The 230686-nt window shown below is 43.5% G+C and carries 192 protein-coding genes, 3 tRNA genes, 1 rRNA gene, 4 pseudogenes, 1 CRISPR repeat array and 1 riboswitch (1 of these 202 cut by a window edge); of the genes and pseudogenes, 178 read left to right on the forward strand and 22 right to left on the reverse strand.

Annotated features, from left to right (window positions below):
* The first annotated feature begins 248 nt into the window (after positions 1-248).
* From DWW70_RS00005 to DWW70_RS00025, 5 genes are all read left to right on the forward strand, one after another.
* A 23S ribosomal RNA gene (locus tag DWW70_RS00005) occupies positions 249-3129 on the forward strand.
* 121 nt (positions 3130-3250) lie between these two features.
* Positions 3251-3321 (forward strand) — tRNA-Trp (locus tag DWW70_RS00010).
* Positions 3322-3627: 306 nt separating this feature from the next.
* Positions 3628-4740: a metallophosphoesterase family protein gene (locus tag DWW70_RS00015; protein WP_118649038.1), complete on the forward strand. Its 1113-nt coding sequence runs from the start codon at positions 3628-3630 to the stop codon at positions 4738-4740.
* Between the two features lie 2 nt (positions 4741-4742).
* Entirely contained in the window at positions 4743-6305 is a 1563-nt protein-coding gene (locus tag DWW70_RS00020) for an ATP-binding protein (protein WP_118649039.1), read from the forward strand.
* Between the two features lie 27 nt (positions 6306-6332).
* Positions 6333-8780 carry a hypothetical protein gene (locus DWW70_RS00025; protein WP_118649040.1) on the forward strand — a complete coding sequence of 816 codons (2448 nt, stop codon included), beginning with the start codon at positions 6333-6335 and terminating at the stop codon, positions 8778-8780.
* Positions 8781-8998: 218 nt separating this feature from the next.
* Here the strand turns inward: DWW70_RS00025 and DWW70_RS00030 are convergent, their stop codons facing one another.
* Positions 8999-10936, reverse strand: coding sequence for an ABC-F family ATP-binding cassette domain-containing protein (locus DWW70_RS00030; protein ID WP_118649041.1), 1938 nt, complete (start codon positions 10934-10936; stop codon positions 8999-9001).
* Between the two features lie 238 nt (positions 10937-11174).
* Here DWW70_RS00030 and DWW70_RS00035 point away from each other — a divergent pair, with 238 nt between their 5' ends.
* From DWW70_RS00035 to DWW70_RS00085, 12 genes and pseudogenes are all read left to right on the forward strand, one after another.
* Positions 11175-12971 carry a hypothetical protein gene (locus DWW70_RS00035; RefSeq protein ID WP_015533093.1) on the forward strand — a complete coding sequence of 599 codons (1797 nt, stop codon included), beginning with the start codon at positions 11175-11177 and terminating at the stop codon, positions 12969-12971.
* Positions 12972-12989: 18 nt separating this feature from the next.
* The gene (locus DWW70_RS00040) at positions 12990-14039 is read left to right on the forward strand and encodes an FAD:protein FMN transferase (RefSeq protein WP_055144876.1); all 1050 of its coding nucleotides are present in this window, start codon (positions 12990-12992) and stop codon (positions 14037-14039) included.
* A 9-nt stretch (positions 14040-14048) separates the two neighbouring features.
* Positions 14049-14417, forward strand: coding sequence for a NusG domain II-containing protein (locus DWW70_RS00045; RefSeq protein ID WP_055224216.1), 369 nt, complete (start codon positions 14049-14051; stop codon positions 14415-14417).
* Positions 14407-14964 carry a Gx transporter family protein gene (locus tag DWW70_RS00050; protein ID WP_022216220.1) on the forward strand — a complete coding sequence of 186 codons (558 nt, stop codon included), beginning with the start codon at positions 14407-14409 and terminating at the stop codon, positions 14962-14964. Before DWW70_RS00045 ends, DWW70_RS00050 begins: the two co-directional genes overlap by 11 nt.
* Positions 14965-15183: 219 nt before the next feature.
* Positions 15184-16509, forward strand: coding sequence for an electron transport complex subunit RsxC (gene rsxC, locus DWW70_RS00055; RefSeq protein ID WP_118649042.1), 1326 nt, complete (start codon positions 15184-15186; stop codon positions 16507-16509).
* Positions 16510-16521: 12 nt separating this feature from the next.
* Positions 16522-17454, forward strand: a pseudogene (locus tag DWW70_RS15455) (RnfABCDGE type electron transport complex subunit D); the annotation flags it as partial.
* An 87-nt stretch (positions 17455-17541) separates the two neighbouring features.
* The gene (locus tag DWW70_RS15460) at positions 17542-18147 is read left to right on the forward strand and encodes an FMN-binding protein (protein ID WP_255415649.1); all 606 of its coding nucleotides are present in this window, start codon (positions 17542-17544) and stop codon (positions 18145-18147) included.
* Positions 18147-18788: pseudogene (rsxE, locus tag DWW70_RS15465) on the forward strand (electron transport complex subunit RsxE); the annotation flags it as partial. The gene DWW70_RS15460 and the pseudogene rsxE, both read left to right, overlap by 1 nt.
* Positions 18789-19438: 650 nt before the next feature.
* Positions 19439-20011 (forward strand): electron transport complex protein RnfA, encoded by a 573-nt coding sequence (locus tag DWW70_RS00070; RefSeq protein ID WP_015533099.1) that lies wholly within the window; start codon positions 19439-19441, stop codon positions 20009-20011.
* A gap of 13 nt (positions 20012-20024) precedes the next feature.
* On the forward strand, positions 20025-20810 hold the full coding sequence (locus DWW70_RS00075; RefSeq protein ID WP_015533100.1) for an RnfABCDGE type electron transport complex subunit B: 786 nt from the start codon (positions 20025-20027) through the stop codon (positions 20808-20810).
* A gap of 41 nt (positions 20811-20851) precedes the next feature.
* Positions 20852-21319, forward strand: a complete 468-nt coding sequence (gene nrdR / locus DWW70_RS00080; RefSeq protein ID WP_015533101.1) for a transcriptional regulator NrdR — start codon at positions 20852-20854, stop codon at positions 21317-21319.
* Entirely contained in the window at positions 21316-21936 is a 621-nt protein-coding gene (locus tag DWW70_RS00085) for a YigZ family protein (RefSeq protein ID WP_015533102.1), read from the forward strand. The genes nrdR and DWW70_RS00085 overlap by 4 nt, the downstream gene beginning before the upstream one ends.
* Here DWW70_RS00085 and DWW70_RS00090 read toward each other — a convergent pair.
* From DWW70_RS00090 to DWW70_RS00105, 4 genes are read right to left on the reverse strand one after another with little or no spacing between them, the layout of a single operon-like run.
* Positions 21887-22876: an ABC transporter permease gene (locus DWW70_RS00090; RefSeq protein WP_118649044.1), complete on the reverse strand. Its 990-nt coding sequence runs from the start codon at positions 22874-22876 to the stop codon at positions 21887-21889. The genes DWW70_RS00085 and DWW70_RS00090 overlap by 50 nt on opposite strands.
* A gap of 18 nt (positions 22877-22894) precedes the next feature.
* A complete protein-coding gene (locus DWW70_RS00095) occupies positions 22895-24010 on the reverse strand; it encodes an ABC transporter permease (RefSeq protein WP_118649045.1) in 1116 nt (371 codons plus the stop codon).
* A 19-nt stretch (positions 24011-24029) separates the two neighbouring features.
* Positions 24030-24695 (reverse strand): ATP-binding cassette domain-containing protein, encoded by a 666-nt coding sequence (locus tag DWW70_RS00100; RefSeq protein ID WP_055144861.1) that lies wholly within the window; start codon positions 24693-24695, stop codon positions 24030-24032.
* Entirely contained in the window at positions 24696-24968 is a 273-nt protein-coding gene (locus DWW70_RS00105) for a hypothetical protein (RefSeq protein ID WP_015533105.1), read from the reverse strand.
* 181 nt (positions 24969-25149) lie between these two features.
* Between DWW70_RS00105 and DWW70_RS00110 the strand changes: the two genes are divergently transcribed.
* The 3 genes from DWW70_RS00110 to yajC all read left to right on the forward strand — a co-directional run bounded on the left by DWW70_RS00110 (position 25150) and on the right by yajC (position 28634).
* A complete protein-coding gene (locus DWW70_RS00110) occupies positions 25150-26796 on the forward strand; it encodes a S1C family serine protease (protein WP_243017625.1) in 1647 nt (548 codons plus the stop codon).
* A 310-nt stretch (positions 26797-27106) separates the two neighbouring features.
* Positions 27107-28240 (forward strand): tRNA guanosine(34) transglycosylase Tgt, encoded by a 1134-nt coding sequence (gene tgt / locus DWW70_RS00115; RefSeq protein WP_015533107.1) that lies wholly within the window; start codon positions 27107-27109, stop codon positions 28238-28240.
* Positions 28241-28259: 19 nt separating this feature from the next.
* Positions 28260-28634: a preprotein translocase subunit YajC gene (yajC, locus tag DWW70_RS00120; protein ID WP_015533108.1), complete on the forward strand. Its 375-nt coding sequence runs from the start codon at positions 28260-28262 to the stop codon at positions 28632-28634.
* Between the two features lie 35 nt (positions 28635-28669).
* Here the strand turns inward: yajC and DWW70_RS00125 are convergent, their stop codons facing one another.
* Positions 28670-29587, reverse strand: coding sequence for a PHP domain-containing protein (locus DWW70_RS00125; RefSeq protein WP_022216212.1), 918 nt, complete (start codon positions 29585-29587; stop codon positions 28670-28672).
* Positions 29588-29943: 356 nt separating this feature from the next.
* Here DWW70_RS00125 and DWW70_RS00130 point away from each other — a divergent pair, with 356 nt between their 5' ends.
* From DWW70_RS00130 to DWW70_RS00340, 44 genes and pseudogenes are all read left to right on the forward strand, one after another.
* A complete protein-coding gene (locus DWW70_RS00130; RefSeq protein ID WP_004853825.1) occupies positions 29944-30645 on the forward strand; it encodes an iron-sulfur cluster assembly scaffold protein in 702 nt (233 codons plus the stop codon).
* A gap of 29 nt (positions 30646-30674) precedes the next feature.
* On the forward strand, positions 30675-31685 hold the full coding sequence (locus DWW70_RS00135) for a GGGtGRT protein (protein WP_004853826.1): 1011 nt from the start codon (positions 30675-30677) through the stop codon (positions 31683-31685).
* A 761-nt stretch (positions 31686-32446) separates the two neighbouring features.
* Positions 32447-32731, forward strand: coding sequence for a hypothetical protein (locus DWW70_RS00140; RefSeq protein ID WP_118649047.1), 285 nt, complete (start codon positions 32447-32449; stop codon positions 32729-32731).
* A 376-nt stretch (positions 32732-33107) separates the two neighbouring features.
* Positions 33108-33431 carry a hypothetical protein gene (locus tag DWW70_RS00145; protein WP_055224206.1) on the forward strand — a complete coding sequence of 108 codons (324 nt, stop codon included), beginning with the start codon at positions 33108-33110 and terminating at the stop codon, positions 33429-33431.
* Between the two features lie 130 nt (positions 33432-33561).
* Positions 33562-34554 carry a GH25 family lysozyme gene (locus DWW70_RS00150; protein ID WP_118649048.1) on the forward strand — a complete coding sequence of 331 codons (993 nt, stop codon included), beginning with the start codon at positions 33562-33564 and terminating at the stop codon, positions 34552-34554.
* 177 nt (positions 34555-34731) lie between these two features.
* The gene (locus tag DWW70_RS00155; RefSeq protein ID WP_015533113.1) at positions 34732-35430 is read left to right on the forward strand and encodes a zinc metallopeptidase; all 699 of its coding nucleotides are present in this window, start codon (positions 34732-34734) and stop codon (positions 35428-35430) included.
* A 188-nt stretch (positions 35431-35618) separates the two neighbouring features.
* Entirely contained in the window at positions 35619-43922 is an 8304-nt protein-coding gene (locus tag DWW70_RS00160; protein ID WP_147360125.1) for a leucine-rich repeat protein, read from the forward strand.
* Between the two features lie 156 nt (positions 43923-44078).
* Positions 44079-46223: an ATP-dependent helicase gene (locus tag DWW70_RS00165; RefSeq protein ID WP_199669310.1), complete on the forward strand. Its 2145-nt coding sequence runs from the start codon at positions 44079-44081 to the stop codon at positions 46221-46223.
* A 334-nt stretch (positions 46224-46557) separates the two neighbouring features.
* Positions 46558-46911, forward strand: coding sequence for a hypothetical protein (locus tag DWW70_RS00170; protein WP_118649051.1), 354 nt, complete (start codon positions 46558-46560; stop codon positions 46909-46911).
* Between the two features lie 30 nt (positions 46912-46941).
* Entirely contained in the window at positions 46942-48510 is a 1569-nt protein-coding gene (locus tag DWW70_RS00175) for a type I restriction-modification system subunit M (protein ID WP_118649052.1), read from the forward strand.
* Positions 48507-49511 (forward strand): annotated as a pseudogene (locus DWW70_RS15545) (restriction endonuclease subunit S); the annotation flags it as partial. The gene DWW70_RS00175 and the pseudogene DWW70_RS15545, both read left to right, overlap by 4 nt.
* Positions 49512-49610: 99 nt before the next feature.
* The gene (locus DWW70_RS15065; RefSeq protein WP_243017627.1) at positions 49611-50306 is read left to right on the forward strand and encodes a hypothetical protein; all 696 of its coding nucleotides are present in this window, start codon (positions 49611-49613) and stop codon (positions 50304-50306) included.
* A 17-nt stretch (positions 50307-50323) separates the two neighbouring features.
* Positions 50324-50929, forward strand: coding sequence for a restriction endonuclease subunit S (locus DWW70_RS00185; RefSeq protein ID WP_118649053.1), 606 nt, complete (start codon positions 50324-50326; stop codon positions 50927-50929).
* A gap of 3 nt (positions 50930-50932) precedes the next feature.
* Positions 50933-51934, forward strand: a complete 1002-nt coding sequence (locus tag DWW70_RS00190; RefSeq protein WP_118649054.1) for a DUF4238 domain-containing protein — start codon at positions 50933-50935, stop codon at positions 51932-51934.
* Entirely contained in the window at positions 51916-55107 is a 3192-nt protein-coding gene (locus DWW70_RS00195) for a type I restriction endonuclease subunit R (protein WP_118649055.1), read from the forward strand. Before DWW70_RS00190 ends, DWW70_RS00195 begins: the two co-directional genes overlap by 19 nt.
* Before the next feature lie 14 nt (positions 55108-55121).
* A complete protein-coding gene (locus DWW70_RS00200; RefSeq protein WP_118649056.1) occupies positions 55122-56387 on the forward strand; it encodes a hypothetical protein in 1266 nt (421 codons plus the stop codon).
* 54 nt (positions 56388-56441) lie between these two features.
* Positions 56442-60980, forward strand: coding sequence for a hypothetical protein (locus DWW70_RS00205; protein ID WP_118649057.1), 4539 nt, complete (start codon positions 56442-56444; stop codon positions 60978-60980).
* A 42-nt stretch (positions 60981-61022) separates the two neighbouring features.
* A complete protein-coding gene (locus DWW70_RS00210) occupies positions 61023-61754 on the forward strand; it encodes a nuclease-related domain-containing protein (RefSeq protein ID WP_118649058.1) in 732 nt (243 codons plus the stop codon).
* Positions 61755-61847: 93 nt separating this feature from the next.
* Entirely contained in the window at positions 61848-62756 is a 909-nt protein-coding gene (locus DWW70_RS00215) for a macro domain-containing protein (RefSeq protein WP_118649059.1), read from the forward strand.
* A 317-nt stretch (positions 62757-63073) separates the two neighbouring features.
* Positions 63074-66937: a type V CRISPR-associated protein Cas12a/Cpf1 gene (cas12a, locus tag DWW70_RS00220; protein WP_158576496.1), complete on the forward strand. Its 3864-nt coding sequence runs from the start codon at positions 63074-63076 to the stop codon at positions 66935-66937.
* Between the two features lie 3 nt (positions 66938-66940).
* Positions 66941-67507: a type V CRISPR-associated protein Cas4 gene (cas4, locus tag DWW70_RS00225; protein WP_118649061.1), complete on the forward strand. Its 567-nt coding sequence runs from the start codon at positions 66941-66943 to the stop codon at positions 67505-67507.
* Between the two features lie 2 nt (positions 67508-67509).
* The gene (gene cas1, locus DWW70_RS00230; protein ID WP_158576497.1) at positions 67510-68472 is read left to right on the forward strand and encodes a type V CRISPR-associated endonuclease Cas1; all 963 of its coding nucleotides are present in this window, start codon (positions 67510-67512) and stop codon (positions 68470-68472) included.
* Between the two features lie 32 nt (positions 68473-68504).
* Positions 68505-68780, forward strand: a complete 276-nt coding sequence (gene cas2 / locus DWW70_RS00235; RefSeq protein ID WP_055224176.1) for a CRISPR-associated endonuclease Cas2 — start codon at positions 68505-68507, stop codon at positions 68778-68780.
* 125 nt (positions 68781-68905) lie between these two features.
* A CRISPR array of direct repeats spans positions 68906-70383; the repeat unit is 36 nt; unit sequence GTTGAGTAACCTTAAATAATTTCTACTGTTGTAGAT.
* Positions 70384-70553: 170 nt separating this feature from the next.
* Positions 70554-71402, forward strand: coding sequence for an ADP-ribosylglycohydrolase family protein (locus DWW70_RS00240; protein WP_118649063.1), 849 nt, complete (start codon positions 70554-70556; stop codon positions 71400-71402).
* A gap of 139 nt (positions 71403-71541) precedes the next feature.
* Complete coding sequence (locus DWW70_RS00245) at positions 71542-71748, forward strand: YdbC family protein (RefSeq protein ID WP_117549116.1); 207 nt, start codon at positions 71542-71544, stop codon at positions 71746-71748.
* Positions 71749-71774: 26 nt separating this feature from the next.
* Entirely contained in the window at positions 71775-72224 is a 450-nt protein-coding gene (locus DWW70_RS00250; RefSeq protein WP_117549115.1) for a YaiI/YqxD family protein, read from the forward strand.
* A 66-nt stretch (positions 72225-72290) separates the two neighbouring features.
* A complete protein-coding gene (locus tag DWW70_RS00255) occupies positions 72291-73484 on the forward strand; it encodes a class I SAM-dependent methyltransferase (RefSeq protein ID WP_118649064.1) in 1194 nt (397 codons plus the stop codon).
* Positions 73485-73504: 20 nt separating this feature from the next.
* A complete protein-coding gene (locus DWW70_RS00260) occupies positions 73505-73915 on the forward strand; it encodes a peptide deformylase (protein ID WP_118649065.1) in 411 nt (136 codons plus the stop codon).
* 8 nt (positions 73916-73923) lie between these two features.
* A complete protein-coding gene (locus DWW70_RS00265) occupies positions 73924-74706 on the forward strand; it encodes an AlkZ-related protein (RefSeq protein ID WP_118649066.1) in 783 nt (260 codons plus the stop codon).
* Positions 74707-74885: 179 nt separating this feature from the next.
* On the forward strand, positions 74886-76166 hold the full coding sequence (locus DWW70_RS00270; protein WP_118649067.1) for an L-aspartate oxidase: 1281 nt from the start codon (positions 74886-74888) through the stop codon (positions 76164-76166).
* A 2-nt stretch (positions 76167-76168) separates the two neighbouring features.
* Positions 76169-77023: a carboxylating nicotinate-nucleotide diphosphorylase gene (gene nadC, locus DWW70_RS00275; protein WP_118649068.1), complete on the forward strand. Its 855-nt coding sequence runs from the start codon at positions 76169-76171 to the stop codon at positions 77021-77023.
* A 1-nt stretch (position 77024) separates the two neighbouring features.
* Positions 77025-77549 carry a transcription repressor NadR gene (locus tag DWW70_RS00280; protein ID WP_022058290.1) on the forward strand — a complete coding sequence of 175 codons (525 nt, stop codon included), beginning with the start codon at positions 77025-77027 and terminating at the stop codon, positions 77547-77549.
* Positions 77550-77574: 25 nt separating this feature from the next.
* Entirely contained in the window at positions 77575-78489 is a 915-nt protein-coding gene (gene nadA, locus DWW70_RS00285; RefSeq protein WP_118017434.1) for a quinolinate synthase NadA, read from the forward strand.
* A gap of 21 nt (positions 78490-78510) precedes the next feature.
* Positions 78511-78720, forward strand: a pseudogene (locus tag DWW70_RS00290) (beta-galactosidase); the annotation flags it as partial.
* Positions 78721-78855: 135 nt separating this feature from the next.
* Positions 78856-79728: an aldose 1-epimerase family protein gene (locus tag DWW70_RS00295; protein WP_015534791.1), complete on the forward strand. Its 873-nt coding sequence runs from the start codon at positions 78856-78858 to the stop codon at positions 79726-79728.
* A gap of 234 nt (positions 79729-79962) precedes the next feature.
* The gene (locus tag DWW70_RS00300) at positions 79963-80283 is read left to right on the forward strand and encodes a PadR family transcriptional regulator (protein WP_117549107.1); all 321 of its coding nucleotides are present in this window, start codon (positions 79963-79965) and stop codon (positions 80281-80283) included.
* Positions 80276-80869: a DUF1700 domain-containing protein gene (locus DWW70_RS00305; protein ID WP_118649069.1), complete on the forward strand. Its 594-nt coding sequence runs from the start codon at positions 80276-80278 to the stop codon at positions 80867-80869. Before DWW70_RS00300 ends, DWW70_RS00305 begins: the two co-directional genes overlap by 8 nt.
* A 2-nt stretch (positions 80870-80871) precedes the next feature.
* Positions 80872-81816, forward strand: a complete 945-nt coding sequence (locus DWW70_RS00310; protein ID WP_118649070.1) for a DUF4097 family beta strand repeat-containing protein — start codon at positions 80872-80874, stop codon at positions 81814-81816.
* A 208-nt stretch (positions 81817-82024) separates the two neighbouring features.
* Positions 82025-83170 (forward strand): PrsW family intramembrane metalloprotease, encoded by a 1146-nt coding sequence (locus DWW70_RS00315; RefSeq protein WP_118649071.1) that lies wholly within the window; start codon positions 82025-82027, stop codon positions 83168-83170.
* A gap of 30 nt (positions 83171-83200) precedes the next feature.
* The gene (locus DWW70_RS00320) at positions 83201-84490 is read left to right on the forward strand and encodes a dihydroorotase (RefSeq protein WP_117874285.1); all 1290 of its coding nucleotides are present in this window, start codon (positions 83201-83203) and stop codon (positions 84488-84490) included.
* A 51-nt stretch (positions 84491-84541) separates the two neighbouring features.
* Positions 84542-84835 carry an acylphosphatase gene (locus DWW70_RS00325; protein WP_015534784.1) on the forward strand — a complete coding sequence of 98 codons (294 nt, stop codon included), beginning with the start codon at positions 84542-84544 and terminating at the stop codon, positions 84833-84835.
* Positions 84836-84864: 29 nt separating this feature from the next.
* Positions 84865-85797: a GTP-binding protein gene (locus tag DWW70_RS00330; RefSeq protein WP_117874284.1), complete on the forward strand. Its 933-nt coding sequence runs from the start codon at positions 84865-84867 to the stop codon at positions 85795-85797.
* A 28-nt stretch (positions 85798-85825) separates the two neighbouring features.
* Positions 85826-87646: a hypothetical protein gene (locus DWW70_RS00335; protein WP_118649072.1), complete on the forward strand. Its 1821-nt coding sequence runs from the start codon at positions 85826-85828 to the stop codon at positions 87644-87646.
* Between the two features lie 38 nt (positions 87647-87684).
* Complete coding sequence (locus DWW70_RS00340; protein ID WP_118649073.1) at positions 87685-89475, forward strand: DUF4153 domain-containing protein; 1791 nt, start codon at positions 87685-87687, stop codon at positions 89473-89475.
* A gap of 89 nt (positions 89476-89564) precedes the next feature.
* Here DWW70_RS00340 and DWW70_RS00345 read toward each other — a convergent pair whose 3' ends face one another.
* Together DWW70_RS00345 and DWW70_RS00350 are read right to left on the reverse strand one after the other, a co-directional pair.
* Positions 89565-90182 carry a TerD family protein gene (locus DWW70_RS00345; RefSeq protein ID WP_118649074.1) on the reverse strand — a complete coding sequence of 206 codons (618 nt, stop codon included), beginning with the start codon at positions 90180-90182 and terminating at the stop codon, positions 89565-89567.
* 17 nt (positions 90183-90199) lie between these two features.
* Positions 90200-91645 carry a sodium:proton antiporter gene (locus DWW70_RS00350; protein ID WP_118649075.1) on the reverse strand — a complete coding sequence of 482 codons (1446 nt, stop codon included), beginning with the start codon at positions 91643-91645 and terminating at the stop codon, positions 90200-90202.
* A 214-nt stretch (positions 91646-91859) separates the two neighbouring features.
* Between DWW70_RS00350 and DWW70_RS00355 the strand changes: the two genes are divergently transcribed.
* Positions 91860-93689, forward strand: a complete 1830-nt coding sequence (locus tag DWW70_RS00355) for a GGDEF domain-containing phosphodiesterase (protein ID WP_117549097.1) — start codon at positions 91860-91862, stop codon at positions 93687-93689.
* Positions 93690-94032: 343 nt separating this feature from the next.
* Entirely contained in the window at positions 94033-94623 is a 591-nt protein-coding gene (locus DWW70_RS00360) for an NADH peroxidase (RefSeq protein WP_055224152.1), read from the forward strand.
* Between the two features lie 127 nt (positions 94624-94750).
* Here DWW70_RS00360 and DWW70_RS00365 read toward each other — a convergent pair whose 3' ends face one another.
* Positions 94751-95710, reverse strand: coding sequence for a DUF6709 family protein (locus DWW70_RS00365; RefSeq protein ID WP_117874278.1), 960 nt, complete (start codon positions 95708-95710; stop codon positions 94751-94753).
* Between the two features lie 161 nt (positions 95711-95871).
* Between DWW70_RS00365 and DWW70_RS00370 the strand changes: the two genes are divergently transcribed.
* From DWW70_RS00370 to DWW70_RS00515, 29 genes are all read left to right on the forward strand, one after another.
* Positions 95872-96423: a VanZ family protein gene (locus DWW70_RS00370; RefSeq protein WP_055273512.1), complete on the forward strand. Its 552-nt coding sequence runs from the start codon at positions 95872-95874 to the stop codon at positions 96421-96423.
* Between the two features lie 100 nt (positions 96424-96523).
* Complete coding sequence (locus DWW70_RS00375) at positions 96524-97387, forward strand: chorismate mutase (protein WP_117549095.1); 864 nt, start codon at positions 96524-96526, stop codon at positions 97385-97387.
* Between the two features lie 30 nt (positions 97388-97417).
* On the forward strand, positions 97418-98344 hold the full coding sequence (gene pyrF, locus DWW70_RS00380) for an orotidine-5'-phosphate decarboxylase (RefSeq protein ID WP_015534777.1): 927 nt from the start codon (positions 97418-97420) through the stop codon (positions 98342-98344).
* A 74-nt stretch (positions 98345-98418) separates the two neighbouring features.
* Positions 98419-99183, forward strand: a complete 765-nt coding sequence (locus DWW70_RS00385; RefSeq protein ID WP_118649076.1) for a dihydroorotate dehydrogenase electron transfer subunit — start codon at positions 98419-98421, stop codon at positions 99181-99183.
* A gap of 11 nt (positions 99184-99194) precedes the next feature.
* Positions 99195-100097, forward strand: a complete 903-nt coding sequence (locus DWW70_RS00390; RefSeq protein ID WP_199669316.1) for a dihydroorotate dehydrogenase — start codon at positions 99195-99197, stop codon at positions 100095-100097.
* A 43-nt stretch (positions 100098-100140) separates the two neighbouring features.
* Positions 100141-103677 (forward strand): EAL domain-containing protein, encoded by a 3537-nt coding sequence (locus DWW70_RS00395; protein ID WP_118649078.1) that lies wholly within the window; start codon positions 100141-100143, stop codon positions 103675-103677.
* 388 nt (positions 103678-104065) lie between these two features.
* Positions 104066-104473 carry a TnpV protein gene (locus tag DWW70_RS00400; protein ID WP_015534773.1) on the forward strand — a complete coding sequence of 136 codons (408 nt, stop codon included), beginning with the start codon at positions 104066-104068 and terminating at the stop codon, positions 104471-104473.
* Positions 104445-105473: a ParM/StbA family protein gene (locus DWW70_RS00405; protein WP_118649079.1), complete on the forward strand. Its 1029-nt coding sequence runs from the start codon at positions 104445-104447 to the stop codon at positions 105471-105473. The genes DWW70_RS00400 and DWW70_RS00405 overlap by 29 nt, the downstream gene beginning before the upstream one ends.
* Before the next feature lie 9 nt (positions 105474-105482).
* Positions 105483-106001, forward strand: a complete 519-nt coding sequence (locus DWW70_RS00410; protein ID WP_015534771.1) for a hypothetical protein — start codon at positions 105483-105485, stop codon at positions 105999-106001.
* Between the two features lie 686 nt (positions 106002-106687).
* Entirely contained in the window at positions 106688-107080 is a 393-nt protein-coding gene (locus DWW70_RS00415) for a plasmid mobilization protein (RefSeq protein ID WP_015534770.1), read from the forward strand.
* The gene (locus DWW70_RS00420; RefSeq protein ID WP_015534769.1) at positions 107080-108927 is read left to right on the forward strand and encodes a relaxase/mobilization nuclease domain-containing protein; all 1848 of its coding nucleotides are present in this window, start codon (positions 107080-107082) and stop codon (positions 108925-108927) included. Before DWW70_RS00415 ends, DWW70_RS00420 begins: the two co-directional genes overlap by 1 nt.
* A 186-nt stretch (positions 108928-109113) precedes the next feature.
* Positions 109114-109785, forward strand: coding sequence for a hypothetical protein (locus DWW70_RS00425; protein WP_055144775.1), 672 nt, complete (start codon positions 109114-109116; stop codon positions 109783-109785).
* Positions 109786-109793: 8 nt separating this feature from the next.
* A complete protein-coding gene (locus tag DWW70_RS00430; protein ID WP_117874275.1) occupies positions 109794-110147 on the forward strand; it encodes a DUF6572 domain-containing protein in 354 nt (117 codons plus the stop codon).
* 10 nt (positions 110148-110157) lie between these two features.
* On the forward strand, positions 110158-110436 hold the full coding sequence (locus tag DWW70_RS00435; protein ID WP_055144769.1) for a hypothetical protein: 279 nt from the start codon (positions 110158-110160) through the stop codon (positions 110434-110436).
* A gap of 20 nt (positions 110437-110456) precedes the next feature.
* A complete protein-coding gene (locus tag DWW70_RS00440) occupies positions 110457-110984 on the forward strand; it encodes a DUF3916 domain-containing protein (RefSeq protein WP_055144767.1) in 528 nt (175 codons plus the stop codon).
* 36 nt (positions 110985-111020) lie between these two features.
* Positions 111021-111365, forward strand: a complete 345-nt coding sequence (locus tag DWW70_RS00445; RefSeq protein WP_118017456.1) for a hypothetical protein — start codon at positions 111021-111023, stop codon at positions 111363-111365.
* Positions 111362-111808, forward strand: a complete 447-nt coding sequence (locus tag DWW70_RS00450) for a hypothetical protein (RefSeq protein ID WP_158564587.1) — start codon at positions 111362-111364, stop codon at positions 111806-111808. Before DWW70_RS00445 ends, DWW70_RS00450 begins: the two co-directional genes overlap by 4 nt.
* Positions 111789-112118 carry a hypothetical protein gene (locus tag DWW70_RS00455; RefSeq protein WP_243003549.1) on the forward strand — a complete coding sequence of 110 codons (330 nt, stop codon included), beginning with the start codon at positions 111789-111791 and terminating at the stop codon, positions 112116-112118. The genes DWW70_RS00450 and DWW70_RS00455 overlap by 20 nt, the downstream gene beginning before the upstream one ends.
* A gap of 51 nt (positions 112119-112169) precedes the next feature.
* Positions 112170-112448, forward strand: a complete 279-nt coding sequence (locus DWW70_RS00460) for a hypothetical protein (RefSeq protein ID WP_117549086.1) — start codon at positions 112170-112172, stop codon at positions 112446-112448.
* An 8-nt stretch (positions 112449-112456) separates the two neighbouring features.
* Positions 112457-112705: a hypothetical protein gene (locus DWW70_RS00465; protein WP_133300871.1), complete on the forward strand. Its 249-nt coding sequence runs from the start codon at positions 112457-112459 to the stop codon at positions 112703-112705.
* A gap of 43 nt (positions 112706-112748) precedes the next feature.
* Positions 112749-113159: a hypothetical protein gene (locus DWW70_RS00470; RefSeq protein WP_055144752.1), complete on the forward strand. Its 411-nt coding sequence runs from the start codon at positions 112749-112751 to the stop codon at positions 113157-113159.
* Between the two features lie 20 nt (positions 113160-113179).
* Complete coding sequence (locus DWW70_RS00475; RefSeq protein ID WP_118649080.1) at positions 113180-113395, forward strand: hypothetical protein; 216 nt, start codon at positions 113180-113182, stop codon at positions 113393-113395.
* Between the two features lie 150 nt (positions 113396-113545).
* The gene (locus tag DWW70_RS00480) at positions 113546-113983 is read left to right on the forward strand and encodes a hypothetical protein (RefSeq protein WP_055144743.1); all 438 of its coding nucleotides are present in this window, start codon (positions 113546-113548) and stop codon (positions 113981-113983) included.
* A gap of 25 nt (positions 113984-114008) precedes the next feature.
* The gene (locus tag DWW70_RS00485) at positions 114009-114365 is read left to right on the forward strand and encodes a hypothetical protein (RefSeq protein ID WP_118649081.1); all 357 of its coding nucleotides are present in this window, start codon (positions 114009-114011) and stop codon (positions 114363-114365) included.
* Between the two features lie 6 nt (positions 114366-114371).
* On the forward strand, positions 114372-114797 hold the full coding sequence (locus DWW70_RS00490; protein WP_118649082.1) for a hypothetical protein: 426 nt from the start codon (positions 114372-114374) through the stop codon (positions 114795-114797).
* Positions 114798-115011: 214 nt separating this feature from the next.
* Entirely contained in the window at positions 115012-115245 is a 234-nt protein-coding gene (locus DWW70_RS00500; RefSeq protein ID WP_055144735.1) for a hypothetical protein, read from the forward strand.
* Positions 115246-115280: 35 nt separating this feature from the next.
* Positions 115281-116000 carry a PoNe immunity protein domain-containing protein gene (locus DWW70_RS00505; protein ID WP_055144732.1) on the forward strand — a complete coding sequence of 240 codons (720 nt, stop codon included), beginning with the start codon at positions 115281-115283 and terminating at the stop codon, positions 115998-116000.
* 55 nt (positions 116001-116055) lie between these two features.
* Entirely contained in the window at positions 116056-116424 is a 369-nt protein-coding gene (locus DWW70_RS00510; RefSeq protein ID WP_055144730.1) for a hypothetical protein, read from the forward strand.
* 29 nt (positions 116425-116453) lie between these two features.
* Positions 116454-117308, forward strand: a complete 855-nt coding sequence (locus DWW70_RS00515) for a DUF2262 domain-containing protein (protein ID WP_015534800.1) — start codon at positions 116454-116456, stop codon at positions 117306-117308.
* A gap of 265 nt (positions 117309-117573) precedes the next feature.
* Here DWW70_RS00515 and DWW70_RS00520 read toward each other — a convergent pair whose 3' ends face one another.
* The 4 genes from DWW70_RS00520 to DWW70_RS00535 are packed head-to-tail and all read right to left on the reverse strand — an operon-like array spanning position 117574 to position 120500.
* Positions 117574-118572: a virulence RhuM family protein gene (locus DWW70_RS00520; RefSeq protein WP_055144727.1), complete on the reverse strand. Its 999-nt coding sequence runs from the start codon at positions 118570-118572 to the stop codon at positions 117574-117576.
* 13 nt (positions 118573-118585) lie between these two features.
* On the reverse strand, positions 118586-119491 hold the full coding sequence (locus tag DWW70_RS00525) for a hypothetical protein (protein WP_055144724.1): 906 nt from the start codon (positions 119489-119491) through the stop codon (positions 118586-118588).
* Positions 119492-119546: 55 nt separating this feature from the next.
* Positions 119547-120197 carry a hypothetical protein gene (locus DWW70_RS00530; protein ID WP_118649083.1) on the reverse strand — a complete coding sequence of 217 codons (651 nt, stop codon included), beginning with the start codon at positions 120195-120197 and terminating at the stop codon, positions 119547-119549.
* A gap of 33 nt (positions 120198-120230) precedes the next feature.
* A complete protein-coding gene (locus tag DWW70_RS00535) occupies positions 120231-120500 on the reverse strand; it encodes a hypothetical protein (RefSeq protein ID WP_118649084.1) in 270 nt (89 codons plus the stop codon).
* 258 nt (positions 120501-120758) lie between these two features.
* Between DWW70_RS00535 and DWW70_RS00540 the strand changes: the two genes are divergently transcribed.
* The 5 genes from DWW70_RS00540 to DWW70_RS00560 all read left to right on the forward strand — a co-directional run bounded on the left by DWW70_RS00540 (position 120759) and on the right by DWW70_RS00560 (position 126184).
* The gene (locus DWW70_RS00540) at positions 120759-120938 is read left to right on the forward strand and encodes a helix-turn-helix domain-containing protein (RefSeq protein WP_015534801.1); all 180 of its coding nucleotides are present in this window, start codon (positions 120759-120761) and stop codon (positions 120936-120938) included.
* 134 nt (positions 120939-121072) lie between these two features.
* Positions 121073-122215, forward strand: a complete 1143-nt coding sequence (locus DWW70_RS00545) for a tyrosine-type recombinase/integrase (protein WP_117549079.1) — start codon at positions 121073-121075, stop codon at positions 122213-122215.
* Between the two features lie 90 nt (positions 122216-122305).
* The gene (pyrE, locus tag DWW70_RS00550) at positions 122306-122980 is read left to right on the forward strand and encodes an orotate phosphoribosyltransferase (protein WP_055144715.1); all 675 of its coding nucleotides are present in this window, start codon (positions 122306-122308) and stop codon (positions 122978-122980) included.
* Positions 122981-123092: 112 nt separating this feature from the next.
* On the forward strand, positions 123093-125198 hold the full coding sequence (locus tag DWW70_RS00555; RefSeq protein WP_118649085.1) for an LTA synthase family protein: 2106 nt from the start codon (positions 123093-123095) through the stop codon (positions 125196-125198).
* A gap of 113 nt (positions 125199-125311) precedes the next feature.
* The gene (locus DWW70_RS00560; RefSeq protein ID WP_015534804.1) at positions 125312-126184 is read left to right on the forward strand and encodes a methionyl aminopeptidase; all 873 of its coding nucleotides are present in this window, start codon (positions 125312-125314) and stop codon (positions 126182-126184) included.
* A gap of 122 nt (positions 126185-126306) precedes the next feature.
* Here DWW70_RS00560 and htpG read toward each other — a convergent pair whose 3' ends face one another.
* Complete coding sequence (gene htpG, locus DWW70_RS00565) at positions 126307-128274, reverse strand: molecular chaperone HtpG (RefSeq protein ID WP_117549077.1); 1968 nt, start codon at positions 128272-128274, stop codon at positions 126307-126309.
* A 250-nt stretch (positions 128275-128524) separates the two neighbouring features.
* Positions 128525-129022, reverse strand: a complete 498-nt coding sequence (locus DWW70_RS00570; protein ID WP_055144706.1) for a DUF5721 family protein — start codon at positions 129020-129022, stop codon at positions 128525-128527.
* 183 nt (positions 129023-129205) lie between these two features.
* Here DWW70_RS00570 and glgA point away from each other — a divergent pair, with 183 nt between their 5' ends.
* The 16 genes from glgA (at position 129206) to DWW70_RS00650 (ending at position 147555) form a co-directional block, all read left to right on the forward strand.
* Positions 129206-130642, forward strand: coding sequence for a glycogen synthase GlgA (gene glgA, locus DWW70_RS00575; protein ID WP_055224132.1), 1437 nt, complete (start codon positions 129206-129208; stop codon positions 130640-130642).
* Between the two features lie 94 nt (positions 130643-130736).
* A complete protein-coding gene (locus DWW70_RS00580; protein ID WP_117549458.1) occupies positions 130737-132482 on the forward strand; it encodes an Rqc2 family fibronectin-binding protein in 1746 nt (581 codons plus the stop codon).
* A gap of 95 nt (positions 132483-132577) precedes the next feature.
* A complete protein-coding gene (locus tag DWW70_RS00585; protein WP_118649086.1) occupies positions 132578-133456 on the forward strand; it encodes a YicC/YloC family endoribonuclease in 879 nt (292 codons plus the stop codon).
* Between the two features lie 27 nt (positions 133457-133483).
* Entirely contained in the window at positions 133484-134122 is a 639-nt protein-coding gene (gmk, locus tag DWW70_RS00590; RefSeq protein WP_117549074.1) for a guanylate kinase, read from the forward strand.
* A gap of 77 nt (positions 134123-134199) precedes the next feature.
* Entirely contained in the window at positions 134200-134439 is a 240-nt protein-coding gene (gene rpoZ, locus DWW70_RS00595) for a DNA-directed RNA polymerase subunit omega (protein WP_015534811.1), read from the forward strand.
* Positions 134440-134576: 137 nt separating this feature from the next.
* The gene (locus DWW70_RS00600) at positions 134577-136130 is read left to right on the forward strand and encodes a UDP-N-acetylmuramoyl-L-alanyl-D-glutamate--2,6-diaminopimelate ligase (RefSeq protein ID WP_118649087.1); all 1554 of its coding nucleotides are present in this window, start codon (positions 134577-134579) and stop codon (positions 136128-136130) included.
* Positions 136099-138357, forward strand: a complete 2259-nt coding sequence (gene priA, locus DWW70_RS00605; protein WP_118649088.1) for a replication restart helicase PriA — start codon at positions 136099-136101, stop codon at positions 138355-138357. The genes DWW70_RS00600 and priA overlap by 32 nt, the downstream gene beginning before the upstream one ends.
* A gap of 20 nt (positions 138358-138377) precedes the next feature.
* Positions 138378-138845: a peptide deformylase gene (def, locus tag DWW70_RS00610; RefSeq protein ID WP_015534815.1), complete on the forward strand. Its 468-nt coding sequence runs from the start codon at positions 138378-138380 to the stop codon at positions 138843-138845.
* Positions 138846-138879: 34 nt separating this feature from the next.
* A complete protein-coding gene (gene fmt / locus DWW70_RS00615) occupies positions 138880-139806 on the forward strand; it encodes a methionyl-tRNA formyltransferase (RefSeq protein WP_118649089.1) in 927 nt (308 codons plus the stop codon).
* Between the two features lie 35 nt (positions 139807-139841).
* Entirely contained in the window at positions 139842-141179 is a 1338-nt protein-coding gene (gene rsmB / locus DWW70_RS00620; RefSeq protein WP_118649326.1) for a 16S rRNA (cytosine(967)-C(5))-methyltransferase RsmB, read from the forward strand.
* 30 nt (positions 141180-141209) lie between these two features.
* Positions 141210-142286: a 23S rRNA (adenine(2503)-C(2))-methyltransferase RlmN gene (rlmN, locus tag DWW70_RS00625; RefSeq protein ID WP_015534818.1), complete on the forward strand. Its 1077-nt coding sequence runs from the start codon at positions 141210-141212 to the stop codon at positions 142284-142286.
* Positions 142287-142369: 83 nt separating this feature from the next.
* Complete coding sequence (locus DWW70_RS00630; protein ID WP_015534819.1) at positions 142370-143104, forward strand: Stp1/IreP family PP2C-type Ser/Thr phosphatase; 735 nt, start codon at positions 142370-142372, stop codon at positions 143102-143104.
* A gap of 6 nt (positions 143105-143110) precedes the next feature.
* Positions 143111-145321 (forward strand): Stk1 family PASTA domain-containing Ser/Thr kinase, encoded by a 2211-nt coding sequence (pknB, locus tag DWW70_RS00635; protein WP_118649090.1) that lies wholly within the window; start codon positions 143111-143113, stop codon positions 145319-145321.
* Between the two features lie 14 nt (positions 145322-145335).
* Complete coding sequence (gene rsgA, locus DWW70_RS00640) at positions 145336-146208, forward strand: ribosome small subunit-dependent GTPase A (protein ID WP_118649327.1); 873 nt, start codon at positions 145336-145338, stop codon at positions 146206-146208.
* On the forward strand, positions 146208-146870 hold the full coding sequence (rpe, locus tag DWW70_RS00645; RefSeq protein ID WP_117549067.1) for a ribulose-phosphate 3-epimerase: 663 nt from the start codon (positions 146208-146210) through the stop codon (positions 146868-146870). The genes rsgA and rpe overlap by 1 nt, the downstream gene beginning before the upstream one ends.
* A gap of 22 nt (positions 146871-146892) precedes the next feature.
* Positions 146893-147555: a thiamine diphosphokinase gene (locus DWW70_RS00650; protein ID WP_055224121.1), complete on the forward strand. Its 663-nt coding sequence runs from the start codon at positions 146893-146895 to the stop codon at positions 147553-147555.
* Between the two features lie 110 nt (positions 147556-147665).
* Here DWW70_RS00650 and DWW70_RS00655 read toward each other — a convergent pair whose 3' ends face one another.
* Entirely contained in the window at positions 147666-149690 is a 2025-nt protein-coding gene (locus DWW70_RS00655) for a Na/Pi cotransporter family protein (RefSeq protein ID WP_242992612.1), read from the reverse strand.
* 272 nt (positions 149691-149962) lie between these two features.
* On the opposite strand from DWW70_RS00655, the gene DWW70_RS00660 reads away from it, so the two are divergent.
* Together DWW70_RS00660 and DWW70_RS00665 are read left to right on the forward strand one after the other, a co-directional pair.
* The gene (locus DWW70_RS00660) at positions 149963-151411 is read left to right on the forward strand and encodes a hypothetical protein (RefSeq protein WP_117549066.1); all 1449 of its coding nucleotides are present in this window, start codon (positions 149963-149965) and stop codon (positions 151409-151411) included.
* Between the two features lie 15 nt (positions 151412-151426).
* Complete coding sequence (locus DWW70_RS00665) at positions 151427-151882, forward strand: 23S rRNA (pseudouridine(1915)-N(3))-methyltransferase RlmH (RefSeq protein ID WP_015534824.1); 456 nt, start codon at positions 151427-151429, stop codon at positions 151880-151882.
* Positions 151883-151888: 6 nt separating this feature from the next.
* On the opposite strand, the gene DWW70_RS00670 is transcribed toward DWW70_RS00665, so the two are convergent.
* Positions 151889-152287, reverse strand: coding sequence for a 23S rRNA (pseudouridine(1915)-N(3))-methyltransferase RlmH (locus DWW70_RS00670; protein WP_015534825.1), 399 nt, complete (start codon positions 152285-152287; stop codon positions 151889-151891).
* A gap of 122 nt (positions 152288-152409) precedes the next feature.
* On the opposite strand from DWW70_RS00670, the gene DWW70_RS00675 reads away from it, so the two are divergent.
* The 12 genes from DWW70_RS00675 (at position 152410) to DWW70_RS00730 (ending at position 166593) form a co-directional block, all read left to right on the forward strand.
* Positions 152410-153222 (forward strand): Cof-type HAD-IIB family hydrolase, encoded by an 813-nt coding sequence (locus tag DWW70_RS00675; RefSeq protein ID WP_055224117.1) that lies wholly within the window; start codon positions 152410-152412, stop codon positions 153220-153222.
* Between the two features lie 119 nt (positions 153223-153341).
* On the forward strand, positions 153342-154754 hold the full coding sequence (locus tag DWW70_RS00680; RefSeq protein ID WP_117549064.1) for an LCP family protein: 1413 nt from the start codon (positions 153342-153344) through the stop codon (positions 154752-154754).
* Positions 154755-155004: 250 nt separating this feature from the next.
* A complete protein-coding gene (pyrH, locus tag DWW70_RS00685) occupies positions 155005-155703 on the forward strand; it encodes a UMP kinase (RefSeq protein WP_055145001.1) in 699 nt (232 codons plus the stop codon).
* A gap of 45 nt (positions 155704-155748) precedes the next feature.
* Entirely contained in the window at positions 155749-156294 is a 546-nt protein-coding gene (gene frr, locus DWW70_RS00690; RefSeq protein ID WP_015534829.1) for a ribosome recycling factor, read from the forward strand.
* Positions 156295-156339: 45 nt separating this feature from the next.
* Complete coding sequence (locus DWW70_RS00695; protein WP_117549063.1) at positions 156340-157068, forward strand: isoprenyl transferase; 729 nt, start codon at positions 156340-156342, stop codon at positions 157066-157068.
* A gap of 21 nt (positions 157069-157089) precedes the next feature.
* The gene (locus tag DWW70_RS00700; RefSeq protein WP_117549062.1) at positions 157090-157887 is read left to right on the forward strand and encodes a phosphatidate cytidylyltransferase; all 798 of its coding nucleotides are present in this window, start codon (positions 157090-157092) and stop codon (positions 157885-157887) included.
* Between the two features lie 92 nt (positions 157888-157979).
* Positions 157980-159122 carry a 1-deoxy-D-xylulose-5-phosphate reductoisomerase gene (gene dxr / locus DWW70_RS00705; protein WP_117549061.1) on the forward strand — a complete coding sequence of 381 codons (1143 nt, stop codon included), beginning with the start codon at positions 157980-157982 and terminating at the stop codon, positions 159120-159122.
* Between the two features lies 1 nt (position 159123).
* The gene (locus tag DWW70_RS00710; RefSeq protein WP_117549060.1) at positions 159124-160221 is read left to right on the forward strand and encodes a M50 family metallopeptidase; all 1098 of its coding nucleotides are present in this window, start codon (positions 159124-159126) and stop codon (positions 160219-160221) included.
* Positions 160222-160279: 58 nt separating this feature from the next.
* Positions 160280-161329, forward strand: coding sequence for a flavodoxin-dependent (E)-4-hydroxy-3-methylbut-2-enyl-diphosphate synthase (gene ispG / locus DWW70_RS00715; RefSeq protein WP_117549059.1), 1050 nt, complete (start codon positions 160280-160282; stop codon positions 161327-161329).
* A gap of 47 nt (positions 161330-161376) precedes the next feature.
* On the forward strand, positions 161377-166278 hold the full coding sequence (locus DWW70_RS00720; protein WP_118649328.1) for a PolC-type DNA polymerase III: 4902 nt from the start codon (positions 161377-161379) through the stop codon (positions 166276-166278).
* Between the two features lie 130 nt (positions 166279-166408).
* Positions 166409-166480: transfer RNA gene (locus DWW70_RS00725), tRNA-Glu, on the forward strand.
* Between the two features lie 41 nt (positions 166481-166521).
* A tRNA-Glu gene (locus DWW70_RS00730) sits at positions 166522-166593 on the forward strand.
* A 66-nt stretch (positions 166594-166659) separates the two neighbouring features.
* On the opposite strand, the gene DWW70_RS00735 is transcribed toward DWW70_RS00730, so the two are convergent.
* The gene (locus DWW70_RS00735; RefSeq protein WP_118649091.1) at positions 166660-167892 is read right to left on the reverse strand and encodes a peptidoglycan-binding domain-containing protein; all 1233 of its coding nucleotides are present in this window, start codon (positions 167890-167892) and stop codon (positions 166660-166662) included.
* Between the two features lie 99 nt (positions 167893-167991).
* Between DWW70_RS00735 and DWW70_RS00740 the strand changes: the two genes are divergently transcribed.
* The 33 genes from DWW70_RS00740 to hisF all read left to right on the forward strand — a co-directional run bounded on the left by DWW70_RS00740 (position 167992) and on the right by hisF (position 209868).
* Positions 167992-168630 carry a precorrin-2 dehydrogenase/sirohydrochlorin ferrochelatase family protein gene (locus DWW70_RS00740; RefSeq protein ID WP_015534836.1) on the forward strand — a complete coding sequence of 213 codons (639 nt, stop codon included), beginning with the start codon at positions 167992-167994 and terminating at the stop codon, positions 168628-168630.
* Between the two features lie 184 nt (positions 168631-168814).
* Positions 168815-169237 carry a ribosome maturation factor RimP gene (rimP, locus tag DWW70_RS00745; RefSeq protein WP_055144996.1) on the forward strand — a complete coding sequence of 141 codons (423 nt, stop codon included), beginning with the start codon at positions 168815-168817 and terminating at the stop codon, positions 169235-169237.
* A 12-nt stretch (positions 169238-169249) separates the two neighbouring features.
* Positions 169250-170440: a transcription termination factor NusA gene (gene nusA / locus DWW70_RS00750; RefSeq protein ID WP_117549056.1), complete on the forward strand. Its 1191-nt coding sequence runs from the start codon at positions 169250-169252 to the stop codon at positions 170438-170440.
* 49 nt (positions 170441-170489) lie between these two features.
* Positions 170490-170759, forward strand: coding sequence for an RNase P modulator RnpM (gene rnpM / locus DWW70_RS00755; RefSeq protein WP_015534837.1), 270 nt, complete (start codon positions 170490-170492; stop codon positions 170757-170759).
* Entirely contained in the window at positions 170743-171072 is a 330-nt protein-coding gene (locus DWW70_RS00760) for a L7Ae/L30e/S12e/Gadd45 family ribosomal protein (protein WP_082418050.1), read from the forward strand. Before rnpM ends, DWW70_RS00760 begins: the two co-directional genes overlap by 17 nt.
* Positions 171073-171075: 3 nt before the next feature.
* Positions 171076-173961 (forward strand): translation initiation factor IF-2, encoded by a 2886-nt coding sequence (infB, locus tag DWW70_RS00765; protein ID WP_118649092.1) that lies wholly within the window; start codon positions 171076-171078, stop codon positions 173959-173961.
* Positions 173962-173969: 8 nt separating this feature from the next.
* Positions 173970-174383 (forward strand): 30S ribosome-binding factor RbfA, encoded by a 414-nt coding sequence (rbfA, locus tag DWW70_RS00770; RefSeq protein ID WP_015534838.1) that lies wholly within the window; start codon positions 173970-173972, stop codon positions 174381-174383.
* A gap of 33 nt (positions 174384-174416) precedes the next feature.
* Positions 174417-175364, forward strand: coding sequence for a DHH family phosphoesterase (locus DWW70_RS00775; RefSeq protein WP_015534839.1), 948 nt, complete (start codon positions 174417-174419; stop codon positions 175362-175364).
* Positions 175365-175448: 84 nt separating this feature from the next.
* Positions 175449-176351 (forward strand): tRNA pseudouridine(55) synthase TruB, encoded by a 903-nt coding sequence (gene truB, locus DWW70_RS00780; protein WP_118649093.1) that lies wholly within the window; start codon positions 175449-175451, stop codon positions 176349-176351.
* A 12-nt stretch (positions 176352-176363) separates the two neighbouring features.
* Positions 176364-177335 (forward strand): bifunctional riboflavin kinase/FAD synthetase, encoded by a 972-nt coding sequence (locus DWW70_RS00785; RefSeq protein ID WP_118649094.1) that lies wholly within the window; start codon positions 176364-176366, stop codon positions 177333-177335.
* A gap of 135 nt (positions 177336-177470) precedes the next feature.
* Entirely contained in the window at positions 177471-182828 is a 5358-nt protein-coding gene (locus DWW70_RS00790; protein WP_118649095.1) for a glycoside hydrolase family 9 protein, read from the forward strand.
* Positions 182829-183239: 411 nt separating this feature from the next.
* Positions 183240-183315: riboswitch (cyclic di-GMP riboswitch) on the forward strand.
* Positions 183316-183438: 123 nt separating this feature from the next.
* Entirely contained in the window at positions 183439-184254 is an 816-nt protein-coding gene (locus DWW70_RS00795) for a substrate-binding periplasmic protein (protein WP_117549050.1), read from the forward strand.
* Positions 184238-186403, forward strand: a complete 2166-nt coding sequence (locus DWW70_RS00800) for an ATP-binding response regulator (protein WP_118649096.1) — start codon at positions 184238-184240, stop codon at positions 186401-186403. Before DWW70_RS00795 ends, DWW70_RS00800 begins: the two co-directional genes overlap by 17 nt.
* 29 nt (positions 186404-186432) lie before the next feature.
* The gene (locus DWW70_RS00805) at positions 186433-187128 is read left to right on the forward strand and encodes a YczE/YyaS/YitT family protein (protein ID WP_118649097.1); all 696 of its coding nucleotides are present in this window, start codon (positions 186433-186435) and stop codon (positions 187126-187128) included.
* Positions 187129-188207: 1079 nt separating this feature from the next.
* A complete protein-coding gene (locus tag DWW70_RS00810; RefSeq protein ID WP_118649098.1) occupies positions 188208-188621 on the forward strand; it encodes a hypothetical protein in 414 nt (137 codons plus the stop codon).
* Positions 188622-188757: 136 nt separating this feature from the next.
* Complete coding sequence (locus DWW70_RS00815) at positions 188758-194298, forward strand: DUF4132 domain-containing protein (protein ID WP_118649099.1); 5541 nt, start codon at positions 188758-188760, stop codon at positions 194296-194298.
* 86 nt (positions 194299-194384) lie between these two features.
* Complete coding sequence (locus DWW70_RS00820) at positions 194385-194630, forward strand: hypothetical protein (protein WP_330416363.1); 246 nt, start codon at positions 194385-194387, stop codon at positions 194628-194630.
* A gap of 394 nt (positions 194631-195024) precedes the next feature.
* Positions 195025-196278, forward strand: a complete 1254-nt coding sequence (locus tag DWW70_RS00825; protein ID WP_118649100.1) for an ATP-binding protein — start codon at positions 195025-195027, stop codon at positions 196276-196278.
* Between the two features lie 92 nt (positions 196279-196370).
* Positions 196371-196727 (forward strand): YlxM family DNA-binding protein, encoded by a 357-nt coding sequence (gene ylxM / locus DWW70_RS00830; protein ID WP_022059475.1) that lies wholly within the window; start codon positions 196371-196373, stop codon positions 196725-196727.
* Positions 196728-196757: 30 nt separating this feature from the next.
* On the forward strand, positions 196758-198104 hold the full coding sequence (gene ffh, locus DWW70_RS00835; RefSeq protein ID WP_118649102.1) for a signal recognition particle protein: 1347 nt from the start codon (positions 196758-196760) through the stop codon (positions 198102-198104).
* A gap of 25 nt (positions 198105-198129) precedes the next feature.
* Positions 198130-198375, forward strand: coding sequence for a 30S ribosomal protein S16 (rpsP, locus tag DWW70_RS00840; RefSeq protein ID WP_004851225.1), 246 nt, complete (start codon positions 198130-198132; stop codon positions 198373-198375).
* Positions 198376-198477: 102 nt separating this feature from the next.
* Entirely contained in the window at positions 198478-198705 is a 228-nt protein-coding gene (locus DWW70_RS00845) for a KH domain-containing protein (protein WP_004851223.1), read from the forward strand.
* 167 nt (positions 198706-198872) lie between these two features.
* On the forward strand, positions 198873-199415 hold the full coding sequence (rimM, locus tag DWW70_RS00850) for a ribosome maturation factor RimM (protein ID WP_118649103.1): 543 nt from the start codon (positions 198873-198875) through the stop codon (positions 199413-199415).
* Between the two features lie 49 nt (positions 199416-199464).
* Positions 199465-200190 (forward strand): tRNA (guanosine(37)-N1)-methyltransferase TrmD, encoded by a 726-nt coding sequence (gene trmD, locus DWW70_RS00855; protein WP_118649104.1) that lies wholly within the window; start codon positions 199465-199467, stop codon positions 200188-200190.
* A gap of 138 nt (positions 200191-200328) precedes the next feature.
* Positions 200329-200973 (forward strand): hypothetical protein, encoded by a 645-nt coding sequence (locus tag DWW70_RS00860; protein WP_118649105.1) that lies wholly within the window; start codon positions 200329-200331, stop codon positions 200971-200973.
* Between the two features lie 165 nt (positions 200974-201138).
* Positions 201139-201816, forward strand: coding sequence for a response regulator transcription factor (locus DWW70_RS00865; RefSeq protein WP_117874256.1), 678 nt, complete (start codon positions 201139-201141; stop codon positions 201814-201816).
* On the forward strand, positions 201816-203426 hold the full coding sequence (locus DWW70_RS00870) for a sensor histidine kinase (RefSeq protein WP_117874255.1): 1611 nt from the start codon (positions 201816-201818) through the stop codon (positions 203424-203426). The genes DWW70_RS00865 and DWW70_RS00870 overlap by 1 nt, the downstream gene beginning before the upstream one ends.
* A 101-nt stretch (positions 203427-203527) precedes the next feature.
* A complete protein-coding gene (locus DWW70_RS00875) occupies positions 203528-205429 on the forward strand; it encodes a DNA gyrase/topoisomerase IV subunit B (RefSeq protein WP_055273466.1) in 1902 nt (633 codons plus the stop codon).
* A gap of 63 nt (positions 205430-205492) precedes the next feature.
* Positions 205493-207769, forward strand: coding sequence for a DNA gyrase/topoisomerase IV subunit A (locus DWW70_RS00880; protein ID WP_117549035.1), 2277 nt, complete (start codon positions 205493-205495; stop codon positions 207767-207769).
* Positions 207770-207899: 130 nt separating this feature from the next.
* Complete coding sequence (locus tag DWW70_RS00885; protein ID WP_117549034.1) at positions 207900-208166, forward strand: type II toxin-antitoxin system Phd/YefM family antitoxin; 267 nt, start codon at positions 207900-207902, stop codon at positions 208164-208166.
* Positions 208159-208422 (forward strand): Txe/YoeB family addiction module toxin, encoded by a 264-nt coding sequence (locus tag DWW70_RS00890; RefSeq protein WP_117874254.1) that lies wholly within the window; start codon positions 208159-208161, stop codon positions 208420-208422. Before DWW70_RS00885 ends, DWW70_RS00890 begins: the two co-directional genes overlap by 8 nt.
* 69 nt (positions 208423-208491) lie before the next feature.
* Positions 208492-209103 carry an imidazole glycerol phosphate synthase subunit HisH gene (gene hisH / locus DWW70_RS00895; RefSeq protein WP_117874253.1) on the forward strand — a complete coding sequence of 204 codons (612 nt, stop codon included), beginning with the start codon at positions 208492-208494 and terminating at the stop codon, positions 209101-209103.
* Positions 209104-209106: 3 nt separating this feature from the next.
* Positions 209107-209868: an imidazole glycerol phosphate synthase subunit HisF gene (gene hisF, locus DWW70_RS00900; protein WP_004851206.1), complete on the forward strand. Its 762-nt coding sequence runs from the start codon at positions 209107-209109 to the stop codon at positions 209866-209868.
* A 248-nt stretch (positions 209869-210116) separates the two neighbouring features.
* Here the strand turns inward: hisF and DWW70_RS00905 are convergent, their stop codons facing one another.
* Positions 210117-210911 carry a hypothetical protein gene (locus tag DWW70_RS00905; RefSeq protein WP_243017632.1) on the reverse strand — a complete coding sequence of 265 codons (795 nt, stop codon included), beginning with the start codon at positions 210909-210911 and terminating at the stop codon, positions 210117-210119.
* Positions 210912-210914: 3 nt separating this feature from the next.
* Positions 210915-211388 (reverse strand): RNA polymerase sigma factor, encoded by a 474-nt coding sequence (locus DWW70_RS00910; RefSeq protein ID WP_004851201.1) that lies wholly within the window; start codon positions 211386-211388, stop codon positions 210915-210917.
* Positions 211389-211672: 284 nt separating this feature from the next.
* Between DWW70_RS00910 and DWW70_RS00915 the strand changes: the two genes are divergently transcribed.
* The 7 genes from DWW70_RS00915 (at position 211673) to DWW70_RS00945 (ending at position 219717) form a co-directional block, all read left to right on the forward strand.
* A complete protein-coding gene (locus DWW70_RS00915) occupies positions 211673-212731 on the forward strand; it encodes a hypothetical protein (RefSeq protein WP_118649106.1) in 1059 nt (352 codons plus the stop codon).
* Positions 212732-212833: 102 nt separating this feature from the next.
* A complete protein-coding gene (locus DWW70_RS00920; RefSeq protein ID WP_147360127.1) occupies positions 212834-214453 on the forward strand; it encodes a hypothetical protein in 1620 nt (539 codons plus the stop codon).
* The gene (locus tag DWW70_RS00925) at positions 214450-215400 is read left to right on the forward strand and encodes a DUF1848 domain-containing protein (protein ID WP_055273453.1); all 951 of its coding nucleotides are present in this window, start codon (positions 214450-214452) and stop codon (positions 215398-215400) included. Before DWW70_RS00920 ends, DWW70_RS00925 begins: the two co-directional genes overlap by 4 nt.
* Positions 215401-215489: 89 nt before the next feature.
* Positions 215490-216584: a hypothetical protein gene (locus DWW70_RS00930; RefSeq protein ID WP_118649107.1), complete on the forward strand. Its 1095-nt coding sequence runs from the start codon at positions 215490-215492 to the stop codon at positions 216582-216584.
* Positions 216585-216587: 3 nt separating this feature from the next.
* Entirely contained in the window at positions 216588-218186 is a 1599-nt protein-coding gene (locus DWW70_RS00935) for a hypothetical protein (RefSeq protein ID WP_118649108.1), read from the forward strand.
* 174 nt (positions 218187-218360) lie between these two features.
* Complete coding sequence (locus tag DWW70_RS00940) at positions 218361-219335, forward strand: AAA family ATPase (RefSeq protein ID WP_158576498.1); 975 nt, start codon at positions 218361-218363, stop codon at positions 219333-219335.
* Positions 219328-219717: a hypothetical protein gene (locus DWW70_RS00945; RefSeq protein ID WP_158576499.1), complete on the forward strand. Its 390-nt coding sequence runs from the start codon at positions 219328-219330 to the stop codon at positions 219715-219717. The genes DWW70_RS00940 and DWW70_RS00945 overlap by 8 nt, the downstream gene beginning before the upstream one ends.
* Before the next feature lie 100 nt (positions 219718-219817).
* On the opposite strand, the gene DWW70_RS00950 is transcribed toward DWW70_RS00945, so the two are convergent.
* The gene (locus DWW70_RS00950; protein WP_118649111.1) at positions 219818-224038 is read right to left on the reverse strand and encodes a 2-hydroxyacyl-CoA dehydratase; all 4221 of its coding nucleotides are present in this window, start codon (positions 224036-224038) and stop codon (positions 219818-219820) included.
* 214 nt (positions 224039-224252) lie between these two features.
* Between DWW70_RS00950 and DWW70_RS00955 the strand changes: the two genes are divergently transcribed.
* The 6 genes from DWW70_RS00955 to DWW70_RS00980 all read left to right on the forward strand — a co-directional run bounded on the left by DWW70_RS00955 (position 224253) and on the right by DWW70_RS00980 (position 228777).
* Complete coding sequence (locus tag DWW70_RS00955; protein ID WP_022216550.1) at positions 224253-224588, forward strand: LysM peptidoglycan-binding domain-containing protein; 336 nt, start codon at positions 224253-224255, stop codon at positions 224586-224588.
* A gap of 173 nt (positions 224589-224761) precedes the next feature.
* Positions 224762-225607, forward strand: coding sequence for a hypothetical protein (locus DWW70_RS00960; RefSeq protein ID WP_022216549.1), 846 nt, complete (start codon positions 224762-224764; stop codon positions 225605-225607).
* 47 nt (positions 225608-225654) lie between these two features.
* Positions 225655-227082, forward strand: coding sequence for a hypothetical protein (locus tag DWW70_RS00965; protein WP_055222558.1), 1428 nt, complete (start codon positions 225655-225657; stop codon positions 227080-227082).
* A gap of 24 nt (positions 227083-227106) precedes the next feature.
* The gene (locus DWW70_RS00970; protein WP_015534869.1) at positions 227107-227430 is read left to right on the forward strand and encodes a hypothetical protein; all 324 of its coding nucleotides are present in this window, start codon (positions 227107-227109) and stop codon (positions 227428-227430) included.
* Between the two features lie 32 nt (positions 227431-227462).
* Positions 227463-228359 (forward strand): DUF2953 domain-containing protein, encoded by an 897-nt coding sequence (locus tag DWW70_RS00975; protein WP_118649112.1) that lies wholly within the window; start codon positions 227463-227465, stop codon positions 228357-228359.
* A 1-nt stretch (position 228360) separates the two neighbouring features.
* Positions 228361-228777 (forward strand): GerW family sporulation protein, encoded by a 417-nt coding sequence (locus DWW70_RS00980; protein ID WP_118649113.1) that lies wholly within the window; start codon positions 228361-228363, stop codon positions 228775-228777.
* Between the two features lie 320 nt (positions 228778-229097).
* Here DWW70_RS00980 and rpmB read toward each other — a convergent pair whose 3' ends face one another.
* On the reverse strand, positions 229098-229283 hold the full coding sequence (gene rpmB, locus DWW70_RS00985; RefSeq protein WP_015534872.1) for a 50S ribosomal protein L28: 186 nt from the start codon (positions 229281-229283) through the stop codon (positions 229098-229100).
* 224 nt (positions 229284-229507) lie between these two features.
* Here rpmB and DWW70_RS00990 point away from each other — a divergent pair, with 224 nt between their 5' ends.
* Both DWW70_RS00990 and DWW70_RS00995 read left to right on the forward strand, forming a co-directional pair.
* Complete coding sequence (locus DWW70_RS00990) at positions 229508-229867, forward strand: Asp23/Gls24 family envelope stress response protein (RefSeq protein WP_015534873.1); 360 nt, start codon at positions 229508-229510, stop codon at positions 229865-229867.
* Between the two features lie 18 nt (positions 229868-229885).
* Positions 229886-230686: the beginning of a DAK2 domain-containing protein gene (locus tag DWW70_RS00995; protein WP_118649114.1), read on the forward strand. 891 nt of this gene lie beyond the right edge of the window; the window shows 801 of its 1692 coding nt (coding positions 1-801); it begins with the start codon at positions 229886-229888; its stop codon lies beyond the right edge, outside the window.

A 230686-nucleotide genomic window follows, 5' to 3' on the forward strand; every position in this document is an offset into this window, starting at 1 on the left:
CTAAATATGTACCTTGAGAATTTCATACAGAAAGAGATAATTATTATAAGTTTATAATAAGCCATTAATAATTAACAAGACATCTATTACCAAAATCTGCAGAGCAGATTTTAGGTTAGTAAGTGCGAAGCACTTACAAAGCCAAAAATGCAAAGTGGATTGAGGTACAAAACCAAAAGATAAAGTAGACAAATATCTTAAAGCTTTTTAGAAAGAGACCACAACACATCAAGCTACGTGTGTTGTAAGGTTAAGTTAGAAAGAGCGCAGGGTGGATGCCTTGGCACTGAGAGCCGATGAAAGACGTGATAAGCTGCGATAAGCTGCGGCAAGAAGCAAATATTCAATGAACCGCAGATTTCTGAATGGGGAAACCTGGCTGAGCAAACCTCAGTCGTCCTATACTGAATACATAGGTATAGGTCGGGAACCTCCTGAACTGAAACATCTAAGTAGGGAGAGGAAGAGAAAGAAACATCGATTCTGTTAGTAGCGGCGAGCGAAAGCGGAAGAGCCCAAACCGGAGTGCGTGCACTCCGGGGTATGGACTGCAACATGGCAGTGTTAACGATAGCAGAAGGGTCTGGGAAGTCCCGCCAAAGAGAGTGAAAGCCTCGTATGCGAAATTGAAAACACGCCTAGCAGAATCCGGAGTACCACGAGACACGAGAAACCTTGTGGGAAGGCGGAGGGACCACCCTCCAAGGCTAAATACTACTCAGTGACCGATAGCGCATAGTACTGTGAAGGAAAGGTGAAAAGGACCCCGGGAGGGGAGTGAAAGAGAACCTGAAACCCTGTGTTTACAAGCTGTGGAACTACGTTAAGGTAGGACCGCGTACTTTTTGTAGAACGGTCCGGCGAGTTTCTTGTACCGGCAAGGTTAAGCACTTAAGGTGCGGAGCCGAAGTGAAAGCAAGTGTTAACAGCACGCATAAGTCAGTACAAGAAGACCCGAAACCGGGTGATCTACCCATGTCCAGGTTGAAGTCGCCGTAAAAGGCGATGGAGGACCGAACGCACATCCGTTGAAAAGGGTGGCGATGAGGTGTGGGTAGGGGAGAAATTCCAATCGAACCCGGAGATAGCTGGTTCTCCTCGAAATAGCTTTAGGGCTAGCCTCGTATTAGTCTTGCGGAGGTAGAGCACTGAATATCCTAGGGGGCGTCAAAGCTTACCGAAGATTATCAAACTCCGAATGCCGCGTAGATGATGTACGGGAGTCAGACTGCACGAGATAAGTTGGGTAGTCAAAAGGGAAAGAGCCCAGACCACCAGCTAAGGTCCCAAAGTGCGTGTTAAGTGGTAAAGGATGTGGGATTTCGAAGACAACTAGGATGTTGGCTCAGAAGCAGCCATACATTCAAAGAGTGCGTAATAGCTCACTAGTCGAGAGGTCCTGCGCCGAAAATGTCCGGGGCTAAAACACGACACCGAAGCTGTGGATCCGAAAGGATGGTAGAGGAGCATTCTTAAGTCGACGAAGCTGTACTGTAAGGAGCAGTGGAGAGTTAAGAAGAGAGAATGCCGGAATGAGTAGCGAGATTTAAGTGAGAATCTTAAAGGCCGAATATCTAAGGTTTCCAGGGTAAAGCTGATCTTCCCTGGGTAAGTCGGGGCCTAAGGCGAGGGCGAGAGCCGTAGTCGATGGATAACAGGTTGAAATTCCTGTACTGCTTATGGACAGAACTGTGGGGACGCAGAAGGAGAGCACGAGCCGGAAATGGAAAAGCCGGTACAAGCGTATAGCAGTCATGCAGGCAAAACCGCATGAAAAATGTAAAGCGTTATGTGGATCGAACATTAGTAGAGAAGCGTGTGAGCCAGCTGCCAAGAAAAGCCGCTATTGTTTCATAAGTACCCGTACCGTAAACCGACACAGGTGGATGAGGAGAGAATCCTAAGGCCGGCGGGAGAAGTGTTGTTAAGGAACTCGGCAAAATGACTCCGTAACTTCGGGAGAAGGAGTGCCACAGAGATGTGGCCGCAGAGAAATGGCCCAAGCAACTGTTTAGCAAAAACACAGGTCTATGCAAAACCGAAAGGTGAGGTATATGGGCTGACGCCTGCCCGGTGCTGGAAGGTTAAGAGGAGAGGTTAGAGCAATCGAAGCTTTGAATTTAAGCCCCAGTAAACGGCGGCCGTAACTATAACGGTCCTAAGGTAGCGAAATTCCTTGTCGGGTAAGTTCCGACCCGCACGAAAGGCGTAATGATTTGGGCACTGTCTCAACAACACACCCGGTGAAATTGAAATACCAGTGAAGATGCTGGTTACCTGCGCCAGGACGGAAAGACCCCATGGAGCTTTACTCCAGTTTGATACTGGGATTCGGTACTGTCTGTACAGGATAGGTGGGAGGCTAGGAAATGGTGACGCCAGTTGCCATGGAGCCAACCTTGGGATACCACCCTTACAGTACTGGGTTTCTAACCTGCAGCCGTAACCCGGCTGGGGGACAATGTCTGACGGGGAGTTTGACTGGGGCGGTCGCCTCCGAAAGAGTATCGGAGGCGCTCAAAGGTTCCCTCAGAACGGTTGGAAACCGTTCGAAGAGTGCAAAGGCAGAAGGGAGCTTGACTGCGACACCGACGGGTGGAGCAGATACGAAAGTAGGACTTAGTGATCCGGTGGTATAAAGTGGGATTGCCATCGCTCAACGGATAAAAGCTACCCTGGGGATAACAGGCTTATCACTCCCAAGAGTTCACATCGACGGAGTGGTTTGGCACCTCGATGTCGGCTCATCGCATCCTGGAGCTGTAGCAGGTTCCAAGGGTTGGGCTGTTCGCCCATTAAAGCGGTACGCGAGCTGGGTTCAGAACGTCGTGAGACAGTTCGGTCCCTATCCGGCGTGGGCGTAGGATATTTGAGAGGAGCTGTCCTTAGTACGAGAGGACCGGGATGGACAAACCTCTGGTGTATCTGTTGTTTTACCAAAGGCATGGCAGAGTAGCCAAGTTTGGCAGGGATAAACGCTGAAGGCATCTAAGCGTGAAGCCCCCCTCAAGATAAGATATCCCATCTTCGGAGTAAGACCCCTTGAAGACTACAAGGTTGATAGGCTTCAGGTGTAAGTGTGGTAACGCACTCAGCTGAGAAGTACTAATAGGTCGAGGACTTATCCTTAGAGGTTTCTAAGAGATAAGCTTTAGAAGATACCTCTTTCTGTGTGAAATTCTGAAGGTACAGAATAAAAAGTACCGGGAAAATTTAACGCTGCAGCAGGTGTTAAATTTTTTCTGTATATAGGGGATTGGTCAAATGGTATGATAGGAGTCTCCAAAACTTTTGGTGGGAGTTCGATTCTCTCATCCCCTGTTTGATTGGCGTCAGAAACCTTGTAAAACCAAGGCTTCTGGCGTTTTTTGTTTGTGAAAAAACAAAATCCGTAATAATTACGGAACGAAAATCAAGGAGCAATATACTTCATGTATGAACTTAAGAGACAGTTTTCTGCTGTTGAATACAGAGAGAAAACACATGTGTATCAGACAGGAGGTATATGATATGATGTAGACAGGGTCCGCGGCATATGCCGTGGACTTTATTCTTTATGAGCAAATTTTTACGTATTATGTTAATATAGAAAAAGAAAAGAATAGAGATGACTGAGGTTGAGGAACTATGAGAATAATACACTGTGCGGATATCCATCTTGATTCAGCCCTGAGTGCACATCTTGGAAGAGAAAGAGCCAGAGGCAGAAGAAATGAGATACTTAACACATTCAGGAAAATATTCGGGTATGCTGCAGAGAATGACGTGCAGGCGGTAATAATAGCGGGGGATCTCTTTGATTCAGAGACAGTGTCTGCCACGACGATAAATGTTGTTCTGGGGGAGATAGCGAAGTATGCTGACATAGATGTGTTCTATCTGAGGGGAAATCATGACCCGGATGAAAGTTTATTTGCTGGGCGGAGACTCCCAGAGAATCTGTATTTATTCGGAGATGAGTGGACGCAGTATCAGCTTAAGGGATCACATATAGTGATCGCGGGCGCTGTGCTGAATGACGAAAACTGCAACAGCATATATGATGAACTCGAACTGGATGAGAACGATATAAATATTGTCACACTCCACGGACAGGAGCAGGAATATGGCAGGGCTCGCAACATGAATGATGTATGCCTGAAGAAACTCAGGGGAAGAGGCATAGATTATCTGGCACTGGGACATGTGCATGGAAGAAAGCTGGAAAGTCTTAATCACAGGGGAGTCTATTGCTATCCGGGATGTCTGGAGGGCAGGGGCTTTGACGAGTGTGGTGAGCATGGATTTATGATGCTTGACGTGGATGAGAGGAAGCATATGGTTGAGACCGAATTTGTGCCATTTGCCTATAGAAGGCTGTTCGATGTGGAAGTGGACGTGACAGGGGCAGAGTCAAGCTCTGATGCGGCGGACATGATCGCAGACAGACTGTATCAGGAACTGCCGGGGACCATGGAAGATGAGTCCAGGGACATGGTGAGGGTATCCCTCACAGGCGCGGTAAATGTTGAGAGCGAGATAAACACGGATTATCTGACTAAGCAGTTTCAGGATTCGTTCTATTATATGGAGATCTTGGATCACACGGATTTTCAGGTGGATTACATGAGGTATGTGAATGATGCGTCCCTCAAGGGCGAATTCGTGAGGAAGGTCATGAGGCAGGATATGAGTGAAAATGACAAGGCATATGTGATCCAGACAGGACTCAGGGCTCTTTCGGGCGAGGAGATATTTTAAGTATGAGATTGATATCTTGTTATATAGATGGATTTGGCAAATTGAATAACATGGAAGTCCAGTTCGAGGATGGGATAAATACATTTGTCCAGGATAATGGCTGGGGCAAGTCGACTCTTGCTGCTTTTATCCGGGTCATGCTGTATGGCTTCGACGGTGAGACGAAGAGAAATGACATTGAGAATGAAAGAAAAAGATATCGTCCGTGGTCGGGGGCTGCCTATGGCGGAGACCTGGTATTTGAGAGCAGGGGCAGAAACTACAGGGTTCAGAGGACATTTGGCGCGAAGAAGAGCGATGACAAATGCGTGATATACGACGAGGCGACTCATGCTGTAACAGGAATGTTCACGGATAAGCTTGGGGAGGAGCTGTTTCATGTGGATTCTGCGTCATTTGTGAGAAGTATGTACATAGGGCAGGATGACTGCCGGACCTGGGCGACGGATGGGATAAGTGCTAAGCTTGGTAATATCGCTGACAGCACGGATGATATAAGCAATTATGAGAATGCCAGACAGATACTGAAGAATGTTATAAACAGGCAGTCGCCAACCAAGCGGACAGGGGAACTGTACAGGAGAAAATATGAGCTTGATGGGATGCGTGAGCAGGTCAGGGAGCTTGATGGAATAGACAGAAGTATAAATGAGCTGAATAAAAATATCCGTGAGATAGAAATGCAGAATCAGAACCGGATGGGACGACAGCGTGACAGTAAATATATCATGACAGGATTTTGTGCGTTGATCGCAGCACTTTTATTTCTGGGAATGTGGAAATTTATGCTTGGAATAGAAGAACCTGACGATATGGCTATGATTATATTTGTTGTATGTGCAGGTATGTTTTGTGTACTCGGAATCTACTACATTATACGCGGGATAAATGAAAAGATTTGGCACAGGAAGAATAAGGTGGAAGAGCCGGGGGATGCCGCTGATGATACCAGATCGGACGGATCAGATGATATATATACAGCCGATGACGAATCCGATATGGATGAGGAGATGTCGGTCTATATGGCAGAAAACATGAGACTTGGCGAGTATGCCAGGGAACTGGCGGAGTTCAAGCTTCGAAGACAGGAGATAGCTGCTGTGAAGGCATCGTTGGCGGATAAGAAAAAGGCTTTGGAAGACGATCTGCACAGATACGAGCTCAACGTAAAGGCGTACGAGCTGCTGGGGGAGGCCAGGGATACATTTGCAGTGGGACATTCGGTGCCAGTCATGGAGGCATTTGACAGGTATTATGAGTGCGTTACAGGAGAGCATGCAGGAAATGTACAGGCGGCCCCGGATATGACAATCAGGTACAGAGAGCAGGGAATGTACAGGGATTCTCAGACCTTGAGCTCGGGACTGGCGGATATCCTCGGAGTGTGTGTAAGAGTTGCAATAGTGGACAGCATGTATCAGGATGAAAAGCCGATGCTCATAATGGATGATCCATTTGTCAATCTTGATGACAGAAATATGGCGGGGGCGAAGAAATTTGTGGAGAAGATATCGGAAAAATATCAAATATTGTATTTTACATGCAGCCAAAATCGTGTACTATAGATACATAATAAATACTCAGGAGGAAGTATGTTGCGGACAATAAGGAAGGGATTGTATAAGTCGAATAACGTAAGATTTCTTGCTCTGCTCATCGCTGTGGCATTTGTTCTGCTGACGGAGATGGCGTGTGTGGGGAACATGACGGCCAAAGCGGAGACTGCAGGGGATGTGGCTGCATCTGTATATGCGGATACGGAGACTCCGGGGGTGGCGACGCCTACCAGCGTGGTGGAGAAAACAGCACTTAAGATGAACAGCAGTACATATGTGTTTACGAACTCCACCGATGGCATGTTCAGACTCAGTTTTGCGGAGGGCGAGAGTTACTTCATTGGTTCAGGTGAGGACAGTGATACACTTATCACATATGCACTGATAAGATATAACTCCAAGTTTTATCTTGTCGCAGCGGATGACAGCGATGCAAATGTGGAGTATAACGGAAGCTACACAGACACCAGCTTTGAGATGCTGAAGTCAGCGAATTATAATTCTTCAAGCAGATATGTCAACATGAGCGTTAAGAGCGGCAATACCATAGAGCTCAAAAAGTTTACATTTGCCAGGGACTATTCTGTAGCTCTGACAGGATATTACAATGGAGTGTATTATACCGAGGGCAGTCCGGCGACAGGACTGTTCACAAGATCCGGGTACTGTGATTACTTTGTGAGTGGCAAGGCTGTTGTGGGAGATGGCTGGTACAAATATGGCAGCAGTTCACCGGCAGGGGAGCTTGTTGACGCGGATATATCCGGAAGCATGTCTGGAAATGATGTGAAGTATATCCAGCTTTTTGATGGGCATGTTGTGAGCGCTTATCACGGCAATTATTTCTACAGCTATAATGGAACAGTCAGGATCACCGTCAAGAATAAGGCTGTCATGGTAAATAATATAAAAGTCCTGTTTGACAAGAATGGAAATGCGTACAAGGGACTCAGAACAGAAAATTCCAGAGTGTACTACTACGAAGCGGGTATTCCGGTCAAGAACGTGGTGAAGCAGTTTGGAGAAGACTATTATTACTTTGGAAGTGACGGCGCTGCGGTGAGATCGACCTGGATCACATCAGGAAACTGCGTGTATTATTTTGCGGTGGACGGCAAGGCAGTAAGGCGGATGCAGTCGGGAAGACTGTACCAGTATTCGTCGGGGAAATGGACCAGTACGGCAACCGGTGTATACGAGGTAAACAGAAGATATTATTACTTTGTGAACGGTGCGAAGAGCAACGTCACGAAGTGGTATGAGATCTCAAGGGATAAGAAGTATTACATAAGAAACGGAGAGGCAACCTATTTTGTACAGGTGGACGGCATAAGATACAGATGTCAGAAGGTGGCGAGCGAGGGCGGCTGGACGGCTGCGGTGAATGCGTGGATACCTTCATTTGGACATGTTGTGCTCCACACGGACAGCACGGGAATATCTGATGCGATATATTACAGATCGACACATACTGTATCGGGATATGCAGACACGTACAGAGTATTCTCGAATAACAGATGGATAGTAAAGAAGAATTCTGTGGTGAGACTGCAGGACAACTGCAGTTACTTTGGTAAAACAGGTAAGGCTGTCAGAACAAAGGGCTGGCAGACGATTAGTGATTACAGTGCGGCTTATGTAGGCGATGAGGGAACTGTAACTGAATATGTGTATTATGACGAGAGTACAGGATATTCCGAGTACAGAAGTGGCAAGCTGCTCAACGACAAGTCTGAGGGTCTTAAGAATGCCAAGATCAACAACAAGAAGGTGTATTATTTCAGCGATGCAAATGGACGCTGCAGTAAACTCACGAAGATAGTAGTGGGTGATGTGGAGTATGAATTTGACAGTTGGGGAAGATGCTTCAAGACAGATTCGATAAGCTGGGATTTTGATGAATGGATGAAGAGGGTTGTCAATGAATATCTGGGTAGGACAGGAATCTACTGCAATGTATTTGTGGCAAATGCGCTTAGATACGCAGGCAGCAGCACTCCGGGAAGTGATATGTCAGTCAAGTACACTGACTTTGCAAATGGCGGATTCGTGATCAGTTCATCAAATATATGCTCAGACTGGGCACTCCGCAAGGTCATCGCCAAGGCGATTCTGGCGCAGAATGGAAGCTGGGGTGAGACGACGGATTACGAGCTCACAGCGGACAGGGAGGACTTCTCATACGATGTGCTCCTGCCTGGTGATATAGTTGTCTACTATACGAATGGAGAGCCGACCCATGTCGGAATCTATTTTGGAAAGTTCTCTTCAGCGACTGCACTTAAGCAGTATCTGAGAAAGCTTGGAGTTCCGGCTTCGGCATGTGAGGCATATGTGCATGACTGGGGTTCTAACAGCGGAAATAAGCCTGAATACTGGATCATTCAGGGTGGAATGGGCAGCAGCGATCAGGTCTATATAAGCAATTCTGCATATGATCTGTCGGGACAGTATGCCATGAAGATAATTCATGTGAGACATTAGAATGTAGAGAGATTGACATAAATGTACAGGGAACTGTGCATGAGACATGTATGAACAATAGATGTACAGGAGACTGTGCATGATAACAAAGAAAACACCATATATGAATACGGTGAGTGGATACCTTATATGGATCCTCTTTGCTGTAGTCATATATGGTGTTTTTGGTATTTGTTGATATAGTTAAGCCTGCAGGTTTGACATGAGCGATCCCGCCATCAGTCATCCTCGGACAGTTCCTCCCATTTCGTGTAGAGCTCGTTGAGTTCTGTGTCGGCTTCGTTCCTCTGCTTTGTGAGGTCGTTCAGCAGACCGACATTTGTGGCGTTCTCAGGAAGAAGAAACTGTTCATCGATCTCTGCGATCCTGTTCTCAAGTTCCTCGATGGATGCCTCAAGCTTTTTCAGGTCATTTGCCTTCTTGCGCTGCCTTGCCGCCTCAGCTTTGCTTTCCTGCCATGAGAGCTTGGCCTGTGAGACAGCGGGAGCGGTCTGGGCCGGTGCGTCAGAGACTCCGCTTATTGGAGTGAATGGACTTACTAAATCTGTGGAATACGTTCTGTGGGTCTCGTAGTAATCGTAATTGCCTATATAGCTTGTGAGCTGTTTGTCCCTTAACTCGATGATCCTTGTGGCCGTCTGGTTGATGAAGTATCTGTCGTGGGATACATACAGGACAGTGCCGGTGTAGTTCCTTATGGCATTCTCCAGTATCTCTTTTGATGTGATATCCAGGTGGTTCGTCGGCTCATCCAGAATAAGAAAGTTGGCGGAAGAGAGCATCAGTTTGGCAAGGGACACACGTCCACGCTCGCCACCTGACAGATCCTGTATCCTCTTGAACACGTCCTCACCTGTGAAGAGGAATGCCGCAAGGACATTACGGATTCTGGTGTTGGACAGATCAGGGTAGGCGTCGCTTATCTCATCGAATATGGTGTTGGACATCGTGAGTACCTGATGTTCCTGATCGTAGTAACCAATCTTGACGCGTGATCCAAGTATGATAGCTCCGGCATCTTTGGATACAAGCCTGTTGATCATCTTCAGTATGGTTGTCTTTCCGGTTCCATTTCCACCTATCAGGGCGACGTGTTCGCCACGTTTGATATCCATATCTATTCCTGAGAACAGATTATTGTCGCCAAATGATTTGGAGAGTCCTTCGATCGTAAGAACATCCTCGCCGCTTAAGACATTTGGCTCAAGAGTGATCCTCATCTCGGATGCAACCTCGGTTGGCTTGTCGAGACGTTCTATACGTGAGAGCATCTTCTCACGGCTCTCTGCACGTTTGATGGACTTCTCTCGGTTGAACTGCTTGAGCTTCGTGATGACCTCTTCCTGATGCTTGATCTCCTGTTGCTGGTTGAGATATGCCTTCATCATGTTCTCACGGATCTCTGCACGCTTTTGTGCGAAGTAGGTGTAGTTGCCATTGTATACCTGGCTGTGGCCATTGTCGAGCTCGACTATCTTGGTCACGATCTTGTCGAGGAAATAACGGTCGTGGGAGACGATGATGACGCTTCCCTGGTAGGATGACAGGAAGCCCTCAAGCCATGAGATGGATTCCATGTCCAGATGGTTTGTCGGCTCATCGAGGATGATGATATCCGGCTTCACCATGAGGAGTCTGCCGAGTGCAAGTCTTGTCCTCTGGCCACCGGACAGAGAGTCCGTGTGGCGGTCATAATCCTCCTTGGAGAAACCTAGTCCTTTGAGAACTCCATTTGCCTCGCTCTCACAGCTATAGCCGTTCTTATATTCGAATTCGTGGGTGTAGCGGTTGTAGAGCTCCAGAGATCTCTCGAGCTCCTCACCGGTCTGTTCAGCCATGGTGTGTTCCAGTTCGCGCATCCTGTCCTGAAGCTCAAGGATAGGCTTTAGTGCATCCATCATGACACCGCGGACAGTAGTGTTGTAATTGCTCTCCTGATACTGGGACAGATAGCCGATGGTCCTGTCCTTTGACACTATGACCTGACCGGAGTCAGCACTTTCCTCACCCATTATTATCTTGAGAAGAGTGGTCTTGCCGGCGCCGTTTATGCCGACTATAGCCATTTTCTCCTTTTCCTCAAGATGAAAAGAAATATTGTCCAATATAACATCTGTGCCAAATGCTTTGCAGATGTTCTGACAGTCTAAAATCATAATTTAACCTCTCATTTGTGTTCTAGCCTTTTAATTATATATACAAGCCTTTACTTTCGCAAGAAAATGGAGTGGATTTTATACTATAAGGGTGGAATTGCACTGTTTTTTATAAAATGTTCATATTATTTTAAGCAAAATACACAATTATTGTGATATACTAGATAAAGATATGCGTGGATATAGGAAAGACGCCGCAGGGCGGATTGATATATAATTACAGAAAAGGAATGATGGAATGGATTATAGCATCTATGACTATAATAGTGACGAGAAGCTTCTTCAGGAACAGGAGATAGAGGAGATCAACAATGTGAAGATGAGTCTGCTCAACACTCTTGTCACGAAGCTGAACAATGCGGGAATATATTTTAACAGTACATCGAGAATCAAGTCAGAATCGTCACTTCTGCACAAGCTGGAGACTGGTAAATACTCCATGCAGGAAGGTGGAAGAAAGATTCAGGATATCATAGGTATACGAATCAACCTGTTCTATCTGGAGGACATGGATATATGTGAGAAGATACTTGAGGAGACGTTTCTTCTGGACAATTGGTCCAAGACGAAGAATGAGGAGAACAAATTTGAGGCACAGAAATGTAACGGTGTGTTCAGGATACCGAGCAAATATCTGCGAAACATACCTGCAAGTGTGTGGAACAAGCCATTTGACCAGACATTTGAGGTACAGCTCAGGACGGTGCTCTTCGAGGGTTGGCATGAGATAGAGCATGAGATGAGATATAAGTATAAGCTGGGTTCTGATTCCAAGGAGACCGATCTGTGGACTGGACATGAGGATCTGTCCAGAGTCATGAACAGTATCATAGCCAATCTGGAGCTGTGCGACTGGTCTATCATGCAGATTTTCAACAGTATTCACGACTCACAGTACAAGGAGAAGAACTGGGAGAATGCCATAAGAAGCAAATACAGGCTCAGGATCACGCAGGATCCGCTTAAGCCTGAGCTCAGGGAATATCTGGACAACAATCCGGACATCGTGGCGCAGTTCCACACTGTGAGCAAGCGCGAACTGGTTGAGATACTGCTCAACAAGAAGTATCACAAGGAGCTGACTCCTGACAGAGTTATTTATCTGATCAACAAGGAGATAGTCCACAACGAGTATATATCAAGGCTGCTTGACAAGGAGCAGTTCGTTCCAGCGGTCAGACCAGAGGTGAAGACTGAGATAAAGCCTATGGTTCCGAATGTTGTGTACAGCCACAGGGTAGGAATACCTGCGGCGGGTTATGACAAGGCGTGTGAGATCATATACAAATGGGTCAGAGAGCACATCAGTATGGTGTTCCCACAGATGCCCGAGGAACTCACGAGTGTGGATTATTCCACCATAGGATATAAGGTATATATAACATATGAGGCCGGTGAGTTTCATATGGATTTCCAGCACATAAGCAATTCAGAGGCTGGTGTTATATGGCATGTGACAGTGGATATGGTGAGTGCCGGGGATATATATGATGTGAATGTGGAGAACATATGTGAGACCATCAACGTCAAGGAGAGAAGATACAGCAGGCCAAAGTTCATGAAGGATATGTTCAATCAGGTTGGCTTTGTAGACGCCGGGATAGTCATGGAGGAGGGATCAAGCCCTGAGGAGATCAGCTATGACAAGCTGAATGCGATTGTTGAGAGCCCTGACAGATATATGCCGATCATAGTCATAGTGAAGCCGGATGAGATACCGGACTGGGCGATAGACTGTGATGGATATATACTCAGAACGGATATGCTGAAGAAGACCCTCAACGGTTTGTGTCATGTATATCTGTGCAGTGGAGACTGCAAGAAGCGCTACGAGGAGGAGTACGGTAAGGAATCCGTGGATGGTGGAGTTATGATGTGGGAGAAGAACAGTAACTACCCGATATTCTACTCCATGGATATCATCAACCAGAGCTTCTTCGAGGAGGTAAATCACAGCATCAATGAGAATGTGGAGTACGAGAAATCCTTCAGATATTCGCTGAGAGAACAGGTTCACGATGAATATCTGAAATAACACAGAGGTAGGCAGACCATGAAGAAATGGTACAGGATAGCAGCCGTAGTGGTTGTCATGGTGGCTGTGATTGCTATGGTCATCATATCAGGCGTGAGACGGTCAGGTGAAAGTGAATATACAAGGAACACGATCACCATGGGAACGGCTGCGTCATTTACAGTGTATGGAAGCCATGGCAGTGAGAATATAGACGGGATGCTGAAGCTCATAGACAGCCTGGACAAGGATGTGCTGTCATGGCGCTCAGCGGACTCTGAGATATACAGGGTGAACACCACATATAAGCCTGATGAGGATATCACGGTGAGCAGCGAGCTTGCGGGTGTGCTGAAGCAGACGCTTGACATATCGAGGGCTCATGACGATCTGCTGGATATCACCATACGGCCTTTGGCGGATGTGTGGGGGATAGAAGATGGCAGGACAGAGATTCCATCACAGGCGGATATAGACAGTGCATTGAGGCTGGTGGATGTGTCAAAGGTAAGTGTGGATGGCGATACGTTAAGGATATCAGAGCCTGGTATGATGCTTGATCTGGGAGCAGTCGGCAAGGGATATGGCTGCGACATGGCAGCAGAGTATCTCAAGGGTACTGATGCGGCCGGTGCATGTGTGGCCCTGGGCGGAAGTATAGTTGTGTACGGAAGCAAGCCTGATGGTACAGCCTGGAAGGTCGGTGTCAAGGATCCGAGAGCTGGAGAGGGAACGACCATGGGTGTCATAAGCTTTGGCGATGGGGAGACGGCATTTGTATCCACATCGGGAGATTATGAAAAGTATTTTGAGCAGGATGGCAGGAGATACCACCACATACTTGATCCCCGGACAGGATATCCGGCATGGAATGGCACTATAGCGGCCACGGTAGTGTGTGATAACGGACTGACCAGTGACGCCTTGTCCACACTGTGTATGCTGATGGATAAGGATAAGGCTATGAAGACCATTCAGGAGTATGGTGCGGAGGCCGTCATCATAGATGAGGATAAGAATGTGTATGTCAGTGAAGGCCTGAAGGACCGATTCACCATAACGGCAGAAGACTATAAATTGGCAGAGTGATGTGAAGATATGGCAGGATGGTTTAGAAAAAAAGATCTGATATTGTGTGTAGTCCTTTTAGTAGCGGGAATTATATGCTGGCTTGTCATGCGGCTTGTGCTTCCGACGGGCAATACCGCGGATGTGTATATAGATGACAAACTGGTGCAGACCATAGACATGACAGTCGACGATACCTATGAGTTCAACACGGACAGGGGCAGCAACACTGTTGTGGTTGAATCTGGGAAGATCAGTGTCGGTGATGCGGACTGCCCGGATAAGGTGTGCGTGAATATGGGCTGGAAGAGCAGGAGAGGAGAGACTATAACCTGTCTTCCGCACAAGCTTGTCATAGAGATACAAGGTGGCAGGGAAAGAGATATAGATGTGCAGTAGAGATAAAAATGATCAGAAAAGTTCAGAGACGGCGGTGGATAGAATGCATGGCTGGAGTACAAAAAGGATCACATACACAGGTATGTTCGTGGCCATAGCCATGGTATTTTCCTATCTTGAATCCATGATCCCGGTGAATATAGCTGTTCCGGGAATCAAGCTGGGACTTGCAAATATGGTCACCATAGTTGTCATGTACAGGCTGAGGATATCAGATGCGTGGATAGTGTCACTGGTGAGAGTGGTGCTGTCATCGCTGTTGTTTGGCAATATGACGGTTATGGTATACAGCATGGCGGGAGCGGTGTTGTCACTTCTGGTCATGACGCTTTGCAGGAAAAAGGATCTGTTTGGTCTCCTTGGAACGAGCATACTAGGCGGAGTGAGCCACAACGCAGGGCAAATAGCAATGGCAGCACTTCTCATGAAGAGTGGCAATATCATGTTGTATATGCCGGTGCTGTGCATATCGGGAACTATAGCCGGTGTGTGCATAGGCCTGGCGGGGGCTGTGCTTGTCAGAAAGCTTCCGTCCATAGAATATTAGAATGATATCCGAATGAATTTATAAATGATCACATGTAAGATACAGAAAAGACATAAGTGTCTATATCTTATATGTGATCGTTTTTTATGCGGATAAGCAGAAGAATTTCCATATTTTAAAATGATAATATATCCCCATTTAGGTTGTTTTTGAGGGCTTAAAGCGTTATTATATAGGGAGATTTTTTTAATAAAAATATATAAGGAAAAGAGGTAGAACATGGGTTTGTTAACATTTCTGGGCGGAATTCATCCATATGAAGGCAAAGAATTGTCAATGGAAAAGCCTGTCAGAGAATACCTTCCAAAAGGTGACTGCGTGTACCCGCTGAGTCAGCATATAGGGGCACCGGCCACACCTATAGTGAAGAAGGGCGACAGAGTCCTGGTTGGTCAGAAGATTGCGGAGACCAGTGGCTTCGTGTCAGCGAATATACATTCATCCATATCGGGAAAGGTCAAGGCAATCGAGCCGAGATATGTGCCTGGTGGATCAAAGGTTGAATCAATAGTTGTAGAGAATGATGGCCTGTTTGAGGAGATCGACTTTGCAGCAAATGTAAAAGATCTGTCCACTCTGTATAGAGAGGATGTGAAGGAGATCATCAAGGAGGCCGGAATAGTAGGAATGGGCGGCGCCGGTTTCCCTGCAAATGTCAAGCTGTCCCCGAAGAACGAGGATGCGATCGACTACATAATAGTAAATGGCGCAGAGTGTGAGCCATATCTTACTTCGGATTACAGAAGGATGATGGAGGAACCGGACAAGCTGATACTGGGACTTGAGATATGTATCAATCTGTTTGATCATGCAAAGGGAATCATCGCCATAGAGGATAATAAGCCTGAGGCAATAGAACTTCTCAGGAATAAGGTAAAGGACAATGACAAGATCGAAGTCCATGTGATGAAGACCAAGTACCCTCAGGGTGCCGAGCGTCAGCTCATATATGCTAACACTGGAAGATATGTCAACTCCAAGATGCTTCCAGCGGATGCTGGATGTATAGTTCACAATGTTGATACCATCGTGTCCATATATGAGGCAGTTATAGAGGGAAGACCACTCTACACAAGGATAGTCACCATAACAGGTGATGCCATAGAGAATCCATGCAATCTTATGGTGAGGATAGGAACAAACTGTCAGGAGCTTATAGAGGCTGCGGGTGGATTTAAGGATGGTGTGGTTCCTGAGAAGGTGATCTCAGGCGGTCCTATGATGGGAAAGGCACTTTTCTCATTGGATGTTCCTGCAACCAAGGGAGTGTCGGCACTGCTGTGTATGACACATGACGAGGTGGCAGACCTTGAACCGAGCAACTGTATCAGATGCGGACGCTGTGTTGATGTGTGTCCGGGACGTATTGTTCCTTCGATGCTTGCTTCACTGGCTGAGCATGGGGATACAGAGGGATTCCTGGCTCACAACGGAATGGAGTGTTGTGAGTGTGGATGCTGTTCGTATGTGTGTCCGGCGAAGAGACATCTGACACAGACCATTGCGGGAACAAGAAAATCCATCATTGCAAATAAAAAGAAGTAGGAGGTGTACACATTGGATAATACATTTAAGATTTCGTCATCTCCACATGTCAGAGATAAACGAAGTACACAGAGCATTATGCTGGATGTGATCATTGCTTTGCTTCCGGCAACCGTATTTGGAATCATCAACTTCGAGCTGAACGCTATGATACTTATACTCACATGCGTGGTCTCATGCGTGCTGTTTGAGTGGCTGTACCAGAAGATGATGAACAGAAAAGTAACAATAAGCGATCTCAGTGCAGTTGTAACAGGACTTCTTCTTGCACTGAACCTCTCACCGGATGTACCGGTGTGGATGGCGATACTCGGAAGTGCATTTGCCATTATAATAGTTAAACAGCTCTTTGGAGGACTGGGATTCAACTTCATGAATCCAGCGCTGGGCGCAAGATGTTTCCTTCTCATATCATTTGCAGGAAGAATGACATCATTCTCGTATGATGGTGTGACAACTGCTACACCTCTTGCAGTGCTCAAGAACACAGGGGATCTGGCAAATGTCAATGTACTCAATATGTTTCTTGGAAATATACCGGGAACCATAGGTGAGACATCAGTTGTATGTTTACTTGTTGGTGCGGCTTATCTTCTGATCAGAAGAGTTATAAAGCCGGTTATTCCATTTACATATATAGGAACATTTGCGGTGCTCATTATGATATATGCGGTTGCATCGGGTAGAGGTTTTGATCTTACATTCCTCGCAGCACACCTGTGCGGTGGTGGTCTGATGCTTGGAGCATTCTTTATGGCAACTGACTATGTTACATCACCTATCACACCTGCGGGTAAGGCCTTGTTCGGTGTGATACTTGGTATACTCACATTCTGTTTCAGAATATACGGAGGATCAGCAGAGGGCGTATCATATGCGATCATATTCTCCAACCTGCTTGTGCCACTCATTGAGAGATGGACACAGCCGAAGAGCTTCGGAGAGGGCGCAGAGCTTGCAGCCCAGGGTGACACAGCCGGGACAAAGTCCAAGATGGATACAAAGTCGATTGTTATAGCAACTATAGCAATCATGATAATCACAGTCATAGCAGGATTTGCACTGGCTTATGTATATAAGATCACAAAGGATCCTATAGCAGTTACAGAGCAGAAAGCAAAGGAAGAGGCATATAAGGCGGTATTCGATGATGCGGATTCGTTTGACAGCTATGCTGACTTTGATGCCGATGCGGCTGCAAAGATCCTGTCAGATGCCGGATATAACGCAGATATAGATGAGATCGTGGAAGCAAAGGGCAGCGATGGTTCAGCACTTGGATATGTTGTGACTGTCACATCACATGAGGCGTATAGTGGAGACCTTCAGCTTGCCATGGGAGTCAGAGCGGATGGAACGACAAATGGAATTTCATTCCTGTCACTCTCAGAGACCGCAGGACTTGGCATGGAGGCTGACACAGACAGCTTCAAGTCGCAGTTTGCAGGAAAGAAGGTCGACAAGTTCCAGTACACCAAGTCAGGTGCAACAGTGGACGAGGAGATAGATGCCCTGTCAGGAGCTACCATCACAACAAATGCGGTTACCAATGCGGTGAATGCGGGACTTGAGTATGTGAAGTCCATAAATGGCGGTGCTGCTGATTCATCTGCAGCGTCGAACGGAGGTGACAAGTAATGGGAAAATGTACAGAGCGTTTATATAATGGTATTGTGAAAGAGAACCCGACCTTCGTACAGATGCTTGGAATGTGTCCGACACTTGCGGTTACATCATCAGCCATCAATGGCGCAGGAATGGGACTTACGACCACATGTATCCTGGTGCTCAGCAACTTCATGATCTCAGCACTCAGAAAGGTTATACCTGATAAGGTCAGAATACCATCATTTATAGTTATCATAGCTTCGTTTGTTACTATCATACAGTTTCTGCTGCAGGCGTACCTGCCATCACTCAACAGCAGCCTTGGACTGTATATACCACTTATAGTTGTAAACTGTATCATCCTTGGTCGTGCCGAGGCATATGCTTCCAAGAACAAGGTACTTCCATCTATATTTGATGGACTTGGAATGGGCCTTGGATTTACAGTTGGCCTTACACTTATAGGAATGTTCAGAGAGCTTGTCGGAAAGGGCTGTGTATTTGGATTCCAGATACTTGGAGATGGCAACTTACTTCAGAACTCATCGGGAATTATAAAGGGTATAGGCAATGCACTCAGCCTGTACACACCTATAACAATATTCGTACTTGCACCTGGTGCATTCTTCGTGCTTGCATTCATCATAGCATTTATCAACAAGAGAAATGCAAAGAAGGCAGCCGAGGCACTGGCAAATGGAGAGGAGATCCCGGCAGCATGCAGACCGGACTCATGTGCAGGCTGTATCAATGCAGCATGTTGTGGCAAGCTGGTTTCAGAGACTCCGGCTCCTGTAAAGGCAGCAGAGGCTCCGGCGAAACCTTCAGCGGATGCAAAACAGGTTAAGAAGCAGGAAGAGACACCTGCAGCGGCAGATAAGGATGCAGCAAAGAATACAGCGCCAGAGGCTGACAAGCCAGATGAGGCGAAGAAGGATGAGCCAAGACTCAGCCCATATGCACCGACCAGAGAGTCAGTCCTCGCCGACATAAAGCTTGTTCCGAATGCGACAGGAAAGATGCTTAAGGAGCATGCTGAGGAAGTTCAGCAGGAAAAGACGCCAGATGAGGAGCAGCAGACTGTTACAGAGACTCAGTCAGACAGTCAGGACAATCTCCAGAATGAGAAGTCAACAGAGCAGCCAGCCGCAGAACAGGAAGTAGCAGACAAAGTGGCAGCAGAGCAGCCATCAATGGATCAGCCGACGGAAGCAGAGCAGCCAGAACACTCTGCAGAGAACGAGCCAGCAGATTCCGACATAAAGCTCAAGGAGACAATGGCTCATATAAAGAAGAAAAAAGGAAAGGGAGGTAAGAGATAATGAATATTTTATTGTTAGCCATCGGAGCGGCACTTGTAAATAATGTTATCCTCAGCCAGTTCCTCGGACTGTGTCCTTTCCTTGGAGTGTCCAAGAGTGTCAACACAGCAACCGGAATGGGAGCAGCGGTTGTGTTCGTCATGACCATAGCTTCATTTGTCACCAGCGTTGTGTATTACGGCATACTGAGAAGATTCGGACTTGAGTACCTCAACACCATAGTGTTCATCCTTGTGATCGCAGCACTTGTACAGTTTGTTGAGATGTTCCTCAAGAAGAAGGTCAAGTCATTGTATGAATCACTTGGAGTTTACCTTCCACTGATCACGACCAACTGTGCCGTGCTTGGTATCGCTCTCTCAAATGTACAGAGCGGTTACGGTATACTTGAGAGTACCATCAACGGATGTGGCTCTGCAGTCGGATTTACTATAGCCATAGTGATACTTGCAGGAATCAGAGAGAGACTTGAGCACAGCCCTATACCTGAGGCGTTCAAGGGAACCCCTATAGTTCTCATCACATCAGGTCTTATGGCGATCGCGTTCTTCGGTTTCTCAGGATTGATATAAGGAGGGTGCGGATATGACAGGAATATTGATAGCTGTGGCAGTCGTCGCAGGCGTAGGTATTGTGATAGGTATCCTTCTGGGTGTCGCAGGAGAGAAATTTAAGGTAGAAGTAGATGAGAAAGAAATAGCAGTAAGAGAGCTCCTTCCGGGAAATAACTGCGGTGGATGTGGTTATCCGGGATGTGACGGACTGGCAGCGGCCATCGCCAAAGGTGAGATGCCGCCATCAGCGTGTCCTGTTGGAGGCGAGGCAGTGGCAGCGAAGATCAGTGAGGTCATGGGCGTGGAAAACGCTGAAAATACAAGGTATGTGGCATTTGTCAAGTGTGCAGGAGACTGCGAGAAGGCGAAGGATGTATACGAGTATGTTGGACCAAGGGACTGTAAGCTGGCACAGAACAATCCAAACAGCGGTCCTAAGGCATGTACATATGGATGTACAGGTTATGGCTCATGTAAGGCAGTATGTGAGTTCGGGGCTATTGACATTATAGATGGAATTGCGGTAATTAATAAGGAGAAGTGTAAGGCATGCGGCAAATGTGTCACAGAGTGCCCGAGACACTTGATAGAGCTGGTTCCATATGATGCAGAGAGACTTGTCAGATGTAATTCCCATGACAAGGGTCTTCAGGTCAAGGCAGCCTGCAGCGCAGGATGTATCGGATGTACACTGTGTGCAAGGAACTGTGAGGCTGGAGCCATCACGATAGACAGAAACCTTGCTCACATAGATCCAGAGAAGTGTACAAATTGTGGTGCATGTAAGGCCAAGTGCCCAGTAAAGATAATATCGTAAGAAGGTCCCTCCGAAGGTGGGAGATATAAGGAGAAAATTATATGAGATGTCCATTTTGCTCAGCAGATGATACAAAGGTTATCGATTCCAGACCAGCGGAGGATGGAAGTGCGATCAGAAGAAGAAGACAGTGTGACGCCTGTGGTAAGAGATTTACCACATATGAGAAGGTGGAGACCATACCTCTCATAGTCATCAAGAAGGACAAGAACAGAGAGACTTATGACCGTTCCAAGATAGAGTCAGGTGTCATAAAGTCATGCCATAAGCGTCCGGTTTCAGCGGAAGCAGTCACAAAGTGCATAGATGACATAGAGAACACCATCTTCAACATGGAAGTGAGAGAGATAGAGAGCACGACCATAGGTGAGATAGTCATGGATAAGATCAAGGATCTTGATCAGGTAGCCTATGTAAGATTTGCATCAGTGTACAGAGAGTTCAAGGATGTGAATACATTTATGGATGAGCTGGGCAAGCTGCTCACCAGCAATTCGGAGAAGCGATGATAGAGACATACAACACGATATTACAGGAGGGGCAGGACGAGATAGTCGAGAAGAAATCACGATTCATCGGCTATGCAGTCCCTGTGTCCTCGGAGGAAGAGGCATATGCCTTTGTCGAGAAGATCAGGAAGCAGCACTATGATGCAAGGCACAACTGCTATGCATTTGCCATAGGCAGCGAGAATACATTGCTAAGATTCTCTGATGACGGAGAACCGCAGGGAACGGCTGGAAAACCCATCCTGGAGGTTATCACGGGGAATGCGGTGGTTAATATATGTATAGTGGTCACAAGGTATTTTGGTGGAACACTGCTCGGAACAGGTGGTCTTGTGAGAGCATACACCGAGGCAGCCAAGCTTGCACTGTCTGATGCGGGTATACATAAGATGCAGCTTATGAAGCTGGTGAAGATAACCACGAACTACAACGATTCGGGTAAGGTACAATATCTTCTCAGCAACAGTGATGCACTGATAGACAGTACGGATTACACTGCAGATGTGTGCTTCAATGTGGCGGTGCCGGCTGACAGCTATGGATGTCTGGTAAAGCAGATCACAGAGTCTACATCTGCGAGAGCATTGATAGAAGACTCAGGAGAAGAGTACAGATGATGATGAATGGCAGAGCTATAGTAAATATCTTATAGCGCCTGAATATCACTCTGAATATAAGTGTAGCAGCAAGGCTGATGACTGACACTGCGGCGATATGCAGCAGGACATTGAGACAGACATTGGTGCCGGAATATATGATCAAGGATATAAAGCTGATAATGGCAGCGGGAATAATTCCCGCTGCTATATTTTTTACACAGAATCCGGCTTTTTTTCTAGAGGAGAGGATAGAGTAAGCCCCACAGTCCAGATCCCGGAGATAGTTCTGAAGTCCCAGGAGAGAACATACGAACAAAGTTATGTAAACCAATATTCCCACAGGAAAATTGTTTGGCGCAATATCTGTCAATGCCGTGTATTTTCCGGTGAGTCCGCTCTCGATGGTGAAAATGTCCTCATTTTCGATATATCCCTTAAATCTATCACTTATGTATTCTGACACCTGGGTCTCGTCGTATGGGACATTTGCCAGGTAACGATCCTGGAGCATACATACAGACATGTCTGCCGCATATGCATACAGGAGGGCGGCATACACGGATTCTTCGGACACAGACTGGAATGAGCTTCCATCGGTTGTATACACGGTTATGTGGCGCTTCCCGTCAGAGTGGATCATTGATTCACTGAAACCATCAGGAACCATGTACGCGGAGTCGATCCTGCCGGATGCTACATCATCCTTAATGTCTTTCAGGGATTCATAGTGCCTGAAGGTAAATCCCGTGGATGTCGATGTGAGATACGACAGGAAAGCATCCGTGTGTTCGTCAGAACTTTCAATATACACGCCGGACACGATCTCGGTGCTTTGCTTTCTGGCTGGCAGAAGGCTCACAGCGATCAGCACAGCGGGGATGACCAGCAGAACGACGATCATGGCGGGACGGCACAGTATTCTCTTTATAAGTAAGTTTATCTGTCTTATATGGTTCATAGATGTATCTCCGTAAATTTATGATAAATATATGCACAGTGTCTGCACAAGCTTATTGAGCAGCGATCCATGGCATATATACTTTGCAAAGTTTGGAAGCATGGCTTCCGGTATGAATAAGCCGCTCACATAGGCCAGTATGACAGTGACCACAGTGAGAAGCAGTGTGCAGCCGTGTATCCCTGCGGGAACCAGACTTATGAGCAGCGTATATACCGCGACACATGTAGCTATGACGATTCCGAACAGTATCCCGTTCATGTGGATATTTACATGCAGTTCATCGATAAACAGTGATGCCAGGGCGAGAGCCATGTATACAGTTATATAAAGGATATACAGCCATATGAACATGGATATGAAATTGCTGACATTGCGTCTGACTTTGCCAATTCCCTGTGACCTGAGCTTTGTTATGTAAGAGGCTGGGAGGTCGAGCAGGAATGGGAAGAAAACAACGCTGCACAGCATCATCATGAGAAGAACCGCCGCACTTGTGTAGAAGTCGGTGGTATTTGCTGCTCTGGTTGCATTTATTTTGTCGACGGTGAAGTTGGCAGTCCTGTCAAGAACCTTAGTCATGAACATGGCATTTACATCGTTGCTGAGCGTGTCCTGAATATCCTCGGGAAGCTCCATGTTCCTTCCTATCGCCTGAACCGAATATATGGCCGCCTGGGATATGCCAAGCATGGAGGAGGTGGAGCGGAAGAGGTCATTCAGCACAAATGTATCGATGGACCGGTTGTCAGAATAGTATACCTCGACAGGTGTGTTCGTTCCGTCCATGATGTCGCTTATGATATTGTCAGGGACGTAGATCACAGCGAACAGGTCTCCGTCAGAGAGCCTTGAAAGGGCTGTATCCTTGTCTGAAAATTCTGTGAATACACATGATGAGTGGTAGCTGTCCATATCAGATATCGTGTTGTATGCCATCTGTGCGGTTTTTGAATCTGCACTCATCACGATTCCGATTGAAAGTGGTTCGGAGCGGTCATCAGAGTAGATGAAAGAGTTCGCGTTTAACGCAAGACACAGGAAAACCGTCATCATGACAAATGCTGCGACTACCATGTATATTCCATAATGAGCTATTCTTTTCAAATCAGTTCGTATAAGTCGGTAAAACATAAAACTCCTTTAGATAAAGCTATGATCTGATCAGATTGATGTAGGTTTCAGGTGAGGTGTATCCGGGTGAGATATTTCTGTCTATGGCCAGTTGGATGTGTCCATTTTTCAGTGTGTATATCTTGTTGCATATATCCAGCGCAGATGTCTCATGTGTGGCGATGATGACACTTCCTCCATGTGTTATGTAATTCTGGAGATAGCTCAGTATCCCGTTCTTGCATAGAAGATCAAGTGAGGCCAGAGGTTCATCGAGAAGAAGCAGATCCGGGTCAGACATCATCGTGATGGCAAGGCTTAGCCTCTTCTTCATTCCACCGGAGAGCTTTGAGACACGTTTGTCCAGAAATGAATCCACACCGAGAGACTGACATATGCTCATATTGTGGGAGTTCATGACTGTTTTCCTGCTTCCGGGGTGCCACAGTCTGATGTTGTCAATGGCTGTGAGTTCCGGTATGAGTGGATTGTCCTGTGGGAGCAGAGCAGCATTTGCCTGACAGTCGAAACCGAAGCAGCCTGAGTCTGGCTTTATGTTTCTGGATAGTATTCCCAGCAGGGTGGATTTACCCGATCCGTTGATTCCCAGCAGGGCGATGCATTCACCCGGGGATACGGACAGTGACACATCTGTCAGAACTTTATTTTTGCCGTAGCTTTTGCTCACTGAAGAGACAGAAAACATCTAGTATTCCTCCTCTATTACCTGAAAATCAAGGTAGTCAAAATCTATATCCTCCACAAAGTTATCCGCTGTGAATCTGGTTCTGGCGTGGTGGATAAACTCATCCTTATTCTTCTTAAGCCACACCGGCTTTGCCAGGTCAAACTCGTAGCACATATCCTCAAGGGCCTTGTATACCTTGTGGGTACGCGTCATCTCGTAGTCGGATATGCATATCACGGTATCCTTCATGAGGTGGTTATCTTTTATAAGTTTTCCCCATACTCTAAACATATATTATCCTCCATAAGGGTTATTTGAGATCGTACCTGACTAGTATATAACATTTGTGCACAGAATTAAAACAATAAAGACACAAATATGACACATTTACTGCGTATAGTAACAACTGTAAGAAAGAGAAAGGTACCGATTACAGGAATTAAGATAATAAAGATGCGAAAGGATGATAGAGATGGAACAGGAAAACAAGAACCAGATGAATGGAAATAGTGGTCAGGCACCACAGCAGGATGGTCTGTATCATTACAGCTATATGAACAATAGAGGAGATTCAAGATTTGACAGACCTTCAACAAATGCTTCACAGCAGACACAGAATGTTCAGGGAACACAGTCAGCGCAGAACAATCAGACAGCCGGTGTACAAGGCTCGGCACAGAACGCTCAGACTGCCGGCGCACAGAGTTCATCGCAGAATGCTCAAACAGCCGGTACACAGAACGCTTCATATTCAGGCTTCCAGAGAAATGTAAATGGCATGGAAGCATGGTATGACAGCCAGAGAATGAATCAGGGTTATCAGAATCAGGCAGGCAATCCAATGAACAATATGGGAACAGGAAAGCCTTCAGATAACAATATGAGACAGAAGAAGGCAAAAGATAAGAAGCCAAAGAACAGGAAGAGCGGATTTGGCAAGAAGGCAGCAGGTGTGGTTGCAGCGGCTGTTGTATTCGGACTTGTGGCAGGCGTTGTATTCCAGGGGGTCAGATATGGATCGGATAAGCTTCTCGGCAAAGATTCGCAGACCACAACAGAGCAGAGTGCTGAGGGTTCAACAGAGAACAATGCACCACAGCTCAAGCAGGCATCATCAGACACGACAAGTACAGTGTACGATGTGTCAACGGTTGCCAAGAAGGTTATGCCTTCCATCGTATCGATCACAGGAACATACGTAACAACATATGATTACTGGTTCAATTCATATCAGCAGGAGTCAACAGGAGCCGGTTCAGGTATCATCATCGGCAAGGATGACCAGTACCTGTATCTTGCAACTAATTATCATGTGGTACAGAATGCTAAGTCACTGTCAGTTACATTTGTCGATGACAAGAGTGCAGATGCGGTGGTAAAGGGATACGTTGAGAACAATGATATAGCAGTTGTCACAGTTAAGCTTTCGGACATATCGGATGACACTTTGAATGAGATAAAGGAGATTCAGGTAGGTTCATCGGATGATCTTGCAGTTGGTGATCCGTGCGTGGCAATCGGAAATGCACTTGGATATGGACAGTCAGTTACAGTTGGATATATAAGCGCACTTAACAGAGAGATAAGTGCTTCAGATGAGACAGTAAAGGTACTTCAGACAGATGCAGCCATCAACCCTGGTAACAGTGGTGGTGCCCTTGTCAACATGCAGGGCGAGCTGATCGGTATCAACACAGCCAAGTATTCAGATACAAGCGTTGAGGGTATGGGCTATGCACTTCCTATATCAGATGTACAGGATATAATCAATGACCTGATAGCAGGCAAGAATGTGTCAAATGATGGAACAACATCAGGACAGGCTTACCTCGGTATATCTGCCCAGACCATCACAAGCCAGTACGCACAGCTCCTGAACATGCCTGAGGGTGTATATATATCATCAGTTGAGCAGGGTTCAGCAGCAGAGGAGTGTGGACTCCAGTCAGGAGATATCATTTGCAGCCTTGACGGTGAGGACATAGCAGATATGGAGACATTCCACGACAAGATCGTGGCCTGCAATCCTGGCGATAAGGTATCTATCGTATACTACAGAAACAACAATGGTAACTACGAGAAGCAGACTGCTACAGCTACGCTGAAGGAGAAGCAGTGATAAGTCAGATAATTCAGTGGTGATTTAGCACGGAGCTAACAGAACTGAAAGTCTATATATTGATATAACGGCACCTGTAAGTGAAATTACAGGTGCCGTTTTGTATGTAAGATATGTGGCTGTCAAAATTGTAATCTGTCTGCATTGTATCGGAAGTCTTCGTATTCATCCGGTATGCGGTCAAGTTCGGCGGTAAATGCCTGTGGATTGTAAATTTGCTTGCAAATATACTTTAAATGGTGCATTATAAAGAGTACGCTAAAGTATAGCGTAAGATTCGGAAGAATGAAAAAGAAAGGTTTACATAACAATGTACAAAATACTTTGTAAGGATGGAAGGGCAAAGAGAGCTGAATTTCAGACTGTTCACGGAACAGTGCAGACACCTCTGTTCATGAATGTTGGAACGGCAGCAGCCATAAAGGGAGCTGTGGCAACAACGGATCTCAAGGACATAGGATGTCAGATCGAGCTGTCAAATACATATCATCTCCATGTGAGACCTGGGGATAAGATAGTCAAGCAGATGGGCGGTTTACATAAGTTTATGTACTGGGACAGACCGATACTCACTGATTCAGGCGGATTCCAGGTATTCTCCCTGGCGGGACTCAGGAAGATCAAGGAGGAGGGCGTAACCTTCAATTCCCATGTCGATGGACGCAAGATATTCATGGGACCTGAGGAGAGCATGCAGATACAGTCGAATCTGGCATCTACAATAGCCATGGCATTTGACGAGTGTGCCCCTGCACTGGCTGACAGACAGTATGTGGAGAACTCGGTGGCAAGAACCGCCAGATGGCTTGTCAGATGTAAGAATGAGATGGAGAGACTTAACAGTCTGCCGGATACGATCAACAAGAATCAGCTATTGTTTGGAATCAATCAGGGTGCCATATACGAGGATATCAGAATAGATCACGCCAAGAGAATCAGCGAGCTTGATCTTCCGGGATATGCCATAGGAGGACTTGCAGTAGGAGAGACAGCAGAGCAGATGTACCACATACTCGATGTGACCGTTCCGTATCTGCCTGAGGACAGACCGACATACCTCATGGGTGTTGGAACCCCTGCAAATATACTTGAGGCGGTCGACAGAGGTGTTGATTTCTTCGATTGCGTATATCCATCCAGAAATGGACGACACGCCCATGTGTACACGAAGCATGGCAAGATGAATCTCAAGAATGCGAGATTTGAGACAGACGACAGACCTATAGAGGAGGGCTGCGGATGCCCTGCATGCCAGCACTATAGCAGAGCGTACATCAGACACCTGCTCAAGGCAAATGAAATGCTCGGTATGAGATTTTGCGTCTTGCATAATTTGTATTTTTATAATAATATGATGAAAGACATCAGAGAGGCTATAGAAGAAGGAAGATATCAGTCATATAAGAAATCGATGCTTGAGAGCCTTGCTGGTGGAGAAGAGTAATCAAAAAGGAGACCAGAGAATGAATTCACTTTCAACAATTTTATCATCGTCAACAGGAACACAGGCCAGTGGCGGTTCATCAGTTATGTTTATTGTTGTATATATTGCCATATTTGCTGCAATCATTTACTTCATGATGATCAGACCACAGAAGAAGCAGAAGGCCAAGACAGACCAGATGCTTTCACAGATGGAGCCTGGTGATAATATCATGACAACCAGTGGTTTCTACGGAACCATCCTTGATGTGGTTGATGATTCAACTATCATCGTAGAGTTTGGTAACAACAAGAACTGTCGTATACCGATGCACAAGAGCGCTGTTGCAGAGCTTGAGAAGCAGGGATCATCAACAGTCACAGATGATGATAAGGATAAGAAGTCAAAGATATAATAAAGGTATCATCAGAGTAAATAAAAAAGCGGTCATTATACAGTGACCGCTTTTTTTATATCCTGAAATACAGCTTCCGTGATCCGAAGGCCGCCCCTTCCGGTTCCCACGGATATGTCGGGTTTGGCTGCGCCGTGGAAGTCGGAACCTCCTGATATGAGGAGCCCGTGTTTTCTGGCGATCTCCCTAAGCCTTCCGGATTCATAGGCATTGTTGGAAGAGTGGTAGACCTCAAGCCCTGAAAGGCCATATGGCTTCAGTTCTTCAAGCATGTCCTCTATCTGTTTATATCCAAATCCGTATATGAGGGGGTGGGCGATGAAGGCAGCCTTGCCGTAGGTTCTTATGAGTCTTATGGCATCGGCGGCCGGTATGTCTGGTGTTGGAATGTAATATTTGCATTTCTTGCCCAGATACTTTTTGAACGCCTGGTTCATGTCCCTGCATACGCCTTCGGCTATGAGAATTCTGGCAAAATGAGCTCTTGTGACGACAGTATCAGGATTGCCATGCTGCAGCTTCTCCATGGTCATGTCTATTCCGTCGGCGCGGAATCTCTCACACATCTGCTCGTTTCGATCGTATCTGGCCTGTTTGATGGCGGCAAGACGGGAGATGAGCTCAGGGTTCTTGTAGTCCATATAGAAGCCCAGAATGTGGATCTCCACACCGTTGTAGATGGCTGACATCTCTATGCCGGGAACTACCTCGATATGATGGTCACTGCTGTCAGAAAAGCCAGAGCAGTTGGTGGAATCACTGTTCTGGATCGGAGGAAGAGTGCTGTTCCAGTTATCTGCATATGTGATTGCATCTGCTACGCCGTCCACTGTGTCGTGGTCGGTTATGGCGATCGCTGCAAGATTCCTGTCAATGGCAAGCTGGCACACCTCTGATGGGGTGCAGGAGCCGTCGGAAGCGGTGGTGTGAAGGTGCATATCTATAAATCTCATGTTGAAAACCTCCGTTTTTATTTTTTATATCATGTATCTGAGCAGCGCCTGAAGCGGCGCATGTCTGGGGGAAATGTGCTCTGACAGAAGTATTGTATATCAGATAAATACATATGTTCAAGTGAATATTGTTACGGTCAAATGATATAAGCGGACATATGAACCCTGACAACTGTGCCTTGTTAAAAACTTTCTCAATAAGGCGCGCTGTACTTGATAAAGTACACGCAAATGCGACAAAAATTTTCAATAAGCTATGGACTTCATAACTGTTTTGTGAGAAAATACCACTGATGGTTTGAATTAGAGAATTCGGAACCGCTTTTAAGAATTCATATTTTGAAAGGAGTTTCACAATGATTTACACTAAGGAAGTTGAAAACATGTGCCCTGTAGCAAAGGGTGCAAAGCATGAGCCAGCTCCTATCCCAGAAGAAGGAAAGTGGGTTTACTCAAAGGAAATCAAAGACATCTCTGGTTTTACACATGGTGTAGGCTGGTGTGCACCACAGCAGGGTGCCTGCAAGCTTTCACTTAACGTAAAAGAGGGTGTTATCGAGGAGGCTCTTGTCGAGACTATTGGATGTTCAGGTATGACACATTCAGCAGCTATGGCAGCTGAGATTCTTCAGGGTAAGACAATCCTTGAGGCTCTCAACACTGACCTTGTGTGCGATGCTATCAATACAGCAATGAGAGAGTTATTCCTTCAGATCGTATACGGACGTACACAGAGTGCATTCTCAGATGACGGACTTGCAGTTGGTGCCGGACTTGAGGATCTTGGAAAGGGTCTTCGTTCACAGGTTGGTACAATGTATGCAACAAAGGCTAAGGGTGTTCGTTACCTTGAGATGGCAGAGGGCTATGTAACAGGAATAGCACTTGATGCAGATGACGAAGTTATCGGATATCAGTTCGTTTCTCTTGGAAAGATGACTGACTTTATCAAGAAGGGTGATGACCCTAACACAGCTTGGGAGAAGGCTTCAGGTTCATACGGACGTGTTAAGCCAGAGCAGGGCGCTGTTAAGATCATCGATCCACGTAAAGAGTAGTCGGAAATAGAGGAAAGGAGAACGAGACAATGGCATTATTTGAATCATATGAAAGAAGAATAGACCAGATAAACGCTGTACTTAACAGCTATGGAATCAGCTCAATCGAAGAAGCTGAGAAGATCACAAAGGACGCTGGACTTGACGTTTACAATCAGGTAAAGGGTATTCAGCCAATTTGTTTTGAGAATGCTTGCTGGGCATATACAGTAGGTGCAGCAATCGCAATCAAGAAGGGATGCAGAAAGGCAGCAGACGCAGCAGCAGCTATCGGCGAGGGTCTTCAGGCATTCTGTATACCAGGTTCTGTTGCAGATCATCGTAAGGTTGGTCTTGGACATGGTAACCTTGGTAAGATGTTACTTGAGGAGGAGACAGAGTGCTTCTGTTTCTTAGCAGGTCATGAGTCATTTGCAGCAGCTGAGGGTGCTATCGGTATCGCTGAGAAGGCTAACAAGGTTCGTAAAAAACCTCTTAGAGTTATCCTTAACGGTCTTGGTAAGGATGCAGCTCAGATCATCTCAAGAATCAATGGATTTACATATGTTGAGACAAAGTATGACTACAAGAAGGCTGAGCTCAATGTAGTATACGAGAAGGCATATTCAGATGGTATTCGTGCAACAGTTAAGTGCTACGGCGCTGACGATGTTCAGGAAGGTGTTGCTATCATGCACAAGGAGAACGTTGGTGTATCTATCACAGGTAACTCAACAAACCCTACACGTTTCCAGCATCCAGTTGCAGGTACATACAAGAAGGAGTGTATCGAGCAGGGTAAGAAGTACTTCTCAGTAGCATCAGGCGGTGGTACAGGACGTACACTTCACCCAGATAACATGGCAGCAGGTCCTGCTTCATACGGTATGACAGATACTCTCGGACGTATGCACAGTGATGCACAGTTCGCTGGTTCATCATCAGTTCCTGCACACGTAGAGATGATGGGACTTATCGGAATGGGTAACAACCCTATGGTTGGTGCTACAGTTGCTGTAGCTGTTTCCGTAGAGGAAGCTGCTAACGCTGGTAAGTTCTAAGTAAAAACCTAGTATTTAAACGGTTTAGAGGGCTTTTAGAGAGATCTAAAGGCTCTCTATTTTTTTGATTTTTAAATTCTTTGAAGGTTGAAATCAATTTTGATGAATACAAATTTGGCATGCTTGTATATTATGATGATGACAGCCATACATATGAAATATTGCTTTGATATTCAGCATTAGTTGGAAAACGGGAGTTGCTAAGGAATTTTACAGCAACTCTTTTGTTTTATTTTGTCAAGACTTGTTTTATATTTATTCGGTATTATAATTGCCTTACATATCAAATGGAAGGGGTGATTAAAATGGATAGAACTATAGTAGTAGAATATTTTGATGGCGAGAAGAAAGTAAAAAAAGTTATAATTTTAAAATAATCTCGCGAAAAATTGCCTTATACGCGCATTTGTGAAAATCTATTGACTTATGGTTGATTTAGGGCTAAAGTGTGGCTACCAATCGGAAGAAAAAACAGTAGGCAGCAATATAGATTGACACATAAAATATTTGACAGCACATTTAAAAAGATACTTACGCACTCCTGAGAATATAGCGTCGTTGAAAAGCCTCATAAAAACAGATATAATGGGTAGCATAGATAAGAATATTGAACTTGGAAATATAACACTTGAGGATGGGCACAGCTTTATGGCAACTCGGAAAGAGGTTGAATTAATATCCCGATTTCAGAGAAAAGGCCTATATCAATGAATTCTGAGAATTATATATAAGACATTTGAAATAAACAAGGAGGGCATGAGATGGGCATTTATTTTAATCCAAGTAATGACAGTTTTACAAAGGACAAGAATAGTGAATTGTATCTTGATAAGACAGGTCTGCTTGAATATCTGAACAGAGTTATATGTACAAATGCTAATTGTATCAGTGTCAGTCATGCCAGACGATTTGGTAAGTCCCATGCGGCATTTGATCTTGCACTTCAGAATTTTATTTTTGACAAACGTCAAAAATATTGTATAATATACTTAACAAGACAGCCGAGCGATAGATACGTCCTATCCGTCCGGCAAAAACCATTTTAAGATGAAACACCTCATAGCTTAGTCGGCTGAGGTGTTTTTCTTATTTTCTATGATTCAGAATTGTCACAATAAGTATCGCAACGGTTAATATAACCATGAATTCCTCATATGTACTCATAAGGCACCACTCCCTTCCAAGACTCGAACGGATATGGTGTAACACTCCTCGGCTGCCCGGTTAAATACATTATTCTATTTTCATACAGAAGTAATTTTGATATATATACATTTTGGAGATTCCTATATAACGTAAAACACCTCGCATTAACGCGAGGTTGGATTTAAAAAGAGATTTAAGAACACAATAATATTTTATAACCACATACCACCTTCCGGAATACATTAAACTATATCATGGACAAGGAGGTGAATACGCATGGACAGATTCGCAGTATATCTTGTAGTTGTTGCGGTTCTTTGCACTTTGATATCGGTAATAACGGAATTTACGAAAGAGGTAGGAGTGCTGAAGAAGATCCCTACCTCTTTTCAGGTTCTGATCACCAGTGTCATTGTGTGTGAGGTGGGACTTTTTGTTGGACTATCATTTTATCACATAGCATTTGTGTGGTATTATCCTGTGGCTGCGTTTTTCGGGGCATTTGTCATTGCGATTATATGTAGCCGGGGATGGGACTACCTGATATCGATATTCAAGCGGTTTTACAATGGCGGAGATAAGGAAAAGTGGCATGAATAAAGGCGTCATGACAGTGGCACATGTAATACGAGACAGATAAGTATAAGTTCGGAATAATGATCCTAAGATTGTCTCCTGATTCAATGTCTGGAATATTATATACAGACAAAAGAATTCAGGAGACAATTTTATGGCTTCTAATAAGGTTCCATTAAAGGGCTACATGGATGGTATAGATATATCAGCGTGGCAGGATACTATAGATATAACCAAGGTGCCTTGTGACTTTGTGATAGTGAAAGCTACGGAGGGCACGGACTACAAGAACAGGTATTTTGCAAAGCACTGTGACCAGGCGATGAAAGCGGGAAAACTCCTGGGGGCATTCCATTATGCAAATGGTGGCGATCCCCACAGTGAGGCTGAGTATTTCATAGCATACAGTAAGAAATATGTGGGCAAGGCGATACTTGTCCTTGACTGGGAGGGGCGGAATAATCCTCAGTTTGGCAGAAGTGACAGAGCGTGGTGCAAAGAGTGGTGTGATCATGTATACAGAAAAACCGGTGTTAAGCCCCTGATCTATATCCAGAAGAGCGCCATGGACAATGTAAAGGGCCTGGGCTACAGGCTGTGGGTCGCTCAGTATCCTGATTATGAGCAGACTGGATATCAGGAGCATCCGTGGAATGAGGGGCAGTATGATTGTTCTATCAGGCAATACACTTCTGTAGGCCGGCTTCCGGGGTATGAAGGAAATCTTGACCTGAACAAGTCTTATATAGACAAAGCGACATGGAGAAAATGTGCTGCGATAAAGACTGGCAGTGATAAGGGAAAAACGAAAGGGAAAGGCTCTGACAGCAATAGCGGGAAAAGTAATTATAAGAATAGAAAAAAGAAAAGCATAGATGTGATCGCGAAGGAAGTCATAGCGGGCAGATGGGGGAACGGCGAGGATCGAAAAAAGAGATTAAAAACGGCGGGATATGATTACGATAAAGTTCAGGAGAAGGTGAACGCTATAGTGAAATTCTCACAGAAGAAATCTATTGACGAGATAGCCAGAGAGGTCATAGCCGGCGACTGGGGAAATGGCGATGACAGAAAGAACAGGCTGAAGAAGGCAGGGTATGATCATGTCAAGGTGCAGAATAAGGTAAATGAGATGCTTGGCAGATAGCTGCAGGTAAATGACATAAGAAAAATGGCAGGAAAACGAAGTATAAAATTAGTTCCGGCAAAAATGAAATTTATATGAAGAATCATCCACACCTGTTGACGAAGCGCAATATATACTATAGGATAGTGGAAAACAAAAGCCCCCGTCAGGGATACATGAAAGGAAAAGGTGATATATATGCCATATTATGGATTTTATTTTGACCCAACATATCTGTTGGTTCTCATAGGCGTGGTGCTCTGCATGATAGCGTCGGCAAGAGTCAAGACCACATACAAGAAGTATGAGAAGGTGGGATCGCGGTCAGGCTACACAGCGGACCAGGTCGCATACATGATACTCAGGAATGCGGGGATAACGGATGTGTCAATACATCACATCTCAGGAGATCTGACTGATAATTACAATCCTAAGGAGCATACGCTCAATCTGTCGGACAGCGTGTATGGTTCCAGATCCATCGCAGCGATAGGCGTGGCAGCCCATGAGTGCGGACATGCCATACAGCATGCAAATGCATATGCACCGCTCACCATAAGGTCAGCCATCATTCCAGCGGCAAATATAGGCTCAGCCATATCATGGCCGCTCATACTTATAGGACTTCTCATTCCGAGGGTTGATTACCTTATAACACTCGGAATCATATTGTTCTCACTGGTTGTTGTCCTACAGTTTGTGACACTTCCGGTGGAGTTCAATGCATCGAGAAGAGCCATGGCGATACTGGAGGGCAGCGGGTATCTCTATCCGGATGAACTCAAGGGTGCAAGAAGTGTACTCACAGCGGCAGCTATGACATATGTGGCAGCCATGGTATCAGCATCACTTCAGTTGCTCAGACTTGTATTATTGTTTGGCAACAGGAGAAGATAGCGGAATTATAACAGAAAATATAAAAATGCATAAAAAAGTCTTGTGAATTTGTTGATAGTATTTGCAACTTTGCTATGGTAAAATGGTTAAAGTGGCAAAAATCTACATATTTGCAAGACTTTTTCTGCTATAGTGCACAATTATAGCGGGAATGGTCTGCGAAACAATTAATTAAGGGAGGGTAATTGATGAGAAAGAGAAGGCTACGAGGAGGTATAACGGCCTTGTCGGTGCTTGCTGCTATTGGCATGGCATCGGGAATAACGGCATTTGCGGCGGACGGAACACAGTCTGAAGCTGCGAATACGGGAAAGGGGCTGGAGTATGTATATGAGTCGTCAGGCTCTACACCATCAGGTGTCACGCTCAACGGCAATTCGGTAATCATAAAGCAGTCGCCGAATTCCACTGACAGCGAGCAGTTATTAAATATTTACAATGACAAAGACAGGGATGGAATCCTTGATGAGGGCGAGGAAGCTTTCGCATTGGATGGAAGCACGGACATACAATATGGCAATATATATGGAATCTATCATGGTAATGGCAGTTCGCCGATCTCCATAACCATAGACGGTGCTGAACTGCCTGTTGTATATGGAGCATTTGAGAGCACTGTTGAGACTCCGGAGAACATGACTGCGGTAACTATCAGTGTGAAGGGCGACGCGGCAGTTGAAAGTCTGTATGGACTTTTCAGGACATATTGTACTGGTGGTGTACTGATAGACACGGAGAAGTCAGTTAAGATAAAGACGCTCTATGGTCTCAGCACATCGACCATAGATGGAGACATCACGGAGAATATCAATTATAGCTGTGACGGCAACACATTTGTCACACTGGCTACAGATGGATATTACACAGGAAAGGCATACACTATAAATGGCGATGCAGTGTTCAATATGAAAGGAGCCAGCGCCAATTCAGTGTATCTCGTGCAGAATGGAGCTGTGCTCAGTAAGACACTGACGGCCAAGGTGACTGACTCCAAGGTAGACAGCCTGAACGGAGTTTCCCAGGGGGCAAAGGTTGATGGTGACGTGAGCCTTACATTTGACGGAATATCAGCCGTAAAGGATGGAAGAAGTGCCAGTGTATATGGTGCGTCAAGTGCGACTATCCTTGGAAATCTGGACCTTAAGCTGAAAAGCCAGTCTGGATCAGAGATGTCTGTGTATGGCACCAATAATACAAATATAAAGGGAAATGTAAATGTCAGCATTGATGGCTCAGGAGCAAAGTTCAACACCATATATGGAATGTATGGCGGTATGCTGGGCGGAAGGGCTGATATAGATATAAAGAACTGCGCTGCCGGTTACACAACATGTGGCATGAATTCGGTTTCGTTCAGTCAGACTCAGCCGGAGGAAGAAGGAACATATACGTATACTGTGAACATGGGGAATATCACTGGCGCCAGCGGCAGGGTATATGGAATTTCAAATTGTTCCGGCATCACTTCTGCCAGCGTTGTAATGAAGGCTGTGGCAACAACAGATACATTAAATGGCATGTATCTGAGCACAGGTGTAAAAGGTGATATAAAGGCAGAGCTTTACAACTGTAATGCAGCCTATGTAAAAGCTCTGGAGCTGTCAAATGTGACGGTAAATGGTTCTGTAGATGCCATAGTTTCGGGCTGTAGCATTACGAGATCTCTGAATGTAGAGCAGGGCGGAAGCATCAGTAAGGATCTTAACATAAGCGTCAGCAACGTTATCAGCAGTTCAGCACAGCTTGTATACGGCGGTAGCTGTCTGGGAAATATGACGGTCAATGTGGATGGCATGAATGATGAATCCATAGTAGACGAAAATGGCAATCCGCTTGTGAACTCGTATGAATACGCGGGCAGCGACATGTTTACCATGATGGGCAACTTTGCACTGGCAGGGGAACTCAAGGCGGATATAGCAAAGATACATTTTGCAAAATGTGGACTCGCCGGAGGTGATTACAGTTGCGGAAATATCGGAACAAAGGTTGACATAACGTTGTCAGACAGCAGTATAAATGGACTGGCGGGAAATAATATTTTCTATCTGGCAAATGAGAGCTATTCCGGTTCAACCGAGAATACAGTTCCTGTTGATATAAAGATCAACAACACAGATTTTACAAATGCAGACGGAATAAGCTTCCAGATGTATATAGGTAATAACAAGGATGCAAAAGTTACATTTGATGACAAGTGCAGTATGCCGGAGAAGTATTATATGGCTCCAAGCATGAATACCACCGGCTCATCTGTTATAACCTATGGACAGAATATATATTATGGCGGACAGAATCTTGTGATAGACAAGGATGTAACTGCTGACAATATTTACTTTGGTAACTTCACAGAGAACGGAAGCCAGGGCAATGCCGTGATCGTTATCAACAAGGGGGTAACGGTAACTGCAAATGAGGGTATATATGCAGCAGGCGGTTCAAACATACTCCACAGTGGAATCCTCAAGGGAACATTTAAGGCGACTGATGGGTATCTGCCAAATATATTCTCAAAGGGGGGCGTAATAGAGGACTCGGCTGTAGGGGATGTTGCAAATGTAAATTATTCATTGGATGTTGTGTCCAACGAGAAGGCCGCAACGTACACCATGACAGGCAAGACGTCACAGTATATTGATCCTGATGGTACATATGTCAAGGGCGGCGCAGATGTCAAGATAACACCGACCGTGAACAAGGGATATATTCTTGACAAGGTGACCTTCAGAGGTCAGAGCGACACAGCGGAAAATTCAGCGGTTGAAGCAAATGGCGTGTACACGTTCAGCATGCCGAACGAGCCTTGTACAGTGACGATCGCAACGACAGGAAAGCAGATCGTGGTATCCAAGACAACTGTTGATCCATCGGCACTGCTTGGAAAAGAATACACGGCAGCTTCACCTCTCTATGACATGGCAGATCTTGTCATATCAAACGACGCAAGAGAGGGCGAGGTCACATACGAGATCGACGAGACAAATGGACTTCCTGAGGGACTCTCATTGATCGATGGCAAGGTTGTCGGAACGGCAAGCAAGCTTTATGAAGATGGAAAGAATGTCATAGTACATGTGACAGGAAGAAATGGTTCAAAGGCACAGCTCTCACTGAATGTGATCGTCTCAAATGAGGAGAAGAAGCAGGACAACCAGGATGGCCGAATCGTAGTTGACGAGGATGAGAAGACTATATGTCTCAACGTAACATCGGTGGTCATCCAGGCAAAGGACGACACAGAGACAGAGATATACGTGGACGACAATCAGGATGGACAGGCAGATGGCAAGACACCTCTGTACACCGGAGATCTGTCGGAGTACACGATAACAGGTGTCGAGGACAACGCCATAAGACGAAATATCAGGATCACCATGACGGGGGGAAATGTAAAAGCAATATACGGTGCAAAGGATTCAGAGCTTTCATATAAAGGCGGCGATGCGGTGAGTATAAATATCCGTGGTGGTAAGGCAGCAACTATGTATGTTCTGTCGAATTCAACCGTGGATGGAACCATAGCATATGAGATCGCAGAGAACACTGTAGATAAGGGCGGATTTGCAGCGGATACAACATCAAAATATACCGGTGCATTCATGAGAAACAGCAAGGATATCGTAACTATCAGAGGAACCTACGTTGTGAATAAGAAGCTCACGGCAATGGCTCTGATAATCTATGACAGTGCGGCAGTTGATGTAAATGCTCCTGTTGAGGTAACGGATTATGTGTCACTGAACGAGAGATCATCCGCAGTATTTAACGATACGCTGACCGCTGACAGGCTTGGTTATTCAAAGTATGCCAAGGCAGTTGTGAATGGAGATACGAAGCTTGCGGCTCTCAATATGACACAGTATGACACGACACTCACAATAGGCGAGGATGCGCTGTTTGATGTGGGCAAGGTCAACATGACATCAGGCTGGGCAAGAGTATATCAGAAGGGTACGCTCAAGTGTCCTTCAGACCAGTTCAGCAACACAGGTGTGTGGGTGGCAGCAGGAAAATTTGCAGATGATATAGATGCCAGCGGCTGGACAGGAGTGTATTACAGCTATGCAGGCGGCTCAACAAACATGGACAACACATCAGCAAAATTGGCTGCACAGTCATATGTAGTTGAATATGAGAATGTCAAATATGTTGCCTGCAAACAGGCGATCACAGTTAGCTATACCGATGTGCCGGGTTACACAGCCTATGTGTCGGCAAATGGCGGCGAGCCGGTACAGGGAAGCAACGGAAGTGCAAAGGTGACAGGCCCGGATTCATCTATGTCTATTGTAGTGGATTATGTGGCAGACCAGATAGACATCAGTAAGGAATACGCAGATCCGATTCTGGCGGCGGAGACCAAGTACACAGCGGATTCACCAGCGTACGATCTCACGATCCTCAAGGTTACAGGAGATACCACAAAGAATTATGGAACTGACATGCAGTACAGATTGAAGAGCGGTTCGACACTTCCATCAGGACTTGTGCTTGAGTCGGGTAAGATAACAGGAACAGCCAAGAATGCAGGTGAAAGCACAGTAGTATTTGTCATAACAGGACGAAATGGAACACCGGTTGATTTCCCAGTGGTATTCAAGGTACTGCCGGCAGGCACGGAGATACCTGATATCAACAAGCTTGGTGTATCTGTGAACACAGAGGATAAGACCATTGATCTCGGTGGAAATTCAGCAGTGATAATAGTTGATCCGTCGGATAGCAGCAAGAGCTCAGTATATCTGGATGCTGATCATAATGGAGTGGCAGACGACAACAGACCACTCAGAATAGACCAAGAGGTTACATATGATCTGTCAGGCTACAGCATATCAGGCTATACGGACACAGCAAATAAATACACCGGTGACATATCGGTGACACTCAGAAGCGGAAATGTCGGCAATATATGTGCTGCGGGTTCAACTGACAGCAAGGCAGACCGAGTGACGATAGATGGAAATGTAACCATGACGATCATGAGCGGTTATGTGTCAGGCACTGTAGCTGCGGCAGGAAACGCTGATGTCAAGACAGTGACCTTCGCGGCAGAGGACGGAAGAGCAGGAAGCGTGGTATACGGTGCGTACAATACAAATGCGGAGAAGGTAGACTTCACATTTGCAAAGTCTGCACAGATGTACACACCGAAATCAACCAAGTCTGAGAATATGTATGTTACATCGGGTGGATCAGTATCCGGTGATGTGGATATAAGAGTTGGTATAACTGATCATTACAATACATTTATATACGGTGCGGATTACATGAACAAGCGCTCCTACTTCAACGGAGTGTCGGGAACAGCCGTATCCGGAAATGTGAACTGTGTGGTTGATGGAAGATGGTGCGCTGAGAAGTGCAACAACTTTGTCCAGCAGTCAGATGTGAAGGGAGATCTGTATGCCGAGATAAAGTCAGGAGAACTCAGAAAAAATGACGTCAACAATGAGCATAGCAAGGCATTGGTATTTAACTATGGTCACAGCATTGGAAATATATACGTCAAGGCAGGAACAGAGGGCGCTGTCACAGGTGACTTTGTACTTGCGGCAGGCGGTAAGGTTGGCAAGGTAGAGTATGTAGACGAGAATGCAAAGTCCACAGCTACTGTAAAGGGCACCGCTGACAATTACCAGGTTGAGAGTCTGGGTTCACTGTATATGTCTCTCGCCGGCAAATTAACTATAGGCGGAGACTACACACTTGACAGAGAGGTGGAGGTAAAACAGCTTGAGATCCTCAAGGATTCAAAGCTGACCATCGCCGAGGGCGCAGCTCTTACAAATACATCGACAGCGACAGTTACCGGTGATGTTGAGAACCTTGGCACATGGAATGTGGACGGCGCTCTGACTATGACAGGATCACTGGTCAACAGAGGTGCATGGAATCTGAAAGGAAATGTTCAGGCTTCAGCAACAGTAGATAACTACGGAGAGATCACAGCCACAAATAGTGAGAGACTCACGCTGAATACAAATGCAAAGCTCATCAATAGAGCTGATGCACAGTTTACATTTGGCAACCTCACAAACAGTGCAATGATCGTAAACTATGGTAATATGAAGCAGCTTGCATATACGTCAAGTCTTGGAAGCGGAAGCATACTCACCACAGTGATCCCGGATATGGTGTACGCACTGAAAAATTACAGCGTCATTTTCTACAAGCTTGATGTGGATTATCCTGCATATTGCTTCAAGGATGGCGATGCAAAGATAGAGAAGAGTTCATCGGCAACAAGATGTCAGAAGAAGTCAGGTGTTGACGGTGACGATGCACTCTATATACAGGGTGGCAAGTCGTTCTACATCACAATAGACGGTGAGCCGATAGATGGAATGGCGGTGGATTCAGTTGTATTTGGACCGGATGACACAGCCATGACTACAAGTAACAACCGTCTCTGGAGCGGCGTCATGACATATGAGCCGGCAACAGTTACGGTAAATATGGCAAAGCAGGAGGCCGTAAATATAACTCTTGCAAAGACAGAGGATACAGTTAAGGCGCAGGTTGGAAAGACAACCACAAAGGATGAGCCATTATATGATCTGACAGCCATAGAGATCCAGAATGATGAAGCTGTGGACAACGGATATGTGTTATACTCCCTTGCAAAGGGACAGACACTTCCGGCAGGACTTGTGATATACGATGGAAAGGTATATGGAACGCCGAAGACTGCAAGTGCTGAGGCACAGACAGTCAAGTTCACGGTGAGAGGACAGAATCAGACAGTGGCTGAGTTCACACTGATCATATCCAGCGTGGAGAAGGGAATACCTTCATTTACTGCCGGAAAGGCGGGCGACGCATATGCCGGCAAGACCCTTGCGGATGTGGAGCTTCCAACATCGGCAGCAGGAAAGTACATGTGGGCAGATGGAACACAGCAGGTAGGAAAGGCCGGAACAAGCGAGACCTACGATGCATACTTTGTTCCAGACGACACAGCAAACTATGACTGGAGCAAGATCGATGCAGCAGAGGGAACATATGAGGAACTGGAAGACGGAAGTGTGAGAATTGCAGTGAAGCTTTCAGTGTATGTGAGAAAGCAGGATCCTGTATTTACAGTTCCTGAGAATGTCACAGCTACATACGGAGACACTGTTGGCAAGATACTCCTGCCTGAGACAGCAGGTGGAATGTTCATCTGGGAGAATGCAGATGAATCTGTGGGAGAGGTTGGAACAAAGACTTTCCTTGCAACATTTGTACCTGAAGATGAGGATGTATACGAGAGAGCAGAGCATGTGGAGATAACTGTTCAGATTCTTCCTGCAAATGCAGTATTTACTCAGGCGATAGATTCACTGAGTGCTAAGGAGAATATGACTCTTGCAGACATAGAGCTTCCAGAGCGCGAGGATGGAGTATACACATGGTATACAGACAGAACGACAAAGGTTGAGGATGGCAATACATACAAGCTTTGTTTCAAGCCTGCGGACACAGTAAATTATGACTGGACATCAGTTACAGGATGGAACAGGGCTTACAATGGAGTTGTATTCAATGTAAAGATCACCATCGAGAAAGAGCCGGAGCAGCATGTACACGATTACGGCAATAAGTACAAGAGCGACAGCAGATCTCACTGGTATCAGTGCTCATGTGGAGAGAAGTCAGGCCTGGCAAATCACACATGGGACAAGGGCGCGATAACGACCAAGCCTACAGACACAGCGGCAGGTAAGAAGACATTTACCTGTACCAAGTGTGGATACAAGCGTTATGAGTCAGTAGCTGCCCTTGGAATAGACATAGGAAATTCCAAGAACAATGTGGTCGTAAGCGGTATAGAAAAGAATGGATATACATACACAGGATCATCTATCACTGTTAAATCGCTTGCGCTGAGGAGAGGCAAAACAACACTGAAGAATGGTGTGGATTACACCGTACAGTACAAGAACAACAAGAATATCGGTACAGCGACAGTAAAGATCACTGGTAAGGGTAATTACAGAGGCTCCGTCAGCAAGACATTTGCTATCAAGGCTGGCAAGGGCAAGATATATAAAGTTGCGCAGAAGGGCGTGCCTGGCTATCTGAAATACAAGGTGACAAATGCCGCTTCAAATGGCAAGGGAACAGTGACACTTGTTGGAAGTACAAGCAAGAAGAGCGACAAGAAGTTCAAGTCACTCACGGTTGCATCCAGTGTCAAGATCGGTGGAGTGAACTTCAATGTTACGGCTGTAGGAGCGAAAGCATTTACAGGACGCAAATATCTCACCACAGTTGTGATCGGAGGAAACGTTAAGACCATAGGCGGTGCAGCATTCAGCAAGTGTGGAAAGCTTGGAAAAGTTACCATAAAGTCTACAAGGATAACGACTATCGGTAAGAATGCTTTCCGGGGTGTCAAGAGCAATGTGAAGATATATCTTCCTAAGAAGAAATATGACGCATATGCAAAGAAGCTCAAGGCGAAGGGAATGAACACTCCTAAGAAAGCTGTATACAAAAAGTCAAAATAAATGAAATGCGTTGATGTGTTGGCGGGACAGTCACAGATGATGTGGCTGTCCTGTTTTTTATGTGAAGATCGTTCTGGTGTAAAACCATGAGTGTAGTGACAGGAAAGATATAATCTGCTATACTGAACATATGTTTGTGAATATATGGAGGACTGTATGGATAATTTTATAGATGAACTGAATGAACAGCAAAAGGAGGCAGTGACCGCCACAGAAGGGTATGTGCGCATAATTGCGGGAGCGGGAACCGGCAAGACAAAGGCGCTCACTTACAGGTATGCGTATCTGGTGGACGAGCTTGGAATATCCACATCGAATATACTGTGTGTCACATTTACAAATAAAGCGGCGAGGGAGATGAGCAAGCGTATCAGACAGATGATCGGGGACAGTGATACGGGATACATCTGTACATTTCACGGCTTCTGTGTGAAGCTTCTGAGGGAGGATATCCATGTCATCAATTATCCTCAGAACTTCGTGGTGATGGACAGCGAGGACACGGAGGAGATACTCAAAACTGTGTACGAGAATGCCCATATACAGTCGAGAACATATACATTTGACATGGCCAGGGATCACATATCGGCTATGAAGAACGAGATGCAGCATATCGCATATTTGGCGGACATAAGCAACGACAGACTGCTGGCGGATTATGAGAACGCCTCAGACATTCCTGAAAAAGTATTTCTGGGATACCTGTACGAACAGAAGAAGGTGTATGGACTTGACTATGATGATCTCATAACCATTGCGCTCCACATCCTCAGAACTGATGCGGAGAAATGCCGCAAATGGCAGGAACGCATGATGTATGTCATGGTGGACGAGTTTCAGGATGTCAGCGGTAACCAGTATGCGCTGGCGGAGATACTCAGCGGCTATCACAGGAATCTGTTCATCGTGGGCGATCCGGATCAGACCATATATACGTGGCGCGGGGCAAGGATAGAGTACATACTGGAATTCGACAAGAACCATGAGAATACACAGACCATATTCCTCGACACGAATTATCGTTCAACTCCTGACATACTGGCGGTGTCCAACTCACTGATCGAGAAGAACAGGAACAGACTGCCCCACAGGCTTGTGGCTGTGAAGCCGTCTGAGGCACGCCCTCTGTACGTACATTCCAGGACCACCGGGGATGAAGCCCAGTGGGTGACAAATGAGATAAAAAGACTGGTTGAGGCGGGCACAAAGTACAGTGACATAGCCGTTTTGTACAGGTCACATTTCGTGTCGAGAAGCATAGAGGAAGCATTTATCAAGACAAAGATCCCGTATATCCTCTACAGCGGAACGGAGTTCTACAAACGCAAGGAGATAAAGGATGTGCTGGCATATCTCAGGATGGTGGCATACGCGGATGATCTGTCATTTCGCAGGGTGATAAATGAACCAAAGCGGAACTTTGGCAAAAAAAGAATGTCGATGCTGAAGTCGTACTGTGAGACTCACAGATGCTCACTGTACAGCGGTCTTCAGGATCTTCTGGAGGAGAAGACTGTTAAGTCGACAGGTGTTTCAGCCTTTGTCGAGATCATAGAAAATTTCAGGAAGACATACAAGGAGAAAAGTCTGTCAGACCTTGTGACAGAGCTCATGGCAGCCACGGGCTACGAGGCGATGCTCAGACAGGCAGGCGAACAGGAAAGGATGGACAACCTGGCAGAGCTGAAGCAGTCGATAGACGAATATGAGAAGACCTCCGGTGAGGAGAATACGCTGGAGGAATATCTGCAGAGCATAGCTCTCTACACGAACAATGACAGGGAGAAGGACAAGGATTCTGTGACGATGATGACCATACACACCGCAAAGGGCCTGGAGTTCCCATATGTGTTCGTGTGTGGTGTAAATGAAGGTATATTCCCAAGCAAGCACGTGGACACTGAGGCAATGCTCGAGGAGGAACGACGCATGGCATACGTGGCATGTACCAGAGCGGAGCGCGGTCTGTACATCAGCGATGCCGAGGGGCTGAACTATGATGATTCATTTAGATATCCTTCTAGATTCATATTCAATATAGACCGGGAAGCCATCGACTACGTGAACGAGCTCCCACAGCGCCTTGTCGACGACACGAAGAGCTACATAGCCGCAAATGAAAGCCGCTATATGCCGCTGGACACCGAGCTAAAGCCCGGCGACCGGGTGAGACATAAGGTGTTCGGCGAGGGCACGATAACCGGTATCAGGGGAGATATAGGGTGCTATGTGGTTAAGTTTGATAGGGTGGAGACGGAGAGAAATTTGAAGATTGGGGTGGGGCTGGAAAAACTCGGTTAATGAAATAGACATGGGCAGACCACTAGAATGTGGGCTGTCCTTTTCACTTTGTTTGGTGAGGAAAAAACAGTACAGCAAATGGAGTAGAATTGTATAAAAGGTTTTTTAGAAGGCGGTATGGTAAAAGGATGGTTAAGATTGTTAATTATGTGGAAACAATGGCATAAGTAGTCGGAAAAAAGAGGAAGAGCAGTTTTACATATAGAAAGATATATTGTAAAATATAAAAAGGTGTATGCAAAACGAAAGGACATAAAAACTATAACATTTGTAAAACTAAAATATGAACTGTAATAAAAGCTTGTATTTTATATAAATCATAAAGGAGGTAAAAATGTATTATTTGGTTCATACAGTGAGTGTGATAATTAGACAGTTTTTTGTATCAAACCCATTTGAAAATGCAGCCATAGAAGTACCATTTGGTCCAGTTTTTTTCAACATGATAATAGGGGCAGCGCTTGTGCTAATTACATATATGGTTGTAGGGATATTTTATAAAAGAAGAAGTTCACCAGCAGTAGGTAGTATGTTATTTCTCTTGTTTTATTTAGTACATAATGGGTTATTGGTATTGATGTCGAAAGTCGAATTTAATAAAATTCTAATTGGAATTATATTAGTGGCATATATGGCATTTCTTACTATTTCAAAAAAGGTAGTAATGCGCATAACATGTGATATTTAATATAAAAAGATAAAATGCAGGAGAGATTAGATGGTAGACACAAAAAAAGAACAGGAACGAGATGAACTTCATCGCGCCATCTGGGCGATAGCAGATGAACTACGTGGAGCTGTGGACGGATGGGATTTCAAGAATTATGTATTAGGAACGATGTTCTATAGATATATTTCTGAAAACCTTTGTAATTACATAAATGAGGGCGAGGCAGAGGCTGGTAATACAGACTTTGATTTTGCTGTGATGCCTGATGAGGAGGCAGAAGAAGCTAGGGAAGGTCTGGTAGAGGAAAAGGGATTCTTTATTCTTCCGAGTGAGCTGTTCTGTAATGTCAGAGCAAGGGCGGCAGAAGACGAAAATTTGAATGAGACACTTGAAAGAGTATTTAGGCATATAGAGGATTCCGCAAAGGGCAGCGAGGCAGAGAATGATTTTGCAGGACTCTTTGATGACTTCGATGTTAATAGTAATAAGCTTGGTTATACTGTTGCCAAGAGAAATGAGAAACTTGTAAAGCTCCTCAATGGGGTGGGGGATATGAATCTTGGCGATGTGAAAGATCATTCCATAGATGCATTCGGTGATGCGTATGAGTATCTCATGACTATGTATGCGTCAAATGCAGGAAAGTCCGGCGGTGAGTTCTTCACGCCTGCGGATGTGTCTGAACTTCTTACAAGGCTTGGAACAGTTGGCAAGACCGAAATAAATAAGGTATACGATCCTGCCTGCGGATCTGGTTCATTGTTGCTTAAGGCGGAAAAGGTTCTAGGTAGGGAAGCCATCAGAAACGGATTCTATGGACAGGAAATAAATATAACTACATATAACCTGTGCCGTATAAATATGTTCCTTCATGATGTTGGATTCGATAAGTTTGATATAGCTTGCGAGGATACACTTACCAGCCCGCAGCATTGGGATGACGAGCCATTTGAGCTTATAGTGTCTAATCCGCCGTATTCAATAAAATGGGCTGGCGACGAGAATCCACTTCTTATAAATGATCCAAGATTTTCTCCTGCGGGAGTATTGGCTCCTAAGAGCAAGGCGGATATGGCATTTATAATGCATAGTTTGGCATGGCTTGCGTCAAATGGAACTGCAGCGATAGTATGCTTCCCTGGCATTATGTATCGTGGTGGCGCAGAGCAGAAAATCAGAAAATATCTTGTAGATAATAACTATGTGGATTGCATCATACAGTTGCCAAGCAATCTGTTCTTTGGAACTTCAATAGCAACGTGCATTATGGTTATGAAGAAGAATAAGACAGATAATAAGACTTTGTTTATAGATGCAACCAAGGAGTGTGTCAAGGTTACAAACAACAATAAACTGACACCGGAGAATATAGATAGAATTGTAGAAACATTTACAAAACGTGAAGATGTTCAGCATTTTTCACATCTGGCTACATATGAAGAGGTATCTACAAATGACTATAACTTGTCTGTGTCAATATATGTTGAGGCTGAGGATACGAGGGAGAAGATTGATATTGTAAAGCTAAATGCGGAGATTAAAGAGATCGTTGCTCGTGAACAGGTGCTTCGTGATGAAATTGATAAAATTATTGCAGAAATTGAGGAGGGCGTATGAGTAAGTTAGATGAATTGATTGCTGAGTTATGCCCAGATGGAGTGCCATTTAAGAGAATAAAGGATGTGTACACAAGATTAAAGGGAACACCAATTACTGCGGGAAAAATGAAAGATATTGCTAGTGATGAGGGAGAAATAAGAATTTTCGCTGGTGGAAAAACAGTTATTGATGCGCATGAGGAAGATATTCCAAAAGCAAACATTACACGTGTTCCAGCAGTTCTTGTTCAAAGTCGAGGTGTTATTGATTTTGTGTATTACGATAAAGCATTTACTTTTAAAAATGAAATGTGGGCATATACAGCAGAAAATGATGTTAGTGTAAAATTTTTGTACTATGTATTGAAAAATAATATTTCATATTTTCGTGAAGCAGCATCAGGAATGGGATCTTTACCTCAAATTTCATTAAAGATTACTGAGGATTATAGACTCCCCGTACCTCCTCTTGAGGTACAACGTGAAATAGTCCATATTTTGGACTCTTTCACGTTGCTTACAGCCGAGCTTACAGCCGAGCTTACAGCTCGTAAGAAACAGTATGCATTTTATCAGAATAAATTATTAAGATTTGATAATAAAGTTAAGATAGTTAATTTATCGGATATTGCAGATATTGGGACAGGTAGTAGTAATACAAATGAAAGTATTGATGATGGCAGATATCCCTTTTATGTTAGATCCCAGGAACCGTTGCGAAAAAATGATTTTGAATTTGATGAAACTGCAATAATTACAGCAGGAGATGGAGTAGGTGTAGGTAAAGTTTTTCATTATGTTGAAGGAAAATATGCATTACATCAAAGGGCATATAGAATACATATTAATAGTCCGGAAGTGTTGCCAAGATATTATTTTCATTATATGAGAGCGACATTTTTATCATATATTCAAAAATCCATGTTTCAAGGTTCTGTTGCGTCAATAAGGAGACCGATGTTAAATGCGTTTCCAGTACCAATACCACCATTGGATGTCCAACAAAGATTAGTTAATGTATTGGACAATTTTGAATTGATTTGTTCTGATTTGGGCATTGGATTGCCGGCTGAAATAGAGGCACGCCAGAAACAATATGAATATTATAGAGCTGTACTGTTGACATTTGCAGAGACAGGAAAGACAATCCTAACAGACAGACAGACAGACAGACAGACAGACAGACAGACAGACAGACAGACAGACAGACAGACAGACAGACAGACAGACAGACAGACAGACAGACAGACAGACAGACAGACAGACAGACAGACAGACAGACAGACAGACAGACAGACAGACAGACAGACAGACAGACAGACAGACAGACAGACAGACAGACAGACAGACAGACAGACAGACAGACAGACAGACAGACAGACAGACAGACAGACAGACAGACAGACAGACAGACAGACAGACAGACAGACAGACAGACAGACAGACAGACAGACAGACAGACAGACAGACAGACAGACAGACAGACAGACAGACAGACAGACAGACAGACAGACAGACAGACAGACAGACAGACAGACAGACAGACAGACAGACAGACAGACAGACAGACAGACAGACAGACAGACAGACAGACAGACAGACAGACAGACAGACAGACAGACAGACAGACAGACAGACAGACAGACAGACAGACAGACAGACAGACAGACAGACAGACAGACAGACAGACAGACAGACAGACAGACAGACAGACAGACAGACAGACAGACAGACAGACAGACAGACAGACAGACAGACAGACAGACAGACAGACAGACAGACAGACAGACAGACAGACAGACAGACAGAGCATAATTAAGCTTTTACAGTACGTGTTTGGATATGCTGTTGTTAAGTTTGGGGATATAGCATCAATAACAAGAGGTGCGTCACCGCGTCCAATCAAAAGGTATATTACATCTAGTGAACAAGGTATTAATTGGATAAAAATTGGAGATGCTGGGATAAATACAAAATATATTACTCAGACAGCAGAAAGAATAACAATAGAAGGTGCAGAAAAGTCAAGAAAAGTAAAAAAAGGAGATTTCATTCTATCAAACTCAATGAGTTTTGGAAGACCATATATTTTACAAATAGACGGATGTATTCATGATGGCTGGTTATCAATTAGTGATTTTGAAGATTATTTTGTACCAGACTATTTATATCATTTATTGAGCTCTGATAGTTTACAGAATGAAATGGGGAAAAAAGCGTCATTTGGAGGCGCTATACAGAATCTTAATGCTGAGATTGTCCGATCATTAGAATTACAAATACCATCAATAGATGAGCAAAGACGGATCATAGATTTGCTTGATAAATTTGAAGTTATCTGTAATGATTTGCAGTCAGGACTTCCAGCAGAAATAGTGAAACGTCAGAAACAATATGAATATTATAGAGACAAGCTTTTATCATTTAAGGAGTTGTGATATATGCCAAATGGTTCTAATAGAACAGAGAAGCAACATTATGTTCCACGGGTATATTTGAGAGGCTTTGCACCACAATACTTGGACAAATGTAGTGAAAATAGTAAAAGCTCAAAAACTAAATATTGTGTGTTTTACTATGACTTACAAGAAAGAACACAAAGCAAAATAGCGGTACCAGTAAATTCGGTTTGTTTTGAAAGGGACTTGTATGAGGTTACGGGTAAAAAAGGCGAAGTAGTTTATGATAACAGGTTGGAGAATTGCTTTAGTATATTAGAGAATCGGTATGCAAAACTTAGAACAAATATTGAAAAGAAGGCATTTGTCAAAGATAACTACAAGACAAAATGCTTTTTAACACGTGACGAGAAGCTACATTTAATGGGATATATGACAATACAACTACTCAGAACTCCGACTTTTTTGAACTTAGCATTAGAAGTAGCTAAAGAGGTATGGAAGAATGACAAAAGTGAGGAGCAGTTAAAGAATATTGTTCGCATTCAGTGTTTATCCTTTATAGATACTTATTGTAGGAATGATGAGAAGTATGTAGATAACAATAAAAAATTTGTTGGAATAAGCGATAACCAATTTGAAATACTTGGTTCAATTATTGGACCTATGGTTGGCATGTCTTTTATGATAGGTGTTGATAATAAGTCAAGATTGATAACATCAGATAATCCAGTATATATAAGGAATTCAAATAAAGAATGTCTGATGAAAGGCGAGGTTGTTCAAAACGATGAGATTATATTTCCAATTACGGCCAGCTTATGTTTGATTATGGTTGGTGGAGAAAATAAGGACAAGTATCCAAAGAATTGTTTATTTGAGATAACGGATGAATGGAGAAAACATATATTTGAGGCGATGTGCCGTACTACAGATAGAAAGATATTTTCAAATCACAAGTTTGATAAAGATGAATTAAAAATCATAGATGGAGTACTTAATGATAAGGCAAAGGGGGATACGGAGTGTCATATTTTAACATAGTAGCGGAGACATCTGAGAATACAGTTGTTACAGAATATGAACCGGTAAAAAGACGATCTGATAGTTATCAGAGCGAGGCAGAGTTGGAGCAGGAGTTTATAAGGATGCTCTGCGAGCAGGGGTATGAATATCTGCCATTACATACCGAGCGGGATATGATAAGTAATCTTCGTGAGAGGCTGCAGGAACTCAACAATTATGAGTTCACAGATAAAGAGTGGACATATTTCTTCAATAATGATATTGCAAATCCAAACTTTAGTTTGCAGGATAAGACACGTAATATTCAGGAGGATTACAGAAAAGTTCTTAAGCGGGATGATGGCTCAACCAAGAATATTTCACTTATTGACAAGACCAATATCCACAATAATAGGTTGCAGGTTATAAATCAGTATGTGATGGGGCTTCAGGATGGGGCAAAACATGACAACAGATATGATGTGACAGTTCTTGTCAATGGACTGCCACTTGTTCATGTTGAGCTTAAACGAAGGGGAGTTCAGATACGAGAGGCATTCAATCAGATCAATCGATATAAGAGAGATTCTTTCTGGGCAGGCAGTGGGCTTTTTGAGTATGTCCAGATCTTTGTAATTTCAAACGGAACAAACACCAAATATTATTCAAATAGCACGCGCGATAATGCCATAAGGGATGCTAAGGCTGGCAATGCAAAACGCGGAAAAACAAGTAATAGCTTTGAATTTACCTGTTTTTGGGCAGATGCAAATAACAGAGTGATTCCGGATATGGTTGACTTTACAAAGACTTTCTTTGCAAAGCATACGTTGCTTAACATACTTACAAAGTATTGTATATTCACATCTGAAAACATACTCATGGTAATGCGTCCGTATCAGATAACAGCGACAGAGAGAATATTGAATCGAATAGAGATAGCTAATAACTATAAAAAGTATGGAAGTGTAGCTGGTGGAGGATATATTTGGCATACCACAGGATCAGGAAAAACACTCACATCTTTTAAGACTGCAAGATTGGCTTCACAGCTTTCGTATATAGATAAGGTTTTATTTGTCGTTGACCGTAAGGATCTGGATTATCAGACTATGAAGGAGTACGACAGATTCGAGAAGGGAGCTGCAAATAGTAACAGTTCTACACGTATCCTGAAGAGGCAGCTTGAGGATAATAATGCGCACATAATAATCACGACTATTCAGAAACTGGCTACATTTATCAAGAAAAATCCTGAACATGAAGTTTATGACAAGCATGTTGTTATCATATTTGATGAATGCCATAGAAGTCAGTTTGGTGATATGCATACAGCAATAGTTAAGAATTTCAAGAGATACCACTTGTTTGGTTTTACGGGTACACCGATATTTTCGGTCAATTCAGGAAAAGTAAAGAATCCAGAGTTTTTTACAACTGCTCAGACATTTGGAGATCAGTTGCATGCCTACACTATAGTTGATGCCATCAATGACAATAATGTGTTGCCGTTCCGAGTTGATTACATCAAGACAATGGATGTGGATGAAGAAATCGCAGATGAGATGGTATGGGATATCAACCGTGAAAAAGCTATGATGGCGCCGAAGAGAATAGAGTTGGTTACAAAGTATATATTAGATCATTTTGATCAGAAGACATATAGGGGTGACAAGACATACATATACAATACTCTGACGAATATACAGGAGGTTGCGTCTGCTGAGAGAGGTGCAGTTGAAGAAGTCAAAAGGTCGCAGAGACTTAGTGGTTTCAATTCGATATTTGCAGTAGCTTCTGTTCCTATGGCAAAACTGTATTATCAGGAGTTCAAACGCCAGATGAAACTGGATCCGACAAAGCATTTGCGTATTGCAACTATCTTCAGCTATGCGGCAAATGAAGAGGAAGTGGATGGCCTTCTTGACGAAGAGAATTCGGAGGATACAACGGCACTTGACCAGACTGCGAGGGACTTCTTGGATGGTGCAATAGATGACTATAATAAGATGTTCCACACAAATTATTCAACCGATGGTGACAGATTCCAGAATTATTATAAGGATGTATCGCTCAGAATGAAGAATAAGGAGATAGATTTGTTAATTGTTGTAAATATGTTCCTTACGGGATTTGATGCAACGACACTGAATACATTATGGGTTGATAAAAATCTGAAGATGCATGGTTTGATCCAGGCATTCAGCAGGACAAATCGTATATTAAACTCTATAAAGACATTTGGGAATATCGTCTGCTTTAGAAATCTTCAGAAGAGAGTGGACAGCGCAATATCACTGTTTGGTGATAAAAATGCAGGTGGGATAGTTCTTCTCCAGAGTTTCAAAGATTATTATTACGGCTATGAATCGGTTGATGGCGAGCATATGCCAGGATATGTAGATATGGTAGAGGAGCTTAAGGAGAAATTCCCACTTATGGATCCACAAATAATAGGTGAGCATAAACAGAAAGCCTTTATTGCGTTATTTGGTGCATTCCTGAGAATGAGAAATCTTTTGTTGTCATTTGACGAGTACAAAGGAAATGAACTTATTTCTGAACGTGATTTGCAGGATTATCTTGGACGTTATCAGGATTTGCGCGATGAATGGAGACGCAAGAGAGAGAATAATGAAAGTACAGATATAACGGACGACATTGTATTTGAGGTTGAGCTTATAAAGCAAATAGAAATCAACATAGATTATATACTCATGCTTGTCAAAAAATATCATGATACACATTGTGAGGATAAGGAAGTCCTCATAACTATTAAGCGAGCAGTAGAGGCGAGTCCAGAACTCCGTAGCAAGAAAGCATTGATAGAAAGTTTCATTGCAGGAATCAATGATGTAGAGGATGTAATGGCTGAATGGCGGGAGTTTGTTGTAGAGCAGCGTGAAAATGATCTTGCTCAGCTCATATCCGAGGAGCGCTTGAATCCAGAGAACACGAGACGCTATATAGAAAATGCATTCCGCGATGGAGAAATCAGAACAGCCGGAACTGACATAGACAAGCTTATGCCACCAGTTTCAAGATTTGGAGGAAGCGGACGTGACAAGAAGAAACAGGCGGTCATAGAAAAACTGAAACAGTTCTTTGAGAAGTATTATGGTGTCGGTGGAGCTATGAGTATAGGTGGCACACAGAAGGTTATGTATGGTGAGAGTCGTGGCGAGATTGGTATGGTTGCGGAGGATGAATGAATAGGAGATAGCAAATGAATAAATGTAGTGTGTATGTATCTAATATGGAGTCAAAATATGAAGGACAGTATGATTTGAGAGAAGGATATCTGGAAGTGATGATATTTGATTACTATGGGGATATTGATGAATATACGCCAATAGGTTCGGAGGTTTCCTATAAGAATATTTATATAGCGGATTTATTAAGTAGAAAGTTTATGTTTTCATCAAGGTTTCATAGAGTGTGTGGAAAAAACGGATTGACACAATACCAAAAATATAAAACAGATTTTTATTTAGCAACAAAAAAAGAAAATGATTTTGAGGCATTTTTTCATGACATAAATATTAATGGGGTTATTTTATATAATTCTGTATTAAACAATTTATATAATAATCCTTCAATAGTTATTAGTGAAAATGAAAAAGAGATTGTTTATAGACAAATACTTAACCCAGACAAAAAAATTATAGAAATAAACAAGAATAATATAGATTGTATAGAGTTTTTGGGAACTTGTAATAGTATTTCAAAAAATGATAACCGAAATATTACTATTGAGTCGGAGAATAAAGCTAAGATTAAGTTGAATCAACCTATAAAATGCGAAGAGGTTTTAAAATATATAAATGAGTTTGATGTAATTATGAATTCCTACTGCTTACTAGGAATACATTCTTATACTACATACATTATTACTACTGACAATAAGTGTTTTGATGTAAAGCATAAATTACTTTGTAAAGATAAGTATTGTGAAAAAGTGTTATACCAGCCGGTAAAAGTGGATTTTTTTGTATATGTTGAGAAAATGTATAAAACATTAGATTATAGGACTACAGCCAATAGAAATAAATATGTCCCCTTTGGCTTTATTTCTCCCACAACATTGGAGGAACAATTTGTTTTTTATTTTAGGTGTATTGACTTATATATGGGAGAATATTTGGAGAAAGAAACAGGAAAGTATCCAAGTAATTATGATAGGTTAAGTACTTTTGTTGATGAGAATATAGACCTATTTAGATATGATGAAGAAGTTAATATTGAAAATTTGAAAAAGGAGTTAAACAGCTTAAGAAACCAGTATATTCATGAAGGATATTATTTATGTAATAATAAATTTTCGGTTACAGAGAAAAAACGAAAATTATATGATAAAGAATTGGATTATATATGGCTGTTAAAGATGGTTAAGATATTTAAGTATGGGGTATACAAAATGTTATATACCAAAATATTAACCTGTGAAATTGATGAAGCTCAATTAAAAAATGTGTTAAAATGTTGGGTTTAATATTGATAATTATTATGCTAATGATAAGTGAATTTTATGTAGGAGATCAGATAAATGCCATTAGAATCGGGTGGAAGAGCAGATAAACAGGGAAATAGGTATGAAATATCATGTATTACATATGAGTTGTTGAAGATAGTCAGTGAAGAAAATAGTAGTGTGGTAATAGAAGCTTTAGGTGATGATGAAATTGCTACGGATATTCTTGTTACTGATAATAACGGAATAAAAATACATAAACAGTGCAAAGCCAGAAATTCAAGTATGGAGTATTGGACTGTTTCAGATTTGAATTTAAGAGGAATATTGCAAAATTGGAAGTTTCAACTTGATAGAGATTGTAATAGAAAAGTTTCATTGATGAGTGCGATAGGGTGTAGTCATATAGTTGATTTACATTTGCGAGCAATAAATACCAGTGAAAATCCAAGGGATTATATAGATTATCAAATAAAAAATTCAAGCACTGAGTTTAAAAAATCATATTATTCGTTTTGCACATATATGAAATTGGATACTTCGAATGAAATGGATTTGTATAAAAGTATAGATTATCTGAAACGGATAAATATTGAACAAATGTCAGAGTATGATCTTAATGAGTTAATAAATCAGAAAATTAGCTTTTTATTTACTAATGATCGCGAGACAGTTAGAGACGCATTAACTAGATATATTATAGATGGTGACATATGTGGTCAGAATATAACGGTTGAGGTTTTACATAAAATATTTGATAAGAAAGGGATAACATTAAGTGGGATTAATTCAGATAATATGATTTATCCACGGATAAAATTATTAAATCAAGAATACCGTGAGAGTTTTAAAACGTTAAATGGAGGCCTTATCAATCGTAAAGAATTCGCTAAATGTAAAGAGTTTATAGAAAATGAAACTTCATTTGTTATTTCGGGAGGGGCTGGATATGGCAAAAGTGGCTGTACAGAGTCGATATTGAATTATTGTGAAGAGACCAATATTCCGCATTTAGCGATAAAACTTGATAGAAAAATGCCAAGAGAGAATAGTAAAGAATGGGCAAAAAAATTGGGATTACCTTGTACGGTAGAGTATTCTCTTCATCGGATATCATTAGAAAGCAAAGCTGTTTTAATTTTTGATCAATTGGATTCTTTGAGATGGACTCAGTCAAATTCTGCTGAACCATTATCAATATGTATTGAAATAATAAAACAGATAAAAATTCTTAATGCTAATAGAAAACATAAAATAGTAACAGTATTTGTATGTAGAGATTTTGATTTGAAAAATGATAATAATATCAAGAATTTGTTTGAAAATGAAGATGGCAATTCAGAAAAATGGGAACAAGTATGTATTGGAAATATAGATGATGAGACGGTACAAAATATAGTTGGAGAAAAATATATTTTTTTGGATAAGAAGCTGAGAAATATATTGCGCATACCAAGTAATCTTTTTATCTGGCAACATTTGGATACGGATAATATATGTAAAAAATGTAATACAACATATAATTTGATAGATGAATGGTATAAACAGATTCTTAATAACGCAAACAATTCAGGGCTTGAAGATAAGAATATAACAGAAACATTAGAGAGCATTATAAGTGTCCTAGATAGAAATGGGGAAAGTTATATTCCAAAAGCAGTACTAAATGTTAGTCAAATAGGTTTGTCATATTTAGAGCATTCTGATTTAGTTGTTGTAAATGGGAACAAAATTGGATTTGTTCATCAATCTATCTTGGATTTTTTTATTTCCAAAAAAATGATAAAAGATTTTTATATTAATAATAATATTGAGCAGATAATAGGGGATAAAAGTAAACAGACTCCTGTTAGAAGATATCAAGTGCAGATGTTTCTACAATACTGGTTGGAATATGATTCTTCAGTATTCTTAGATGCAGGGGAAGAAATGTTGAAATCTTCAGAAGTACGATATTATGTAAAGTATGTCTTTTTTGAGTTATTAGGACAGGTATCAGAAACGGATGAGGTAATAGAAGAATATGTTATAAAAAACTGCATGGATTCCACGAAAAGAAATACGTTGATAGATAATGTTATTTTAGGGAGAAAAACTTATGTAGATATATTACTTAAAAATGGAATATTGGAAAAATGGTTTTATGATGACAATCTTAAGGATATAGTGATTAGATTATTAGATTCAATAAGTGTCGACTTAGATGATAGATATGTAGAATTTATAGAAAAACATGCATTTGTTAATGTTGAGGATGATGAAAGGTTTAAGCAATGTTTTTATCATAATATTGAATCTGAATCTGACGAATTGTTCAAATTAAGATTGAAATTTTATAATAAATATCCTAATTGGATTCAAGAGTTTTATATAAATGTATATAATTTAATGAAACAGTGTCAGATTAGGATGATAATGTTAATAACTTTGTTATTGAAAAACCATATGTCATCATCGGAAAAAATAATTTATAAATATGAAGAAGAGTTTGTGGATGTAACTGATAAAATGTTGGTGCAAAATGGCGAAAAGATACTAGAAGAATTGATTCCATATATTCCATTAGAAGATGATATAAGGATAAAGTATAGCAGTTGGAATGGAAATGGTTTATATAATAAGAGCATAGAGAGGGTAGCTGTTGAATTAATTAAAAAGGCAAATGTTGCACTCATTTCAAAAAATCCAGATTTTGTATGGCGTTATTATGAGAGATATATGGGGAAGAATTATTTGGTTTTTAATGAGATAATTTTGCATTTCCTTTCCTATTTACCTGAAAATTATAGTAATAAAGTTATAGAATATATTACTAGAGATTTTGAAAGAAGGATATTTGATTATACAAGTAGTGAGAAGGATCAACTAGTATTAGCCAGAAGAATATTAGAAGTTCACATATCTAGTTGCGATAAATTGAGACGAAATGAGTTCCTTAATGCTTTAATAAAGTATATTCCATCAACAGGAAAAGAGAGGTATAAACAAAGAATTGAGTATAATAGAAGACATAAAGACGAATCTGTATATTGGAGTTTTTATGGGGAATTTCAATATAGCTTGTTAAAGTGTATTCCATATAACCTATTGGATAATTATTGTAGAGAATTGGTAAGTGTCCTAGATAGAAAGTTCAATGGTGTAATATATTTATATAATAAAGAAAATGGACATGCTGGATGGGTGAAGTCACCGGTATGTGGTAAAAAACTAGGGGTGACACAATGGAAACAGATTATAACTAATACCCGAATTGTGAATAGAGAAAACAGGAAGAACATACAGTGGAAAGAAGTTGAGGGGGGATTCATAGAAAGTTCACTAGAACTATACGCTAGAGATTTTCAGGCGGCGGTATCATCTAATATAGTAGATATAATAAATATGGTGCTTTCAGTGAAAAAGGAGAAAATTGATAAAATATATATTAATTCCTTATTCTATGGTGCATCAATGGCTGAAAGTATTAATGATGTTGATGTAACTGTATGGGAGAAACTTTTCTCAAGATTTCCATATTATGAGAATCCAGATATAGCATTTCCGTTTTGTGAGATTATTAGAAAGGTGGAGCTTAATTCGTGGTCAAAAAATACAGTTAGACAGTTGTTCGAAATTGCATCAGATTATGAAAAAATCATAGATACAGCTCAAGAAAGTAGTGAGGAGTTATTATCTAAATCTATAAATTGTGCAAGTGGATATGCAATAAATGCATTAGCAAATTTGTTATCAAAAAATAATTTATTACTTTCCCAAAGTAAGGATTTAATAGATAGAATGATTAAAGATAATAATAAAATTGTGCAGTTTTCGTGCTTTCCGTTATTGTACCAAATAAATTATTTCGATAGACAGTGGGCAGAAGAAAGGATGATTAATTTATTTAAATTAGATATTCGAATGGTTGGAGTAATGTATTCAAGAAATTATCTTCTTCAAATGTATAACGAATATCCACAAGATGTACTTCAAATTATAAACACTTGTTTTATGTCTCAAGATAAAAGATTAATTGAAATTGGTGGATATGCTATAGGTGAGCTTTATATTACAAAAGATGAATTTAAAGATACTATAATTAATATCAAAATGATGAACAAAAATCAAAAAAATGCAATCGTTCATATGGCAGTATGTTATTTAAATGTGCCGGAATATAGAAACAAAAGTAAAGAAATCATTTTGAGATATATAAGGTTTAGTGATCAGATTAGTTATCCTATGTGGAATATATTTAGAGATAATATGCTTGATTTAGAGTCTGATTCAGAATTTTTGATAGAAATAATGAAATCTAATGTTAGTGAATTGTTGTTAAATTCATTTATTACTTATTTAGATAGCTCGATAGGTTCTTTGAAAGCTTATGGGGAAATAATAATTACTTTATGTCAGAATTGTTTAAATAGAGTAGATGGTAATAAAGATGCATCCTATGGTATAGTTGGGCATATTTCAAGATTAGTGCTTACTTTATATGATGAAACGGTCGGCTGTAAATCAGAAACATATAAAAAAATCGCAGAAAAGTGTCTGGATTTATGGGATATAATGTTTGAAAAACAAATAGGATATACTAGAGCATTGAGTTTACAACTGATGGATAGGTAGAAGAAAAAGCATAATTGTATAATAGACAAGAAAGAGAATTGTATGGGATTATTTGAAATACTAAAAGGTGAACAGCCAGGCATAATAACCTCACTCCTGCATTACAGAAATGTAGGGCAGTACGGTGAGTATTTAACAGAATATGCACTTACACATGACAACATAGCTGGTGATCTTGTTGTCCTCAAGAATGTTTATGTTCCGACAGGCAACAAGACTACGGAAATAGATATGCTTATGATCCACGAGAAGGGCATATTTGTAATAGAGAGTAAGAATTACAGCGGGTGGATATTTGGCGATTGCAATCAGTTGAACTGGACACAGAGCTTTCCGAATGGGGAGAAACATAAGTTTTATAATCCAATAAAGCAGAACAGGACACATATAAAGGCGTTGGCAGAATATCTGGGAAAGCCAGTGTCAGAATTTATGTCGTACATAGTATTTTCTGAGAGGTGCACATTGAAGAAAGTACCGCCAGATACATCGGATGTTATAATAGTGCGTAGACCACATATGCTCAAAAGGTTACGTTCTCAGATTGACAGTATGCCAGTTAAGTACACTCATAATGAGATAGTGGCGATGAAGGACAAGCTGACAAATCTGACCAATAAGAGCACTGCTGAAAAGAAACAGCATATTGAAAATATTAAGACAAAGTGTCCGTTTTGTGGTAGTGATCTTGTGAAGCGAAATGGCAAATATGGCGCGTTCTGGGGATGTAGCGCATATCCGAAGTGCAAATTCACAAGACCAATAGATAAATAACATCGAGAATGTGGCACCGGAAATGATCAATTCAGGTAATCATGTGGATCTTTCACGATTGGAACCTTAAATATGGAAGGAAGGTCAGCCTATATGGAACACATACATATTGTAAAAACAGGAATAACGGAGTTAGATGTTGATTGCGTGGTCAATGCTGCAAATGAAGGATTATGGGCAGGTGGCGGAGTATGTGGTGCTATCTTTAAAGAAGCCGGATATGATGAATTGACGGATGCTTGTAAGAAGATAGGTCATTGTGACACGGGAAGTGCTGTCATTACTCCCGGATTTCGGTTGAAAGCTAAATATATTATTCATGCTGTTGGACCTCAATGGCATGGTGGTAATCATGATGAAGAACAATTACTTCGGAAATGTTATCAAACAGCATTGCTTTTGGCACAGGATAATGGATGTAAATCTATAGGATTTCCTCTGATATCATCCGGTATATATGGATACCCCAAGAAAGAAGCATGGCAGGTGGCACTAAGAGCAGTTGCCGATTCTCTTGATTCCTTAGTGGATATGGAGGTTTACTTTGCTGTATTAGATGATTCAATGCTTGCTGTGGGACAGGAAATATATCGCGTTATGTTTGATAATCCAGATGACTCATTATTAGCATCAATAGATAAAGAATTGCTGTGGAAGTGTATAGAAATGTTGTGTAAAATACGAAAAATCGAGTGGAATACACCACCATCAAAAGATGGAGTAATTCATTTGGCATTTCCTGTTTATCCTGAGGAACTTTGGCAGGTATTCAATTTGATGAAGCCAGACAGACATTTTACAACCAATATGGAGAAGCAACCACGAAGAATAGTGCCTAGTGAGATGTCCGTAAAACAGATTAATACAAGGCTCACATGGATTCAAATGGGTGAGCGTTTTTGTGATGGTAATATTGCAGCGGAGGTCGAAAATGGAAATCTGCTGAAAATGTTACTGCGCTTGGATGATCTGTTAAAAAAACAGAAGGTTCAACATGAGTAAATGTTGTTGATTTTTTTGGGGGGTGCTGGAATGGGTGGTCAAAAATTGACATATTGCGCAAAGTATTGATTGACATATATGTAATTATGAAAGTAGAATGTATTGTGAGTTTTGGTACGATACACGAATGGTAAAACTCATTATAATTTCTACTTTTGTAGATAGTATAAATGTAAAAAGATGACGCGATATATCGCGTTTTTCTTTCACTTGAAAAAAACAAAAATTACATTTATACTTAAATTGATATTGCACACAAGATGTGTTATGATCTGAATAACATAAAAACAAAATTACGCGAAAGAGAGGTAGAAACTATGGGCAATAATATGGATAATTCGTTTGAACCATTCATTGGAGGCAACTCAGTGAGTAAAACTTTACGCAATGAACTTAGAGTGGGAAGTGAGTACACCGGGAAACATATAAAAGAGTGTGCAATCATCGCAGAAGATGCGGTTAAGGCCGAAAACCAGTATATCGTAAAGGAAATGATGGACGATTTTTACCGTGATTTCATTAATCGAAAGCTAGATGCTTTACAGGGGATAAATTGGGAACAACTATTCGATATAATGAAGAAGGCTAAGCTGGATAAGAGTAATAAGGTTTCAAAGGAATTGGATAAAATACAGGAGTCTACCCGTAAAGAAATAGGGAAGATCTTCTCTTCGGATCCTATATACAAGGATATGCTAAAAGCAGATATGATAAGTAAGATCTTGCCAGAGTATATTGTTGATAAATATGGCGATGCAGCTTCGAGAATAGAGGCTGTAAAAGTGTTTTATGGATTTTCGGGTTATTTTATTGACTTTTGGGCCAGTCGAAAAAACGTTTTTTCTGACAAGAATATTGCATCAGCAATTCCTCACAGGATTGTCAATGTTAATGCTAGAATTCACCTAGATAATATAACTGCTTTTAATCGAATTGCAGAGATTGCTGGTGATGAGGTAGCAGGAATTGCGGAAGATGCTTGTGCTTACTTGCAGAATATGTCACTGGAGGATGTATTCACAGGAGCTTGTTACGGTGAGTTTATATGTCAGAAGGATATTGATCGGTATAACAATATATGTGGCGTCATCAATCAACATATGAATCAATATTGCCAGAACAAAAAGATATCCAGATCAAAGTTCAAAATGGAGAGATTACACAAACAGATTTTGTGTCGATCGGAATCGGGGTTCGAGATTCCCATTGGGTTCCAGACTGATGGGGAGGTTATAGATGCGATCAATTCTTTTAGTACTATTCTCGAAGAAAAAGATATTTTGGATCGACTTAGAACTTTAAGTCAGGAGGTTACGGGATATGATATGGAAAGAATATATGTATCCTCTAAAGCTTTTGAAAGCGTATCTAAATACATAGATCATAAGTGGGATGTGATTGCCTCAAGCATGTATAATTATTTTTCTGGCGCTGTTCGCGGTAAAGATGACAAAAAAGATGTAAAGATACAAACAGAAATTAAAAAAATAAAGAGTTGTAGTTTGCTTGATTTGAAGAAACTTGTGGATATGTATTATAAAATGGATGGAATGTGTCTGGAACATGAGGCAACAGAGTATGTTGCAGGAATAACAGAGATATTAGTTGATTTTAATTATAAAACCTTTGACATGGATGATTCAGTCAAGATGATTCAGAATGAGCATATGATAAATGAGATAAAGGAGTATCTTGATACTTACATGAGTATCTATCATTGGGCCAAGGATTTTATGATTGACGAGTTGGTTGATAGGGATATGGAGTTCTATTCGGAGCTTGATGAGATATATTACGATTTGTCTGATATAGTACCTCTTTATAATAAAGTGAGGAATTACGTTACGCAGAAACCATATAGTCAGGATAAGATAAAGCTAAATTTCGGCTCCCCAACTCTTGCAAATGGATGGTCAAAGTCGAAGGAGTTTGACAACAATGTCGTTGTTCTCTTGCGCGATGAAAAGATATACCTGGCAATTTTAAATGTTGGCAATAAACCTTCAAAAGATATTATGGCAGGAGAGGACAGGCGTAGAAGTGATACAGACTATAAGAAGATGAATTATTATCTGCTCCCAGGAGCAAGTAAGACATTGCCACATGTATTCATTAGCTCAAACGCTTGGAAAAAATCGCATGGAATACCAGATGAAATAATGTATGGATATAACCAGAATAAACATCTAAAATCATCGCCGAATTTTGATTTGGAGTTTTGTCGTAAACTGATTGACTATTATAAAGAATGCATTGATTCCTATCCAAACTACCAGATCTTTAATTTTAAATTTGCTGCTACAGAAACCTACAATGATATATCAGAGTTTTACAAGGATGTAGAGAGACAGGGATATAAGATAGAATGGTCCTATATTAGCGAAGATGATATTAACCAGATGGACCGAGATGGTCAGATATATTTATTTCAGATATACAATAAAGACTTCGCTCCGAATAGTAAGGGAATGCAGAATCTACATACACTATATCTGAAGAATATATTCAGTGAGGAGAATCTTAGTGACGTTGTCATAAAGCTCAATGGTGAGGCCGAATTGTTCTTCCGAAAGTCAAGTATTCAGCATAAAAGAGGTCATAAGAAGGGCTCGGTACTAGTCAATAAAACATACAAAACAACAGAAAAAACTGAGAATGGTCAAGGTGAAATTGAGGTCATTGAGTCTGTGCCTGATCAATGTTACCTAGAACTGGTAAAGTATTGGTCAGAGGGTGGTGTAGGACAGCTCTCGGAGGAAGCCTCCAAGTATAAGGATAAAGTATCACACTACGCAGCCACCATGGATATAGTTAAGGATCGTAGATATACAGAAGATAAGTTTTTTATTCATATGCCTATTACGATCAATTTCAAAGCTGATAACAGGAATAACGTGAATGAAAAAGTCTTAAAATTCATAGCAGAAAATGATGATCTTCATGTGATCGGAATAGATAGGGGAGAGAGAAATCTTCTATATGTATCGGTGATTGATAGTAGGGGCAGAATTGTTGAGCAGAAGTCATTTAATATAGTTGAAAATTACGAATCATCTAAAAATGTAATTAGACGACATGATTACAGGGGTAAACTTGTGAATAAGGAACACTATAGAAATGAAGCTAGAAAGAGTTGGAAGGAAATAGGAAAGATAAAGGAGATAAAAGAGGGTTATCTGTCACAGGTTATCCATGAGATATCGAAACTCGTATTGAAGTATAATGCTATCATAGTTATGGAGGATCTGAATTATGGATTTAAGAGAGGTCGTTTCAAAGTTGAACGTCAGGTTTACCAGAAGTTTGAGACTATGTTGATAAATAAGCTGGCATATTTGGTAGATAAGAGCCGTGCAGTAGATGAACCTGGAGGATTGCTCAAGGGTTATCAGCTCACTTATGTACCTGATAATTTGGGCGAGCTGGGCAGCCAGTGTGGCATTATCTTTTATGTTCCGGCAGCGTATACGTCAAAGATAGACCCTGTGACGGGATTTGTGGATGTGTTTGACTTCAAGGCTTATTCCAATGCTGAAGCCAGACTTGACTTTATCAATAAGCTTGATTGTATAAGGTATGATGCACCTAGGAATAAGTTTGAGATTGCATTTGATTATGGCAATTTTAGGACTCACCATACAACTCTTGCAAAAACTAGCTGGACTATATTTATTCATGGTGATCGAATCAAAAAGGAACGTGGATCTTATGGCTGGAAAGACGAGATTATAGATATTGAAGCAAGAATAAGGAAACTGTTTGAAGATACGGATATAGAATATGCAGATGGTCATAACTTGATTGGGGATATCAATGAGTTGGAATCTCCTATACAGAAAAAGTTTGTAGGTGAATTGTTTGATATTATTAGATTTACAGTTCAGCTTCGTAACAGTAAGTCTGAAAAGTATGATGGGACAGAAAAAGAGTATGATAAAATCATATCTCCGGTTATGGATGAAGAAGGAGTATTCTTCACTACTGATAGTTATATTCGTGCAGATGGAACAGAGCTTCCTAAGGATGCTGATGCAAATGGAGCGTATTGCATTGCTCTAAAGGGCTTATATGATGTGTTGGCAGTAAAGAAATACTGGAAGGAAGGCGAGAAGTTCGATAGGAAACTGTTAGCAATCACTAATTACAATTGGTTTGATTTTATACAGAACAGAAGGTTCTAGTGAATGGATGATATAATATTGATATCGAATCTTAATGATTTTATATTTTGTCCTGTGTCAATATATTTTCATGGGCTTTATGGAGGGGCTGATGTACTTACGTTTCAAACAAAGTCACAGCTAAATGGAACTAAAGCTCATGAATCTGTTGATATGGGGAAATACTCAACAAGAAAAGATATTGTCACAGGTTTGGATGTGTACTCGGATAAATATCGTTTGGTTGGAAGAATAGATATGTATGATTCGAGAAAAAAGATGCTTGTGGAGAGGAAGAAGCATGTTAGCAGAATCTATGATGGATATATATTTCAGTTGTACGGACAGTATTATTCAATGATAGATATGGGATATGCTGTGGATTCATTACGAATCCACAGCATAGATGATAATAAAAATTATAATATTGATCTACCTGAAAATGATAAAGATATGAAGAATAGGTTTGAACAGTTGATTTCGGATATGAGAGCTTTTGATATGGATAAGTTTGTACAAGAAAATTCTCAGAAATGTGCAAATTGTATATATGAAGGTGCATGCGATAGGTCGGCGAGTAGAGGTGACTGAAAGTGCTGAATGCAAATGACTTTAGTAAGAAACAAATTATTTTTTTGATTCCCAAGGATGGGGATAAACTTACATTTTCCAATGATAACATTGTAGTAAAAGATAAAAATGGCAAGATAAAATATCAGTCCACTTGTTACAGACTATTCATGCTTTGCATAGTTGGAAATGTATCTATAACTAGTGGGCTTATACAGCGAAGTAAGAAATTCGGGTTTTCAATATGCCTAATGACTACAAGCTTTAAGGTTTATGAAGTTATGGGAGCCAGAATGGAGGGTAATACGCTGTTAAGAACAAATCAATATAAGTATAACGGCAAGGAAATAGGTACGATGATTGAAAAGAACAAGATAGCAAATCAGTCTGTGGCCTTAAAGAAGATAAGAAATAGGAATGATTATCTAAATGAAGGAATATCAATATTGGATAATCTTGCCAATTCCTTGGATAGTGATATGGATTATTTGTGTGTTATGGGAATAGAGGGAAATGCTGCAAAAGTATATTTCCCAAGAATGTTTGATAATGTATCCTGGAATGGCAGAAAACCTCGTATAAAGAGTGATTACTTAAATGTTACACTAGATATTGGATATACTATGCTTTTTAATATCGTAGATGCGATGCTTCAGGTATATGGATTTGACACATATTATGGAGTTTTTCACAGGTGTTTTTATATGAGAAAATCACTGGTATGTGATTTAATGGAACCAATGAGACCAATCGTGGATTATGCAATAAGAAAGGCGATAAATCTAGGTCAATGTAAAATGGATGATTTTGAATTGTATGGTACCAGATGGTGTTTGAAAATGAAAAACAATGCGTCGTATATACAGTTTATCATGGCGGCAATACTTGATTATAAGGATGATATCTTCTTATATATACAAAGGTACTATAGATTTTTTATGAAAAGGAAAAGTGTGGAACAATTACCGACTTTTGAATTACATTAGAAGTGATAATGTTCAACAGGGGAGGCGTATATATGATCGTTGTGAGTTATGATATATCAGATGATAAATTGAGAACAAAATTTTCCAAATATTTATCCAGGTTTGGACATAGATTACAATATTCAGTATTTGAAATTGATAACAGTCAGCGTATAATAGATAACATAGTTACTGATATAACTAATAGATTTGAAAAAAACTTCACACAAGAGGACAGTGTCATTATATTTAAGATGTCATCGAGTTGTGAGGTGTTAAGATTTGGTTATGCCAAGAATGACGAGAAGAATTTTATAGTTATTCAGTAATGCAAACCTCAGTCTTTCTGAGAAAAAATTAAGGGGTTACTCAACAGATATGAACATAACAAACAAAAAAAGACTGTATATAGTGGTTATAAAACAAAAAAATTGTGCACAAACACCAATTTGGAGTTGAGTAACCTTAAATAATTTCTACTGTTGTAGATGATGGCAGTATAGGGTTGATAGCGGCGTTGAGTAACCTTAAATAATTTCTACTGTTGTAGATCCGCATCTTCCCAGGCATGAATGAAAGTTGAGTAACCTTAAATAATTTCTACTGTTGTAGATAGCGGAAGAAAACAAAAGTGTTTGCAGACGTTGAGTAACCTTAAATAATTTCTACTGTTGTAGATATTCCTATATCGTTATTGCTATACCAGTTGAGTAACCTTAAATAATTTCTACTGTTGTAGATTCCTACCGTCAACTTATATGCTGTTTCGTTGAGTAACCTTAAATAATTTCTACTGTTGTAGATATCACTGACAATAACATGGATTTAATGAGTTGAGTAACCTTAAATAATTTCTACTGTTGTAGATACCATCAAATACGGTTAAAAAAATTGAGTTGAGTAACCTTAAATAATTTCTACTGTTGTAGATTGATCTTGTCAATAGCCTGTTTCATCTGTTGAGTAACCTTAAATAATTTCTACTGTTGTAGATATAGACACCGCTTGCAAGCGTAACCGTTGAGTAACCTTAAATAATTTCTACTGTTGTAGATACTCGTCAAATATCTTAGCGTAAGTAGGTTGAGTAACCTTAAATAATTTCTACTGTTGTAGATAGACATCGTACCGCTATTATACTGATTCGTTGAGTAACCTTAAATAATTTCTACTGTTGTAGATTATCCGGTATTACTGTCCCGGCTAATGTTGAGTAACCTTAAATAATTTCTACTGTTGTAGATTTGTATATATAATATATAGCTAGAGAGGTTGAGTAACCTTAAATAATTTCTACTGTTGTAGATATTCAGACAGTGTTAAATCAAACTAAGTTGAGTAACCTTAAATAATTTCTACTGTTGTAGATTCACCGGTTCTCCAGGCAATTATCATGTTGAGTAACCTTAAATAATTTCTACTGTTGTAGATACTAATTGAACCTGTGCAATCTACATAGTTGAGTAACCTTAAATAATTTCTACTGTTGTAGATAGTGCTGGGTGATAGAATATAAACATGTTGAGTAACTTTAAATAATTTCTACTGTTGTAGATCCGGACTCTATCCTCTAGGTCTGAGGTTGAGTAACCTTAAATAATTTCTACTGTTGTAGATCTGCCTACCACGTACTTAGTTCTTGCGTTGAGTAACCTTAAATAATTTCTACTGTTGTAGATCTATGTCACTTCTTGTCTTTTTCTTATGTTGAGTAACCATAAATAATTTCTACTGTTGTAGATGGCAAAGCAGAAGTAAGAGCTTGGTATGTTGAGTAAACTTAAATAATTTCTACTGTTGTAGATTCTTGGGAAAGTTACAAGCAAGTTTGGTTGAGTAACCTTAAATAATTTCTACTGTTGTAGATATAATACTATTCCAGTCTCATCTTCCCATGTTGAGTAACCTTAAATAATTTCTACTATTGTAGATGCGTTTGCGACACGTCTAGCTGTTAGTGTTGAGTAATCTTATGTAGATAGAGTAATGTAAATTTATAGAATAATGACATTATTTGTTAACCGCAGCACTTACCACTGGTGGATATATTGACGTGATAAAGTACAAAAAAACAATGATGATATATGATGGGAGAAAGAGATATGAATGACAAGACAAATACTTTAAAATCCGCCATCTACGGTCTTGCCGTAGGCGATGCGTTGGGCGTTCCGTATGAATTTAAATTCAGGGGCGCATTTGAGTGTACAGATATGATAGGCTACGGTACGCACAATCAGCCGGAGGGAACCTGGTCGGATGATACCAGTATGGCGCTTGCCACTTGCGCCAGTATCAAAGCATGTGGCAGAGTTGACGTGGATGATATCAGAGACAGATTCCGCAGGTGGCTAAAAGAAGGAGCATATACACCGTTTGGAGAAGTGTTTGACTGCGGAAATACGTGCGCTGCGGCTATCAGATCTGGAAGGGGTTGTGATGACGAATGGTCCAATGGCAATGGTTCACTTATGAGAATCATTCCGTTGGCATTTGTTGAAGGGATAACGGACGCGGAGATAGAGGCAGTGTCAGCTATAACACATGCACACAGCTTGTCGAAGCTTGCTTGTGTGTGTTATGTCAGGATTGCCATTGATCTTGTAAATGGTGTGCCGCTTGCAGAGTCGATAAAGAGACATGTGCCGGGCAATTCAAAGTTGTCGGGAGCTATCGGTATTGAAAATGTGTTGAGAAGTGATGGCATGGGATCTTCAGGCTATGTGGTTGATACGTTTGTGGCGGCTATGTGGTGCCTGCTTACGACGGATAACTACAGGGATTGCGTGCTTAAGGCGGTGAATCTGGGCAGCGATACAGATACTACGGCAGCGGTAGCCGGAGGACTTGCGGGAATCATGTATGGACTTGAAGGTATACCAGATGAGTGGTTGTCAAAGATGAAGTCAATGGACATGATAGATCAAGAATTGTTTTCTTCGCTCCAATAATTGTAATCCCACGTCTCTGAGGATATAGCATCATTGAAAAGCCTCATAAAAACAGATATAATGATAGACAACGGCCCATCACATCAAACAAAGAGTTGTGACGGGCTTTATCTTTAGAGGATAAAGGAGATACATAAAAATGGCAGATTTTAAATACGAAATAGTGGAGCACATAGGAGTGATATCGGAAAGTGCAAAGGGATGGACTAAGGAACTTAATAAGATATCGTGGAATGGTGGCACACCAAAGTATGATATCAGAGAGTGGGCACCGGAGCATGAGAAGATGGGTAAGGGTGTGACACTTACAGAAGAGGAGGCGTCTAAATTAAAGGCGTTGCTGTAGAGACAGCACGAGAAAGGACTAGGTCAATGAAGATATTTGTTGATGCTGATGCGTGTCCGGTGATTGATATAGTTGAAGACATAGCAACAAAATACAACATCCCAGTAACGCTTCTATGCGATACGAATCATGTCCTCACATCTGATTACAGTGAGGTTATCGTGGTCGGTGCCGGGGCGGATGCCGTGGATTACAAGCTGATAAGCATTTGTCACAGGGGCGACATAGTGGTTACGCAGGATTATGGCGTTGCCGCTATGGCGCTTGGCAAAGGTGCGTATGCAATTCATCAGTCGGGCAAATGGTATACGGATGAGAATATCGATCAGATGCTTATGGAGAGACACCTGAACAAGAAGGCGCGGAGGGCATCGAGCAGGAATCATATCAAAGGGCCGAGGAAGAGGACAGAAGAGGATGACCAGAGATTTGCGGAGTCATTTGAGAAGCTGCTGCGGAAGGCAAATAATCTGTAGATACATATGAAGGTGGAGGGGGATTCGAACCCTCACCACCAATGAACCGGAAGAGGTCAGATTTTAATGAATGATAAAAATACAAACAGAACAATAGAATACTACAACAAATATGCTGACAGATATTCCGATGTCACCAGAAATGCTGACATGTCGGACATTTACAAGCGATTTGAGGAACATCTCAAGCCGGGCAGCAGGATTCTTGATCTTGGCTGCGGCAGTGGCCGTGACAGCAAATATTTTCTGGACAGGGGATATGATGTCGTATCTCTGGATGCGTCTGAGGCTATGTGCAGGAAAACTCAGGAGCTGACGGGAAAAGAGGCTGTACATAAGCGCATTGAGGACATGAATTACGAAAATGAATTTGATGCTGTGTGGGCATGTGCCTCGATGCTCCATGTTGACAAGGGTGATATGATCAAGATCTTTGCGAAGGTTATGAAAGCACTTAAGATTGATGGTGTATTTTATGCTTCGTGGAAGTATGGAAAAGGTGAGCAGACGCGGGATGATGGAAGAACATTTGCCAATTATACCGAGACAAAGGTTTGTGATATGGTGTATTCGGTTTCAGGCGCGGTCCTTGAGGATGTATGGACGAGTCAGGATGTGAGAACTGACAGGACAGGTCAGGGACATTTGTGGGTAAATGTTCTGGTGAAGAAGACCAGAGTTGTCATAACTGAGAAGGAGTTCCTGAATATTTTCTGGAAACAATACCAGATCATTGAGAAGGATGTTCGGATCAGTTCTGAGTATGTGGATATCCACAAGAGCAACTTCTCGACATTTTCAAGCAGATACATAAATATGTTCCTGAATATCTGCAGCAATATAGACTCTCTGATAGAGATATATTGCAAGATAGTCGAGGAGGATGATTACAGGAAGAAGTACAGCATACATGACAGGCTTACTCCTGTGCTTAGAAAATTCCCGGATATCCGGCTGGATGCGGTGAGGACGATAGATACTTTTGAGGATATCGAGCTGAAGCCGTTCAGTGCGTTTGTGGGTGACCGGATCGCAGATTGGTGGAATGACTATAATCTGGTAAAACATGCCAGAAGTGACAGGAACGAGAAGACTGGAATGTATAATTTCCAGCGGGCAAATCAGAAGAATGTGCTGACGGCGATGGCAGCGTATTTTATCGTGTGCAACCGTATATATGAGGAGATATGCGAGATCTCGGCAACACCGAAGAGGCTTCTCAAGTCAAAAATATTCCTGTATGCGAAGAATGGTGAGTAGATAAGGAAAGGTAATAGACCATGATAAAACAGATAGTGAGAGATCAGATGTTTCTCAGCCAGAAGTCATCTCCGATGACGACTATGGATGCGGGGATCATTGCAGATATGCAGGACACATTAGCGGCAAATCAGGCGAGGTGCGTCGGCATGGCGGGCAACATGATCGGGTATAAGAAGAGGATAATCATCGTCAGCATGGGATTTGCCAATGTTGTCATGCTGAATCCGGTTCTTCTGTCAAAGTCGGGGGCTTACGAGACAGAGGAGGGATGTCTGTCTCTGGACGGCACGAGAAAGGTGACAAGGTATAGAGACATAGAGGTAGAGTTTCAGGATGCATCATTTGCAAAAAAGCGTATGAAGTTCAACGGATATATAGCCCAGATAGTGCTCCATGAGATGGATCACCTTGAGGGGCGAATAATTTAGGAGAGTTTATGGAATCAAAAGAAGGAGCATGGATCATGTATGGAGTTTCGGAGGATGATCCGGAGTGCCTGCACACGGTGGACGAACTTATCGGATATATAGAGGAAGTGGGATTCCTGCCTCTTTTCCGGAATGAGATACCTGGATTTTCGGTGGAGGAGCGAACCACGGAGAAGTACTGGTGGAGTGAGGATGCACAGAGGGATCCTTGGGCATGGCGTGAGATCATAGCCAGAAGAGGCGATATTGCATACGGCAAATTTTTCCACAATAAGGCGGGATTTATCTCAAAGAAATGGTTCCCGTATTTTGCAAATTATAGAAGAGCTGGATATGATTTCGATGCCAGATGGGATGATGAGCTTGCATCATTCAGACAGAAGAAGATCATGGATCTGTTCATGGATGACCGGATAGATGAGGAGAGCGATGCGGAATTTGCAGCAGAAAAACCGGAGAGCCTGTATGATACAGCGCTGTTCTCATTTGATATCAAGAAACTTGCCGGATTTGGCAAGGACGGCGAGAAGGGCTTTGAGGGTACGATGACACAGCTTCAGATGCAGACCTACCTGTGTGCATGTGACTTCAGAAAGCGGGTGAACAAAAAGGGCGCGGAATACGGCTGGAATGTGGCCGTGTATTCTATGCCGGAGAAACTGTGGGGATATGACTACGTGGCATCTGCATATGGTGAGAGCCCGGAGAAGTCATGGGAGAGGATAGTGAGGCATATGGATGATATCTACCCGATTGCCACAGAGAAACAGATAAAGAAGGTTTTAAAGTAGAGACGATATACAGACAAGATGACGAAAATATTTATATGTATGGAAACTGCATCAAAAGGGTTTACATCAAAAGTTTACACATAACATTACATATATCTTTACATATGTGTTTACATATGTTATGTTTATATGCAAGTCAGGTTATAAAGAATAATATGATGCCTACTTGAAGAGGAGAAATGATGAACACTGTATATGATGTTATTATCGTGGGAACTGGCGCTGCAGGTTTGTTCTGTGCGTTGAATTTTCCAGAGACAAAAAAGGTCTGTATTATCACAAAAAGGCGGGCTGATGAGTCCGACTCTTTTTTGGCCCAAGGCGGCATATGTATGCTGCGGGGTGAGGAAGATTACGAAGATTATTTTGAAGACACCATGAGAGCCGGCCATTATGAGAACAATAAAAAGACAGTTGATCTGATGATCAGATCATCTAATCTTGTTATCAGAGAATTGATAAGGCTTGGAGTCAGATTTGAGAGAGATGAGAGCGGAAAGCTTGCCTTCACCAAGGAGGGAGCTCACAGCCAGCCAAGAATATTGTTTCACGAGGATATTACCGGCAAAGAGATTACATCCACTTTGCTGGAGTGTGCAAAGAAAAAATCCAATATCGAGATATATGAGTATACGACTATGCTCGACATCATCTGCAATGACAATGCCTGTGGTGGCGTGGTTATAGTTGATGAGGCCAAGAACATAAGCATACTTAGATCCAACAACGTTGTATTGGCGTGTGGTGGAATCGGAGGTATATATAAGAACTCAACGAATTTTGCCCATATAACAGGTGATGCCATAGCAATTGCCTTAAAACATGGAGTAGAGGTAGAGAATCTGAATTATGTGCAGATCCACCCGACGACACTGTTTAGCCGGAATAAAGAAAGAAGATTTCTGATATCTGAATCTGTGAGAGGCGAAGGCGCATGGCTTCTAAACAAGGCGGGCGAAAGGTTTACAGATGAACTTCAGCCTCGTGATGTAGTCAGCCATGCAATATGGAAACAGATGGAGATAGATGGAACGGAGCATGTGTGGGAAGATCTGAGACCGCTTGGAAGAGATGTGATCTTGCAGCATTTTCCACATATATACAAGCAGTGTAAGGATGAGGGATATGATGTGCTTGTTGAACCGATACCGGTTGTGCCGGCTCAGCATTACCACATGGGCGGAGTGAAGGCAGATCTCGCCGGAAGGACATCCATGGAAGGATTGTATGCGGTAGGAGAAGCTGGATGTAATGGAGTGCATGGCAGAAACAGACTGGCAAGCAATTCGTTACTTGAGTCGCTTGTATTTGCACAGAGGGCAGCAGATGATATCATGTTCAGCAGAGAGCACAGAGGCTGTGGAGAAGACAACATAGATCTGTCTGAATATGAAGATATAGATGGTTTGTTTAGAGAATATAAGAATATAGTTTTGACAGAAACGGAAAGAAGAGGCTGAGAATGAATCAGATAACAATGAAATTGAATGCGGACAAGCTTATAATGATGGCTTTACAGGAGGATATCACAAGTGAGGATGTATCCACAAATGCGGTGATGCCAAAGGCACAGAAAGGAAAAGTAGACCTGATATGCAAGCAGGATGGAATCATTGCAGGACTTGATGTATATGCAAGAGTATTTACACTCTTAGATGACAGCACTGAGGTTGAGTTCTTCTGCAAAGATGGCGATGAGGTGAAGGCTGGCCAGCTTATGGGAATTGTGACTGGTGATATCAGGGTTCTTCTCTCTGGCGAGAGGGTTGCGCTTAATTACCTGCAGCGTATGAGTGGTATAGCTACATATACCCATGAGGTTGCAGAACTTCTTAAAGGAAGCAAGACTACTCTGCTGGATACCAGAAAGACTACGCCTAATTGTCGGATATTTGAGAAGTATGCAGTCAGAGTCGGCGGAGGCTGCAATCACAGATACAATTTGTCGGATGGAGTATTGCTTAAGGATAATCATATAGGCGCTGCGGGAAGTATAAGCAATGCAGTGAGAATGGCAAAGGAGTATGCGCCATTTGTCCGCAAGATAGAGGTTGAAGTTGAGACACTGGATCAGGTAAAAGAGGCTGTTGAAGCGGGAGCCGATATCATTATGCTTGACAATATGACAACGGATCAGATGAGAGCTGCGATTGATTTGATCGATGGACGTGCGGAGACAGAATGTTCAGGCAATGTTACAAAAGAGAACATAGAGAGACTGATATCATTGGGAGTGGATTATATATCAAGCGGTGCGCTTACACACAGCTCACCTATAATGGATATATCGATGAAAAATCTTCATGCGGAGGAATAAAGTGAAGGCAAAAGAGAGAAGGGAAAGGATACTTGACATTGTGAAGAATTCAGATGTCCCTGTTCCGGCAAATAAGCTTGCGTCAGAATTCGATGTCAGTAGACAGATAATAGTGCAGGACATTGCAGTGATCAGGGCGGCTGATGATGGCATAATTGCAACTAACAGGGGTTATATATACAAGAATGAATCAAAATGTCAGAGAGAGTTTAAAGTAAAACACGGTTATGACAGGACTGAGGAAGAACTCACGATCATAGTTGATTATGGCGGTGTTGTAAAGAATGTAAGTATAAGTCATACGGTGTACAATCGTGTTACTGCAAAGATGAATATTGCTTCCAGATACGACGTGGCAAAATTTATGAAAAAATTGGAAAACAGCCAGTCGTCCCTGCTTGGAAATGCTACGAACGGATATCATTACCATCTGATAGAGGCTCCAAGTGAAGAGATCCTGGACAACATAGAGCAGAAGCTCGATGAGACAGGCTTCCTTGTTCCGTGGCAGGAGTGGGAGAAATAATACAAAATGATTTGGAGAGAATAAAATGACGATAAAAGAGATACAGGAAGAGATAATCAGACTGAAGAAAGAGAAAGATTTCTGCATACTGGCACATGCTTATCAGGGACATGAGATTCTTGAAGTTGCAGATTATATGGGAGATTCATATGGACTTAGCGTAGAGGCGAGCAAGGATTCCCGCAAAAATATAATAATGTGTGGTGTGCGTTTTATGGCAGAGACATGTAAGATATTGTCCCCTGATAAGAATGTGTATCTGCCTAACCCTGAAGCCGGATGTCCGATGGCTGAGCAGATGAATCTTGAAATGCTGGATGAGATGAAGAAGAAGTATCCGGGATATGCGGTTGTCGCCTATATAAATACGACATCTGAATTGAAAACTGCCTGTGATGTATGTGTGACATCCTCATCAGCAGTGCAGATCTGCAGCAAGCTTGATAACGACAAGATTCTTTTTATTCCAGATCCGAATCTTGGAAACTATGTTCAAAAGCAGATGCCGGAAAAGGAATTTGCATTTTTTAACGGCGGATGTCCTAGACATCTTGCGGTTACCCTAGATGATGCTTTGAAGGCAAAAGAGTTACATCCACATGCGGAACTTCTTGTCCATCCTGAGTGCAGGCCGGATGTAGTTGCAGAGGCTGATTATGTAGGTTCAACCACAGGAATTATGGCATATGCCAGAAAGTCAGAGAAAAAAGAATTTATCATCGGTACAGAGCACAGTATTGTGGAGCATCTTCAGTATGAGTGCCCTGACAAAATGTTCTATCCAATTTCTTCAAAGCTGATGTGCCATAATATGAAACTTACTACCCTGGTTGACATATTGAATGTATTAAAGGGCACAGGTGGCGAAGAGATAGTCCTTTCTGATGAGGTGATGGAGGGAGCTTCCCGCTGCATCAACAGAATGATCGCGCTTGGATAACGAGGTGAGGATTATTATCCAGAGCAGTGGGACATATCCATGATCGATGAGGATATGGACAATATCGTAGAGCTTGGATGCAATGTCATCCGTATAGCGGAGTTTGCATGGCATATCATGGAAAAAACGTAGGGGCAGTATGACTTTTCGTTCTTCGATCATGTCATCAGCAAGGCAAAGGAGAAGGGGCTTCATGTGATACTTGGAACTCCGACAGCGACTATTGCTTAATTATATAAAATACGGTTGCTTATTAGTTCATTTAGCGACCGTATTTTTTTGTACCTGTGTTATAATGTTATAAAAGTGTATAATATTATTTGCAAATTATGATCAGCCAGACTGGCTGGAGTATAGGAGGACATGATGGGTATTGTTGAATTAAAAAATGATAAGATTGCTATAAAGGTGAATACTCACGGTGCTGAGCTTGTGAGCCTGAAGAGTATCGAGACAGACAGAGAATACATGTGGTGCGGTGATGCTGAGTATTGGGGAAGAGTTTCTCCTGTGCTGTTTCCATTTGTGGGAAAGCTCGAAGGACAGCGTTACAGACATAACGGGGTGGTTTATGAGAATATACCTCAGCACGGATTTGCAAGGGACAGCGAGTTTGTAGTGGGTGGCCAGACTGGTGATACACTGCTGTTTGTGCTTGAGAAGAATGATACATGGCAGAAGAGCTATCCGTTTGATTTCAGTCTTTGTATAGGATACAGACTTGAAGGTTCATCTGTACATGTTATGTGGACCGTTGTGAATGAGGGAACTGACACGATTCATTTTTCTATCGGTGCCCATCCTGCATTTGCATGTGAGGGAGGCATCGGCGGTTATTCTCTGGATATGCACACAGGTAAGAACGAGATTGAATGTGGTCTTTTGACAGCAAATGGAGTTCTTGGAGATAGAACAGTTACGCACAGACTGACAGATGGAGTCTTAAAGCTGCGTGATGAGATGTTTGATGAGGATGCCCTGATCATGGATGGTAAGGGTATAAATACGATTACATTAAGGAACTCATCTGATGCGCCGGTTTTGCAGTTGAGATTTGATGTGCCGCAGATAGGCATATGGTCTCCTGCAAAGAAACATGCGCCATTTGTCTGCATAGAGCCTTGGTTTGGCAGGTGTGACCGCGAGGGATATGACGGAGATCTGGCGGACCGTGAGTATTCAAACAGTCTTGAGGCTGGCCATTCGTTCAGCAAGGAGTATGTCATCGACATACTATAATGGAAAACATATCATGTGTCAGATTAAGATATAGCAGAATATAATTTGTAAGCAGGGCGGGACATCCCATTGGTGAGATGTCCCGCCCTGTTTGTTATGTTTCATATACATTAATGTAGAATCTATGTAAAAGGTGCCTGACCCCATTGTTGTTCCTTTTTGTAGAGTGCTGAAAATACTACTTGACATATGATACTATGTGACGTATAGTATACTGCGTAAGGAGGTATAGCGATGGATATACAATTGAAGAGAGGGATGCTCGACGTGTGTGTGCTTGCGGCCATCAAGGACGAGGATTCCTATGGATATCAGATCATCAAAGATATGAAGCCGTATGTGACGATATCAGAGTCCACACTCTATCCTATCCTCAGAAGACTTGAGGCGGGAGCACTGCTCACGGTTCATTCCGTGGAGCATAACGGAAGACTCAGAAAGTATTATCATATTACGGATGCCGGAAGAGCCAGGATAGAAGAGTTCAAGGAAGAGTGGAAAGAACTGGAATCCATATACAGATTTATTGTGAAGGAGGAAGTCAGAGATGAATAAACAGGAATATCTGGAGGCAATAAGAAGCAGGATCAGTGCGATGCCGGCCGATGATGTGAACAGGTTTATGGATTATTACAGTGAGATGATAGATGACCGTGTGGAAGACGGCCTTTCCGAGGAGGAGGCTGTGGCGGATATGGGATCTCCGGAGGCTGCTGTGGAGCAGATACTTGAGGAGATGCCGCTCACGAAGCTTGTGAAGGAGAAGATCAAGCCAAAGCACGAGCTCAAGGCATGGGAGGTCATACTCATAGTACTTGGTTCTCCGGTGTGGATACCACTTCTCATTACAGCGGCGGTATTGTTGCTCACACTGTGGATAGTTGCATTTGCACTTCTTATATCATTCTATGCGGTAGTGCTCAGCTTTGTGGTTGCGGGAATAGGCGGACTGATATGTGCCATACCGCTGTTCATAGCCAACAGCCCATACACAGCAGTTCTCATGCTTGGAGCAGCACTCATTGGAATAGGTATAGCGATACTGTTTGTTGTATCCGTCAAACCTGTTACGGTTGGTATATTTAAGGTCTGCAAGGCCAGTGTGAATGGTATAAAGAGAATGTTTGTAAAGGAGAAATAGGCATGAGTAGAACAAAGAAAGCTGTTATAGCTGCATCGATCATGATCGTGGCTGGAATTATCACTGTGATCTCAGCACTTGTTGTAAATGGATTCAGATGGCCGAATGTGACAGTTAACCTGGCACACATGACATCGGAGCCGGTTAATTACGTAAAGAAGACTGTTGATATAAAAGATAAATTCACTGCAATTGATGTAAAAAGCGCATCAGATGTGGATGTTGCCGTGAAGAAGGCGAGTGGAGATACAAGTTATGTGGAGTATTATGACTGCGAGAATCTGACACATCATGTAGATATATCAGATGGCGTGCTCAGGATAACCGCAGATGACAGTAGAAACGCGGCATTTAACATTTCCATTGGTATGTACTCTGGAGCATGGCCGTCCGTGACGGTGTATCTGGCCGGCACGGAGTACGATGATTTGAAGATCGTGACCAGCAGCGGTGACATGGATATGGAATATTATCTGGCAATAGGCAATATCGATATAGAGGCCGCCAGCGGCGATGTGATCGTAAAGGGGGTAAATGCAGATGCTCTGACAGTGGCGACCAGCAGTGGTGACATTAAGCTTGACAGTGTATCGTCAAAGGATACAAGAATATCAGCAAACAGTGGTGACGTCAGTCTTGGTGATGTGGTGATGGATAATATTGATCTGAAGACCGCCAGTGGCAATATCACATCTGGCAGTATAAAGGCAAAACGTATAAACGGTCGTGCGTCAAGTGGTGACGTAATGATTAGAGACTGTGATGCTTCTGAGATCAATGTCGTGACAACCAGTGGTGATGTATCGATCGGTATTGGCTCAGAAATGAAGTATGAATACAATACAAAGACATCCAGCGGTGATGTAAATGTACCGGACTCGGTTGAGGGAGCAGATGGAAAGTGCAATATTGAGACTAGTAGCGGAGATATTGATGTCACACAGTAAGTCGTAACTGAATACATTTGAAAATTGGTTCAAGGCAGGTCTTCTGAAATGGAATGACCTGCCTTGAGTTGTATTTAGGCTAAATTAAAGTTAATTAATGAAATAAAATGTCGGTAAAGGCCTCTGCTTATTGTGGATTCACGCTAAAAATGGTATCTTTAATATGTATATATATCTATACGGAAGAAAATATCAGGGAGAGTAAAGGATGAGTGCATTTGCATTGAGACTTGCAGTATTACCTTCGGTGTTACTGCTGTTATTTGTAGTCAGAAGAAATAAGAATAGCAGGGATCCAATGAGCCTGCTAGTATGGCTTGCGGTTCTGGGAGCTGTCAGCACGATACCGGCAGTAGTCGTGGAGCTGGTTGGGGGCGTATTGTTATACTACATGGGATTGGAATCCGGAACGGCGGTTTATGAGCTGGTCAACTGCTTCTTTATAGTGGCGATGATCGAGGAACTGGGCAAATTCCTTGGAATGTTAATACTTACATGGAAAAATAAGAACTTTGACCACAGCTATGACGGCGTTATATATGGCGTGTGCTCGTCGCTCGGATTTGCAACACTGGAGAATATCCTGTATGTATTCCAGGGTGGAATAGGACTCGGAATCCTGAGGGCTGTGACAGCAATCCCACTTCACTGCTCATGCGGCGTTATCATGGGATATTTCTACTCAAAGGCGAGAGAGAATGCGAACAAGGGCGAGGGTGCCGCAGGCAATATGCTGATAGCGTATTTTAGTACCATGGGAATACACGGACTGTATGATTTTGTGTTGTCGATTGATGACACCAGCGTGATCCTGTGCATACTGGTTCTGATCCTGTCTGTGGTTTTGATGTTCCTGCTCATATCCCATGCGGCAAAGAACGATCATATCATAGCGGTAAATCCTATATGGGTGAATCCGTATAACTTCAGATATATACCTATGCGTGGATACAATCAGCCAAATATGTACGGGCAGAACATGCAGTACAATCAGCTAAATGTATATGGCCAGAGGCAGAACAACATATGGACAAATGCATACGGACAGACGGGACAGTACAATAATCAGCAGAGTGGCTATGGCAGGCAGCCTCGGTATTGCCAGCAGAATGGTTACGGTCAGCGGCCGGGGCAGTACAACCAGCCGGGCAGCTATACTCAACAGCCAGGACAGTACAATCAGCCGTCAAGTGGCTATGGTCAGCCACAGCGGTACGATCAGCAGAATGGCTACAGCCAGCAGATCCAGTATGGCTGGCAGTCACAGCAGAATAATCAGTATAGCGGCTACGGTCAGCAGCCACATTACGGTCAGTCATCACAGTATGATCCGCAGAACACATACAGACAGTAATAAAATATTTATATAGAGGAGAACAGGCAAATGTTATTGATAAAGAATGGAAGAGTCATTGATCCGGTCACCCATACAGACGAGGTCATGGATGTGCTCATCGACGGCAATCACATAGTTAAGACAGGATACGATCTGGAGGCAGAGGGTGCGGAGGTCATCGATGCAGATGGACTTGTAGTTGCACCGGGACTGGTAGACACTCATGTACACTTCCGCGATCCGGGATTTACGTACAAGGAAGACATCGAGACAGGTGCCGCCGCCGCTGCAAGAGGAGGCTTCACGATGGTGGTATGTATGGCGAATACAAAGCCGGCGGTGGATAACCTTGAGACTCTCAAGTATATACAGGATAAAGGTGCAAAGACCGGAATACATGTAGTTCAGACAGCCACAGTCACAAAGGGCCTTGCTGGCAAGGAACTCGTGGACATGGACAGTCTTGCGGCTGCAGGTGCAGCAGGATTTACCGATGACGGAATCCCAATCATGGATGAGAAGCTTCTTCTTGAGGCTATGGAGAAGGCAAGGGATCTTGATCTTCCGGTGAGTCTTCATGAAGAGGATCCGCTGTTCATTGTACAGCCGGGAGTGAATCAGGGAAAAGTATCAGAAAAGCTTGGATACGGCGGTGCATCCCGCACAGCGGAGGATATTATGGTTGCAAGGGACTGCGTCCTTGCACTTCACACAGGTGCATCAGTGTGCATACAGCATATAAGCTCAGGCAATTCCGTGGATATAGTGAGAACTGCAAAGAAGCTTGGAGCGGACGTACATGCGGAGGCAACTCCACATCATTTCACCCTTATAGAGGATGCTGTGTTGAAGTACGGAACCATGGCGCGTATGAATCCTCCACTCAGAACCGAGAAAGACAGAAGACAGATTATAGAGGGAATACAGGATGGCACAATAGATATGATAGTGACGGATCACGCCCCGCACAGCAGTGAGGAGAAGGCGAGACCGCTTGACAAGGCGCCAAGTGGAATAACAGGGCTTGAGACATCTCTTGCCCTTGGAATATATTCCCTTGTACAGCCTGGATATATCTCACTCATGAAGCTCATGGAACTAATGAGCAGGAATCCTGCAGAATTTTACCGCATGGAACCGGGCAAGATAGCAGAGGGAGCTCCTGCGGATATAGTCATATTTGGCGAGAATGAGCAGTGGACAGTGAACAGCTTTGCGTCAAAGGCATCCAACAGTCCATTTGCCGGATGGACTCTCCCGGGAAGGGTTCACTATACAATCTGTGGCGGAAATATCGTGTATGACGCAGAAAAGTACGATGCTGAACATGATGTGTAAGATGCGGGCAGCAGGATATAAAATGTAAGATATGAGAAGATCATAACAGAGATGGGACATATAGATATGGACAAGATAAGACGACATTATACATTCAGAGGAAGAGTGCAGGGAGTTGGCTTCAGATACAGGGCGAGCTATGCTGCATCCATGTACGGAGTCACCGGCTGGGTGTGCAACAGATATGATGATTCTGTTGAGATGGAGGCTCAGGGGCTGCCTGAGGCTATAGACAAGGTGATAGCAGTTCTCAGAAATGACAGATATATATTTATAGAGGATATGGATGTCAGGGAGATACCTCTGGAGAATGACAGCGGATTTCATGTGAGATCAAGCTGGTAACGCGCGTAGATAATAAGGAGAGTGGACATATGGTAAAGATAGATTTGATAACGGGCTTTCTGGGCTCAGGCAAGACGACATTTATTAAGAAGTATGTGAGCTACCTTGTTGGCAAAGGATATAATGTCGGAATCCTTGAAAATGATTATGGTGCAGTCAACGTGGACATGATGCTTCTTCAGGATGTGATGGGCGAGAACTGTCATGCTGAGATGGTGGCAGGTGGCTGCGGCGAGGACTGTCACAAGAGAAGGTTCAAGACAAAGCTCATAGCGATGGGGATGAGCGGCTATGACAGAGTCATTGTTGAGCCGTCCGGAATATTTGATGTGGATGAATTCTTTGACGTCCTCCACGAGGAGCCACTTGACAGATGGTATGAGGTGGGAAGCATCATTTCCATAGTCGATGCCGGACTTGACCGGGATATGAGCAGACAGTCCAGATATGTGCTTGCGTCTGAGGTTGCGAACTGTGGAACTCTGGTGATGAGCAAGGTTCAGGATGCATCGGAGGATGAGAAGAGGAGCACAATAGAATATATCAATGAAGTGCTCACCGAATTTCAGTGTAAGCGTCAGTTCTGCGATGATGTTCTGGAGAAGAACTGGGATGATTTCACGGACGATGACTTTGAAGGTTTTATGTCAACCGGATACAAATTAAACGACTATGTAAAATTATGGTTCAAACAAAGTGATGTGTTTAACTCGGTATATATCATGAATAAGGTCATGCCTCAGGAGCGGCTTGAGACGATAGTCAGGGATATATTTGCGGATAAGGAATGCGGAGATGTCTTTAGAATCAAGGGTTTTCTCCCTGTAAATGACACCGGATGGATAGAGCTCAACGCCACGGCAAAAAAGACCGAGGTGAGACCTATAGAGAACGGGCAGGAGATCATAATTGTGATCGGCTCGAATTTGGTGGAGGACAAAATAAAACGGTACTTTGAGTAAAGAGGCTGATGGACAGGAGCGGATTTTCATGACAGACAGGGCTAAGAAATTGAACAGAGAAGAGAAGCTTCAACTTCAGGCTGAAAAGCTGAAAGAACAGGCACAGATAGATCTTGAGGGATACGTTATGTGTCGTTCTGCACTCAGGGCGACCAGAACGGATCTTCATGAGGAGTCGGAACGGTATGACAGACTTAGGGAAGAATATGAAGAGCTGAAGAACAGACGCGCGCCGTACAAGGTGCTGTTCTATAAACGCAGAAGGATCAGAAAGTGTAAAAAGCACATAAAGGAGCTGGGAAGGGCAAAGAAACGTCTGCGCAAACAGATGAAGGAACATCGTGAGGGTGTCAGACGAAGAACTGTTACCAACACATTTGCATTTGTTGCAGCGCTTGCGATGTTCGCCATGATGGCGTGGAGGATATGGCAGCTCGCACAGGGTGTGTACTATATGGCATTTTACAGAAATGGTGAGGCCCTTGAGATAACGGCTGTTGCTGTGCTCAGGCAGCTCCTGCTTGTGGCGTGCATCGTATATGGCCTTGTGGTTGTATGGCAGTCACTGCAGGTGTGGGGCATGAAGCGGGAAGGCTGGAATGGTGTAATAAGAATTAAGGTGAAACAGAAGGCCTACTGGATTATGATGATAGGCGTACCGCTTCAGATAGTCAGCCATGGAGATATGCTGACGAATGCCATGATGCTTATAACCATAATAAGTCAGATGGTCATGGCGGCACTTTTGTCGACAGTCCAGTCGAGAAGGATACTTGTGAAGATATTTGCATGGTGTTATGTCGGGGGAATCTGCGTGATATGGCTGTATGGCGGAGTGTACTGCAGAAACTTCGAGATATCGGGAAATGATTCCGGAACCAGCACCTATGCGGTTGACAACAAGTCGAATTTTTCGCAGATATGGGAGATGTCGACTGAACCGGAATTCTATCATATGGGTATGTATGCCCAGAACAGGGATACCGATTATGGCATGATGATCATTCCGGGTCTTGCGTATGCTGATACGATAGGCAGTGAGTCGAGGGAGATAGAGAACTGCACGTCCATGACGCCACAGGGGCTGGCAGTTACGAAGAAGTATACATTTGTCAGTGCATATTGCAAGACGAAGAAACACAAATCTGTGATATTTGTTCTTGATACACAGACCGGGGAATATATTAAAACACTGGTTCTCAAGGACACGACACATGCCGGAGGACTTGCGTATGATACGAAGAATAATGTGCTGTGGGTTTCCTCGTATATGATCGATGAGGATGAGGACAGGAGCAGGAAGGCATCCATATCATGTCTTACGCTGGACTCCATAGAGAAATACGATGTGGCTCAGGGAAAGCCGATAAAATACAGGAACACATGTAGCGTCATGTTCCCTGCAACGTCATTTATCACGATATATGACGGACATATATATGCGGGCTACTGGCGAAAGGATAAGAACAGCTACAGCATGGCAGCCAGCTACGAGATCGTAAATGGCGGCACCGCCATATCCTCGGAGGAGGACGAGGCTTTCTATATACCAGGAAGGGTGCAGGGGCTTCAGGTGTACAAAAATGAGATAATATTCTCTATATCATATGGTATAGATGAATCCAGAATAGAGGTATACGATACAGATATAGGTAAGCTGTCCAGTGTGAATTACAGCACAGAGACACCGAGACAGGTGGTTAAGCTTCCGCAGAAGCTGGAGCAGATATATTCGTATAATGGCAAATTATACTGCCTGTTCGAGTCTGCAAGTTTTGCCTACAGGCTGACAGCACCGGTGTGTATGGACAGGATCGTGGGGCTTGATGAGATGGCACTTGTAGAGTAGCTCAAAGTGGTTCAAGGTGAAAAAATGGAGGGTTTGGGATGAACGAACAGAATTTTAACAATGGAATGAATGGAGGCCCGGGGATGCCCCCGCCGCCACCGCAAGGGTATATGAACATGAATGGAGGCCCGGGGATGCCCCCGCCGCCACCGCAAGGGTATATGAACATGAATGGAGGCCCGGGGATGCCCCCGCCGCCACCGCAAGGGTATATGAACATGAATGGAGGCCCGGGGATGCCCCCGCCGCCACCTCAGGGTTATATGAACATGAATGCCAGACCGCCGCAGAGGAGAAATCCTGCGGTGTCTCCGAACAGATTCAGGATGTTTGGTATTCCGGTACTGGTATATGCGATCATATGTGCGGCATGTCTGTACAGCAACTGGTCGAGTATATTGTCGGCTGTGCTTTCGATAGTATCAATAGTGTTTATCAGTACATGCATGGTACGATATGAGAAGAACATTGGTGCAGACCGTGAGGCCATGACCACTGGAGCTGCGTTGTCGAAACAGAGTATACTGATCCCATATTATATTCTTGTGTTCATGATGTCGGTTGCCCTGAGTCTCACAGACGAGGGATATATCATATTTGGATGTAATGTGGGAATAATCGCTACAGAGATGTATGCGGTTATGACATACTTCAATGACACTGAAAAGCAGGGGATATTCAAGGGAATATTCTCATTTTTCGAGATGTTCTTTGGATCGATAGGGTATGTAAATATGCCATTTGCCGACAGAAAGGCGGAGCGTGAGATAACCGGCAAAAAGAGAAATTCCAAGCTGATGTACATACTTCTTGGATGTGTGATAGCACTTCCGATACTGGTGATCGTGCTCAATCTGCTGTCTTCGGCAGATCCTGTGTTTGCAAAGGTCATAAAGGACATATTTGGCAAACTGTTCTTCTCGTGGGATATAGTGAAGATAGTTCTGTTTGCCGCTGTGATATTCCTGTTTGTATATGGATTTATTGTCAAGGCGGGCCGCAGAGATCTTGGTGCAAATGCTCCGAAGGAGGGGCAGTACAATGCAGTGACAGGTATAACTATAACGATAGTGCTCACAGCGTTCTATCTGATATTTGCCGTTGTTCAGATAGTGTATCTGTTCATGAACAGCGCAGGACTTCCGGACGATATGACATACGCAGAGTATGCAAGACAGGGCTTCTTCCAGCTGCTCTTTGTAGCGGTTGTAAATGTGTGTATGGTGCTGATATTTAGTGCTATATTCAGAAAGAGTCTGGTGCTCAACGTGTCACTGCTCATGATGTGCATATGTACATATATAATGATTGCCTCATCAGCTGTGAGGCTGTCCATGTACATTGCGGAATATGATCTGACATACCTCAGAATAAATACCATATGGGCGCTGATAGTCACGTCTATAGTGATGCTCGGTGTTATCATAAGCCTGTTCTGGAGAAATATGCCGCTGTTCAGATACATATTTATGACGGTTCTTGTGATGTTCACGCTGTATGCATTTATCAGACCTGGCGCAGTGATAACGAGGTACAATATCAGTCAGGCACACGATGGCAATAAAGTGGATCTTGAGTATGTGATGGATATAGGTAATGACGGAGTTCCATATCTGATCGATTATTTCAGGGCAAAAGACATTACGCCCGAAATGGTCATGGAGGAAGTGATGTCGAAATATAGCGAGGACACCTACTACTGGAGAGACGACACGGTGGGAGAGAGGCTTGAGAAGATGCTTGAGGAGAATGATGACAAGGGCTATATCAGAAGCTTTAACTTCTCCAGATACAGAGCTTCAAAGACTATAGAGGATTATATAAAGTAGTGTAATATAGAATTATAGATCATAATAAAGAAAGCCCCAGTCTCCGGTGAAAATAAACCGGAGACTGGGGCTTTTCGCCATGTTAAATATTAGTCGTCATCTTCAGGAACATAATGTCTTGATGTGTAATACTCAAATATATCCTCGGACTTGTCGTATGGCAGGAACTGGGATCTCTCCCTTACAACCCACTCATCTCCATTGTGGAGAATCTCGCCGAATACATAGCAGTTATTGTGCTTTGCATCCTCACATGCCTTGAAGATGGCATCCTCACGAACATAGACCTTCTCGGTGTGCTTGCATTTGATCAGTGCAAATACGTTGTCCACCTCGGCCAGGCACTGCTTGTGAAGGTTACCGTTGTAGATGTAGAGGAAGAGGATGATCCTTCCAACATTCTCACCTCTGTCAAGGTAGATACGCATCTCCTCATCGATTCCTTCCTTCTCACCGGTCCTGTCATCGCCCTTCAGAACAACAGAATCGCTTCTGCTGTACTTGTGGCCCCAGAATACCAGCTCAGGGTCGGAACCATCGTTGTGTTCAACAATAGCTGCAAGATTGAGGTCATATGTGTCCTCTGATGTAGCACTCATGATATTGTCTATGGCAATCTTGATCTTTTTCTTGAGGTCGACCTTCTTGGCATCCCAGCCAATACCGACCGTAAGTTTATTATCACCTTTTACAACATATTCGTTCATACAAAAACCCCCTTAGATTACAAGAAGAATAATAATGTGTCTATGAAGAATGTTGGTACAAGAATAGCAACTGACCATACGAGGTAGCCTACAAATGAAGGCATCTTGATACCATTTTCTTCGGCTATTGAACGTACCATAAAGTTAGGTGCGTTTCCTATATAAGTGTTGGCTCCCATGAATACGGCACCGCAGGAGATAGCCATCAGCATGACCTGAGGAACTACACCCATAGCAGTGCTTATACCCTCTGTAAATCCACTTGAAGCAGCGGTGGTGAAGAATACAAGGTAGGTAGGTGTATTGTCAAGGAAACTTGATAAAAGTCCTGTCATCCAGAAGAACTGTGCCGGATGTGTAAGTCCGAGCTCAGAACCACGTGCCTTGAGGATCAGGAGTGCTGGGATCATAGTGATGAAGATACCTATGAACAGTATGGCAACCTCCTGTATAGCATCCCATGTAAAGTTGTTGGCCTTACGGACTTTCTTGCTCGTTGTCTTGAATGAGAGGAAAGCCGCTGCTAGCATGATCACAATCTCGATGATAGCAGCCCATGAGAGTGTTACGCCCTCACAGAAATTGATACCCTTTGCAAATGCAGGGAACTTCATAGGAAGAACACCGCTGAGGATAACTGCGCCTACGATCATTACAAGAAATATAATGTTGTGAGCGCCCTTAAGTCTGATTGGCTTTTTGGTATCCGTATCGAATACCGGCTTCTGTCTGCCGTCTGCGATATCCTTCTTGTACGCTCTTGTGTCGAGAAAGAAGAATACAGTCAGCAGGATGATGAGATTAACAACCATGACCTTTGCAAGTCTGAGACTCCAGAAGAAGTCAACACCATTCATGAATCCCATCAGAAGTGGAGGATCACCGACAGGGGTGAGACAGCCACCAATATTTGAAACGAGGAAGATGAAGAATACAATGATCTGAACCTTTCTTCGTCTCCATTTATTTGCCTTTATGATAGGTCTGATCATCAGCATACTTGCACCGGTAGTACCGATCCAGCTTGACAGCAGAGTACCTATCAGTAGAAGCAGAACATTGAGCTTAGGTGTTCCCACCAGGTCGCCTTCAAGAGATATATTGCCTGCCACACAGAACAGGGCAAAAAGCAATACAATGAAGGTGAGATAGTCACCGATCATTATCTCGAGCAATTGTTCGCCCATCGTACCAAAGCCATGGAATATGGCAAATGGAATTAAAAATAAAAGAGACCAGCCTGCAACAGCCCACTGTTTGTGTTTTTCCCACCACTCACCGGCGATAAGGGGCATAACAGCTATGCACAGAAGCATACACACAAATGGTATACACCATGTAAGTGGAAGCGTAGCACCGAGTGTTTCAGTACCGGATTCGCTGTCTGCCGCCAGGGCACTTGCCTGTGACAGTCCAAGAACTGAGATGACTGTACCGAGACCTAGAAATAACCTGTTTTTCATCGTTTTTGCCTCCTATTAATTATAATTGAAAAACCTTATCTATGCTAACAAAAATATGGTAAAAATTCAACGAAAAAAATCGAAACTTAACCATTTATTTTCCAGAACAAAAAAATAATAAGTATAGCCCAAAAGATGGATATGTGATAGAATGAAAAAGATTGAAAATTGAAATACTATGGCCTTAGGGCAGAACAGAGGTAATTGATATATTATGGAACATCAATGGTCAAAGGCATACAAACCAAAGAGAAAACTTTACGTGCTGAGGTCCAGAGAGTCAGAGGGGTTTGACGATTTTTGTCAGGAGAATGGCTATGACTGGTACAAGTGCTTTAGCAACATATACAGGCCGCTGGCAAACAGGGCTTTGTTTTATATGCCTGAGAAGATGATGGACGCCGGATATTCGCGTTTGTGTGGAGGAGTGGAGATAGGATACAGTGATATGGAGGTGGTTCCTCAGAACTGTGTGAGCATCACGGTTCCGGGATTCGACGTTGTGGATATAAAGGGATTTGATATATCTCTGATAGAGGATATACCGAGACTCATGACCATGGCGTATTCATATGCCAAGTTGTATATAGAGACGGAGAAGCTGCACATTGTTTCTAACCACAAGCTTCCATATATATGTTACATGGAGAGCGCAGACAGTCTGTGCGTGGAGATTCCGGTATGGTCCAAGAAGACCAAGACGGAGGAGATGCTGACTCTTGACAACATGAGTAAGAGAGATCTCTATGAGATAGCATACAGGGAGCCTGCCACCGGACATTACAACTGGACATGGCTCAAGGAGAAGCTTGAGCAGTGTGAATATATAGGACTGGATCAGTTTATATTTGCCAGATTCGACATAAAGGGCTTCAGGCTCATCAACAATGTTATGGGCCGTGAGGTGGCGAAGGATCTGTTCAGATATATATGTGACGCTATGACCAAGCAGGACTGGATATTGTACTCTGCAAAGTGTGAGAGTGACGATTTTGCCATGATTATAAAGTATATGCCGGAGGATGAGATAATGAACCGGCTATATACATTCTTTGAGGAGATAGGACAGCTTCCGTCGAACAGGAAGTATAAGATATTCTATAGCTGTGGTATCGTATTCTATGATGAATTCGAGAAACTCAACATGTCAATGCGCGTTGAGGACATGGCGCAGATGGCACACCTCCAGTGTATCAAGACCAATGTAAATGAGATAAAGATATACACATCGGAGATGAAGAAGGAATACATCATGGCACAGCAGTACAAGCTGGAGCTCCCGGATGCCATAGAGAATGAGGATCTCATGGTATATCTTCAGCCGAAGTACAATCCACAGAACGACACCCTGACCGGTGCTGAGGCTCTGATAAGATGGTTCTACAAGGGCGGAGATATTCTCTCGCCGAAGTATTTCGTGCCGCAGTTTGAGACTGACGGAACTATAGACATCATAGACAGATATGTGCTGAGACAGGTGTGCAAGAAGTTCAAGGAGTGGAAGGAGCTTGGCTACCCGCTCTACCCGATATCCTGTAACCTCTCGAGACACCAGATATCGAGACCGGATCTTATATATATACTGTGTGATATAGTCGATGAATACGGAGTGGATCACTCGCTTATAGACTTTGAGATAACTGAGAGTGCAGATTTCGCTGACGTGCAGTATCTGATAAAGGTGCTCAAGGATCTGAAGGCTGAGGGCTTCAAGATATCCATGGACGACTTTGGAACAGGATACTCCAGTATGGCACTTCTTAAGGATATGCCGCTGGATATAATCAAGATAGACAAGAGCTTTATTGACGGAATAGCCACCGGCGAGCCGAACAACAAGGACATGCTCATGACACAGGATATCCTTGCCATGTCAAGGCATCTGGGAATCAGAAGTCTTGCGGAGGGTGTTGAGACATTTGAGCAGAAGGAATACCTGAGAGAGTGGGGATGCCACTACATTCAGGGTTATTACTACAGCAAGCCTATACCTATCACGGGATATGAATATCTTCTCAAGAAGATAATGCTGGGACAGAGCTAGCCGGATAATGATGCTATATAGCGACATATAGAGAATATACAGAAGAGTATAAGAAGGATTGATATATGAATGTATCGATCCTCTTTTTCTATTTATATTGGACCTTAACAGGATGTAATCCCAATAATGTAATGTATATAATTTACAAGTCTTGTATATATAATCAACAACCTACTAAAAAAATAATTAAGAATCGTTCCCAATAGGGGTTGACTTTGATCAAAAAATAGGTATAATAAGATATAGTTGATAAATAAACATCAACAAAGAAGACAGAATATATTTTAACGATCAATGATGGATATTGATTAGATTATTTAAAAGAGAAAAGGAGAATTAAGTTATGGCAAAGTTTGTATGTACAGTATGCGGTTATATCTATGAGGGAGAGCAGGCACCAGCAGAGTGTCCTATCTGTCACGCAGGAGCAGATAAGTTCAAGAAGGTAGAGGGAGAGCTCACACTTGCAGCAGAGCATGAGTTTGGTGTATATGCTGAGACAGTTAAGAACAATCCAGAGATCAGCGATGAGGACAAGAAGTATATCTACGAGCAGCTCAAGGCTAACTTCGAGGGAGAGTGCTCAGAGGTTGGAATGTATCTCTGCATGGCTCGTGTAGCACATCGCGAGGGCTATCCTGAGATCGGTCTCTACTGGGAGAAGGCAGCGTACGAGGAGGCTGAGCATGCAGCTAAGTTCGCAGAGATGCTTGGATCAGACCTTGAGCAGAACATGACAGCTTCAACAGAGAAGAATCTTGCATGGAGAGTTGACTGCGAGTTCGGTGCAACAGCAGGAAAGGTAGATCTTGCAAAGTGCGCTAAGAAGAACAATCTGGATGCGATCCATGATTCAGTTCATGAGATGGCAAGAGACGAGGCAAGACACGGCAAGGCTCTCAAGGGACTTCTTGACAGATACTTCGGTAAGTAAGAAGAAGGTAAAGATTATTCATAAGGATAGTCAGTCTTACACATAAATCTAAAAAAGGTATATGCGGAAAGCAGTCAGGCTGCGATCCGTATATACCTTTTTTAGATTTATGTGTGCTATTTAATTGTTACTCATCTTTCTTGAGACTGAAGGAAGAGGAAGATGTAGTTGAGCTTGTTGTTGTATAAGGATTAGATGCGTGGGCATCCTGCTCTGAAGCTGCCGGCTGCTGTGAGTAGAACGGATCACTGTAAGACGTCTGCGGTGCCTGTGTCTGTTCTGCAGTGCCGTAGCTGCCACTGTTTGTAGTGCCGTACTGCTGTGTATAGCTGCCGTTATTTGGGCTGCCTGTGCTGCCCGGAGTGTACACGCCGTTGAAATCGCCTGTACCGTCATAGTAACCTGTGCCTGCTGGCTGTGCAGATGCGCTGATGGTGTTCTTGCTTCTTGTTGCCTTCAGGATCATGATCACTGCTGCCAGTAGGAATACAGCTCCGAGGACAAGCTTGAATATGTAATCTGAAGAGTCAACCATCTCTATATAGTAAGGAAAAGCTTCTGCCTTTGCGGTCGCATAGTCCTCACTTGTAGGAGTGTATCCATAATATTGTGCGTATGCGTCGACATACTTGGTGATGTAGTCGTCAAGGAAGCCCTGCACCTTGTCGCTGTTCTTGCGGATGACTCCTGTTATGTAGACTGGTTCTGCATCGTCAGCAGATGAGATCGCGTCAAATTTGGCGTCATCACTCTTGGAGATCGATATTCCGATCCACTTGGATGTGTCTCTTTTTGAGCCGTCTTCATTCTTGTCGCAGATATCAACGAGATAGTAGTATCCGTCGGTCTTGGTGACCACGTGATTGTACGTTGTAGTCTTCTCAATGTAAGCTCCGTATCCGTAGGTGAGTGTTCCCTCCACATACACTCCTGGTTTAACTTCCGATTCGTCACATGTAGTAACGTTTAGAAGCTTTCCGTGTAAACCGATAAATGTTCGTATACCCAGGAATAAAAGAACTATTCCGAATATACCGAAAACAACTGCTGATACGATGGGATTCCCCTTTTTCCTTGTTCTTGCCATAATGTTACCTCACTTTTTTTATTTGTTATGAATTATACATAACCACTTCAATACCTCACTTTTCTACAGTACAGGTAAAAAACAAATATTTCAAGTAAAAAAGGCAAAATCAAAAAAAATTAGACATTTTTTATGGTATACTCATTCATGGTGATGATTTTATGGCAAAGAAAACAAAAAAGAATGAGAAAAAGTACATATATATAATTCCGGCAGTGCTGTGGATGATATTCATATTTTACATGTCGTCCAGAACAGGAGATGACTCGTCGGCGGTGAGCAACCCCATGACAGACTTTATAGTGGGGTTGTTCCAGAAGGTGAGAAATGATTCCGCGCCCGTGGTTGACAGGATGACGGGAGTGGTGGAGATCATGGTCAGAAAGGGTGCACACATGACGGAATATGGAATCCTTCTGGCTCTGCTGGCCCTGGCGGTCAGAAAGGCCGGCGGAAGGATGACTTCGGCTGGCGTGTATATATGGTCAGTTGTGATAACATTTGTCTATGCGTGCTCCGATGAGATTCATCAGCTCTTTGTCGCTGACAGGGCAGGCAGGGGCACGGATGTGCTTATAGATATGTGCGGCGCACTGGCAGCTCTTCTTATTATATGGGGATCAAAGAGCACAAGGGGAAGGATAATAATGGGCTTTGTGATAGGGATAGTGCTGGTGGCAGCGGTTATGTTCCTTTTCCTGTGGCCTTTTTAGAGCGCATTTAGTATTGGCAGCCTTGAATTAGAGTGGGGCAGATGGTATATTAAAAAAGACTATGAGCATCACATTACCGATGCTGACTGGAGGATGCAGAATGACATTAGCAGATGTTAGAAAGAACATAGACCGGGTCGACAAGGAGATCAAGCAGCTCTTCAAGGAGAGAATGGTTCTTGCGGACAATGTTGCTCAGGTCAAGGCAGAGACCGAGGATGACATATATAAGCCAGACCGCGAGGAGGCCATCATATCCAATCTCACAGGGGATGTGGATGATAACATCAAGATGGAGTACACGGCGCTTATCAAGAGAATCATGGAGATAAGCAGAAAGTACCAGTATGGAAGGACTCTGGAGCTCAGGAACTGCCTAGATGTGGAGTATGATGTGAAGGAGCCTGACATAGATGCGGTGGCGATGATAAAGCCGGAGCTGTACATTTGTCAGGGATGCTCGAGGGACAAGGTCATTGCGGTGGACTCATACGATGAGGTGTATGAGCTCATAAAGACTGGCAAGGTAGACGCCGGAATGGGAATACTTGAGGACATAAGCTACGGAGTTTCGGATGCGCTTCACGAGGTGCTCACCAACAACAAGCTGTATATATACAGATGTAACATTGTAAATGAGAATGGACACAACAAGAAGGTTGTCACATTTGCAGACCACCTCATAGTGGAGGAGAACCACAACAGGCTGAAGGTGATGTTCGTATGTAAGAATAAGAGCGGAAGTCTCAGCAGCGTACTGTCCATGATCTCTGATTACGGGGTGAACCTCACAGAGATACACTCGGCGCCAAACAGGCAGGAGCATTGGAATTACAGATTCTATGTGGAGCTGTCTGCCAATTTACTGAAGAAGGATATACAGGCTTTAGTGTTCCAGCTCATGAACGAGACGGAGGAGTTTACGATCATCGGGAGCTATGCCTGTGACGAGGAACAGTTTTAGAGAAAAAATAATTTTTAAGGAGAAAATATCATGATAGACAAGTTAGTAAAGAATATCCAGAAGACAAATGCACCTATAGTAGTTGGACTTGATCCAATGCTCAACTATGTACCGGAGCATATCCAGAAAGCTGCATTTGCAGAGTATGGCGAGACACTTGAGGGCGCTGGTGAGGCTATATGGCAGTTCAACAAGGGAATAGTTGACGCTACATATGATCTTATACCTGCAGTTAAGCCACAGATAGCCATGTATGAGCAGTTCGGAATCGAGGGACTCAAGGCATTCAAGAAGACAGTTGACTATTGCAAGGAGAAGGGACTTGTCGTTATCGGAGATATAAAAAGAGGCGATATAGGTTCAACATCAACAGCATATGCGGTTGGTCATATCGGAAAGGTACAGGTGGGAAGCAAGACATATGCTGGATTTGATGAGGATTTCATCACAGTAAACCCGTATCTTGGAACAGACGGAATCAAGCCATTTGTGGATGTGTGCAAGGAGGAGAACAAGGGTATATTCGTTCTCGTCAAGACATCCAATCCATCATCAGGTGAGTTCCAGGACAGACTTGTGGATGGACGTCCACTCTATGAGATAGTCGGAGATATGGTTGACAAATGGGGCAGCGATGTTGTAGGTGAATCAGGATATTCAGCGGTTGGAGCTGTTGTCGGTGCCACATACCCTGAGATGGGAAAGGTTCTGAGAAAGGTTATGCCAAAGTCATTTATCCTTGTTCCGGGTTACGGAGCACAGGGGGGTAAGGCTGCAGACCTTGTACACTACTTCAATGAGGACAGACTCGGTGCGATCGTCAACTCATCAAGAGGAATCATAGCTGCTTACAAGCAGGACAAGTATGCACAGTTTGGTGCTGAGAACTATGCAGATGCCTCAAGACAGGCAGTAGTTGACATGATCGAGGATATCAACGGCGCACTTGATGCGTAATTAAGCCGGAATGTGTGCGGCGAGCCGGGCTTGTCCGCCGTACACTGATAATAGAATGATGATGGAGGAAGACTATGGGCAAACTTAAGATGACAGCAAAGGTGGCCAGCCAGGAGACTCTTGCCACTGATGTATACAGTCTGGTGCTTGAAGCTCCAGAGATAGCTTCACAGGCTATAGCAGGACAGTTCGTGTCTGTATATACTCACGATGGCAGCAAGATGCTCCCGAGACCTATCAGCCTCTGCGGAATAGACAGGGAGGCGGGAACACTCCGCCTTGTATACAGAGTGGTTGGATTTGGAACAAAGGAATTTTCACAGCTTGCGGCTGGAGATACGGTCGATATATTGGGACCTCTCGGCAACGGCTTCATGAAGTCGGACAAGAAGGCGATCCTGATAGGCGGAGGTATAGGAATCCCACCTATGTTACAGCTTGCAAAAGAGCTTGACTGTGAGAAGTCAGTCGTGCTCGGCTACAGGGATGAGATATTCCTGAACGAGGAATTTGAGCCATACGCACAGGTGTATATGTCATCTGAGGATGGACAGCACGGTGTGAAGGGCAACGTAATAGATGCCATAAAGGAATACGGCGTGGACGGTGCTGTCATATATGCATGTGGCCCTACTCCTATGCTTCGGGGAATAAAGTCATACGCCATGGAGAAGGGCATCGAGTGCCAGATATCCATGGAGGAGAAGATGGCGTGCGGCGTGGGCGCATGTCTTGCCTGCGTATGCAAGACAAAGGATATAGATGAGCACTCACAGGTGCACAACAGAAGGATCTGTAAGGATGGACCTGTATTCTACGCTGAGGAGGTGGAGCTGTAATGTCAGATAAGATCAATATGTCAGTGGATATAGCGGGTGTGACTCTCGAGAATCCAATAACAGTAGCTTCAGGAACATTTGGTTCAGGCATGGAGTACAGCGAGTTCGTGGATCTTTCACAGCTCGGTGCAGTAACCACCAAGGGCGTGGCAAATGTGCCATGGCCGGGCAATCCGACACCACGTATAGCTGAGACTTATGGCGGCATGATGAATGCCATAGGACTTCAGAATCCTGGAATCGATGTGTTCAAGAAGAGAGATATACCGTTCCTCAGGGATTATGATACAAAGATCATCGTAAACGTGTGTGGAAAGTCCAAGGAGGACTATGTTGACTGCGTTGAGAAGCTTGGCGATTGTGATGTGGATCTGCTTGAGATCAACGTGTCATGTCCGAATGTAAAAGAGGGCGGAATCGCATTTGGCCAGCAGCCGGATGCGCTCTACGATATAACAAAGGCAGTCAAGGCAGCGGCAAAGCAGCCTATCATCATGAAGCTGAGTCCGAATGTCACAGACATAACAGAGATGGCCAGAGCTGCAGAGGCTGGTGGTGCTGATGCGGTATCACTCATCAATACACTGACAGGTATGAAGATAGATGTGAACAGAAGAACATTTGCAGTGGCAAATAAGACTGCAGGTGTGTCAGGCCCTGCGATCCATCCGATAGCAGTCAGAATGGTATACCAGGTGGCAAATGCAATAAAGCTTCCTATCATCGGAATGGGCGGCGTGGCTACCACAGAAGATGCCCTTGAGATGATTATGGTCGGCGCAAGTGCGGTGGCAGTTGGAACGGCCAACTTCCACAATCCTTATGCAACAGTGGAGATCATAAAGGGTATTGAGGAGTATATGAAGAAGAATTCCATCAGCGATATCCATGAGCTGATAGGCTGTGTAAAATAGAACGATATAAGTCTTCTGTAAGAGTTTTAAGGGGTGTTGGGTTATGGAAGATAACATAGATATTGAAAAATATGCACAAAAACTCCGCATGGAACTGGATGAGGCGCTTGGCAGAAATGAGGAGCTCAGCGAGGAGATATCTGATCACGCAAGGATGCTTGAGAAGACTCTTGACAATCTGGCAGGCGGTGTGGGTATATTTGAACTTCACGGGAATAAGCCGGCTGTCAGGTACATGAGCAAAAGCTTTTATAAGCTGTTCAATGTGACCGAGGATCAGATGAGTGGATATGCCAGTGACTACGTGATGTTGGCCATTCCAGAGGATCGGTCTGCCCTTAAGAAGCAGATCCTGGAGACCATAACGAGTAACAAGACCACGGTGCGTGACATCCGCTTTACGGATGTGAATACCGGGGGATATTTCTGGATACAGGTCTGCCTTTCTGTCATGTCCATAAAAAAGGGAATCATCGCACTGTGTGCGGTGTTTATCGATGTGACAAGCAAGATGGAAGCGGAGCTGGAGAACAAGGCGCAGTCTGAGATGCTCAGGCTGATACTTCAGGGAAGCGGAGAATCCATAATCGTGTACGATGTCCCGACGGATACTCTGATAAATGAGAAGGTCGTGGATGGTGAGATGGTCACCACCATGAAATATGAGAATTTCTATAAGGGTATCGACACTAACAGGATAGTCCACGCTGACGACAGAGACGCCGTGACCGGCATGTTCAGAAAGATCCTTGATGCGGATGCGGATAGCTGTGACAGGCTGATGGGTGATCTGCGCCTTGATCTGGATGGCGGAGGCAAATGTGAGTGGTACAGAGTGCTCTTTGTTCCTCTCAGGGACTCCAAGAAAAAGGTTCGCAAGATATTCGGCAAATATTACTCCATAAACGATGAGAAGATAAAAAGTCAGGAGCTTCAGCTCAGGGCGGAGAGGGATTCTCTGACGGGACTTTACAATCATGTCACATTTCAGCACAAGATTACGGATATGCTAGAGTCTTTCCCGGGTGAACTGTGCGCTTTTTATATCATGGATATAGATGACTTTAAGCATATAAATGACGCATTTGGACATTATGCGGGAGATGATCTTCTGTGTGATGTTGCAGTGACGCTGGAGGAGGTTGCGTCGGCAGCCGGAGGATTCTCAGGACGACTGGGCGGCGATGAATTTGCACTGTTTATCCCGATAGTCGACAGAAGAGAGGACGTGTATAAGCTGGCTGAGAATATACAGACCAGACTCACCACGATCAATTGCAGTCTGCCGCATACTATGTCGATGGGAATAAGTATCCACAGGATAGAGGGTGGTATAGATTTTGACCTTCTATACAGTGAGTCGGATCAGGCGTTGTACGCAGCAAAGAGGGGCGGCAAGAACCGTTACTGTGACTATGCCGACTCAGCGGATATGCATTCATGTGATTCGCATCACAGCGGATATACATACAATGATGACGAAGGTCTTATGCTGGATGAGATATCTGATATAGCATATGTTGCTGACATGAAGACCCACGAGATGTATTTCCTCAACAAGGCGGCGAAGAGAAGTCTTGGAATTGCGGAGAACGACGATTCTTACAAGGGTAAAAAGTGCTTTGAGATAACCCAGGGCGGTGATGACCAGTGCCCATTTTGTTCTAATGAGATACTGGTTCCCGGACAGAGTTATGTATGGAATCACTACAACAGCAAGGCAAAGGGACTGTATGTGGTGAAGGATAAGATAGTTGACTGGCACGGAAGAAAGAGCCGGCTTGAGATTGCAGTTGACGTGTCTGACATAGATAAGACAACACAGGTTCTGGCGGACAGCTATGACATAGAGGATGCCCTTGTCAATTTCATGGCGAATATAACTTCAAAGCAGAGCAGTGAGGAGAAATATACCAGTCTGCTCGAGGTGATGGGAACTTTCTACAATTCCAAGAACGCCTGCCTTGTGGAGTATGGACAGGATGGCACAGGGGAGCTTTATTACTGGAAATCATCAGATGAGGAGTCGATAGAGGATGGTCTGAAGGCTCTTGTCACACAGAAAATGAGGGATGAACTGGAGAAGGAAGTCCTCAGGGACGAGGTTCTCATAGTGGACCGTTCCCATCCATTAAGGAATCCTGAAACAGAATTTGCACGGATGCTGAGTGACAGCAGGATATGGTCACTGTATGCGGTCCCGATCATAGTGGACGATGAACTGCTCGGCAGGGTATTTGTGTTCAATCCGGAGAAGCACAATGGAAACATAAGACTCATGAAGAACTTCGCTGCTTTTATCGGAAGTGAGATATATCAGAGACATCTGAAGGAGGACCAGCAGTTTGAGTTCACCCACGATAAGCAGACAAAATGCTTTAACAGGAACAGTTACATAGACTATATAAGAGGCAGAAAGAATCTGAGCAGTATTGGACTTGTGGCTGTGGATATCAATGAGATAAGGGGCATCGCGGAGATGTTCGGTCCGGATTATGCGGACGATGTGATCCTGCAGCTTGTCGGCAGGATAAGGAAGACGTTTCCGGACGAAAGGGTGTTCCGCATGGGTTATGACAGCTTTATCATCATATGCGAGAACATTGAGCAGTTGAAGTTTAACGTATATGCATCAAGACTGCGGGAAAACCTGCTCTACGGTGAGTTCACGGCATGTTGCGGGTATGTCTGGACAGATTATAACATTGACGTCCGCAGGATGGAGGATCATGCGGCAAATCTCCTGTATTCTGAGAAACAGCGTTGGTATGAACAGCAGGACTGTCATTCGGTGAAGTGGAATACGCTGAAAAAGGATATGGTGAAGAAGGAACTTGAGGAAGGACTGTTCTATGTCCTTTATCAGCCGAAGATGCTGTATCCGTCAGGAAAGATATGTGGGGCAGAGGCCCTTGTAAGATATTCCGGAAATGATGACTTAGCGGATGTTATCGACAGGCTTGAGAAGAGCAGGACTGTAAAATATGTGGATTTTTACGTGCTTGAGAATGTGTGCAGAGATCTGGCAAAATGGCATGAAGAGGGAATGCCATACATCCCGGTATCCTGTAACTTTTCCAGAATGTCGCTTATAGAGAGCAATGTGGCCAAGCAGATAGCAGCAGTGGTTGACAGGTACGGAATACCGCATGATGTGGTCGAGATAGAGATAACCGAATCGGTCAGCGAGCAGGAGCATGATACACTGGTGAACATATCAAACAATATACATGAGCTTGGATTCCGCATAGCGATGGACGATTTTGGAACAAAATACTCAAATGTCGCCATGCTTGCCCATATGGGATTTGACATTATCAAGTTCGACAAGAGCATGATAAATGACGTAACTGTCAATCCGGTGGATCGCACGGTTATGTGTCATCTCATAAACATGTGCAATGAACTGGGAATGTTCTGTATAGCTGAGGGTGTGGAGACCGAGGATCAGGCGGATGCGCTCAGCAGCATGGGACTGGCTTGTATACAGGGGTATCTGTGCAGCAGGCCGCTGGAGAAAGAAAAGTATGTGGAGATATGCAGGGAAAGAGGCATATCACAGCCGTACACCAATAAATAATTGAATCTTTATATGGATTATGGTAGTATGTGTAGGAAAAAGGGCAAAAAAGCCTGAAAACAGGAGGATTCGCAGAGACATGGAACAGTACAAGAAGGAATTTATAGAATTCTTGGCTGTCCTGTTTTGAAGACTCTCCCAAACCTCGAAAAACGCCGTATTTACAAGGCTTACAGCACTTTTACAGAAATCGCAAAAGTATCGTAACTTATCGTAAAAGTGTGTAGTTTATCATAAAAAGTGTGTAGTAAAGTGTGTAGTACAAACGAATAGGAATCATCAGATGAGGATGATAAAAGTATAAGTCCATGTACTTGTAGAAATGCAGGTATGTGGGCTTTTTTTATTATCAAAAATTCAAATGGATTATGGAAGGAGAGTTAAGATTATGAGTAATGAAATTTCATTGTTTGAGAAGCTGGGAGGTACTTATACAGAGGTGGATGGTATTTTGTATCCGAATATCGGTATGGATGATACTGATACGAAATCCGATACGGCTTCGGTTGTAGCAGCCGCCGATATCGGAAAATACGGTCATCTGTGGATTTGTTATATGAAGGAAAACCACCCTGACAGGTATCGTCATCATATTAGGCTGGGTCAGCTTCTGATTAGGGCAAAGGAAGTAAATGAGGAGGCTTATGAGATGTTAGATAGGATTGTAGAGAAGTATCTGGTGAAGCATAAGCCAAAGGATGCACATTCCACTATGGAAATGTGGAAAATAAGAGAGCAGGCAAAACAGCTTGCGGAGGAGGTTATTTATGGAGAGATTGTTTACAAGTATCACTAATGCAGGAGCGACTGCAACACAAAACAAAAATATTATGCAGACCGGTTATTATGCCGGAGAAAGAGAGGATTTTATGAGAGAAAATTTATTTATGACTGAAACAACTATGGCACCTGTTAAAATTACACTGGATCATGGCTGGAGTTCCATTAAGGGCGAGCATACTTTTATGGAGACTTCTATAGTTCCGGTGGATTATGAGCCTCTTACCAAGAACGGACTTTTGGAGTATAAAGGGAAAAAGTATATCGTAGGACAGGGCAGACTTGGAAAGCAGGCAACCAAGACAGAGAATGAGAACTATTTTCTGCTGACCCTTGCAGGGATTGCCAAGGAATTGCAGTATCAGGGTAAGACAGCGGCTTCTCATGTGGAATTATATGCAGGTGTGCCTCTGACCTTGTTTGGTGCGGAGCGTAAGGAGTTTCGTGATTATCTGTGGCATAAGGAGCGTATTTCTTTTACCTTTGAGGGAGTGCATTATTCTTTCTTCATGGATAAGGTAAAGATTTATGCCCAGTGTTATGCAGCTATTGCGAACCGTATGGGAGATATGGACAGACTCAGATGTGTGGACTTGGGCTCCTGGACCTTGGATATATTAAGCGTCCGTGACAGAATCCCTATGGATAAGGATGCCTGTACTTATGAGCTTGGACTGATTACCACCATTGAGCGTATCAAAAAGGAAGCCCTTCCCAAGTTAAAGTGTGAAATGCCGGAGGATGACATTGTTGATGTTATCCGTGGAAAGCAGTCCAATGTAAATGCTGACTTTATCCCTTTTATTGAGAAGGGCTTACAGCAGTATGCAGACGAGGTGGAAGCGAAGCTTCGGGAGATTAAGGTGGATTTAATGCATGAGAATATTGTGTATGTGGGCGGTGGCACCTGTGTGATGAAGCGTTTTGGCAGAGCGCAGGGCAGAAACATCCAGTATGTAACGGATGTGAAAGCCAATGCCATCGGCTACCGTTATCTTGCAGAAAATCTGGGATAGGAGGCTTTTATGGGAAATGCAATATCTTTTCGGTTGAATCCGAAATGTGAAAGTGACAGAAAAATCCTTGCGTGGCTGGAGGCAAAATCCAGCCAGCCGGGATATCTGAATCAGACAGAGCTTATCAAGCAGGCATTGTTTTCTGCTATGGAAAGTGAGCAAAGGGGCATTCGGGAAAAGGAAACCACAGAATGGATGGAGCAGGCAATCAAAAGCATGGCAGAGGAATTTACCAAGGTGGTGCAGGAGTCCTCACAGAATATGGCTAACAATATGTTTGCCGGAGTTCTGGGAGCAATGGCTCAGCAGATGAATATGGGAGTTGTTCCTATGGCTACGTTGCCGATGTCTGGTGCAGTTCCTAATGGTATGACAGTTGCTGTACCGAATGTAATGCCTTCTGCTGTAGCAGCTAATGTGCCGGAGCCAACGGTTCCCGATAATGAACTTGCCGCAGATACTTCCAATGCTATGGATAGTGCCACAAAAGATATGCTTGGAAGTCTGTTTGATATGGATGATGAGTAAGAAAATGAAAAATCACAGTATGACGGACTGTCTTACAAAAAGGTGCCTTGTATGAGGAAATGACCTTATCTGTAAGACAGTTCTTTTTCTATGGGAAAAGCTGTGATACGAAATTCTTACGAAGCCAGCCAAGCCTTTGGCAAAAAATAAAGTCTGCTTGCAGGCTTTATTTTTATGTCCATAAGGCGAAAAAGCTAGGGCTTGGGGATGTCAAATCCCCAACAAGTTCCTGCCCGTGTATATACAGGGCGGAACTTGCTCTACCTTATGCGACGTATCCGGAGCCCATGCCGACTTAGGTCGGCACGCATCAGCGAAAGAAGGATTTCTTAAGGAAAATGATGCGGAGGCTATAGCAGGATTTCTTATGAGAAATGTGATTAGCAGATTTCTGTAAGACAGGTGTATGACACATTTCCATATATTCGGCGAGCGAATTATAACGAGCCGCAACAGACTGCTAAAGGAAATATCCGTGAGTGCAACGAGCGCATTGGTGAGCGACCTTAGGGGAGCGAGGCTATGCACGGGAGGGGAGATGCAGAATCTGCATCGGGGAAAATCTTCTGACGTATCCGGCAGTTTAATTATTCTATTGGAGTAGCAATTAAAAATTTATATTTTGTAGGTACGAGGGAGCAGGTATTTATTTACCTGCTTTTTTGTGTATCGGAATGGAGGAATTTATGAGAAATACAGATAAAAAGAAAGAGAATATGGTTCTGATGTCCATGCGTATTTCGGCAGAGGATAAGGAAGAGATTGAAGCGAAGGCAAGAAAGACCGGGCTTAGCACCTCGGAATATATCAGACGGTGTGCATTAGGAAGAAAGCTTCCTTGTTATGGTGATACCAGTCTGCTGAAGGAGTATTCCATGCAGCTGGGCAAGATTGGTTCCAACCTGAACCAGATAGCAAAGCACTTAAATGGTGGCGGAGATTTTTACAGCATTTATTATGAACTGAAGGAAGCCATAAGGGAGCTGTTGGATTTGAAATTTAAAATACTTCCTGCATTGGAGGATGTTGCCTGTGGAAAGAAGCGTAGGCGCAAAAGTGGAGAGGATGGTGAAGGTTAATGGCGATTTTGAAGCATATCTCAGTAAAGAACCGATTTTATTCTTCGGCGGTGGAGTATCTTACCTGCCAGTTTGATGAATATACCAACAAGCCTGTGTTGGATGAAAAAGGCAGAATACAAGAGCGTGAGAATTATCTGATTGTAGGTGTGAACTGTGATGTGGACAGCTTTGGTGCAGAATGTATCGAGGTCAATCGTCTGTATGGCAAGAATAATTCCGTAAAGGATGTAAAGGCGCATCACTATATCATCAGCTTTGAGCCAAATGATCCCATTACCATAGAGCAGGCGTTGGAATTTGGCAAGCAATGGCTTTCGGTATTCGCACCGGGGCATCAGGCAGTGGTGGCAGTTCATCCGGATGGTCACAATGGCAGTCAGAATATGCACGTTCACATGGTTATCAATTCTGTCAGAAAGTATGCCGGAAAGCAGAGCAGGTGGCATGAGAAACCCTGTGAATGGAAGCTGGGCTGTAAGCACAAAAGCACCGGGAAGATGATGTTCCATGCAAAAAAGTGGGTAATGGAGAAGTGTATCCGACTGGGTTTAGGACAGGTAGATTTGCTTGCTAAGAAGCACACGGACAACTACTGGGTGGAAAAGAATCTGATGAATCAGAATGCCAAGGACGGTGTTGGTGTCACTTCTAACAGAGAATTGATTCGGGATACCATAGACAAGCTGTTGCCTTTCGTGGATTCCTTTGAGCAAATGGTTGAATGTCTGCAATTTATGTATAACTGGAAGATTCGTGTTACGAATAAAACAGTGACATTTTCCACGTCGGGTATGAAGCAGGGTATTCGAGGAAATAAGCTGGGAGAAGGTTATGGCAAAGCTGACCTTGTAGAAAGAATTGCAAAGGTTGTGGCAGAGCGTAATGCGGAAAAAGAAGCCCGTCGCATTGCTGAGGAAGTAGCAAGGGTAAAAGCAGAGGCACTTGCCAGAGAAGAGGCTGCAAGGAAGGAGAAACAGCTACAGGAGGAGCAGAAGCAGAGAGAGCTTCTTGCGCGGAAAAGAAAACTGGCATTTGACAGAAATCGTATTTGTCAGGATTATTGTAGTGAAGAGCTTGCAAGAGAGGACTGGAATAAAGACTATGTGGATTATCTGCAATCACAGTTTATAAATGTAAATGATGCAGCCGGATTCATGGAAGGGGAGCTTACAGCACCGGTTATGACCAAAGATGAGTTTGAGCGACAGCAGGCAGTAGAACTGTATCATGAAAAAGCTGCCAGAGCAGTAGAACTTTGGGATATGGTGTTAAGCCAGCTTTCCAGTTCTACCCATAAGTGGAAGTGGGAGTATATGGATTATTTGGAAGATATCAAATACCAAGATACAGCAGATGTGACTTTGGAGATGGCAAAGGAAGATATTATGTCTTATGAGGAATTTGCGGAAGTGAAGGACGCAGAGAAAGCAATACAAGAGCAGATTTCTGAGACTGTAGAGGATTCTAAGATCGCAGCTATTCAGACTGCTTCAATAGACGAGCTACTGGCTATTGTAGTATCAGAGGAAGCAGATGTTGAAATTCCTGAGACAGAAGAAAAAGTATCAGAAGATACAGAGGTTTTTCCGGAAACGATTGATTATACTAAGCTGTCTATGGAAGAACGTGCTTCGCTTCTACCTGTGCCTACAGATGATTATACAGCAGAATATAATGCTTACTGTCAGCGTATGGGATATACGAGAGAGAAGATGAATAGTATCCGTTATAAGATGACTGTGTATGATGAATTTATGGCTGAATATCAGTATCGTAAGAAATACTATGGTGTAAGAGATGATTCGAGAAGTATCAGCGTACAGAAGAGTAGAGAAACAAGGTAGTAATTATTAAAACGTAATATTTGCTATATTGTTATGTTGTGGGCGAATTGTTGTAATTTACAGTTCGCCCTTTAATAAAAAATATAGAAAATATAAATGGAATGAACCTCCTGAACATGGTAAAATGTAGGTTGTACAAGTAGCGTAGTTGTATGTGTTATAAAGCTATTGATTGGTAGGTAAGATATGTTTGATAATTATGAAAGAAAATTGCATAAGTGTATTGCCAAATTTATAAAAAGAGCGAATAAAGACTATCCGGATTGGAGCGAAAGTCGCGACAATGGGGAATGGGAGATTGACTTAAATGAATTTGACGATATGTGTGATGTTATATTTGATATAATTAAGACCACGTCCTGTGATGAAGCTTCGAAGCAGATGCTTGATGATATTTTATTTGGGATTGCAAGGGATAACGAATGTAGCCGTATTGTAGCAATGTTATTAGATTATCCTGAGTGGTACGAATTATTATGCAAGAAAGTGTTGTCTACTGATTACATAAATGCAAAGTGGCAATTCGCAGAGAGTCTGAAGGATTGTAATGGTAAGGATGAAATAAGGGAGCTGATATTCGATTTTTTGCAGGTTGATAATGAGTATACACAGCGTCTTGCTTTGCAATCCTTAGCTTATATTTACCCGGACAAAGCCGAGGAGTATGCAATAGATTTTTGGTGGAGAGATAAATATAAGGATGATGCTTATGCATCAGAGTACCAAAAGATTGTGGTACTTCATGTGTTGCATATTATTCATTCGGCTGAACTTGAAAAATATTTGGATTTGGCGGATAAAAGTGAATATCGCTATTTGAAAGAAAATGCAGAGGAAATACGGAAAATAATGGAATAGGTGATGATATGGAGTTAGAGAATAACAATAATAAGCTGAACGTTGAAAATACAGATACCATAGATGGCTTGGCGTATGAACAGGAAACTTCAAGTTTGATACTTCTTCTTGCAGATGGAATGGACTGGTCAGATATGAATCGACATTTATTGTTGTTGCAGGAGAAACTCAATAATTATATTTGGTACATAGATTCCAAACAATATGAAGAAAAATATCCTGATGTAAAAAGAATAGAGTTGCGTGTAAGCTTTTTGTTTCAGGAACCGGAGGTATGTCATAAGCTTTTGGAAAGAGCAAAGCAGGTGTTTGTGGATGTGTTTGAAAATGTAGAGATGATTGTGGAGCAGGGACGGCCTTAGGGGGATTGATATGGGAAATTATATTAAGTTACAGCTGGAAAATATACTTACAGAAGGTCAAACCATTGCACCGGAGTATTGCGATAAGAAATATGTCATCTATTATAATCCCAAGGAAACCAGGCAGAAAGTACGCATAAATACAGATTATTATCAAAATGATAATGTAATGATGCTGTGTAAATCTTACGACAGGGGATTGTGTGATGCCATAGAGGAATATGAAAAGCTGAATTTAAAATACATTGAAAGTCAGGCATATGGTTCGTGGATGGATGGCGCCAGATAAGATACAGAAGGGAAAGCAAAATGTCAATATATATGATTCGAAGCAAATCCAGAGGACATCAGAGAAAATTTAAAAGACTGTTAAGATGGATGGATAAAATAGATCCATTTAAAAATGCAAATGATTTGCCCTTCAAAGATACAGAGGATTCATACGAGCATTTTCACGTACCATGCGGACCATGGCTTTCGAAACCTAAAACCTCTGGTAAGATTAAGACTGCATTTTGTAAGAAATGGCTTGAAAAGACCGAGGAAATTATCGGTAACAAGCCGAAGGATTTACCATTTTGTAAGGTAGTAGCAGCTATAACCTATCCGGATGTACGGGAATCCCAGATTATTATTTTCTATGATGAGGAGTATTATAATTCCTTTTGGGACAGGAAAGGACCTTATCAGATATGGACGAGAGTGGATGATAAGCGTTCCTTTGCGAAAGAAAGAGGAATCATGACAAAGTTGCCTGAGATTGGATATATAGAAGAACTCAATGATGAAGACTATTATACGAAATCGAATATATGGTTTTATGGAGAGTGGATATAATATGCAGATTTCAAAAACTGTTGTGAGGTGTGACAGATGAAGGACAATGAATGTAGAATCATTAAAATTGAAAAGGATGCATTATTTGAATTCATATATGAGAATTTTATAGCAAATCATGAGGAACTAATGGATTTAGATGCGGTTGGATGTATGAATACATTTGCTATCGACTGGGAAGCGGGAGAATTTATCTTCTGTGCACATAAGGACGAAAACGAACACGGGGATATTGTTTCGTTTCCGAAAGACATTGATGTGAATGAATTGCTAAAGGTGATTCCGGCAACGACAAATTCTATTCTGGAGCCGGGTGAAAATTATAGGGATTATACCTTTGATGAGTTAAAGAAATTGCAGAAAAAGCAGGTGATTATTTGAGTATTGAAGATTTCAAATATTATTGGAGATTTAGCGATGAAAAATATGCAGTACTATCTGAACAGGAACTATCTACAATAAGTGTTATATCCAAGGATGAAGTAGAGAAGGAATGGATTCGGATTTGTGAAAAGGAAATATTTCAAGAGAGTGCATACATAAACGATATCGTTCATCATAGTGCTCCAGTATTAATTAAAGATTGCCAGTGGGGAAAGAATGAAGATAAAACCAGAGAAGCTTTTGAAACATTTTTTAGTGAATTAAATGTGGACAAGATATTGGTATATTATGACTGTGAAAATGGCTTGCAATTGCCAATTAATCTTTTTTGTACAAAGTGGTCGGATTTTTGTTATCCATCTGATTTGGTTTTGATTTTGTTGCCGTCGGTGATGGTTGTTTATTATGAGGATATAGTATATGGACCATACAGAATATAATTTGAATGCAGTAGATTTTAACTATTTCTTGGCAGAATTGAGAAAAGGCGAAATTATGAATGAAACATCCTTCTATTTTGTTGGTGAAATAAGTGAACCAGAACACTATATAGGTTGCCTTCCACAGTACGATAAACCCTACTGGGCTGGATTGTGTGATATTCCTAATGGAACGGAATTTTTAACAGCAGATGAATTAGTGAATGCAACAATTTATAGAGGAAAATCATTAAAAGAAAGATGGGATGATGTACGAATTATCTGCATGGGTGGAATTCCGGTAGATGATTACATGAAGTTGAGTGATTAATGATAGAAGCTTTAAAAGTGCTATAAATAGCCTAAAACGGAGGTAAATACAATGAAGGATACAGCGCCTACAATAGAGGAAATGAGAGAGGTTATACATACATTTGAAATGTTATCATTTAAAGAATTACAGGCACAGGGTATATTTGATGACAAAAGAAAAATGATAATTACAAAGCCTATGACCTATATCCTTATGTCTCATACAGACGACACCAATAAGGAAAAGATCTGGAAGTATTGTAAGAAGATAGCTTCTTTTAGTCATGCGCTAATCAAATTAAAGGACTACCAGAGAATGTTACCTTTTTCAGAGGATGTGGAATCGTAGATGTGATTATGAAAGCATTGGAAGAAAATAGGTATCCGTTCTCTGATGGGAAGAATAAAGTGGAGCCGGTGGAAGGATATTATTACGCCATAGCGACTATATCACAATCCACATACCGAAGAGAGGAAATTCTTTCACTACTTCAAGTTATTACGGATTATTTTAAGAGTAATCAGCCGGATAAACTATCGCTGCTAAAAAGGAATATGGATGTGCTTAAGAAGGGCTATCCGGACCTTGGAGAGATTGTGTTTTAAAATTTGAACTGGAGAAAATACGTGGATAAAGGAGAAAATTGTGATGAAAGGTTTTGAAGACGCGTTTACTGATTTACAGGCGGAGTTCGTATCTCTATGTATGGAGTATACAAACGGAAATGTTGATAAAATATATATCTACATTTACCAAGATACATCACAGAAAATGTTTAATGCCATTTTCGTGAAAGGAAACGATGTTATACCCGCGGGGAATTTTGCTGATGATGAAGCTTCTGACGAGTTTTTATCAATTGGAACAAAAGATATTAATAAGCTGGTTGAATTGTGTGATAGTTATCAACAAAAATGTCCCAATGAATATAAGCTGGAATTTGATGTTGCTACGCATAAATTCGATGCATCCTATCGTTATGACAACTATACCAAGAGTGGAATATCACCTGTGTCAGAGCTGATGAGCTGGTATGGAGAAATTAAAAAAATGGTTTAATAGGATTGGTGGTTTTGAGTATGGTTGCAAAGAAAGGGAAAAGAAAAATAGAATATGAAGGAAATATATTCTATTGGTTTGTGCGTGCTGATGATAATGGAAGATTAAGAATTCACATTTTGTCAGAAGATAAGAAGATAAATCTGGAATATCCACCGTTTGATTCGGAAGTACCTGTGACACCATCCTATATTAGAAGGCTATTGGATAATTATTTCATGAATCATACAAGGTAAAACTTATATACGAAGGGAAAATTCGAATATGTACAAAGAGAATTTACATACAGCCAGTGGCATGTGGGGACTATGGAACTATAATGAATATAAATACATTGACGATTATGATAAATGTTTATAACATAGATGATAGTGGGTGGACTTAACATGGCGATATGGCAGTTTCAATGCAATATTATACCGGCAAGATTAAATTTTGATAGATTAAGTCATGATGAAATGATTTCGTGGAAAGGGATACCTCAACCACCGCATAATCTTAAGTTTCTTGAACAGGAGGATAGTTGGTCAAAAGACATTATCCAGTATGGAAAATCGGATGAAACGTGTATAGAGTTCATATACATTGATAACATATTAGATGAAATAAGCTGTCGATTGGATTTGCGAAGTCTTACGAAAACCAACTTAATTTCAGTGATTGAATATGTACAAGAAATCGGTGCAATGTTTCTTGTGGGAGATAAGATTTACTCACCACGAATGGAAGAGATAATTGGGGTTATGAAAAAATCAAGAGCAAATCGGTTTTGCAAAAATCCAGTGGAGTACATTTTATCTCAAAATGAAAAATTAGAAATTTAGCAACACAATGCCGGGAGGGATCGATATGTATTTGAAACTGAATAATTATGAATATAAAATCACTGCTGCTAATGTAGGTTTTGAGATGTCAGAAGATAACAAATCATTAATCATGTTTCTGGATATAGACGGAAGCTATGAGGGTGAAGATTTGGATTATGAGCTTAGAACCATTAGATTGTATCATAATAATGGTTTTCATATCGGAGTAAAAGAACCAAATAAATTAATAGGAAAAAGCTTTGAATGGAATGAGGCTTATAATAACAAGGGCGAAGAGGCAGGAACTTTGTATGTGCTAGAGCACGAGGATGTCACATCAGGAAAAATTGATATTTTAGATGTTACGCAGGATTTGATTAAGGTAAAATGGTCCGGTTAGGCGAATGTGTTTTGGAATGAGGAATGTGGAGAAAACGTTTCTTTTGAAGCAGAAGTAGAAGCAAAAGTGCCATCTGTTCCAAAGGTAAAGGTGATAAATGGCTTTAAGAAGACAAAATTAAAAATAGATAAAAATACAGAAATCGAGCTGTTGAATTTTTCGGATATGGTAATGGAAGCAGAAAGGTGCAAGGAGTCATATCTGAAAAATGATTCGAATGCATGGTCTACTTTTGATAAAGCATTAAAGCTGAAGCTTACATATATGAAAAAGGAATATTACGGAGAGGCTGTATATCAGGGCTCGGGAACGAAATGTTATACGGTATTTGATGACCAGTGCCCTTTAAATGTGCAAATTACAAAGACTTCCATGTGGATTGAGAACGAGGAATATAAGTTTTATATTTTGGTAGAGGCTAAAATTGAGTAATATGGTTGAACAAAAAATAGTAAGGATGTAAAAAAATGATTGTAGAATTTCATGGCATGAAGTGTCGCTGCAGCACATACCGAACAAATGGAGAAGATAAGAATATTTTAACGCTTTTGAATGCAAAGGATTGGGAGAAATCATTGCAATATGATTTTACGGAGCCGCAATACGGTTTGTGGTGTCATTTCTTGACGGAAGAGGAAATGATGCTGTGAAAAACAGTTCTGTCAGACCGACTTTTGAGTATAATGGACAGTATTATAGAGTGGATGAAGTTTGTTTTTCGGATAAACCATTTATTGTGATAGAGTATGGAACATATGATGAACTTATGAATAATGCTATGGAGGATGCAGAGCCTTTTCCGTATAACTTAACTGAGGAAGAGCTATTGAATGAGGTAAAATATTCGTTGGGAATAGAAGTATGTCCGGGAGAGTATTAAGAAAAATTTATTAGTCGGAATGAAGGGATAAAATTATGAATAGAATAAAAGATGATTTTAAGTCAAAGGAATACTATCAGAAAGAATTAGAAAATCTTGAAAAAAGAATTAATCGATATAAAGATAATCTTAACCAAGAGAATGCCTCAAGACTTCATATTGCAATAGGCTTAAAGCTATTATCTGTTATTTTGATTAAATATCAATTGGGGTATGAAATTGATGAGATAAAGCATGATGTTTTGGAATATATAGAAAATGATAAACAGAAGGTTCTGTACTGTGAAGGGAACCTAACATATGACGATGTGGCTAATTTACTCTCATTAGCATATTTGTTTGATGTTGATTCTGAGCAAGTGGATTTTATTAAAACAAAAATGGTTGAAGAAAAATACATAGATATTCGTCTGGATATTATCCGTAATTTATATTTTGAAGGAAAGTGTTATTCTTCCAAAGGTTTTTATTATAGGGATAAGGGGTATTTCGGAGATTTTAGTAAAGAAAATGGAGGGATTGTAGATGTTTACAATGCTCCTGATGCAGAAAGAACTGACTTGTTTTTAAGGCATTTGAACACTGTAAAGGACAAGCATCACAGAAAGCTTGTAAAGTATTATGAGTCATTAGCGGAAGACAGATATACATATACCGGTGCTACTGATATTGTGCTGACAGCAGTTGCAAAAGCGCTAGCGCTTGATATGTCTGCACTATGCGATTCGAAATATATCGCCTCCGATTTATTGTAAGGAACTACAGGTTGGGTATGTTGCAGTGTTGTGATTTATGGATTGGAGTGATTAAATGTTCGGAATAGAATTTGGTAATCTTGCCTTTAATTGCGAGGTTTCAGAACAGACTTTATGTATAGTAGTTGCAGGAAAAAATGAAACATCAAGCATTGATGAATTTATTCAAAAAGCTTTGGACTATCAGATAAAGAATGATTTTTCTTGTGATGCTGAAGAATATAAAAACTGTGTTTTTGTAGATGCTACAGACGATGTTGTAAAATGGCTACATGAAATTATTGAGGGAATGAATCGAAAAGTATCCTTTGAAATAGGAGAACCCATAAAAACCTTAACAGGTACTATAACAGATTTTGACAATGCTTGGGTTATAGAAACAAAGGAAATGTTTTATTATATATTTTGGTGTACAACGGCATAAATAGATTTGATTATTGTGGAGGAGCGACTATGGATATACATGAAATCTATCAGGAAGATAATAAATTTGAGGGTGAGGAGAGCATATATTACGTTCTTGTTGGAAAAGGTGACTCGTCCAGATGGGACAAGAGTCACAAGTATTATATTATTACACGTTCTGCTGTTGCAATCTATGATATAAACGCTGCCAGTATGGTGAAGAAGATAAAGGTTATGACATGGCCTATACCTAACGAGGAACATGATGCACAGGAGAAAAACAGCGGATATTTTAACAGATTTAAAGAGGGTGTCATTTATAAGGTGGCAGGAAGATTACAGTATAGTTACTTCGGAGAACTTGCATTTCTGTACATCAGAGAGGTTTTGGAAGAAAATGCATCCGGAACAAAGCTTGATAAAAATCAGGAAAAGTATCTGGCACCAATTGTCTTAGAGGATGAGGTGCTGGGGAAATTAGTGTTAGAAAAATCGGAAGGTCTGTTTGAAGGTAAGTATGATTTTGCAGGTAATGACATCACAATTTATATTGAGGTAGAGTGGGACAGTAAGGCAACTTGGAAAAAGCCTTTGACTGTTGCCAGAGATTTTGCAGAGCATATTGCTTCAAAGGATGAGGTGTTTAGATCGTATATTGCATCTGATGAGGATCTGTATGATGCTGCATTGGAGTGCGTGGAAGAATATGAAGATGAATGCGAAATTCATTTTTCTACACCGGAAGAATTTGCAGACGCATTAAAGGGTCGAATGAAATATATATTTGTGAATCAGAATGGCTCTTATACTGTAGGATACGATGATGGTTATGTATTTGGTGGACATGAGATAGATGTGGATGTAAATTCTAAGGGTGAAATGGTGTGTGCCGAGATGAGATAAAACATAGGAGCATGAGAAATAAGATGAGTGAAAAATCTGTTTTTATAAACCATTGGTTATATTCAAAGCCTAATCCGGAACCAAATAAAGCTGGAAATGTTGTTAGACGTGATTAATTCCGAGATTCAGAAATTTAATGAATGCGGATTGGCTGAATGGAGCGGAATCTTGGATGAAGCGATTGCTAAATTTGATTTAGGAAATCCAAGAAGTTGATTTTGTTGCAAGCGGGCTGTTTAGGCCCGCCTGAAGTATTTTTGGGTATTTATTTCTTGTCGGAATCTGCAATCTCTTCCAATGTACCAATGCTTTTGATAAAGTCCTGTTCAACTGGGGAAATGGTGTTTTCCAAGCGGTTCTTGTACTTGGTGTATTCGGCATGAGCCTTATCAAGTGCCTGCTTGTGGCTGATGTGACCGCTACTGGTAAGAATATCACGGCGGGTCATTTTCAGGTAATCGTCAATGGTTTCCAGCCAGTCCTTCATATACATTGGTTCCTGATTGAGAGCGTGTACCTCGGCGATATCGAGATAGGCTGTAACTATCTTGTTTAAAGCATCCAATTCCTGCTGGGTAAGATAGTTTTTTGCAATTTCTACATCGGGGCGACGGATGGTGTCACTAGCCCATGAGGTAAGTCCCATATTATCTTTTTCAGCATCGGCACGCTGGTAAATAACTTCTGCAGCTGTGTGCTTGTGTGCTGCCCAGTGCATCTTATTCTGCACCTGCTTAAAGAATAGGATGGAGCTTTCTGCACTAGGATCGTAATCGATGCTGGTAGCATAGATTTCCAGAACTTTTCTCCAAAATACCTTTTCAGAGGAGCGGATGTCTCTGATACGGGCAAGCAATTCGTCAAAGTAATTGCCGCCGCCAAGTCTTTTTAAGCGGTCATCATCTAATGCAAATCCTTTTTTCATGTATTCTTTTAATATTCTCATAGCCCAGATACGGAACTGTGTACCACGGTGGGATTTTACACGATAGCCTACGGAGATGATTACATCGAGATTGTAGTAATCGACATTGTAGGTTTTTCCGTCGGCGGCAGTTGTTGCAAAATTTGCAACAACTGAAATGCGCTGTAATTCTCCCTCTTCAAAAATATTTTTGATGTGACGTGATATCGTTGATTTGTCACGCTGAAACAGCTCTGCCATTTGGTCAATGGAAAGCCACACAGTATCATCCTCAAAGGTAGTTTCTATTTTCGTCAAACCGTCTTCGGTTGTGTACATAATAATATTGGAATGATTCATATACGCAGTCCTCCTATGTTGGTGTATCGTTCTTTTTGGCTCTGCTTTTATACACATTGTATTGGTTTTTACACTGTGGTGAGCAGAATTCCATATTCGGTCTGGTGGCAACAAATGCTTTGCCGCAGTGCTTACATACCTTCATGGTGGAGTTTTCATCCGTCAGCATAAAGGAAAACATCATCTGTACACATAACAATAAGGAATTGAAGTCCCAGACAATGGTAGGGCGTTCCCGCAATTCTATGCGGTAGGTAGGTGCCACACCGCCGAAAGCAGCCATTCCCTGACGGTATAGGTTACGTTCATTCTTATCCAGTCTGTCGTAGTCCAGATAATAAAGAAAGCTGGAGAAGAAGGTAAATGCCCAGTCACGGAATACTTCCACAAGCCATTCATAGGGCTCGGCATATTCATTCTGAAAACTCATCATAACAGCCTGCGGCTTATTCTTCATGGTCATAATTAAAGCAATCATCTCTACGCAGTCAGTACTCCAACTTGATTCCACACTTTTCTTGCGAAAATCAATCTTGTCAAAAGGGAAAAAGTAGGACAGATACTTCTCTGTAGAGATGCTTCCTTCCTTGATAAAATGATTCTTTGGCAGATAGACTGCCTCATATGTAATAAAATCCGGTGTGGTAGGCAGGGCAGTCATTAGTCCCAGCATACCGTATTCGGATACAAAGCTCATAATGGCTTCTTTTAATTCAACTTCACTTGCCTTGTTCATGGCAGTAGTACCGATGTTAATTGCGGTCAGCACCAGCTTCTCATAATCCTTGATAGGATTGTAGATGGATGGCTTGGCATCCGCAGAAGGTGTAATATAACACTTTCCGTTTGCGGCTGTTCGCCATTCGTATTTATCATATTTCACCCAGTTGGAACTGGATTTCTGAAAGATATTCTTCATAGTAATTCCTTTCTGTGCAAAAACTATTACTATCATAGCACGTCTGTATGCATATTTAAACTTTTTTTTTACGATCCGATCGATTATTTTTCTTGCGTTTCTTGGTTTCTTCCTTTGCCTGGTTTTCCTGTTCTCTGGCAATTCTTCTTACCACTACACCGATTTCCTTTAGTAGAGCCAGCTTTTCTTTATCCAGTTTTTCCATAGTAGCCGGGATCTCTTCTTCATGTCTTAATAGGAAGTCCAGTTCTTCCATGGTAAGATTACCATTGGTAGAAGGAAAATCCTCTCCCTGCCTGTCCACCAGTATCATAAGAACCTTTTTCTCAATCTGACCAAGAATAGTAGAGCGGACACCACGGATATTTCTGTCGCTCTGATTACGTAAAGCAGCAAGCTGACTGGTAGTGAAATCTCTAAGATATAGGAAGTATATCAACTCCTTATGGTCGTCCTTTAAGTCATAAATAATCTTGGAATAGTCCTCATCGGAAAGGGAGTTGTGCATCTCAAAAGGACAGTTAGAGATAATGTCTATATAGTCCCCTTTCATAAGCTGTCGCCAGTAAGCATGATTGATGGGAGCCGGGATAACAATGGCAAGTGGTGCCACATCCTTCTTGCTGTCTAGGTTTTCTCTGCCGATTTCGTGATATCGCTCCTTGCGTTCTCTGTTGGAATCTAATAGGTCCCATTCCCTTATCACTTCCTCAAAATCCGAAACAGTGCGGGCACCGTCCTACAGTCGCTTTAAAGCAATGGCACGAAGCTCCTTTTTTAACATGGTCTTATTGGGGTGCTCATCCTTCGGCTGGAAATTATCATCTTTTATGGGATGTAATTCCTGTTCCAAATCCATTTCATTAAAATGCTCTAATTCAATTTGTAATTCCTGCTGGGATGCCTCAAAGGTAATATCCTCATCTATGGAAAAGGCTCCGTCTTCGCTGTCGAAGTTATGAGAATATTCCCAGAAGTCCATCAATTCCTGATGTTTTCTAATGTTCATTTATCCGTAAAACCTGCCTTGTATATACATATTTAAAATTTTTTGCAACTTTTTTTAAAAACACTTCCGCAAAACCCCTTCTAAATCTCCTATAAGTGAGAGAGTAATAGTTTTTGATAAGAAACGATTACTTTTGAAAAGAAATGGTATGCGCATAACCATTATAACATGACACAAACAAATGTTCTATATTTTTGGAGAAAAAACAGAAATTTATTTGTGTTTGGCTTAGAAATAGGATTTTGAGGAGGTAGAAGAATGAAGGATAAGGCTTTATTGACTGTAAAAGAGTTTTGCTCTTATTTGGGGATTGGTCAGACAAAGGCACGTGAGTTGTTGGCTGAAAATGCTGATGTATTCGCGGTTCGCATCGGAAACAGACTGTATGCTCACAAGGGCAAGCTGGATGAATGGCTTTTGAATCAGATTGGATGCTAGGAAATTTGATTCATAAAAAGACAATGAATTTATTAAATAACCATGAAACTAATTGAAAATTAAGTGTGTATATGCTACAATTGGGTGGACTGATGGTTCCTTTCAACGTATATACACGCTGGAAGGAGGCAGATATGGGTAAATCCATAAAAGGTAAAGAACTTGGTAAAGGCATTACACAGAGAAAGAGTGATGGACTTTATCAGGGACGATTTGTGAATCGTTTCGGCAAGACGCAGACCATATACGCAAGCAATCTGAATGAACTTCGTAAAAGGATGCGTGAGGAACAGTATGAGGATGAGAAGGCACTGAATGTTGTCACCAAGGATGTAACCCTTGATGAGTGGTATGAGATTTGGATGAATACCTGTAAGAAGAATTGCAGGAATTCCACTAGGGAATCCTATGCCACACATTATAAGCGGATACAGAAGGAGCTTGGGTGGCGTAAGCTGACATCATTGAACCTGATTATCATGCAGAATGCACTCAATGAGCTTGTTTCTGATAATGCCAGAAAGAACACGAAAAAGATTCTGGTGGATATGCTGGAAAAAGCAATCGACTCTGATTTACTTACAAAAAATGTTGCAAAGCAATTAAACACGGTGATTTCCAAGGAAGATAAGAAGGAAAGACGTGTACTGACAGTAAGTGAAGCAGAGTTGTTTTTAGGTGAGGCACAGAGTAGTTTCTACTATAATCTGTTTGTGCTTGCCATAGAAACCGGAATGCGTATTGGAGAGCTTTGTGGTGTTCAGTGGAAGGACATTGATTTTGACAAGAAGGTACTGTATGTGCGTCACACATTGTGCTATTTTCAAAAAGATGGTAAGTACATTTTTGAGATGCATGATGCAAAGACCAAGAATGGAAGACGAACGATTCCATTAACCACGAGGGCGTTGGAGGCATTGAAACGACAGCGCATTCAAAAACAGAAGATTCTCTTTAAGGGAATCGAAACAGAGGAACAGTACAGGGACTTGGTGTTTGTTACGAAAAACAACAGACCTACACAACAGTTCATAGTGCAGGAGGCAATCGGTGCCATTGTAAACCGGATTCGAAAAGAGCATCCTGACTATGAGATGTTTTCACCACATTGCTTAAGACATACTTTTGCAACCAGAGCAATTGAGAACGGAATGCAGCCAAAGACATTACAGAAGATTCTCGGACATGGCTCCTTGCAGATGACAATGGATTTGTATTGTCATGTGACAGAGGATACACTGTTTACAGAGATGATGAAGATGGAAAAGGCTGTGTAAGCTCAAAAGTGTGTAGTAAGTGTGTAGTAAGGCTATTTTGAGAATAAGGGGTTCCCCGGAACCCCTGTAAATACAGGAGGTTTTATTAAAATGGAAGCATATAAGCAGGAATTTATCGAATTTATGATTGACTGTAACGTACTCAAGTTTGGAGATTTCGTTACAAAGAGTGGAAGAAAGACACCATTTTTTGTCAATACAGGCTTTTACAGAACAGGTGCCCAGCTCAAGAGACTTGGCGAGTATTATGCTGAGGCTATAAATGCAGAGTTTGGTCTGGATTTTGATGTGTTATTTGGTCCTGCATACAAGGGAATACCTCTCACAGTTGCGACAACTATGTCCATAGCAGAGATGTACGATGAGGACATCAAGTATTGCTCAAACAGAAAAGAGGTAAAGGATCACGGCGACAAGGGAATACTCCTTGGAAGTCCTATAGAGGATGGCGATAAGGTTGTCATCATCGAGGATGTCACAACAGCCGGAACATCTATTCAGGAGACACTTCCTATCATCAAGGCACAGGGCGACGTGGATGTCATGGGTCTTGTGGTTTCAGTAGACAGAATGGAGAGAGGCCAGGGCGAGAAGAGTGCGCTGACAGAGATCGAGGAGAACTACGGAATCAAGACAACAGCTATCGTAACAATGGCAGAGGTAGTGGAGCATCTTTACAACAGAGAGTATAAGGGAAGAGTTATCATAGATGACACCCTTAAGGCCGCTATCGACGCTTACTATGATCAGTACGGTGTAAAGTAGATATAATATATCTTAAAATATTGTAAAAAGTCTTAAAATATTATATAAAATAAAGATATGGAGTTAAGGGCCATATCTTTATTTTTTTTGTTTATATGGGAGATTCCAACGTATGATAAAGTTTTTTAAGGCGATGTTTGGGGATGTAAGAGAATATTTCAGAAAATGGTCGGGGTGGATACTGTTCACTGTGTTGATCTTGTATTATGAATTGCTGTTTCACGGCATGAATTTCAGCCTGGATGATGGGAACATAGCCGCTATAATAGCATTTGCGGTGGTGGTTGGAGGCGTGTTCAGCGTGCTGACAGGATTTTTTCCGCCGGTCATCAATAAGATACTTGCAACGCTGTTCACGTTGTTTACGGGTGTGATCTTCATCGCCCAGTACGTATATCATTCGGTCTTCAACAACTATCTGTCTGTTATTGGAACCATAAAATTCGGAAATCAGGCTGTGGACAATGCGGACACGGTCATATCCAATATAAAGGCACAGATAGTGGACGTTATTCTTCTGGCTGTCCCGGTGCTCATAATGATCGTGTGCATATGGACATTTATGGCATTTGACAGGAGAAGGTGGTGGGTGAACCTCATAGGTGCCGCCGGAACAGCTCTGGTGTATGCCACAACACTGTTTGTGATGTGGGCTGTGGCCTCGGATGTGTACAGTCCGTACAATTTATACAAGGAATATACATCGGTTGATCTCTCTGTTGAAAAGCTCGGCGTCATGGAGAGTTTTGTGGTGGATGTCAGAGAGGGTATCGCAGGCAAGAGCTCAGCACAGAGCAGGATAAACTTTGCCTCGGGTGGTGAGGTCGATATCGACTCACTTGCCTCCACAGAGAGCACAACGATGCAGGAGATTACCACCGAGACGGTGGATGTCGCGGAAGCGACCACAGAGGAGGTTGTGATCGACACATCCCCGAATGTCCTGGATCTGGATTTTGATGCCATAAATGACCTTGCGGGAAATGATGCGGTTTCATCGCTCAGCGAATATTTTGCAAATATACCCCCGACAAATAAGAATGAATATACAGGTATGTTCGAGGGCTATAATGTCATATGGATAACTGCGGAGGGGTTCTCAGGCTATGCGCTTGATTCCGGTCTGTTCCCTACACTGTCAAAACTTGCGGACGAGGGCTTTGTCTTTGAAAATTACTATCAGCCGCTATGGTATGGTTCAACATTAGGCGGAGAGTATGCAAACCTGATGGGAAGCCCGACTAAGAACGGTTCATACCTCAGTATGTGCAGGGCTGCCGACAATGAGAATGGCATGCTGTTTTCCATGGCGAATACGCTCAAGAGACTCGGCTATAGCTGTTACGGATTCCATGACAACGACTATACATATTATGACAGGAATATCACCCATACGGCGCTGGGATACGAGTGGATAGCCAGCGGTAATGGGCTTGAGTACCAGACTGACGAGAACGGGCAGGACATGTGGCCTCAGTCGGATCTTGTCATGATGGAGGAGACATTTGACAAGTATACAGAGACGCAGCCGTTCCACCTGTACTACCTGACGGTCAGCGGTCATGTGCCATATGGATACGGTGCGGCAAATGCCATGGCGGAGAAGAACAAGGCTGTGGTCAGTAACCTTAACTATGTCCTGGATACGACAAAGGCATATCTGGCATCCCAGTACGAAATGGAAAAGATGCTTGAATATATGATGAAGAGACTTGAGAAGAAGGGGCTGCTGGACAATACTGTTATCGTCCTGGCGGGGGATCATGTACCGTATGACAATATGGACGTTGTGGACGAACTGGCAGGGGAGAACTTTGGAAACAGTCTTGATGCGTACAGGAGCAGACTTGTCATATGGTCGGCGTCGATGGAGAAGCCGGTGAGAGTTGACAAGGTGTGCAGCAGTATAGATATCCTGCCGACCATGCTCAATCTCATGGAAGCGGATTATGATTCGAGGCTCATCATAGGAAGGGATATCCTGTCAGACAGTACAGGCCTGGTGCTGTTCCCGGACAGAAGCTTTATAACGGATGCATTTGAATATAACGCAGTCACGGACACGCTGACATCCCACACGGGTGCGGAGATATCGGATGACAGTTTCAGTGCGATGCAGCTATATGTCGCGGATAAATTTACAGCAGCTGACAACATAACGGAGTCGGGGTATTATACATATGTTGCCAGGTATCTGGGGATAGACGAGGATAATTGACAATATTTATCATATTAAAATGTGGAATTATTCTCAAAAACGTATTATAGTATTTGTGGCTAATACCATAGGTATGTAATGAAAATATTATGCAATAAAGAAAGAGGTTAATTATGAAACTTGGTAGAAATGATATGTGCTGGTGCGGAAGTGGTAAGAAATACAAGACCTGTCACCTGGCTCTTGACGATAAGCTTGAGGATATGAAGAACAGAGGATTCAAGATCCCTACACATGCGATGATCAAGAACGCAGAGCAGATCGAGGGAATCAGGGAGGCTTCAAAGGTCAACACATCTGTGCTCGACTACATAACTCCATTTGTCAAGATAGGAGTGTCTACCAGAGAGCTGGATGACCTTATCTATAACTATACAAAGTCCATAGACGCTATTCCTGCATGTCTTGGATATGAGGGATATCCTAAGAGTGTGTGTATATCGGTAAATGATGTGGTATGCCACGGCATTCCAAGTGATGACATTATTCTCCAGGATGGAGATATAGTTAATATCGACTGTACAACAGAGTACAAGGGATATTTCGGAGACTCATCAAGAATGTTCATGCTGGGAAATGTTGATCCTGCATGGAAGAAGCTTGTAGAGGATACAAAGAAGGCTCTTGATATAGGTGTTGAGGTGTGCAGCAAGCCATATGTGACCATAGGAGATATAGGATATGCCATCAACAAATTTGCACAGGAGCAGGGCTATTCGGTTGTCCGTGAGATAGGCGGCCATGGAGTAGGTCTTGCAATTCATGAGGAGCCTTATGTAAGTCATATAGGACAGCCTGGCAAGGATTATGTGCTTGCTCCGGGAATGGTGTTCACCATTGAGCCTATGATCAACATGGGCGGCCCTGATGTATATCAGGATGCAGATGACGGCTGGACTATCTACACGGAGGATGGCTCACCATCGGCACAGTGGGAGTACACACTGGTTATGACAGAACATGGAGTGGAGATACTTGCCCACTAGGGAGTGGAATAGAATAAAAGAGCAGCAGCCTGATATGCTATCAAAGACATATCGGGCTGCTGCTTTTTGTTGTGTTAGTTATCCATTAGGATCTGCTGCCGTAAACCGGCAGACAGATTATATTACTTTGTAAGTATTCCAAGGATCTCGTTGCTTCTTGCGATGAACTTGGTCATTGCCTCTGCTGACAGTGGACGGTTGGCAAGTACGGCCAGATCATATAACTGGCAGCAGATCGTAGCTGTGTTGTCGCTGTCAGGGTTGTCCAGAACGTATTTAACAAGCTTGTTGTTGCTGTTCAGGATGAGTGTCTCGCCCTCGCCCTGACCGAACATTGATGGATCCATACCGGCCATGCCGTACATCTTCATCATTTCCTGCATACGTCTTGTCTCCTCAGGCTGGGTGAGGATAGAAGATGTGTTCTCGTCCTTCAGGGATTCAACCTTTACATTCAGGTTCTTCATGTCGAGAGCCTTCTCAAATGTAGCTGTGAGCTTATCCTTGTATTCCTTTGCAGTCTCCTCTGAGAGCTCCTCGCCGACAAAGTTGTCAGAGAGCTCAGCGTCTATTCTGTAGAAGTGAACATTCTCGTTCTTCTGCTCAAGCAGAGTGATGAATGGGCTGTCTATGGTCTGTGTCATGATCAGAGCGTCCATGCCCTCAGCCTTGAACATGTTGATGTACTGTGACTGAGCCTGCTCGTCGGTTACATAGAATACCTTGTTCTCGTACTTTTCTTTTCCTGCCTCAAGATACTCAGGGAGAGTTATATATTTGCCCTCGAGGTTCTTGTAGATGCAGAAGTCCTTCATCTTGTCGAGGAACTTGAGATCCTTCAGACAACCAAACTTGATAAATGGGTTGATGTCATCCCAGTACTTCTCGTAGTCCTCTCTGTGTGTCTTGTACATGCCGGACAGCTTGTCTGCAACCTTCTTGGTGATGTAGTCTGAGATCTTTTTGACAAATCCGTCATTCTGAAGCGCACTACGTGATACGTTCAGTGGGAGATCAGGACAGTCGATACATCCCTTTAAGAGCATGAGGAACTCAGGAATTACTTCCTTGATATTGTCGGCGACGAATACCTGGTTGTTGTACAGCTTGATCGTTCCCTCAAGGTTGTCATACTGTGTATTGATCTTAGGGAAGTACAGGATACCTTTCAGGTTGAATGGGTAGTCCATGTTCAGGTGTATCCAGAACAGAGGCTCCTTGTAGTCGTGGAATACCTTTCTGTAGAACTCCTTGTATTCCTCGTCGGTGCAGTCGTTTGGATGCTTTGCCCACAGTGGGGTAGTGGTGTTGAGTGGCTTAGGAGCTTCAGGCTTCTTCTCCTCGGTCTTTATATCGTCTGCGTCTGGGCCTTTGCTGTCAGTGCTGCCCTCAGCATTATCTGCTGTGTCGCTGACTTCCTTTGCATCCACGTCTACAGTAGCATCCTTAGGATCTTCCTGTGGCTCGTCTGCGTTGGTGTAGTAGATCTCAACAGGCATGAACGAACAATACTTGTCGATGACCTCCTTGATCCTGTATTCATTTGCAAATTCATAGCTGTCCTCGTTCAGATAAAGGGTGATGGTAGTACCTCGGTCAGCCTTAATGCACTTCTTCATGGAGTATTCAAGGCCGTCCTCGCACTCCCAGTATACAGCGTCCTCGCCGTCCTTGTATGACTTTGTCTCGATGGTGACCTTGTCGGCAACCATGAATGCGGAGTAGAAGCCCAGTCCGAAGTGGCCGATGATCTGTTCCTCTGTTGCCTTGTCCTTGTACTGCTCAAGGAATGCCTCGGCTCCTGAGAAAGCGATCTGGTTGATATATTTCTCAACCTCCTCCTCAGTCATACCGATACCGTTATCGGTAAATGTGATGGTCTTGTCGTTGGCACTTGTGGTCACATCTATACGATATGGCTCATCCGGCTCGTCAAATTCGCCCATGAGAGACAGCTTCTTAAGCTTTGTCACGGCATCACAGCCGTTTGATATAAGCTCCCTGACAAATATATCGTGGTCTGAATACAGCCACTTCTTGATGACAGGGAAAATGTTTTCACTGTTGATCGATAAATTTCCGTTCTTCATAATTGTATACATCTCCTTAAAATATAATGGTTTTCAATGAAAGATGTGTCATCCCCGATCTGTGTTCAATCTTAATAGAAATGTACACTGACACATCAGGCTAAAAGGTATGATAAATCAGCTGGGAACTAAAGTCAAGAAAAAATTAGCACTCAGACAAAATGAGTGCTAACAGGGGCGGCGCGTAAAAAAATCCGGCATCAGATGAGGTGCCGGATCTTCAAAAATCATATTAAATTTCTTCAAAAAATCAGCTTTCGGTGAAATATATTCCGGCAGTCTTCAGGAAATCCCTGATCTCCGCATCCCACACATGCTCAAGGGTCTTATCCATGGTGAATATGTTCTGGGTCGCCATGGATGTGAGTTGTATGCTCATGCCGTCATAGTAGACGTTCAAGGTGAGATTTGCCACATCGGATACCGGTATGGTGAGATGGTTCTTCTCAAGCATATCCATGATGTCCGGCTGGGAGAGCACGAGCACTATCTTGAAGCTCAGTGGCAGCTTCTTTCCTCTTATAACATTATATACATGTGGTTTTATGGACTCCCATGAGGCGTAGGATGTGGAAGCCATGAGCTCCAGCTCCTCCTTGTCATAGAAATCCTTGTTTACCCTTCCGTCAAAGCTGTATGTTATCCCGCTTTTTACAAATGCTTCCATGGCGAGAAAACGGTCAAATGTATTGTCCATCAGAAGCTTCTTCACGAAGTCCCTGGTCTCGGTGATGGTGATGTCTAACATTGAAAATCTCCTGTTTTCTGGATTGTGATCGCAGCCGTATCTGCGTGCGGCTGCATGCTAAAAGTATATCAGCGGAATGTGGCAAATGCAACAATATAGATACACTGATTTATTGAATTATGGATACCCGTGTGATATAATATACAAGGATTTAATGTCTAAATGTCATGGAGGGTTTATTTGATGAAGAAGGTTGCATATATAGCATCAGAGTGTGTGCCATTTATAAAGACGGGTGGTCTTGCGGATGTAGTTGGAACACTGCCAAAGATATTTGATAAGAACGAGTATGATGTGAGAGTCATCATGCCGAATTATCTCTGTATTCCGAACAAGTACAGGGAGAAGATGCAGTATATAACGCATTTTTATATGGACATCGGTTACAAGAATGATTATGTTGGCGTTATGTATCTGGAGTATGAGGGTGTCAAGGTATATTTCATAGATAACGAGTATTACTTTAACGGATTTACACCTTATGGTGATGTAAAGTGGGATATCGAGAAGTTCTGTTATTTCTCAAAGGCAGCGCTTTCGATCCTTCCATCGATCGGTTTCCAGCCGGATATACTTCACTGTCATGACTGGCAGGCAGGACTTGTGCCTGTATATCTCAAGACTCTGTTTGCAGGAGATATGTTCTATACAAGCATGAAGTCTGTTATGACTATTCATAATCTCCAGTTCCAGGGCAAGTGGGATATAAAGACCATTCAGGAGTATTCAGGGCTCCCTGATTATGTATTTACACCGGACAAGCTGGAGATCCAGAAGGATGCTGCCATGCTCAAGGGCGGACTTGTATATGCAGATAAGATAACAACGGTAAGTAACACATATGCCAAGGAGATACAGACTCCATATTATGGAGAGGGACTTGACGGGCTCTTAAGTGCCAGATGGCAGTCACTCTGGGGCATTGTCAACGGTATAGATTACGAGGTATGGAATCCTGCAACAGATCCACAGGTATATAAGAACTACAGCGTGGATAACTTCAGACAGCTCAAGAAGATCAACAAGATCGAACTGCAGAAGGAATGTGGACTTCCTCAGGATGAGAATCAGTTTGTAATAGGAATCATATCCAGACTCACAGACCAGAAGGGTCTTGATCTGGTTGACAGGATCATGAACGATATATGCTGTGACGGAGTACAGTTCATCGTCCTCGGAACCGGTGACGGCAAGTACGAGAACATGTTCAAGTATTATCAGGGAATACATCCTGCAAAGGTATCAGCGAACATCTATTATTCAGATGAGAGATCTCATAAGATGTATGCAGGCTGCGATGTGATGCTCGTGCCTTCAAGATTTGAGCCATGTGGACTCACACAGCTCATGGCACTCAGATATGGCACAGTTCCAGTAGTAAGAGAGACAGGTGGTCTTGCAGATACTGTTGAGGCTTATAATCAGTTCGAGGGTACAGGAACAGGATTCTCATTTGCTAATTATGATGCATATGAGCTCCTCAATGCCATAAACTATGCAAAGGAAGTGTACTATAACAACAAAGAGGCATGGTATGGAATCCAGGAGCGTGGCATGAGACAGGATTACTCATGGTATAACTCAGCGAATATATATAAGGATCTCTACAATTCACTGTAGGATCAGGCTCACAGTAATGTGGTAGTAGATATGGAAGAGGCAGAGAATGAATTTGCATTTTCTGCCTTTTTTCAGGGATATAGGAGAGACAGATATGGCGTTTGACGGAATAGTGATATCCAATGTAGTAAGAGACATGAAGGAGAAACTCATCGACGGAAGGATATATAAGATATATCAGCCGGAGAAGGACGAGCTCAACATAGTAATAAAGAATAACAGGGAGAATTACAGGCTGCTCATGTCTGCGGATGCAAGCCTCCCGCTTATATACTTTCAGCAGTCCGCCAAGGAGAATCCTATGACAGCGCCGAATTTCTGTATGCTCCTCAGGAAGCATATCAACAACGGAAGGATAGTTGATGTGTATCAGCCGGGCTTTGAGAGAATAGTTGTCATGGTCATCGAGCATCTGGACGAGCTTGGAGATCTAAAGAGAAAGAAACTCATCATAGAGATCATGGGTAAGCACAGCAATATCATATTTGCCACGGATGAGAATGTCATCATCGACAGCATAAAGCATATATCCCATATGGTGAGCTCAGTGAGGGAGGTTCTTCCGGGCAGGACTTATGAGTATCCTCCGGCGGGAGGAAAGGTATCCCCGCTTGAGATAGAGCGCGGGGACTTCATAGAGCGTGTGAGCTCGAGCCCTACGAATATCATAAAGGCGATATACCAGAACATAACCGGATTTTCACCGGTTGTGGCGAGTGAGATAACCTACAGGGCAGGACTTGACGGCAACATGCCTGTGGACAGCATGAGCGAGGCGGATGTCGCAAGGCTTTATGATGAATTTGCCGGGATAGTATCTGATATAAGGAACGGGAACTATACTCCTGAAATCATACTGGACGGTTACACTCCAGTGGAGTTCTCGTCGGTGCATCTGTCGATGTACAGCGACAAGACCATAGAATCAAGGGATGACATTTCAAAGGTGCTTGATGAGTATTTCTACAGAAAGAGTGCGGTCACAAGGATAAGACAGAAGTCATCGGATCTCAGAAAGATCGTCTCGAATGCCATTGAGAGAACGAGCAAGAAGTACGACCTGCAGCTCGCTCAGTTAAAGGACACTGAATCCAGGGAAAAGTACCGTGTGTACGGAGAACTGATCAACACATATGGTTACAATATAGAACAGGGAGCGGACAGTTTTGAGGCTCTCAACTACTATACTAACGAGATGATAAAGATCCCGCTTGACAAGACCATATCTGTTATGGATAACTCCAAGAGATATTTTGCGAGATACAACAAGCTCAAGAGGACTTATGAGGCACTTACACAGCTCACTGTCGAGACGAAGAGTGAGCTGGAGCATCTTCAGTCGGTACAGACGTTCCTTGATATGGCGATAGATGAGAATTCACTGGCACAGGTCAAGGAGGAGCTCGTAGCCTGCGGATATGTAAAGGGACATTACGGACGCAAGGGCGACAGAAAAAAGGCAAAGTCAAAACCGCTGCACTACATATCCAGCGATGGATTCCATATGTATGTGGGCAAGAATAATATCCAGAACGATGAGCTCACATTTAAATTCGCAAATGGTGGGGATATGTGGTTCCATGCTAAGAAGATGCCGGGTTCCCATGTCATCGTGAGACTTGAGGGTGCGGGAGAACTTCCTGATTCTACATATGAGGAGGCGGCAAGACTTGCAGCGTATTATTCGTCTGGAAGGACGGCACCGAAGGTGGAGATAGACTATACCGAGCGCAGAAATATCAAAAAGCCTGCGGGGGCAAAGCCTGGATTTGTAATATATCATACGAATTACTCGATGATCGCAGAGCCGAGGATTGCGGGAATAGAGGAAGTACAATAAATAATTTGATTTTTAAACAGGTGTGAAGTATAATATATTATCTGTTATCAGGTAATTGAAAACAACATATAACCTGGGAATATTAGGAGACAGATATGGTAAAAAGCATGACAGGATTTGGCCGCAGCGAGAGGGTGACTGATGCATACAAGATAGTTGTAGAGATGAAGTCAGTCAATCACAGATTCTGCGACATCAATATAAAGCTCCCAAAGAAGATAAGTTTCTTTGAGACAAACATAAGAACATATCTCAAAAAATATATTGAGAGAGGAAAGGTTGACGTGTTCATCACATACGAGGATTTCTCGGATGACAATGTCAAGCTGAAGTACAACAAGGACGTTGCCGAGAAGTACATGGGATATTTCGAGGAGATGTCCAAGGATTTTGGAATTGAGAACAGCATAACACCTGCACAGCTTGGAGGCTTCCCTGACGTGTTCACGGTTGAGGAGCAGGCGGTCGACCAGGATGAGCTGTGGAAGATAATAGAGACATCCCTTGACGAGGCTGCGAAGATGTTCGTGCAGTCGAGGATAACAGAGGGAGAGAACCTTAAGAAGGACATGATCGACAAGCTTGACGGAATGAGAGCTGCCGTTGATTATATAGAGGAGATATCACCAGAACTTGTGGAGGAGTACAGACGCAAGCTCACGGACAAGATCACAGAGGTCCTTGACAATCCTGTTATAGATGAGAACAGGATCGCCACAGAGGTCGTTATATATGCGGACAAGATATGTGTGGACGAGGAGACTGTAAGGCTTAAGAGCCATATCAGCAGCACGAAGAAGATTCTGGAGAATGGCGGAAGCGTCGGCAGGAAGCTGGACTTCATCGCACAGGAGATGAACAGAGAGGCGAACACAATACTTTCAAAGGCCAATTCACTTGATGTGTCAGACAAGGCGATACAGCTCAAGACTGACATAGAGAAGGTCAGAGAGCAGATACAGAATCTGGAATAGAATACATAATTTTTAGAGGTAATGATGATGGCAGATAAGAGTACAAAGCGTGGATCGCTCATAGTCATATCCGGTTTTTCAGGAGTTGGAAAGGGCACAGTTGTCAAGAGACTTGTGTCGGATTTTGGATATAACCTTTCAGTGTCCGCGACGACAAGATCACCGAGAGAGGGTGAGGTCGATGGAAGAGAGTATTATTTCATGGATCGCAAGGATTTTGAGAATCTCATTGACTACGGCGGATTTATCGAGTGGACACAGTATGTAGAGAATTATTACGGAACTCCAAAGAAGTATGTTGAGGAGAAGCTTGCTGATGGCAAGGACGTCATACTCGAGATAGAGGTCATGGGTGCACTCAATGTCAAGAAGCAGTTCCCTGATGCGCTTCTCATATTTATATCAGCTCCAAGCATAAGCGAGCTTAAGAGCAGACTGGCAGGAAGAGGAACAGAGTCGGAGGAGACCATAATCAAGAGACTCCGAAAGGCCACAGAGGAAGCTGAGGACATGGACAAGTACGACTACATCATAGTCAACGATGATCTGGACGAGTGTATACACACCGTGGATTCAGTCATCAGAAGCTATGGCTGCAGAAGAGATAATCAGCTTGGATATATAGCCGGAATAAAAGAAGAGCTTGCAGAGATAAAGAAACTCTGATAAATTAGACTGGATAACAGTGGACAGCAGTTTAGAAGAATATTTCAATAATCATATAAGAAAGGGGATATAATATCATGTTACATCCATCATACACAGACTTAATGTCAGTAGTAAATGCAGAGGTTGAGCCAGGTGAGCAGCCTGTAGTAAACAGCAGATATTCAATCGTTCTTGCAACAGCAAAGAGAGCAAGAGAGATCATTGATGGTCAGGAGCCTATGGTGGCAGCAGACCCAAAGAAGAAGCCATTATCCATCGCTGTAGATGAAGTTTACCATGGAAAGGTAAAGATCGTCGGAGCAGACGAGGATTAACAGACCGGAATATATAGCGGTAAGTGAGAAGAATGGAGGTTGGAGCTTTTAGCACAGCCTCCTATTTTTCTGATACACAACTGTGCCGGATGTGGCATATTCTAAATAAACAGGAATATGTCGACGGGAGGTGTATCATGAGGGCGTCAGATGTTCTAAAAGGCACGGTCTATGAGATCCTGGCAGGAAACATTGACTGTCAGATTACGGATCTGGCAGATGATTCCAGAGATGTCACACAGGGAACTCTTTTTGTGTGCCGGAGAGGTGCGAGAACAGATGGACATCGCTATATAGATGATGCCGTGGCAAGTGGCGCAGCGTGTATAGTCGTGACAGATGATATCGGCATACCTGCGGAGCGGTCAGCCGGACGCTGGGGGGATACCGATTGTGTACTGATCGTGAGACTGTATGACTATCGCCACGGTATAGGAATGATATGTAATAATTTCTGGAATTTTCCGTCACGAAGTATGAAGGTTATAGGTGTGACCGGGACAAAGGGAAAGACCACGGTCGCATGTATGATAAAGTCTATGCTGGACAGATGGGGGCGTAGAACCGGTCTTGTGGGAACCATAGAGATCGATGACTGTATCCGGAAGATACCATCTGTGAACACCACTCCGGGAACGATATATCTCCATCGCAAGCTTGCAGACATGGTGGCAAATGGTGCGGAATACTGCGTCATGGAGGTATCGTCACAGGGGCTTATGCACGGCCGTGTGTCAGGGGTAGAATTTGATATATGCGTATATACAAATCTTGCTCCGGATCACATTGGGCGGAATGAACACCGCACATTTGCCGAGTATGGGAGATGGAAGAGAAGCCTGTTCTCAAAGTGTAAGACTGCGGTGATAAATGCAGATGACATGTATTCTGGGTGTATTGCTGCCGAGGCTGTGAATGCAGGGGCTGAAGTGGTATATTATGGTGTGAGGAATCACACTGCAGCCGGGGATGGCAATGTGTGTATGGCGGGAGCGATACACAGGCTCATTCTCCATAGAGTTATGGGGATAGGCTATGAGTGTGAGAGAACGGACGGGGAGAGCACTTACATGACTGTTGGCATACCGGGAGAGTTCAATGTGTACAATTCTCTTGCTGCGGTAACCACTTGCGGGATCATCGGGATACCGATGGAGGTAATGCAGGATTCGCAGTCGGATATGAAGGTGAGGGGCAGACTCGAGCCGGTGGAGATTCCGGGATACGCAAGGATATTCATCGATTATGCCCACAATGCCGTGAGCCTGGAAAATGTACTGACCACCCTCAGACAGTACAGGCCGAAGAGGCTTATATGTCTGTTCGGATGCGGCGGCAACAGATCAGCCGGGCGCAGAAAAGGCATGGGATTTGTGTCGGGCAGGCTGGCGGATATGACGGTCATAACAAGTGATAACCCGAGGTTTGAATCCCCGGAGGCGATAATGACGGATATTGAGACCGGGGTTCTCGAGGGCGGAGGAGAATATGTAAAGATATGCAGCCGTCTGGATGCTATAAGATACGCTCTGGAGATTTCGGACAGGGATGATATAGTCCTTCTGGCCGGCAAAGGCCATGAGACATATCAGGATATAGAGGGACGCAGGACACAAATGGACGAGAGAGAAATGATACGGCAGATATTGGAGGAGAAAAATGCGGGGATTGTACGCAGATGTGATAATTGATATATCCCATGAGGCGATAGACAGAACATTTCAATATGCTATTCCTGACGATATTGCCGGCAGGATACAGATAGGAAGTCAGGTCAACATTCCATTTGGCAAGGGAAATAATCTGAGAAAAGGCTATGTCATAGGGATATCGGATTCCACGGAATATGATGAGAGCAGGATAAAGTCTATAGATTCTCTGTGCGAGGACGGCGTGGCAGCTCCGGGAAGGCTCCTTGCCCTTGCGGCGTGGATAAAGGAGAACTACGGCTCCACCATGATAAATGCCATCCAGACGGTGATGCCGGTGAAAAAAACGGTTAAGTCCGTGGTGGTCAGATATGTTGTCCTTTCATGCGAGGATGTGGACACATGGGAATACAGATATATGAAGAAGAATGCCAGGGCAAAGCTCAGGCTCCTCCGCGAGCTTATGGTGAGACATGAGCTCCCAATGACGGAGGCCACCGGGACTTTGAATGTGTCACATCAGGCGGTTAAGGCCATGGAGGACGAAGGTGTCGTTCGTATCGTTGAGGACAGCAGATACCGGGATGTGGTGTCTGACGCGGTGAGGCAGCAGGCATTTGAGGCTCCTGATATAGAGCTTAACAGTGACCAGCAGAGGATAGTCGATGATTTCGTAAGTGATGCAGATCAGGGTATACACAGGACTTATCTTCTTCATGGCGTGACGGGAAGCGGCAAGACTGAGGTGTATGTGAGGTGTATCCGTGAAGTCGTCCGCGCGGGCAGACAGGCGATCGTGCTGATACCTGAGATAGCACTCACGTATCAGACACTGACATATTTCTCCAGATACTTTGGTGACCGTGTGACCATGGTCAACTCAAAGCTCAGCAGCGGGGAGAAGTATGATCAGTTTGAGCGCGCAAGGAAGGACGATGTGGATGTGGTGATAGGCCCGAGGTCTGCGCTGTTTACCCCATTTGAGAAGCTGGGGCTGATAATAATAGACGAGGAGCATGAGAGCAGCTATAAGAGTGACAGCCCGCCAAAATATCACGCAAGGGAGACTGCCATAGAACGTGCAAGGCTTGAGGGGGCGAGTGTCATACTCGGTTCCGCAACTCCTTCCGTGGAGAGCTACAAGCGTGCACTGGCGGGTGAGTACAGGCTGTGGACCATGGACAGCCGTGTTGAGGGCAGAGCCATGGCAGAGACAAGCATAGTAGATCTCAGGGATGAACTCCACCGGGGCAACAGATCCATAATAAGCGACGAGCTTGCAAATGATATAGCGGACAGGCTCAGCAAGCGGGAACAGATCATACTGTTCATCAACAAGCGGGGATATAACAGCTTTGTATCCTGCAGGAGCTGCGGAGAGGCAGTGAAATGTCCGCACTGTGACGTGTCCATGGCACTGCACTCTGGAAATAATACACAGAAGGGCGTGCTTGTGTGCCACTACTGCGGATTCAGAATGCCGGAGCCGGACAAATGTCCGGCGTGCGGTTCAAAGCTCATAGGAGGCTATGGAGTCGGAACCGAGAAGGTCGAGCAGGAGGTACACAGGTTGTTCCCGGAGGCCAGGACTTTAAGGATGGACAGGGATACGACCTCGAAGAAGAATTCTCATGAGCAGATACTTGAGAGCTTCGGAAGAGGCGATGCGGACATACTCATTGGAACCCAGATGATAGTCAAGGGACATGACTTTTCCAGAGTGACACTTGTGGGTGTGCTGCTGGCGGATCTCACACTGTTCAGCGGAGACTACAGAGCCGGTGAGAGGACATTTGACCTGCTGACCCAGGCTGCGGGAAGAGCCGGAAGGGGTGATGTGCCCGGAAAGGTTGTGATACAGACCTACAAGCCGGACAACTACGCCATAACTGCGGCAGCGTCCCAGAATTACAGGGCATTCTACGATATCGAGGAGGCGTACAGATCACTCATGAGGTATCCGCCGGAGTGGAATATGATGGTCATAATGGGCACGGGCATGGACGAAGAACAGCTTGCCAATATAATGGATAGGATGTATTCTCTTATAAGGGGAAAATATATAAATGCAGGACATCTGTCTGTGATCGGTCCTTCGGAACCGGCCATATCAAAGATAAAGGATGTGTACAGGCGGGTGTTGTATATAAAACACCGGGATTACAGGATGCTGGTGGATGTCAAGGATTATGTCGAGGAATGGCTTAAGGAGAACGGAGAGAACGATGTGAGCGTATTCTTTGACCTGAATCCGGTAAATATGTATTAGTGAAAAGGAGATTTGTGGACATGGCGATAAGAAATATAAGATATGACGGAGATGACATACTCAGAAAGGTGTGCAGACCGGTTGAGAAGATGGATGACAGAACACTTACACTCATAGATGACATGTTTGATACCATGTATGAGGCAAATGGAGTTGGACTTGCCGCACCTCAGGTTGGAATCCTCAAGAGGATAGTTGTTATTGATGTCGGCGATGACAATCCACTCTGTCTTATAAATCCTGTGATAACAGAATCAGACGGAGAGCAGACAGGTGAGGAGGGATGCCTCAGCCTTCCTGGAAAATTTGGAACAGTTACAAGACCTATGCATGTAATATGCAAGGCATTTGACGAGAATATGGAGGAGTTTACAGTCGAGGGAGAGGGACTTCTGGCGAGAGCTATCTGCCACGAGCTTGATCATCTTGACGGAAAGCTCTACAAGGATCTTGTCGAGGATGGCCTTCACGAGGTAGAGCAGAATTAAGAGATACTTAACCTATAACAAGGAGGACATGCAGATGAGAGTTATATATATGGGAACCCCTGATTTTGCCGTGCACGCACTTGTATCCATAGTGGAAGCGGGACATGACGTTGTGGCATGCTTTACGCAGCCGGACAAGGCAAAGGGAAGGAGCAAAAAGCTTCAACCGACACCGGTGAAGGTACAGGCAATGGAATATGATATTCCGGTATATCAGCCGGTGAAGCTCCGTGAGCAGGAGAACGTGGACATCATCAGAGCGTATGCACCTGATGTGATAGTTGTGGCAGCATATGGCCAGATACTTCCTGAGAGCATACTCAATATTCCGAAGTACGGATGTGTCAATATCCATGCATCGCTGCTCCCGAAGTACCGCGGTGCGGCACCTATCGAGTGGGCGATCATTGACGGCGAGAAGGAGACCGGAGTCACCACCATGTACATGGCAAAGGGACTTGATACCGGAGATATGATAGAACATTCGATTGTGTCTATCGGTGACGATGACACTGGAGAGACATTGACGGACAAGCTTGCGGCAAGCGGTGCGCAGCTTATACTGTCAACCCTTGAAAAGCTTGAGAATGGAACTGCGGTTCGGACCCCTCAGGATGACAGCCTGAGCTGTTACGCTTCCATGTTGAACAAGGGTATGGGAGATATAGATTTCAGTGAGCCGGCAGAGAAGATAGAGAGACTTGTGAGAGGTCTTCAGCCATGGCCTTGTGCATACACAAGGATAGGCGGCAAGAATGTCAAGATATATGGGGCAAAGGTAGTGAGCCGTGAGGATGGCATTGCACCGGGTGAGATAACCATGGTGACCAAGAAGACATTTGCCATAGCGTGTGGACAGGATGCACTCCAGATAACAAGATTGCAGCCTGAGGGCAAGAAGCCTATGGATGCGGCGGCGTTCCTTGCGGGCAATAAACTCACAGCCGGAGAGCACATCTGATCAAATATATCTGATGAAGAATGGACAGAGGTAGAATGGATACAAAGACTCGAGAGGTGGTTCTGACCACATTACTGGACATAGAGAAAAATCATACATTTTCAAATATAGCACTTGGAACGGCACTCCGCGCCAACCAGTTCATGAGCAAACAGGACAGGGCGTACATCACGAGAATGGTCGAGGGAGTCACAGAGCAGAGGATAAAGCTGGACTACATAATAAACCAGTTCTCCAAAACAAAGGTGAACAAGTGCAAGCCGCTCATAAGATGCGTCCTCAGGATGGGAACTTACGAGCTGTTCTTTATGGACTCTGTTCCGGATTCGGCTGCCTGCAACCTGTCGGTGAAGCTGGCGGTGGATCATGGATTTGGAAGCCTCAGAGGCTTTGTCAACGGAGTGCTCAGAAATATCGGGAGAAACAGGGATGGTATAAAATACCCTGATAAGAACACATCACCTTTGGAATACTATTCGGTTGAATATTCAGTTCCTGTGGAGCTTGTGGAGATACTGCTGCAGGACTATGACAGAGAAACGGTGGACAGGATACTCGGAAGCAGCTACGAAATGCGTCCGACATCCATAAGGGTGAATACAGACAGGATAAGCGTTGATGAAGTCGAGAGGAAGCTGGAGGCCGCTGGAATAGAGACAGTGCGAGGAAGCCTGAATGACACATCACTTCTTATAAAGGGATATGATTATGTCAGAAGGATCCCAGGATTCATGGATGGAGAATTTGTTGTACAGGATCAGAGTTCGTGTCTGGCTGTAAGGGCAGCAGGTATACAGAATGGAGATCTGGTGGTGGATGTGTGTGCAGCACCGGGCGGCAAAACCATGTATGCCGCAAGTCTTGCGGGACAGACAGGAAGGGTTATCTCAAGGGATCTCACCGAGAACAAGACGGAGCTCATAGAGGAGAACGTGGACAGACTTGGACTGACAAATGTCACTGTCGAGGCATGGGATGCGAGAGACCTTGATGAGAACCTTGTCGGAAAGGCTGATGTGGTAATAGCAGACCTTCCGTGTTCGGGACTTGGCATAATGGGCAGGAAGAACGATATCAAGTACAATGTGACAGGTGACAGCATAGACGAGCTGGCACAGCTTCAAAGGGATATTCTTGACACTGTATCCAGATATGTGAAAACGGGTGGAACACTGGTGTATTCGACATGTACTATAGACAGCAGGGAGAATCAGAACAATGTTAAGTGGTTTGTGGAAAATCATGATTTTGAGACTGTGAGTATAGATGAGATTGTACCGGGGCACGGCGGCGATAAAGGATATGTAACTCTGTTACAGGGAGTCGATGAGTGTGATGGATTTTTCATATCGAAGTTCGTGCGTACAAAATAGATAGAACATGTATAAAAGATTGGACAGAGTATGGAAGTAAAGGATAGAGAAGATAAGGATATTAGACAGCCGGATCTGAAATCAATGAATATGGAAGAACTCAGGAACTGGGTCACCGGTGCCGGTCAGCCGGCATTCAGGGCGAAGCAGATATATCAGTGGTTTCATGTGAAGCTTGCGGACGGAACGGAGGAGATGACCAATCTGCCGAAAAGCCTCAGAGAGAAGATGGATGAATATGGAATATATGGTGTGAGCGTTGTCACCAGACTCATTTCAGAGGATGACGGCACAAATAAATTCCTGTTCAGACTCCATGATGGGAATGTCATAGAGAGCGTGCTCATGAAGTACAAGCATGGCAATTCCGTGTGCATATCATCCCAGGTGGGCTGCCGTATGGGCTGCAGGTTCTGTGCATCGACCATAGGCGGGCTGGTGAGGAATCTCACAGCGTCCGAGATGCTGTCACAGATATACAGCATCCAGAAGATAACAGGTGAGCGTGTGTCAAATGTGGTCGTGATGGGAACAGGAGAGCCGCTGGATAACTTTGACAATCTTGTCAGGTTCATAGAGATGCTGACGGACGAGAATGGACTGAACATAAGCCAGAGAAATGTCACAGTGTCGAGCTGCGGTTTAGTGCCTGAGATAAAGAGGCTTGCGGATATGGGGCTTTCCATTACATTTGCATTGTCGCTTCACGCGCCAAATGACGAGGACAGAAGGGCACTCATGCCGATAGCCAACAGATACAGCATTGCAGAGGTTCTGGACGCCTGTGATTATTACTTTGATAGGACGGGCAGGAGGATAACATTTGAGTATTCTCTTGTAAAAGGGCAGAATGACAGCCCTGAGAAGGCATGCGAGCTGGCGCGTCTCATAAGGGGAAGAAACTGCCATGTGAACCTCATCCCCGTAAATCCGATCAAGGAGAGGGATTACGAGAGGGCGGATAACAGCGCCATTGAGAATTTCAAAAATATTCTGGAGAGAAACCAGATAACAGCTACGGTGCGAAGAAGCATGGGGCGTGACATAGACGCAGCGTGCGGACAGCTCCGCCGTAAATATGAGGAGGAGAACAAGACGGATAAATAGTTCGTCTTGTTCTTTTTTATGTGTTGTGCTAAAATAGGCAAGGTGGCGTATCAGATAATATTTTAGGCTGATGGAGAGAATATATGAAATCATTTGGAATAACAGATGTTGGAAAAAAGCGTTCCATGAATCAGGACAGCATATTTTATACAGATGAGCCAATAGGGGCTATCAGCAATCTGTACATAGTTGCGGATGGCATGGGCGGTCATAAGGCCGGGGACGTTGCATCCAGAACGGCGATTGAAGCCGCAGTTGAATATATAAGTGAAAGCGAGATAAGCAATCCTGTATCGCTGCTCAAGAGGGCGATAATATATGCCAATGACAAGGTGTATAAGCTTGCGCTCAGCAATCCGGAGGATTACGCAGGTATGGGAACGACATTTGTAGCTGCAGTGATCGATGATGGAATCATGTATGTCGCGAATATAGGTGACAGCAGATTATATATAGTTAACAATGAGATAAGACAGGTCACACTTGATCACTCATTGGTTGAGGAGCTGATAAGGAATGGTCAGCTCGACAGGAATAAGGGACGGAATCATCCAGAGAAGAACATTATAACCCGAGCACTTGGAATAGGTGATGATGTGGTTCCGGATTTCTTTGAAGTAGAACTTTCAGCGGATGATAAGATCCTTCTATGTTCTGATGGTTTGTCGAACATGATAGAGGACGACGAGATTCGGGACATTGTATCAGAGTCGGATGATCTTAAGACAGTCGGTGAGAAGCTGGTGGAGAGAGCGAATTACTACGGCGGCAAGGACAATATATCTGCCGTTGTAGCTGCGATAGATTGGGAGGAATAAATTGGTATGTTAAATCCGGGAACGATGCTCAGCGGTCGTTATGAGATCATAGAATTGGTTGGATCTGGCGGTATGTCAGAGGTATATAAGGCAAAATGTCATGTGTTAAACAGATATGTTGCCATAAAGGTGCTTAAGCCTGAGTTCAGCTCAGACGTTAATTTTGTTACAAAGTTCAGGATAGAGGCCCAGTCTGCGGCGGGGCTGTCACATCCTAATATTGTGAATGTATACGATGTCGGTGAGGACAACGGAATATATTATATAGTAATGGAGCTTGTGGAGGGAACCACCCTCAAGGAATATATACAGGCCCACGGCAGAATAGAGCCTATGCAGGCGATCGATTTTGCCATACAGATAGCCCAGGGACTTCAGGCAGCCCATGAGCATCACACGATACACAGAGATATAAAGCCTCAGAACATCATCATGTCGAACAACGGCACGCTGAAGGTTACTGATTTCGGAATCGCAAGAGCCGCATCGTCAAGCACGACCACGACAAATGCGATGGGTAGTGTTCACTACATATCACCGGAGCAGGCAAGGGGCGGATTCTCAGATGAGAGAAGTGATATTTATTCACTCGGTATCACCATGTATGAGATGCTCACAGGACATGTTCCATTTGAAGGCGAGAACAATGTGGCTATAGCGCTGATGCACATTCAGGGCGAGATGGTATCACCTAGGGAGTATTACCCGGATATACCTACAAGCCTTGAGAAGATCATAAGAAAGTGTACACAGAAGAAGCCGGAGAGACGATATCTCACAGCAAATGCGCTTATAGCTGATCTCAACAGAGTAAAAGAGAATCCTAATATAGATTGTATAGTGGTGCCTAAGACCAGCGTTCCTACATCCCCTACCATTGAGATGACAAAGCAGGAGATGGAGATGATCAAGACCGGAAGACAGGTCGATAAGGCAGATACTACGGAGATTCCACCTGTAAGTCCGAGAACGTCAGAGATCAAGGCTAACGTGCCAGTTATGCCGCCGTCACAGTTCGACGATCTGTTCCCAGATGACGACGATGAAGAGGATGATACGGACGAGTCAGTGGCAGATGATGGAGAACAGGAGCAGGAATACGATGGAGAAGAGGAGCTTGATCCAAGACTTAAGAAGATAATCATGGTATCAAGTATTGCCATCGCGGTGGTTCTTGCCATACTTGCCATACTTCTCATAGGCAAGATAGCCGGCTGGAATATTCTGGGCGGTAAGGGTAAGACGGAGGAAAGCACCGATGTCATAACCACAGAGGGAGCGAACGACACAACTGCACAGGAGACAGTACCTATGGTCAATGTAGTAGGTCTGTATAAGACTGCGGCTGAGGAGCAGATGAAGAAGAATGGCTTCACCAACTATACATTTGTGGAGAAGACAGATGCCACAGTTGAGAAGGGCTATGTAATATCACAGAGTATAGATGATGGAACATCCATAACAAAGGATACACAGATAACTATTTACGTGTCATCGGGCAAGGAAAAGACCAAGGTGCCGGATGTTTTCGGATATGAGGACAGTCAGGCCACAACATTGCTCGAGGAGGCAGGACTTAAGGTGACACATGGCTATGCGTACGATGATAATGTTGAGAAGGATCATGTAATATCCTCAGATCCTGTTGCCGGAACAGAGGTTGAGGAGGGCTCAACAGTCAAGATAATCATCAGTAACGGTAAGGAGACGAAGAAGATCGCAGTTCCTAACCTCAAGGGTATGTCTGAGGCAGATGCAGCAGATAAGCTTCAGGAGGTCAACCTGGTAGGCAATCCAAGCTATGAGTACAGCGATGATGTGAAGGAAGGCCAGGTAATATCACAGGATCCTGAGGTCAACACTGAGGTTGACGAGGGAACTACCGTGTCATATGTTGTCAGTAAGGGACCTCAGAAGGTTACATACTCTGTATCTTTCAGCGGTTCAATATCGAATATAGAGTTTGATTTTGATACATTTGGAAGTGTGATAGTTGACATCTCATACACAATAGGCAGACAGACATTCTCTGTATACAGCGGCAAGGCTGGTGCAGGAGACTTCCCTATCAATATAGATGGAGTTGAGGGTCCTACAGGACTTGAGAGCAACCAGGGATCATTCTCTGTGACCATCACGGATTCAGAGGGAATAGATGTCACATCAAGCTTTAACACGGGCGGTTTGTCCGCTACATTTACACAGGAGAGTAATTAGTAGTGGCAGAGATCATATCAGGAAAGATAATCAAAGGAATCGGTGGATTCTATTATATAGACGCCGAGGATGGACATTTGTACGAATGTAAGGCGAAGGGCATCTTCAGAAACAAAAAGGTCAAGCCCCTTGTCGGAGATAATGTGAATATAGAGATACTTGATCCTGAGAACAATCTAGGTAATATCGTTGAGATATTGCCTAGATTTAACTCTTTAATAAGACCTGCTGTGGCAAATGTGGATCAGACGATCATAATATTTGCCGTGAGCGAGCCTGAGCCGAACTTTAACCTACTTGACAGATTCCTTGTCAGCATGGAGAAAAGCGGTGTTGAGACTATCATTTGTTTTAACAAGACGGATCTTTCGCCGGACAATATGGAGGCTTGCAGATCATACAGCAAGAGCGGGTATGAGACAATCTTCATAAGTGCCAGGGAAGGCGAGGGCATAGACAGGCTCAGGGAGATCATAAAAGACCGCACAACGGTGTTTGCGGGGCCATCGGGAGTCGGCAAGTCGTCTACTCTCAATGCGATCAAGCCAGAGGCGGAGGCCCAGACAGGCGCTATAAGTGACAAGATAAAGCGTGGCAAGCACACCACGAGACATTCTGAGCTCATGCACATTGGCGGCAGGACATATATTATGGACACCCCGGGCTTTTCATCGCTCTATGTTGATTCCATAGAGGCGGAGGATCTCAAGGAGTATTTCCCGGATATTGCGGCATATACGGGAAAGTGCAGATTCAACATGTGCAATCATGTCAGTGAGCCGGATTGTCTGGTAAAGCAGGCGGTTGCGGACGGAGAGATAAGCCGTATAAGATACGAAGATTATGTAATGATATATAACGACTTAAAAGAAAAGAGGAAATGGTAATGATAATTCTTTCACCTTCATTATTGTCAGTTGATTTTGCACATATTGCGGACGGCATTGCGGAGCTTGACAGAGCGAAAGTTCCTGCGCTGCACCTTGACGTTATGGACGGTGCGTTTGTTCCGAACATATCATTTGGTGCGCCTGTCATAAAGTGTCTCAGAAAAGAGACGAACATGATATTTGACGTGCATCTCATGATAGAGGAGCCGGACAGATATCTTGAGGATTTCAAGAAGGCAGGTGCTGACTGGGTAACCGTACATGCAGAGAGCTGTAAGCATCTGCACAGAACCGTTGCCAGGATACATGAGCTTGGAATGAAGGCCGGAGTGGCACTCAATCCGGCAACTCCTGTATCAGTGCTTGACTATGTGATAGACGATCTGGATATGGTACTTGTTATGAGTGTCAATCCGGGATTCGGCGGACAGTCATTCATTCCTTCAGCACTCAGAAAGGTGGCTGAGGTCAGAAAAATGGCAGATGACAGAGGCCTTGAGCTCAATATAGAGGTGGATGGTGGAGTCAATTTGAAGAATGTGGGTGACGTCATAGAAGCCGGTGCAAATGTCATAGTTGCCGGTTCTGCGGTATTTGGCGGAGATGCCTACGAGAACAGCTGCAGCTTTCTCAAAGTATTTGAGAAATATGAGGCATAGATAATAAAGGGCAAATAGTGATATGAAAAGTTATATTATAATATCCGGAGGCAGAGTTGATCTGTATTCACTTCAGGGAATCATGGACAGACACCTTGAAAGCAGCAGAGTGATAGCTGTGGACAAGGGTATAGAGACCTGCAATAAGATAGGAATAGTACCAGATGTGATCGTGGGTGACTTCGATTCAGCCAGCAAGGTGACTGTGGGCGTGTACAGGAAGATGGCTAAAAAGATGCACTCCATACAGTTTGTTGATCTGGACACACACAAGGACTTCACGGATACTCATGTAGCCATCATGCATGCCATGGAGGAAGGTGCTACGGATATTTATATATCGGGGGCCACAGGAACGAGACTTGACCATACGATGGCAAACATAGGACTGCTCAAGGAGTGTGCAGATAAAGGCGTAAATGCGTATATAGAGGATGACCATAATGTAATAACCATGATAAATTCCAGTGCCGGAATAAGCCGGCTGGAGGGATACGATTATATATCTTTTATACCGTACGGTGGATGCGTCACGGGGGTAACACTTACAGGGTTTGAATACAACGTGGAGAATCGTACATTTGAGATAGGAGACAGCCTTGGAGTGAGCAACCGGGTTGTATCGGAGGATGCAAGGATAGAGATAGAAGATGGCTATATGATCGTCAATTACAGCCGTGACTGATATGGTTTAAAAGACCAGGCATATAAACTACAATATAAATATAACGAAAAAGCTCTGCACAGTGTATTATCTGTGCAGAGCTTTTTCACATAGCAGTTTGTTATATTCCTTTACTTTTTCTTGGAGTTCTTTTTACCCTTTTCAGGATATTTCTCATTTATCTTTTCTTTTATCTTTTCGTGCCTGTCGGCTACTTTGTTTTTTGCTGATGACTTTTTCTTCAGGTCGGACTTCTGGTTGTTCCTTGACTCATTCTTTTGCTCGTCGCCGGAAACCTTAGCTTTGTTATCAGGTTCATCAGGTGTTGTTAACTCACGGAGTTCGCGGATGCTTGCATCAAAGCCTTCTGTTATCGGATCGGCATACATGGATGAATAATATGCATACAGAGCCTTGTATTCCTCAGATGTCTTGTATCCGGTGATGTAGATGTGTCCGTGCATCTCGTCCATATGGATACCCCTGATCTTCTTGGCAATGTGAAGGCCGATGTTCTTACAGTGGCTTCCGATCCTGTCAAGACTTGTGAGAATGTCAACCAGTGCAAATCCTCCAGGGATACCACATTCGCCCATCTGAAGTCTCACAACGTGGTGATCCTTTATAAGCTCTGTTATCTCGCTGATGGTCTGTGCAAGTGGCTCTATTCTTGATATTGCCTGAAGATCGTCCTCCTTGAAGGCGTTCAGAGTCATATCAATAATATTGTTAGTCGCCTTGAGCGCTGTATGGATCTCCTTCATTCCCTGATCTGAGAAGTTTATCTTCTGATCTATTATATTTCTCGATACAACGAGAAGATTCTCACAGTGGTCACCAATCCTTTCCATATCACTCAGACTGTTCAGAAGCTCAGACACATCAAGTCGTTCGGATCTGGACATGTTGTTCTGTGATGTTACCTTGAGGAGGAAGTTGTTGAGTGAGCTCTCACATTTGTCTATGAAATCCTCATTCTCCTCGAGTTTGGCGGCATCTTCTTCATTGAAATCACTGATGAGTCTGCATGCTATTGCAAAGTTCTCTCTTATGCAGTCAGCCATGGCAAACATGACATTTCTTGCCTGTGAAATAGCGATGGAAGGGGTAGCGATAAGTCTCGGATCCAGTGTGGCGAGCTCTTTGTCGATCTTGGACTCCTCGTCGTCCCTGATGATCTTTCCTGTAAGTTTTGCCACCTGATTGGAGAATGGCAGAAGTATCAGGCTTATGATAAAGTTGAACAGGAAGTGGACGTTTGCAATGTTACCACGGTTTACGACCTTGTCCATGAAAGGCATGTCTATGAAAAGCTGAAGTCCGTATATGACAATAACAAAGAACACAGCTCCGAATATGTTAAAGAGAAGATATGAGAGAGAAACTCTCTTTGCCTTCTTGTTCGCACCGATTCCCCCGAGGATAATGGTCATACACTTACCGATGTTCTGACCGATAATGATAGGAATGGCTGTTCCGTATGTAACGACGCCTGTGGACGAAATGGCCTGGAGTATACCTACTGATGCAGATGAACTCTGTATGATGGCTGTGAGCACAAGTCCTATTAAAATACCAAGTAATGGGTTATTAAACGATGTGAACAGATTCTGGAAGCTCTCTGATTCCTTGAGTGGCGCAAATACACCCTCCATGGTATTCATGCCGAGAAAGAGGATTCCAAGACCAACAAGAATACTTGCAATATCACGTTTCTTGTTGTTATTTGTAAATAGTATGATAAATGCACCTATACATATAAGGATAGGAGCAAATGATGACGGTTTTAAAAGTTTAAGAAGAATATTAGTCTCCGCAAGATCTCCGAGACGAAGGATCTGTGCGGTCGCGGTACTACCGATGTTGGCACCAAACACGACAGGTATGGCCTGCCCAAGCTTCATGATTCCGGCATTTACAAAGCCGATGAGCATGATGGTCGTTGCTGCCGAACTCTGAATGATGGCTGTTACGGCTGTACCGAGTGTAAAACCCTTGATAGTTCCCGTGAACTGATTTTTTCCGGTTGTAAGTTTCTCAAGAACCTTTTCCAGACTGCCACCGGCGAGATTCTTCAGCGAGGCACCCATGAGATTCATTCCGAACAGAAATAAACCTACGCCTCCGAGCAATGTTAAAATAGAAAATAAATCCAAAATTATAGCCCTCCTGAGTAAAATGAATTTTACCTGTGTTTCTGACAGGTAAAAAATATGTAATAAATATGTAAAAGCCCATACGGTTCAAATTATAACACATCACTAGTTTTTGTACTATTGAAAAAATAATGCAATTGATGGTAACATTTCGGCAAATGTCACAATAAATATGATGGTGGCGGCAAAACTTCAACTGTGGTAGAATGAGCAGGGTATATTATATAAAAATGATAACGAAGATTCAGATAAAAGAATGGAGTGGCTGATACATGTCTGTTTTTAGTGATAAGAGAGTATTTGGAATCAAAAGGCAGAACTGTGGCGGTGTGTCCACCGCAGGGCAGGTATGCGCCAATGATGTAATATTGTGGGTCATATTTCTGCTACCTATTAATATAGTAATACATGGTGCAGGACAGTGCCTTGTGGCCATGGGATTGTTCGTGGGCAATGTTGTCGGATGGATATTTCTGTCAAAGCGTATGAATTCGTATGCTGAGATATCCCCTAAAAAGATACACAATGCTCCGGAGCTGTTCGCAGCAAGATATGGGTCATGGAAGTTGAAAGATCTGGTGTCCGTCATATGGATAGTGACGCTTTGCCTGATACTGGTGTCTGTTCTCAAGGTTATCGTATCGGTTGTCGCCTATTTTATGGACATGCCGGAGAGCATAAGCCTTGCCATCATAGTGTCATTTCTCATCCTTGCCACCATACTGGTTGACAATAAGCTGATGGGAATAATCAAGACAATAGTGTTCATAATGGTTATAATCGTATGTCTGACGATGATCGGACTGGTATTTTACAGGATGGATGCGAGGGAGATACTTGACAATTACAGGAGATCAAGGCTTGCAGGGGGAACCAGCATTTATCTGAATATACTGTATTACGATGGCAAAACAGTGGATATAGGAAGTGCGATATCCATGACGGGAGTAGGACTTGGATGTATAGCCATGCCGCTGATGTACAAGGGTGTCTTAAATATCCGGGATATCAAGGAGCTCGATGTCGGAAGAATATGGGCTGTAATCTTTGAAGGGTTCACAATACTTTCAAGCTGTATACTGGCACTTCTGGTCGTACCGGTGCTCTATCCTGAGAAGGCATGGGCAAATATGAACTCATTCCAGGTGTACAACCTGATGCTCAAGAAGCTGCTTGGAACGGGAACCTATGCGTATGTGTTCAGATTTGCCGCGCTTATGGTGTTTATAGCGGCGGTTGTCGTAATGCTGGAATCGTTCATGAGAAATATATGCGAACATATAAGAGGGCTTGTTCCTGCAATCTCAAGAGCCGGTGGAATCGCAAAGCTTCTTATAGATATAGGTGTTGTTGTGCTGACCGGATGCTGCGTTTTCCTGGTGGCAGAGTTTGTTGAATTCAACAGAGAGCATATGATCGCCGAAAACTGGGGATTGTGTGCGGCGGCACTTGCGGCTCCTCTTTTCTGTACACTGACGTACAGGCATGCGACCGGAAAAGGCATGTATGCTGGAATAATAGCAGGAATACTCACATTTGTTATGTGGAAATATCTCCCGTTTGTGAACGGAGGCAGCCTGGCGGCATACTCGGGTATCAGCGGTGACGTGGTTGGATTTGCAGTGAGTCTGCTGTTCACCATTGGAGTAAGTGTGTGCACGCAGAAAAATACAGAGGAAGAACTGAAGATATTTGACAGGATGAGGGCTGATCAGGCCTGATCTGAAGGAGTTCATATGATATACAGGATTGCCTGCGTCGGCAGGATAAAGGAACAGCATTTTACGCAGATGTTAAATGAATATAAGAAGGAGATCGACAAGAGAGGACGTCTGGAGATATGCGAGGTTCCTGACGAGAGGATACCTCAGAAGGCTGGCGACAAGGTAAATGCCATGATCATTGAGGCCGAGGCGGACAGGCTGAGACATGTGATCGGGAGAGACGACTATGTTATAGCACTGTGTATAGAAGGAAAGAAGACGACCACGGAAGGACTTGCCGATCAGGTCCGCAGGGCATCGGAGCGCGGACATGACACGGTTACATTTGTGATAGGGGGATCTCTTGGACTTGCTGCAGATATAGTGAGGAGGGCTGATTACAGGATGAGCGTGTCGGATATGACATTTCCGCATCAGCTCATAAGGGTGACGCTGGCGGAGCAGCTTGCGATCATAAGCCGGAGCTGACAGGGATTATTTGTGGTAGGTTATGTTGTTCAGGATAGTGTATGCCCTGTAGGTCTGCTCGGACAGCAGGAGGGCAGTCATCTCGGCGGACGGCTGTACTGAACAGAGAGAGAAATTTTCCATATCAGCTGTGAGTGATTCATCGTACCCTATGTAGAAGTTTATCTTTGAGGTACCGCTTGAAGTCAGACTGTTGATGCGGGCTGCGTAGTCCTCAGATGAGATGGTATCGGAGCCGGATATGCAGTAGTTTGTGGTGTTTTTCCCTGATGTGCATTTAATTTTCCCTGCAACACATACTATAGACAGAGTACAGTATGGAGAAAGTCTCTTGACGTACTCGGCGATGGCTTTCTGATACAAAGGGTTGATTTTTTTCTGATTAACGTATATGTTTATATCCATGTGATTTCTCCTAAAGTCAGAAATGGGCGGCAGGATGACGTAACGGCATCCTAACTATGACATTATATAGCATCAAGGAGAAAATATATAGCAAATTATGTTATAACATTATGGAGGATAAAATGAGTAAAAAATTACTGGCACTTGATATTGACGGAACGCTGACAAATACTCAGAAGGATATTACTCCGGCAACGCTGGAGAAAATAATAGAGGCACAGGAGAAGGGGCATATCGTTGCGATAGCATCGGGACGTCCACTGCCTGGAATAAGGAAGATAGCAGACACCATAGAGCTTGACAGATTTGGCGGATATGTGCTTGCTTTCAACGGCGGAAGGATCGTCGATTACAGTACCGGTGAGGTGGTATATCAGGCTGTGCTTGACAATGATGTGGTGAGGGATATATATGATTACTGTCTGAAAGCGGGCTGCGGAATGGTGACATACGATGGAGACCGAGTTATAACCGGAACTGATATAGACGGATACATGACATTTGAGGCAAGTATCAATCATATGGAGATCATGAGGATAGATAACTTCAGGGAATATATCGATTTCCCTCTCAACAAATGTCTTCTTACCGCAGATCCTGACAAGGCGGAGAAGATAGAGCAGGAGCTTGCAGAAAAGTTCGGTGATCAGCTTAACATATTCCGCTCGGAGCCATATTTTGTGGAGATCATGCCGCCAAATGTTCACAAGGCAACATCCCTTGAGAAGCTTCTTGAGGTCCTTGATATGGACAGAAAGGATCTTGTGGCGTGCGGTGACGGATATAATGACCTCACGATGATAGAGTATGCCGGGGTGGGAGTCGCCATGGCAAATGCACAGGACATAGTGAAGGAACATGCCGATTATATAACATTGTCAAATGACGAGGACGGACTTGTGCCGGTGGTGGACAAGTTTATCCTGGCTGACTGATCAAGTATAAAAATGTGTGAATTATGTGTATCCCGTTGAATTGATGAGATATTTGTAGTAAAATGTATTGCTATATGAGTTAAATTTTGACAGATACATTCGATATTTAGGAGAAAAATATGGGAAATAAAATGAGTGGTCATGATGACGATGATATGAAGCGTGTTAAGGGCAGATATGCCGGAGAGATGCTTTTTGACGATGAAGATGATTACGATGACGATGCCGATGATTATTCAGATGATCATGGCAGAACCGGTATTGCAAAGGATGATTATTCCGACAGCGCATTTGGACCGGGCGCAGACGATGAAGAGGATGCGGCATCAGAAGAGGAAGCTTATACATCGGATGATGAATATTATGAAGATGAATATGCGGAAGAAGAGCAGGATATGAAGGATCAGAAGAGAAAGAAAAAGAACAGAGTATGGGGAATCATACTTGCAATCGAGGTTGTTGCAGCCATAGTCATAGGCGTTCTGTTTGTGAAGTCGTACATCAACAACACATATAACAAGATGCAGTACAAAGAGCTGAAGGACACTCATATAAATGAGGATCTGGATGAAGAAACAGTCAAGAAGATGACAGGATACACCAACATCGCATTGTTTGGTATAGATACCAGAGATGCAGGCATGGTTGACGAAGGAGTGCGTTCAGACAGTATAATCATCTGTAGCATCAACAATGATACACAGGAGGTCAAGCTTCTCTCACTGTACAGAGATACTTACCTTGAGCTCTGTAATGACAGCCAGTCATACGAGAAGGCAGCTCATGCATACGCATACGGCGGAGCACAGGGCGCTGTCAATATGATAAATAAGAACCTTGACCTGAATATAACAGATTACGTTGCGGTCAATTTCACAGCCCTCACAGAAGCCATCGATGCCCTGGGTGGAATTGATATAGAGCTGAAGGAGGAGGAGCTTTATAAGCTCAACCAGTGTATTGACGAGCAGATGGGTGTAAATGGTATTTATTCAGATTATGTATATGACACAGGTGTCGTTCATCTGAACGGTGTGCAGGCTACAGCCTACTCAAGAATCAGAAGTACAGATGAGGGTGATATAACAAGAACATGGAGACAGAGAACAGTTATCTCCAAGATGATAGAGGCGGCAAAGACAGCAGGAATCTCCAAGCTGCTTGATTGTATCAACGTGGTTGTGGATGATGTTGCATCAAGCCTTACAGAGGAAGAGATCATTGATATGGCAAAATCCTGCTTCAACTACAAGCTGTCTACTACAACAGGATTCCCGTTTACCATCGCCAGTCCTACCATGGATGAGGTGAGCTATGTCGTTGCCTGTGATCTCGCAACGAATGTCACAGCACTTCACAGATTCCTGTTCGACGACATGAATTATACACCGTCAGCTACCGTACAGAATATAAGCTACAACATCATCAATGATTCAGGCTGTGAGAATCAGCTTGATCTTGATACATTTACAGTTCAGGATGATGTGGATTCCATTGTATCGACGGAGTCAGATTATTCTGATGGCTATTGATGATATCTGGGATCTGAAAGCAGGATGTCGGGTGACATATAACAGAAATAAGCATAACAGCAAGGCACATATCATATGCACGTGTACACAGTGATATGTGCCTTTCTTTTTTACTTTGAAATGTAAAGGGTATGTGCTATAATGAATCAGGTCGTCAGGCAGATGTCTGCATGGGTTATCATGCTAGGATATGACGATATATAATATGAATAATAAAATATGAACACAAAGGATGGATCGCGATATGAAGATGGACAGAATTCTGCTCAAGATGAGCGGTGAAGCTCTTGCCGGTGATAAGAAACATGGTTTTGACGAGGAGACAGTCAGAGATGTGTCCAATCAGGTAAAGCAGATAGTAGACAAGGGAATACAGGTATGTGTAGTAATAGGAGGAGGAAACTTCTGGAGAGGAAGAACTTCAGACAACATGGACAGAGTTAAGGCGGATTCCATAGGAATGTTGGCAACTGTCATGAACTGTATCTACACAGCGGACAGCTTCAGAAGCTGCGGAATAAAGACACACATCATGACACCATTTGTATGTGGTAATATGACTGAGCTTTTTGACAAGGACAAGGCAATCGCATATATGGAGCAGGGAGATGTCGTATTTTTTGCAGGTGGAATCGGCCATCCATATTTCTCAACAGATATGGCGACAGTGCTTATGGCAATAGAGGTTCAGGCAGATGTCATTCTTTCAGGTAAGGCCATCGATGGAGTATATGACAGTGATCCAAAGACCAATCCGAACGCTAAGAAGTATGACAGCATGAAGATGAGCGATATAGTAGATAACAAGCTCGGAGTAATAGATCTTGCCTCAGCAGTTCTTGCTATGGAGAACAAGATGCCTATGATGCTGTTTGGCCTGAATGATGAGAACAGCATAGTGAAAGCCGTTACAGGCGGTTTCACCGGAACATATGTGAATGCGGAATAAAAGGGAAAATAATAAGAAAAATATATAATCCAGGAGGAATGAATCATGTTAACACAGTACGAAGAGAAGATGCAGAAGTCAGTTGAGAATCTTGAGGCTGAGTATGCTACCATCAGAGCAGGAAGAGCGAACCCTAACATCCTCAACAAGATCAAGGTTGAGTATTATGGAGTTCCAACACCTATGCAGCAGCTTGCAAATATAACTGTTCCAGAGGCCAGAACACTGGTCATCGCACCATGGGAGCCATCACTTGTCAAGGAGATAGAGAAGGCTATCATGAATTCTGATCTTGGAATCACACCTAACAACGATGGAAGAAACATCATCCTCAACTTCCCAGAGCTCACAGAGGACAGAAGAAAAGAGCTCGTCAAGGATATCAAGAAGAAGGGTGAGGGCGCAAAGGTCGCTATAAGAAACATCAGACGTGATGCCAACGATGCCATCAAGAAGATGGAGAAGAACGGAGACATAAGCGAGGATGAGCTCAAGGACAACGAGGACAAGATCCAGAAGCTCACAGATAAGTACGTTGGTCAGATCGACAAGGCTGTTGAGTCAAAATCCAAGGAGATCATGACAGTATAATAATCATGGATATGATGTATCCCTAAAATGGAATGCGGAGAGAATATGAAGAGAGAGATTAACGGAGAATTACTTAATGTGCCGGAGCACGTGGCTGTGATCATGGATGGAAATGGCAGATGGGCAAAGAAGAGATTTCTTCCCAGGAACTATGGACACGCAGAGGGTGCGAAGGCTCTTGAGGCTATATGTGAAAATTGCGATAGGCTTGGAATAAAGTATCTCACAGTGTATGCTTTTTCCACGGAGAACTGGAAGAGGTCTGTTGAGGAAGTCACAGGTATCATGAATCTTTTCAGAAAGTACCTGGTTGACAGTATAGAGAGATCTAACAACGCCAACATGAAGGTTAACCTCATAGGTAAGCGCGAGGGCCTCCCGGAGGATATAGTTCAGAAGATGGATGATCTGGAGAGGGAGACTGCGGGGAATACAGGACTTCAGTTCCATATAGCGATAAACTACGGTGGACGTGATGAGATTGTCAGGGCGGTGAAGAAGATCATGAAGGATGCCGATGCGGGAAAGATCAGTGCGGATGACATTGACGAGAGCCTGTTTGCGGAATATCTCGACACAAAGGGTGTGCCTGATCCTGATCTGCTAATAAGGACAAGCGGTGAGGAGAGAACATCCAACTTCCTCCCATGGCAGCTTGCATATTCTGAGTTTTATTTCACAGATACACTGTGGCCTGATTTTGACATGGATTCTCTGATAGAAGCCGTGAGGTACTACAATAAGAGAGAGAGAAGATTCGGAGATGCAAAATAGTTATCCGGAGGATATTAGTTAATGAAACAGAGAGTGATAAGTGGTGCGGTTCTGGTAGTGATACTGGCCATCACATTATATTTTGGAGGGATAGTAACATGCGGCCTTATGGCTCTGGTATCCCTTGTGGGCAATATGGAGCTGCTCAGAGTATACGGAGTGAACAAGAAGACTCCGGGAATCGTGTGTTACCTGGCGACAGTTCTGTATTATATAGCCATATACCTGGATCGTATGGACATTATTGTTCCTATGATGGTCGTATATTTATTGGTTATGCTTGCTGTGTATGTGCTGACATTCCCAACATACAGCGATAAACAGATCATGGCGGCATTTATGGATTTCTTCTATGTAAGTGTCATGCTGTCATTTGTATATCTCATAAGAAACATGGAGCATGGACTGGTACTTGTCCTGTTGATATTTGTCAGCTCATGGATAAATGATACATGTGCTTACTTCGTGGGAAGAGCCTTCGGAAAGCACAAGATGGCACCTGTGCTCAGCCCTAAGAAGAGCATAGAGGGTCTTATCGGCGGTATCGTTGGAGCAGGTGTATTCGGAGCAGTGTTTGGCATACTGTTTGATAAGTATGTAGACACCATGAACTATGCGCCATTACTTTTTGCAGTTGTCGGCGCTGTCGGTGCACTTCCGGCGGTTATTGGAGATCTGGCAGCATCTGCGATAAAGAGAAATAACGACATCAAGGACTACGGAAAGCTGATTCCGGGTCACGGAGGAATATTGGACAGATTTGACAGCATAATATTTACAGCACCGATAATTTATTATCTGCTTGTATATCTGCTGTAGGATACATGATGGGCAGTGCCCAGTGGGTTCACTGGATACTGCCTATTATATTCGGATAGATGATCCGGTAAATCCGGATACAGGAGGATAACATGAAGAATGTAGCGATAATTGGCTCTACAGGTTCAATTGGAACACAGACCCTTGAGATAGTTAGGGTTCAGGAAGATCTGAATATAGTGGCGCTTGCCGCCGGAAGTAATATAGAGCTCCTGGAAAAACAGGCGAGGGAGTTTTCGCCTGAGGTTGTGGGAATATGGAGCGAAGAGAATGCTGCGAGACTCAGAGAGTGCCTTGCGGACACTGACATAAGAGTTGTTGCGGGCATGGACGGATTGATAGAGATAGCAGAGCTTTCATCATCAGACATCCTTGTCACGGCAATAGTTGGCATGATCGGAATAAGACCGACTATAGCAGCCATAAATGCGGGAAAGGACATAGCACTTGCCAATAAAGAGACTCTGGTGACAGCGGGACATATCATCATGCCGCTGGCGGCGGAGAAGAATGTAGCGATACTGCCTGTTGACAGCGAACATTCCGCTATATTCCAGTCCCTTCAGGGAAATGTGCACGGCGATGTGGAGAAGATATTGCTCACAGCGTCAGGTGGGCCTTTCAGGGGAAAGGATACCGCATTTCTTGAGAATGTTCAGGTGGAGGATGCGCTCAAGCATCCAAACTGGAGTATGGGAAGAAAGATAACAATAGATTCAGCAACCATGGTCAACAAGGGACTTGAGGTTATAGAGGCAAAGTGGCTCTTTGATGTGAAGCCGGAGAATATCCAGGTGGTAGTCCAGCCACAGAGCATAATCCACTCGATGGTTGAGTACAGGGATGGCGCAGTCATAGCACAGCTTGGAACTCCGGACATGAAGCTTCCGATACAGTACGCTTTGTGTTATCCGGAGAGAAGATACATGGCCGGTGACAGACTGGACTTCTGGACTATGAACTCGATTCTTCTTGAGAAGCCGGACATGGATACATTTAAGGGATTAAAGTATGCGTATTCTGCCATAGCAGATGGCGGTTCAATGCCGACTGTATTCAATGCGGCAAATGAGTGCGCAGTGGCAAAATTCCTTGACAGGAAGATACGCTTCCTCGATATATACAGGATAATAGAGGAGTGTATGGCGAGTCATACAGTTATAGAAAACCCTGACGTGTCACAGATACTTGACACTGAGCGCTGGGTATATGATTTTGTAGAAAGCAGGTGGTAGATTGAACATAATTCTCATAATTCTAGTATTTGGTGTGATAATATTTTTTCATGAGCTTGGACATTTTATTGTCGCAAAGATCAATCATATATCGGTAATTGAGTTTTCCATGGGACTTGGCCCAAAGCTCTTCTCGTTTACCAAGAAGGATACACAGTATTCACTGAGACTCATACCTCTGGGCGGTTATTGTATGTTGCTAAGCGAAGGCGAGGAAGGTCATGAGGATGACGAGAACGCATTTGAGAAGAAGTCCATATGGGTGCGTATGGCGGAGGTCCTTGCCGGTCCGTTCATGAACATAGTTATAGCATTTATCTTTTCAGCGGTCATAATCCACTTCTGTGGTACAGATCCTGCGACTATCGGCAGGGTGTACGACAGCGGGATGGCGAAGGAAAGCGAGTATGCGGATGTTGTCAAGGAGTTCAATGGAGTTTATCCTGCGGAGCAGGCCGGGATAGAGGATGGAGATACCGTCCTTGAGATCGGCGGAAGCAAGATCAAGAACTTCAGGGAGCTTCAGATATATCTTGAGATATACGGGGACGGTTCTCCTATAGACCTCAAGATGCAGAAGAAGGATGGCACGGTGTACGATACGACTGTATATCCGGTGGAGACAAGTGCAGGTTATAAGGTGGGAATCGTAAGCTGCGGTTATGTCTTGCCACAGAATTTTGGCGAGCTGATGAAGTATTCTGCCTATGAGGTCAGATACTGGGTCAAGGCCACGTTCCTGAGCCTTAAGCTCATAGTCACCAGACAGGTCAGCTCAGATGAGGTGTCCGGCCCTGTGGGTGTGGCAAAGTCCATGAACGATACGTTCAATGAGGCTGCAAAGGTCGATGTCCTTACGGTTCTCCTCAACTGGATGAACTATATAGTGCTTCTCTCGGCCAACCTTGGAATCATGAATATGCTTCCGATACCGGGACTTGACGGAGGACGTTTCCTGTTCCTGCTGATCGAGCTTATAACCAGGCGGAAGGTTCCGAAGGACAAGGAAAACATAGTCACATTTGTGGGATTTGTGCTGGTCATGATCCTCATGGTCGTAATATTGTTCAATGATATAAAGAATGTATTTTTCAGTTAAAGACAATTAAAGAAGGAGGAAAGGCGCCAGTGCTTATGTACTGGCGCTGTGAGTATATATGAAGACAAGAGAGATCCACATAGGTGACAGGGTTATAGGCGGAGGCAATCCGATACTTATACAGTCCATGACCAACACAAAGACGAGCGATGTGGAGGCTACGGTTGCACAGATACTCCAGCTTGAGAAGGCCGGATGTGACATAATCAGATGTACGATAAACGATGAGGCTGCAGCAGATGCAATCCCGGCTATAAAGAAACAGATCCACATTCCGCTTGTGGGCGACATACATTTTGACTATAGGCTTGCCATAAAGGCCATAGAAAATGGTGTGGACAAAATCAGGATAAATCCGGGAAATATCGGAGGACAGGAGAAGCTGGCAAAGGTAGTCGAGGCTGCCAGAAAGAGAAATATTCCTATAAGGGTCGGTGTAAACAGTGGTTCTCTGGAGAAGAATCTCGTGGAGAAGTACGGCGGAGTGACCGCAGAGGGAATAGTTGAGAGCGCTCTTGACAAGGTGCGCATGATCGAGGAGCTTGACTATCACAACATAGTCATAAGCATCAAGTCGTCTGATGTTATGATGTGCGTGAGAGCCCATGAGCTCATCGCGGACAAGACAGATTACCCTCTGCATGTGGGAATCACGGAGTCAGGAACCGTCACAAGAGGAAATATCAAATCATCGGTGGGACTTGGAATCATACTCCATGAGGGAATAGGCGATACGATAAGAGTGTCCCTGACAGGAGATCCGGTGGATGAGATCCTGTCAGCAAAGCTTATTCTCAAGGCTCTTGGACTCAGAAAGGGCGGAGTAGAGCTTGTGTCATGTCCGACCTGTGGACGTACTGAGATCGACCTTATCGGACTTGCAAACAAGGTGGAAAAGCTTGTGTCAGACTATGACCATCTCAATATTAAAGTCGCAGTTATGGGTTGTGTGGTGAACGGCCCGGGAGAGGCTAAGGAAGCCGACCTTGGAATTGCAGGAGGCAAGGGCTGCGGACTGCTCATCAAGAAGGGTGAGATAGTTGGCAGACTCAGTGAGGATGAATTTATACCAGCGTTGAAGCGCGAGTTAGATAATTGGAGTGAATAGGATTGAACAACGAAGATCGTATTTTGGAACAAGAGAATATAGATCAGATGTATGCCGATGAGATGCAGACTCAGATGGATTATGAAGCCCAGATGGCTGAACAGGAGATGTATGAGAGCCAGATGTATGCTGATATGCAGCAGGAGAGCGCATCGTACACCCAGGCGGATGTTCACGACTCGGACTGGCATATCGCAGATGATATGGAGGAAGATGCCGAGGACGAAGACGTGGTCAGTGATGGCACTGGTGGCGATATGGTCGAGGGGTGCGAGGCTGATGCTGATACACCGGAAGGCTCAGTGAGTGGAAATGAGAGTAATGATGGCTCTGCAACGGCGGTTTCAGATGCCGGAAATGAGCAGGCGGAGCTCTTCATGACGGTGTTCCCCGGAGTGGAGATGACTAAGGAGCTTGCAGGTCTGTTCACCGAGGTGTATGTGACAAAAGTCACGATATATGACAGTAAAAATATCCTGCAGGTTGACATAAGATCGAGACATATAATAAGCAGACCTAATATAGAAAAGGCGGAGGAGTGTATCCGTAAGTTTGTATTTGGCAATAAAAGGTATACGGTCCAGATACGGGAGCACTATACACTTTCTACACAGTACAATCTCGAAGCAATAGTCAAAGCATATCAGGACAGCATACTCTACGATATAAGATCATTCAGCAATGTGGGCTACAGGCTTATATCCAGATCGATAGGAGAACTGTACTGTGACGGAGACGCGATAACCATAGCTATAGAGGACAGTAAGATAGCGCATATACACGCTGAGAAAATAAAGGCGTATATGGAGGAGATGTTCCAGGAGAGATTTGACCTGAATGTCAATGTTGCATTTGAGTACAGTGAGGCGGACAAGGAGAAGTTGAGGAGAGCCAGTGCACTTGTTGAGCAGCAGAAGATAGATGCCATATTGAACAACCTCAGGGATCATGGCGACATCATCGTGGACGGAAAGGCCGTGGACAAGGATAAGCTCGGAGTGTCGAAGAAGGAAGATAAGAATAAGAAGAGCGAGGGACACAAGCCTGATGAGAATAAGGCTGCTCCTGCATCCTCCGGCGGCGATTCAGGCCAGAAAAATGGCGGTGAAAAGGAGAAGTTCGGAAGAAGGCGAAGATATTCAGATGATCCAGAGGTGTTCATAGGAAGAGATGTGGAGGGCAAGCTGCTTGAGATATCCAGCATCAACGATGGTATCGGAGAGGTCGTCATCCACGGACAGATCATGAGCACTGAGGAGAGAGAGCTCCGAAATGGCAAGATCATACTGACGGGATATATAACAGATTTCACAGACACCATAGGCTTCAAGATGTTCTGCAGTCCTGAGGATATGGAGGTCTACCGCGAGGAGATACAGAAGGGTAAGTTCTATAGGATGAAGGGCCTTGCCGAGTTCGACTCGTATGCCAAGGAGGTTATGATATGCCGAGTGCTCGGTATGAAGCACATTCAGGACTTCCGTGTACCTCGTATGGATACATATCCTGAGAAGCGTGTCGAGCTTCACATGCATACCAAGATGAGCGAGATGGACAGTGTGGTCGATATAGAGACCATCGTGAAGCGTGCCAGCGACTGGGGACACCCTGCCATAGCGATCACGGATCACGGTGTTGTTCAGGCTTTCCCTATAGCAAACCATACAAAGGGACTCAGAAAAGATTTCAAGATCATATATGGTGTCGAGGGTTACTTTGTCGATGACCTGAAGGATCTGGTCAAGAACTCAAGGAATCAGAGCCTTGATTCGGAATACGTGGTATTTGATATAGAGACAACGGGACTTTCCAAGAAGCACAACAAGATCATAGAGATCGGTGCGGTCAAGGTGAAGGACGGAGAGGTCGTAGATACATTCTCGGAGTTTATAAATCCGGGTGTGCCTATCCCATACCAGATAGAACAGCTCACATCCATCAATGATGATATGGTAAAGGATGCGCCGATGTTCGATGTGATCGTTCCGAGATTTGTGGAGTTCTGCGGTGACGATATCGTGGTTGCCCACAATGCGTCATTTGATACGGGATTTGTGAGAATGAATGCGGAGGAGCTTGGACTTAAGTTCGACAACACGGTTCTGGATACCATGACGCTCAGCCATATACTGCTGCCGGAGCTTGGAAAATTCACTCTGGACAGAGTGTGTAAGGAACTCAAGGTCGTGAATGCGCATCACCACAGAGCCATAGACGATGCGGAGGCCACGGCGAAAGTATTCTTCAAGCTGCTCGACATGCTGAAGGAGAGAGATGTTAAGACCATGGATGATCTAAATGTCCTTGGAAGCACCTCACCTGATGCGATCAAAAAGGATAAGACATATCACGGAATTATCCTGGCAAAGAACGAGATAGGAAGAGTTAATCTGTACAGGCTCATATCTGAGTCTCATCTGACATATTTTGCGCGAAGGCCGCGTATGCCGATGAGTCTCATCAACAAATACAGAGAGGGTCTGATAATAGGCTCTGCCTGTGAGGCGGGAGAGCTGTTCCGTGCCATAGTTGATGATGCGTCGGATGAGGAGATAGTGAGACTGGTCAACTGGTTTGACTACCTTGAGATACAGCCGCTTGGCAACAATGAATTCATGACGAGGGATACAAGGAATCCAAAGACCATGGACGATCTGATCGGATACAACAAGAGGATCGTGGAGCTCGGAGAGATGTTTAACAAGCCAGTGGTCGCAACCTGTGATGTGCATTTCCTTGATCCTGAGGATTATATATACAGGGCGATCATCATGAAGAGCAAGGGTTTTGACGATGCTGATATGCAGCCACCGCTGTATTTCCGTACCACGGAGGAGATGCTGGCAGAGTTCCAGTATCTTGGAAGTGACAAGGCCAAGGAGGTCGTCATCACAAACACGAATATGATAGCGGACATGATAGAGAGGATAGAGCCGGTCAGACCGGACAAGGCGCCTCCTATCATCGAGAATTCGGATCAGACACTTACGGATATATGTTATACCAAGGCACATGAGATATATGGCCCAGACCTGCCACCTCAGGTTCAGGAGAGACTGGACAGGGAGCTGCACTCCATCATTTCAAATGGATTTGCGGTTATGTACATCATCGCACAGAAGCTTGTGTGGGATTCCAATGACCACGGATATCTGGTTGGTTCCCGAGGTTCGGTTGGATCTTCATTTGTCGCAACAATGGCCGGTATCACGGAGGTAAATCCGCTGTCGGCTCACTATATCTGTCCGAAATGCCACTTTGTGGATTTTGATTCAGAGCTTGTAAAGTCGTATTCGGGAATGAGCGGATGTGATATGCCGGACAGAGACTGTCCGAATTGTGGAACACCGCTTATAAAGGAAGGACACGATATACCATTCGAGACATTCCTTGGATTCAACGGAGACAAGGAGCCTGATATCGATTTGAACTTCTCGGGTGAGTATCAGTCGAAGGCACATGCATACACCGAGGTACTCTTCGGCAAGGGCAAGGCATTCAAGGCGGGAACCGTAGGTGGTGTTGCGGAAAAGACAGCATTTGGATATGTGTATAATTACTTCAAGGATCACTCCAAGGAGGATCTCATGGCGGAGGCCAAGGCGTCCGGAATGGATGAGAAGGCCGCGAAGAAGTACGCTGAGGAGAATGCAACGGTCACAAAGAGAAGATGCGAGATGGAGCGTCTGGCTCTGGGATGTACCGGTGTCAGAAGAACCACGGGTCAGCATCCGGGTGGTATGATAGTTCTTCCGAGACATGAGGAGATATATTCATTTACACCTATACAGCACCCGGCAAATGATGTGACATCGGATATCATAACGTCACATTTTGAGTACCATTCAATCGATCATAACCTGCTGAAGCTCGATATTCTTGGACACGATGATCCGACCATGATCAGGCGACTTGAGGATCTGACGGGACTTGATGCCACGAAGATAAGACTTGACGACAAGGATGTCATGGAATTGTTTCACAGCACAAAGTCGCTGGGGATCACACCGGAGGATATCAATGGGATACCTCTTGGAAGCCTGGGGGTGCCGGAGTTCGGAACGGACTTTGCTATGCAGATGCTTATAGATGCCAAGCCGACATGTTTCTCAGATCTTGTGCGAATAGCGGGTCTGGCGCATGGAACCGATGTATGGCTGGGCAACGCGCAGGAGCTCATCAAGTCGGGCAAGTGTACCATATCGACAGCCATTTGTTGTCGTGACGATATTATGGTTTATCTGATACACATGGGACTTGATGCCGGACTTGCCTTCAACATCATGGAGAAGGTTCGTAAGGGAATAGTTGCCAAGGGCAAATGTGACAAATGGGATGACTGGAAGGCGGAGATGGCTGCCCACGGAGTACCGGACTGGTACGTATGGTCATGTCAGAAGATCAAGTACATGTTCCCGAAGGCCCATGCGGCGGCCTATGTCATGATGGCGTGGAGAATTGCCTGGTTCAAGGTCAATTATCCGCTTGAATACTATACAGCATTCTTCAGTATCAGAGCTGATGACTTCAGCTATGAGATGATGTGCTTTGGCAAGGAGAGAGTTCTCTTCCATATCAATGAGATAAGCAAGGTGGACAAGAACAAGAGATCAGCCAAGGACGAGGGCAAGCTCAAGGATCTGAAGATAGTTCTCGAGATGTACGCAAGAGGCTACGACTTTGTTCCAATAGATATATATAAGGCAAAGGCTGACCGGTTCCAGATAATAGACGGCAAGATTATGCCATCCTTCGCATCCATAGAAGGAATGGGAGAGAAGGCTGCACAGCAGCTCTACGATGCCGCCCAGAAGGGGCCGTTCCTCTCCAAGGAGGAGATCAATGAGCGTGCAAAGATCGGCAAGGGAACCATCGAGAAGATGAGTGAGCTGGGCATCCTGGACGGAATGCCGGAGACAAATCAGCTTTCGCTGTTTGACTTTATGTAGGCTGGCGGAACAAATTAAGTCAATAATCTGAAAAAAGTTTGCAATTTTATAAAAAAAGTGCTTGCATTCTGCTTTCGTTTCTGTTATATTAAACAGGTCGCAAGCGAAGCGGCAGGATACAAGCACTTATGGTTCGTTGGTCAAGCGGCTAAGACGTCGCCCTCTCACGGCGAAAACAGGGGTTCGATTCCCCTACGAACTGCTAAGAATCGAAAGATTCAATAATTAGATAACAAGACCTATGGTTCGTTGGTCAAGCGGCTAAGACGTCGCCCTCTCACGGCGAAAACAGGGGTTCGATTCCCCTACGAACTGCTAAAAGCTGAAATCATTATGATTTCAGTTTTTTTGTGTTTTCATGCCATAGTGTGTGAAGCGGTGCTACACATTCTCCGCAATCTTCGTAACTCCCACATATATCTGTGAAATTTTATACCACGTTTTATAGTCGGTGACTCCGGTAACCGGAAGATTGAATATCTGCTGGAACTTTCTCACAGCATCAGCGGTTTCCTGACCATATATGCCGTCGACGGTTACGGTACCGATGGCGGGATAGTTGAGTGCGATCCTGGCGAGCTGCCTCTGGAGCTGGGAGACCTTGTCGCCGCTTGAGCCGATGGTCAGCTCGTAGCCCGGATATGATGAAGGTATACCGGATATGGTCTCCGAGGTGTTGATGTATATTGTATCTCCGTAATAGTATCTGAGAATCTGGATGGCGGTGAGACCGTCGTCTGCCAGGGATTTTGACCCCCACTGGGTCATCCAGCCCGGACAGGATACACGTTTGCCATCGCAGTATTGGGTGAATAGTGGCTGTGTAACGTTGGGCTTTGAGAGATAGTTGGCGAACATCTCATCGACGATCTGGGAGACATTTTCAAATATGGTTGCATTGTAGACCCACTTTTGGTCGAACGCGGTATTGCTCGTGATAGTAAAGTCGTATCCTTTTCCCCTGTACCACTCGGTATAGACCCTATTAAGGGTAAATGACTGTATCGCCAGTACATTTGCACGGATGGCTGCATCAGGCCAGGTGGAATATATCTCGTTGCAGGCAACATTCTTTATGTAATCCTTATATGGAACATAGTAGTCCCTGGCGGTGGAGTCCGCCGGGGCGCCGTCATGGACAACTATGGTCTCAGGTACAACGACGCGGCTCAACACTATGCCGCCTGATGGATTCACCGGCTTTATCATGTCCTCGGCGATCTTGGGTGGATACTGCTTCCAGAGGGTGTGGGCGTCGAGAACGGTAGGGTTCGTATCGCTTCCATCGGATGGTGTCAGCTCTATGTTCTGGATCCCGTTCTCACCGGAGAATATCTGAACCCCGGAGATGAAGCGCTCGTTGTATCCGGGAGCGTTCACAAGCACGTTGTATTCCGAGTATGGCTGGTTTTCGCCAGGCTCCAGACTGTAGGCGACATCGGGGGCGGGAAGCTCTTCATCGATGACGATACCATTTTTATCGGTGACAAATTCCTCTGAGGTGGAATCGGGCATTCCCGTAGGGCTTATGTATACGGAAGCACCCTCGACGGGAAAGAAATTATTGTTCGTTATCTGAATTTTTAGTGAACCAACGTTATTTGTAATTGCCATTTCTTAATTCCTCATTTATAATTTGCTGTGAAAGTTTTTTAAGCAGCTTTCACAGTAAGTATATGACTAGATTTATAGAATATTCGGAGGAGATAAGATATGGCATACTTTCCAATGTACATCGATCTTGAGGGCAAGAAAGTAATAGTTGTAGGTGGAGGTAAGGCAGCACTTAGAAAGATCAATTCGCTGCTGTATTTCGGAGCGAAGATAGCGGTCATTGCGCCGAAGGTGTGCGATGATATAAAAGCGATAAAGGGAATAAATGTACATGAGAGCAACGTGGCACTTGACATACTGCAGAATGCAGACATTGTTGTGGCGGCAACCAGGCGCCCGGAGATCAATGCCAAGATAGGTACATATTGTAATGACAGGGGCATCATGGTAAATGTGGCTGATAACAAGGAGCTCAGCAGCTTCCTGTTTCCAGGCGTTATCGTCCGCGGAGATCTTGTGGTGGGAGTCACAACAGGTGGCAACAGCCAGGCGGTATCCAAGCAGATCAGGAATATGATAGACAGGATGCTTCCAGAGGAGTACGAGGCGCTCACAAGAAAGATGGGAGCGTACACAGAGCTTGCAAATGTCAACATCAAGAGCACGGCACTTAGGGAGGAAGCACTGGATGAACTCGTCAAGGTTGCACTGTCCAACAAATGCGTTCTTGACGACAAGAAGGCGAACAAGGTGCTTGACAAATATTACCGTGAGGACGCAGCCAGAAGAAACGCATAAATATTTGTTAATATTTGTACTTGAATTATTTGATAATTATGATACAATAAATGAGATTGTTATAGATTGCAGCATGAGAGTGGGCCTTGGCCCACTCTCAATTGTTGTGGGGATAATATTTTACAGAAAGGTGGTCGTATTTACGAAGAGAGCGGATATTGAAGCAAAGACGGAGGCACTTGTGATGCCGATCATTGAGGCGAACAATCTGGAGCTTGTTGATGTGGAGTACGTCAAGGAAGGCAGTGATTATTACCTCAGAGTGTATGCGGACAAGGAAGGTGGCATCACGATCGGTGATTGCGAGATAGTGAACAGAGCACTTGGAGACCTGCTTGACCAGGATGATTATATAGGAGATGCCTATATACTGGAGGTCAGCTCACCGGGGCTTACGAGACCACTGAAGAAAGAGAAGGATTTCAAGAGAAGCATAGGTAAGGTCGTGGAGATCAAGACATTTGCCAAGGTGAATGGTGCAAAGGAATTCGAGGGTGTGCTCAAGGCATATGATGAGAATACAGTTACCATTGAGCTTGAGGATGAGACAGAGATAACAATAACGAGAAAAGATATTTCCATGATACGATTAGCATTTATATATTAGGAGGATAAAAAGGTGTCAGAGATCATTGAAGCATTGAATCAGCTTGAGAAGGAGAGAAACATTAGCAAGGATGTTCTGCTTGAGGCTATAGAGAGATCACTCAAGACAGCCTGCAAGAAGGATTTCAATACAGACGAGAACATTACAGTTTCACTGGACAGAGAGACTGGTGAGTGCCATGTATATGCAGCCAAAGAGGTTGTTGAGGAAGTTGAGAATCCTGCATGCCAGATAACACTGGAGCAGGCCAAGATGATAAGCAGCAAGTACGAGATAGGTGATACAGTAAATATAGAGATCACAACTAAGAACTTTGGAAGAATCGCAGCCCAGCGTGCGAGAAATGTCATCGTTCAGGCGATCAACGAGAACGAGAGAGCAGCTATATACGATCACTTCCATATGAAGGAGAAGGATATCGTAACAGGAATCGTTCAGAGACAGGTTGGAGACAGCGTGAATGTGAGCCTTGATGACAAGACAGAGGCACTCTTAAAGCCATCAGAGATGATCGAGGGAGAGAGCTACGAGAGAGGCGACAGAATAAAGCTTTATATCACAGAGGTCAAGAAGACAAACAGAGGACCAAGGATCACTGTATCAAGAACTCATCCAGAGCTCGTCAAGAGACTTTTTGAGAAGGAAGTAACAGAGATCGCAGACGGAACAGTTGAGATCAAGAGCTTCTGCAGAGAGGCAGGATCAAGATCTAAGATCGCAGTATGGTCAAACGATGAGAACGTCGATGCAGTTGGAGCATGCGTAGGAATCAATGGTGACAGAGTAAATGCTGTCGTTGCAGATCTGAACGGTGAAAAGATCGACATCATTCCTTGGAGTGAGAACCCTGCTGAGTTTATTTACAATGCGCTCAGTCCTTCAGATGTTGAGGACGTATCCGTTGATCTTGATGAGAAGACAGCATTTGTCGTAGTACCTGATACACAGCTTTCACTTGCAATCGGTAAGAAGGGTCAGAATGCCCGCCTTGCAGCAAAGCTGACAGGATACAAGATCGATATCAAGAGCCATTCAAAGGCTGAGGAGATGGGTTACTTTGATGAGCAGCCAGAGGATGAGTACGATGAGAACTTTGATTCTTATAACGACGATGAATATTATGATGAAGTAAGCGAAGATAAAGATGCCGATGCTGCTTCATTTGACATAGATGAAACAGTAGACACAAACGACGAAGAGTAATCATTTGCATTGATGTAGTGGCACATGATAGAGAATAGGGAGTGATGAGATGGCAAAGAAGGTACCTCTGAGGCAATGCCTTGGATGCCGTGAGATGATGCCGAAGAGTGAGCTGATAAGGATAGTCCGAAGCAATGACGGGCAGTTCGCAGTTGATGCAACCGGCAAGCTCAACGGAAGAGGCGCTTATATATGCAAGAGATCCGAGTGCCTTAAGAAGGCGGTTGGAAGCAAAGCACTTGAGAAGGCTTTCAAGGTCAGCATACCTGCTGAGGTGTATGAACAATTAGACAAGGAGCTGCGTGACATTGAAGAATAACAAGATCTACTCGTTAATTTCTCTGTGTGCCAGAGCCAGAAGGCTGTGCAGTGGCAATTTCTCAGTAGAGAAAGCAGTTAAGAATCAGAGCGCGTACGTGGTCATTGTGGCGAAGGACGCTTCTGACAATACGAAGAAACTTTTCGACCAGAAATGTAATTATTATGGGATTCCTTATTATGAGTACGGGACAAAGGATGAGCTTGGCAAGTACAGTGGCAATGAGATGAGAACATCCATTGCGATACTTGACGAGGGATTCGGGAATCAGATCATAAAGTACATGAATGTAAATGAAAACATGGAGGTGTAACATTTGGCTAAAATCAGAGTACACGAATTATCAAAACAGTTAAACATTTCAAATAAAGATATCATAGATACCCTTGGCGCAAAGGGAATAGAGATCAAGAGTCATATGTCCAATCTGGACGATTCGATGGTTGGAATAATTAAGGCTAAGTTTGGAGCAAAGACTGCGCCAAAGGCCGAGGCTCCAAAGGCTGAGACCCCAAAGCCTGCAGCACCAAAGCAGGAGGCTCCAAAGGCAGCGCCTAAGACAGAGCAGCCAAAGCCTGAGACAGCAAAGCCTGCTGCAGCGCCAAAGGCGGACGCGCAGAAGCAGAATCCTTCAAGGGATGACAATTCAGCAGCCAGACAGGGTTCTGGCAATCATGTAAGATTTGCCAGGGAGGACAGAAACGGCGGCAAGATGAATAACAACGGTAACAGAGTCAGATTTAACAACGACAGACAGGGCGGTTCAGACAGAGCCAGATTCAGCAACGACAGGAACCAGGGCGACAGAAATCAGGGTGACAGACCAAGATTCGGCAGAGATGGCCAGGGCGACAGAAATCAGAGTGACAGACCAAGAGTAGGCAGAGACGGTCAGGGCGACAGACCAAGGTTTAACAGAGATGGCGACAGAAACCAGGGTGACAGACCAAGAGGAGGCAGAGACGGCCAGAATGACAGACCAAGGTTTAACAGAGATGGTGATAGAAACCAGGGTGACAGACCAAGATTTAACAGGGACGGCCAGGGTGACAGACCAAGGTTTAACAGAGACGGAGACAGAAACCAGGGTGGCGGACGCTTCGGCAATGGAGATAGAAACCAGGGCGGAAGAGGCTTTAACAGAGATGGTGGCAACCGTTTCAGCAACCGTATCAATATGCCATTTGGCAAGGATGACGAGGATGACAGCCCAGCTCAGAAGAGAGCACCATTCAAGAGAGACCGCAAGGACTTCGATGCGAAGGAGATGCCGGGTAAGGATTTAAAGAGCCAGAACAGAGATAACTACAACAGAGATAAGAACAAGCCACGTAAGGGCAACAGAAGATCACCTGAGGAGGTCGAGGCTGATATCAGCAGACTTGCGAAGAATGTGAAGAACAAGCCACAGAAGAAGCAGCAGGCACCACAGGAGGATCCGGATGCAATCAGAACCATCACACTTCCTGAGGTTGTAACACTCAAGGAGCTGGCTGATGCGGTAAAGACTCCTGTAACAGCACTTATCAAGAAGCTGTTCCTCGCAGGTAAGATGGTCAATGTGAACTCAGAGCTTCCATTTGACGAGGCTTCAGAGATCGCACTTGAGTACAACTGTATAGCTGAGGAGGAGGAGAAGGTAGATGTGATCGAGGAACTCCTGAAGGAGGACGAAGAGGACGAGAAGGACATGGTTCCAAGACCTCCAGTAGTCTGCGTTATGGGACACGTTGATCACGGTAAGACATCACTCCTTGATGCGATCAGACAGACAAAGGTTACATCGGGCGAGGCTGGTGGAATCACACAGGCGATCGGTGCATCTGTTGTCGATGTAAATGGCCAGACCATCACATTCCTTGATACTCCTGGACATGAGGCGTTCACAGCAATGCGTATGCGTGGTGCACAGAGTACAGATATCGCTATCCTTGTTGTAGCTGCCGATGATGGAGTAATGCCACAGACTATCGAGGCTATCAACCATGCAAAGGCTGCCGGAATCGAGATCATAGTAGCGATCAACAAGATCGATAAGGAAAGTGCCAATATAGAGAGAGTTAAGCAGGAGCTTACAGAGTATGAGCTTATCCCAGAGGATTGGGGTGGTTCAACAATATTCTGCCCTGTATCTGCACATACTAAGGAAGGTATTGACAATCTCCTTGAGATGATCCTCCTCACAGCGGATGTGCTTGAACTTAAGGCAAATCCTAACAGAAAGGCAAGAGGTATCGTCATCGAGGCTGAGCTTGACAAGGGACGTGGACCTGTTGCAACAATGCTTGTACAGAAGGGAACACTCCACGTTGGAGATTACATCGCTGTAGGAGCGTCACATGGTAAGGTACGTGCCATGACCAACTCAAGAGGTGAGAGAGTTACAGAGGCTCTTCCATCAACACCTGTACAGATCCAGGGTCTCAACACAGTTCCTGACGCAGGTGAGATATTCATGGCAGTTGACAATGAGAAGGAAGCCAGAACCATATCAGAGACATACATCTCACAGGGTAAGGAGAAGCTTCTTGCAGATACAAAGCAGAGAATGTCGCTTGACGATCTGTACAGCCAGATCCAGGCCGGCAACCTCAAGGAGCTCAAGATCATCATCAAGGCAGATGTACAGGGTTCGGTTGAGGCCGTTAAGCAGAGCCTTTTAAAGCTCTCAAATGACGAGGTCGTTATCAAGTGCATACATGCAGGTGTAGGTGCTATCAACGAGTCAGATATAATCCTTGCATCAGCATCAAATGCCATCGTAATCGGTTTCAACATCAGACCGGATGCGAGAGCAAAGGATATGGCTGACAGCGAGGGCGTAGATGTTCGCCTGTACAGAGTCATCTACAATGCAATAGAGGATATTGATTCAGCAATGAAGGGTATGCTTGATCCTATATATGAGGAGAAGGTCATCGGACACGCAGAGATCAGACAGACATACAAGGCTTCTGGTATCGGTGTCATTGCCGGTTCATATGTTCTCGACGGAACAATCAACAGAAACTGCAGCGTAAGGATCACCAGAGAGGGCAATCTTATATTTGAAGGAAAGCTTGCTTCACTCAAGAGATTCAAGGATGATGTCAAGGAAGTTAAGTCCGGCTTTGAGTGTGGTATGGTATTCGAGAACTTCCAGGACGTTGCAGAGGAAGATCAGATAGAGGCATACGAGATGGTAGAGGTGCCTAGAAAGTAGTAATAGATATGAGAAAAAACAGTGTAAAGAATAACAGGATCAACGGTGAGGTTCAGAGAGAACTCAGCAGGATCATCAGCCGTGAGATCAAGGATCCAAGAATATCACCTATGACTTCGGTCGTTGATGTGGTTGTCACACCTGATCTCAAGTTCTGTAAGGCATATATCAGTGTCCTGGGTGACCAGGATGCTGTTGATTCCACATTTGCAGGGTTGAACAGCGCAATGGGATATATCAGAAGAGAGCTTGCTCATTCTGTAAATCTGCGCAATACACCGGAGATAACATTTATCATGGACCAGTCCATAGAGTATGGTGTCAGTATGTCCCACAAGATAGATGAGGCTCTCGGAAAGCATGGCGATGCTGACGAGAGTACAGATGAAAACTCAGAGAGTGAAGATGAGTTTGAAGAGTAGGATATAATATGAGAATTTAAAAGGAGGTATATCATGAACGATCTTATAAGGGAGATAGAGAACGCAGACAGCATAGCCATAACAGGACATATCAATCCTGATGGTGACTGTATAGGTTCAACACTTGGAATGTATAACTATATTACAAGCAATTACCCTGACAAGAGGGTTCAGGTATATCTTCAGGAATTCCCGGATGTATTCATGTTCCTGAATGGTGCATCTACTGTAAAGCATGAGGCAGATGACGAGACCTATGATCTGTTTATGTCGCTTGACTGCGGAGATATGGACAGATTCACACCATTTGTCAGATATTATGAGACTGCGAAGAGAACTCTTTGCATAGACCACCATGTGTCTAACAAAGGCTTTGGTGATGTGTGCTATGTGGAAAGTGATGCATGCTCCGCTGCGGAGGCTATATTCAAGCTCCTGGATGAGAAAAAGATCAACCAGCAGTGCGCAGAGTGTCTGTATACCGGTATAGTCCACGACACAGGAGTGTTTAAGCACAGCAATACCACCAGAGAGTCCATGACCATAGCGGGAATCCTGATAGAGAAGGGAGCGAGACCAAGCTTTGTCATAGATGAGACATTTTACAAGAAGACGCTCACACAGAATAAGCTTCTGGGCTATGCGCTTCTAAACATGAAGCAGTTTGCAGATGGAAAGATAACCCATACACTTCTGACAAAGGAGGACTTTGACAGATTTGGTGCCAGCAAGATGGATACGGATGGAATCGTGGATCAGCTCAGACTGACATCAGGTACTGAGGTTGCTTTCTTCATGTATCAGGCTGGTGAGGATAATTACAAGATATCCCTCAGGGCAAATGATATCGTGAACGTGAGTGAGATTGCGTGCAGCCACGGCGGTGGCGGCCATGTGAAGGCTGCGGGATGCAATATGTCAGGTGATCCGGAAAAGATAGTTGCGGAGATAGTTGCGGATATAGAGAAACAGCTTGGCTGATAAATTGCAGAAAAGATGTGATCTGGAACAGGTACTGATACAGCGGACTGATGTAAAAGACTTTGGATTGGATTTGAAATAGTTATGATAGATGGATTTATCAATATATATAAGGAGCAGGGGTTCACATCATTTGATGTGGTGGCAAAGCTCCGTGGTATATTAAAACAGAAAAAGATAGGTCATACCGGAACTCTCGATCCCATGGCGGAGGGAGTTCTTCTTGTGTGTCTGGGAAGTGCTACGAAGATGTGCGATCTGCTCACTGAGAAGAACAAGACATACACATGTACCATGCTTCTCGGAAAGACCAGCGACACCGAAGACGTGACAGGAGTCATGACAGACGTGACAGATGTATATCCTGATGAGAAGACAGTCAGGGCTGCGGTGATGAGCTTTGTAGGCGATTACATGCAGATCCCGCCTATGTATTCGGCAATCAAAGTAAATGGTAAGAAGCTCTATGAGCTGGCGAGGGCCGGACAGGTTATAGAGAGAGAGCCGAGATCGGTCACGATACATGGTATCACCATACAGTCGGTAGAACTTCCGAGGGTGACATTCGATGTGAGCTGTTCCAAGGGAACATATATCAGAAGCCTGTGCAGGGATATAGGAGAGAAGCTTGGCTGCGGTGCGGTGATGGAGAAGCTTATCAGAACCGAGGTGAAGGGCTTTACTATAGAGGAAAGTCTGACACTTGATGAGGTGGAGAAGGCAAGGGATGATGGAACGCTTATGCAGCATGTGCTCACAACAGACAAGCTTATGCCGGATATTCCAGAGCTCCATATATCAGCAAAGGGTGAGAAGCTTCTTGCAAATGGAAATAAGCTCAGTGCGGATGCATTTGCCGAGGATAAGATATACAGGGACACATATGTCAAGGTGTACGATGAGAATGGAAGATTTGCGGCACTGTATGAATACAGTGATGAGAAGAGGCAGTATGTGCCATTTAAGATGTTTCCGGTGAGCAATTAAGGACAGACAGTTATGATTCATATAAAGGATACAAAGAAGATACAACTAAATAGCACAGAGCGCACGGCGGTTGCACTGGGAAAGTTTGATGGCATACACCAGGGGCATATGTTATTGATAGAACAGGTGCTCAAACTGCAGAAAAAAGGCTATATGGGTGTCGTGTTCACATTTGACATGAGGGAGAACCATGTGTTTGATGTGAGCAATATGAAGACCATATACACATCTGACGAGAAGGCACAGGTGGTATCGGATACCGGAGTTGACGTCCTGGTTGAATATCCGTTTGACGATGCATTTGCGGCTACAGAGCCGAAGGCGTTCATCAGAGATGTGCTGGTGGACATGATGCGGGCCGGATATGTCGTGGTTGGAAGCGATTACAGATTCGGCAGAGACAGAAAGGGCGATGTGGATACCCTGAAGGATTATGCGGGCGAGTATGGATATAAGGTCATAGTCATAGACAAGCTGGAACAGGATGACGAGGTGGTCAGCTCAACTGTCATCAGGAAGAATATTTCTGAGGGAGATGTGAGGTCGGTCATTCCGATGCTCGGCAGACCGTACAGTATGACAGGTGAGGTGGTGTCCGGCAAGCAGCTTGGAAGAACCATAGGAATACCAACGGCGAATATGCCGCCGGAGGAACGCAAGCTGTACCCGCCGGCTGGTGTGTATGCTTCAAGGATCAGAATAGTTCAGGGAGAGCATGCGTGTCATGTGGATCCGTTCAGAGTCTATAATGGAATCACCAACATAGGTGACAACCCAACAGTGAACGACAAAGGAAACATTACTATAGAGACTAATATCTTTGACTTTGACAGGGATATATACGGACAGATCATCAAGGTGGAGCTTATAGAGAAGATCCGGGGCGAGAAGAAATTTGGAAGCCTGGATGAGCTCAAGGCCCAGATGACAAATGACATAGAGAATTCAAAGAGAATACTTGGAAACAAGGTGTTGGTAAAATAGCACAGAAAACATTGGTAATTATGCGGATAAATAATGACGGATTATTGGGTCGCATGAAGATGTTTTCTGTGCTATATTTTTAATAATAGGGTATTTTTTTCTGGTAGAAAAGGAAGTACAAGGAGGAAAAGGGAAATGAGAAAGAAAGCAGCGAGCAGGATCCTGGCATATGTTCTCACCTTATGCATGATCATCGGCAATATAACATGGCCGGAGATCACAGCTAAGGCGGAGACCATAACGCTGGATCTGAAACCGGACACCGGTTGGAAGACGGTGACTGCAGCAACGGATGAGTGGAGTGATCATGGAAAGGCGGAGATAAGGTTTTCGCCCGCCTCAGATATGGCATCCATGAAAGCAATCGCGGATGCAGGGTATAAGACACTTAAGATCACATATGCGGTTGATACGTTCACCGCTGCAAGTGGACAGAATGCGGGAGTTATGCCATTTGCATCGTATGGCACGGATTGGTCGAACAATGAAATATGGGTAGATCTGTCCAAGGCAGGACAGTTTGAGACCGTACTTGATCTGGCATCTATCAGCACAACCAGCACGGAGAAGGTGGCATTTGGAATACAGGTGGCGAACCTTCAGGCGGGCAGTACGATAAAGTTCAGAATTGTATCAGCGGTTCTTGCCGGAACAAAGAATAGTTCAGGCGGTTCAGGTTCATCAGGGGAGTCTGGCGGTTCGGGAGACAGCGGATCAGGCAGTGCGGACCTTGATTCAATTGGAAACACAAGCTCAAGCGTAACCGCAAGTCTTGCTGATGGAGATGGAACAGCCAAGGGAGACGGCTACTACGAGACAGAGATAACGATAAATAACAAGAGCAATTCATACATAGCAGACTGGATAGTGGTGGCTGATGTGAGTGGCTCGGTAACTGCAGTTAAGGATTACAGCAGCTGGTCAGCCCTCAAGGGTGTATTCAGTGATGGAAAGCTGTACATATATCCAAACACATCCAAGAAGTCAGGTGCAGTAAATGCCGGATCGAGCGTGAGTTATTCAAAGCTTGGCTACACAGGCACGGCAAATGGTGTGTCTATAACAGGTGTCAAGGTGTACTACAGCTCACAGTCAGGTGCATTTGACTCATTTATCGGTTCACTTTCATCATCATCTGGCGGAGCCGGGGACAACACAGGCGAGATCAATACAGATGTTGAGTACAATTATGCAAAGCTTCTTCAGGAGTCACTGTATCTTTATGATGCGAATATGTGCGGAAGTGATGTATCTGCAAAGAGTGAGTTTTCTTGGAGATCAAACTGCCATACTGAGGATGCAAAAACAACATATAATGGAAAGACTGTGGATGTCAGCGGTGGATACCATGATGCGGGAGATCATGCCAAGTTTGGTCTGCCACAGGCATATTCGGCTACAGTTCTAGGACTTGCGCACATGGAGTTTGCCGAGGCATTTGCGGATACTGCTACAGAGGCACACTATAAGAGGATCATGGACAGATTCGTTGATTATTTCGAGGAATGCACAGTCCTTGGAAGTGATGGCTCGGTTCAGGCTTTCTGTTATCAGGTCGGTGATGGAAATGTCGATCATGGATACTGGGGAGCTCCGGAAAAGCAGTCATCAAGAAGTGGACAGGCAACATTCACATCTGATTCGGATACGTGTACAGATATCGTTTCAGAGACAGCGGCGGCACTTGCGGCATATTATATAAATTACAAGGATAAGAAAGCGCTTTCCTATGCGGAGAAGCTTTTCACATATGCGGATACTAAGGCTAAGAAGAACAGCTCGGGTCCGGCATCAGGTTTCTATAACTCAGATTCATGGGAAGATGACTATGCCCTTGCGGCGGCTCTTCTGTACAAGGCTACAGGAAAATCAGCATATGCAACAAAATACAATAATGTATATGGTGGCAGAACAAATCCTAACTGGGCTCTTTGCTGGAATAACGTGGCTCAGGCGGCTCTGCTCTACAGTCCTAATTCATCCAAGAAGAGCGTGTTCGTGGAGAACCAGTCAGGACTTATAGCAAGCAAGACACAGTCAGGAGATAACAATTTCTGCCTGATAGACAGCTGGGGATCGGCGAGATATAACACTGCTCATCAGATGACAGGTCTTCTGTATGATACTATATATGGAAAGAATGATTATTCATCATGGGCAAATGGTCAGATGAAGTACATACTTGGCAACAATGCAGGTTCAAAGTGTTTTGTTGTCGGTTACAACAAGTATTCATCAAAGTACCCTCATCACAGAGCCTCAAGCGGATATCAGGGTTCTGTAACTGGAAATGCATATACAAAGCAGGCACATGTACTAGTCGGCGCTTTGGTTGGCGGTCCGGCGGGTTCGAGTACATCCTATGTAGATAGCTCAGAAGATTATAACCAGAACGAGGTTGCACTGGACTATAATGCAAGCCTTGTGGGTGCAGCAGCTGGACTTTATCTGTATGTAAAGAACAGCGGAACAGATGAGGAGAAGGCAGCACAGAAGGTAGTTCCAAAGAGCGAGGTGTCGTCAGAGCTTAGGACGATAAGCGGTGAATCAGGTGGAAATGTCACCACTGAGACTACAACAAAGACAACTACCACAGAGAAGGCAACAAAGAATCCTTCATCTGGATCCAGCACGGGTTCGACAGGATCAACAACAGGTTCATCAACAGAAAAGACTACAGAGTCTTCTACGGAAACTCAGGTTATACCAGTCAAAGGAATCACATTTGACCAAACGGCACTTACTATGAAGGTAGGTGAGAGTGGACAGATAAAAGCCACAGTCACACCAGCGGATGCGACAGACAGCTCACTCGTGTGGACAAGCTCTGACAGGACAAAGGTATCAGTTCAGAATGGCAAGATAACGGCACTTACAGCTGGAACGGCCACCATCACCGCAAAGGCAAAGGATGGTTCAGGAGTTAAGGCTGTGTGCAAAGTCAAGGTTCTTGAGCCGGGAAAACTGTCATGCGAAACTTCTGGAAAGGCATGGAATGCTCTTGTCTATGGATACGGGGATGTTTCTTCAGAACGCATAGGCTTAAGTAATTGTGGCGAGACTGAGCTGAGCGATGTGAAGGCGAGTCTCAAGACCGGAAGTAATTTCCAGATCACAGTATATCCTGCAGGTCAGATAGCAGCCGGACAGGAGACCTCTGTTGAGGTGAGACCTGTGACAGGCCTTGCTGCAGGAAGCTATAGCGATACACTTGTGATCACAACAGCAAATGGAACAGCGAATATACTTCTTAAAGCGAAAGTCGCAAAGTCTGAGAACACAGCTAGTGTGTCACTTGCCAAAAAGGCAGTTTCATCATTATCTGTAACAGTTGAGAGCTATGTATCAGGTACAAATACAGGAGTTGAATATGCAATATCTACAGTTCCTGTCGATGATGCGGATAGTCTCACATGGCAGGACGGCGCATATTTTGCAGGACGCAAGGCATTTACAAAGTATTATGTATATGGACGAATGAAGGCAACTTCAAATCTGAATGCCGGTGCAATGAGTAAGGCACTTGAGATTGTGACACTTGTGTCAGATCCATACACAATAGATGTTGGACGACTTGGCGACAGTGAATATGTTGGAGCTTTGGTAGATGGCAATGGCAATCCAACTGTAAGAGTGTCTGAGTCCGGTAAAAATATACTGGTTTCATTTACACAGAGCGGTGATTATACTGTGACGGGCGATGGCGCAGATGTGGCGGTTGATACCGGAAAAGCAGGCAGTATCACGATAGACAGTGCTGTGTTAAAGAAACTCACAGTAGATCCAGGCAATTCTGGAACATTCGTGATCAGTGTGCTTGGAAACAATATCGTCTCAGATGGAATCAAATGTATGGAGAATTCTGCGGGATCAGGTGTTGTGAAGATAAATGGAAATGGCGATTCATCAGTGATAGTCTCATCAACACCGGATGCTCCGGCGGTGAAGGCTGACGGAGATGTTGAGATATCAGGCATAAAGATAAAGTCTGAGGGCAAGGGCGTTGAATCAGCTGGCACAGTGAAGATATCCGGTGGCAGCAACAAGATAGAGGCAGTGTCGGAGGCCGTTGCAGCGAAGGATGTCGAGATGACAGGTGGCTTGCTTGATGCCACATCCACAGCTCTTGGCGAGGATGAGTCGGTTATATCAGCGGATAATTCTATAAAGCTTGTAGGCGGAAAGATCACAGCAGATGCATCAGGTTCAAGTACAGGTGGATCATTTGGTGTCAGATCAGACGATGGAAAGATCATAGTTGACGGAGATGCCGTTATAGGCGGAGATCCGACGTATTCAAAGGATCCTGTAGACAGCACGGGTGAGAGCATTGTTATGGTCAAGGTGACATTTGTCGATGAGAATGATGATCAGATCTGTGTATCGTCATTCAACAAGGGTTCAATACTTGATATCTCAAAGCTCGATATAACTACAAAAGATGGTGTAGCTTACTCAGCATCAAAGCCTGGGTACAGCCTGACATGGACCGACAATGCAGGTAAGACATATGTGGCCGATGCGTTGTATGGAGCCGTGGATGGAGATATTACACTGAAGGCTGTGTGGACATGGATAACGGTTGACATATCTAAGAGCGCAAAGGTAATTTATAAGGCGACACAGAAGGCATCCTACAAGGCTACATATACGGGAGCGAAGATAACTCCTGCAGTAGTGGTTAGTGTCGGAAATACCACACTTGTATCTGGCACAGATTACACAGTTACATATTCATCGAATATAAATGCCGGAACAGCCAAAGCGGTCGTAAAGGGCAAAGGAAAATACAAAGGCACGGTTACATTGACATTTGCCATTGCAAAGAGAGATATCAAAAAGGCAAAGGTGGCTGTGTCAGCAAAGGTTCTGTATACAGGCAAGGCTGTAAAGCCAAATACCAAGGTGGTGTATGGCAAGACCAAGCTCACATTGAATAAGAACTACAAGATAACATGCTATTCCAATAAGAACTTCGGAAAGGCAAAGGTCGTCATAACCGGAATTGGCAACTATGGTGGAAGTGTGGTGAGATACTTCAATATAGTTACAAAGGCTGGAAAGGTATACACATACGGAAACTATAGATACAAGATAACAAATGCATCCACAAGCGGAAGAGGAACAGTAACTCTTGTGTCAGCTGTCAAGAAGACAACTTCTGTTACAGTGCCGGATGCGATAAAGCTTGGCGGAAAGACATTCAAGGTCACTGCCATAGGAGGCGGAGCATTCAAGGGCAATACAAAGCTTGCAAAGGTTGTTATAAGCAAGAATGTAAAGACCATAGGTTCAAAGGCATTTTACGGATGTAAGAACCTCAAGGCACTTGTGGTGAGAAACACAGCCATGACCACAAAGACGGTAGGAGCTGCTGCCTTTACAGGAACATACGCAAAGATGACCGTAAAAGTACCGGCATCAAAGCTTGCTTACTATAAGAAACTTCTGGTAGCAAGGGGTGTGTCTAAGAAAGCGGTTATCAAAAAGTAAGATATATTCAATAAAATAATTTCTTTATAGACATTTCAGAAAGATCCAGACATGACGTATAAGTTGTGCCTGGATCTTTTTTCTATAGGTAGAGATGGGGGACGGAGGTGCTTAACATAAAACAGGCAAAGAGTTTGCTGAATGGTATTGCCTAATATTTTGCTTTGAATGGTTTACAAAATGATTTGCGCTTCAAAGTTTTATGTGACAAACGTAACATCCTATGATATTATAAAAAAGATATAAGCGAAAATGACTTTTGCAGAAAGACGTTTTAAAGATATGGAACGATCTTAGTACAAATGAGCAGGAAACAGTGATGTCAATGTTGTGTGGACTTCGGAAGTAGAAGAACAGTTCGAATGTATATATCGGCTGTTCTTTTTTTGGGCATAAGTTTAAAAGTTAAAAAATGATAATCGGCAAACCAGATGAAAGTCTGGGACGCAAAGCTACAGGGCCTTTAAAATGGCAGCCAGTTGCATGAAATTAGGTGCACTGTCTGTAGGACAGTGTTTTTTTATGATGATATTTCATAGATGTAACCATAATAATTTTATTAGGAAATCAGATATGAAAAAACGAAAAAATAGTTAAGGATAGACGGAAAATGATAGGAAAAAGAGTGATTGCAGGCATTCTGCTTGCGGGAATCTTAACAGTCACCCTGGCAGGGTGCACAAACACAGGTGACAGTAGAAAAGAAATGGAAAAACCCATCATCACGCTCGGGAGTGACAGTTATCCACCATACAATTATCTGAATGAGGATGGAATCCCGACAGGAATTGATGTAGAACTGGCTACAGAAGCTTTCGAAAGAATGGGATATCAGGTGGAGGTTGTACAGATCAACTGGGAGAAGAAAAAAGAACTGGTGGAGAGCGGAGAGATTGACTGTATCATGGGTTGTTTTTCCATGGAAGGACGCCTTGACGATTATCGCTGGGCGGGACCATATATAGCAAGCCGTCAGGTGGTTGCTGTAAATGAGAACAGCAATATCTATAAACTGAGTGACCTGGAGGGAAAGAACCTGGCTGTCCAGTCCACAACCAAACCGGAAGGCATCTTTCTGAACCGGACAGATGAAAGAATCCCCAAGCTGGGAAATCTGATCAGTCTTGCACACCGGGAGTTGATTTATACGTTTCTGGGGAAAGGATATGTAGATGCAGTTGCCGCACATGAGGAATCGATTTTCCAGTATATGAAGGATTATAACACAAGCTTCCGTATTCTAGAAGAACCGCTGATGATTACGGGGATAGGTGTTGCTTTCGCAAAAGATGATGACAGAGGAATCTGTGAGCAGATGGACCAGACGCTGGAAGAAATGCGTCAGGATGGCACATCCCTGAAAATCATTGAAAAATACCTGGATAATCCTGAGAAGTATCTGGAGGTAGATGATCTTGGATATTAAGAGAAAGAAGAAAGAAAAACGAATCCGGCTGCTCGGTGGTCTGATTGGAATCTGTGTGGCAATAGCCTTTCTGTTCTATTTCTTCAACGCAGAAAAAACAGAAGCAGAGAAAAGAATGTTGGAGATTGTAAACTATGTCAAAGTGCAGTGTTCAAGCTACACCCATTATAATGAATCTTCGGAATCCAAAAGTCTCCTCCGTGCGATTGAAAGTGCCAGACAGATGAGTACGAATATCGACATGGAAACAGAAAACGGTGGTCAGCTGAGTCAGGAATTTCTGAAAGAAAATCTGCAGACGCTCTGGGTGGATGGTATCATTGTACTGGATAAAGAAGGAAAGACGGACTGTGAATACAGCACGGATGAATTTCTGTACAACGAGATTACGGAGTATCTGCAAAAAGAAATTATCATGGATTTTGCCGGATATGAAGAAAGATCTTATTCAGAACGGTTTACCAGGGAAGATGGATCATATATTGATATTGCAGCCTGCGCCAGAAAAGATGCACCGGGTATTGTGGCAATCTACTATTACACATCACCTGAATTTGCCAGAAATTATACCCTTACGATACAGAGGCTTTTAAACGGCTATAGTGTCCATAAAGATGGAACAATAATTATTGCAGATGATGGAATAGTTGTTGCCAGTAACGATGAGAGCCTTCTGGGGCAGAATACAACTGGTAACGAGGTTGTTCAGGAAATGAAAAAGCATACAGACAGTCAGCATATTTATCATTTGAAGAATGAGGGAACTGGATGTTACGGTATCATGCTGAAGCAGCGAGATTATTATATTTATGCATATCTTCCGGACACAGAAGTGTTTCATAACCTTCCATTGAGTGTAGCAGGTGTTATTTTCCTTTATTTGCTGATGTTCAGTACATTTGGGTTCTGGGCATACAGAACCAATCTTACACATCAGAAACTGGAACAGGAAAAAGACGAAAAATATAAAGCAGAACTTCTGATAGCTGCAAAAAAGGCAGAAGCCGCCAATGAGGCAAAAACGGAGTTCCTTCAGCGAATGAGCCATGATATCCGGACTCCGATCAATGGAATCTGCGGTTTGGTCAATATGGCAGACTATTATGCAGATGATATGGAGAAGCAGGCGGAATACAGGACAAAGGTTAAAGAGGCATCCAATCTGTTGCTGGAACTGGTAAATGATATTCTGGATATGAGTAAGCTTGAGTCTGGTGAAATCGTTCTGGAAGAGATTCCATTTAATCTGAGCAGTATTTCAAGGGAAGTATTCGTTGTGATCGAGCCGATGGCTGCAGAACAGAATATCCGGATCGTGTGGGAGAAAAAAGAAATCACACACCAGAATTTTATTGGAAGTCCAGGGTATGTGAAACGTGTGATGATGAATATCCTGTCGAATGCGGTGAAATATAATAGAGAAAACGGACGTATATATATCAGCTGCATGGAAATTCCATCCGAACAGCCAGAAATGACGACAATGGAATTTGTCTGCCGGGATACAGGAATCGGAATGACTGAGGAGTTCCAGAAATGTGTGTTTGAACCATTCACGCAGGAACACACAGGAAGCCGCACAAAATTTGCAGGAACAGGCCTGGGAATGCCGATTGTAAAAAATCTGGTCGAGAAAATGGGTGGAACAATTACCTTTGAAAGCAAAGAAGGCGAAGGAACTACCTTTGTGATCAGGGTTCCGTTTAAAATAGATCTAGATGCGAATAAACGTGAAGAGCAGAAGTGTGTATCAGAAAAATCTATAAAGGGACTGCATATTCTTCTGGCAGAAGATAATGAGCTGAATATGGAAATTGCAGAATTTGTGCTTCATAATGAAGGCGCGGACGTGACAAAAGCATGGAATGGTAAGGAAGCTGTTGAGCTGTTCAGAAAAAGTGAATCTGGTGATTTTGATGCTATTCTTATGGACATTATGATGCCGGTCATGAATGGTTATGAAGCCACAAAGATGATCAGGTCTTTGGACAGAGTGGATGCAAAGAAGGTACCGATCATTGCAATGACAGCAAATGCATTTACGGAGGACAGGCTGAAAGCTAAAGAAGCAGGAATGAATGACCATGTGGCGAAGCCGGTTGACATGAGTATTTTAATATCTGTCATTGCAAAATATATAGAACGATGATCCGTTTTTGGAAAAAGAGGAGCAGAGTAATGAAGAACATGAAGGTAAGAATCCCAATGTATTTTGTTGGACTGTTTATTATGACTATAGGAATAGCACTTTCAGTCAAATCCAATCTGGGAGTGTCGCCGGTTAGCTCTATACCATATACGATGACATGTGTATGGGGAATCGAGATGGGAAAGGCGACGATCATATTCCATGCGGCATTGGTGCTTATACAGATCATTATACTTCGAAAGAATTTCAAACCGATAAATCTTCTTCAGATAGTGGTTGGAGTAGTATTTGGATACTTTACGACGTTCTGTAATTATCTTGCGACATTTCTGCCATCAACAGATAACATAGTTGTCAGGGGTGTTTTGATGCTTGTGAGTACCATATTCATAGCAGGCGGAATATTCTTTTATCTGCCGGCGAATCTTATCCCACTTGCCGGGGAGGGTGTTATGCAGGCTGTCTCAGAGGTCACATACATTGAATTTTCAAAGGTAAAGATCGGATTTGACTGTTCTATGGTGGCTGTGTCGGTCGTAACATGTCTGATCTGCATACACAGTCTTGGAAGCGTGGGCGCCGGTACGGTTATTGCCGCATTCCTTGTTGGATTCAATCTGGGTAAGTTGAATAAGACATTTGGCGGAAAACGAGATAAACTTCTTGGAAAGCACACATACACTGAGGAGGAAGTGCTCAGGGAGAGAATGGAGCAATTGCATTAGGACTTGTTCCTGCCCGTGAGCCGGTCGAATTTTTATCCTTAATCAACCTGTTTTGTAGAATTAGGGATAATATTTTCTCGTTTTCTAAAATATAGGGTTGTAAGGTATAAAAGTTCAGGACTTTATCCTGAAAGGCGGTATTTGTGAGCTCGTCTACGTATGTCTGACTGTTGTATTCTATGCGCTTTTTCTTTCCATCAATCAAGTGACAGTATCTGCTCTAAATTCGTATCGGAAGGCTGCTCTGATCTATTCCTATCTACGTCATATGATGCGGGAACGGTGGCATTTTCCGGTTTTGTAAGTTTTAAATTCATTTTTGAAATCCCCTTTTGTACTTGTTTATATGAGACGATATAACATTTGGGTTTTGTTGGCAAGGCTTTTAAGTAAATACATGAGCCGGAATGATTGGGTGGAGTTTTATTTGTTTGCTTTTGATATTACGTGGTGTATAATTTATAGCATGATAAATAAGTGTTTATGATTATACTTAAATAATAAAAACGATATATTTGACATAAAAGCGGTTGAATGTTAATATAAGTGTAAAGAGGTGCTACCGATAGACGGTTAGCCCTGATATTGCAATTACAAAAAAGTAACCGCCAAGTTTTGTCAGGACAGGGCGGTTACTTTTTTGTCTTATTTCTTATCATTGCTCTTAGAGCCAACGGCATAACCAAGAGCAAAGCATGTTATGCATAAGCTGATGATGGCTATAAAAAGTTCCGTTGTAAGCATAAGCACAAACCTCCGTAATAGATTTCCGTAAATGGATGTATCTATGTAAACACAGGCTATAAACTCCTGTGGCGAAGGCTAACCGCCTACCGAATAGGGTAGCACCTCTTATATTATAACAAACATACGTTCGATAATCAATATACATGAAAAGATAAATTTTTATTTGCTCTACAAAACACTTAGACCATATAAGTTCAAAGAAAGTGCTAATGTGGCTTAACAGACACTATTATTCAATATGTGCAATTTTTGCACAAGTTGAACATTTATTTCAGTATGTGCAATTTCTGCACAATGTGAATATACATATAACAAGATTTCGGGGGAATCACATGACTTTATACATGAACATAAAACAGCTTGGCAAGCGTAAGGACACAGTTCACAAGGTCCCATTTGAATATGACACAGCACCGAGTACGCTACGGGAACTCATAACAGAGACAGTAAAGATATGCGTGGCACAGTACATATCCCGCATGGATCGCGGCGATGCAGTGCTGACAGATGAACAGATCGATGACATGGGAAGAATAGGAAAGATAGCATTCGGGATCGTCTATGGGGAGAAGAAACCGGATGTGAAAGAGGCGGTAGAGACAGCCATTCAGGGATTTGAGGATGGGCTGTTCAGAGTGTTCCGCGGTATGGATGAATTAACGGAGCTGAACAGGAAAGAGGAGTTTAACGAAGGGGATGAGATCACATTTATCCGCCTCACAATGCTGGCGGGCAGAATGTGGTAAGTAAAAGATCGTAGATTCAAAGTATTGGTCAAAGACTACTAGCGAACAGGAACGCGAACAGTATATGCGCAAAATATGGGAATATGCAAGGGCATGATTTGCGTAGATGATACGTGGACAAAAGAAAGGGGTTACAATGGCGGAGGACAAGAAGACAAGACTTGAGCTTGAGGAGCAGAAGAGAATCGCAGATGAAGTGAGAGAGGTATTTGACGAGAATTCCACGAAGCTCAGAAAGAGCTACAGTGCGGATGCGCAGAAGCTTCTTAAGGAGATGGATAATTACTATGGAGATGTAAAAGAGTCGATGATCGGCAAGAGACTTGAGACATTTCTTGAGAATGAAAAGAATGTTCCTTCGGAATTCTTCAGGAAGGAGCTGAAGCATTTGCCGGGGTGGGTGCCGGATCATCTGCTGGAGGATTTCTACACTTCTATAGACAGCATAATCAAGTGGCAGACAAGCCAGTATTATTACAGAAGAACCATGCGTACAAAGAGGTATGGGGCATTTCTTGACAGATATTTCAGGATCATGAATGAATATCACTCCATGGGGATATACGGATGCGACATAGTATCTCTCTACAGGGAGAAAATGCCGCAGGATATATTGTGCTATTACAGGGATGGCAACAGCAATGGGTATAGAATAGTATCTGAATATTGGATACAGGCGGAGCTCGACAGGGGAAATGCAGAGCTTGAGGAAGTGCTCATGGACATCATGTTCGGTGAGAGTGCGCAGACAAGGCTAACGACCAATATCCTCAGGGGAATATATATGAGCTCCAACACAAGACTCCATGAGGCTGTAGGCAAGCTGCTCGTTGCAGCAAAGCTTCAGGAGGGGCTTAGGCAGGCGATATGTGAGAACATGGATTATGGAACAGCAGGTGCATTTATGACCCTGTTCCATGTAATAAAGGAGAATGATCTTCTGAGATTCTCGTCTGTCATGAGGGCTGTAGCCACTTGGACAGGACTTGTGACTGACGAGGAGAGCAAGCTTGACCATATACAGAAGAAACAGCTGCTACTTATAGATACATATCTGAATGATGAAAATGCAAGGCGTGAGGCATTATCCGGCGAGGATGCCATGCAGATCTATCTTGCGCTGTGGAGCTATGGTTTCTTTGATGTGGACGAGGCATGCCATGTGATGAACAAGCTGGCGCTTGATGGCAGCAGACACCAAAGACTGGTATTTGGCACATATATTAGGGCAATGAGTCTGGGAAAGGTGTACACACACAGCGTTGCAAAGGAATTTATCAAGAGATTCCCAGACGAGATGGACACCATGGCGGTCATCATGCCAAGCTTCATGTCGGATTACCAGCCTTATATGAATAGTCTCATATATAAAGACGGCAGATCGTACAACAATGAACTTAAGAAAATGACATTTGCCGAGGTGGACAAATATTTTGACAGCAGGAAAGAATGTCAGGAGATGTACGATATCCTCATGGGCATACTTGAGCGCATGCCAAAGAAGAGGCTTGAGTTTGATCCGTGTGTATTTCCATGGAATGCCGAATATCTGGACAGATCTGCAATCATCATGAGACTTGCGGTCTGTGCAAGCGCTCTCAAGGACGAGGACAAGATCACTTACATAGCGGAGATGGTTCCTGAGATAGATTCCGCAAGGTACAGCAGAGATGCGCTTTTGCTTCTGCTTGTAAGGCAGCCGGCAAATGACAGACAGCGTGCCATACTGGTGGATGCGGTTGCCGACAAGGAGACATATACCAGAAACAAGGCGGCGATGATCGTTAAGGATATGAAACTTTCGCCGGAGAATTATGTACAGCTTGAGAATATGCTCAAGTACAAGAAGTCAGACATAAGGGAGACTGTACTGTCTATACTTTATAAACTTGACGGTGATGACATGGACGATCTCATCGGAAGACTTCTCGCAGATTCCAAGGAGGAGAAGAGAACAGCGGGACTTGATCTGCTGCTCCAGCTCAAAAATGATGAGAACAGGCAGAACCTTTTTACAGATTGTGTTGGTCATATAGACGCTATGCAGAGGGAGTCTGCGAATGGAAGATCCAGTGTTACAACTAAGGAGCAGATTCTTATACGTGAGATAAAAAATGTTGGCACAGACCGGGCTGGTGCAGATGAGGGGTATGGACTTTATGATGTAAATGCGGACTATGAGCCGATATTTGACAAGAGTTATCTGGCTGAGTGCCTTGAGCTGTACAAAAAGTATTTCCCTGAAAGCGGGATTGCAAATGATAATCTGTGCAAGACTGCCAAGAGCGAGGGTGCATTTGCAAAACTCAAATCAAAGATTGTGCCTAAAAAGAAAGACACGACATCTGATTCAGAAGTTATAAATATATTAAGAAAATTTGATGCATTTGTGGATGAGCACAAAAATGATGAGTATGAGATGGCTGACGGAGAGATCGGCCTGCTTGGTGAGGCAGGTGGAAACATATATGTGAACCGTGACAAAGTGGCATGTGAGGAATTGTGGGTAGATTTCTACGAGAAAAATATTCAGACTCCGTATATGTGCATGCAACTCTATGTGTATCTGAATGGCTACAACAGTGACAAACAGGATTTCAAGAAGTACTGTGAGAGTTTTATGGCGGATATGTTTGGAAATATATATATAGAAGAATGTCCGGCATTCGGATATCTTGCCATTTCCAGAGCTGTAATTGGTTTCCTGTATAGAAGATATGTGATGGATAGTGACAAGATGAGACTTGCCGTTGTGGCAGCAGACTATCTGCTTGGAAGAAACGATGAGCTCATATATACATTTGGCGGGAATAAAGGTGGCAGCAGTATATCTGGTGATGATTCAAAGGTATATCACAGAAGTGTGCTCACAAATGAGCAGATCATGATAATAACAAGGTGGCTTGCGATCGATGGTGACAGCGATATATTGGACGTAAAAGAAGATTCTGACGAGGCAAGGCAGAATGAAGAGGATTTCAGGCATTTGTTTCCATACAACTATGCCCTTGCAAAGTGTCATAACTTTAATATACCTTCAGACGTTGTAAATGATAGAAATTCATATTACTGGGTACACACAGGAAGTGTCATGCCGGTTCCTGGTCTCCTGAACTATATTGCCGCATACAGTCGTGGCATTATATCCAGGGATTATATGTACAAGATGGCATTTGAGGGGAATTCCCTGGATAGGAGCCTCAAATGTGTATCTGACGTGATGCGTTTTATAACGGAGCGCAACAGGAAGGTGCAGACCAGAGGCTATGAGTGGGGATATACGGAGCGTGAAAGGCTGAGGAGTGTGAGGCAGATACTTCTTCACAGTCCGGAAGGAGAGTTCTCGGAGACGGACGAGAAAAGGCTGGATATAGCTAAGAAGCTGTACACTGATATGTCCGAGCTTGTGCTTTCTGCAGAGCTCACAAGGGGAGATACAGAGACAGAATTCTCTCCATATATATACGGGCTTACAAGAATATTCGGAGCGGAGTATTTTGTCAGGATACTGTCAGCCCTAGGCAAGGAGACGTTGGAGAGATCAACGTATTTCAATACCGGTTATTACTATAATCGTCAGAAGGTCAGCAAGAAGAACAGTATGTCACATCTTCTTCAGGCGTGTGTGCCAGATGCAAATGACAGTGCGGAGACTCTCAAGACATATCTTACAGGTACGGATATAAGTGATGCCAGGCTTATAGAGGCAGCTATGTATTCTCCGGAGTGGATAGATATAGTTGGAGAGTATCTTGGATGGGATGGATTTACTGCGGGATGCTACTACTTCATGGCGCACATGAACGAGTCATTTGATGACAAGAGAAAGGCTATGATAGCGAGATTTACCCCGCTTGAGGTGAATGAGCTGAATGACGGTGCATTTGACAGGACGTGGTTTACCGAAGTCTATGACAGGCTGGGTGACAAGCGATTCCAGCTTATATACAAGGCGGCGAAATACATTTCAGACGGTGCAAAGCACACCAGGGCGAGAAAATATGCGGATGCGGCGCTTGGCAAATATGTTGAGCCCGAGCTGATGGCTGAGATCGAGGCAAAGAGAAACAAAGATCTGCTCATGGCGGTGGGAATCCTGCCGATAGAGAATGAGGAGCAGATAAAGGACAGGTACATGTTCCTTCAGAAGTTCAAGAAGGAGAGCAAGCAGTTCGGAGCGCAGAGGAGAGCCAGCGAGGCGGCAGCAGTTTTTACAGCTATGCGCAATATGGCGATCAATGCCGGATATCAGGACGTGACGAGACTTACCCTACGTATGGAAAGCCTTGTAGTTCAGGGCATGAGGGAATATTTTCAGCCGCATGAGGTCGGAGAAGTGACCGTATGGCTTGAGATGGAGGACGGCGGCAAATGCGCTGTCATCTGTGAGAAGAACGGCAAACAGTTAAAGTCAGTTCCGGCAAAGATCAAGAAGGATGAGTATGTATTGGCTCTGATGGATGCCAAGAAGCAGATGGCGGAGCAGTCAAGGCGTACAAAGGCGATGCTTGAGGATGCGATGGAGAGCCAGGAAGAATACACCTGGGCTGAGATCAGGGGCATGTTGGAGAATCCTGTTATACATGACATGGTGGCTGCGCTGGTGTTCAAGGTGGCGGAGCCGGATGGCGTGAAGGCAGAGCTTGATAATGCGGCTGACAGTATTATGTCAGGGGCAAATGAACTTGATGATAGCAAGAATGTAGTGTTGGGATTTGCTGCTGAGGATGGATTCAATACATTTGTGGCAACGTCTATTGGTGATGAATTTGATCAGCTATTGGGTGGGCAGAAATCTACTGACGGCGATATTGTACAGCCATCAGAGAATTGTGCTCAGACTGTAAGGCACATAGAGCTGTCAGACGACACCAGACTCACAGTAGCACATCCATTTCACATGTACATGGTTGGCAAATGGCATGATATACAGAAGTATGTATTTGACAACAAGATCGTTCAGCCGTTCAAGCAGGTGTTCAGAGAACTCTATGTGAAGACCGAAGAGGAAATGAACATGGAACATTCCCTCAGATACGCGGGCAATCAGATCCAGCCGAAGAAGACACTTGGCTGCCTGAAATCAAGACACTGGGTAGCTGATATAGAGGATGGACTTCAGAAGGTGTACTACAAGGAGAATATAGTGGCACAGATCTACGCTCTTGCAGACTGGTTTTCACCTGCGGATATAGAATCTCCGACACTTGAATGGGTGGTATTTTCGGATAGAAAGACAGGAAAGGATCTCAAGATCAAGGATATCCCGGATATCATTTTCTCCGAGGTCATGAGGGATGTGGACATGGCGGTTTCCGTAGCACATGCCGGAGGTGTGGATCCTGAGACTTCACATTCGACTGTTGAGATGCGAAAGGCGATAGCAGAATTTACCATGCCGCTTTTCAGATTGACAAATGTTACATTTACAAAGAATCATGCAGTGATAGAGGGCGAGCGAGCAAATTATACAGTTCACCTTGGAAGTGGAGTGGTACATCAGGAGGCAGGACCTATGATAAATATACTTCCTGTACACTCACAGAGGCGTGGCAGAATATTCCTGCCATTTGTGGATGATGATCCAAAGACATCGGAGGTGCTCACGAAGATACTGTTCTTTGCGGAGGACAATAAGATCAAGGATCCTTATATACTGGAACAGATCGAGCAGTGAGTGTGAAGATAATACTGCTGCCTGTGACAAGTAAGTGATGTGACGTTTGACAGATAGATTTCCGGACAGAGAAAGAAGATGACATAATGGGAATCAGGAATATAATAACAAGGCTTAAAATTGGACGTGGTGATGCAGATAACAGGTTCCCATATGATGAGAACATGCATGAGGCTGTCATCAGGTGTTCTATCTGCACCGGTGAGCAGGTCGCAGGTTTTAAGAACAGACAGGACGGCAGCTTTGTGGGTGTGATGGTGATAAAGTCGGATGACGATCTGGAATACTTCAAAGAGCTTTATGGCGTGGAGAAGGTTAGGAAGGTATATTAAAATAAAATTTTCATCGATATTGACATAAAATAGTGTTGAGTATATTATTAAACAAAGGAGTGCCTGCCTTAAGTGGGGATGATAACAGAGTTGTTTCGCTACTTGGGAAACAACATAATACGTAAATGGCTATGCGTTAATCGCATAGCCATTTGCTGTTTTATCAGATGTATACAAATTGGATAATTATTTGATAGTAGAGAGGCGGATATAAATAGATAATAAAAAACTGAATCTGTATAGGGTAGATATTTTTTATATTTTTATTGTTGACTGCTACATAAAAACGTGAAAATACACATAAAATAGTAGTTGGTATTGATTAAGTAGACACGGGATAGTAAAATGGAATTACTAAAAAATGTGTCCATACACAAAAACAAGGAGTGTAACAATGGAAATCAAGAGAGATGCTTACCTTGAACAGTTGAAGATAAGAAAAGATAATGGAATGATAAAGATTATCACAGGAATCAGGAGATGTGGAAAGTCATTCCTATTATTTGTATTATTTAAGAACTATTTATTAGAGAATGGTGTAGATAATGAACACATTATTGAGATTGCATTAGATGGCATCGAAAACGAAGAACTGAGGGATCCGAAAAAGTGTTATCAATACATTAAGGATGCAATGAAAGATGAGCAGAGGTATTATTTGATTTTGGATGAAGTACAGTTTATGCCGCGATTTGAGGAAGTACTGAATAGTTTGCTCAGGATTAGCAATATTGATGTATATGTGACCGGTAGTAATTCGAGATTTTTATCCAGTGATATTGTAACTGAATTTAGAGGCAGAGGTGATGAGATAAGAATTTATCCATTATCTTTCGCTGAGTTCTATAGTGCGTATGATGGAGATTATGACGAAGCTTGGGAAGAGTATATGACATATGGTGGTTTGCCACAGGTAGCACAATTTTCTGTGGAACGCCAAAAGGCAGAATACCTAAAAAATATTTTTACCAATGTCTATATCAGGGATGTTGTAGAGAGGAATAACATTAAAAATGTTGATGAAATTGGAACTTTAGTCGATATTCTTGCTTCTGCCATAGGCGCACCAACCAATCCAACTAAAATATCAAATACTTTCAAAAGTGAACGGGGTATCAATTATAGCAATAAGACTATATCTAATCATATTGATTATTTGGCGGAGGCCTTTTTGATTTCTAAAGCGGAACGGTATGATATTAAGGGAAGAAAATATGTGGGTGCTAACTTAAAATATTATTTTTCAGATGTGGGACTTAGAAATGCCAGGTTAAATTTCAGACAGCAGGAACCTACTCATATTATGGAGAACATAGTTTATAACGAACTGCTTATTAGAGGCTACAATGTGGATGTTGGTATCGTAGATGTGTATGCAAAGAATGATGATGGAAAAACTACTCGTAAGCAGTTTGAGGTTGATTTTGTAGTGAATCAGGGTAGTCAGAGATATTATATTCAAGTAGCCTATGATATGGTTTCTGAAGAAAAACAGACACAGGAATTTAATTCATTTAGGAATATTCCAGATTCATTTAAGAAGATTGTTATAGTAAATGGAACAAAAAAGCCGTATAGAAATGATGAAGGATTTGTGATTATGGGAATGAAATATTTTTTACTTAATGCAGATAGTTTAGAATTTTAGTGAGGTTGTCAAGAAAAAACACTTGACAACTCATCCTGCCTGTATTAGAATAGCCCATGGTAAAGCAAAAATACTTTACAGGCAGGTGCGTTATGGAGAAGATAGTCAGACAGTCTATGTTATATGATTTTTATGGTGAGCTGCTCACAGAGCATCAGAAGAGCGTGTACGAGGATGTCGTGAACAATGACATGTCTTACTCAGAGATAGCGAGACTCAACAACATAAGCAGACAGGGCGTATATGATATGGTAAGGCGCTGTGACAAGATCCTCGAGGAGTATGAGGAGAAGCTTATGCTGGTACATAAGTTCATGAAGGCACAGGAACAGGTTCAGAAGATCAAGGAATGTGCGGATGAGCTCAAGGCGATGAACTCGGATGAACGGCTTGCGGGCAGAATTGAAGATATAGTGAATTATTCAGATAAGATACTCGAAGATTTCTGATGATAGATAATATCAGAAGGGAGAATGTCTATGGCATTTGACAGTTTATCAGATAAACTGCAGAACGTATTTAAGAAGCTGAGAAGCAAGGGCGTACTTACAGAGGACGATGTCAAGGAGGCCATGAAGGAAGTCAAGAGAGCACTTCTTGAGGCTGACGTTAACTTCAAAGTCGTCAAGTCATTTGTCAAGTCGGTGAGTGACAGAGCTGTAGGAGAGGAAGTCTTAAAGGGTCTGAATCCTGGACACATGGTCATCAAGATCGTTAAGGAAGAGATGGATAAGCTCATGGGATCTGAGATGACAGAGCTCAAGCTCAGACCATCCAATGAGATCACGATCATCATGATGTGTGGACTTCAGGGAGCAGGTAAGACCACCACGGCGGCAAAGCTTGCATATCAGTTCAAGAACAAAGGCAAGAAGCCACTTCTTGTGGCATGTGATGTATACAGGCCGGCGGCTATCAAGCAGCTGCAGGTGAATGGTGAGAAGGTTGGAGTTCCTGTGTTTGCCATGGGAGACAACAACAAGCCACTGGATATTGCGAAGGCGGCTGTACAGCATGCAGCCAAGAACAATATCAATCTGGTGTTCCTTGATACCGCAGGACGTCTTCATGTTGATGAGGACATGATGAACGAGCTTGCAGAGATAAAGGAGAATCTGGACATTGCCTACACCATACTGACTGTGGATTCCATGACAGGTCAGGATGCGGTAAATGTAGCGACAACGTTCAATGATAAGATAGGTATAGATGGTGTCATCCTCACAAAGCTGGATGGTGATACCAGAGGCGGTGCCGCACTGTCGATCAAGGCAGTAACGGGCAAGCCGATCCTGTACTCAGGTATGGGAGAGAAGCTTACCGATCTGGAGCCATTTTACCCGGATCGTATGGCGAGCCGAATCCTCGGAATGGGTGATGTAGAGTCACTTATTGAGAAAGCCCAGTCGGCCATCGACGAGGAGAAGGCCAAAGAGATGGAACAGAAGTTCCGCAAAGCAAGTTTTGATTTCAACGATTTTCTTGATCAGATGGCTCAGCTTGAGCAGATGGGCGGCATGCAGGAGATCCTTTCGATGATGCCAGGCATGGCAAGTCAGATGAAGAATGTTGAGATAGATGAGAACGCTGCTAAAACACCAAAAGCAATCGTTCTGTCCATGACACCTAGAGAGCGTTCACTCCAGGATCCGATATCGCCGTCAAGAAAGAAGCGTATCGCAGATGGAGCAGGTGTCCAGATAGCAGATGTGAATCGTTTTCTTAAGCAGTTTGAACAGTCTAAGAAGATGATGAAGCAGATGTCAGGCATGATGGGCGGAAAGAGAAGACGCGGTGGTTTTAAAATGCCTTTTGGCTTAAGATAATTAATATTTAGGAGGAACAAGAACAATGGCAGTAAAGATTAGATTAAGAAGAATGGGTTATAAGAAGCATCCTTTCTACAGAGTAATCGTAGCAGATTCAAGATCACCAAGAGATGGTAGATTCATCGAGGAAATCGGAACATATGATCCTAACCAGGAGCCATCTGTAGTAAAGATCGACGAGGAGGCTGCTAAGAAGTGGTTAGCTACAGGAGCACAGCCAACTGAGTCAGTTGCAAAGTTATTAAAGCAGGCAGGTATCGAGAAGTAATTTTACGGATGTATCAGCTTTTCTATGAAAAGCTGATATGCAGCGCCAGCCATCGACGAAGTCGATTTTGCATGGCTGGTGTTCCATTTGGGAGGTATAGAGATGAAAGATTTAGTAGAAATCATTGCAAAGTCCCTAGTAGATCATCCTGAGCAGATAGCTGTAACCGAGACTGAAGAAGACGGCATAATAAAGATAGACCTTACTGTCGCACCAGAAGACATGGGTAAGGTAATCGGCAAGCAGGGCAGAATCGCCAAATCCATCCGTACAGTTGTCAAGGCAGCTGCTTCAAAGGGTGATAAGAAGGTTGTCGTTGATATTAAGTAGAACTGCATAGGCAGGATAAGTGGTATTTCTTAATCTTCATATGACAGAGGATTTATTACCGAGTTAAGAGGGGGAGTTTATACTCCCCCTTATATTATATGTCACAGGCGTAGGCCTGATGACCTACGCGCGCCTCAGCGTGCTACCATATTTATATAGGAGAGAGCATGGAACATAACACAGAAGACAGACTCAGAGTAGGAGTGATAACCTCAAGCCATGGTATAAAGGGCGAGGTTAAGGTATATCCGACAACGGATGACAATGATCGTTTCAAGACCTTGAAGAAGTGCTATCTGTCAAATGGCAGAGAGACTTTGGAGGTTAATTGTACATCTTGCAAATTTTTGAAAAATATGGTTATTCTTAAGTTCAAAGAATACGATAACATAAATGATATAGAGCGTTTTAAGAACTATGACATACTTGTTGACAGGGAGGATGCAGTTCCTCTCGTGGATGGAGAGTTCTTCATCTGTGATGTCCTTGACGCTGATGTATATGATCAGAATGACGAGCGCATAGGAATCCTTGACGACGTGCTGGAGACTCCGGCAAATGATGTATTTGTCGTTAAGAAGGATGATGGCAGCGAGATCCTTATACCTGTAGTACCGGATTTCGTGTTCGATGTTGACACAGAGAATAAGAAGGTCAAGGTCAGAACATTTGAGATGGTAGAAGCAGATGATTCAGATGACGAGGATTGATCGCATACAGACGTTTGGTGAGATGATGAACATATACTAGGAGCGGACTATGAATTTTTATATTTTGACACTTTTCCCCAAGATGGTTATGAATGGACTTTCAACGAGTATCACGGGAAGGGCCATAGAGTCGGGAAAACTTCATATAGAAGCTATAAATATAAGAGATTACACCCAGGATAAACACAATCATGTGGATGATTACCCATATGGGGGAGGCGCAGGCATGGTCATGCAGGCGCAGCCTGTGTATGATGCATACACGGCACTGGTGGAGAAGCTTGGCAGAAAACCATGGGTCATATATATGACTCCGCAGGGAAGAACCTTCAATCAGGGTATTGCACAGGAGCTCTCGGAGAAGGAGGACATAGTTCTTCTGTGTGGTCATTACGAGGGAATAGATGAGAGGGTTCTTGAGATGATAGTCGATGACTATATGTCCATAGGCGATTTTGTGCTGACTGGCGGAGAACTTCCAGCCATGGCTATCGTGGATGCTGTGTCTCGTCTTGTCCCAGGGGTTCTGAATAACGAGGACAGTGCTGAGATAGAGACTTTTTATAACAATCTGCTTGAGTATCCACAGTATACCAGACCTCCTGAATTCATGGGGAAGAAGGTTCCGGATGTACTGCTTTCGGGCAACCATAAGCTCATAAATGAGTGGCGACTTGAACAGTCTATCACCAGGACGAAGGAGCACAGGCCGGACATGTACGAGAAGTATATGATCGAGAATCCTCCTAAGGAGAAAAAGAAACGAAGAAAATAGCAGGTTGCCACCTGTGGTCTTAAGGTGGTATACTAAGAGGTGGCAGAATTCGAGGTTATTCGAATTCTGCCATAACCTTGTGGAGACGCGACTGCAGGGCATACACAAATACAAGGAAGAACAAGGAGACAAAAGATTATGAAACGCAGATTACTTATGACTATGATGGCTATGGTTCTTGCATTCTCATTTACAGGATGTGGAAACAAGAAGGCAGACGAGACGACGGCAACCACAGAGGCTGCATCAGAGGTGAAGGATGAGTTCATCAAGTTTGTTGGAACAGATATCCCTAAGATGGATACAGAGGAAACGGAGATCATGAAGAAGTTCAACTCATATTTTGCTGAGGGAACTGCTGTTGATACAGATGCTCTGCTCAAGGATTTGACAGACAATCTGCTTCCAAATTATAAGACATTTCTTGACGACGTACAGGCTATAGAAGTCAAGACCGACGAGGTGAAGGCGCTCAAGGATCAGTATTATGATGCCATGAATGCACAGTATGAGGCTATGCAGAAGGTTGAGGCTGCTGTTAAGGATAAGAACAAGGACATCCAGACAGAGGCACAGAAGCTTCTCTCAGACGCCCAGAGCAAGTATACAGCATACAATGACGCGGTATATGCACTTGCCCAGAAGGAGAATGTAACGTTGAACGGCGAGATAGCAACAACTGCAACCAGTGAGGCAGGAAGCACAACAGAGGCCAACACAGAGGCTATAGATCCAAGCGAGGCCATGACAGATGAGGTTGAGACAACAGAGGCAGCGCAGTAGTATTTAAGATATAGAAGAATATTTTGAAAAGCAGTGGATACATGAGTGTGTTCACTGCTTTTTTGCTGTGGTATACTGTAAAAAATATGCTCAGTTCACATTTTTTACAAATATCAATGTTATATTGAGATAAATTGGATATTATTCTATATGTGGAGGTACGATATGGATTCAATAAAGGTTCTTATGGTTGATGATGAGAGCAGAATGAGGAAGCTTGTCAAGGACTTCCTCACAAGAGAGGGGTATATGGTTCTTGAGGCCGGAGATGGTGAACAGGCCCTGGATATATTCATGAATGACAAGAATATATCTCTTGTAATACTTGATGTCATGATGCCTAAGATGGACGGATGGGAGACTCTTAAGGAGATAAGAAAGTTCTCACAGGTTCCGGTTATCATGCTTACCGCGAAGGCAGATGAGCGCGATGAGCTCCAGGGCTTTGATCTGGGAGTAGATGAGTACATAACGAAGCCGTTCAGTCCCAAGATACTTGTTGCCAGAGTTGCAGCGATACTCAGAAGAACAACGGATGCCGCTTCAGATGAGAAGCTTGTAGCCGGAGGTATTGAGATGGATCTGTCGGCTCATGTGGTGACTATAGATGGCAAGCCTATTGAACTCAGCTTCAAGGAGTTCGAGCTGCTGCAGTATTTTATCATGAATAAAGGTGTGGCACTGTCGAGAGAGAAGATACTTAACAATGTGTGGAATTATGATTACTTTGGCGATGCCAGAACCATAGATACTCATGTCAAGAAGCTCAGAAGCAAGATGGGCGATAAGGGCGAATATATCAAGACCATATGGGGAATGGGCTATAAATTTGAGGTGGAGTGATGACCGGATCAAAGAGAACTTCTATCAGAACAAAGATAACTTTATCGCTTGCGGCGACTATACTATTTATGGTTGTCATGTCGTGTGCCATAACCATGCTTTTTATCAAGAAGTATTTCTATCACGGCATGGAACAGATGCTGCTGGATACATACAATTCCTGCAATGAACTGTTCGGCCGGGATGAGGATATAGACAGTAAAGAGCTGGCAAATGATGTGATCAATCAGTCAGGTGCGATGATATTTATCTTCGACAGCGTGAATATGCATGTGTACACGACGGTGAACGAGGAGGCTGCGGTATATAACAACCTGTCATTTATAGCGGACTACTTCAATTACAGTGGTGGCAAAAATCCGGATAATCCGAAGATAAAGAGAAAGCAGATTGAAAAGACAGATAAATATGATATACAGATCACAAATGATAAAAATACCGGAAACAGCTATTATGACGTGGTAGGATTTCTTGACAATGGTTTTGTGGTTGTAATCAGAAAACCAATCTCCAGCGTAGACTCAACGATAATTATATCACTAAAGTTTTTCTTTTTTGTATTCTCGGTTGTTGCGATACTTGGATTTGCCGTGATCTATTTTATCAGCAATGCGGTTGCAAAGCCGATAAAGAATCTTGCGTTGGTTGCCAATCGTATGGCACAGCTTGATCTCGATGTGAAGGTGGATCACGCATCCAACGATGAGATTGGTGAGCTGGCGGACAGTATGAACGAGATGTCATATCAGCTGAGAAACACGCTGACAGAGCTTCAACAGGCAAATGCTAAGCTGCAGACGGATATTGATGAGAAGGTACAGATAGATGAGATGAGGAAGGAGTTCCTGTCCCATGTGTCCCATGAACTCAAGACTCCTATAGCTCTCATACAGGGATACGCCGAGGGCCTTAAAGACAATGTTATAGAGGATGATGAGAGCAAGGAGTTTTACTGCGATGTCATTCTGGACGAAGCTGGCAAGATGAATAAGCTTGTCAGACAGTTACTTGATCTGAATGAGCTTGAATTTGGGGTGGACAGGGTTCATCCTGTGGTATTCGATATAGATGCACTCATAAAGAATGTAGTGGATTCATCATCCATTCTGGTGGAGCAGAACCATGCGGAAGTTGAGCTGGCGGATGAGCTGAATGATGTGTGCAACGTATATGCAGATGAGTTCATGATAGAGCAGGTATTCACCAATTATTTTACAAATGCACTTCATTACTGCAACGATGGAGGCAAGGTCAGAGTGTGGACTGCGAATAAGGACTATGATCAGCCGAGGAGGACTGAGGATGGACTCGTCACAGGCAACTTGAGAGTATTTGTATATGATGAGGGACCAAACATTCCTGACGATGAGCTTGATAAGGTATTCATTAAGTTCTACAAGGTGGACAAGGCGAGGACGAGAGAGTATGGTGGAAGCGGTATTGGACTTTCTATAGTTGCGGCGTCCATGGCGGCTCACAACAAGAACTATGGTGTTTACAATGTGGAGAATGGAGTGGTATTCTACTTCGACCTTGATATCATACAGCAGGATGATGGCGAACCGGAAATGATACCGGAGAATAGCGCAGATAACACGTCAGAACAATAAATACTTTGCAAGAAGGAAACTTTTAGGCTATAATTCTAAGGGTTTCCTTTTTCTGTTGGATTCTGGCATCTGCAAATATATTTATAAAATGGGAGAAGATTATGTCATACAGTGCAAAAAACATTGAGGTGTTAAAGGGCCTTGAGCCGGTAAGACTGAGACCGGGAATGTACATCGGCAACACAGGGCGAAGCGGACTGAACCACCTCATACAGGAGCTTATAGACAACTCGGTGGATGAGCATCTGGCGGGGTATTGCAACAATATATGGGTGAGCATCAACGAGGATGGCTCGGCAACCGTGTCTGACGATGGACGAGGCGTTCCTGTCGATATACATGAGCAGGAGGGAATTCCTGCGGAGCGTGTTGTATACACAGTATTGCATGCAGGTGGTAAGTTTAACAGCTCCACCTACAAGATAAGCGGCGGACTTCACGGAGTAGGTTCTGCAGTTGTAAATGCACTGTCTAACAAGCTTATAGTAGATGTTGCCAGGGATGGCTATCTCTATCACGATACATACGAGAAGGGAATACCGACAACTGAACTTGTTGACGGTATGCTTCCAAAGACAAAACTCAAGGAAAAGAGAACAGGTACAACTGTGACACTCTATCCTGATGATACAATATTTGAGACAGTAAAGTTCAAGGCGGACGCCATCAAGCAGAGGATCAAGGAGACAGCATATCTGAATCCGAATCTTACGATCACATTCCAGAACAAGAGGGATGGCGAGGAGCCTATAGTGTTCCATCAGCCAGGGGGACTTGCAGCATTTGTTGAGGATATATCCCAGGGACTCACACATACATCACCGGTTGTCGCCATATCGGGTGAGAAGGACGGAATCGCCGCAGATATCGTATTTCTGATGACGGAGGACGGTGAGGAGAATATCATAGGATTTACCAACAATATCACGAATCCTGAAGGTGGAACCCATGTGACAGGATTCAAGTCAGCATTTGCCAAGCTTATCAATAATTATGCGAGAAATGAGCTTGGAACTCTGAAAGAGAAGGATTCCAATCTGACAGGTGCAGACATAAGATCTGGCATGCAGGCTATCATATCCGTGAAGCATCCGGATCCTCAGTTTGAGGGACAGACAAAGACAAAGCTTTCAAATACGGACGTGTCAAAGGCCGTTGACGATATCGTGAAGGAACAGCTCACAGTTTATTTTGACAGAAATTATGATGTGCTGAAGGATATAGTGGACAGGGCGGTGGCTCTCTCCAAGAGAAAGGCGCTTGAGAAGTCCAAGATCAATATAAACAAGTTTTCATTTGAGGGAAATGGCAAGCTTGCAAAGCAGGAGTCCTCAGATTCGTCTAAATGCGAGATATTCATAGTCGAGGGAGATTCGGCGGGAGGTTCAGCCAAGACCGCGAGAAACAGAAAGTATCAGGCAATACTTCCACTTAGAGGTAAGATACTCAACGTGGAGAAGAAGCCTGTTGCAAAGGTGCTTGAGAATGCCGAGATCAAAGCGCTCATCAATGCGTTTGGCTGTGGCTTCATGCAGGGCTACGGCAATGATTTCGATATAAGCAAGCTGAATTACGACAAGATAATCATCATGACGGATGCCGATGTGGACGGTGCCCACATAGCGACACTTCTGCTTACATTCTTCTATAGATTTTATCCTGACCTTATCAGCGAGGGACATATATACATAGCTATTCCGCCTCTCTACAGAGTTGGCGAGGGCAAGAACATCAAATATCTGTACTCAGATGATGAGCTTGCAAAGTACAGAAAGACACACACGAACAAGTTCACGATCCAGAGATACAAGGGACTCGGTGAGATGGATGCAGACCAGCTCTATGAGACGACCATGAACCCTGAGACAAGACTTTTAAAGCAGGTATCAGTGAACAGCCGTGTTGAGGCAAATCAGCTCACACAGACGCTCATGGGAACTGAGGTTGCGCCTAGAAGAGAGTACATAGAGACACACAGTGCGGATGCGGTGCTGGATATATAAAAGTTATATTGGAGAATACTTAGCAGCGCGTTTTCACAGTTTGTATTATGAAAGGGATAGATCATGTCGGAAAAGATATTAAATGTAGATTATGAGAGCGAGATGGGACAGTCCTATGTGGATTATTCCATGTCGGTTATAACAGAGAGAGCGCTCCCGGATGTAAGGGATGGATTAAAGCCTGTCCAGAGAAGAATACTTTACTCACTGGATGGTCTTGCAGGTTCCGACAAGCCACACAGAAAATGTGCGAGAATAGTCGGAGATACAATGGGTAAATACCACCCACACGGAGACAGTTCCATATATGAAGGACTTGTAAATATGGCACAGAACTGGAAGCTGCCGATACCACTTGTTGACCCACACGGAAACTTTGGTGCGGTGGACGGTTCCGGTGCGGCTGCCATGCGATACACTGAGGCGCGTATATCTAAGTACACAGAGGATGTGTGTATGAAGGACCTTCCATTCTTTAAGGATCAGTTCATACCAAACTTTGACGGAACGGAGACAGAGCCGACCTTCCTGCCATTCCAGGTGCCAAATATCCTGGTGAGCGGTTCAACTGGTATCGCTGTAGGTATGGCGACAAATATTCCTACACACAATCTCGGTGAGGTCATAGATGCCACAGTTGCATATCTGAATGATCCTGAGATACAGCTTGAGGATCTGCTTGCGCTCATGCCGGGACCGGATTTTGCCACAGGTGGAATCATCAATGCAACACCTGAGGAGTTGTATAATGTGTATGCCACAGGACTTGGCAAGATCAAGGTGCGCGGTAAGGTAGAGGTCAGGGATATCGGATACGGAAGAAAGAGTATATGTGTCACAGAGCTTCCATATACAATGATCGGAGGTACTGCCAAGTTCCTTGATACTGTCGCAGAGCTTGTCAGAAACAGAGAGCTTCCAGCGGTCGTGGATATCGCGGACAGAGGAGACAAGAACGGTGAATGCCTGTGTATAGATGTGAAGAAGGGAACTTCTGACGAGGAGATACAGAACATCATCAATATATTATATAAGAAGGCAGCCCTTGAGGATACATTTGGCGTGAATATCAACTGCATCAACAACGGCAAGCCGGAGGTCATGGGACTCAAGAAGATACTGAAGGTATACACAGATTTCAAGTACGGTCTGTATGACACGAAGTATAGAAAGCTTCTGGCACAGCAGGAGGAGATCAGGGAGATCAAGATGGGACTTCTCACAGCGGTTGACTGCATAGACCTGATCATAGAGATACTCCGCGGAAGTACAAAGGTTGCAGATGCAAAGGCGTGTCTCATGCACGGCGATACATCGAATATCAAGTTCAGATTCAAGGGCTCAGAGGCGGACGCAAAGTTCCTGTGCTTCACAGAGAAGCAGGCGGATGCGATACTTGCCATGAGACTTCAAAAGCTCATTGGTCTGGAGATCAATGCCTTAAAGAAAGAGCTGGCAGACGCTGAGAAGCTCATCAAGAAGTACACAAGGCTTATGGAGTCCAGGGATGCCATGAAGCAGCAGATGATAGATGACATGCTTGAGATCAAGGCAAAGTATGCCATACCTAGAAGGACTCAGATTCATAACTATGGAACTGTTGTTGTGAAGAAGGCTGAGGTCGTGGCTACAGATGTGGCTGTACTTCTCGACAGATTCTATTACATCAAGGTTGTAGATGCAAATGTATACGAGAAGAACATCGACCAGATCACGAAGGATTACAGATTTGCGGTTAAGTGTCAGAATCTTGACAGGATAGCGGTATTTGCTGACAATAATCAGGTGTATACGATCAAGGTTGCAGACATCATTAAGCTTCAGGCGAAGAAGAACACCAGCAAGAAGGGCGGAGGAAGCCTCATAGGACGTCTTGCCGACAAGGGAATCCAGGTGTTCGAGTTCTGCAACATGAATGGTGACGAGAATATCCTGTTCATGGACTGCATAGAGCATTTTGTGACTGACAAGCTGCTGTTCGTCAGTAAGCAGGGGCTTGCCAAGGTTGTTGACGGCTCCGCATTTGACACCACAAGGCGTGCTGCAAATGCTTCAAAAGTCGGTGATGATATCATATATATCGGCAAAATCTCCGAGGGCGACTTCATAATCGCACAGTCAGAGAAGGGCTATTACATAAGAGTTGACGCAGCGGAGATTCCTGAGAAGGGCAAGGGCGCAGCGGGAGTCAAGCTCATCAACTTAGAGGGTGACGATGTCCTTGAGTCGGTATTTGTGGGAAGCACAAAGGATACCTTCAAGGTTGGAGATAACGAGATAATCTTTACCAGAGTTAAGCCGGGCAAGCGCGGCGGCAAGGGAAGCAAGCTGAGGTTCTAAAGAATTACATGCGAGAGCAGAATATCTATTATAACATAGGCATAAGATAATACAGGTACTTGACGTACGGTTTTCTGTACAGTACAATATAAGTACAGAAAACTGTACATGAATTTGAGGAGGTGTTCTTATGTTAGCTGTTAATTATACAAACTTACGCGACAATATGAAAAAGTATATGGATAAAGTTACAGATGATTATGAAACCATGATTGTAACCCGTAAGGATAATAAAAATGTTGTTATGCTTTCAGAAGAGGCATATAACAATCTGATGGAAAATGTATATGTGATGGGAAACAAAGCAAACTATGACTGGCTTATGGAGTCAAAGACCCAGCTTGAGAAAGGAAATTTTGCTGTTCATGATCTGACGGAGGTATCTGCCGATGAATAAAGTCTTTACTGATAATGGATGGAAAGACTATGTCTATTGGCAGACGGAGGATAGAAAGACACTAAAGAAAATAAATAGTCTGATAGAAGATATATGCAGAAATGGAAATGAAGGCATTGGGAAACCCGAACCATTAACTGGAAATCTGACTGGCTTCTGGAGTAGACGAATAAATGATAAAGACAGAATAATATACAAGATAGATGATGATAACGTATATATTCTTGCTTGTAGATATCACTACAGTGACAGATAGAAGTTGTGTGCCAGTGAGAAGAGATATAATATAGATCAAAAGATGTTAGACTTGAAAGGACAGAGACAGATGATTTCAATTTTGGATTACGATGCAGGTAACATAAAGAGTGTTGAGAAGGCAGTCCAGTATCTCGGCGAGGAGGCTGTCATCACAAGGGACAGAGATGTGATCATGGCGAGTGACAAGGTTGTCTTACCTGGAGTTGGAAGCTTTGGGGACGCTATGGGAAAGATCAGGGAGTACGGCCTTGAGAATGTCATCTATGATGTTGTGGATGCAGGCAAGCCGTTTCTTGGGATATGTCTTGGACTTCAGCTTCTGTTCAAGACCAGCGAGGAGTCGCCGGAGGCAACAGGACTTGGAATTCTTGACGGTGAGATACTCCGCATACCGGATGCACCGGGACTTAAGATACCACAGATTGGATGGAACAATCTTGAGATAAATCCTAAAGCAAGACTTTTCAAGGGACTTCCTGAGAATCCATATGTCTATTTTGTTCATTCATATTATCTGAAGGCAAAGAATCCTGAGGATGTGGCAGCGTCCACATTCTATTCAACACAGATTCATGCATCTGTGGAGCACGGCAATGTATTTGCATGTCAGTTCCATCCTGAGAAGAGCTCAGAGGTTGGACTTAAGATACTGAAGAATTTTATAGAGCTGGAGGTGTAGGACATGCATACAAAGAGAATAATACCTTGTCTTGATGTGAAGAACGGACGAGTTGTAAAGGGCGTAAATTTCGTAAATCTTATAGATGCCGGGGATCCGGTTGCCGTCGGTGCAGCGTATGACAAGGCGGGCGCTGATGAGCTTGTTTTCCTTGACATAACAGCTTCATCAGACCAGAGAAATATAGTTGTCGACATGGTAAGAAGAGTTGCTGAGACAATCTTCATTCCGTTCACAGTCGGCGGTGGAATAAGAACTGTCGATGATTTTAAGGCAATACTCCGTGAGGGTGCAGATAAGATTTCCGTAAACTCGGCAGCCATAGACAATCCGACGCTTATAGCTGATGCCGCTGACAAGTTTGGCAGCCAGTGCGTAGTTCTTGCAATAGATGCCAAGAGACGTGATGATGGTTCAGGCTGGAACATATACAAGCACGGCGGACGTATCGACTGCGGAATAGATGCGGTTGAGTGGGCTATGAAGGCCGCAGAACTTGGCGCAGGAGAGATATTACTTACCAGCATGGACTGCGATGGTACAAAGGCGGGATATGACATAGAACTCACCAGAACCATAGCAGACAACGTGAACATACCGGTTATAGCTTCAGGCGGTGCGGGAACAAAGGATCATTTCTACGATGCCCTGACAGAGGGCGGTGCGGACGCAGCACTTGCGGCATCTCTGTTCCACTATAAAGAACTTGAGATAGGAGATCTGAAGAGATACCTTCAGGACAAGGGAATTCCTATGAGACTGTAGAGAGAAATTCCTTTAGTGTATTTAGCTTGGAAGATTTTCTCTAGGAACATGATTTTCATAAAAAAGGATACATAATTATCGGCTTTTTGTCTCAAATCTTAAAAAAGATACAATTTCAAAATAAGTTGTATCTTTTTTTATTTTAACGTCAAATTGGCGATAATTTTGTGTCCTTATTTAAATAAAAAACTCTTCAGGGGAGGTCCCCTGAAGAGTGAAACTAGCTTAGAGTAGACAATTTAAACTTATTACTGTTCAATGTAAGTGGCATTTCCTGATGCTGTATTGTCATCATCTGAGTTGGAGATACCGTAAGAGGCAGCATCCTCGGATGCAAGGTCATCCAGGTAAGGATTGCCTGTGTCAACACCCTCGGCATGCAGGGCGTCATTAAGCCATGGGTCGTTGTAGTCTTCAACGTTCATGTTGTTAAATACATATTTTCCATTCTTGTCGAAGAAGAGCTCGCACCAGCCGCAGCTATCAGGTGTACCTCCGATGAGAATGACGCTGTGTGAGCCGTCCGCATTCTTGATCTCATGACGGAAATATTTGTCAGGACCGCATTTGTCGGTGATATCTTCCTTGGTATCTCCGAGAACAAGGTAGAGACGGCCGTTTTCAACTTTCGTGTAACCGTTGACATCATCTGTAGATATGGTGAACTGTATGGAGTTTCCCTCACTGTTTTCCTCGTATGTCACTTCGGTACCATTTGCCAGGTGGAAGGTCTGCTTTATGTAGTCTATGGCTGCTGAGACGGTTGTTCTTGTCGCCGGGATGCACAGAAGAACTGCGCACACGGCAGCGGCGATGGCGGCATATTTGCCGACGCGGGCGAGTCTGTGACCAGATCTGCCGGTTTGAGCCTGTTCGGCAAGCTTTGCCCTGAGATCGTCTTTGTCATCCTGGGGCATGGTCACATTATCCATAGTTTTAGTGTACAAGTCTGTAAATTTGCTGTCATCAGAATCATCAGACGTGTTATATGTATTTGAGTTTTGGAAATCATCAATATTGCTGATCTTGTCTTTGTTTGTCATATGTTATTCCTCCTTCAATATTTCTTTTAATTCTTTTCGTCCCCGGGATACTCTCATTGAAACTGCAGATGGTGACAGGTGAAGTATCTTTGCAATTTCTCCAAATGTATATCCCTCATAGTAGTGCAGATAAAGAACAGTGCGGTATGAGTCAGGGAGTTTCCCCAGAGCCTCGTACATGGATTGCTCTTCAATATTGAATCCGCTGACGATAGAGTCGCTGCTCAGTTCCTCGTAGCTGCTGCTTAGACGGTTCGCTGCGGATTTTAGATGATTCCTGCACATATTTGCCGTCATCGTGAGCAGATATGATTTTTCTTTGCCCTTTGATATATGTGGGCTTTTTTCTATAAGTTTTGTATATACATTCTGAACAATGTCCTCAGAGTCCGCTGTGTTGCCTAAAAAGCTCATAGCGAGACGGAATACGTTGTTCGAGTATGTATCATATAACTCCAGCAGCTGCTGCTGTTTCAAGATTTATCACCTCCGTAGTTTGTTTATATGAGAATACGTGAGAAATGAATTTCTGCAATTCTCTCATTTGAGATCTCATATATAAAACAATCCAGAACATCAAAATAGCACACAGGTTTGGAAAAATCCACAAACATTTATAATCATCTGAAAACATGTCGTAAATATTACGAGACAAATATATACATAGCTATAATAAGAAACAGTGAAGCAGAAAAAAGTTTATCAGACATGCATCGCCTGCCATTTGCATGGCTGGTGTTCAAAAACAAGGAGGCATGAAAATGAAATTTGAAAATTGTAAAGAGTATTGCAGCTTAAAAAATAATAAGGAAAATATCAGGAAGCTCATGAAGGAATTTGACTGTGAGGCAAGTGGAAAAAGTAATTTGATCAGACCGCTGGTGACTGATGAGAATGGCAGATTTGATGAGAAAAAAGCGGAGAAGCTGATAACAGAGCTCGTGGAAGACATGGACCGATATGGATATAGGTACAAGATGTGGTTGGGGCACATAACAGCGGAAAATGCACTCCCGGAACAGAAGAGCTTTTGCAGATATGTGAGAATGTATCTGTATCTTGCGATAAAAATGTCTTTATTGGATTTTTCCCAATACGGATTCCTGATGGATAACATTCCAAATGGTTCATTTGATAATCTGCTCTCAGGCTGTATTGATTTTGAATCAAATAATGATAAGGATACGCTGCTTTTTGAGTATATTGTGGATGGCTGGATAGGTGATGCAGGTATTATATCATGGTGTGTTTTTGCATTTGACTACTCGCATCCTGACAATAAGCCTGACTGGATGTCCGATAAGGTTTATAAAAGGATGCAGGAGATTGAAGAAGAAATGCTTGAAGACTTGGATTCGAATGATATGGAAGAACTGAATGACATGGAGGACATGGAGGACATGGAGGACATGGAGGACTTGGGTGATATGGATGACTTCGATATTGATGATATTGATATTGTGGAGCCGATATATGATAATCTGGATGCTGACGAGTTTGTGGATGAGGGATTTTTACAGGATGGTCATGATGCGGATGAAAGTAAAACCATCGTCTCTGTGTGTGATCAGATGGAAGATTCGGATAAGGTTTGCAGTTGTTTTGCCAGTTTTTTGGATATGATATATTCCGATGAGGTGCCGTATAGTTATCTGTCACAGATGAGAAAAGCTGTGGAGGGAATGCTTGACACGTACATGTGGGATCATGGGCTGTCGATATACAGCAGTATGGATAGTCTAAAAAGATCGAAGCTTTATCTGGAAAAAGCAGCCGAGAAGACTGCGTATCTCAATGCACAGAGAAAAAACCGGCTATGATAACTATATGATGTTATTGAAACATTAAGTGAATATATATTATACTTTACATGATGTAGGAGAAAGGAGTCTGCCATGTCGGTTATAAATTTAAGAGAGTACATGAAAAGAGTATATACTGAATTAGAAAATTACATAGAAGGACTTTCCGAAGAGGAGAGAGTCAGATTTGTTACAGAGTTCCATGATATGTTCGATTCGGGAACTGCGGATTATGATGATGAGCATATAACCGCATTATATGTTATGAAGTATGCAAGAGCATATGGATTCCAGTTTTCAAGAGCCTACGCAGATATATTTGCAGATATGAATAACCCTGAAAGTATAAAGGCGGTAAGCATAGGCTGTGGCACAGGCATTGACTATTGGGGAATGTCCTATGCGGCGAGAGTGCTGGGCGAAGCCCCGGAAAGTAAGCTTGATTACACCGGAATTGACCCGGTATGCTGGCCGTACAGGATCACGGAAGCGGCTGACATGCCGGAGCAGGACATGGTGAGATACAATGAGATTGCATCTGGTATACATGATGCAAAAGGATCAGGTCATCCAGATTTGTTTCATGAGCCGGCGGATGAAATAAAATCATGCACGGACTTTAATGAGTATCTGGGTTATATGGAAAACAGACCAGGAGAACCTCTAAGCGATATTTATTTCTTCCCTCATTCCACGAAGGAGGTATGTATTCACACTGTGCCCAATGAGGTGGAGGACAGGTCGCTATACAATACATATCAGGCTATGTCAAGATTTGCCCACATAATACACTCAAGGATAAAGGACAAGCCGGTATACGTTGCATTCACATACAGACAGGTCCCAACTGACGATGGAGTGTGCAGAGAGCAGAATGAATCATATGATATCCGCTATGGAACATACCTTAGAACCTGTCTCATTGAGAGAGGAATGAACGTGGAGCTGCTGCAGCCAATGCACTGTGAGCAGAGGTATGGACACGATCTGGAAATCTGTGAGAGCCCGGAGAGTAACAGAGGCTGTTATTTTACATATGACGAGTTTCATAGTTATGTGGGGGCACCGGATACCCCGGACAAGATATGGCTTTTTGGACGTGACGATGATGACTCATTTGACAGTATATTTTATGGCAGTAAAAAGATATGCGACAGAGACAGATGGAACGAGCTTACAAATGTCAGTGATAAGATACACAATTATCCGATGGACAGCACAAATGGAATATGCTATCAGGTTTTTAAGATAACAAGAGGGAATGCTGACAACAGGGAACTTACCGATAAAAATCTAGTCCTGGATATACTTGAAGAAACCATGAGAGGGTTTACATTCTGGAGTGGATTCTCGCAGGATATTTATAAATTTGCAAAAAATATGTATATGTATCCGTGGACTGTTCATGAAAAAGCTATCAAGCTTATTGCCGATACGACCGGATATGTACCTGACAGTGTACGTGGGCTTCAGGAGGTATTCAGTATTGATAATATCTTTAAGGGACTGATAGCCGATGGCTGTATAGAGCAGGTTGAGGAAGCTGACGGAAGACTGCGGTATGGCATAACTCCAAATGGCGAAAATTGTGGACTCTATGACAAGGATGGCAGGATAATGGCCAAGTCATTTGCGAGAAGAATGATATTTGCAAATATGATCTGTGGAAGATATGTCAAATTTGAAGGAATCAAGAAGCAGATAACGATGGAAGATACAAGGGGAATTTTAAAATTATGATAGTTAGTGCCAGCAGAAGAACAGATATTCCGACATTTTATTCGGAATGGTTCTACAACAGAATAAAGGAGGGATTCCTGTATGTCAGGAATCCCATGAACGCTCATCAGATAAGCAGGATTGATCTGTCACCGGATGTGGTGGACTGCATTGTGTTCTGGACAAAGAATCCGATACCGATGCTTCCAAGACTTGATGAGCTTGAGGCATACAAATATTACTTCCAGTTTACTCTGACAGGATATGGCAAAGACATGGAGGTTAATCTTCCGGATAAGAAGCAAAAGCTCATTCCGGCTTTTCGGCAGCTTTCGGCAAAGATTGGAAAAAAGCGCGTCATATGGAGGTACGATCCTATCGTATTAACACACAAGTACACGCCGGAGTATCATATAAAAGCATTTACCCAGATCGCAGAGGCGCTTGACGGATGTACTGAGAAGTGTGTCATAAGCTTTGTCGACATATATGCCAAGAACAAGAAGAACATGGAAGCAGTGGACAGATATGAGATGAGTCATGATGAGCTTGAGGCATTTGCAAAGACCATCGCCGACATAGCAAGGAGCCACGGTATGGTGGTTGCGACATGTGCGGAGGTCATAGACCTTGAAAAATGCGGAATTGAGCATAACTGCTGCATAGATAAGAAGCTCATCGAGGAGATCATAGGCTGTGATATAAAGGTGTCAAAGGATAAGGTGCAGCGCCCGGAGTGTGGATGTATGGAGAGCGTGGAGATAGGCTCATACAACACGTGTTTAAACGGCTGCAGATACTGTTATGCCAACTATTCTGAGGCTGCGGTGAAATCAAACTGTGCATGCTACGATCCAAGATCGCCTCTCCTGTGCGGAACTGTTGGTGAGTTAGACAAGATCACAGAGCGCAAAGTGAAATCCCTTAAGGAGACGCAGATGAGCTTAAGGTTTGATGACGTAGATTAATCTCGCAATCATTTCAAAAGATTAGTTTAATAGTTAGGTTGATAGAGAATTTGCCTATTATTATATAGAAAGAAGAGGTCGTGATCGCTTTGAGAATATCGGACAAAGAGTGGAAAAATATAGAATTCCGCAAGAATAAGTTTCGGGAGCTGGAATCGGCTCTGGATCAGGCTGTAAGCGGAAGAGACAACAAAGTCTCATCATTTCTGTTGGGGTGTCTGGCAGATGGAGAAACGGGAAAAGCTGCGGCTGTGGAAAAACTTGTAAATGAGCTGGTAAAATCCATGGACAGCTATGGTATAAGAAACAGACTGTGGATAGAGAGTGACGAAACGATAAAAGATAATGGGCTTTCGGATGATGACTTTTGCAAAATGAAAGCGACAGAAGAAAAAGCTTCGGAAGAGAAAATTCCATGTATGCCGACAAGATTCAAAGAATTTATACATGATTATCTCTACTGCATGATACTGCTCATGACAAGCGAGATGGAGTGGGTTGAACAGATCTATGCTGAACCGTATGCCGATTCATTTCAGCAGCTTTACCTTCATGCAAAAAGAGTGAGAGAGTTTTCTGTAAGACCAATCGAGAAAAGATATGATGAGCTCTGGGGGGAGGCTTATTTTGGCGTCAGAGGAGCATCTGGTCTGTTTGAAATATTCAGCATGGCATATGAGTCGATTACCGGGAAAGATATCGGAGACAGCCTTACACATAGCATGAAGGATGGACTTGATACGTACTGTCAGGAACAGATGCAGATGTATGATGAGTTTCTGGATGAGGCTGAAGATAATGCTATGACCGACGAAGAGATAGAAGAGGCTATTAGTGAATATGTGGATGTTGAAGAAGATCCGGATATGGCAGAGCTTAACAGATATTTCGATGAGCTGGCAGTCAGATGGGATGAAAGCGAGAAGCGGTTCAGGCAGGAATTTCCTGACACTGAAGGGTTCTGTGTCAGATATATGAAGCTCCGTGAGCTTTTTTATACGGATGAATCCAGGGATATCAGGTATCCGCTTACGATATTTGATATCCTGGTGGAGGGCATGCTGGATGTATTCCTTGGCAGACGTGGGATGACTCTGTATACTGATGCAGATAATTGCGCAAGGGCATACATCAGTATAAAGAAGCAGATAGATGCGATAAAGAAGCTTCGGGAGGAGGCATAGAAAGTGGCTGGTTTCAGAGAAGATTTTTATGCCAGGATAGGACGTGATTACCATGAGAATATGGAGAATTCTTTCTTATACGGATATGTAAAAACTAAAAGAGAGAACAATCTAAGACTTTGCTTGAAGGAGGAATATTACTGTCTGGCAGACACTGCGGCAAGCAGAAAAAAGTATGTCCGTTTCCTTGTGAAAGCGCTGCTTTCTGATAAAAGCCTTTCAGCTTCATTGGAGAAGATAAACAGCCTCCAGAAACTGCTGGACAGCATATCATTTGCGGCAGAGGGGTTGGATGAAGCATCCAGACTTGCGATGAGGTCAGAACTTGAAACAGAGCTGGAAGCGGTAAAGCATGCGGAGGACAGGTCGTGTGGAGACAGACTGAGGATGCTTGATAAGTATATGGACAAATGCCAGGCATCAGAGTCAGTTATAGGTATAGATGCAGATATAGAGAGTCTTAGACATATCTCATCCGAACTGCTCGACTCATTCGAGTTTGATGGTGAGAAGAAGAATCCGTATGTGGAGCTCATGTCGTCTTACCTGGATTTTTATTATGGTATTATATCGGCCTCAGGATACGTCAGAAGATTGCTGGAATTCTGGTCAGGAAGCAGCAAATATATTCCTGACAAGAAAGCGCTGTCGCATTTTATAGAATTTGGTAAGAGAACATTTGGGAAAGATGTATTTGATGGCTGCGGGCGGGCTGCGGTAAGGCTTGAAAAACTGCGGCAGATTGGAAAGACAGATCGTGCAGGATTTGACATGGCAGCGGATATGTTCTTTGATACAGAATTTCTTGATAAGCTCACGGAGAACCTGCAGAGAGACATATTAACCATTGATGTGAATACATTGCTTTATGACGCAGGCTTTTCAAATGGAGGCAAGCCCCGCAAGAAGGATAAAAGTATGGACATAATGGATGCGTATTTCAGATATGTGGGGGATAATCCATTTTCTGGCGGTACAGGCTATGTTGAAATCCCCGGCGGTTATACGACATGGGATGAATATTACAATGCGTGTGATAATGTCCGCGACAGACTGAATTTGGATAAGAGAGCATCTGCTTATCAGAATGTCTTTATGCCGATGTGGATTGATAATGATACAGGCGGCGGAATATTCCTAATAGGCAAAAGGCAGTTTGCGGAGAATGCCGATGTGAGACTTGCCAGCAACTGTGAGTTCGGCGTGGTATATTTCTACGGAACAGATGGCGGAAGTGCATTTGAATTTTCGGCGTTTCAGGAAGGCACCTTTGATGAAAATGTGTTCCCTGGTATGTCAGAAGCGGTGAGTTGGTTTAGAAATTATGATTATAAGGCTGACTCTATGGAGGAGTACAGGCGGTATAATGGGGATGCCCCGGCAGGCTGTCCGGAGGTTTTCCTTAAGTATTTCAAAGGCTATGACAATGTAAAAGCAGAGGTGGCAGATATATCTGGCGAAGTGACAGGAAACTCTGCATTATATGGAGATGTTGATGAGTCAGATATAAGAGATACGCTTGAAGCGTTCGACAGGGAACAGGAGGAGAAAGAAAGAAAAAAACGGCTGAGAATGACATTTCAAAGCCCAAAAATAAAATAGCTGCATTGGTTTATAGGCCATCAATCTGTATTGGCACAGATTGGTGGCTTTTCTTCGTAAATTTTACGAGCTTAAATATTGCTGTAGTTATACTGTGTTTATCAAATAAAGAATATCCCATGTGGCACAGACAGTGAGCTGTTTCGTGGAGCAAGACGAAAGGAGAAAATGCATATGAAGATCGACAATATGAGAGAACTTTACGAGGAATTACTTAGAGCAACATCAAATGGATACAGAAACAGAAGCATTGCAAATCCGGCAGTAGATTTCACAAAGAAAGCAAAGGCCGGGGACTTTGATGAGATGTCCGACGAAGAGTATTACCAGGCGCTTGATAAAGTAAATGAATTAAATGATGTATGGCAGCATCGGCCAAGCGGTCAGATTGGTGAACTGCTTTTTACTGCACTTGAGAATCTTACACTTAGCGACAGTGACGTGGAGGACATGGCAGCGACATTGCTTTGTGCTTATGAGCGTTCAAGTAAAGAGCATATCCCCTGTGATGCAAAAGCAGCGGATAGAAATGAAAGAACAGCCGGATATGCTGCTTCCAAGGAGATAGACAGCGATAATCCATCCAAAACAAAGACACAGTCTGATAAAAGAAGCACTGATGCAAAAGGAATATTGAGCTCGCCGGCGAAGATATATGAATATCTTGACCGCAGAGTGTACGGCCAGAAGGAGGCAAAGCGCGCCGCTGCCATGCTCCTCTGGAACCATGTGAATGGCAGGAGGCAGAATGTACTCTTTGCAGGCCCTACCGGCTGTGGCAAGACAGAGATATTCAGGCAGCTCGCAAAGCTATATCCGAACATAGTGATCCACAATGCCACCTCTCTGACGGGCACGGGCTGGAAGGGCAATACAAAGGTCAGAAATCTGTTCGATGGGGTGCCTCAGGATAAAATGGGCCACCTTATCATTGTCCTTGATGAGGCTGACAAGATGTTCGAGGATGCGGACGACAGGCATTACAGTTACATAGTCCAGAATGAACTGCTGAAGGTCCTGGAGGGGGACATGGTTCATTTTGATGGCAATCCGTCGAACAGTGAACCAGCTCTTGATATAGATACATCAAATGTAAGTTTTGGGTTCCTTCGATTCCATGGTCAGAGCGAAGGATGTGGCTGTGAATAAGAGCAGGGCTATAGGTTTTGGTGCAGTATCGTCTGACGAGTCATTTGACGGATACATGAGTACATTCACTCAGGAAGATCTTGTACAGTATGCAAATGTGAGATGTGAAATAGCGGGGCGCATAGGGAATATAGTTCAGCTCAGGGAGATGACTGAGGATGACTTCTACGCCATATTAAATGACAAAAGAATAAGTCCTGTCAGAAAGCTTTCTGATTACTATGGCGTTAAGCTTAAGATGTCAGAGACAGCAAAACATAAGCTGGCAAAGGAAGCTGCGGAGAATGGGATGGGAGTTCGATTTATTCATTCACAGATACAGAGAAGACTTGATTATGAGCTTTTCGAGAATTGTGACAGAAAGGAATATGTCATAGCCTGACCATTGAGTCATAAATAAAATATAAAAGAAACTGAAGCAGTAAGATATTGACTGCTTCAGGTTCTTTTTTAATGTGTTTAAATTGTTATATATAGATATTTTATTTCTTCATATTCTTATTTGCCGCTGCAAGCATGAGCTTGATTCTGTTGACCTGGTTGACCTCAGATGCACCAGGATCATAGTCGACTGCCACAATGTTGGCGTCAGGGTAGGCCTCACGCAGATGCTTGATAACACCCTTGCCCACGATGTGGTTTGGAAGGCATGCAAACGGCTGAGCACACACAATATTAGGTGCACCGCTCTTTATGAGCTCTATCATCTCACCTGTAAGGAACCATCCCTCACCGTTCTGGTTTCCTATGGATACGATTGGTCTTGCATAGGCAGCAAGCTTTTCGATATGGGCAGGAGCCTCGAATCGCTTACTCTTTTCAAGAGCATCCCTTGCAGGTTTTCTGAAGGATTCCAGAACCTTTATAACAGTGTTGCTGACTATGGCTCCCTTCTTGGTCTTGCCAAGGAACTCATAGTTGTAATTGTTGTTGTAGAAGCAGTACATGAAGAAGTCCAGGAGATCTGGCATAACAGCCTCTGCTCCCTCTGCTTCCAGCAGGTCAACTAAGTGGTTGTTGGCTGATGGCAGGAACTTTACAAGTATCTCTCCAACAATTCCGACTCTAGGCTTCTTGATATCAAGGAGTGGAAGAGTATCGAAGTCGTGGACGATTCCCTGTATATTCTTCTTGAATACTGCGTTGCTTCCGGTCTTTGTAAGGCTCTCCAGACAAACCTTCTTCCATTTCTCATGGAGTGCATTTGCCGAACCCTTTTCCTTCTCGTAAGGTCTTGTCCTGTACAGACATCTCATGAATACATCACCGTATATCAGAGCCTGCATTGCACGCTTTACGACCTTGTAGCTTATCTTGAAACCTGAGTTCTTCTCAAAGCCCTGGGCTGACAGTGCTATTACAGGTATCTGACCGTAGCCTGCCTTGGAGAGGGCACGTCTGATAAATCCTACATAGTTTGTTGCACGGCATCCGCCTCCTGTCTGGCTCATGATGACAGCCAGCTTGTTCACATCGTACTTTCCTGAAGTGATGGCGCTCATCATCTGTCCGACAACGATCAGAGATGGATAACATGCGTCGTTGTTTACATATTTCAGACCAACATCTATCGTCTCCTTGGTTGCATCCGGCAGGATCTCAATGTTGATTCCCATGCACTTGAATGCAGGTGCAAGAAGATCGAAATGGATAGGAGACATCTGAGGTGCAAGAACTGTATAGTCCTTCTTCATCTCCTTGGTAAATTCTATTCTGTTGATGGCACTGCTTGACGGACATGTCTTGTAGTGCTGTTCATGTCTTGAGTTGACCGCGCTTATGAGGGATCTGATTCTGATCCTTGCTGCACCTAAGTTGCTGACCTCATCGATCTTGAGGACAGTGTATATCTTGCCTGACTTGGTAAGTATATCGTTGACACAGTCAGTTGTTACAGCGTCCAGACCACAGCCGAATGAGTTGAGCTGTATGAGCTCTAAGTTGTCACAGGTCTTGACGTAGTTGGCTGCCTTGTACAGTCTTGAGTGGTACATCCACTGGTCGGAGACAATAAGAGGTCTCTCGACCTTGCCAAGGTGTGCGACTGAATCCTCGGTAAATACAGCAATCTTGTATGAGTTGATGAGCTCTGGGAGACCATGGTTGATCTCAGGGTCCAGATGATATGGACGACCAGCCAGAACTATGCCGAGCATATCGTGTTCATCAATGTATCTGAGAGTTTCTTCGCCCTTAGCACGCACATCCTCCTTGACCTTCTCTGCCTCTGCGTACGCCGCATGTATGGCGCTTCCAATCTCGTCCATTGTCACATCATAGTACTTGGACATCTCACGGTACATACGTTTTACGAGAGCTTCCTCGTTGTCCAGGGCCACAAATGGTCTGATGAATGTTATGTCGTCAGCCTTGAGTTCCTCCATGTTGTTCTTGATGTTCTCTGCATAAGAAGCAACGATAGGACAGTTGTAGTGATTGTTTGCCTCAGGAGTCTCGTTCATTTCATATGGTACACATGGGTAGAAGATGGACTTGATTCCATTTTTCAGCAGCCACATAACGTGTCCGTGTGAGATCTTGGCAGGGTAACACTCTGACTCACTAGGTATTGATTCGATACCCAGGCTGTATATGTTTCTCGATGACTTTGGAGACAGTACAACTGAGAATCCAAGCTTTGTGAGGAATGTGTGCCAGAAAGGATAGTTCTCGTACATGTTGAGTACACGAGGAACACCTATCACGCCACGCTTTGCCTCCTCAGGTTTAAGTGACTCATAGCCAAATATTCTTCCAAGCTTATATTCAAAGAGGTTAGGAATGTTGTCTGCGTTCTTCTTCAGACCGACACCCTTCTCACATCTGTTTCCGGTGATGAACCTCTTGCCGTTTGAGAATTTGTTTATTGTAAGGAGACAGTTGTTTGTACATCCTTTACATCTTGTCATGGAGCTCTCATATGTGAGCTTTCTTATCTCCTCGATAGGGAGCATAGTCGTGACAAATCCCTCTTTGTACTTGTTCCTAGCGATGAGGGCAGCACCAAAAGCACCCATGATACCTGAGATGTCAGGTCTTATGGCTGTTCTTCCTGATATGACTTCAAAACTCTTTAAAACTGCATCGTTGTAGAAGGTACCACCCTGTACCACGATGTTCTTGCCGAGATCCTTTGGATCCGTGAGCTTTATAACCTTGAGCAGGGCATTTTTGATGACGGAGTAGGCAAGTCCGGCGGATATATCAGCCACGGATGCGCCCTCCTTCTGCGCCTGCTTAACCTTTGAATTCATGAAAACGGTACATCTTGAACCGAGGTCTATAGGTGTTCTCGCTGTGATGGCGATGTGCGCAAAATCTGCTATGTCATAGTTCAGTGACTTCGCAAATGTCTCTATGAATGATCCACATCCTGATGAACAGGCCTCGTTCAGCATAACGTTATCTACAACGCCGTTCTTGATCTTGATACACTTCATATCCTGACCGCCGATATCAAGAATGCAGTCGACCTCAGGGTCGAAGAATGCTGCGGCTGTGTAGTGGGCTATTGTCTCAACCTCACCGAAATCCAGAGAGAGAGCCTGCTTGATAAGAGCCTCACCGTAACCAGTAGAACATGAGCCTGCGATCACTGCGCCCTCAGGAAGCTTGCTGTATATATCCTTTATAGCTCTGATGGTGGTGTTAAGTGGACTTCCGTTGTTGCTGCTGTAGAAGTCGTAGAGCAGTTCACCGTCAGAACCGACAAGTGCAACCTTTGTGGTGGTTGAACCGGCATCGACACCGATGAAACAGTTTCCTTTATATGTTGCGAGATCACCGCGCTTTACGGCGTACTTGTTGTGATCTGCCTTGAATTTCTCGTAATCCTCATCACTTTCAAAAAGAGGTGCAAGTCTCTCCACACCAGAGGAGAGATTGAGCTCCTGGGAGAGAGCGTGGATGAGCTCTGAAAGCGTCATGGACACCTCAGGTTTGGAGTTCATGGCAGCACCTACTGCGGCGAACAGATGTGAGTGTCCTGGATCTATGATGGCGTCGCCTGTAAGATTGAGTGTTCGGATAAATGCATTCTTCAGTTCCGGAAGGAAGTGAAGAGGACCGCCCAGGAATGCAACATTGCCCTTGATAGGTTTACCACATGCAAGACCGGATATAGTCTGGTTGACAACGGCCTGGAATATGGAAGCGGCCAGGTTTGGCTTTGTAGCTCCCTCGTTGATGAGTGGCTGTATATCTGTCTTGGCAAATACACCACATCTTGCAGCGATAGGGTAGATGGTATCGTAATCCTTTGCATAGTCGTTAAGACCTGATGCATCGGTCTGTAGAAGTGTAGCCATCTGGTCGATGAAAGAACCGGTACCTCCGGCACATACGCCGTTCATACGCTGTTCGATTCCGTTTGTAAAATATATGATCTTGGCATCCTCACCGCCGAGCTCTATTGCCACGTCGGTCTGTGGTGCATAGTCCTGCAGTGCCTCTGATACACAGACTACCTCCTGGGTAAATGGCACACCGATGAGCTGGGCGAGTGCCAGTCCACCAGAACCGGTGATACATGGATTGACCTCGTTCTCGCCGAGGGCATCCTTTGCTTCCTGTACAAGATCTTTAAGTGTTTCTTTGATATTTGCAAAATGTCTTTTGTAATCGGAGAAAAGTATCTTGTTGTCCTTGTCAAGGACAGCAACCTTAACTGTTGTTGATCCAATATCAATTCCTAATGTGTACATAAAACAACCCTTCCAATTTCTTTTGTGTGTTGAATGTGTTTGATTTCGACATTTCTGCCGATAAAGCTACTTTATTATAGTGTAGGGTTTAAAAAAATACAATGACTTTATAAAAACTTAACCATTACCAGAAAATGTAAAAATAAAAGTTTTTTGCAGGTAACTATATCATCGGAGGTGAATATATTATAAAAAAGCCTTTCAGGGGTAAGCTATGAATTTTGATACCTGTAACGGAGTTATCCATGTAGTGAAGAGAGGGGACACACTGTATAAGCTGTCCAGGATATACAAGGTAAAGCTCAGCGACATCATATCAGCAAACCCGTACATCAACGTATACAATATGCAGCCGGGGGATGAAGTGTGTATTCCCGTGATCATGGAGGAAGATTTTCTTATATATACAGTGCAGGATGGAGATACATTTGAGGATGTCCTTAAGAATACCGGAGTATCTCCGGATGATCTGTTCAAATTCAATCCGGATCTCTACAAGATGGCCCTTGCCGCGGACATGGAGATAAAGTATGTGGACTTTCAGAAGTAGATGGATGCACATGGCTGTATGATATCTGTCCTGGCTGCCGGTTTATAGCTGGCAGCTATTTTGCTGTTATCCGCCAGGTTAGAAAAACTTAATTATTCTACTGTTGTAAACTCATTTTTTATATTATATAATTCAAAAGGTGTAGTTTAAAAAAGTATGACAGGAGTTTTTCTATGAATATAATAAGTAAGATCGAGAAGAAGTTTGGCAGATACTCCATTCGAAACCTCACATTATACCTCATCATAGGCTACGGTATAGGATATCTGTTGTTCATGTTCCAGCCAAAGATACTGTTCATGTTGACACTTGATCCGGCGGCGGTAATGCATGGACAGGTGTGGAGACTTTTCACATGGATAATCACACCACCGGTATTCGGTGTCGATATATTCACGATAATCATGCTGATATTTTACTACAGTCTGGGATCTCTGCTGGAACGTACTATCGGAACATTCCTTTATAATCTGTACATGTTCAGCTCCATGCTGTTTACCATGATCGGTATAATGCTTGCACACATATTCTGTACCTATATCATAAGGTATGATTACGCGAGCTCGACTGGTTATTTCGCATATGCATCGACATATTATATATTGATGTCCATATTCCTTGCCATAGCGGTATGCTATCCTGACATGAGCGTGTTATACGCCATGATCATACCGATCAAGATGAAGTATCTCTCGATACTGTATATCGTCATTATAGCGTATTACTTCATCAATGAGACATTTATGGGAAGAGTGAACATAGCCATGTCACTTGTGAGCTTTGTGATATTCTATCTGAGCACGAAGAACTTCAGAAAGTTTTCGCCAAAGCAGATGAAGAGGCGGAGAAATTATAACAGGCAGGTGCGGACAGCAAAACAGGAGAATATCGGACACAGATGCGTTGTGTGTGGAAGAACGGACAAAGATTATCCTGATCTGCAGTTCAGGTACTGCTCAAAGTGTACAGGTAACAAGGAGTATTGTCAGGATCATCTGTTTACCCATACACACAACTAGGATATACGATCAAAGATTTATAAAGAAGATAAAAGAGGAAGTTTATTATGTATAATGAAGAGAAGAAGCTTATAACCGATATACAGAGAAAGAAGGATCTGGACAGGAATCTTGCACTGTTTGCAGGGGTGGCATCGAAAGCAAATTATGAATATGCATGCCACAAATTCACCTTGAATTACCTGACACTCAAGGACATGCATATGGATGGGGATGTCCCTGATGATCCATATATCGCTCAGTGCCAGGCTGTGATCGACAAGCTGATAGGCGACTTTGTTGTGGGAGATAAGACGGTGTGCGAGGATGCTGACATGAAGCTTATCTCGGATGTCAGGAACACCATAACAGCCAAGATGAAGGTGCTCACATCATACACGGATGCATTTGAGATGTATGAGTATATTTTAAACAGGAAAGAATACAGTTATCCGGAGAATGTTGACGAGGAGATACAGAAGGAGCTTAAGGAGCTCGATGAGGCGGGCGTCAGTGACTTTGCAGAAGAGATATACAGATTTGTGTTCGCAGATCAGGACAAGGTTGCCATTAACTCCAAACTGCAGTCCATCATAGGACAGCTCCCGATACGTATGACAAAGAACAGATTCTATGACATTCTGGGAGAAACGCTTGATATATATAATGGAGTGGAGAAGGAGTCTCTTGACCAGTTTATTGAGATGATCGAGAATACTGCTCTCATAAGACTTCCAGAGGGATTTGAGACAGAGTACCCTGAACTACATGAGGCGCTTGAGGTCTTAAAGGCCGGTGATTACACTGCTCTTGATTACGATGGTTACAGAAAGCTCACTGATGTGCTGGACAGAAGTGCAGCATTCCTGAATTCGGTTGTGACTGAATATATGCTCATCATAGAGCTTGTAAACGATCTCTATGTTATGATGCTTGCGCTGGATTCAAAGGAAGGCGTATCTGAGAGCTGTAAGAAAGCGATGACTGTCATAGAGAAGGCTGTCGCTGACGACGGAGAGCATCTTGAGGCTGTATATGCACTCCTTGACGATATCGTCGGAGAACAGGAGCTGGCAGGAGAGCATAAGGTAATGCTTGAGTCCGCTGTGTACGACATCTCAACCGGTTACACCGATGATATTGCCGCAAATGAGCTTCAGGATACATACAGAGATCTGGAGATCATGGATAAGCTTCTCTCGGGAAGTATGTTTGTGGATATAGACAATATAGCTGTGATGGGCGTACTCAATGTGGATACTGATTATATAGCTGCATGTAAGGAGAAGCTGACAAATGAGTTTGCAGATCTGTTTGCGGCCAACTCAATGACAGTCAACAGAGCCATCATGGCAAAGATACTCTCCAACATACCTGTTTTCTTCAACACCACTGATGAGATCAGGGAATATGTAAACGGATCTCTTTCGAGATGCAGGGAAAAGAGTGAACTTCTTGCGGACTATATTGTTATAAAGCAGATGATGGAAGAATAAACTGTTTATTACAGGTGATTGAATATGGTCATTGATGATAAGTTTTATGTTGGTGGAGCCCGGGACCGGCAGATCATAAGGATGGTCAGAGGAATAAGGCGCTTCCATAGAGTAAAATATGTGCCTGGAGTGTTCGTTATCACACTTCCGTTGTTTGGAGATGGGATTCTGGAGATATATGAGTTGAATGAACTCAGGCAGAAGATCTACACTGACATGGGCGATGCTATACATATTGTCGGTGCAGCTCCAAGCAGATTCCAGGCTGTACTGCTTGTCAGGGATATAATAGATGATATATATAAGAAGACCGGGGATGTTGATGTGGAGAGATTTTTTGCATCGTGACCAGATAGTCTCTGGGTCTAAGGGGATGGAGCATGCATATTGTTTGGTTGATATTGAAGATACTGCTCATAGTTATCCTGTCGCTGGTGGGACTGGTAGTGCTTCTTGCACTTCTCGTATTGTTTGCGCCGGTGAGATACAGGGCGTATGTGAAGAAGGATGATGACATATTTGCGAAGTTCTCTGCCAGATGGCTTGGTTTTGTCCTGTGTTTTAAGGTTTTGTATGATTCGGACGGCCTTCGGTACAGGCTGAGGCTGTTTGGCGGAACCATCATGGGCAGCGAAAAAAGTGCCATACCGGAGTCGGAAGGAGAGGTATATTCTGAACCCGGGGAATACAGTCGGGCTGAGACAGAGGAAGAAGCTTCTGACAGTCCGGGATATGAAGACTATCCATCGGTGGAGCCGGAGGACAGGCAGTTTCTTCTTGAGGACAGCGAATTTGAGGAGCCCGTACCGGGGCCGCTCATCAGGCTGGGCAGAAGGATAGACAGTATGGCAAAGACGGTTGTATCGAAGTTCAAAGATCTGTCAGAGAAGTTTGCCAGTCTGAAAAAGAAAAAAGATGGCTATACTAAGCTTGTACACAATGTCAGAACAAAGGAAGCCATGAGAGTTTTCAAGGTTGAACTGATAAAGGTGTTAAAGCATCTTAAGCCCACAAAGCTTAAGGGGCAGATCATATATGGTGCGGATGACCCGGCAACAACAGGTGAGCGCCTGGGGTATATGAGCCTGCTTTTCCCGCTATACTATGATAATATAGATATAACACCGGATTTCTCTGAAGCCCGGCTGGAGGGAGACCTGTTCATGAAGGGCAGGATAAGACTTGGAACAATCGGCTGGAGCGCGCTGAAGGTGATCTGGAACAAGAATGTCAAGATAACTATTGCTCGATTAAAAAAGATATCAGGAGGAAATTGATATGGCAAATATGAATATTGAGGGAACACTTGGTTCTATGTTTAAGGGAATGGATGGCTTTATATCATCGAAATCGGTGGTGGGAGAGCCTGTGTATGTCGGTGATACGATCATTATTCCTCTTGTAGATGTCAATTTTGGTATGGCAGCCGGAGCGTTCAATAAGCAGGACGGCAACAAAGCTGCCGGAGGAATCGGAGCAAAGATGAGCCCGTCTGCTGTTCTTGTCGTCTCAGGAGGAAATACGAGACTTGTAAATCTCAAGAACCAGGATGCCGTAACAAAGATCATAGACATGGCTCCAGAGGTCGTAGATAGGGTCTTGGGTCTGTTCAAGAAGGACAAGACAGAGGAAGAGAAGAATGTTGACAAGGCGATAAATGATGTCGCACAGTCAGAGGAATCTGTCACAGAATAATAAATATCAGAATATATAATATAAGTAAGATTCAGTGCGTTGGGAAATGCATTATTAAAAAGTCACCACATATAATGATAATAAATCATTATGGTGGTGATTTTTTATCTGGAAAAAATTCACAGGATTTGCGTTTTTCTTCACAGCGGTGGGAGTGGTTATAGGATATTTCATAAGTGGATTTGTGGAATTTCTCATAATCGTTATATTATTGCTGTTATCTTATATATTCTCCTGCAGATAAAAAAATAAGAGTGATGATCCTTGAGGATCATCACTCTTATTTATACCAGAACTGAATCGGTGATATTATGCAAATATTATGCACGCTCGACCTTACCAGATCTTAAGCAAGATGTACAAACATAGATCTTCTTTGGTGTACCATCAACTACAGCCTTAACAGACTTAACATTTGACTTCCACATCTTGTTTGCTCTTCTATGAGAGTGGCTCACTTTGATACCGAAATGAGCACCTTTATCACAAATTGAACATTTTGCCATAATAGCACCTCCTTCAATGAATAAACTAACTTTCTTCCTAAGTTCACAACAAGACATATAATAGCAGATTATTTTTCCATATGCAAGCAAAATATTTATTTTTTATTGGAAATGAAGAAATACTATAGAATAAAATTAGATTTATGCTATAATTGATGAGTAATTGTGTTTATAAGTCGGTAGATATGATGAACACTGGTGACTTTGTTAGAAAGGAGTCGTGTATGAAGGAATATATTAATAGCGATAACGGTAAAGTAAGTATAGATGAGAGTGTTGTTGCACAGGTTGCAGGACTTACAGCCCTTGACTGTTTTGGAATAGTAGGAATGGGAATAGTCAGTGTCAAGGACGGAATTGTAAAGCAGCTCCGCAGAGACAATGTTTCTAAGGGTGTAAATGTACGTTTTGATGAGAATGGTGATATAGTCATTGAGCTGCACATAGTTGTTGCTTATGGCGTTAGTATAAAGGCTGTCACAGACAATCTTATGCAGTCGGTAAAGTACAAGGTAGAGGATTTTACGTCGTTTAAGGTCAGCCATATCAATGTCTATGTTGAAGATGTTAAAGTACTTGATTAGTTTGGAGGATAGAGTAAAGTGAGTAATACGATTGATGCGCTTGCACTGAAGAAAGCATTTATTGCCGGTGCCAATAATCTTGATAAGAACAAGGAATATATCAATGAACTTAATGTGTTCCCTGTGCCTGACGGAGATACAGGAACTAATATGACGCTGACAATCCTGTCTGCAGTGAAGGAGGTTGAGGCGGCACCTGATGATATGAAGTCCATAGCAAAGGCCATGTCCACAGGTTCGCTCAGAGGCGCCAGAGGTAACTCAGGTGTAATTTTGTCACAGCTTTTGAGAGGCTTCAGCAAGAAAGTGCAGGACGCAAGGACCATAGATGTTCACGTTATAGCAGACGCTTTTCAGAAGGCTGTGGAGACTGCATATAAGGCTGTCATGAAGCCTAAGGAGGGAACGATTCTCACAGTTGCCAAGGGCGTGGCGTCCAAGGCAAGGGAGTGTGCTGATGCAGATATGTCCCTTGCACAGTTCTGCGACGAGGTTATTGAATATGGAGATGCCGTTCTTGATTCCACTCCTGAGATGCTTCCGGTTCTGAAGGAAGCCGGCGTGGTCGATTCAGGTGGACAGGGACTCATGGTGGTGCTCAAGGGTGCTGTCGACTGTCTCATGGGCAGAGTTACAGTTGAACTCAGCAAGAACACTGGAACAGTGAATGTGGCAAGAACATCCACAGGCGCAGGCAACGATTTCATATCCACAGCGGATATAAAGTTTGGATATTGTACAGAGTTTATTATCAATCTTGAGAAGCCATATGGCGAGGCTGAGGAGGATGATCTGAAGAGCTTCCTCGAGTCTATAGGT

Source organism: Coprococcus sp. AF16-5, assembly GCF_003479365.1.
Classification (GTDB): domain Bacteria; phylum Bacillota; class Clostridia; order Lachnospirales; family Lachnospiraceae; genus Coprococcus; species Coprococcus aceti.

Bases quoted from the DNA above. Each gene is read 5' to 3' on its own strand.
- DWW70_RS00155 (WP_015533113.1), top strand. From the start codon at position 34,732: ATGCCATATTATGGATTTTATTTTGACCCAACATATCTGTTGGTTCTC.
- DWW70_RS00465 (WP_133300871.1), top strand. From the start codon at position 112,457: ATGAAAGCATTGGAAGAAAATAGGTATCCGTTCTCTGATGGGAAGAAT.
- htpG (WP_117549077.1), bottom strand. From the start codon at position 128,274: ATGAAGAACGGAAATTTATCGATCAACAGTGAAAACATTTTCCCTGTC.
- DWW70_RS00095 (WP_118649045.1), bottom strand. From the start codon at position 24,010: ATGTTTTACCGACTTATACGAACTGATTTGAAAAGAATAGCTCATTAT.
- DWW70_RS00875 (WP_055273466.1), top strand. From the start codon at position 203,528: ATGTCATACAGTGCAAAAAACATTGAGGTGTTAAAGGGCCTTGAGCCG.
- DWW70_RS00890 (WP_117874254.1), top strand. From the start codon at position 208,159: ATGAATAAAGTCTTTACTGATAATGGATGGAAAGACTATGTCTATTGG.
- DWW70_RS00460 (WP_117549086.1), top strand. From the start codon at position 112,170: ATGAAGGATACAGCGCCTACAATAGAGGAAATGAGAGAGGTTATACAT.
- DWW70_RS00905 (WP_243017632.1), bottom strand. From the start codon at position 210,911: ATGACAAACAAAGACAAGATCAGCAATATTGATGATTTCCAAAACTCA.
- DWW70_RS00925 (WP_055273453.1), top strand. From the start codon at position 214,450: ATGATAGTTAGTGCCAGCAGAAGAACAGATATTCCGACATTTTATTCG.
- DWW70_RS00560 (WP_015534804.1), top strand. From the start codon at position 125,312: ATGAAACTTGGTAGAAATGATATGTGCTGGTGCGGAAGTGGTAAGAAA.
- hisF (WP_004851206.1), top strand. From the start codon at position 209,107: ATGCATACAAAGAGAATAATACCTTGTCTTGATGTGAAGAACGGACGA.
- DWW70_RS00015 (WP_118649038.1), top strand. From the start codon at position 3,628: ATGAGAATAATACACTGTGCGGATATCCATCTTGATTCAGCCCTGAGT.
- DWW70_RS00400 (WP_015534773.1), top strand. From the start codon at position 104,066: ATGAGTAATGAAATTTCATTGTTTGAGAAGCTGGGAGGTACTTATACA.
- cas2 (WP_055224176.1), top strand. From the start codon at position 68,505: ATGATCGTTGTGAGTTATGATATATCAGATGATAAATTGAGAACAAAA.
- DWW70_RS00485 (WP_118649081.1), top strand. From the start codon at position 114,009: ATGTATTTGAAACTGAATAATTATGAATATAAAATCACTGCTGCTAAT.
- dxr (WP_117549061.1), top strand. From the start codon at position 157,980: ATGAAGAATGTAGCGATAATTGGCTCTACAGGTTCAATTGGAACACAG.
- DWW70_RS00295 (WP_015534791.1), top strand. From the start codon at position 78,856: ATGGGTATTGTTGAATTAAAAAATGATAAGATTGCTATAAAGGTGAAT.
- ylxM (WP_022059475.1), top strand. From the start codon at position 196,371: ATGGAGAAGATAGTCAGACAGTCTATGTTATATGATTTTTATGGTGAG.
- DWW70_RS00535 (WP_118649084.1), bottom strand. From the start codon at position 120,500: ATGAACATTAGAAAACATCAGGAATTGATGGACTTCTGGGAATATTCT.
- DWW70_RS00170 (WP_118649051.1), top strand. From the start codon at position 46,558: ATGTATTATTTGGTTCATACAGTGAGTGTGATAATTAGACAGTTTTTT.
- DWW70_RS00510 (WP_055144730.1), top strand. From the start codon at position 116,056: ATGTTCGGAATAGAATTTGGTAATCTTGCCTTTAATTGCGAGGTTTCA.
- DWW70_RS00820 (WP_330416363.1), top strand. From the start codon at position 194,385: ATGGGAATCAGGAATATAATAACAAGGCTTAAAATTGGACGTGGTGAT.
- frr (WP_015534829.1), top strand. From the start codon at position 155,749: ATGTTAACACAGTACGAAGAGAAGATGCAGAAGTCAGTTGAGAATCTT.
- DWW70_RS00020 (WP_118649039.1), top strand. From the start codon at position 4,743: ATGAGATTGATATCTTGTTATATAGATGGATTTGGCAAATTGAATAAC.
- DWW70_RS00670 (WP_015534825.1), bottom strand. From the start codon at position 152,287: ATGGATATAAACATATACGTTAATCAGAAAAAAATCAACCCTTTGTAT.
- rpe (WP_117549067.1), top strand. From the start codon at position 146,208: ATGATAATTCTTTCACCTTCATTATTGTCAGTTGATTTTGCACATATT.
- DWW70_RS00785 (WP_118649094.1), top strand. From the start codon at position 176,364: ATGATTCATATAAAGGATACAAAGAAGATACAACTAAATAGCACAGAG.
- DWW70_RS00870 (WP_117874255.1), top strand. From the start codon at position 201,816: ATGACCGGATCAAAGAGAACTTCTATCAGAACAAAGATAACTTTATCG.
- DWW70_RS00675 (WP_055224117.1), top strand. From the start codon at position 152,410: ATGAGTAAAAAATTACTGGCACTTGATATTGACGGAACGCTGACAAAT.
- rpmB (WP_015534872.1), bottom strand. From the start codon at position 229,283: ATGGCAAAATGTTCAATTTGTGATAAAGGTGCTCATTTCGGTATCAAA.
- DWW70_RS00860 (WP_118649105.1), top strand. From the start codon at position 200,329: ATGAAACGCAGATTACTTATGACTATGATGGCTATGGTTCTTGCATTC.
- pyrE (WP_055144715.1), top strand. From the start codon at position 122,306: ATGGAAGCATATAAGCAGGAATTTATCGAATTTATGATTGACTGTAAC.
- ffh (WP_118649102.1), top strand. From the start codon at position 196,758: ATGGCATTTGACAGTTTATCAGATAAACTGCAGAACGTATTTAAGAAG.
- DWW70_RS00740 (WP_015534836.1), top strand. From the start codon at position 167,992: ATGGCATACTTTCCAATGTACATCGATCTTGAGGGCAAGAAAGTAATA.
- DWW70_RS00370 (WP_055273512.1), top strand. From the start codon at position 95,872: ATGGCAAAGAAAACAAAAAAGAATGAGAAAAAGTACATATATATAATT.
- pknB (WP_118649090.1), top strand. From the start codon at position 143,111: ATGTTAAATCCGGGAACGATGCTCAGCGGTCGTTATGAGATCATAGAA.
- DWW70_RS00920 (WP_147360127.1), top strand. From the start codon at position 212,834: ATGAAAAGAGTATATACTGAATTAGAAAATTACATAGAAGGACTTTCC.
- DWW70_RS00440 (WP_055144767.1), top strand. From the start codon at position 110,457: ATGTCAATATATATGATTCGAAGCAAATCCAGAGGACATCAGAGAAAA.
- DWW70_RS00540 (WP_015534801.1), top strand. From the start codon at position 120,759: ATGAAGGATAAGGCTTTATTGACTGTAAAAGAGTTTTGCTCTTATTTG.
- DWW70_RS00815 (WP_118649099.1), top strand. From the start codon at position 188,758: ATGGCGGAGGACAAGAAGACAAGACTTGAGCTTGAGGAGCAGAAGAGA.
- DWW70_RS00240 (WP_118649063.1), top strand. From the start codon at position 70,554: ATGAATGACAAGACAAATACTTTAAAATCCGCCATCTACGGTCTTGCC.
- DWW70_RS00090 (WP_118649044.1), bottom strand. From the start codon at position 22,876: ATGAACCATATAAGACAGATAAACTTACTTATAAAGAGAATACTGTGC.
- DWW70_RS15460 (WP_255415649.1), top strand. From the start codon at position 17,542: ATGATAATCACAGTCATAGCAGGATTTGCACTGGCTTATGTATATAAG.
- DWW70_RS00075 (WP_015533100.1), top strand. From the start codon at position 20,025: ATGACAGGAATATTGATAGCTGTGGCAGTCGTCGCAGGCGTAGGTATT.
- DWW70_RS00420 (WP_015534769.1), top strand. From the start codon at position 107,080: ATGGCGATTTTGAAGCATATCTCAGTAAAGAACCGATTTTATTCTTCG.
- DWW70_RS00410 (WP_015534771.1), top strand. From the start codon at position 105,483: ATGGGAAATGCAATATCTTTTCGGTTGAATCCGAAATGTGAAAGTGAC.
- DWW70_RS00305 (WP_118649069.1), top strand. From the start codon at position 80,276: ATGAATAAACAGGAATATCTGGAGGCAATAAGAAGCAGGATCAGTGCG.
- DWW70_RS00245 (WP_117549116.1), top strand. From the start codon at position 71,542: ATGGCAGATTTTAAATACGAAATAGTGGAGCACATAGGAGTGATATCG.
- DWW70_RS00085 (WP_015533102.1), top strand. From the start codon at position 21,316: ATGATAGAGACATACAACACGATATTACAGGAGGGGCAGGACGAGATA.
- rsxC (WP_118649042.1), top strand. From the start codon at position 15,184: ATGGGTTTGTTAACATTTCTGGGCGGAATTCATCCATATGAAGGCAAA.
- cas12a (WP_158576496.1), top strand. From the start codon at position 63,074: ATGGGCAATAATATGGATAATTCGTTTGAACCATTCATTGGAGGCAAC.
- DWW70_RS00825 (WP_118649100.1), top strand. From the start codon at position 195,025: ATGGAAATCAAGAGAGATGCTTACCTTGAACAGTTGAAGATAAGAAAA.
- DWW70_RS00130 (WP_004853825.1), top strand. From the start codon at position 29,944: ATGATTTACACTAAGGAAGTTGAAAACATGTGCCCTGTAGCAAAGGGT.
- DWW70_RS00800 (WP_118649096.1), top strand. From the start codon at position 184,238: ATGATCTTGGATATTAAGAGAAAGAAGAAAGAAAAACGAATCCGGCTG.
- nrdR (WP_015533101.1), top strand. From the start codon at position 20,852: ATGAGATGTCCATTTTGCTCAGCAGATGATACAAAGGTTATCGATTCC.
- DWW70_RS00250 (WP_117549115.1), top strand. From the start codon at position 71,775: ATGAAGATATTTGTTGATGCTGATGCGTGTCCGGTGATTGATATAGTT.
- ispG (WP_117549059.1), top strand. From the start codon at position 160,280: ATGAAGACAAGAGAGATCCACATAGGTGACAGGGTTATAGGCGGAGGC.
- DWW70_RS00165 (WP_199669310.1), top strand. From the start codon at position 44,079: ATGGATAATTTTATAGATGAACTGAATGAACAGCAAAAGGAGGCAGTG.
- DWW70_RS00580 (WP_117549458.1), top strand. From the start codon at position 130,737: ATGGCGTTTGACGGAATAGTGATATCCAATGTAGTAAGAGACATGAAG.
- DWW70_RS00425 (WP_055144775.1), top strand. From the start codon at position 109,114: ATGTTTGATAATTATGAAAGAAAATTGCATAAGTGTATTGCCAAATTT.
- DWW70_RS00385 (WP_118649076.1), top strand. From the start codon at position 98,419: ATGGGCAAACTTAAGATGACAGCAAAGGTGGCCAGCCAGGAGACTCTT.
- DWW70_RS00525 (WP_055144724.1), bottom strand. From the start codon at position 119,491: ATGAAGAATATCTTTCAGAAATCCAGTTCCAACTGGGTGAAATATGAT.
- DWW70_RS00350 (WP_118649075.1), bottom strand. From the start codon at position 91,645: ATGAAAAACAGGTTATTTCTAGGTCTCGGTACAGTCATCTCAGTTCTT.
- nadC (WP_118649068.1), top strand. From the start codon at position 76,169: ATGAATCAGATAACAATGAAATTGAATGCGGACAAGCTTATAATGATG.
- DWW70_RS00415 (WP_015534770.1), top strand. From the start codon at position 106,688: ATGAGAAATACAGATAAAAAGAAAGAGAATATGGTTCTGATGTCCATG.
- DWW70_RS00300 (WP_117549107.1), top strand. From the start codon at position 79,963: ATGGATATACAATTGAAGAGAGGGATGCTCGACGTGTGTGTGCTTGCG.
- DWW70_RS00470 (WP_055144752.1), top strand. From the start codon at position 112,749: ATGAAAGGTTTTGAAGACGCGTTTACTGATTTACAGGCGGAGTTCGTA.
- DWW70_RS00025 (WP_118649040.1), top strand. From the start codon at position 6,333: ATGTTGCGGACAATAAGGAAGGGATTGTATAAGTCGAATAACGTAAGA.
- DWW70_RS00515 (WP_015534800.1), top strand. From the start codon at position 116,454: ATGGATATACATGAAATCTATCAGGAAGATAATAAATTTGAGGGTGAG.
- DWW70_RS00140 (WP_118649047.1), top strand. From the start codon at position 32,447: ATGGGCATTTATTTTAATCCAAGTAATGACAGTTTTACAAAGGACAAG.
- DWW70_RS00790 (WP_118649095.1), top strand. From the start codon at position 177,471: ATGAGAAAGAAAGCAGCGAGCAGGATCCTGGCATATGTTCTCACCTTA.
- rimP (WP_055144996.1), top strand. From the start codon at position 168,815: ATGCCGATCATTGAGGCGAACAATCTGGAGCTTGTTGATGTGGAGTAC.
- DWW70_RS00545 (WP_117549079.1), top strand. From the start codon at position 121,073: ATGGGTAAATCCATAAAAGGTAAAGAACTTGGTAAAGGCATTACACAG.
- DWW70_RS00455 (WP_243003549.1), top strand. From the start codon at position 111,789: ATGGACCATACAGAATATAATTTGAATGCAGTAGATTTTAACTATTTC.
- DWW70_RS00475 (WP_118649080.1), top strand. From the start codon at position 113,180: ATGGTTGCAAAGAAAGGGAAAAGAAAAATAGAATATGAAGGAAATATA.
- DWW70_RS00215 (WP_118649059.1), top strand. From the start codon at position 61,848: ATGGAACACATACATATTGTAAAAACAGGAATAACGGAGTTAGATGTT.
- DWW70_RS00375 (WP_117549095.1), top strand. From the start codon at position 96,524: ATGACATTAGCAGATGTTAGAAAGAACATAGACCGGGTCGACAAGGAG.
- gmk (WP_117549074.1), top strand. From the start codon at position 133,484: ATGGCAGATAAGAGTACAAAGCGTGGATCGCTCATAGTCATATCCGGT.
- DWW70_RS00040 (WP_055144876.1), top strand. From the start codon at position 12,990: ATGAAGAAATGGTACAGGATAGCAGCCGTAGTGGTTGTCATGGTGGCT.
- DWW70_RS00360 (WP_055224152.1), top strand. From the start codon at position 94,033: ATGGCAAAGTTTGTATGTACAGTATGCGGTTATATCTATGAGGGAGAG.
- DWW70_RS00135 (WP_004853826.1), top strand. From the start codon at position 30,675: ATGGCATTATTTGAATCATATGAAAGAAGAATAGACCAGATAAACGCT.
- DWW70_RS00045 (WP_055224216.1), top strand. From the start codon at position 14,049: ATGGCAGGATGGTTTAGAAAAAAAGATCTGATATTGTGTGTAGTCCTT.
- DWW70_RS00660 (WP_117549066.1), top strand. From the start codon at position 149,963: ATGTCTGTTTTTAGTGATAAGAGAGTATTTGGAATCAAAAGGCAGAAC.
- fmt (WP_118649089.1), top strand. From the start codon at position 138,880: ATGAGAGTTATATATATGGGAACCCCTGATTTTGCCGTGCACGCACTT.
- DWW70_RS00700 (WP_117549062.1), top strand. From the start codon at position 157,090: ATGAAACAGAGAGTGATAAGTGGTGCGGTTCTGGTAGTGATACTGGCC.
- DWW70_RS00980 (WP_118649113.1), top strand. From the start codon at position 228,361: ATGGCAAATATGAATATTGAGGGAACACTTGGTTCTATGTTTAAGGGA.
- glgA (WP_055224132.1), top strand. From the start codon at position 129,206: ATGAAGAAGGTTGCATATATAGCATCAGAGTGTGTGCCATTTATAAAG.
- rpoZ (WP_015534811.1), top strand. From the start codon at position 134,200: ATGTTACATCCATCATACACAGACTTAATGTCAGTAGTAAATGCAGAG.
- priA (WP_118649088.1), top strand. From the start codon at position 136,099: ATGCGGGGATTGTACGCAGATGTGATAATTGATATATCCCATGAGGCG.
- DWW70_RS00435 (WP_055144769.1), top strand. From the start codon at position 110,158: ATGGGAAATTATATTAAGTTACAGCTGGAAAATATACTTACAGAAGGT.
- rsmB (WP_118649326.1), top strand. From the start codon at position 139,842: ATGGATACAAAGACTCGAGAGGTGGTTCTGACCACATTACTGGACATA.
- DWW70_RS00070 (WP_015533099.1), top strand. From the start codon at position 19,439: ATGAATATTTTATTGTTAGCCATCGGAGCGGCACTTGTAAATAATGTT.
- DWW70_RS00650 (WP_055224121.1), top strand. From the start codon at position 146,893: ATGAAAAGTTATATTATAATATCCGGAGGCAGAGTTGATCTGTATTCA.
- tgt (WP_015533107.1), top strand. From the start codon at position 27,107: ATGTACAAAATACTTTGTAAGGATGGAAGGGCAAAGAGAGCTGAATTT.
- DWW70_RS00030 (WP_118649041.1), bottom strand. From the start codon at position 10,936: ATGATTTTAGACTGTCAGAACATCTGCAAAGCATTTGGCACAGATGTT.
- DWW70_RS00955 (WP_022216550.1), top strand. From the start codon at position 224,253: ATGAATTTTGATACCTGTAACGGAGTTATCCATGTAGTGAAGAGAGGG.
- truB (WP_118649093.1), top strand. From the start codon at position 175,449: ATGATAGATGGATTTATCAATATATATAAGGAGCAGGGGTTCACATCA.
- DWW70_RS00405 (WP_118649079.1), top strand. From the start codon at position 104,445: ATGGAGAGATTGTTTACAAGTATCACTAATGCAGGAGCGACTGCAACA.
- DWW70_RS00365 (WP_117874278.1), bottom strand. From the start codon at position 95,710: ATGGCAAGAACAAGGAAAAAGGGGAATCCCATCGTATCAGCAGTTGTT.
- DWW70_RS00865 (WP_117874256.1), top strand. From the start codon at position 201,139: ATGGATTCAATAAAGGTTCTTATGGTTGATGATGAGAGCAGAATGAGG.
- DWW70_RS00665 (WP_015534824.1), top strand. From the start codon at position 151,427: ATGATATACAGGATTGCCTGCGTCGGCAGGATAAAGGAACAGCATTTT.
- DWW70_RS00355 (WP_117549097.1), top strand. From the start codon at position 91,860: ATGGAACATCAATGGTCAAAGGCATACAAACCAAAGAGAAAACTTTAC.
- DWW70_RS00680 (WP_117549064.1), top strand. From the start codon at position 153,342: ATGGGAAATAAAATGAGTGGTCATGATGACGATGATATGAAGCGTGTT.
- DWW70_RS00555 (WP_118649085.1), top strand. From the start codon at position 123,093: ATGATAAAGTTTTTTAAGGCGATGTTTGGGGATGTAAGAGAATATTTC.
- DWW70_RS00210 (WP_118649058.1), top strand. From the start codon at position 61,023: ATGGGATTATTTGAAATACTAAAAGGTGAACAGCCAGGCATAATAACC.
- DWW70_RS00990 (WP_015534873.1), top strand. From the start codon at position 229,508: ATGAAGGAATATATTAATAGCGATAACGGTAAAGTAAGTATAGATGAG.
- DWW70_RS00125 (WP_022216212.1), bottom strand. From the start codon at position 29,587: ATGAGATTTATAGATATGCACCTTCACACCACCGCTTCCGACGGCTCC.
- DWW70_RS00915 (WP_118649106.1), top strand. From the start codon at position 211,673: ATGAAATTTGAAAATTGTAAAGAGTATTGCAGCTTAAAAAATAATAAG.
- rimM (WP_118649103.1), top strand. From the start codon at position 198,873: ATGGAACATAACACAGAAGACAGACTCAGAGTAGGAGTGATAACCTCA.
- DWW70_RS00330 (WP_117874284.1), top strand. From the start codon at position 84,865: ATGGTAAAGATAGATTTGATAACGGGCTTTCTGGGCTCAGGCAAGACG.
- DWW70_RS00190 (WP_118649054.1), top strand. From the start codon at position 50,933: ATGCCAAATGGTTCTAATAGAACAGAGAAGCAACATTATGTTCCACGG.
- DWW70_RS00600 (WP_118649087.1), top strand. From the start codon at position 134,577: ATGAGGGCGTCAGATGTTCTAAAAGGCACGGTCTATGAGATCCTGGCA.
- DWW70_RS00430 (WP_117874275.1), top strand. From the start codon at position 109,794: ATGGAGTTAGAGAATAACAATAATAAGCTGAACGTTGAAAATACAGAT.
- def (WP_015534815.1), top strand. From the start codon at position 138,378: ATGGCGATAAGAAATATAAGATATGACGGAGATGACATACTCAGAAAG.
- hisH (WP_117874253.1), top strand. From the start codon at position 208,492: ATGATTTCAATTTTGGATTACGATGCAGGTAACATAAAGAGTGTTGAG.
- DWW70_RS00150 (WP_118649048.1), top strand. From the start codon at position 33,562: ATGGCTTCTAATAAGGTTCCATTAAAGGGCTACATGGATGGTATAGAT.
- DWW70_RS00845 (WP_004851223.1), top strand. From the start codon at position 198,478: ATGAAAGATTTAGTAGAAATCATTGCAAAGTCCCTAGTAGATCATCCT.
- pyrF (WP_015534777.1), top strand. From the start codon at position 97,418: ATGATAGACAAGTTAGTAAAGAATATCCAGAAGACAAATGCACCTATA.
- DWW70_RS00260 (WP_118649065.1), top strand. From the start codon at position 73,505: ATGATAAAACAGATAGTGAGAGATCAGATGTTTCTCAGCCAGAAGTCA.
- DWW70_RS00110 (WP_243017625.1), top strand. From the start codon at position 25,150: ATGGAACAGGAAAACAAGAACCAGATGAATGGAAATAGTGGTCAGGCA.
- rbfA (WP_015534838.1), top strand. From the start codon at position 173,970: ATGAGAAAAAACAGTGTAAAGAATAACAGGATCAACGGTGAGGTTCAG.
- DWW70_RS00315 (WP_118649071.1), top strand. From the start codon at position 82,025: ATGAGTGCATTTGCATTGAGACTTGCAGTATTACCTTCGGTGTTACTG.
- DWW70_RS00720 (WP_118649328.1), top strand. From the start codon at position 161,377: ATGTATGCCGATGAGATGCAGACTCAGATGGATTATGAAGCCCAGATG.
- DWW70_RS00885 (WP_117549034.1), top strand. From the start codon at position 207,900: ATGTTAGCTGTTAATTATACAAACTTACGCGACAATATGAAAAAGTAT.
- DWW70_RS00810 (WP_118649098.1), top strand. From the start codon at position 188,208: ATGACTTTATACATGAACATAAAACAGCTTGGCAAGCGTAAGGACACA.
- DWW70_RS00100 (WP_055144861.1), bottom strand. From the start codon at position 24,695: ATGTTTTCTGTCTCTTCAGTGAGCAAAAGCTACGGCAAAAATAAAGTT.
- rpsP (WP_004851225.1), top strand. From the start codon at position 198,130: ATGGCAGTAAAGATTAGATTAAGAAGAATGGGTTATAAGAAGCATCCT.
- DWW70_RS00695 (WP_117549063.1), top strand. From the start codon at position 156,340: ATGAAGAGAGAGATTAACGGAGAATTACTTAATGTGCCGGAGCACGTG.
- DWW70_RS00310 (WP_118649070.1), top strand. From the start codon at position 80,872: ATGAGTAGAACAAAGAAAGCTGTTATAGCTGCATCGATCATGATCGTG.
- DWW70_RS00255 (WP_118649064.1), top strand. From the start codon at position 72,291: ATGAATGATAAAAATACAAACAGAACAATAGAATACTACAACAAATAT.
- DWW70_RS00200 (WP_118649056.1), top strand. From the start codon at position 55,122: ATGAATAAATGTAGTGTGTATGTATCTAATATGGAGTCAAAATATGAA.
- DWW70_RS00940 (WP_158576498.1), top strand. From the start codon at position 218,361: ATGAAGATCGACAATATGAGAGAACTTTACGAGGAATTACTTAGAGCA.
- DWW70_RS00585 (WP_118649086.1), top strand. From the start codon at position 132,578: ATGGTAAAAAGCATGACAGGATTTGGCCGCAGCGAGAGGGTGACTGAT.
- DWW70_RS00775 (WP_015534839.1), top strand. From the start codon at position 174,417: ATGAACGATCTTATAAGGGAGATAGAGAACGCAGACAGCATAGCCATA.
- DWW70_RS00795 (WP_117549050.1), top strand. From the start codon at position 183,439: ATGATAGGAAAAAGAGTGATTGCAGGCATTCTGCTTGCGGGAATCTTA.
- DWW70_RS00965 (WP_055222558.1), top strand. From the start codon at position 225,655: ATGTATAATGAAGAGAAGAAGCTTATAACCGATATACAGAGAAAGAAG.
- DWW70_RS00630 (WP_015534819.1), top strand. From the start codon at position 142,370: ATGAAATCATTTGGAATAACAGATGTTGGAAAAAAGCGTTCCATGAAT.
- DWW70_RS00445 (WP_118017456.1), top strand. From the start codon at position 111,021: ATGAAGGACAATGAATGTAGAATCATTAAAATTGAAAAGGATGCATTA.
- DWW70_RS00325 (WP_015534784.1), top strand. From the start codon at position 84,542: ATGGGACATATAGATATGGACAAGATAAGACGACATTATACATTCAGA.
- DWW70_RS00570 (WP_055144706.1), bottom strand. From the start codon at position 129,022: ATGTTAGACATCACCATCACCGAGACCAGGGACTTCGTGAAGAAGCTT.
- DWW70_RS00160 (WP_147360125.1), top strand. From the start codon at position 35,619: ATGAGAAAGAGAAGGCTACGAGGAGGTATAACGGCCTTGTCGGTGCTT.
- nadA (WP_118017434.1), top strand. From the start codon at position 77,575: ATGACGATAAAAGAGATACAGGAAGAGATAATCAGACTGAAGAAAGAG.
- DWW70_RS00950 (WP_118649111.1), bottom strand. From the start codon at position 224,038: ATGTACACATTAGGAATTGATATTGGATCAACAACAGTTAAGGTTGCT.
- pyrH (WP_055145001.1), top strand. From the start codon at position 155,005: ATGGACAGAATTCTGCTCAAGATGAGCGGTGAAGCTCTTGCCGGTGAT.
- rnpM (WP_015534837.1), top strand. From the start codon at position 170,490: ATGGCAAAGAAGGTACCTCTGAGGCAATGCCTTGGATGCCGTGAGATG.
- DWW70_RS00035 (WP_015533093.1), top strand. From the start codon at position 11,175: ATGGATTATAGCATCTATGACTATAATAGTGACGAGAAGCTTCTTCAG.
- DWW70_RS00320 (WP_117874285.1), top strand. From the start codon at position 83,201: ATGTTATTGATAAAGAATGGAAGAGTCATTGATCCGGTCACCCATACA.
- DWW70_RS00735 (WP_118649091.1), bottom strand. From the start codon at position 167,892: ATGGCAATTACAAATAACGTTGGTTCACTAAAAATTCAGATAACGAAC.
- DWW70_RS00105 (WP_015533105.1), bottom strand. From the start codon at position 24,968: ATGTTTAGAGTATGGGGAAAACTTATAAAAGATAACCACCTCATGAAG.
- DWW70_RS00265 (WP_118649066.1), top strand. From the start codon at position 73,924: ATGGAATCAAAAGAAGGAGCATGGATCATGTATGGAGTTTCGGAGGAT.
- DWW70_RS00340 (WP_118649073.1), top strand. From the start codon at position 87,685: ATGAACGAACAGAATTTTAACAATGGAATGAATGGAGGCCCGGGGATG.
- DWW70_RS00205 (WP_118649057.1), top strand. From the start codon at position 56,442: ATGCCATTAGAATCGGGTGGAAGAGCAGATAAACAGGGAAATAGGTAT.
- DWW70_RS00960 (WP_022216549.1), top strand. From the start codon at position 224,762: ATGAATATAATAAGTAAGATCGAGAAGAAGTTTGGCAGATACTCCATT.
- cas4 (WP_118649061.1), top strand. From the start codon at position 66,941: ATGGATGATATAATATTGATATCGAATCTTAATGATTTTATATTTTGT.
- DWW70_RS00175 (WP_118649052.1), top strand. From the start codon at position 46,942: ATGGTAGACACAAAAAAAGAACAGGAACGAGATGAACTTCATCGCGCC.
- trmD (WP_118649104.1), top strand. From the start codon at position 199,465: ATGAATTTTTATATTTTGACACTTTTCCCCAAGATGGTTATGAATGGA.
- DWW70_RS00970 (WP_015534869.1), top strand. From the start codon at position 227,107: ATGGTCATTGATGATAAGTTTTATGTTGGTGGAGCCCGGGACCGGCAG.
- DWW70_RS00145 (WP_055224206.1), top strand. From the start codon at position 33,108: ATGGACAGATTCGCAGTATATCTTGTAGTTGTTGCGGTTCTTTGCACT.
- DWW70_RS00335 (WP_118649072.1), top strand. From the start codon at position 85,826: ATGACAGACAGGGCTAAGAAATTGAACAGAGAAGAGAAGCTTCAACTT.
- DWW70_RS00270 (WP_118649067.1), top strand. From the start codon at position 74,886: ATGATGAACACTGTATATGATGTTATTATCGTGGGAACTGGCGCTGCA.
- DWW70_RS00480 (WP_055144743.1), top strand. From the start codon at position 113,546: ATGGCGATATGGCAGTTTCAATGCAATATTATACCGGCAAGATTAAAT.
- DWW70_RS00880 (WP_117549035.1), top strand. From the start codon at position 205,493: ATGTCGGAAAAGATATTAAATGTAGATTATGAGAGCGAGATGGGACAG.
- DWW70_RS00975 (WP_118649112.1), top strand. From the start codon at position 227,463: ATGCATATTGTTTGGTTGATATTGAAGATACTGCTCATAGTTATCCTG.
- DWW70_RS00520 (WP_055144727.1), bottom strand. From the start codon at position 118,572: ATGAATCATTCCAATATTATTATGTACACAACCGAAGACGGTTTGACG.
- DWW70_RS00050 (WP_022216220.1), top strand. From the start codon at position 14,407: ATGTGCAGTAGAGATAAAAATGATCAGAAAAGTTCAGAGACGGCGGTG.
- rlmN (WP_015534818.1), top strand. From the start codon at position 141,210: ATGGAAGTAAAGGATAGAGAAGATAAGGATATTAGACAGCCGGATCTG.
- DWW70_RS00395 (WP_118649078.1), top strand. From the start codon at position 100,141: ATGGAAGATAACATAGATATTGAAAAATATGCACAAAAACTCCGCATG.
- DWW70_RS00805 (WP_118649097.1), top strand. From the start codon at position 186,433: ATGAAGAACATGAAGGTAAGAATCCCAATGTATTTTGTTGGACTGTTT.
- yajC (WP_015533108.1), top strand. From the start codon at position 28,260: ATGAATTCACTTTCAACAATTTTATCATCGTCAACAGGAACACAGGCC.
- DWW70_RS00505 (WP_055144732.1), top strand. From the start codon at position 115,281: ATGAATAGAATAAAAGATGATTTTAAGTCAAAGGAATACTATCAGAAA.
- DWW70_RS00345 (WP_118649074.1), bottom strand. From the start codon at position 90,182: ATGAACGAATATGTTGTAAAAGGTGATAATAAACTTACGGTCGGTATT.